This is a genomic window from Micromonospora sp. DT15, assembly GCF_049841475.1.
Taxonomy (GTDB): Bacteria; Actinomycetota; Actinomycetes; order Mycobacteriales; family Micromonosporaceae; genus Micromonospora.
Map to the genome: position 1 here is coordinate 227,655 of NZ_JBNCKJ010000006.1, position 185,339 is coordinate 412,993.

General features: G+C 71.2%; 164 protein-coding genes and 1 riboswitch (1 of these 165 only partly in view). Of the genes, 81 read left to right on the forward strand and 83 right to left on the reverse strand.

Annotated elements, in window-relative coordinates; translation table 11 throughout:
• The 7 genes in view from ACLQ3F_RS15700 to ACLQ3F_RS15730 are tightly spaced (at most 40 nt apart) and all read right to left on the reverse strand, a layout consistent with a single transcriptional unit that may run on beyond the window.
• Positions 1 to 64: the 5' end (the start) of a glycosyltransferase family 9 protein gene (locus ACLQ3F_RS15700; protein WP_425849573.1), read on the reverse strand. The gene continues 890 nt to the left of window position 1, outside the view; 64 of the gene's 954 nt are visible here — the first part of the coding sequence; it begins with the start codon at positions 62 to 64; its stop codon lies off the left edge, out of view.
• A complete protein-coding gene (locus tag ACLQ3F_RS15705; RefSeq protein WP_357204372.1) occupies positions 61 to 762 on the reverse strand; it encodes an SDR family oxidoreductase in 702 nt (233 codons plus the stop codon). Before ACLQ3F_RS15705 ends, ACLQ3F_RS15700 begins: the two co-directional genes overlap by 4 nt.
• Positions 759 to 2,219 (reverse strand): PfkB family carbohydrate kinase, encoded by a 1,461-nt coding sequence (locus tag ACLQ3F_RS15710; protein WP_357204374.1) that lies wholly within the window; start codon positions 2,217 to 2,219, stop codon positions 759 to 761. Before ACLQ3F_RS15710 ends, ACLQ3F_RS15705 begins: the two co-directional genes overlap by 4 nt.
• A 40-nt stretch (positions 2,220 to 2,259) precedes the next feature.
• Complete coding sequence (locus ACLQ3F_RS15715; protein WP_357263724.1) at positions 2,260 to 2,976, reverse strand: D-sedoheptulose-7-phosphate isomerase; 717 nt, start codon at positions 2,974 to 2,976, stop codon at positions 2,260 to 2,262.
• Positions 2,973 to 4,190 (reverse strand): glycosyltransferase, encoded by a 1,218-nt coding sequence (locus ACLQ3F_RS15720; RefSeq protein WP_357204376.1) that lies wholly within the window; start codon positions 4,188 to 4,190, stop codon positions 2,973 to 2,975. The genes ACLQ3F_RS15715 and ACLQ3F_RS15720 overlap by 4 nt, the downstream gene beginning before the upstream one ends.
• A complete protein-coding gene (locus ACLQ3F_RS15725; protein WP_357225330.1) occupies positions 4,175 to 5,149 on the reverse strand; it encodes a glycosyltransferase in 975 nt (324 codons plus the stop codon). The genes ACLQ3F_RS15720 and ACLQ3F_RS15725 overlap by 16 nt, the downstream gene beginning before the upstream one ends.
• Positions 5,146 to 6,822 (reverse strand): HAD-IIIA family hydrolase, encoded by a 1,677-nt coding sequence (locus ACLQ3F_RS15730; RefSeq protein ID WP_357204380.1) that lies wholly within the window; start codon positions 6,820 to 6,822, stop codon positions 5,146 to 5,148. Before ACLQ3F_RS15730 ends, ACLQ3F_RS15725 begins: the two co-directional genes overlap by 4 nt.
• 155 nt (positions 6,823 to 6,977) lie before the next feature.
• Here ACLQ3F_RS15730 and ACLQ3F_RS15735 point away from each other — a divergent pair, with 155 nt between their 5' ends.
• From ACLQ3F_RS15735 to ACLQ3F_RS15745, 3 genes are all read left to right on the forward strand, one after another.
• Positions 6,978 to 7,418: an SRPBCC family protein gene (locus ACLQ3F_RS15735; protein ID WP_355007227.1), complete on the forward strand. Its 441-nt coding sequence runs from the start codon at positions 6,978 to 6,980 to the stop codon at positions 7,416 to 7,418.
• A 2-nt stretch (positions 7,419 to 7,420) separates the two neighbouring features.
• Complete coding sequence (locus tag ACLQ3F_RS15740; protein WP_425849578.1) at positions 7,421 to 8,422, forward strand: SDR family oxidoreductase; 1,002 nt, start codon at positions 7,421 to 7,423, stop codon at positions 8,420 to 8,422.
• A 149-nt stretch (positions 8,423 to 8,571) separates the two neighbouring features.
• Positions 8,572 to 9,339: a polyprenol monophosphomannose synthase gene (locus ACLQ3F_RS15745; RefSeq protein WP_355007225.1), complete on the forward strand. Its 768-nt coding sequence runs from the start codon at positions 8,572 to 8,574 to the stop codon at positions 9,337 to 9,339.
• Positions 9,340 to 9,540: 201 nt separating this feature from the next.
• Here the strand turns inward: ACLQ3F_RS15745 and ACLQ3F_RS15750 are convergent, their stop codons facing one another.
• A complete protein-coding gene (locus ACLQ3F_RS15750; RefSeq protein ID WP_425849581.1) occupies positions 9,541 to 11,148 on the reverse strand; it encodes a phytoene desaturase family protein in 1,608 nt (535 codons plus the stop codon).
• A 72-nt stretch (positions 11,149 to 11,220) separates the two neighbouring features.
• On the opposite strand from ACLQ3F_RS15750, the gene ACLQ3F_RS15755 reads away from it, so the two are divergent.
• The gene (locus ACLQ3F_RS15755) at positions 11,221 to 12,654 is read left to right on the forward strand and encodes an aldehyde dehydrogenase family protein (RefSeq protein ID WP_357224654.1); all 1,434 of its coding nucleotides are present in this window, start codon (positions 11,221 to 11,223) and stop codon (positions 12,652 to 12,654) included.
• Between the two features lie 72 nt (positions 12,655 to 12,726).
• Here ACLQ3F_RS15755 and ACLQ3F_RS15760 read toward each other — a convergent pair whose 3' ends face one another.
• Positions 12,727 to 13,128, reverse strand: a complete 402-nt coding sequence (locus ACLQ3F_RS15760; protein WP_425849584.1) for a ChaB family protein — start codon at positions 13,126 to 13,128, stop codon at positions 12,727 to 12,729.
• Positions 13,129 to 13,304: 176 nt separating this feature from the next.
• Between ACLQ3F_RS15760 and ACLQ3F_RS15765 the strand changes: the two genes are divergently transcribed.
• The 4 genes from ACLQ3F_RS15765 to ACLQ3F_RS15780 all read left to right on the forward strand — a co-directional run bounded on the left by ACLQ3F_RS15765 (position 13,305) and on the right by ACLQ3F_RS15780 (position 15,695).
• Complete coding sequence (locus ACLQ3F_RS15765) at positions 13,305 to 14,291, forward strand: YihY/virulence factor BrkB family protein (protein ID WP_425849586.1); 987 nt, start codon at positions 13,305 to 13,307, stop codon at positions 14,289 to 14,291.
• A gap of 99 nt (positions 14,292 to 14,390) precedes the next feature.
• Entirely contained in the window at positions 14,391 to 14,807 is a 417-nt protein-coding gene (locus tag ACLQ3F_RS15770; RefSeq protein ID WP_357204393.1) for a DUF2795 domain-containing protein, read from the forward strand.
• 52 nt (positions 14,808 to 14,859) lie between these two features.
• On the forward strand, positions 14,860 to 15,321 hold the full coding sequence (locus tag ACLQ3F_RS15775; RefSeq protein ID WP_425849588.1) for an SRPBCC family protein: 462 nt from the start codon (positions 14,860 to 14,862) through the stop codon (positions 15,319 to 15,321).
• A 113-nt stretch (positions 15,322 to 15,434) separates the two neighbouring features.
• A complete protein-coding gene (locus ACLQ3F_RS15780) occupies positions 15,435 to 15,695 on the forward strand; it encodes a hypothetical protein (protein ID WP_357224662.1) in 261 nt (86 codons plus the stop codon).
• Here the strand turns inward: ACLQ3F_RS15780 and ACLQ3F_RS15785 are convergent.
• Positions 15,653 to 16,972, reverse strand: coding sequence for an MFS transporter (locus tag ACLQ3F_RS15785; RefSeq protein ID WP_425849591.1), 1,320 nt, complete (start codon positions 16,970 to 16,972; stop codon positions 15,653 to 15,655). The two genes, ACLQ3F_RS15780 and ACLQ3F_RS15785, sit on opposite strands and share 43 nt — an antisense overlap.
• 158 nt (positions 16,973 to 17,130) lie before the next feature.
• On the opposite strand from ACLQ3F_RS15785, the gene ACLQ3F_RS15790 reads away from it, so the two are divergent.
• The gene (locus tag ACLQ3F_RS15790; protein WP_357204398.1) at positions 17,131 to 17,340 is read left to right on the forward strand and encodes a hypothetical protein; all 210 of its coding nucleotides are present in this window, start codon (positions 17,131 to 17,133) and stop codon (positions 17,338 to 17,340) included.
• Here the strand turns inward: ACLQ3F_RS15790 and ACLQ3F_RS15795 are convergent.
• Positions 17,337 to 17,786, reverse strand: a complete 450-nt coding sequence (locus tag ACLQ3F_RS15795) for a hypothetical protein (RefSeq protein WP_357263706.1) — start codon at positions 17,784 to 17,786, stop codon at positions 17,337 to 17,339. The two genes, ACLQ3F_RS15790 and ACLQ3F_RS15795, sit on opposite strands and share 4 nt — an antisense overlap.
• Before the next feature lie 162 nt (positions 17,787 to 17,948).
• On the opposite strand from ACLQ3F_RS15795, the gene ACLQ3F_RS15800 reads away from it, so the two are divergent.
• Entirely contained in the window at positions 17,949 to 18,302 is a 354-nt protein-coding gene (locus ACLQ3F_RS15800) for a DUF6401 family natural product biosynthesis protein (RefSeq protein ID WP_387353231.1), read from the forward strand.
• Between the two features lie 67 nt (positions 18,303 to 18,369).
• On the opposite strand, the gene ACLQ3F_RS15805 is transcribed toward ACLQ3F_RS15800, so the two are convergent.
• A complete protein-coding gene (locus ACLQ3F_RS15805; protein ID WP_357204737.1) occupies positions 18,370 to 19,179 on the reverse strand; it encodes a mechanosensitive ion channel family protein in 810 nt (269 codons plus the stop codon).
• Positions 19,180 to 19,377: 198 nt separating this feature from the next.
• Here ACLQ3F_RS15805 and ACLQ3F_RS15810 point away from each other — a divergent pair, with 198 nt between their 5' ends.
• From ACLQ3F_RS15810 to ACLQ3F_RS15820, 3 genes are all read left to right on the forward strand, one after another.
• On the forward strand, positions 19,378 to 21,516 hold the full coding sequence (locus ACLQ3F_RS15810) for a SpoIIE family protein phosphatase (RefSeq protein WP_425849595.1): 2,139 nt from the start codon (positions 19,378 to 19,380) through the stop codon (positions 21,514 to 21,516).
• Positions 21,517 to 21,542: 26 nt separating this feature from the next.
• Complete coding sequence (locus tag ACLQ3F_RS15815) at positions 21,543 to 22,220, forward strand: HAD family hydrolase (RefSeq protein WP_357204733.1); 678 nt, start codon at positions 21,543 to 21,545, stop codon at positions 22,218 to 22,220.
• A 108-nt stretch (positions 22,221 to 22,328) separates the two neighbouring features.
• The gene (locus tag ACLQ3F_RS15820; RefSeq protein ID WP_425849597.1) at positions 22,329 to 23,624 is read left to right on the forward strand and encodes a cation:proton antiporter; all 1,296 of its coding nucleotides are present in this window, start codon (positions 22,329 to 22,331) and stop codon (positions 23,622 to 23,624) included.
• 9 nt (positions 23,625 to 23,633) lie between these two features.
• Here ACLQ3F_RS15820 and ACLQ3F_RS15825 read toward each other — a convergent pair whose 3' ends face one another.
• Complete coding sequence (locus tag ACLQ3F_RS15825; RefSeq protein WP_425849813.1) at positions 23,634 to 24,572, reverse strand: NAD(P)/FAD-dependent oxidoreductase; 939 nt, start codon at positions 24,570 to 24,572, stop codon at positions 23,634 to 23,636.
• Positions 24,573 to 24,676: 104 nt separating this feature from the next.
• Here ACLQ3F_RS15825 and ACLQ3F_RS15830 point away from each other — a divergent pair, with 104 nt between their 5' ends.
• A complete protein-coding gene (locus tag ACLQ3F_RS15830; protein WP_357204743.1) occupies positions 24,677 to 24,907 on the forward strand; it encodes a DUF3072 domain-containing protein in 231 nt (76 codons plus the stop codon).
• Positions 24,908 to 25,232: 325 nt separating this feature from the next.
• Here the strand turns inward: ACLQ3F_RS15830 and ACLQ3F_RS15835 are convergent, their stop codons facing one another.
• From ACLQ3F_RS15835 to ACLQ3F_RS15845, 3 genes are all read right to left on the reverse strand, one after another.
• A complete protein-coding gene (locus ACLQ3F_RS15835; RefSeq protein ID WP_425849600.1) occupies positions 25,233 to 25,733 on the reverse strand; it encodes a metallophosphoesterase family protein in 501 nt (166 codons plus the stop codon).
• 130 nt (positions 25,734 to 25,863) lie between these two features.
• Positions 25,864 to 28,740 (reverse strand): ricin-type beta-trefoil lectin domain protein, encoded by a 2,877-nt coding sequence (locus ACLQ3F_RS15840; RefSeq protein ID WP_425849602.1) that lies wholly within the window; start codon positions 28,738 to 28,740, stop codon positions 25,864 to 25,866.
• A gap of 152 nt (positions 28,741 to 28,892) precedes the next feature.
• Positions 28,893 to 30,722, reverse strand: coding sequence for a glycoside hydrolase family 15 protein (locus ACLQ3F_RS15845; RefSeq protein WP_425849604.1), 1,830 nt, complete (start codon positions 30,720 to 30,722; stop codon positions 28,893 to 28,895).
• A gap of 111 nt (positions 30,723 to 30,833) precedes the next feature.
• On the opposite strand from ACLQ3F_RS15845, the gene ACLQ3F_RS15850 reads away from it, so the two are divergent.
• The gene (locus ACLQ3F_RS15850; RefSeq protein ID WP_425849606.1) at positions 30,834 to 31,421 is read left to right on the forward strand and encodes a general stress protein; all 588 of its coding nucleotides are present in this window, start codon (positions 30,834 to 30,836) and stop codon (positions 31,419 to 31,421) included.
• Between the two features lie 51 nt (positions 31,422 to 31,472).
• On the opposite strand, the gene ACLQ3F_RS15855 is transcribed toward ACLQ3F_RS15850, so the two are convergent.
• Positions 31,473 to 32,060, reverse strand: a complete 588-nt coding sequence (locus ACLQ3F_RS15855; RefSeq protein WP_425849815.1) for a DUF1684 domain-containing protein — start codon at positions 32,058 to 32,060, stop codon at positions 31,473 to 31,475.
• Positions 32,057 to 32,461, reverse strand: coding sequence for a winged helix-turn-helix transcriptional regulator (locus ACLQ3F_RS15860; RefSeq protein WP_425849608.1), 405 nt, complete (start codon positions 32,459 to 32,461; stop codon positions 32,057 to 32,059). Before ACLQ3F_RS15860 ends, ACLQ3F_RS15855 begins: the two co-directional genes overlap by 4 nt.
• A 94-nt stretch (positions 32,462 to 32,555) precedes the next feature.
• Here ACLQ3F_RS15860 and ACLQ3F_RS15865 point away from each other — a divergent pair, with 94 nt between their 5' ends.
• The gene (locus ACLQ3F_RS15865) at positions 32,556 to 33,563 is read left to right on the forward strand and encodes a hypothetical protein (protein WP_425849609.1); all 1,008 of its coding nucleotides are present in this window, start codon (positions 32,556 to 32,558) and stop codon (positions 33,561 to 33,563) included.
• Between the two features lie 36 nt (positions 33,564 to 33,599).
• Here ACLQ3F_RS15865 and ACLQ3F_RS15870 read toward each other — a convergent pair whose 3' ends face one another.
• Entirely contained in the window at positions 33,600 to 34,169 is a 570-nt protein-coding gene (locus ACLQ3F_RS15870) for a TetR/AcrR family transcriptional regulator (RefSeq protein ID WP_425849610.1), read from the reverse strand.
• A 58-nt stretch (positions 34,170 to 34,227) separates the two neighbouring features.
• On the opposite strand from ACLQ3F_RS15870, the gene ACLQ3F_RS15875 reads away from it, so the two are divergent.
• Positions 34,228 to 34,716, forward strand: coding sequence for an FBP domain-containing protein (locus ACLQ3F_RS15875; RefSeq protein ID WP_357204718.1), 489 nt, complete (start codon positions 34,228 to 34,230; stop codon positions 34,714 to 34,716).
• 60 nt (positions 34,717 to 34,776) lie between these two features.
• On the opposite strand, the gene ACLQ3F_RS15880 is transcribed toward ACLQ3F_RS15875, so the two are convergent.
• Positions 34,777 to 35,310 (reverse strand): GNAT family N-acetyltransferase, encoded by a 534-nt coding sequence (locus tag ACLQ3F_RS15880; RefSeq protein WP_425849613.1) that lies wholly within the window; start codon positions 35,308 to 35,310, stop codon positions 34,777 to 34,779.
• Positions 35,311 to 35,467: 157 nt separating this feature from the next.
• On the opposite strand from ACLQ3F_RS15880, the gene ACLQ3F_RS15885 reads away from it, so the two are divergent.
• A complete protein-coding gene (locus tag ACLQ3F_RS15885) occupies positions 35,468 to 35,950 on the forward strand; it encodes a MarR family winged helix-turn-helix transcriptional regulator (protein ID WP_355007203.1) in 483 nt (160 codons plus the stop codon).
• A gap of 10 nt (positions 35,951 to 35,960) precedes the next feature.
• The gene (locus ACLQ3F_RS15890) at positions 35,961 to 36,947 is read left to right on the forward strand and encodes a pirin family protein (protein WP_425849616.1); all 987 of its coding nucleotides are present in this window, start codon (positions 35,961 to 35,963) and stop codon (positions 36,945 to 36,947) included.
• A gap of 64 nt (positions 36,948 to 37,011) precedes the next feature.
• Here ACLQ3F_RS15890 and ACLQ3F_RS15895 read toward each other — a convergent pair whose 3' ends face one another.
• Positions 37,012 to 37,140 (reverse strand): hypothetical protein, encoded by a 129-nt coding sequence (locus ACLQ3F_RS15895; RefSeq protein WP_256441970.1) that lies wholly within the window; start codon positions 37,138 to 37,140, stop codon positions 37,012 to 37,014.
• Positions 37,141 to 37,274: 134 nt separating this feature from the next.
• On the opposite strand from ACLQ3F_RS15895, the gene ACLQ3F_RS15900 reads away from it, so the two are divergent.
• Positions 37,275 to 38,864: a phospholipase D family protein gene (locus tag ACLQ3F_RS15900; RefSeq protein WP_425849617.1), complete on the forward strand. Its 1,590-nt coding sequence runs from the start codon at positions 37,275 to 37,277 to the stop codon at positions 38,862 to 38,864.
• On the opposite strand, the gene ACLQ3F_RS15905 is transcribed toward ACLQ3F_RS15900, so the two are convergent.
• Positions 38,813 to 39,562: a hypothetical protein gene (locus ACLQ3F_RS15905; protein WP_425849620.1), complete on the reverse strand. Its 750-nt coding sequence runs from the start codon at positions 39,560 to 39,562 to the stop codon at positions 38,813 to 38,815. The genes ACLQ3F_RS15900 and ACLQ3F_RS15905 overlap by 52 nt on opposite strands.
• A gap of 376 nt (positions 39,563 to 39,938) precedes the next feature.
• On the opposite strand from ACLQ3F_RS15905, the gene ACLQ3F_RS15910 reads away from it, so the two are divergent.
• Complete coding sequence (locus ACLQ3F_RS15910; protein ID WP_355007199.1) at positions 39,939 to 40,763, forward strand: SigB/SigF/SigG family RNA polymerase sigma factor; 825 nt, start codon at positions 39,939 to 39,941, stop codon at positions 40,761 to 40,763.
• Between the two features lie 131 nt (positions 40,764 to 40,894).
• Here ACLQ3F_RS15910 and ACLQ3F_RS15915 read toward each other — a convergent pair whose 3' ends face one another.
• Genes ACLQ3F_RS15915 through ACLQ3F_RS15925 form a run of 3 tightly spaced genes read right to left on the reverse strand, consistent with a single transcriptional unit; the run spans position 40,895 to position 43,666 of the window.
• Positions 40,895 to 41,485 carry a GNAT family N-acetyltransferase gene (locus ACLQ3F_RS15915; protein WP_355007198.1) on the reverse strand — a complete coding sequence of 197 codons (591 nt, stop codon included), beginning with the start codon at positions 41,483 to 41,485 and terminating at the stop codon, positions 40,895 to 40,897.
• On the reverse strand, positions 41,482 to 42,990 hold the full coding sequence (locus tag ACLQ3F_RS15920) for an APC family permease (RefSeq protein WP_425849621.1): 1,509 nt from the start codon (positions 42,988 to 42,990) through the stop codon (positions 41,482 to 41,484). The genes ACLQ3F_RS15915 and ACLQ3F_RS15920 overlap by 4 nt, the downstream gene beginning before the upstream one ends.
• A 49-nt stretch (positions 42,991 to 43,039) precedes the next feature.
• On the reverse strand, positions 43,040 to 43,666 hold the full coding sequence (locus tag ACLQ3F_RS15925; RefSeq protein WP_355007196.1) for a GOLPH3/VPS74 family protein: 627 nt from the start codon (positions 43,664 to 43,666) through the stop codon (positions 43,040 to 43,042).
• A 182-nt stretch (positions 43,667 to 43,848) separates the two neighbouring features.
• Here ACLQ3F_RS15925 and ACLQ3F_RS15930 point away from each other — a divergent pair, with 182 nt between their 5' ends.
• Genes ACLQ3F_RS15930 through hrpB form a run of 3 tightly spaced genes read left to right on the forward strand, consistent with a single transcriptional unit; the run spans position 43,849 to position 47,484 of the window.
• Positions 43,849 to 44,673, forward strand: coding sequence for a helix-turn-helix domain-containing protein (locus ACLQ3F_RS15930; RefSeq protein WP_357207017.1), 825 nt, complete (start codon positions 43,849 to 43,851; stop codon positions 44,671 to 44,673).
• A gap of 41 nt (positions 44,674 to 44,714) precedes the next feature.
• Positions 44,715 to 44,915, forward strand: a complete 201-nt coding sequence (locus ACLQ3F_RS15935; RefSeq protein WP_355007195.1) for a DUF397 domain-containing protein — start codon at positions 44,715 to 44,717, stop codon at positions 44,913 to 44,915.
• 28 nt (positions 44,916 to 44,943) lie between these two features.
• Positions 44,944 to 47,484: an ATP-dependent helicase HrpB gene (gene hrpB / locus ACLQ3F_RS15940; RefSeq protein WP_425849623.1), complete on the forward strand. Its 2,541-nt coding sequence runs from the start codon at positions 44,944 to 44,946 to the stop codon at positions 47,482 to 47,484.
• A gap of 8 nt (positions 47,485 to 47,492) precedes the next feature.
• Here hrpB and ACLQ3F_RS15945 read toward each other — a convergent pair whose 3' ends face one another.
• Positions 47,493 to 48,218 (reverse strand): PP2C family protein-serine/threonine phosphatase, encoded by a 726-nt coding sequence (locus ACLQ3F_RS15945; protein WP_425849626.1) that lies wholly within the window; start codon positions 48,216 to 48,218, stop codon positions 47,493 to 47,495.
• Positions 48,219 to 48,489: 271 nt separating this feature from the next.
• Here ACLQ3F_RS15945 and ACLQ3F_RS15950 point away from each other — a divergent pair, with 271 nt between their 5' ends.
• Complete coding sequence (locus ACLQ3F_RS15950) at positions 48,490 to 51,099, forward strand: glycoside hydrolase family 9 protein (RefSeq protein ID WP_425849629.1); 2,610 nt, start codon at positions 48,490 to 48,492, stop codon at positions 51,097 to 51,099.
• Between the two features lie 67 nt (positions 51,100 to 51,166).
• On the opposite strand, the gene ACLQ3F_RS15955 is transcribed toward ACLQ3F_RS15950, so the two are convergent.
• Positions 51,167 to 51,823 carry an HAD family hydrolase gene (locus tag ACLQ3F_RS15955; protein WP_357264069.1) on the reverse strand — a complete coding sequence of 219 codons (657 nt, stop codon included), beginning with the start codon at positions 51,821 to 51,823 and terminating at the stop codon, positions 51,167 to 51,169.
• 339 nt (positions 51,824 to 52,162) lie between these two features.
• Between ACLQ3F_RS15955 and ACLQ3F_RS15960 the strand changes: the two genes are divergently transcribed.
• Positions 52,163 to 53,041, forward strand: a complete 879-nt coding sequence (locus ACLQ3F_RS15960) for a hypothetical protein (RefSeq protein ID WP_425849633.1) — start codon at positions 52,163 to 52,165, stop codon at positions 53,039 to 53,041.
• A 65-nt stretch (positions 53,042 to 53,106) separates the two neighbouring features.
• Here ACLQ3F_RS15960 and ACLQ3F_RS15965 read toward each other — a convergent pair whose 3' ends face one another.
• Genes ACLQ3F_RS15965 through ACLQ3F_RS15985 form a run of 5 tightly spaced genes read right to left on the reverse strand, consistent with a single transcriptional unit; the run spans position 53,107 to position 57,670 of the window.
• Entirely contained in the window at positions 53,107 to 53,364 is a 258-nt protein-coding gene (locus tag ACLQ3F_RS15965) for a UBP-type zinc finger domain-containing protein (protein ID WP_091401591.1), read from the reverse strand.
• A complete protein-coding gene (locus ACLQ3F_RS15970; protein WP_425849635.1) occupies positions 53,361 to 54,932 on the reverse strand; it encodes a Na+/H+ antiporter in 1,572 nt (523 codons plus the stop codon). Before ACLQ3F_RS15970 ends, ACLQ3F_RS15965 begins: the two co-directional genes overlap by 4 nt.
• Positions 54,933 to 54,970: 38 nt before the next feature.
• Positions 54,971 to 55,936 carry a TIGR03885 family FMN-dependent LLM class oxidoreductase gene (locus ACLQ3F_RS15975; protein WP_355007188.1) on the reverse strand — a complete coding sequence of 322 codons (966 nt, stop codon included), beginning with the start codon at positions 55,934 to 55,936 and terminating at the stop codon, positions 54,971 to 54,973.
• A gap of 42 nt (positions 55,937 to 55,978) precedes the next feature.
• Positions 55,979 to 57,394 carry an NADP-dependent succinic semialdehyde dehydrogenase gene (locus ACLQ3F_RS15980; RefSeq protein WP_357230711.1) on the reverse strand — a complete coding sequence of 472 codons (1,416 nt, stop codon included), beginning with the start codon at positions 57,392 to 57,394 and terminating at the stop codon, positions 55,979 to 55,981.
• A 12-nt stretch (positions 57,395 to 57,406) separates the two neighbouring features.
• Entirely contained in the window at positions 57,407 to 57,670 is a 264-nt protein-coding gene (locus ACLQ3F_RS15985; RefSeq protein WP_091401582.1) for a DUF6343 family protein, read from the reverse strand.
• 123 nt (positions 57,671 to 57,793) lie between these two features.
• Between ACLQ3F_RS15985 and ACLQ3F_RS15990 the strand changes: the two genes are divergently transcribed.
• Positions 57,794 to 58,387, forward strand: coding sequence for an antibiotic biosynthesis monooxygenase (locus tag ACLQ3F_RS15990; RefSeq protein ID WP_425849639.1), 594 nt, complete (start codon positions 57,794 to 57,796; stop codon positions 58,385 to 58,387).
• Positions 58,388 to 58,507: 120 nt separating this feature from the next.
• Positions 58,508 to 59,359: a GDSL-type esterase/lipase family protein gene (locus ACLQ3F_RS15995; protein ID WP_425849641.1), complete on the forward strand. Its 852-nt coding sequence runs from the start codon at positions 58,508 to 58,510 to the stop codon at positions 59,357 to 59,359.
• Positions 59,360 to 59,376: 17 nt separating this feature from the next.
• Here the strand turns inward: ACLQ3F_RS15995 and ACLQ3F_RS16000 are convergent, their stop codons facing one another.
• The 3 genes from ACLQ3F_RS16000 to ACLQ3F_RS16010 all read right to left on the reverse strand — a co-directional run bounded on the left by ACLQ3F_RS16000 (position 59,377) and on the right by ACLQ3F_RS16010 (position 61,295).
• Positions 59,377 to 60,132, reverse strand: coding sequence for an EcsC family protein (locus ACLQ3F_RS16000; protein WP_393221517.1), 756 nt, complete (start codon positions 60,130 to 60,132; stop codon positions 59,377 to 59,379).
• A gap of 49 nt (positions 60,133 to 60,181) precedes the next feature.
• Complete coding sequence (locus ACLQ3F_RS16005) at positions 60,182 to 60,328, reverse strand: hypothetical protein (protein WP_167457721.1); 147 nt, start codon at positions 60,326 to 60,328, stop codon at positions 60,182 to 60,184.
• A gap of 106 nt (positions 60,329 to 60,434) precedes the next feature.
• On the reverse strand, positions 60,435 to 61,295 hold the full coding sequence (locus ACLQ3F_RS16010; protein ID WP_425849644.1) for a peptidase M23: 861 nt from the start codon (positions 61,293 to 61,295) through the stop codon (positions 60,435 to 60,437).
• Positions 61,296 to 61,715: 420 nt separating this feature from the next.
• Here ACLQ3F_RS16010 and ACLQ3F_RS16015 point away from each other — a divergent pair, with 420 nt between their 5' ends.
• From ACLQ3F_RS16015 to ACLQ3F_RS16030, 4 genes are all read left to right on the forward strand, one after another.
• Complete coding sequence (locus ACLQ3F_RS16015) at positions 61,716 to 62,636, forward strand: proteasome assembly chaperone family protein (RefSeq protein ID WP_355007182.1); 921 nt, start codon at positions 61,716 to 61,718, stop codon at positions 62,634 to 62,636.
• A 37-nt stretch (positions 62,637 to 62,673) separates the two neighbouring features.
• On the forward strand, positions 62,674 to 63,471 hold the full coding sequence (locus ACLQ3F_RS16020; RefSeq protein ID WP_425849647.1) for an exodeoxyribonuclease III: 798 nt from the start codon (positions 62,674 to 62,676) through the stop codon (positions 63,469 to 63,471).
• 19 nt (positions 63,472 to 63,490) lie between these two features.
• A complete protein-coding gene (locus tag ACLQ3F_RS16025) occupies positions 63,491 to 63,808 on the forward strand; it encodes an antibiotic biosynthesis monooxygenase family protein (protein ID WP_425849649.1) in 318 nt (105 codons plus the stop codon).
• Positions 63,809 to 64,540: 732 nt separating this feature from the next.
• Positions 64,541 to 64,741 (forward strand): winged helix-turn-helix domain-containing protein, encoded by a 201-nt coding sequence (locus ACLQ3F_RS16030; RefSeq protein WP_425849819.1) that lies wholly within the window; start codon positions 64,541 to 64,543, stop codon positions 64,739 to 64,741.
• 60 nt (positions 64,742 to 64,801) lie between these two features.
• Here ACLQ3F_RS16030 and ACLQ3F_RS16035 read toward each other — a convergent pair whose 3' ends face one another.
• The gene (locus ACLQ3F_RS16035) at positions 64,802 to 65,962 is read right to left on the reverse strand and encodes a pentapeptide repeat-containing protein (RefSeq protein ID WP_425849652.1); all 1,161 of its coding nucleotides are present in this window, start codon (positions 65,960 to 65,962) and stop codon (positions 64,802 to 64,804) included.
• A gap of 860 nt (positions 65,963 to 66,822) precedes the next feature.
• Between ACLQ3F_RS16035 and ACLQ3F_RS16040 the strand changes: the two genes are divergently transcribed.
• Positions 66,823 to 67,320 carry an alpha/beta fold hydrolase gene (locus ACLQ3F_RS16040; protein WP_425849654.1) on the forward strand — a complete coding sequence of 166 codons (498 nt, stop codon included), beginning with the start codon at positions 66,823 to 66,825 and terminating at the stop codon, positions 67,318 to 67,320.
• Positions 67,321 to 67,516: 196 nt separating this feature from the next.
• Here the strand turns inward: ACLQ3F_RS16040 and ACLQ3F_RS16045 are convergent, their stop codons facing one another.
• The gene (locus tag ACLQ3F_RS16045; RefSeq protein ID WP_387353188.1) at positions 67,517 to 68,182 is read right to left on the reverse strand and encodes a class F sortase; all 666 of its coding nucleotides are present in this window, start codon (positions 68,180 to 68,182) and stop codon (positions 67,517 to 67,519) included.
• A 235-nt stretch (positions 68,183 to 68,417) separates the two neighbouring features.
• A complete protein-coding gene (locus ACLQ3F_RS16050; protein WP_425849822.1) occupies positions 68,418 to 69,020 on the reverse strand; it encodes a hypothetical protein in 603 nt (200 codons plus the stop codon).
• A gap of 208 nt (positions 69,021 to 69,228) precedes the next feature.
• Here ACLQ3F_RS16050 and trmB point away from each other — a divergent pair, with 208 nt between their 5' ends.
• Positions 69,229 to 69,858: a tRNA (guanosine(46)-N7)-methyltransferase TrmB gene (trmB, locus tag ACLQ3F_RS16055; RefSeq protein ID WP_425849824.1), complete on the forward strand. Its 630-nt coding sequence runs from the start codon at positions 69,229 to 69,231 to the stop codon at positions 69,856 to 69,858.
• Between the two features lie 112 nt (positions 69,859 to 69,970).
• Positions 69,971 to 72,484, forward strand: a complete 2,514-nt coding sequence (locus ACLQ3F_RS16060) for a DEAD/DEAH box helicase (RefSeq protein WP_357264051.1) — start codon at positions 69,971 to 69,973, stop codon at positions 72,482 to 72,484.
• Here the strand turns inward: ACLQ3F_RS16060 and ACLQ3F_RS16065 are convergent.
• Together ACLQ3F_RS16065 and ACLQ3F_RS16070 are read right to left on the reverse strand one after the other, a co-directional pair.
• Entirely contained in the window at positions 72,462 to 73,598 is a 1,137-nt protein-coding gene (locus ACLQ3F_RS16065) for an acyltransferase family protein (protein ID WP_425849658.1), read from the reverse strand. The genes ACLQ3F_RS16060 and ACLQ3F_RS16065 overlap by 23 nt on opposite strands.
• Positions 73,599 to 73,786: 188 nt before the next feature.
• Positions 73,787 to 74,518, reverse strand: a complete 732-nt coding sequence (locus tag ACLQ3F_RS16070; protein WP_425849659.1) for a class I SAM-dependent methyltransferase — start codon at positions 74,516 to 74,518, stop codon at positions 73,787 to 73,789.
• Positions 74,519 to 74,759: 241 nt separating this feature from the next.
• Here ACLQ3F_RS16070 and ACLQ3F_RS16075 point away from each other — a divergent pair, with 241 nt between their 5' ends.
• Positions 74,760 to 75,404, forward strand: a complete 645-nt coding sequence (locus ACLQ3F_RS16075) for a hypothetical protein (RefSeq protein WP_355007174.1) — start codon at positions 74,760 to 74,762, stop codon at positions 75,402 to 75,404.
• A gap of 284 nt (positions 75,405 to 75,688) precedes the next feature.
• Complete coding sequence (locus tag ACLQ3F_RS16080; RefSeq protein ID WP_425849661.1) at positions 75,689 to 76,591, forward strand: endonuclease domain-containing protein; 903 nt, start codon at positions 75,689 to 75,691, stop codon at positions 76,589 to 76,591.
• Between the two features lie 127 nt (positions 76,592 to 76,718).
• Here the strand turns inward: ACLQ3F_RS16080 and ACLQ3F_RS16085 are convergent, their stop codons facing one another.
• From ACLQ3F_RS16085 to ACLQ3F_RS16105, 5 genes are read right to left on the reverse strand one after another with little or no spacing between them, the layout of a single operon-like run.
• Positions 76,719 to 77,666 carry an ABC transporter substrate-binding protein gene (locus tag ACLQ3F_RS16085; RefSeq protein WP_425849663.1) on the reverse strand — a complete coding sequence of 316 codons (948 nt, stop codon included), beginning with the start codon at positions 77,664 to 77,666 and terminating at the stop codon, positions 76,719 to 76,721.
• The gene (locus ACLQ3F_RS16090; RefSeq protein WP_425849665.1) at positions 77,666 to 78,589 is read right to left on the reverse strand and encodes an ABC transporter ATP-binding protein; all 924 of its coding nucleotides are present in this window, start codon (positions 78,587 to 78,589) and stop codon (positions 77,666 to 77,668) included. Before ACLQ3F_RS16090 ends, ACLQ3F_RS16085 begins: the two co-directional genes overlap by 1 nt.
• Positions 78,590 to 78,608: 19 nt before the next feature.
• Entirely contained in the window at positions 78,609 to 79,724 is a 1,116-nt protein-coding gene (locus ACLQ3F_RS16095) for a FecCD family ABC transporter permease (protein ID WP_425849667.1), read from the reverse strand.
• Positions 79,721 to 80,761: a FecCD family ABC transporter permease gene (locus ACLQ3F_RS16100; RefSeq protein WP_425849669.1), complete on the reverse strand. Its 1,041-nt coding sequence runs from the start codon at positions 80,759 to 80,761 to the stop codon at positions 79,721 to 79,723. The genes ACLQ3F_RS16095 and ACLQ3F_RS16100 overlap by 4 nt, the downstream gene beginning before the upstream one ends.
• Positions 80,762 to 80,821: 60 nt before the next feature.
• Positions 80,822 to 82,801 (reverse strand): multicopper oxidase family protein, encoded by a 1,980-nt coding sequence (locus ACLQ3F_RS16105; RefSeq protein WP_425849672.1) that lies wholly within the window; start codon positions 82,799 to 82,801, stop codon positions 80,822 to 80,824.
• Positions 82,802 to 82,919: 118 nt separating this feature from the next.
• Between ACLQ3F_RS16105 and ACLQ3F_RS16110 the strand changes: the two genes are divergently transcribed.
• Positions 82,920 to 83,279 carry a YciI family protein gene (locus tag ACLQ3F_RS16110; protein ID WP_357206577.1) on the forward strand — a complete coding sequence of 120 codons (360 nt, stop codon included), beginning with the start codon at positions 82,920 to 82,922 and terminating at the stop codon, positions 83,277 to 83,279.
• An 11-nt stretch (positions 83,280 to 83,290) separates the two neighbouring features.
• On the opposite strand, the gene ACLQ3F_RS16115 is transcribed toward ACLQ3F_RS16110, so the two are convergent.
• Positions 83,291 to 83,683, reverse strand: coding sequence for a cytidine deaminase family protein (locus ACLQ3F_RS16115; RefSeq protein WP_357206575.1), 393 nt, complete (start codon positions 83,681 to 83,683; stop codon positions 83,291 to 83,293).
• Positions 83,684 to 83,826: 143 nt separating this feature from the next.
• Here ACLQ3F_RS16115 and hrpA point away from each other — a divergent pair, with 143 nt between their 5' ends.
• The gene (hrpA, locus tag ACLQ3F_RS16120) at positions 83,827 to 87,891 is read left to right on the forward strand and encodes an ATP-dependent RNA helicase HrpA (protein WP_425849674.1); all 4,065 of its coding nucleotides are present in this window, start codon (positions 83,827 to 83,829) and stop codon (positions 87,889 to 87,891) included.
• Between the two features lie 79 nt (positions 87,892 to 87,970).
• On the opposite strand, the gene ACLQ3F_RS16125 is transcribed toward hrpA, so the two are convergent.
• A complete protein-coding gene (locus ACLQ3F_RS16125; RefSeq protein WP_357206571.1) occupies positions 87,971 to 88,903 on the reverse strand; it encodes a LysR family transcriptional regulator in 933 nt (310 codons plus the stop codon).
• An 83-nt stretch (positions 88,904 to 88,986) separates the two neighbouring features.
• On the opposite strand from ACLQ3F_RS16125, the gene ACLQ3F_RS16130 reads away from it, so the two are divergent.
• The 7 genes from ACLQ3F_RS16130 (at position 88,987) to ACLQ3F_RS16160 (ending at position 97,137) form a co-directional block, all read left to right on the forward strand.
• Positions 88,987 to 89,670: a succinate dehydrogenase cytochrome b subunit gene (locus ACLQ3F_RS16130; RefSeq protein ID WP_425849677.1), complete on the forward strand. Its 684-nt coding sequence runs from the start codon at positions 88,987 to 88,989 to the stop codon at positions 89,668 to 89,670.
• A gap of 1 nt (position 89,671) precedes the next feature.
• Complete coding sequence (locus ACLQ3F_RS16135; RefSeq protein WP_393221473.1) at positions 89,672 to 91,609, forward strand: fumarate reductase/succinate dehydrogenase flavoprotein subunit; 1,938 nt, start codon at positions 89,672 to 89,674, stop codon at positions 91,607 to 91,609.
• The gene (locus ACLQ3F_RS16140; RefSeq protein ID WP_355007162.1) at positions 91,606 to 92,370 is read left to right on the forward strand and encodes a succinate dehydrogenase/fumarate reductase iron-sulfur subunit; all 765 of its coding nucleotides are present in this window, start codon (positions 91,606 to 91,608) and stop codon (positions 92,368 to 92,370) included. Before ACLQ3F_RS16135 ends, ACLQ3F_RS16140 begins: the two co-directional genes overlap by 4 nt.
• A gap of 258 nt (positions 92,371 to 92,628) precedes the next feature.
• Entirely contained in the window at positions 92,629 to 93,813 is a 1,185-nt protein-coding gene (locus ACLQ3F_RS16145; RefSeq protein ID WP_425849827.1) for a zinc-dependent alcohol dehydrogenase, read from the forward strand.
• 13 nt (positions 93,814 to 93,826) lie between these two features.
• Positions 93,827 to 94,756, forward strand: a complete 930-nt coding sequence (locus ACLQ3F_RS16150; RefSeq protein WP_425849678.1) for an SDR family NAD(P)-dependent oxidoreductase — start codon at positions 93,827 to 93,829, stop codon at positions 94,754 to 94,756.
• A gap of 112 nt (positions 94,757 to 94,868) precedes the next feature.
• Entirely contained in the window at positions 94,869 to 95,873 is a 1,005-nt protein-coding gene (locus tag ACLQ3F_RS16155; protein WP_425849679.1) for a serine hydrolase, read from the forward strand.
• A 124-nt stretch (positions 95,874 to 95,997) separates the two neighbouring features.
• Entirely contained in the window at positions 95,998 to 97,137 is a 1,140-nt protein-coding gene (locus tag ACLQ3F_RS16160; RefSeq protein ID WP_425849680.1) for an MBL fold metallo-hydrolase, read from the forward strand.
• A 92-nt stretch (positions 97,138 to 97,229) separates the two neighbouring features.
• Here the strand turns inward: ACLQ3F_RS16160 and ACLQ3F_RS16165 are convergent, their stop codons facing one another.
• Positions 97,230 to 98,741 carry a deoxyguanosinetriphosphate triphosphohydrolase family protein gene (locus ACLQ3F_RS16165; RefSeq protein WP_357199849.1) on the reverse strand — a complete coding sequence of 504 codons (1,512 nt, stop codon included), beginning with the start codon at positions 98,739 to 98,741 and terminating at the stop codon, positions 97,230 to 97,232.
• 155 nt (positions 98,742 to 98,896) lie between these two features.
• Between ACLQ3F_RS16165 and ACLQ3F_RS16170 the strand changes: the two genes are divergently transcribed.
• The 6 genes from ACLQ3F_RS16170 (at position 98,897) to ACLQ3F_RS16195 (ending at position 108,092) form a co-directional block, all read left to right on the forward strand.
• Positions 98,897 to 101,410, forward strand: coding sequence for a Tex family protein (locus tag ACLQ3F_RS16170; protein WP_425849683.1), 2,514 nt, complete (start codon positions 98,897 to 98,899; stop codon positions 101,408 to 101,410).
• A 294-nt stretch (positions 101,411 to 101,704) separates the two neighbouring features.
• On the forward strand, positions 101,705 to 102,130 hold the full coding sequence (locus ACLQ3F_RS16175; protein WP_425849688.1) for a hypothetical protein: 426 nt from the start codon (positions 101,705 to 101,707) through the stop codon (positions 102,128 to 102,130).
• A gap of 387 nt (positions 102,131 to 102,517) precedes the next feature.
• Entirely contained in the window at positions 102,518 to 103,558 is a 1,041-nt protein-coding gene (locus ACLQ3F_RS16180) for a hypothetical protein (protein WP_425849691.1), read from the forward strand.
• A complete protein-coding gene (locus ACLQ3F_RS16185) occupies positions 103,527 to 104,627 on the forward strand; it encodes an NAD-dependent epimerase/dehydratase family protein (protein ID WP_425849694.1) in 1,101 nt (366 codons plus the stop codon). Before ACLQ3F_RS16180 ends, ACLQ3F_RS16185 begins: the two co-directional genes overlap by 32 nt.
• 101 nt (positions 104,628 to 104,728) lie before the next feature.
• Positions 104,729 to 105,979, forward strand: coding sequence for a glycosyltransferase family 4 protein (locus tag ACLQ3F_RS16190; RefSeq protein ID WP_425849696.1), 1,251 nt, complete (start codon positions 104,729 to 104,731; stop codon positions 105,977 to 105,979).
• Between the two features lie 238 nt (positions 105,980 to 106,217).
• Entirely contained in the window at positions 106,218 to 108,092 is a 1,875-nt protein-coding gene (locus ACLQ3F_RS16195) for a polysaccharide biosynthesis protein (protein WP_425849697.1), read from the forward strand.
• Positions 108,093 to 108,277: 185 nt separating this feature from the next.
• Here the strand turns inward: ACLQ3F_RS16195 and wecB are convergent, their stop codons facing one another.
• The 3 genes from wecB to ACLQ3F_RS16210 are packed head-to-tail and all read right to left on the reverse strand — an operon-like array spanning position 108,278 to position 111,572.
• Positions 108,278 to 109,402 (reverse strand): non-hydrolyzing UDP-N-acetylglucosamine 2-epimerase, encoded by a 1,125-nt coding sequence (gene wecB, locus ACLQ3F_RS16200; protein ID WP_425849700.1) that lies wholly within the window; start codon positions 109,400 to 109,402, stop codon positions 108,278 to 108,280.
• A complete protein-coding gene (locus ACLQ3F_RS16205; RefSeq protein ID WP_425849701.1) occupies positions 109,399 to 110,538 on the reverse strand; it encodes a capsular biosynthesis protein in 1,140 nt (379 codons plus the stop codon). Before ACLQ3F_RS16205 ends, wecB begins: the two co-directional genes overlap by 4 nt.
• The gene (locus ACLQ3F_RS16210) at positions 110,532 to 111,572 is read right to left on the reverse strand and encodes an SDR family NAD(P)-dependent oxidoreductase (RefSeq protein WP_425849703.1); all 1,041 of its coding nucleotides are present in this window, start codon (positions 111,570 to 111,572) and stop codon (positions 110,532 to 110,534) included. Before ACLQ3F_RS16210 ends, ACLQ3F_RS16205 begins: the two co-directional genes overlap by 7 nt.
• Positions 111,573 to 112,090: 518 nt before the next feature.
• On the opposite strand from ACLQ3F_RS16210, the gene ACLQ3F_RS16215 reads away from it, so the two are divergent.
• A complete protein-coding gene (locus ACLQ3F_RS16215; RefSeq protein ID WP_425849706.1) occupies positions 112,091 to 113,500 on the forward strand; it encodes a hypothetical protein in 1,410 nt (469 codons plus the stop codon).
• Here the strand turns inward: ACLQ3F_RS16215 and ACLQ3F_RS16220 are convergent.
• Complete coding sequence (locus ACLQ3F_RS16220; RefSeq protein ID WP_425849708.1) at positions 113,471 to 114,715, reverse strand: glycosyltransferase; 1,245 nt, start codon at positions 114,713 to 114,715, stop codon at positions 113,471 to 113,473. The genes ACLQ3F_RS16215 and ACLQ3F_RS16220 overlap by 30 nt on opposite strands.
• A 68-nt stretch (positions 114,716 to 114,783) precedes the next feature.
• Positions 114,784 to 115,914: a glycosyltransferase gene (locus tag ACLQ3F_RS16225; protein ID WP_425849710.1), complete on the reverse strand. Its 1,131-nt coding sequence runs from the start codon at positions 115,912 to 115,914 to the stop codon at positions 114,784 to 114,786.
• 126 nt (positions 115,915 to 116,040) lie between these two features.
• Here ACLQ3F_RS16225 and ACLQ3F_RS16230 point away from each other — a divergent pair, with 126 nt between their 5' ends.
• Positions 116,041 to 117,294, forward strand: coding sequence for a glycosyltransferase (locus ACLQ3F_RS16230; RefSeq protein WP_425849713.1), 1,254 nt, complete (start codon positions 116,041 to 116,043; stop codon positions 117,292 to 117,294).
• A gap of 50 nt (positions 117,295 to 117,344) precedes the next feature.
• Here the strand turns inward: ACLQ3F_RS16230 and ACLQ3F_RS16235 are convergent, their stop codons facing one another.
• The 4 genes from ACLQ3F_RS16235 to ACLQ3F_RS16250 form a co-directional block, all read right to left on the reverse strand.
• The gene (locus ACLQ3F_RS16235; protein ID WP_425849830.1) at positions 117,345 to 117,965 is read right to left on the reverse strand and encodes a DapH/DapD/GlmU-related protein; all 621 of its coding nucleotides are present in this window, start codon (positions 117,963 to 117,965) and stop codon (positions 117,345 to 117,347) included.
• Positions 117,965 to 119,437, reverse strand: coding sequence for a lipopolysaccharide biosynthesis protein (locus ACLQ3F_RS16240; RefSeq protein WP_425849715.1), 1,473 nt, complete (start codon positions 119,435 to 119,437; stop codon positions 117,965 to 117,967). Before ACLQ3F_RS16240 ends, ACLQ3F_RS16235 begins: the two co-directional genes overlap by 1 nt.
• On the reverse strand, positions 119,437 to 120,384 hold the full coding sequence (locus ACLQ3F_RS16245) for an NAD-dependent epimerase/dehydratase family protein (protein WP_425849717.1): 948 nt from the start codon (positions 120,382 to 120,384) through the stop codon (positions 119,437 to 119,439). Before ACLQ3F_RS16245 ends, ACLQ3F_RS16240 begins: the two co-directional genes overlap by 1 nt.
• A gap of 113 nt (positions 120,385 to 120,497) precedes the next feature.
• Positions 120,498 to 121,148 (reverse strand): acyltransferase, encoded by a 651-nt coding sequence (locus ACLQ3F_RS16250; protein ID WP_425849719.1) that lies wholly within the window; start codon positions 121,146 to 121,148, stop codon positions 120,498 to 120,500.
• 362 nt (positions 121,149 to 121,510) lie between these two features.
• On the opposite strand from ACLQ3F_RS16250, the gene ACLQ3F_RS16255 reads away from it, so the two are divergent.
• Entirely contained in the window at positions 121,511 to 124,615 is a 3,105-nt protein-coding gene (locus tag ACLQ3F_RS16255) for a M14 family zinc carboxypeptidase (RefSeq protein WP_425849721.1), read from the forward strand.
• Positions 124,616 to 124,715: 100 nt separating this feature from the next.
• Positions 124,716 to 125,639 carry an NAD(+)/NADH kinase gene (locus ACLQ3F_RS16260; RefSeq protein ID WP_425849833.1) on the forward strand — a complete coding sequence of 308 codons (924 nt, stop codon included), beginning with the start codon at positions 124,716 to 124,718 and terminating at the stop codon, positions 125,637 to 125,639.
• A gap of 124 nt (positions 125,640 to 125,763) precedes the next feature.
• On the opposite strand, the gene pgm is transcribed toward ACLQ3F_RS16260, so the two are convergent.
• Entirely contained in the window at positions 125,764 to 127,407 is a 1,644-nt protein-coding gene (pgm, locus tag ACLQ3F_RS16265; RefSeq protein WP_425849724.1) for a phosphoglucomutase (alpha-D-glucose-1,6-bisphosphate-dependent), read from the reverse strand.
• Positions 127,408 to 127,438: 31 nt separating this feature from the next.
• Positions 127,439 to 128,671, reverse strand: a complete 1,233-nt coding sequence (glgC, locus tag ACLQ3F_RS16270) for a glucose-1-phosphate adenylyltransferase (protein ID WP_366611621.1) — start codon at positions 128,669 to 128,671, stop codon at positions 127,439 to 127,441.
• 72 nt (positions 128,672 to 128,743) lie between these two features.
• Between glgC and glgA the strand changes: the two genes are divergently transcribed.
• On the forward strand, positions 128,744 to 129,952 hold the full coding sequence (gene glgA / locus ACLQ3F_RS16275; RefSeq protein WP_425849726.1) for a glycogen synthase: 1,209 nt from the start codon (positions 128,744 to 128,746) through the stop codon (positions 129,950 to 129,952).
• A 9-nt stretch (positions 129,953 to 129,961) separates the two neighbouring features.
• Here glgA and ACLQ3F_RS16280 read toward each other — a convergent pair whose 3' ends face one another.
• Positions 129,962 to 130,411, reverse strand: a complete 450-nt coding sequence (locus ACLQ3F_RS16280; protein ID WP_425849729.1) for a winged helix-turn-helix transcriptional regulator — start codon at positions 130,409 to 130,411, stop codon at positions 129,962 to 129,964.
• Between the two features lie 138 nt (positions 130,412 to 130,549).
• Here ACLQ3F_RS16280 and ACLQ3F_RS16285 point away from each other — a divergent pair, with 138 nt between their 5' ends.
• Positions 130,550 to 131,455 (forward strand): aldo/keto reductase family oxidoreductase, encoded by a 906-nt coding sequence (locus tag ACLQ3F_RS16285; RefSeq protein ID WP_425849732.1) that lies wholly within the window; start codon positions 130,550 to 130,552, stop codon positions 131,453 to 131,455.
• A 63-nt stretch (positions 131,456 to 131,518) separates the two neighbouring features.
• Here ACLQ3F_RS16285 and ACLQ3F_RS16290 read toward each other — a convergent pair whose 3' ends face one another.
• The 3 genes from ACLQ3F_RS16290 to ACLQ3F_RS16300 all read right to left on the reverse strand — a co-directional run bounded on the left by ACLQ3F_RS16290 (position 131,519) and on the right by ACLQ3F_RS16300 (position 133,759).
• On the reverse strand, positions 131,519 to 132,460 hold the full coding sequence (locus tag ACLQ3F_RS16290) for an inositol-3-phosphate synthase (RefSeq protein ID WP_425849733.1): 942 nt from the start codon (positions 132,458 to 132,460) through the stop codon (positions 131,519 to 131,521).
• A gap of 217 nt (positions 132,461 to 132,677) precedes the next feature.
• A complete protein-coding gene (locus tag ACLQ3F_RS16295) occupies positions 132,678 to 133,526 on the reverse strand; it encodes an ergot alkaloid biosynthesis protein (protein ID WP_425849735.1) in 849 nt (282 codons plus the stop codon).
• Positions 133,523 to 133,759 carry a nuclear transport factor 2 family protein gene (locus ACLQ3F_RS16300; protein ID WP_425849737.1) on the reverse strand — a complete coding sequence of 79 codons (237 nt, stop codon included), beginning with the start codon at positions 133,757 to 133,759 and terminating at the stop codon, positions 133,523 to 133,525. Before ACLQ3F_RS16300 ends, ACLQ3F_RS16295 begins: the two co-directional genes overlap by 4 nt.
• 100 nt (positions 133,760 to 133,859) lie before the next feature.
• On the opposite strand from ACLQ3F_RS16300, the gene ACLQ3F_RS16305 reads away from it, so the two are divergent.
• Genes ACLQ3F_RS16305 through glgB form a run of 3 tightly spaced genes read left to right on the forward strand, consistent with a single transcriptional unit; the run spans position 133,860 to position 138,741 of the window.
• Positions 133,860 to 134,447 (forward strand): TetR/AcrR family transcriptional regulator, encoded by a 588-nt coding sequence (locus tag ACLQ3F_RS16305; RefSeq protein ID WP_425849740.1) that lies wholly within the window; start codon positions 133,860 to 133,862, stop codon positions 134,445 to 134,447.
• Positions 134,444 to 136,651, forward strand: coding sequence for a maltotransferase domain-containing protein (locus tag ACLQ3F_RS16310; protein ID WP_425849743.1), 2,208 nt, complete (start codon positions 134,444 to 134,446; stop codon positions 136,649 to 136,651). Before ACLQ3F_RS16305 ends, ACLQ3F_RS16310 begins: the two co-directional genes overlap by 4 nt.
• Positions 136,639 to 138,741, forward strand: a complete 2,103-nt coding sequence (glgB, locus tag ACLQ3F_RS16315; RefSeq protein WP_425849745.1) for a 1,4-alpha-glucan branching protein GlgB — start codon at positions 136,639 to 136,641, stop codon at positions 138,739 to 138,741. Before ACLQ3F_RS16310 ends, glgB begins: the two co-directional genes overlap by 13 nt.
• A 58-nt stretch (positions 138,742 to 138,799) precedes the next feature.
• Here the strand turns inward: glgB and ACLQ3F_RS16320 are convergent, their stop codons facing one another.
• The gene (locus ACLQ3F_RS16320; protein WP_425849747.1) at positions 138,800 to 140,812 is read right to left on the reverse strand and encodes a family 10 glycosylhydrolase; all 2,013 of its coding nucleotides are present in this window, start codon (positions 140,810 to 140,812) and stop codon (positions 138,800 to 138,802) included.
• A 145-nt stretch (positions 140,813 to 140,957) separates the two neighbouring features.
• Entirely contained in the window at positions 140,958 to 141,998 is a 1,041-nt protein-coding gene (locus ACLQ3F_RS16325; RefSeq protein ID WP_357200355.1) for an App1 family protein, read from the reverse strand.
• A 173-nt stretch (positions 141,999 to 142,171) separates the two neighbouring features.
• On the opposite strand from ACLQ3F_RS16325, the gene ACLQ3F_RS16330 reads away from it, so the two are divergent.
• The 4 genes from ACLQ3F_RS16330 to ACLQ3F_RS16345 all read left to right on the forward strand — a co-directional run bounded on the left by ACLQ3F_RS16330 (position 142,172) and on the right by ACLQ3F_RS16345 (position 146,570).
• The gene (locus ACLQ3F_RS16330; RefSeq protein ID WP_425849750.1) at positions 142,172 to 143,827 is read left to right on the forward strand and encodes an ArnT family glycosyltransferase; all 1,656 of its coding nucleotides are present in this window, start codon (positions 142,172 to 142,174) and stop codon (positions 143,825 to 143,827) included.
• A 65-nt stretch (positions 143,828 to 143,892) separates the two neighbouring features.
• Entirely contained in the window at positions 143,893 to 144,690 is a 798-nt protein-coding gene (gene yaaA / locus ACLQ3F_RS16335) for a peroxide stress protein YaaA (RefSeq protein ID WP_425849752.1), read from the forward strand.
• Positions 144,691 to 144,796: 106 nt separating this feature from the next.
• Positions 144,797 to 145,549, forward strand: a complete 753-nt coding sequence (locus ACLQ3F_RS16340) for a hypothetical protein (RefSeq protein ID WP_425849755.1) — start codon at positions 144,797 to 144,799, stop codon at positions 145,547 to 145,549.
• Positions 145,550 to 145,670: 121 nt separating this feature from the next.
• The gene (locus ACLQ3F_RS16345; protein ID WP_425849835.1) at positions 145,671 to 146,570 is read left to right on the forward strand and encodes a TAXI family TRAP transporter solute-binding subunit; all 900 of its coding nucleotides are present in this window, start codon (positions 145,671 to 145,673) and stop codon (positions 146,568 to 146,570) included.
• 10 nt (positions 146,571 to 146,580) lie between these two features.
• Here the strand turns inward: ACLQ3F_RS16345 and ACLQ3F_RS16350 are convergent, their stop codons facing one another.
• From ACLQ3F_RS16350 to ACLQ3F_RS16360, 3 genes are all read right to left on the reverse strand, one after another.
• The gene (locus tag ACLQ3F_RS16350; protein ID WP_425849757.1) at positions 146,581 to 148,011 is read right to left on the reverse strand and encodes a sensor histidine kinase; all 1,431 of its coding nucleotides are present in this window, start codon (positions 148,009 to 148,011) and stop codon (positions 146,581 to 146,583) included.
• A 9-nt stretch (positions 148,012 to 148,020) separates the two neighbouring features.
• Positions 148,021 to 148,677, reverse strand: coding sequence for a response regulator transcription factor (locus ACLQ3F_RS16355; RefSeq protein ID WP_357200340.1), 657 nt, complete (start codon positions 148,675 to 148,677; stop codon positions 148,021 to 148,023).
• 78 nt (positions 148,678 to 148,755) lie between these two features.
• On the reverse strand, positions 148,756 to 149,067 hold the full coding sequence (locus tag ACLQ3F_RS16360; RefSeq protein ID WP_355007115.1) for a hypothetical protein: 312 nt from the start codon (positions 149,065 to 149,067) through the stop codon (positions 148,756 to 148,758).
• Between the two features lie 113 nt (positions 149,068 to 149,180).
• Between ACLQ3F_RS16360 and ACLQ3F_RS16365 the strand changes: the two genes are divergently transcribed.
• Positions 149,181 to 149,519 carry a DUF952 domain-containing protein gene (locus ACLQ3F_RS16365; protein WP_357261561.1) on the forward strand — a complete coding sequence of 113 codons (339 nt, stop codon included), beginning with the start codon at positions 149,181 to 149,183 and terminating at the stop codon, positions 149,517 to 149,519.
• An 82-nt stretch (positions 149,520 to 149,601) separates the two neighbouring features.
• On the opposite strand, the gene ACLQ3F_RS16370 is transcribed toward ACLQ3F_RS16365, so the two are convergent.
• The 3 genes from ACLQ3F_RS16370 to ACLQ3F_RS16380 form a co-directional block, all read right to left on the reverse strand.
• Complete coding sequence (locus ACLQ3F_RS16370) at positions 149,602 to 151,359, reverse strand: CDP-glycerol glycerophosphotransferase family protein (RefSeq protein ID WP_425849761.1); 1,758 nt, start codon at positions 151,357 to 151,359, stop codon at positions 149,602 to 149,604.
• Between the two features lie 228 nt (positions 151,360 to 151,587).
• A complete protein-coding gene (locus ACLQ3F_RS16375; RefSeq protein ID WP_425849762.1) occupies positions 151,588 to 153,696 on the reverse strand; it encodes a DUF6077 domain-containing protein in 2,109 nt (702 codons plus the stop codon).
• Positions 153,697 to 153,820: 124 nt separating this feature from the next.
• Positions 153,821 to 154,459, reverse strand: coding sequence for a TetR/AcrR family transcriptional regulator (locus tag ACLQ3F_RS16380; protein ID WP_357200059.1), 639 nt, complete (start codon positions 154,457 to 154,459; stop codon positions 153,821 to 153,823).
• 180 nt (positions 154,460 to 154,639) lie between these two features.
• Between ACLQ3F_RS16380 and ACLQ3F_RS16385 the strand changes: the two genes are divergently transcribed.
• From ACLQ3F_RS16385 to ACLQ3F_RS16400, 4 genes are all read left to right on the forward strand, one after another.
• Positions 154,640 to 155,533 carry an ABC transporter permease gene (locus ACLQ3F_RS16385; protein ID WP_355007110.1) on the forward strand — a complete coding sequence of 298 codons (894 nt, stop codon included), beginning with the start codon at positions 154,640 to 154,642 and terminating at the stop codon, positions 155,531 to 155,533.
• A 34-nt stretch (positions 155,534 to 155,567) separates the two neighbouring features.
• Positions 155,568 to 156,344 carry an ABC transporter ATP-binding protein gene (locus ACLQ3F_RS16390; RefSeq protein WP_036412239.1) on the forward strand — a complete coding sequence of 259 codons (777 nt, stop codon included), beginning with the start codon at positions 155,568 to 155,570 and terminating at the stop codon, positions 156,342 to 156,344.
• A 144-nt stretch (positions 156,345 to 156,488) separates the two neighbouring features.
• The gene (locus tag ACLQ3F_RS16395) at positions 156,489 to 158,006 is read left to right on the forward strand and encodes a D-ribitol-5-phosphate cytidylyltransferase (RefSeq protein WP_425849765.1); all 1,518 of its coding nucleotides are present in this window, start codon (positions 156,489 to 156,491) and stop codon (positions 158,004 to 158,006) included.
• A 33-nt stretch (positions 158,007 to 158,039) separates the two neighbouring features.
• Positions 158,040 to 159,710 carry a CDP-glycerol glycerophosphotransferase family protein gene (locus ACLQ3F_RS16400; protein ID WP_425849767.1) on the forward strand — a complete coding sequence of 557 codons (1,671 nt, stop codon included), beginning with the start codon at positions 158,040 to 158,042 and terminating at the stop codon, positions 159,708 to 159,710.
• Positions 159,711 to 159,714: 4 nt separating this feature from the next.
• Here ACLQ3F_RS16400 and ACLQ3F_RS16405 read toward each other — a convergent pair whose 3' ends face one another.
• From ACLQ3F_RS16405 to ACLQ3F_RS16425, 5 genes are all read right to left on the reverse strand, one after another.
• Complete coding sequence (locus ACLQ3F_RS16405) at positions 159,715 to 160,461, reverse strand: alpha/beta fold hydrolase (RefSeq protein ID WP_425849770.1); 747 nt, start codon at positions 160,459 to 160,461, stop codon at positions 159,715 to 159,717.
• A gap of 122 nt (positions 160,462 to 160,583) precedes the next feature.
• A complete protein-coding gene (locus ACLQ3F_RS16410; protein WP_357261542.1) occupies positions 160,584 to 161,432 on the reverse strand; it encodes a C39 family peptidase in 849 nt (282 codons plus the stop codon).
• A 231-nt stretch (positions 161,433 to 161,663) separates the two neighbouring features.
• Positions 161,664 to 161,804: riboswitch (cyclic di-AMP (ydaO/yuaA leader) on the reverse strand.
• Between the two features lie 284 nt (positions 161,805 to 162,088).
• Positions 162,089 to 162,859: a hypothetical protein gene (locus ACLQ3F_RS16415; protein WP_425849773.1), complete on the reverse strand. Its 771-nt coding sequence runs from the start codon at positions 162,857 to 162,859 to the stop codon at positions 162,089 to 162,091.
• A gap of 135 nt (positions 162,860 to 162,994) precedes the next feature.
• Positions 162,995 to 163,477 carry a hypothetical protein gene (locus ACLQ3F_RS16420; RefSeq protein WP_425849776.1) on the reverse strand — a complete coding sequence of 161 codons (483 nt, stop codon included), beginning with the start codon at positions 163,475 to 163,477 and terminating at the stop codon, positions 162,995 to 162,997.
• Between the two features lie 93 nt (positions 163,478 to 163,570).
• Entirely contained in the window at positions 163,571 to 164,806 is a 1,236-nt protein-coding gene (locus ACLQ3F_RS16425) for an acyltransferase family protein (RefSeq protein ID WP_425849779.1), read from the reverse strand.
• A 299-nt stretch (positions 164,807 to 165,105) separates the two neighbouring features.
• On the opposite strand from ACLQ3F_RS16425, the gene ACLQ3F_RS16430 reads away from it, so the two are divergent.
• Positions 165,106 to 166,269, forward strand: coding sequence for a glycosyltransferase family 2 protein (locus ACLQ3F_RS16430; protein WP_425849782.1), 1,164 nt, complete (start codon positions 165,106 to 165,108; stop codon positions 166,267 to 166,269).
• A gap of 133 nt (positions 166,270 to 166,402) precedes the next feature.
• Entirely contained in the window at positions 166,403 to 167,455 is a 1,053-nt protein-coding gene (pseI, locus tag ACLQ3F_RS16435; protein ID WP_425849785.1) for a pseudaminic acid synthase, read from the forward strand.
• A gap of 180 nt (positions 167,456 to 167,635) precedes the next feature.
• Here pseI and ACLQ3F_RS16440 read toward each other — a convergent pair whose 3' ends face one another.
• The 4 genes from ACLQ3F_RS16440 to ACLQ3F_RS16455 all read right to left on the reverse strand — a co-directional run bounded on the left by ACLQ3F_RS16440 (position 167,636) and on the right by ACLQ3F_RS16455 (position 170,423).
• Positions 167,636 to 168,064 carry a hypothetical protein gene (locus ACLQ3F_RS16440; protein ID WP_425849788.1) on the reverse strand — a complete coding sequence of 143 codons (429 nt, stop codon included), beginning with the start codon at positions 168,062 to 168,064 and terminating at the stop codon, positions 167,636 to 167,638.
• A gap of 100 nt (positions 168,065 to 168,164) precedes the next feature.
• On the reverse strand, positions 168,165 to 168,920 hold the full coding sequence (locus ACLQ3F_RS16445) for an SDR family NAD(P)-dependent oxidoreductase (protein ID WP_355007098.1): 756 nt from the start codon (positions 168,918 to 168,920) through the stop codon (positions 168,165 to 168,167).
• Positions 168,913 to 170,175: an AMP-binding protein gene (locus ACLQ3F_RS16450; protein ID WP_425849789.1), complete on the reverse strand. Its 1,263-nt coding sequence runs from the start codon at positions 170,173 to 170,175 to the stop codon at positions 168,913 to 168,915. Before ACLQ3F_RS16450 ends, ACLQ3F_RS16445 begins: the two co-directional genes overlap by 8 nt.
• Positions 170,172 to 170,423: an acyl carrier protein gene (locus ACLQ3F_RS16455; RefSeq protein ID WP_091401397.1), complete on the reverse strand. Its 252-nt coding sequence runs from the start codon at positions 170,421 to 170,423 to the stop codon at positions 170,172 to 170,174. The genes ACLQ3F_RS16450 and ACLQ3F_RS16455 overlap by 4 nt, the downstream gene beginning before the upstream one ends.
• 100 nt (positions 170,424 to 170,523) lie before the next feature.
• Here ACLQ3F_RS16455 and ACLQ3F_RS16460 point away from each other — a divergent pair, with 100 nt between their 5' ends.
• Positions 170,524 to 171,033, forward strand: a complete 510-nt coding sequence (locus tag ACLQ3F_RS16460; RefSeq protein ID WP_425849791.1) for a GNAT family N-acetyltransferase — start codon at positions 170,524 to 170,526, stop codon at positions 171,031 to 171,033.
• A gap of 101 nt (positions 171,034 to 171,134) precedes the next feature.
• On the opposite strand, the gene ACLQ3F_RS16465 is transcribed toward ACLQ3F_RS16460, so the two are convergent.
• Positions 171,135 to 172,871: a hypothetical protein gene (locus ACLQ3F_RS16465; RefSeq protein WP_425849793.1), complete on the reverse strand. Its 1,737-nt coding sequence runs from the start codon at positions 172,869 to 172,871 to the stop codon at positions 171,135 to 171,137.
• Between the two features lie 366 nt (positions 172,872 to 173,237).
• On the opposite strand from ACLQ3F_RS16465, the gene pseB reads away from it, so the two are divergent.
• From pseB to ACLQ3F_RS16500, 7 genes are read left to right on the forward strand one after another with little or no spacing between them, the layout of a single operon-like run.
• Positions 173,238 to 174,221: a UDP-N-acetylglucosamine 4,6-dehydratase (inverting) gene (gene pseB / locus ACLQ3F_RS16470; protein WP_357200104.1), complete on the forward strand. Its 984-nt coding sequence runs from the start codon at positions 173,238 to 173,240 to the stop codon at positions 174,219 to 174,221.
• Complete coding sequence (locus ACLQ3F_RS16475) at positions 174,218 to 175,375, forward strand: DegT/DnrJ/EryC1/StrS family aminotransferase (protein ID WP_425849794.1); 1,158 nt, start codon at positions 174,218 to 174,220, stop codon at positions 175,373 to 175,375. The genes pseB and ACLQ3F_RS16475 overlap by 4 nt, the downstream gene beginning before the upstream one ends.
• Before the next feature lie 10 nt (positions 175,376 to 175,385).
• Complete coding sequence (locus ACLQ3F_RS16480; RefSeq protein ID WP_425849796.1) at positions 175,386 to 176,234, forward strand: hypothetical protein; 849 nt, start codon at positions 175,386 to 175,388, stop codon at positions 176,232 to 176,234.
• The gene (locus ACLQ3F_RS16485) at positions 176,224 to 178,050 is read left to right on the forward strand and encodes a class I SAM-dependent methyltransferase (protein ID WP_425849797.1); all 1,827 of its coding nucleotides are present in this window, start codon (positions 176,224 to 176,226) and stop codon (positions 178,048 to 178,050) included. Before ACLQ3F_RS16480 ends, ACLQ3F_RS16485 begins: the two co-directional genes overlap by 11 nt.
• 41 nt (positions 178,051 to 178,091) lie before the next feature.
• Entirely contained in the window at positions 178,092 to 178,820 is a 729-nt protein-coding gene (locus tag ACLQ3F_RS16490; RefSeq protein ID WP_425849838.1) for a cytidylyltransferase domain-containing protein, read from the forward strand.
• Positions 178,817 to 179,950: a PseG/SpsG family protein gene (locus tag ACLQ3F_RS16495; RefSeq protein WP_425849841.1), complete on the forward strand. Its 1,134-nt coding sequence runs from the start codon at positions 178,817 to 178,819 to the stop codon at positions 179,948 to 179,950. Before ACLQ3F_RS16490 ends, ACLQ3F_RS16495 begins: the two co-directional genes overlap by 4 nt.
• A gap of 34 nt (positions 179,951 to 179,984) precedes the next feature.
• On the forward strand, positions 179,985 to 180,620 hold the full coding sequence (locus ACLQ3F_RS16500; protein ID WP_357200116.1) for an alpha-ketoglutarate-dependent dioxygenase AlkB: 636 nt from the start codon (positions 179,985 to 179,987) through the stop codon (positions 180,618 to 180,620).
• A gap of 11 nt (positions 180,621 to 180,631) precedes the next feature.
• Here the strand turns inward: ACLQ3F_RS16500 and ACLQ3F_RS16505 are convergent, their stop codons facing one another.
• The gene (locus ACLQ3F_RS16505; RefSeq protein ID WP_425849798.1) at positions 180,632 to 183,445 is read right to left on the reverse strand and encodes an AfsR/SARP family transcriptional regulator; all 2,814 of its coding nucleotides are present in this window, start codon (positions 183,443 to 183,445) and stop codon (positions 180,632 to 180,634) included.
• A gap of 277 nt (positions 183,446 to 183,722) precedes the next feature.
• Here ACLQ3F_RS16505 and ACLQ3F_RS16510 point away from each other — a divergent pair, with 277 nt between their 5' ends.
• On the forward strand, positions 183,723 to 184,295 hold the full coding sequence (locus tag ACLQ3F_RS16510) for a peptidoglycan-binding domain-containing protein (RefSeq protein ID WP_425849800.1): 573 nt from the start codon (positions 183,723 to 183,725) through the stop codon (positions 184,293 to 184,295).
• Positions 184,296 to 184,457: 162 nt separating this feature from the next.
• Here ACLQ3F_RS16510 and ACLQ3F_RS16515 read toward each other — a convergent pair whose 3' ends face one another.
• Entirely contained in the window at positions 184,458 to 184,976 is a 519-nt protein-coding gene (locus ACLQ3F_RS16515) for a TrmH family RNA methyltransferase (protein WP_355006793.1), read from the reverse strand.
• Between the last annotated feature and the right edge of the window lie 363 nt (positions 184,977 to 185,339).

The window sequence follows — 185,339 nt, forward strand, 5'->3', positions numbered from 1 at the left end:
CCCGCAGCGCGGGCACCGCGGTCACCAGGTCGCCGACGCCGAGGGCGCGCAGCACGAGGATCACGGGTACGACGTCTCCTGCTCGGCGCAGACCACCATTTCTCGCACCGCGCACCCGGGCGGCTGATTGAGCGCGAACATGATCGCGGCGGCGGTGTCGGCGGGCTCGTTGAGGTTCGCGTCCGGCCCCGGCTTGTACTGCGGGTCACGTTCGTCGAAGAACGCGGTGCGCATCCCACCCGGGATGAGCAGGGTGACGCCGACCTGACCGGCCAGCTCGGCGGCGAGGGCTCGGGTGAACCCCACCACGCCGAACTTCGCCGCGCAGTACGCGGTGGCGTCGCTGACCGCCTTGACGCCCAGGGTCGAGGCGACGGTGACGATGCGGCCCCGGGAGGTGACCAGGAACGGCAGCGCGGCCCGGATCACCGCCGCGGTGGCCAGCAGGTCGACGGCGACGATCCGGTCCCAGGTCTCCCCCGGCAGGTCGGCGAGTCGGCCCGGCACGTCGGTGCCGGCGGCGGTCACCACGGCGTCCAGGCCACCGGCCTGCTCGGCGAGGTGCCGGGTGGCCACCTCGGCGGCTCGCGTGTCGGCCAGGTCGCACTCGGTCCAGGACACCCCGTCGGCCGGCGGCTGCCGGTCCAGCACGACCGGACGGCCACCGGAGGCGGCCACCGCGGCGACCACAGCGGCGCCGAGGCCGCTGGCGCCCCCGGTGATCAGGACGGTGGGCCCGGCACCGGGCCGCGTGGCGGTCATCGGGTCCGCTCCGCGAGCGTGCGGACGATCAGGTCGGTGGTGGAACGACCGTCCAGATAGGGCACCACGACTGTGTTCCCACCCCAGCGGCGCAGGACCTCCGCCTCCGGCAGTGCGGCGCTGGCGTCCCCACCGCCGGTGGCGTAGTCGCCGCCCTTGACCCAGACGTCGGGGCGTACCCAGGACAGCGCCGCCTGCGGGGTCGGCTCATCGAAGACGAGGACCGCGTCGACGCAGCTCAACGCGGCCAGCAGTCGGCTGCGGTCGTCTTCGGACTGCACCGGCCGGTCCGGCCCCTTCAACCCGGCCACGCTGGCGTCGGAGTTCAGGCAGACGATGAGACAGTCGCCGAGCTGCCGGGCCGCCTCCAGGGTGGCCACGTGCCCGGCGTGCAGCAGGTCGAAGCAACCGCCGGTCGCCACCACCGTGCCACCCGCGGCGCGTACCTCACCCAGGAGCGTGGCGACAGCGGCCACTCCCACCCGGTCGGCCATCGCACCACCCCGTGGTCCCGGCTGGAGGGCGCGCGGCTCCGGCGCACTCCGGCCCCGCACCGCCGGCGCCGACGGAGGCAGCGCCGTGGCCACTCCCCCACCGGCCACGTACGCGGACGCCTCGGCGACCGCCACCTGCACCGCCTCGGAGACCAGCGCGCCCTGGGCCAGTGCGACGCTGGCCGCCGCCGCGAACCGGTCGCCGGCACCGCAGGTGTCCCCCTCCGCGCTACCCGGCGTCGGCACCACCAGCGGCGTAGACCCGGCGTGGCAGAGCAGCGCGCCGTCGCCGCCCAGCGTCACCGCTACCGCGCCGGCCCGCCAGCGCCGCCGTAGTCCCTGGGCACCCCGCGACGCGGTGGCCAGTCGGGACGCGCCGGGCAGCGCGGGGACCAGCTCACGCACCTCGGACTCGTTCGGCGTGGCCAGGTGTACGCCGGGCACGGCCGCCGGGCCGCGCGGATGCGGGTCCCACACCACCGGCGCGCGGGTGGCGGCCAACGCGGCACGCAGCGCGGGCTCCCGCGCCACCCCCCGGCCGTAGTCGCTGACCAGCACCGCAGACGCCTCGGCGATCACCCGGAGCACCTCGTCGGAGGGCTGACCCGGCTCCCCGGACACGCCGCCCCGGTCGTGGCGCAGCAGCACCCGCCCCCGAGCCCGCAGCCGGATCTTCTCCGGCGTCGCGCCGGAAAGGGCCAGTGGGTACACCTGCACGCCGGCGGCGGCGAGCAGCGCGCTCAGTCGGGCCCCGCCTGCGTCGTCGGCGAGCGCCGTCACCAGCACCACCTCGGCGCCCTGCGCGGCGGCGAACACCGCCGCCAACCCGGCGCCCCCCGGTCGGTCGGTGGCCACCGTCTCGTCGAGCACCGGCACCGGGGAGTCCGGGCAGAGCCGGTTGACCACACCTTCCACATCCCGGTCGAGCAGGGTGTCCCCGAGCACCACCACCGGTCCCCTCACGCTTGCCTCCTCATCCTCACTCGCCGACCCGCTGTCCGGCTCACGCGTCGACCTGCCGTCCGGGCCCGCCGTCGAGCACCACCTCGACTCCGGTGCGTACCGGCGCGGCAGCCAGCCGACCGGCCGGTGCGGGCTCCCCGGGCACGGGGTGGACGACCGCCGGATCGGCGGCTGCCGCCAGCGCGGCGGGCAACTCCTGTTCGAGGTACTCGCAGAGCAGATGACTGGTCACCAGGTGCAGCTCCTGGACGACCTGGGTGTCCGGGGACGCGACGGCCAGCACGTCGTCGCAGGCCTCGGCGAGCGGATTGGGGGCGACGCCGGTGAGCGCCCAGGTGGTCACCCCGACCTCGCGGGCCGCCCGCGCGGCGGCGACCAGGTTGGGGCTGGTCCCGCTGGTGCTCAGCAACAGCAGGATGTCGCCCGGGCGCCCGTGGGCGCGCACCTGGCGGGCGTACACCTCGGTGTAGCCGTAGTCGTTGGCGATGGCGGTGAGCGCACTCGTCTCGGCGTGCAGCGCGATCGCGGACAGCGGCTGACGGTCGTCGTGCAGCTTGCCGACCAACTCGGCGGTGAGGTGCTGGGCTTCGGCGGCACTGCCGCCGTTGCCGGCCACCAGCAGACGACCCCCGGCGACCAGCCGGTGGGCCAGGTCCGCGCCCCAGCGCGCCAGCTGTCGCTCACACCGTCGGTACGGCACCAGTGCCGCGGCGAGGTTCGTCAGATGCGTGTCGAGCAGTGTGCCCGTCGGCATCAGGCCACCACCCGGGTCGGCCGGCGCACGGCGGCCACCTCGCTGTAGACCTCGACCAGCCGCTCGGCGGTGGCCGCCCACGAGTACCGCTCCCGGGCCCGCTCACGCGCCGCCGTCGCGTACGCGAAGCGCCTGATCCGGTCGTCGAGCAACCCCTGTATCGCGGCGGCCAGCGCGTGCGGGTCCCGGGCCGGCACGAGGTCACCGGTCGTCCCGTCGACGACGGTGTCCCGGATGCCGCCCACGGCCGTGCCGACGACCGGCACCCCACAGGCCATCGCCTCCAGCGGAGTCAACCCGAACGGCTCGTACCAGGGCGCGGCGACCAGCAGGTCCGCCGAGCGGTACCAGCGGCCCATCTCCTCCCGGGGCACCGCGCCGACCAGGTGCACCCGGTCGGCCACCCCGCACGACTCCGCGAGTGCCCGCAGCCGGCGGGCGTACGGGTCGGTCTCCAACAGCCCCTCGGGTGGGCCGCCGACGACCACGCACTCGGCGTCCGGCACCAGCTCCATCGCGCGGATCACGGTCTGGAAGCCCTTGCGCTCGACCAGCCGACCCACGGTGAGGATGCGGGCCCGTCCCGGTTCCCGGTCGGCGGCCGGCCCGAGTGGCGCGAAGGTGGCGAGGTTGACCCCGGAGGGCACCACCGTCATCCGGGACCGGGGCACACCCATCCGGACCAGCTCACCCACCTCGTCGCGGCACTGCGCGACGATCCGGTCCACCGAGCGGCCCAGCTCCCGCTCGTAGGAGATCCGGCGGGCCGGGCTGGTGTCCTGCACTCCCTGGTAGCGGCGCTTCACGGTGCCCAACGCGTGGTACGTCTGCACCACCGGCACCCCGGTCTGCCGGCCGGCGGTCAGCGCCGCCAGGCCACTCATCCAGAAGTGCGCGTGGATCACCTCGGGCACCCAGTCGCCGCCGCGCCACCGCTCGATCAGCCAGCGGCTGAACTCCCGCATGTGCGGCAGCAGCGCGTCCTTGGCCACCGGCTCGGCCGGGCCGGCCGGCACGTGCACCACGTCGTACCCGTCCGGGCTGCGGACGGTCACCGGCAGGTCAGGTGCGTCGCGGCGGGTGTAGACCCGCACCTCGTGCCCGGCGGCGGCGAGCGCGGCGGACAGCTCCGCGACGTGCGTGTTCTGGCCGCCGGCATCCTCCCCTCCGAGGACGGCGAGCGGGCTGGCGTGCTCCGAGATCATCGCGATCCGCATACTTCCTCCTCCAGCAGCCGGTCCCAGTCAGCGAGGAAACGGTCGAGGCCGTATCTGTCGCGCGCGGCGGTTCGCGCCGCCGCTCCGGCCTGCCGCGCGGTGTCCGGTTCGGCGATGAACCGGCGGGCGGCGTCGAGCAGGGTGTCGGTCCGGGTGGCGAGCGCCCCCGCCTCCGGGGGCACCGCCATCACCGCCTCGGTGGTGGCGAGCGCGACGACCGGCATGCCGATCGACATCGCCTCGATGAGGCTGAGCCCGAGGGAAGTCCACCGGCACAGGTGCAGGTACGCCCGCCGCCGGGCCAGTTCGGTGTGCATCCGCTCCTGGGGCACGTCGTCGTGGCTGGTCAGCCGGTCCGCGGGCAGCCCGAGGTGGTCGGCCAGGCCGGCGACGCCCATGCCGAACACGTCCAGCGGCGCGATCTCGGCGAACTGGGGCAGCAGGTCGGTGCCGGTGACCCGGCCTCGCCGCACCGGCTCGTTGATCACCACGGCGAGCCGGTCCAGCTCCCCGGTGTAGGACGCGGAGGGGGCGACGATGCCGTGGTCGACCACTGTGGTGCGGGTGTCGCCGGTGTCCCAGAAGATCTGGTTGAACCCGGTGACGTGGGCGATGAGCAGGTCGTCGCGGTCGGCCATCGGGTGACGGGTGTTCGGCACGTCGCCCTTGGGGGTGTTGTGCTCGACGTAGATCGCCGGAAGGTCGCGGCCGGGGCGGCGACGGAGCCACTGCTCGGCCCGGTCGATCTCCTCGGGGCGTTGCAGGATGACCAGGTCGACGTCAGCGCTCGGCAGCTCCTCCGGGCTGACCTCGACCGCGCTGTCCGGCCACGGGTAGGTGCGGGCCCGGCCGAGGCCGTACGGGCCGCGGTCGGGTGTGGTGGGAATCAGGTAGCGGTGGCTGCCGTGCACGAACGACGTGGTCCAGGAGCCGTGCACGTGCCAGAGCAGGATGTTCATCGGCCGCCACCACCGCTGGCGGTGAGGGTCCGGAGCGCGTCGACCACGTCGCCCGGGTCGACGCCGCTGAGGCAGGGGTGCCCGGGGACCGGGCAACTGGCCGCCCGCGTGTCCCGGCAGGGCGCGGCGGCGTCGCCGAGCCGGACGGTGGGCACCCGGTAGGGCCCCCACTGACCGAACGGGACGGTCGGCGCGAAGAGACTCACCACCGGCACACCGGCGGCCGCCGCCAGGTGCGCGGGTCCGGTGTTTCCGACCACGACCGCGCTGGCGTCCGCGACGATCGCGGCCAACCCGGCCAGGTCGGTGCGGCCGCCCAGGTCGGTCCCGCCGGCCGCGGCGACCTGGGCGGTGACCGCCCGCTCGTCCGGGCCGCCGGTGACCAGCACCCGGTGCCCGGCGTCGACCAGCGCCCCGGCGATCCGGGTGGCCACGTCGGGCGGGCAGGCCCGGCTCGACGCGGCCGATCCGGGGTGCAGCACCACGTACCCCGGATCGCCCAGGTCGGCCGGGCGTGGTGGAACGGCGTCCCGGCGCAGCCGCAGGACCGGTTCGTCGTCGTCGGGCAGCCGATGGCCGGCGGCGGCCGCCAGGGAAAGGGCACGTTCGGGTTCGGGGACGCCCACCGGCACCCGGTGCCGGATGTCCAGCAGCGAGCCCGGATAGTCGTCGCTGATCGCCGCGATCCGGTTGATCCCCGCCATTCGCAACAGCAGCGCCAGCGGCAGGGCGGACTGGTGGAACGAGGTGAACACCACCGCCTGGTCCGCGCCGACCGCGCCCAACCGCGCGGTCAGGCTCCGCATGGCCTCCGGGTCGACATGCCCCGGCGTGGGGTCGATCCACGGCAGCGGATGTTCGATGATCTCGTCGACGCCGGGCAGAAGGTTGGCGGCGGCCCGACCGCGCGGACCGCACAGCAGCACCACCCGCTGCGCTCCGGCCGCGACGGCGCGGATCGCCGGGCCGGTGACCAGCACGTCACCGGCCGAGTCCGAGCGGACCACCAGCGCCGTCCGTACCGGTTCGGTGGGCGGAGTCGCGGGCTGCACGGCCTGTTGGCGGCGCAGGATCTCCGCCACCGCAGCAGGCAGGTCGTTGGCCACCCACCCGGCGGCGGCGACCTCCTCCGGCCGGGTGACCGGGGTCGGCACCAGCACTCCCGCGGCCCCGGCGGCCATGGCGGCGCCGATGTCCCGGCCGATGTCGCCCACGAGTACGCAGCGGGACGGCGTCGTGCCCAGCTCGCGGGCGGCGGCGTACACCAGGCCCGGCGCCGGCTTTCGGCAGTCACAGCCGTCGGCGTCGTCGTGTGGGCAGACCAACCACGCGTCGAACCGGCCCAGCAGCTCCTCGACGCGGGCGTGCACCGCCCGCATCTGCTCGGCGGTGAAGTAGCTCCGGGCCAGGCCCGACTGGTTCGTGACGACCGCCAGCCGCAGCCCGGACGCGCGCAGCCGGTCCAGGGCCGCCCGCGCGCCCGGCACCGGCCGTACCTTCTCCGGGTCGCCGTTGTACGGCACGTCCTCGATCAGGGTGCCGTCGCGGTCCAGCAGCACCGCGTCGTAGAGCACCGCTCGGGGGCTTGCGACAGATCCGGAACCGGCGCGGTCAGCGGCGGCATACACCTGTGCTGACCTGCGCTGATACGGATCCCCCTGGTCCTGTCGCACAGCCGGCGGGTTCCCTGCGCCCCGAGGAGTAAACGTCGCCGTCGAGGGGGTGGGCCAGCGCCGCCGGCGATGCCCCGGGAAGGCCTTACCCGCCGCCCCGGAGAAGCTAACCCCGCCGGTCGTTAGCCCGTACGTGGCGTGGGTATGAAAGCCCAGTGGCGATTGTGGAGAAAGTGATCGACGCTCCCCCGCAGCAGGTGTTCGACGTGCTCGCCGACGGGTGGACGTACAGCGACTGGGTGGTGGGCACCGCACACATGCGGGACGTGGACGACGCCTGGCCCCGGGTGGGCAGCCAACTGCATCACCGGGCCGGGCCATGGCCGGTCTCGTTGCAGGACGCGTCGACGGTGCTGGTCTGTGAACCGCCGCACCGGCTCGTGCTCAAGGCCGGTCTCTGGCCGGCGGGCGAGGCGATCGTGGCCTTCACCCTGGAACCGGTCGGCGACGGCGCCACCCGGGTGCGTCTCGGGGAGGATTTCGCGGCCGGACCGCTCCGCTGGGTCCACAACAAGATCAACGATCTCGTCCTGCACCGGCGTAACCGGGAGACCCTGGCCCGACTCTCCGACATCGCCACCCGACAGAAGGGGTGACAGTGACACGGACCGTGGTGGTGACCGGCGCGAGCGCCGGCGTCGGCCGGGCCGTGGCCCACGCGTACGCGGCCCGCGGCGCCCGGCTGGCGCTGCTGGCTCGGGGCGAGGCGGGTCTGGTCGCCGCCGAGCGGGAGTGCCGACTGCGCGGCGCGACGGACGTGCGCGTGTACCGGGTCGACGTGGCCGACGCGGGCGCGGTGCAGCAGGCCGCCGACGACGTGGTGCACCACTGGGGCGGCATCGACGTGTGGGTCAACAACGCGATGGCGTCGGTGTTCGCGCCGGCCTGGGAGATTCCGGCGCGCGAGTTCCGTCGGGTCACCGAGGTCACCTACCTGGGCACCGTGCACGGCACCCTCGCCGCGCTGCGGCACATGCGGGCGCACGGGCGGGGCACGATCGTCCAGGTGGGATCGGCGTTGGCCTACCGGGGCATCCCGCTGCAGTCGGCGTACTGCGCCAGCAAGCACGCCGTCCAGGGGTTCAACGACTCGCTGCGCGCCGAGCTGCTGCACGACTGCCCGGGGGTGAAGTTGTCGATGGTGCAGCTACCCGCGGTCAACACGCCGCAGTTCTCCTGGGTCCGCACCCGGCTGCCCCGGCATCCGCAGCCGGTGCCGCCGATCTTCACTCCGGAGTTGGCCGCCCGCGCCATCGTCTGGGCCGCCGACCGCGGCACCAGGGAGCTGAACGTGGGTGGCCCGACCTGGCAGGTGCGGGTGGCCGACGCCCTGTTCCCCGGCCTGCTGGACCGGAAGCTGGCCCGCGACGGCTACGACAGCCAGCAGACCGGCGAGAAGATCGATCCGGCGACCTGGCGGGACAATCTGGATCACCCGGGCGATGCGGACACGGACCGGGGCACGGCGGGCGTGTTCCGTGAACAGGCGCGAGACCGCTCCGCGGCACTCTGGGTCGGCACGCACAAACCGGCGCTCTCCGGTGTGGCGCTCGCCGTCGCGGCGCTCGCACTCACCGTTGTCGCTCGCCGTCGGAGCTGACCACCACAAGCCTCTGACCAGGGGTTAGACGCCCACGCACGGTGGGCGGCGGAGGACCGCAACACCCGGAAGGGGTGCCTCCCTCCGACCGAATGCGGGAACTAGATACCCTTTCCATGACCCTTGTCCGCAAACCGAGGATGACCGACATGATCAAGCCGGTGCAGTTGCCGTCGCCGTGGCGGGACGCACGCCTGACCGTCGTCGTGCCCACCTACAACGAGGCGGGCAACCTTCCGACGCTGGTCGAGCGACTGCTCGCGCTGCCGCTGCCAGGGCTGCGCATCCTCGTCGCCGACGACAACTCCCCCGACGGCACCGGGGAGGTGGCCGACAAGTTGGCCATCGAGAACCCCGACCGGATCGAGGTCGTGCACCGCGCCGGCAAGGAGGGCCTCGGCCGGGCGTACGTGGACGGGATGACCCGCGCGATCGAGGGCGGCGCCGAGTACGTGGCGCAGATGGACGCGGACCTCTCCCACCCGCCTGAGGCGCTGCCGGGGATGCTCGGCGCGCTGCTCTCCACCCAGGCCAGCGTGGTGATCGGTTCCCGCTACGTGCCCGGCGGCGAGCTGGACGAGAACTGGCCGCTCTACCGCAGGGCGCTCAGCGGCTGGGCCAACCTCTACGTTCACACCCTGCTGCGGGTACGCATCCGGGACCTCACGGCCGGGTTCAAGATCTGGCGGGCCGAAGCCCTGCGCGACATCGACCTGGAGCGGGTGCAGTCCAACGGCTACAGCTTCCAGGTGGAGATGCACTACCTCGCCACCAAGCTGGGGCACACCATCCTGGAGGTGCCGATCCGCTTCGAGGAGCGGCGCGACGGCGTCTCCAAGATGACCACCGCGACCAAGGTGGAGAGCGCCCTGATGCCCTTCCGCCTCCGCAGCAAACACCGCAACATAACCCGCTAAAAGCCCCGCCCCGCCCCACCCCCACCCCCACCCCCACCCCCAGCCCCAGCCCCAGTCCCAGCCCCGGTCGATCATGGAGTTGTGGTGCCCGTTTAGAACCCGGGCAGGTGCTTTGTCACCCACCACAACTCCATGATCGACGGCGGCGGGCGGTTCCGGGGTCTGGTACCCCGGGGGTGACGGGTGACGGGTGGCGGTGGTTTAGGTGGGGTAGATGGCGCGGTGGGCGGTGGTGATGGCTGCGGCGTACGCGCGGCCGGTGAGCGCTCGGTCGCGGGCCAGGGCCGCCCGGGCGGCGTTCGCGCCGGGCGCGCCGTGCACACCGCCGCCGGGGTGCGCCGACGCGCTGGCCAGGAAGAGCCGGTCCACCGGGGTGTCCGCCCGGCCCAGGCCAGGGATCGGGCGCAGGAAGAGCTGCTGGTACGCGGCGGCAGTCCCGCCGCCGAGCGTGCCACCGACCAGGCTCGGATTGCCCTTCTCCAGATCGGCCGGCCCGGCCACGTGTCGGCCCACGATCAGGCTGCGGAAACCCGGGGCCGCCGCCTCCAGCACGTCCTCCATCCGCTGCACGTGCCCGGCGACCTCCTCGGCCCGCCAGTTCCGCCGGAACGGCAGGTGGGTGTACGACCACAGCGACTCGGTGCCCGGCGGGGAGTGGCTCGGGTCTGCCACCGACATCTGCCCGACCAGCAGGAACGGGTCGCGGGGCAGCTCGCCACGGGCCAACTCGCTGGCGTAGTGGGTGAGCCCGTTCAGGTCCGCGCCGAGGTGAACGGTGCCGGAGCCGGCCACCTGCCGGTTCGTCCAGGGCACCGGCGCGGAGAGCGCCCAGTCCACCTTCAGCGTGGAACCGTCCCACCGGAAGTGCGCCAGGTCCTCCACCAGCCGGGACGGCAGCGCCGCGGCGCCGACCAGGTCGAGGTAGAGCGCCGGCGCCGGCACGTCGGCGAGCACGGCCCGCCGGGCCCGCCACAGCGCGCCGCCGACGGTGCGGACCCCCATCGCCCGGCCTCGGGCGGTGAGCACCCGGTCGACCGGAGCGCCGTAGAGGATCGCCCCGCCACGCGCCTGTAGCCGATCCACCAGCGCGTTGGTGATCTGCTGCGCGCCGCCGTCGGGCACCGGCCAGCCAATCTGCTGGCCGAGCATGGCCAGCAGCCAGCCGTACACCCCGGAGCCGGCCTCCTCCGGGGACAGGTCGGTGTGCAGGGCACAGCCGGCCAGCAGGGCCGGCCCGCCGGGACCGTCGAAGAGTTCGTCGCCAAGTTTGCGGACCGGTACGACGAGCCGGCGCGCGAGTCGCAGCGCGCCGGCGACGCGCAGCCGACGCAGGAGGCCCAGCCCGCCGCGTACCGGCGGGAACGGCGAGGTGATCGCCTCCAGCATCGGCTCGGCCACGTCGAGCCAGTCGGTGTACGCGTTGAGCCAGCGCTTACCGTCCCCGGGGGCGAACTGCTCCAGCGACGCGGCGGTGACATCCGGATCCCGATTGATCACCGCGGCTCGACCGTCGGGCAGCAGGTGCGCCAGCACGTCCGGCGAGTGCCGCCAGGACAGCCCGTGTCGACCCAGGTCCAGGCCGCCCAGCACCGGCGACGCGTACCCGAGGGGGTAGAACGAGCTGTAGAGGTCGCTGAGGTAGCCGGGCGCGGTGACCTCGGCGGAGCGGACCGCGCCGCCGGGCACCGCTGTCGCCTCCAGCACCACCACGTCCCAGCCGGCGTCGGCCAGCAGGTTGGCCGCCACCAGGCCGTTGTGCCCGGCCCCGACGATGACGGCGTCCGCGCTCGGCGCGGTGGTGGTTGTCATCGGATCCGCCTACCCGGCGCGCAACCGGGCGAAACGCGTTTGCCTCGTCGAGGCCGGGGCATCCAGCGCCGCATGTACACGGTTGCGCAGCTGGTGGGCGGGGTGTGGGGTGCGGGCGGCGACGGCGGCGAACTGGTGGTGCGTGATCCGGCGGACGACACGCCGGTGAGCACGGTGCCGGTGGCCACCGCCGACGAGGTGGGCAAGGCGACCCAGGCGGCCCGCAACGCGGCGGCCCAGTGGGCGGCGACCGCCCCGGCGGAACGGGCGGCGGCGCTGCACCGGGCCGCGGACGCGGTGGAGGCGGTCATCGATGAGTTGGCGGCGGCGGTCACCGCGGAGATGGGCAAGCCGTTGGCGGACGCCCGCGGAGGCGTCGAGGCGGGGATCGGCACCCTGCGACAGTATGCGGAACTGGCGCCGCTGCGCGGCGGGCGCACGCTGAACGGCGAGACCGCCGCGCTGGACTTCCTGACCCCGCAGCCACGCGGGGTGGTCGCGGCGATCACCCCCTGGAACGACCCGGTAGCGGTCTCCTGTGGACTGCTCGGAGCGGCCCTGGTGACCGGGAACGTGGTGCTCTACAAGCCGAGCGAACGCACACCGGCGACCGGTTGGTTGCTGGCCCGAGCACTGGATGAGGCACTGCCGGCCGGCGTGTTGTCACTGCTCACCGGCGGCCCGGAGGTGGGTGCGGCGCTGGCGGCGCAGGACGTCGACGTGGTCGCCCACGTGGGTTCCACAGCGACCGGGCGGGCGATCGCCGCCGCGGCGGCCCGTACCGGGGCGAAGGTGCTCCTGGAGAACGGCGGCAGCGACCCGCTGATCGTGGACGCGGGCGTCGACCCGGAGTGGGCGGCGGAGCAGGCCGCGCTCGGCGCGTTCGCCAACGCCGGGCAGATCTGCGTGGCGGTGGAGCGCCTCTACGTGCACCGGGAGGTGGCCGACGACTTCGTGGCCGCGCTGGTACGACGCGCCGCAGCGCTGCGGGTCGGGCCGGGCCGGGACCCGGGCACCGAGCTGGGGCCGCTGGTCGACCGGCGGCACCGGGACCACGTGCACGGTCAGGTGGCTGCCGCGCTTGCGGACGGCGCACGGGTGCGGGTGGGCGGTGAGGTGCCGGACGGACCGGGGGCGTTCTACCCGGCCACCGTCGTCACCGACTGTCGCCACGACATGCCGCTGGTCCGGGAGGAGACCTTCGGGCCGGTCGCACCGGTGGTGGTGGTCGACTCGTTCGACGAGGCGCTGCGCTGCGCTGCGGACTCCCCGTACGGGCTGGCCGCCACGGTGTTGACCCCGTCGATGAGTCACGCGCAGCGGGCGTGGCGGGAGCTGCCGGTGGGCACGGTCAAGGTCAACGCGGTGTTCGGGGGTGCGCCGGGAGGTGCCGCGCATCCGCGCCGCGCCAGCGGGCAGGGCTTCGGGTACGGACCGGAGCTGCTGGACGAGTTCACCGCGACGAAGGCGGTGCACATCGAGGCGCCGGGGGGCGGGCACTGGTGAGAACAGCACGGGCGGACGCAGGGGTGGAGCGTCCGCCCGTACCGCGTCGGTTGTGCTCGGGTGCGGCGGCGATCAGTCGCCGCGGGCCTTGCGGGTGGCGCGGTCGTTGGCCTTCTCGATGGCCGTGACCAGCTCCGGTTTGGTCATGCTGGACCGCCCGGGCACGTCGAGTTTGCGGGCCACCGACATCAGGTGGTCCTTGGTGGCGTTGGCATCGACGCCACCGGCGGTGGGTGCCCGTCGTTCCGGCCCGCCACCGGCGGCCTGCTGGTCGCTGGGGCCCTTGCGGCCCTTCGGCTCCCAGTGGTCGCCCACCTTCTCGAACTGATGCTTCACCGCGGCGAAGGCGGTGCGGTGCGACCGCTCCCCCTCGCCGTAGGTCTCCACCGCCGATTCGTGCGTCTTCTCCCAGGTGCGCTGCGCCTTCTCCGGGGAGCGTCGCAGCGTGCTGGGCAGGTCTTCGCGCCCGGGCATCTCGTCCTCCTCCGTGTCGACAGGGTCACTGTGACCGTTCCCCGGTGACCGGGCGGCAAACCATAGCGGCGGCGGTCGGACACCGGGCGGGTTTGTCGATTTCACCAACCGGGTACCGGCGGGCCAGGCCAGACCGGACGACCGGTCATCCGGCGGCCGGGGCGCAGGGAGCGGGCATGACGACCACGGAGCCGGGTACGACGCTCGACGGCACACCGCACTCCCGGGTGCCCCGACGGATGCGGCAGCTGAGCTGGCGGACCTGGCGGGGAGTGCTGGTCCGCAGCGTGCAGAACTTCGTCAACGACAACTGCTCCGACTGGGCCGCCGCGCTGACCTACTACGGGGTCCTGGCGCTCTTCCCGTCCGCCATCGTGGTGGTGGCGCTGGTCGGCCTGGTCTCCGACGGCGAGCGGACCCTGGACACCGTGGTCGACCTGGCCAACCAGGTCGGTGCCGGGGCGGTGCTCAGCGACGATGAGGGCGGCGTGCTGAAGGTGATCCGTTCCGTGGTGCTGGAGCAGAGCAACCCGAAGCTTCTGCTCAGCTTCGGTCTGCTCGGCGCGCTCTGGTCCGCGTCCGGCTTCATCGGCGCGTTCACCCGCGCCTCCAACGCCGTCTACGGGGTGACCGAGGGCCGCCCGGTCTGGAAGCTCCGGCCGCTGCAGATCGGCCTGGCGGCGATCACGTTGGTGCTGCTCGCGGTGGTCGCCCTCGCCCTGATCGTCAGTGGGCCGGTCACCGATGCGGTCGGCGACCTGGTCAACGCCGGCGGCCTGGCCCGCACGACGTGGAGCGTGGCGAAGTGGCCGGTCCTCGCCATGATCATGATGGCGCTGCTGTCCCTGCTGTTCTGGATCGCGCCGAACGTGCGCCAGCCCCGGTTCCGCTGGCTCACCCCGGGCGGCGCGGTGGCCCTGATCTCCTGGGCGGCGGCCTCCTTCGGCTTCGGCCTCTACGTGGCCAACTTCGGCTCCTACAACACCACCTACGGCAGCCTCGGGGCGGCCATCGCGTTCCTGGTCTGGCTCTACCTGTCCAACTCCGCACTGATGCTGGGCGTGCAGATCAACTCCGAGGTGCAGCGCGGGCGGCAGTTGCAGGCCGGCGACCCGAACCCGGACGAGCCGGTACTGCCGCCCCGCAAGCCCGCCGACGAGTGAGCCCTCGTCCGGCCCGGTGTCCGTTTCGCCGTCGGGCCGAGGGCCGGTTCGTGGCCCGGTGCCGGTTTATCGGGTGGGGTGCCGGGTAGCGCAGAAGGCATGGAGCGTGGCAACAGCAAGCACGGACCGAGGATCGACGAACAGATGAGTCAGGAGGTCAGCGGCCTCGTACAGGGTCCGGGGACCGGTGGCTCTCGAGTCGACGAGTCGCGGGTGCCGGAACCGGCTGGCGAGGACCAGCCGGAGACGACCACCGCCCCGGCCGGCGACCTGCGCACCGGCACCCCGCAGGGCATGAGCTCTACGGACGTCGAGCAGCGCAGCCGGCTCGGCCGGTTCATCTCGATGAGCGCGCTGCCGGGCGACCGTCTGGTGCTCATTGCCAGCGCCCGCGAGAACGAGGCGCCGGACGACATCGTGGCGGCGCTGGAACGGCTGCCCGAGGGCACCACCTACCAGACGGTCTCCGAGGTGTGGGCGGCGCTGGGCAACAAGAACGAGACAACTCGCTGGTGACCAGGATCGCCCCCGATCCGGCAATCCACCGGCGACTGAAGGAGGTTCCCCGATGAGTGGCGTTACCGAACATGTGGACGTGTCCGTACCCGTACGCACCGCGTACGACCAGTGGACGCAGTTCGAGGAGTTCCCCCAGTTCATGGAGGGTGTGCAGGAGGTTCGGCAGCTCTCCGACACGATGACCCACTGGACCGTGGACATCGCCGGGGTGAAGCGCGAGTTCGACGCGGAGATCACCGAACAGCTCCCCGACGAGCGGGTCGCCTGGCGCTCGACCGACGGCACGCAGCAGGCCGGCGTGGTGACCTTCCACCGACTGGACCAGGACAAGACCAGGGTCACCCTGCAGCTCGAGTTCGAGCCGCACGGCGTGGTCGAGCAGGCCGGCGACAAGCTCGGCATCGTCGACCGACGGGCCAAGGGCGACCTGCAGCGGTTCAAGACCTACATCGAGCGGCGCGGTCAGGAGACCGGCGCGTGGCGCGGGCAGGTGGACCGTCCGCAGCCGTGACCCCGGGCAGCAGTGACCTGCGATGGCCGCCGGACTACCGGCGGCCATCGCCGTGTCCGAGCCTGCTCGGCGGGCACCGTTTGCGATCATCGTGCCCGGGTACGGCTGAAGGTATGACCGACGACAACATCAGGGTGTGGCGGGACGAGGAGCGGCTTCCGTTGGAGGAGTTGGAGCGCGCGGTGTCGGGCTCCAGCCTCGACGGGCAGGCCGACGACGTGACGGGAAACGACGCCGGCGAGGAGGCCGCGTTCGGGCACGGGCCGGCCGCGTCGGACCGCGACGGACAGGCCCAGGGCAACAGCCGCGAGGCCACCGATCCGCAGCGCGCCTACCGCCCGTCCACGACCGGCCGTACCGGGCCGGACGTCTGAGGATCGCTTCCGGGCTGGGCGGGCACCACCGGCACAAGACGTCCCGCAGCCGGCCGGCGCGCGCCCCACTCGTAGAGCGCGATCAGCGCCAACGCGAGCACCAGCAGGGCTGATCCCAGCACTTCCACCGAGGTTCTGCCGATCAGCACGCCCAGCCCGGCCGGGACGAGCGCCGCACCAATGCCAGCCGCGCCGATCTGGAGGCCGATGGCGCGGTCCGCGTGCGCCGCGCCGACCCGTTCGGCGGTGGTGAGGGTGAGCAGCGGAAACACCGGCGCGGCGGCGAAACCGACGACGACCAGGCCGAGCACCGCAAGGACCGCCGGCCCGGGAACGGCGATCAGCGCCGTGCCGACGGCCATCCCGGCCAGGCTGGCGCGCAACACCAACCCCGCCCCCAGGCGCTCGGCCACCAGACCCTGCACGACCCGGCCCACGAAGAGACTGCCCCAGTACGCGGAGACGCATCCGCCGGCCACCGCCGCGCTGAGCCCACGCCCCTCGGTCAGCAGCAGGAACGCCCACAGCCCCGCGGACACCTCGATCGCCACGTACAGCACGAAGGCGAGCGTCCCCGACCAGACCGCCGGCAGCCGCAGCGTGTCCCTCACCGGGACCTGGACGGTGGACGCCGGCCCGGAATCCGCGGCGGCGGGCACGCCCTGGGCAGCCGTACCCGTCGGGGCGCCCGCCTCGGTGCCGGCCGGCGCCTCACGCCGCCAGGCCCGCACGGTGAGCGCGAACGCGGCGGCGAGGACGAGCTGGGCGGCGGCCACGATGCCGTACCCCCAGCGCCAGGCGAGCCCGGCGCTCAGCACCGCGGTCATGATCAGTGGACCGATGGCCACGCCGAGACCGAAGAAGGCGTGCAACCAGTTCATGTGGCGGGGCCCGAAAGCCCCGGCGGCGTACGCGTTGAGCCCGGAGTCGACAGCGCCGGAGCCGAGCCCCAGCAGCAGCGCACAGCCCACCAGCGCCGCCAGCACGGGGCTCACCGAGTAGCCGGTCAACGCCAGGCTGGCCAGCAGGGTGCTACCGGCGAGCAGGGCGCCCACGCCGACCCGGGCCAGCGTGAAGCCGGCCAGCACGCTGGAGGTGAGATAGCCGACGGTACCGGCGGTGAGCACCCACCCGACGGCCTCGGTCGGCACGTCGAAGTCGCCTCGGATCGAGGGCCAGGCGACGCCGAGCAGGCCGTCGGGCAGGCCGAGACTGACGAACGCGAGGTAGGACAGCAGGAGCAGTGCGGCGCGGGGACGCGCGGGCGTGGTGGACACGAGAAACCATCCTGCCGCAGGGGCACCCTAGCGCCGCCGGCACCCGATCGCTCGCGCCGCAAAGAAGTCGTGTCCGTACGGTCGAGAAAACGGACAGCTCATCCAGAATCGGCCGATCGGAGGACGGCAAGCCGGCCGGTTCGCGTAAGAATTTCGGGATGCATCAAGGCTCCGGAATCCTCTCCACGCGTCAGCGCAAACTCGCCTGGCTCGGCTTCCTGCTTGCCGCGCTTCAGGCACCCGTTTCCGCCTGGCTCGTCGCCGACGAGTCGTGGCTGTTCAGCCTGTGCGTCGCGCTGATGGTGGCCACCGTGATCATCGCCGACGACGCGGCGCGGCGTCGCCCGGCCAACGCGACAAGCGACTAGCCTCCGCCGTCCGGCCGGGCCTCGTGGCCCGGCCGGCCCCGGCTACGGCGGTGTTCCTTCATCTCCGCCTCGTAGAGGTGGCGCCGCCCACCCACCAACTCGTCGCGGGCCTGCTTGTCCAACTCCCGGAACAGCGCGTGGTAGCCGTCGTCGAAGTCCTCAACGATCTGAAACGTCCACCGTCCGGCGATGACGTTGCGGCCGCGCAGCTCGGTGGCGATCCGGTCGGCGAGGCGCGGATGCCCGGCGGCCTGGAACTGTTCCACAGCCTCGTCGAGCATCAGGTCGGCATGACCGATCAACTGGTGCATCGAGTAGAGATGCCCCCGGGCCCGCTCCACACACTCCAGCGCCTCGCTGAGCTTCCCGAGCGCGGCGATCGTCGCGTCGCTGACACCGTCCGGCCGCCGGTGCCGCTCGTCGGGTCCGTCCGCCTGCTGTCCCATCCGTGCCTCCGTGCCGCGTGCGGTCATTGCTGGGTGTTCTCCTGCTGCCCCGTCTGTGCCGGATCAATCCCCCAGGTCAGCGGCGAGCGCCCCAGTGGTGCAGCCGACATCCGCCGAGCGGACGAGGTCGACGCGAACACTGGTCGGTTAGCCTCGGTCACCATGCGTGTGCCGTTCAACCGGGTCGCCTCCCGTACCGCCGTCGACTCGGCGCGGTCCACCCTGGCCGCCCTCACCGTCTCCGTGGGCACTGTCGGGCTCGCCGCCGCCGCCGCGCGCCCGGGGCTGCTGGCCCTCGTCGACCAGCATGCGGCGGCCGTCCGGGACAGCCTCGACGGCGACCGCACGCCGCTGACCTCCGCGGCGCTCGCCGGCTACGCCGAGGGGGTGCGCGCCGCCGCGCTGGAGCACGGGTGGACGCCGCCGAGCGGGGCGGTGGACTGGAGCGAGCCGGAGTGGCTGCTCACCCGGCTGGTCGCGGTCTGCGCGCTGGCTCGCGCACTCGACCAGCACTGACACGCGAGGGGAGGGCACCCCGCGTCGTACGCGGAACACCCTCCCACCCGTCGTGCCGTTCCGCCCGCTACGAGCGGTACTGCTGGGCTTCGTCCACCCGAGGCATGGCCTGGGTGCGGTCACCCCCGCGGTCGGCCATCTGCCGCTCCACGTCGCTACGCCCGGCCGACGCGGCCTGACGTTGCTGCTGCACCGCCCGGGCCTCCTGGGCCGCCCGGTCCAGCCAGCCGTCCCAGCGCTTCTGCATCGGCTTCACAAGACCACCACCGACGCCGACGATCAGGATGCCGGCCACCGTGGCGAGCACCGCGATCAGCACCGGAGTGGTCACCGTGGTGGCGATACCCACCTGGTTCAGGGCGGCGATCACGCCGAGCGCGATGATGAAGATCGCCGTCAGGTCGGCCAGCACCTTGCCGTACGAGAGCCCTCCCAACGCCCCGGTGACCAGATCCCGGACAGCGTTGGCGATCGCGGCCGCCACCACCACGATGACGATCGCGATGAACGCGCGCGGCAGCCAGGCCACCACGCCGCTGATCAGGTCACTGATCGCGTTGGGCCCCCAGACTCCGAAGGCGAACTGCAGCGTGAACAGCAGTACGGCGTAGTACGCCAGTCTGGCCAGGATGTCGCTGGCGTCGTACTTCGTTCTCTCCAGGGCCCGTTTGATGCCACCGCGTTCGACCGCCTGGTCGAAGCGCACCCGTTCCAGCACCGTATCCACGATCTTGAGGACGGCTCTGGCGATGAGCCAGCCGACCACGAGGATGACGATGAAGGCCACTGCCTTCGGGATGAAGAGCAGCACCGACCTCCAGGTGTCGGCGATGGCATCGCCGATGTCGGCCTGCCGGACCGCGAGGGTTTTCAGCATGATGTCCCTCCTGTCGCATGGACTGCGCCGGGCGCATACCCGGCAACCGGTCCGGCACTCCGCGCAGCGCGCGGCGTTTTTCCCGACAGACCTCCGGACAGGGGCCCTGAACTGCCCAAACGGCCAACGCGGCGGACTCGGCGACGGCCCGCCGCCGTGGTCGGATGCCTTTTCCGGTCGGCCGACTAGGCTGCGACCATGCCAGGAACGGTCGGGCGGGTCCCCACGCCAGCAACTCCGGGCCCGGGCGCACCCACCGGGTCCGGCCCGGCCGTCGGCGTGCTCGCCCACGACTGGGCCAACACCCCGCTCGGCCCGGCCGACAACTGGGACGTCGCCCTCCAGGCGGTGGTGGAGCTGGTCCTCGCCTCGCCGATGCCGATGGCCCTGGCGTACGGCGACGACCTCGTCCTGCTCTACAACGCGGGCTACGCCGAACTGCTGGGCACCAAACACCCCAGCGCCCTCGGTCGTCCGGCCGCCGAGGTGTTCGCGGAGATCTGGGCGCTGCCCGGCGTCGGTGCGGTGATCGAGCGCTGCTACCGGCAGGGCGAACCCTTCCTGGAGAAGGAGTCCACCCTCCCGCTGGTCCGTGGGCACTCCGCCACGGTGGAGCAGGCGGTCTTCACCCGGGGCTACTCACCGGTGCGCGACAGCGCCGGGCAGATCGTCGGCGTGTTGACTGTCGCGGCCGAGACCACCCACGTCACCGAGCAGTTGCAGAGCCTCAGCGAGGTGGCCGCGGCGCTCGCCGGCACCCTCACCCTCGACGACGTGGCCCGGGTGGCGCTGCGGTACGCGATCACCACGTTCGACCCCGACCAGGCGTCGTTCGCCGTCGACGAGGGCGGCGGCGGCTGGCGCATGGTGCGTCGGGTCCGTGGTGAGTTGTTGGACGAGGCCGACGAGCGGCTCCCCCCGCTCTGGAGGCGCGCGCCGGCGGACTGGTCGGCCCCGGTGGTCCAGGCGGCCCGCTCCGGCGCCCCGTCGTTCACCCGCGACGGGCAGCCGCTGCGGGACACCGCCGTGGACCGCCACGACCAGAAGATCCGCGCGATGGCGGCCCTGCCGCTGGGCACCTCGGTGGTCCGCGGCGGGCTGGCGGTCGGCTACCAGGTTCCGCACACCTGGTCCCCCGCCGAGCGGGCGCTGCTGGCCGCCTCCGCCGAGCTGATCGGCCAGGCCGCCGAGCGGGCCCGCCGTTTCGAGACCCAGCACGGCACTGCCCAACTGTTGCAGCGCAGCATGTTGCCGGAGCACCTTCCGGATCTTCCCCGGTTGCGGATCGCGGCCCGCTACGACCCGGGTGTGGACGGCAACGCGGCCGGCGGTGACTTCTACGACGCGTTCCTGCTGCCCAACGGCTCGCTCGGCGTGGTGCTGGGCGACGTCGCCGGGCACGACGTGCAGGCCGCCGCGCGGATGGGGCAGGTCCGGGCCGCGCTGCGCGCTCTGGCCCTGGCCGACCCGACGCCCGACGCGGTCCTGGCCGGCCTGGATCGGCTGGTGACCAGCCTCGGCGCGGAGGCCAGCACCAACGAGCTGTTCGTGACCGTGGCGTTCGGCGTGATCGACGCGGAGCGGCGGGAACTGACCCTGGCCAGCGCCGGTCACCCCGCGCCGTTGATCCGCCGCGGTGACGCGGATGGTCGGTTCCACGCCGAATATGTCGACGTCCCGGCCGGGCCGCCGCTGGGGTTGGGCGGCCGGCCGGGCACCACGACCGTCCCGTTCCGCCCCGGTGACACCCTGCTGCTGTTCAGCGACGGGGTGGTGGAGCGTCGCCGCCAGAGCCTGAGCGCCGGGCTGGCCACCCTGAGCGACGCCATTGCCAAGGCCGGCAGCGGCGACCCCCGCGCGCTCTGCGCGGTGGCCACCGCGGCGGTCCCGGGCGGCACGGAGGACGACGTGGCCGTGCTGGCGGTCGAGCACGCGCTCAGACCGAGTCGTTCGGCGAGCATGGAGGTGCCCGCCGAGCCGACCGCGCCCAGCCGGGTCCGGCACTGGCTGACCGGCCAGCTCACCGAGTGGCAGGTGCCCGAGTCGGTGATCGGAGCGGCGGTCCTCTGCACCAGCGAGCTGACCACCAATGCGTTGCTGCACGCCGGCACTGCCGCCCGGGTGGAGATCGACCTCAGCGCCGAGCGGCTGCTCGTCTCGGTAGCCGATTCCGGCACCCGGGGGACCGTGACCCGGGCGCGTACCGACACGTTGAGCAGTCGCGGGCGCGGCCTCGGCCTGATCGAGGAGCTCAGCGACGCCTGGGGCACCGACCCGTCGGTCCGGGGCTCCACGGTCTGGTTCGAGATCCTCACGCCGCCAGCCGCGCAGCCCTGAGCCGCCCGATGGCAGGAGGACGCCTAATGGCCACCAACCGGCCCGCCGGGGTCCTCTTCGATGTCGACGGCACCCTGGTCGACACCACCTACCTGCACACGGTGAGCTGGTGGGAGGCGTTACGCCAGACCGATCAGCCGGTGCCGATGGCGGTGGTGCACCGTTCGATCGGGATGGGGTCGGACAAACTCCTGGATCATCTCCTCGGCCCGGAGCGGGACCGCGACGCCGACTCCAAGCTGCGCGACGCGCACGACACCCTCTACGCCGAGTACTGGGAACGACTCACGCCGCTACCCCGGGCGGCCGACTTGTTGCGCGCCTGCGCCGAGCGGGGTTTGCGTGTCGTGCTGGCCACCTCCGCCTCGGAACCCGAGGTGGGCGCGCTTCGTCGGGCGCTGGGCGCCGAAGACGTGATCGACACGATCACCTCCTCCGCGGACGCCGAGCAGAGCAAGCCGGCACCGGACATCCTGGTCGCCGCGTTGGAGCAGTCCGGCTTGACCGCCGAGCGGGTGGTCTTCGTCGGCGACTCGGTGTGGGACGTCGTGGCGGCCGGCAAGTTGAACATCCCGTGTGTGGGCCTGACCTGCGGTGGCACCAGCCGCGGCGAGCTCGCCGGCGCGGGTGCCGTGGCGGTGTACGACGACCCGGCCGCGCTGTTGCACGAGTTGGCGGACTCGCCGCTCACCCGACCCCGGTGAGGATCACTCGGGTCCACCGGCACCGACGCGCATAGCCGGAGCCCTTGCGGGGCAAGGACTGTCACCACCTGCCCGCACCTCGCGGGTGCGGGCGGAAAGGTGGTGCCGGTGGAGCCGGTAGATGTGGCGTTCGCACTGGTGGGTCTGGGCGCACTGCTCGCGGGCATCCTGCCGCGGGTGCTGGAGCGCCGCCCGCTGTCCATGCCGATCGCCTTTCTCGCCCTCGGCATGCTGGTGTTCCTGCTGCCGGTCGGGCTGCCGTCGCCGGACCCCCTGGCCCACCCGGAGCTGGCCACCCACCTCACCGAGATCGGGGTGATCGTCGCGCTGATGGGCGCGGGGCTGAAAATCGACCGGCCGTTGAGTTGGCGGCGGTGGTCGTCCACATGGCGGCTCCTGGCGATCGCGATGCCCCTGTGCATCGCGGCGGTGGCCCTGCTCGGCTGGTGGTGGGCGGGGCTGGTGCCGGCCGCCGCGCTGCTGTTGGGTGCCGCGCTGGCGCCCACCGACCCGGTGCTCGCCGCCGACGTGCAGGTCGGCGAGCCGACCGACGTGGAGGATTCCGAGGACGAGGTCCGCTTCGCGTTGACCTCCGAAGCCGGCCTGAACGACGGGCTGGCGTTCCCGTTCGTCTACGCGGCCATCGCCATCGCCTCGACCAGCCTCGCCCCGAGCGACTGGTTGGCCGAGTGGTTCACAGTGGACGTGCTGTGGAAGATCAGCATCGGCGTCGGCGGTGGCCTGCTCATCGGCTGGTTGCTCGGCAAGCTGTTCTTCCGCGCACCCAGCGAGCTGCGGCTGGCCCGGCACGCCGAGGGCTTCCTGGCGCTGGCCGCCACGTTCCTGGCGTACGGGCTGGTGGAGGTGGTCGGCGGGTACGGCTTCCTGGCGGTGTTCGTGGCCGCCCGGGCCATTCGGGCCGCCGAACGGACCCACGAGTTCCACTCGGTGCTGCACGACTTCGCCGAGCAGGTCGAACGGCTGCTCACCCTGGTGCTGTTGCTGCTGCTCGGCGGCGCGATAGTGGGTGGTCTGCTGGGCCCGCTGACCTGGCCGGCAGCCGCCGTCGGGCTGGCGCTGGTGTTCCTGGTGCGGCCGCTGATCGGTTGGCTGTCGTTGCGCGGCGCTCCCGGACGCCCGGCCGAACACTGGGTCATCTCGTTGTTCGGCATCCGCGGCGTCGGCTCGTTCTACTACCTCGCGTACGCCACCACCAAGGCCGACTTCCCGCAGGCCGAACTGCTCTGGGCGACCGTCGGGCTGGTGGTGCTCGTCTCCGTCGTGGTGCACGGCATCACGGCGACCCCGGTCATGCAACTGCTGGACCGGGAGGGAGAGCGGACGTCCGACCCGGCCGAGCGGGACGCCGACGCTCGCCCCGTCGCGGCAGCCGGGCACGCCTGAGGGGGTGACTCAGGCCAGGCGGGCGGCCAGCGCACGGCCCAGGTCCCGGCCGGAGCGCCAGGCGCTCTGCACCCGGGGCTTGCCGAACGCGTCGCCGGCCAGGCCGATCCCGTCGAGGTCGAGGTGGTGGGTGGCGCCGCCGGCGTCGCTGGTCGGCTTCGCGTACGTCCAACGGTGCACGTGCACGTCGACGGCCGGCTCGGGCAGCCCGAGCAGGTCCCGGACGGCCTGTTCGATCGCCGGGCCGGCCCCGGTGGGTTGAGCCAGGTGCCCGGCCGCGAACGCCGGCACGGTGTGCGCGACCAGCACCGGCGCGCCGTCACCGCGCCGGTCGCCGTCGTCGCAGACGAGGTTGAGCACCGGGTGCTCGTTGACGAACGCGCCCCGGAAGTCCGGCCAGCGCCGCGTCGGGAAGCGCAGCACCGCGGCCAGCGACGGCGACCAGCGTTGCTCCTGTACGACCCGGGTGGCCTCGGTCAGGGCCGGGTCGAGCAGCAGGGCGGCCTGCGGACCCGGCATGGCCAGGGCGACCGCCGCGCACGGCTGCCCGTCGACGACCGGGCCGGGTTCCACTGTGAGCACCAGCCGGTCGACGGTCACCGGTACCGCGCCGGCCAGGTGCTCGACCAACGAGCGAAGCCCACGGGGAGCGGCGTAACGCATCGGCCCGGCCACCTCGTGGTTTCCACTCCGGTCGTACGCCAGGAAGGTGTCGGTCCATTCGTGGACGAGCCCGGCGGCGCGCCACTGCTCGACCAGTGCGGCGAAGTCCGGGTCGGTGGCGGTGAAGTAGGCGGCGCCGATGTCCGCGGGCCGGCCCTGGAAGCGTTTGCTGGCCATCCGGCCACCGCAGACGTGCCCCCGCTCCCGGACCTGCACCGGCACCCCGGCCCGGGTCAACTCGACCGCACAGGCCACCCCGGCTATGCCCGCCCCGACCACCACCACGCTCGACCGGTCCTTCGTCATCCGATGATCGTAGGTGGCGGGGTTCGGGCATGAACCACCAATGATCGGGGTACTGGCACACCTGTTCGAAAGAAAGGGTGATGATGATGACGGACCGCCGCACCGAGCAGGTCGACCAGAACGCCGACCAGAACGCCGCGATCAAGGACCCGGACGAGTGGGTCACCGGGGACGAGCCGCCGACCGCCGCTCAGGAGTCGTACCTGAGCACGCTGGCCCGGGAAGCCCACGCCGACCTCCCGGACGACCTGACCAAGGCCGAGGCGTCCAAGCGCATCGACGAACTCCAAGCCAAAACCGGCCGAGGCCAGTAACGACAAAAGGCACGCAAGGCGCAGAACAACGACAGCAAGTGCAAGATCGCGGGAGCAGGAAGCAGGGAGCAGGGGCGAGGAGGGGCCCCGCCTCGCCCCTGCCACCCCGCCCGCGGACTGCCCTGCCGCCGTTGGCCGTCAGGCCCAACGGCTGGCCAGGGATGAGCGCTGGAGCCACATCCGCTGATGAGCCTGATGTCTGTGAGTCATCGTGATGACTCACAGACATCACGCTCATCGGAGTGAGGCCCTCCAGGTCATGCGCAGGGAGCAGGGGCGAGGGGCGAGAGGGAGGACGACGGGGCGCAGGGCCTGGTGAGGGCAATCAGGGGCGGGGCAGGGGGTACAGCTTCACCTCGGTCAGGCTGCCCTCGTGCACCTCGGCGGTGAGGTAGGTGGCGTGGGGTTGGGAGCGGCGGTCGGTGGGTGACCCGGGGTTGATCAGGCGTAGCCCACCGGGCGCCTCGGTGTCCCAGGGAATGTGCGAATGCCCGAACACCAGCAGGTCGACGTCGGGAAAGCGAGCCGCGCACCGCTTCTCCCGGCCGGTCCGGGGGCCCGTCTCGTGCACCACAGCGATCCGCAGGCCGTCGAGTTCGACCCGGGCCACCTCCGGCAGCCGGGCGCGCAGCGCCGGCCCGTCGTTGTTGCCGTACACCCCGACCAGTCGGCGCGATCGCGCCGTCATGGCGTCGAGCAGGGCCTCGTCCACCCAGTCGCCGGCGTGCACCACCACGTCGGCCGCGTCGATGGCCGCCCAGAGGGGCCCGGGTAGGTCCCGGGCCCGCTTGGGTAGGTGGGTGTCCGCCGTGAGCACCAGCCGCATACCCGGCATTCTCCCCCGAGTCCCGGCCGCCCACCCGGGGGACGTGGGTGGACGGCCGGGCTCCGCCTCCGCAGCCCGGCCCGTGCGTCATCGACGCTCGGGTACGGGAACCGAGCCGGTCAGGGGGCGGTCAGGGCAGGGTCCAGCGTTGCGCCCCGGTGCCGTTGCAGGTCCAGATCCGCAGTTGCCGTCCGTCGGTGAGATCCGAGTTGGGGATGTCCAGGCAACGCCCGGACTGGGGGTTGCGCAGGCTGCCGTCCGACTGGGCGGCCCACTGCTGGGCCCCGGTGCCGTTGCAGTCGTAGAGCTGCACGAGGGTGCCGTCGGTGGTGCCGCTTGCCTTCACGTCCAGGCACTTGGCGAGCCCTCGCACCGTGCCGTCGCCGGGCAGGGTCCAGCGCTGGGCGGCGGTGCCGTTGCAGGTCCAGGTCTGCACCTTGGTGCCGTTCGCGGTCTGGCTGGAGGCGATGTCCGCGCATTTGCCGAGGGCCTTGACCTCACCGGTGCGCGCACCGCCGGTGCCGACGCCCGGGCCGGTGAAGGTGTAGCTGTCCACGTCCAGCAACGCCCCGCTGCCGCCGGTAACGACCAGGTACAGGTCGTGGGTGCCGTCGTCCGGTTTGGTCACCGTGGCGCTCAGCTCGGTGTAGTTGTCCCAGCCGCCGGTGTTCGGCACCGCGATCCGAGCGACCTCGGTGCCGGTCGGTGAGTCGTACCGGAAGGAGAGGGTGCCGCCGGGGCCGCCGGAGGAGACCCGGGCCCGGACGCCGGTGATCCCCTTGAGGCTCACCGCGTGGTGTCGGACGCTCTCGCCGTTCTGGACGTCACCCAGCCGCTTGCCACCCTCGGCCGCCGCCTGGTCGATCACCTTGGGGCCGTTGAGCTGGACGAAGTGCTCAGCCTGCCACTGTTTCGGGTAGAGGCTGATCTCCTGCTCACCCGTGAGTGCGACCGAACCGGTCGCGCCGCGATCGGTGTAGCTGCCCCGCAGGACGAAGAACAGCACCGAGTCGGGGCCGGCGTGCACCGGGCCGGTGTTGAAGGTCGCGCCGCAGCCGGTCCCCTCCCCCTCCTCGTGGGCGTGCTCCTGGTGGCCCAGCGCTGCCCGGACGACCACCGCCGAGCAGGCCGGCGTGCCGTCCTGCGGGTCACTGGCCGTGGCGCCCACCGTCAGGTCCTGCTCCCAGTCGAAGAGTCCGCCGGCGGGCAGTCCGGTCAACGTGACAGTAGGTCGGTTGTTGCCGACCACCACCGACACCACTGTGGTGGCGCTGCGGCCGGTGCCGTCGTTGACGGTGAGCCGGGCGCTGTAGCTGCCGTTCGCGGAGTACGTGAAGGACGGGTTCGCCGCTGTCGAGTCGGTGCTGCCGTTGTTCGTGAAGTCCCACGCGTACGTCAGCGGGTCGCCGTCCGGGTCCGAACTGCCGGCGCTGGAGAAGGTCACCGCGAGGGGTGCCAGGCCGTTGTCCCGGTTGACGGTGGCCTTGGCCACCGGCGACCGGCCGCCCTGGACGTAGTTGATTTTGTAGAGACCCGCGTCGACCGCGCCGGAGAAGTAGCCGCTGCCGTATTCCAGCAGGTAGAGCGAGCCGTCCGGGCCGAACTGCCAGTCGATGGGGTGGACGAGTTGCATGCCGGCGAGCACCGGCTCGATGACTGTCGGTGCCCCGGTGGACGGGTTGCCGTTGTCGAACTGGACCTCCTTGATCCAGTTGCGGCAGTACTCGGAGATCAGCCACTTGTTGTCGTAGTAGGCCGGCCACTTCACGTCCGAGACGAGGTTCGGGTCGTAGTGGTAGACCTCGACGTGGTTGGGCGATCCGCACCCACCCGGGTTGTCCAGCGCCGGCCAGTCCTCACTGCCGCCGTGCTGCTCCCAGACGAGTGCCGGTCTGGTCGGCGGTAGCTGCTGGACGCCCGTGTTGCGGGGTGAGTTGTTCACCGGTCCGGTCGAGCCGCCGCAGGGGAACCAACCACGCGGTGTGGCGGTGGCGAAGTCCCAGTCGTTGTAGGCGACGTTGGGGCCGCCACAGTACGGCCAGCCGTAGTTGCCGGGCCCGTTGGCCCGGTTGAACTCGTCGTAGGCCGCCGGGCCGCGGTTGGCGAGGTCGGTGCCCGCGTCGGGGCCGACCTCACCCCAGTAGAGGGTGTTGTTCGCCTTGCGGTCCACCCAGATCCGGTACGGGTTGCGCACACCCATCACGTAGATCTCCGGGCGCGTCAGGGCGGTGCCGGCGGCGAAGAGGTTGCCGGCGGGGACGGTGTAGCTGCCGTCGTTCTCCGGGTGGATCCGGTTGATCTTGCCGCGCAGGTCGTTCGTGTTGCCGGAGGTGCGCTGGGCGTCGTACTGGGCGTTGCGGTTCGTCCGCTCGTCGATCGGGGCCATCCCGGCGGAGTCGCCGCCGGAGTTGGTGTTGTCGCCGACGGCGAAGTACAGGTTGCCGGCGGTGTCCCAGCTCATCGAGCCGGCCGAGTGGCAGCACAGATCGCGTTCGGTGGGCCACTCGATCAACATGTCCTCGCTGCCCGGGTCGAGCAGCAGCGTGGACGGGTTGAAGGTGAACCGACTGATCCGGTTGACCAGTGGGGTGACCTTCGGCGAGTAGAAGAGGTAGACCCAGCGGTTGCTCGCGAAGCTCGGGTGCAGGGTGATGCCGATCAGGCCGTCCTCGAAGCGGGCGTCCAGCGCCAGGGTGAGGGCCACTGTGGTGGACCTGGTCACCGGGTTGTAGAGGCGGACCTGACCACCGGCGCTGCTGGTGCCCCGGTTGATGTAGAAGACCTTGCCGTCGGGTGCCACGGCCAGTTCGATCGGTTCGCCCATGGACAGGCCGCCATCCAGTGCGACCTTCTCGAAACCGGCGGTGGCGGGCGGGGCGAGGGCGGCGGCCTGGGCCGGGGACGCGGCGGCCGGCAGAACGCTTGCCTGCGGGACGAGACAGAGGCTGACCAGGACGGTGAGCAGTGTGGTGGCGCTGACGAGACGTCGGCGCGGTGTGCGGGACACGAGACCTCCAGCTGTCCGGGGGATCTCGGTGCCGCTCCCGCCGACTGGAGGAGCACCGCAGGGTGTCCCGGACATTAACGTCTTTCACTGGAAAGCGATAGAACTTCGCGTTGCCAGATAGAAAGTTGTCACGATCTCCACGAAAGTCCGGCTCAGCGGTCCACCGGAGAGAAGTACGCCGGGGGCATCCCGCACTGACGCAGCGTCGGGTCCCGCTCGACGTCGGTCAGCACACCGGCGGCGTTGATGAGGCCGATGTGGGAGAACGCCTGCGGGAAGTTGCCCAGCTGCTCCCCGGTCAGCGGGTCGATCTGCTCGGCGAACAGGCCGAGGTCGTTGACCCGCTCCGCCAGCCCTCGGAACAACTCGTGCGCCCGGTCCCGCTCACCGGCCAACGCCAGGCAGCACACCAGCCAGAACGAGCAGATCACAAAACCCGCCGGGTCACCGTCCCAGCGCCGCAGCAGGCCGTCGTGGGAGAGCCGCTGCTCCACCGCGCGGATCGTCGAGCGCATTCGCGGGTCGTCGGCCCGCAGGAACCCGACCAGCGGCATCACCAGCACCGAGGCGTCCAGGCCGTCAGATTCGAAACTTCCGGTGTACGACTGGAGCCGCTCGTTCCAGCCCCGCTCGAACACCTCCGCGCGCACCGCGTCGCGGGCGGCCGCCCAGCGGGCCACGTCCTGCGGCTCTCCGAGCCTGTCACCGAAGCGGACCGCCCGATCCAAGGCGACCCAGCACTGCACCTTCGAGGACACGTGGTGGTGCTGGACGCCGCGCTCCTCCCACATGCCCGCGTCGGGCAACTCCCAATCCCGCTCGGCCTGGTCGGCGAGCACCCGGAGCACGTGCTGCACCTCCGGGTCCAGCGGCTCCAGCTTGTCGCGCATCAACCAGGCGGCATCCATCGCCTCGCCGAAGATGTCGGTCTGCCGCTGCTGCCACGCGTCGTTGCCGATCACCACGGGTGGGCTGTCGCGGTAGCCGCCGAGCTGTTCCAGGCGGTGCTCGGTGAGGTCCCGCTCCCCCAGCACCCCGTACATGATGGGCACCGGCCTGTCGTCGATACGGCCCATCGCCCGGCCCAACCAGGCGAACTGCCGCTGCACCTCGTCCAGGCACGCCGTCCGCCACAGCGCCCGCAGGGTCAGGCTGAAGTCGCGCACCCAGACGTAGCGGTAGTCGTAGTTGCGGTCCCCGCCGAGTTTCTCCGGTAGCGAGGTGGTCACCGAGGCCACCACCGCTCCGCTGGGCCGGTACGTCATGCCCTGCACCACCAGCCGGCTGCGTCGCACCTGCTCCGGGTAGAGCCCGTCGTAGGGGTGTTCGGTCGACCAGGAACGCCAGCCGGCGACGGTGTCGGCAATGGTCTGGTCGGCGTCCGGCACCTCCGGCAGCGGGGCGTCGTAGGTCGGGGCGTACCCGAGGGTGAAGTTGTGTTTCGTGCCAGCGCGGACGGTGAACGTCCCGCTGGCCTCGCCGTCCAGGGCGGTCAACCGCTCGCTGCAGCGCAGGGTGAGTCGGGCGGCACCGGCGATCGCCTCCAGCATGTCCTTCCGCTCGATCAGGTACGCGATGGTGCGGCCGTACTCGAAACGCGGCCGGTAGTGCACCCGCATCGGCACCGAACCGGACAGGCCCTCCACCGAACGGACCAGCACCTGCGGCGAGTGCAGACCGATGTCGTGACCGCGTGAGCCGGGCTCGAAGGCGAGCGCGTCGGTCAGCGCGACCTCCCCGTGCGCGGTGTGGAAGACCGTCCGCAACACCAGGGTGTCCTCAAGGTAGGAGCGCTCGACCCGGTAGTCGCCCTCGGGCTGGATGGACCAGTGCCCGGCGTTGTCGTCGAGCAGCCGCCCGAACACCGACGGGGCGTCGAAGCGGCCCGGGCACCACCAGTTGACCGAGCCCGAGGCGTCCACCAGCGCCGCGCTGCGGCCGTCGGCGAGGAAACCGTAGTCGCTGATCTGTCCGCTCTCCACCTGGCTGGCTACCCGGGCAGTCGCCGCCCATTCCCCTCCTGCCCGGCGACGGACAACGCGTTACCGGTCGGCCTGGGCGGGAACCCGGGGAGCTGACGAGGGAGGATGCTCATGACGTCAGCTTCGGGGCCGACCAGCAACTGGCGGCCCGGCACACAGGGTGGCGACCTGCTTCCATCCGGACCGGCCGGCCGGCTGTCGACACCGAGCGGGAACGGCAACGGGCCCGAGGGCGGGCCGCCGACCGTGACGATCGGCTCGTACCCGGACTATCCGACCGCGCAGCGGGTCGTCGACTACCTGGCCGACAACCGCTTTCCGGTGGAGCACAGCGCCATCGTCGGCACCAACCTCACCCTGGTGGAGACGGTGCTCGGGCGAATGACCACCGGTCGAGCCGGGCTGCTCGGCGCCGGTACCGGTGCCTGGTTCGGGCTTTTCATCGGCCTGTTGTTCGGCATCTTCACGGTCGGCAACTGGCTGGCGGTGATCCTGGTCGGGCTGGTCATCGGCGCGATCTGGGGTGCCGTCTTCGGCGCGGTGGCGCACGCCATGACGGGCGGGCAGCGCGACTTCACCTCGGCCAGCTCGCTGCGCGCCGGGCAGTACGCCGTGACCGTCGACGCACAGCTCGCCGACCAGGCGCGACAGCTCCTCGGTCGGATGCAGATGCCCAACTCGGCGACGAACGCCCGCTGAGCGACGTTCGATCGGCCGTCCCGGCACACACCGGGGCGGCCGTTTCGTCGTTCAGTCGTGGTACGCCAGCTCGCCGGCCCGCAGCGGCACGTCGACCCGGTTCTCCGGCGGCGCCAGTGGGCAGGCCCAGCGGTCGTCGTACGCGCAGCTCGGGTTGTAGAGGTAGTTGGCGTCCAGCCGGACCCGGTCACCGGGCAGCACCTCGACGCCCCGGCCGAAGGTGCCCTTCACCGTGTCGGTGAGGTACCGCCCTCCCCCGTAGCTGTCCCGCCCGCAGGTGCCGTCGCGCAGCGGAACGAACAGCCCGCCCCCGTACGCCTCGATCCACCACAGGGTCAGCGGCCCCCACGGCGTCTCGGCCACCGCGACCCGCCGGTACGCGACCACCCCGTCCGGGCCCCCGGTGTCGATGCGCAGCTCACCGCTGGCCGAGCGCAGGGGCGCTTCGACAACGGCCTCGGGATTGGGCGGGAAGTAACGCACCCCGGCGAAGTCGGGTCGCTCCGCCACCGGGATCGGGCTCTGCGGGTGGTTGGCGAAGAGTTCGTCGCGGCCGGCGCGGAAGCCGGCCAGGTCGACGTCGGACAGGTACAGCCGGGCCACCCGCTCCCGCCAGTCGGCCAACTCCAGATCGCTCAGCATCCCGGCGACTCCTGGTCGAATGAGAACTCGCCGGACCGGGCGGGCCTGCCACACGCCTGGCAGCGCACGTCAGCGACGAAGACCTGGCCGCAGACGTCGTGGATGAAGTCGACCCTGGGCACGTCGTCCTCGCTGTAGGTGTCACCCCAGCGCTTGAGCACGAGGATCACCTGCCCGAGGTCCTTGCCCTTCTGGGTGAGTTCGTAGCCCGCCACCTTGCCGCTCTCGGCATCCCGGGCCCGAAGGATGCCGGTTTCAGTCAGTTTGCGCAGTCGGGCGGCGAGGACGTCTCTCGGCGCGCCGACGGCCCGAAGGATTTCGGTGTACCGGGAGGCGCCGAATGCGAGCGCCCGCACGATGTGCAGCGACCACCTGTCGTTGACTGCGTCGAGCGCCACAGCGAGAGAGTCCCGCTCTGGTTTGGTTTTCAAACCGTCGGTGCTACGGTTCGTTTGGTTGGACATTCAAACCACACTACCCGAGGAAGCGCCCATGACATCGCCATCCAAACCACGTACCGACGGGGCATCACCCGTCGTCACCCAGCGCCGGGCCTGGACAACGCTCGTGATCACCGGGCTGATCATCGGCACGGCGTTCATCGCAATCTATGTCGGACTGCAACGCAGCCCGCAGCCGAGCCACCTGCCGATCGCCGTGGTCAGCCAGCAACTGGCGAACACCGCACAGGCCGGATTCGGCGACGCCGTGGCCGTCACCGAGGTCGGGAGCGTCGCGGACGGCGAGGCCCTGGTACGACACGGCGACGCGGTCGCCGTACTCGGCGCGACCTCCCCCACCACGCTGACACTCGACTACGCCGGCGCGAGCGGGTTCAGCGAGAGCGGCGCCGCGCGTCAGCTCGCGGCCGGTCTCGCCAAGAAGGCCGGGGCGACCGTCCAGGAGAACGACATCGTGCCGCTGGCGACCTACGACAGTCGCGGGCTGTCCGCCTTCTACGTGGTGTTCGGCGTCACCCTCTCGTCGTTCGTCCTCGCGCAGGGGCTCACCGCGGCCACCGCGAAGGTTCGGCTGCGCCATCGCCTCTACGCCATGGGCGGGTTCGCCGTCCTGATCGGTGTGATCGCGGCGACCGTCGCAGGTCCGGTCTATGGATCGCTGACGGCCCCGTTCCCGCTGCTCGCGCTCTCGCTCATCCTTCTCTCCGCGGCCAGCGCCTTCACGACGAAGGCTCTGGGAGCCTGGCTCGGCCCGGCCGGAATCGCCCTCGCCGTCCTCACTCTCACCACAATCGGCAACGCGACGAGCGGAGCGACGATCGGGGTCGACCTGCTACCGGACTGGGCGCAGGCGATCTCGGCGAAGCTCCCACCGGGCGCGGCCGTCCGGGCCGTCAACAACTTCGGCTACTTCGACGGCGCCCACACCGTGGCACCCCTCGCCATCCTCGCCACCTGGTTCCTGGCCGGACTCGGGTTCGTCCTGCTCCGGCAGCGGACCGCGCAGCGCCGTCCGGTCACCCCCGACTCGGGGCGGTGACCGCCCGGGTCACGCACCCGCCCGCCCGCTCGGCCGTCAGCGCGCCGGCCAGTTGGTGAGGACGGCGTCGAGGGCGTCCAGGGTGCGCGACCAGGAGTCGTCGGTGGGGCGCGGGGTGTGCCGGAAGCCGCCGGTCTTCTCCAAACTGACGAACCCGTGGAACGTGCTGTGCATCATCCGCACCGCGTCGGTCTGATCCGGCTCGGAGAGCTGGTAGCCGCGCAGGATCGCCCGGGTCATCTCGGCGTGCCGGACGCCCGCGCTCGTGGCGGCCGTCTCCGGGTCGAGGTCGATCTGCATGGCCGCGTATCGGCCCGGGTGCTCTCGCGCGTAGTCGCGGTACGCGTTGGCGAACGCGACGAGCGCGTCCTTGCCGGCCCGGCCGGCGAGCGCGGCGGCGACCCGGTCGGCCAGCTCCGCCAGCGCCAGCAGGGCCATTCTGACCCGTAGTTCGTGCGCGTTCTTGAGGTGGAAGTACAGGCTGGCGTCCTTCACCCCGAAGTGGCGTGCGAGGGCGGCGACTGTGACGTTCTCCAGGCCAACCTCGTCGGCCAGCTCGGCCGCGGCCAGCGTCAGACGTTCGGCGGTCACCCCGGCACGTGCCATGCAGCACTCCCAACCTATCCCCAATAATCACTTGCCTAGGAGAGCTAGGCTACTACCTATGTTGGTCCTGACCGAATCCGTCATCCGCGCGTCCTTCGTCAATTGCAGTCGAGGCGAGGCGAAGCGGCTGACCGTACCTAACGATCTTGAAATGCGTCCGTGGGACGACCTCGACTTCCTCGGCTGGCGGGACCCGTCTGCGCCGCAGCGGGCCTACCTGGTCGCCGAGATTGACGGCAAGCTGGCCGGGGTGGTGCTGCGGGCCGCGACGCACCAGACGGGGCGCGTGCGGCACAGCATGTGCTCGTTCTGCCTGACCACACACCTGGGCGGAGGCGTCTCGTTGATGACCGCCCCCAAGGCCGGCCCGAGCGGGCGGCAGGGCGACTCCGTGGGCACCTACCTGTGCTCCGACCTGGCCTGCTCGCTGTACCTGCGGGGCAAGAAGCACGCCGGGCCTCCCGCGCCCGAGCCGCTGCCCCTGCCGGAGAGGATCGACCGCGTCAGGAGCGCCCTCGCGACGTTCCTCCGCAAGGTCACCGAGTGACGGGTCGAGGCGAACGGCGCGGCCGGGGCTGAAGCGTGTTCGGACCCGGCCAGCCTGCGGTTAGCGGTCGGTGGCCAGGCGGGCGTGCAGGTGCTCGTCGTAGCGGCGGCCGTCGCCGTAGCGGTACGACTCACGCAGGGTGCCCTCGGGCGGGTAGCCGGCACGCTCGGCGACCCGGCAGGACGCCGGATTGGCCGCCGCGTGACACAACTCCACCCGGTGCAGCCCGAGATCCGCGAACGCCCACTCGGTGAGCCGGACGACGGCGCGCACCGCCACCCCACGCCCCCGCGCCGCGGGCACCGTCCAGTAGCCGATGGACGCTTCGTCGTGCTGGATGTGATGAAGAGACACCGAGCCGAGCAGTTCGCCGTCGGCCGCCGCGGTGACCGCCATCGAGGCGTGGCCGCCGGTGGACCAGTCGGCCCGGCGACGCACCCAGAGCAGTGCGACCTCGTCGTCGACCGGGCCGCCAGCCTGCGGGTTCCACTGGGCGATCGCCGGGTCCCCGAGGGCGTCGCGCACCGCCGGGGCGTCCTCGTCCCGCCATGGGCGCAGCAACAGGTCGGCGGCGGAGAGTTCCACGTGTTCCACGAGGCCGGAGTCTGGCACAACCGACGGCCCGGGCGCCGCTCGTTTCACGCGGCTTTATTTCAAAGCTGCATGAACTGACGGTCAGCACCCGTGGAAGTGAGCCATGTAACGCTCAAATGATGTTATTCAAATTTGAAAGAGTGCTACCGTCATGGGCATGACCGAGAGCCTGGACAGCACCCGAGAGGCCGCCTGGCGCGCCTACATCGAGGCCAGCCAGCGTCTCTACACGCAGTTGGAAGAGGATCTGCGGGTCGCCAGCGATCTCAGCTTCGCCGACTACCACGTGCTGGTCCTGCTCTCCGAGGCACCCGGGCAGCGGCTACGGATGGGCGAGCTGGCCAGCCGGCTGATCTTCTCGCCCAGCCGCCTCACCTATCAGGTCTCCTCCATGCAGCGTCGTGGCCTGGTCAGCAAGGAGCCCTGCCCGGACGACCGGCGCGGCAGCGAGGCGGTCCTCACCGCCGCCGGGCTGCTCGCCCTGCGAGAAGCCGCACCCCACCATCTGGCGTCGGTGCGTACCCATCTCATGGACGACCTCGACGATGCCGAGGTCGCCTGCCTCACCCGGGTCTTCGACCGGCTCGGCGAGCGCCTGCGGGCATCGCGGGCCAGCTCGACCACCCCCGCCTCACGCTAGGAGCCTCGACATGCCCGCGATCACCGTCGACAACGTTCTCGTCCTTCCCCGCCTGCCCCAGCTCGACGAGGCCAGCACGATCCGCCCGGTCCGCACGGTGACCACGGCGCCCAGCGGCTTCGAGGGTGAGGGCTTCCCGGTCCGTCGCGCCTTCGCCGGGGTGTCGACCACCGACCTGGACCCGTTCATCCACCTCGACCAGATGGGCGAGGTCGACTACGCGCCGGGCGAGCCCAAGGGCACCCCGTGGCACCCGCACCGCGGCTTCGAGACCGTCACGTACATCATCGACGGCGTCTTCGACCACCAGGACTCCAACGGCGGTGGCGGCACCATCACCGACGGCGATACCCAGTGGATGACGGCGGGCAGCGGCCTGCTGCACATCGAGGCACCGCCGGAGCACCTGGTGGTGAGCGGCGGGCTCTTCCACGGCACCCAGCTGTGGGTCAACCTGCCCCGCTCGGCCAAGATGAACCCGCCCCGCTACCAGGACATCCGGGGCCGGGAGTCGGCGCTGCTCACCACGCCCGACGGCGGCGCGCTGATCCGGGTCATCGCCGGCGAGGTCGCCGGGCACCGCGGCCCGGGTTCGACCTTCACCCCGATCACCATCACGCACGTCACCGTGCAGCCGGGCGCGCAGGTCGACCTGCCCTGGCGGCCCGACTTCAACGCCCTGGTGTACGTGCTGGGCGGTCGCGGCACGGTCGGCACCGACCGGCGGCCGGTGCGTACCGGCCAGCTCGCTGTGCACGGCCCGGGTGACGCGCTGCGGTTCAGCGCCGACACCTCGCAGGACAGCAACACGCCGGCACTGGACCTCTACATCATGGGTGGTCAGCCGATCCGGGAGCCGGTGGCACAGTACGGCCCGTTCGTGATGAACACCCGGGACGAACTGCTCAAGGCGTTCGAGGACTTCCAGGCCGGCCGCCTCGGCGTCATCCCCACCGAGCGGCTCCCGCACACCGGCGGCCAGGGCACCCGGCCCTGACCACCGTCGACCGCTGAGGTCGGCGCCGACGCCTCCGGTTCAGCCCGGGGGCGTCGGCGCCACCTCAGGAGACCGCAAATATCCCGGCAACACCCAGAATCACCATCACCAACACCGCTACCAGCGCGCCCCGCTCGCTCTCCACCGCCGGCTCGCGGTTCTCGGTCACGGGATTCGTCGTGTCGCGGGGCATGGTGTGGCCTCCTCGGCTGTTGTCGCGTCGCTGTCGATGGCGTTGGTCAGGTCACCGGTCCGGGGGCCTGACGTGCGGACCCGCGTCGGGGGTCCTACGGTGAGGACGTTGCCGACCTCCAGGGGGGCTGGACGGTGCCGTTGCAGGACTGGTTCCTCACTGCTGAGGAACGCGCCAACCCGGTGTCTGGCATACCCGTGTGGACCACGGGAAACCTCGCCGAGCCGTTGATTCACGGTGCGGCGTACTTCGACCGACTGGTCGACGAGGTCGAGGCCCTGGGCGCCGGCGACCACCTGTTCTTCACTGACTGGCGGGGTGACCCGGACCAGCGGCTGCGACCGGACGGTCCGACAGTGGCCCAGCTCTTCGCGCAGGCCGCGCAGCGCGGTGTGGTGGTCAAGGGGTTGATCTGGCGCTCGCACCTCGACGTGCTGGCGTACAGCGAGGCGGAAAACCGCGACCTCAGCGAGACGATCTCGGCCGCCGGTGGCGAGGTACTGCTGGACCAACGGGTCCGGCGCGGCGGCTCGCACCACCAGAAGCTCGTGGTGCTGCGGCACCCGGACGCACCCGAGCGGGACGTCGCCTTCGCCGGCGGGATCGACCTGTGCCACAGCCGCCGCGACGACGCCGCGCACCACGGCGATCCGCAACCGGTGCAGATGTCCCCCCGGTACGGACCCAATCCGCCCTGGCACGACGTACAGCTCGCGGTGCGCGGTCCGGTGGTCGGCGCGTTGGACACCCTGTTCCGGGAACGCTGGACCGACCCGATGCCGCTGGACTCGGAGAACCCGATGGCCTACCTGCGGGACCGGCTGCGCGGCTCGGATCTGCGCCCCGACCCGCTGCCCGAGCAACCAGCCGATCCGCCGCCCTGCGGTCCGCACCAGATCCAGGTGCTGCGCACCTACCCCGCCGTCCGTCCGCGCTACTCGTTCGCACCGGACGGGGAGCGGACCGTGGCCCGGGGTTACACCAAGGCGGTACGCCGGGCCCGCCGGCTGATCTACCTGGAGGATCAGTACCTCTGGTCGGCCGAGGTCGCGGACCTGTTCGCGCACGCGCTGCGGGACAATCCGGACCTGCACCTGGTCGCCGTCGTCCCCCGCCACCCGGACGTGGACGGCAAGCTGGCGTTGCCGCCGAACATGGTGGGGCGCGAGCAGGCGCTGTCACTGTGTGAGCGGGCCGCACCGGACCGGGTGCACGTGTTCGACGTGGAGAACCACGCCGGTGACCCGGTCTACGTGCACGCCAAGGTCTGCGTGATCGACGACGTCTGGGCCAGCGTGGGCAGCGACAATTTCAACCGGCGGTCCTGGACGCACGACAGCGAGTTGTCCTGCGCGGTGCTCGACGAGACACCGGACCAGCGGGAGCCCACCGACCCGGCCGGGCGGGGTGACGGCGCGCGCAGCTTCGCCCGGGACCTGCGACTGCGGTTGTGGCGCGAGCACCTGGACCGTGACCCGGACGGCGCGGACGACGCCGACCTGCTCGACCCGGCGGACGCCGTCGCGGCCGTCACGGCCGCCGCCGACGCGCTACAAGGGTGGTACGACGACGGCCAGGTCGGCGAACGCCCACCGGGTCGGCTGCGCCCGCACCGCCCCGAGCGGCTGCCGTGGTACACGCGGGCCTGGGCGCTGCCGGTGTACCGGCTGGTCTACGACCCGGACGGCAGGCCGCTGCGGGCGAGGCTGGCCGGCACCTGGTGAAACGGTCGGGCCGGCTCCGGCGCGGCCACCGCGTGCACGTGCAGCCCGCCCGGGTAGGCGAACGACGAGCGTGGTGAGTAGTAGCCGAAGCCGATGGTCAGTGGGTTGGCCGGGCGCAGCGCGTAAATCGGGTGGCCGGGCTGGAGGAACTCCACCGACTCGATCTCGAACGGGGCGACCGGCTCGGCGACGAACGGGTAGGCCGAACTGACCAGCTGGCCGTCCCGGCGGGTGAAGTAGCGGTGGTGCCCGCTGCTGATCGCGTGCCCGGTCTCCCCCACCCGACATCGGGCCCGGATCAACGGCGTGCCGTCGATCTCCGTCTCGGAGAGCAGGTCCTCGCCGTTCACGTCGACGTGGGTGCGCCCGGCGAGCACCGGGGCGCCGCGAGCGACGGCGTACTCACGGACCCTCCGGCTGGAGGCCACGTAGTGGGTCCACCAGCCGCCGGCGTTGAGGCCGCCGGGCGCGTCGACGCCCAGCAGCGAGACGCCGAGGTAGGTCAGCGAGTAGGCGCCGAAGCCGGAGGTCTGCGTCTCGTCGTCGACGACGTACTGGTTGAGGAAGACCTGCCGGTCGGGGCGGGGGCAGAGCCCCGGAGGGACCAGCGCGGCGACCGCGTCAGGATCGGCCGGCAGCCAGCTGAAGTAGAGGGTGCGACTGTTCACGACAAGCTGGGGAGCGGCTGGATCGAGCACGGTGCCTCCGAACCGGGTGTGTACACGCGACGCTACGGCCGGTCCCACCAGCGGGACAAGGACGGATAGCCGACACTCCCGGCGACTTGTCGGGTTTCCTGTTGACCAGCCGACGCGACCCGTGGGCCGATCGGCCGGACCGATCGACCGGCCGGTCAGCGGTCGACAGCCGGAATAACGGGTAAGGATCCTCACAAGCACCCTAACTTCCGCACCGTTTGCCCGTTTTGTAACTGGACACACCTTAAGTGCATCAACCTTTCGGCTAGATTTCCGGGAGCCGATCAGGTTAAGGTGACTCCCGAACGGCCTATTGGAAGCTAAACCAAAGCGTCACACCTTTTTGTCCGCGGACGAGGTGCAGGGAGGACCACCCATGACCGCGCCAACGATCACCGAGCAGCCGAGCGCCGCCGTCAAGACCACCACCAAGCTCGACCCGCGCGCTCTCACCGACAGCGCTGCCGACCTGCTCAACGCGATGGCGGCGCTGCCCGCCAACCACCCGTCGCGCGCCGCCCTGCGGGACCGGGCGATCGAGGCCTGGCTGCCGCTCGCCAACCACCTGGCCCACCGCTACAGCGGGCGCGGCGAGCCGAACGACGACCTGGCGCAGACCGCCGCGATCGGCCTGATCAAGGCCATCGACAAGTTCGACCCCGAGCGCGGTGTCGACTTCGCCGGTTACGCGATCCCCACCATCATCGGCGAGCTCAAGCGGCACTTCCGGGACCGCACCTGGGACATCCGGGTGCCCCGCCGGCTCCAGGAGCTGCGGCTGGCCATCTCCGACGCCAACAGCTCGCTCCTGCAGACCCTCGGCCGCTCGCCGACGGTCGCCGACATCGCCGCGCACCTCAAGCTCACCGAGGAAGAGGTGCTGGAAGGCCTGGAAGGCGCCCGCGCGTACAACGCGGTGTCGCTGTCCACCCCGACCGGTGACGGCGAGCGCGCCACCGAGCTTGGCGACATGCTCGGCGGCGAGGACACCGAGTTCGAGCTGGCGGAGCTGCGGGTCGCCCTCGGCCCGGCGCTGGCCACCCTCGACGAGCGCGAGCAGAAGATCCTCACGCTGCGCTTCTACGGCAACCTGACCCAGTCGCAGATCGCCGACCAGATCGGTGTCTCGCAGATGCACGTCTCGCGGCTGCTGACCCGGGCGCTGACCAAGCTGCGCGGCCAGCTCGACGGCACGTACTGACGGGTTGACGATCGGAGGGCCGGGTCCAAGGACCCGGCCCTCCGCTCTGTCCGCGCTGTCACGTGAGCGTGACAGCGCGACCACAGGACGTGCTGGTCACGTCGACCTGACCAACTCGGTGCCCGACCGGCTCAGTGCCCGACCGGCTCCCGCCACATCGGCCAGAACGGCGTGCCGTCGGGCACCCGGAACGGCTCGCCCGCCAGATAGCCGTGCTTCGCGTACAGGTCCCGGCCGCGCGGGCTGCTCGCTTCCAGGTACGCCGGCATCCCGTTGGCGTCCAGCCAGGCGTGGTGGTGGCGCATCAGCGCGCTCCCCAACCCCTGCCCCTGCCGGTCGGGCCGGGTCGCCAGGAAGGCGAGGTGGTGGTGGTCCGGGTGTGGGTGATGCGCCGCGAACAGCTCGTCGAGGTGCTGGAACCGGTCGGTCCACTCGCCGCAGGCGGCGGCCAGTCGGGCGTCGTACTCCGCCGGCGGCGGCGCCGGCTCACCGACGGACGGAAACCAGACCGCCACCGATGCCCGGTCCTCGGTGGCGTGGACCATGCCGTGCCGCATCGCGTGCTCGACCAGAATCTCGAAGTCTCCGGCCAGCACGGCCTCCCGCTTGCTCGCGTCGGGGACCAGCCAGTACGTCACCTCCAGGACGGTGAACGCCTCGGCGATCCGAGCAGCCACGAGGGTGGTCTCCTCCGGCCCGAGTTGCTCGATGACCACGCTCATCGGGTCACCTCCACGGCCGGAGCCGCTGGCTTGACGGCGGCCGCGGCGCTCGCCGCGCCCAGGCCGATCCGGGCGTACGTGTCCGGGCGGCTGCTGCGCAGCAGCAGGGCCCAGCCGATGCCCAGCAGAGCGGCCACCGGGTACGCGGCCGGCAGCGCCCAGCGCAGCGTCGAGTCCGGCGCGACGCCGAGCAGGTTGGCGAAGTTCGACACGGCCAACCAGATGATCACGAGGAGCGCGATGGTGGCCAGGCCGGGCGCGATGGCCCGTCGCCAGAGGTTCTCGCCTCCGGCGGAGCGGGCGAAGTAGGCGATCACCGCCACCGAGGTGGTGGCGATCAGCAGCAGGACACCGAAGCCGCCGGTGGTGCCGACCCAGAAGAAGAGCTGCACCACCGGATCCCAGCCGTTGATCGCGTACAGCGCGATGACCAGCAGTCCGAGGACGCTCTGCGCCACCGAGGCGGCCCGCGGCGCCCCGGTACGGGCCGAGGTCTGCCCGAACACCGCCGGCAGCACCCGCTCCCGACCGAGCGCGAAGGTGTAGCGGGCAGTGGTGTTGTGGAACGAGATCATCGCGGCGAGCACCGAGGTCAGGAAGAGCACCTGCCCGATGGTGACCGCGGTGTCGCCGAGGTGAGCGGCGGCCAGGTTGAAGATGAGCCCGACGCTCTGCTCGCCGGCCTCGGCGACGATCTGGTCCTGCCCGACAGCGACGGTCATGGTCCAGGACGACAGCGCGTACAGCCCGGCGATGATCACCACCGAGAGGTAGGTGGCCAGCGGCACCGTCCGCTTCGGGTCCTTGCTCTCCTCGCTGAAGACCACCGCCGACTCGAAGCCGACGAAGCCGAGGACGGCGAGCACCAGCACCGCGCCGACACCCGGCACGAAGAGGTTGTCCGGTGAGAACGAGGCGAAGCTGACCCCACCGTCGGCCGGGTTGCCGAGCTGTCCCAGGTCGAAGACGAGGACCACCACGATCTCGGCGACCAGCAGCGCGGCCAGGACCTTGCCGTTGAGGTCGACCCGGAGCAGGCCCAGTACGCCGACCAACGCCCACGCCACCAGGGCCACGACGGCCCAGTGCGGGTGCCCGCCGAAGAGCCGGTCGAGCACCGGCTCGGCCGCCACGCCGATGGTGCCGTACAGCCCGACCTGGAGCGCGTTGTAGGCGATCAGCGCGACCCAGGCCGCGCCCACACCGGCCGGCCGGCCGAGCCCCCGGGAGATGTAGGCGTAGAAGGCGCCCGCGTTCTCCACCCGGCGGGACATCGCCACGTAGCCCACCGAGAAGAGGGCGAGGACCGCGGCGATCAGCAGGAAGGCCAGCGGGATTCCGGTCACCCCGATGACGCCGTAGCCGGTGGTGACGACGCCCGCCACCACTGTCAACGGCGCGGCGGCGGAGAGGACGAAGAAGATGACCGACGGGATGCCGAGGCGACCTCGGGCCAGGGCTTCGGAGACGTTGCTGGGTCGTTCGACTGTCGATGTCGGGGGCATACGACTACTCCGATCGTCGAGGGGAGGGTTGGGGGTTACCGGAGGGGGATCAGGGGATGCCGCGCAGCACGGCGGCGCCGACGGCGGCCTCGGTGTGCCCGACGAGTTCCTTGAGCGGGGCCGGCAGCGCGGGGATGAGGACGTTCAGCCGGTGGTGCGCCCGAGGGCCGGCGCTCCACAGCACCTCGCGGGTCAGCCCGGCGGCCACGACCAGGCCGAGCAGCAGGGCGTCCGGCACGCCCGGTGGTTCCGGCCGGTCCAGCAGGGCCCGGAGGCGGGTGGCCGGCCAGGCCACCGCGTTGAGGTCGATCGGCAGGTAGCTGACCGTGGTACGCAGCAGTCGGCGGCTCTCCTGGCGGCGCAGCACCCCGGCGCGGGCGAGCCGTTCTCCCACCGACGCCGTGGCGCTCTGTGCCAGGAAACTCAGCCAGGTGCGCAGCTCCCGGTGTTGGGACTCGCCGATCAACTGGTCCAGCACCGTGTGCGCCAGGGCGTCGGCCGGCGGACGCCTGTCGATGACGGTGACCTGGCCGGCCACGACCGTTATGTGTCCGTAGAGGATCAGCTCGCCGAGGAGACCGCCGGCCAGCCCGAGCCCGGTCGCCGCAGGGTGCAGTTTCGCCTTACCACGACTGTCGTTGTGGGCGATCAGGAAAAACTCGTCGGCGATGAGCAACGATCCTCCCGACAGGCGTGTCCACAGTGTTCGCAACCGGGAAAGGATGCACCGACAGCTACTGCAACGCAACTCCCAGATTTGAAAGTTGCACTCCGTGCATCTGCGACCTGCGGATCTTGTCGTGGCAGACTCGGACGGTGACCGCCACCCCGACCGTCCGACCCGCCGCCAGCCCGACCGTGCGGCGTCGCCGCATCGCCCGGGAGCTCCGCCAGCTACGGGAACGTGCGGGCATGACCCTCGATGTGGCGGCCCGTCAGCTCGACATGTCGAAGAGCAACCTCTCCCGGATCGAGACCGCGCAGATCGGCATCAAACCGCGCGACGTCCGGGCCGCTCTCGCGCTGTACCAGGTGACCGGTTCGGATGCCGAGGCGCTGATCGAGATCGCCCGGGGGGCACAGCAGCGCGGCTGGTGGCAGAACTACAGCGACGTGCTCCCCGAGTGGTTCGAGTTCTACGTCGGGCTGGAGGCCGAGGCGGCGGCGCTGCGCACGTACGAGGCCGAGTCGGTGCCCGGACTGCTGCAGACCGAGGCGTACGCCCGGGAGATCTTCCGGCGCACCGCCGGCGAGGACGGTCTGGAGCGCAAGGTCGCCGCCCGGCTGCGCCGGCAGGAGGTGCTGCGCCGCGAGGACCCGGTCGTTCTGTCGGTGATCCTCAACGAGGCGGTGCTCCTGCGCCCGGTCGGCGGCACCGCGGTGATGGCCGAGCAACTGGTCCACATGAGCCGGATAGCGCAGCTACCCAACGTGACAATCCAGGTACTGCCCTTCACCGCTGGCGGGCATCCCGCGATGAGCACCCCGTACGTGATCCTCAACTTCGCCGATGCCGCCGACGCGTCAGTGGTTTACCTGGATAACCTCACGATGGGGCTGGCTCTGGAAGAAGCCGATCATGTGCTCGGGTATAGCCTTCTGCACGAGGAGCTGTGCCGTATGGCGCTCGATCCGACGGCGTCGTTGACCCGTCTTGAGCATGCTTCTCGTAACTTTGCGTGACCGCTTCTGCGGCACGCCGACGCAGACGAGAGGTACCGCGGATGACGGCGTACGACCTGACCCGAGCGGACTGGCGCACCAGCACGCGCAGCAGCGGCAACGGCAACTGCGTGGAGGTCGCGACAGTCGCGGGTCAGGTCGCCGTCCGGGACAGCAAGGACCGCTCCGGCCCGGTGCTCGCCTTCGGCGCGACGGCCTGGCGGGCCTTCGTGCTCGGCGTCGGCGAGGTCCGTCGCTCCTGACGCACCCGTCCCGGTGCGAGACTGGGCCGTGCTCTCCGACGTAACCCTTGACCTGCCGGTCCGCCCGGTGCTGCCGGCGCTGGTCGCGGCTCTCGACGCGGCCGGCGCCGGTGTGCTCGTGGCTCCACCGGGCACCGGCAAGACCACCCTCGCGCCGCTGGCCGTGGCCGACCGGGTGACCGGTCGGGTGGTGATCGCCCAACCCCGCCGGGTGGCGGCCCGTGCCGCTGCCCGGCGCATGGCCGAGCTGCTCGGCGAGCGGGTCGGTGAGCGGGTCGGCTACGCGGTACGCGGCGAGCGCCGGGTCGGCCCGGCCACCCGGATCGAGGTGGTCACCACCGGCCTGCTGGTCCGCCGGCTGCACCACGACCCGGAGCTGCCCGGCACGGGTGCCGTGCTGCTCGACGAGTGCCACGAACGCCAACTCGACGCCGACCTCGCGCTGGCCTTCACAGTGGAGGCGCGCGCCACCCTCCGGCCGGACCTGTGGCTGCTGGCGATGTCGGCGACCCCGGACACCGACCGGTTCGCCGCGCTGCTGGGCGGGCCCACCCCGGCACCTGTGGTGCAGGCCGACTCGGCGTTGCACCCGGTAGAGCGGATCTGGGTGCCCCCGGCGCGCCCGATCGCCCCGCCCGGGGCCGGGCCGGTGGACCGGGCCCTGCTCGACCACGTGGCCGCCACCGTCCGGCGGGCGCTGCGCGAGCACGACGGCGACGTGCTCGTCTTCCTGCCCGGGGCCGGCGAGATCGCCGCGGTCACCGGCCGGCTGGCCGACCTACGGGACGCTGTCGCGCTACTGCCGCTGCACGGCCGTCAACGCGGTGCCGAGCAGGACGCCGCGCTGCGTCGCGGTGACCGACGGCGGGTCGTGCTGGCCACCGCGCTGGCCGAGACCAGCCTGACCGTCCCGGGGGTGCGGATCGTGGTGGACGCCGGGCTGTCCCGGGTGCCTCGGATCGACCTGGCCCGTGGGCTGGGCGCGCTGGTCACCGTGCCGGTCTCCCGCGCCGCCGCCACCCAGCGCGCGGGCCGGGCCGGCCGGGAGGCCCCCGGGTACGTCTACCGCTGCTGGTCGGCGGCGACCCACGAGCGGCTGCCCGCCCGCGCCGAGCCGGAGATCGCCACCGCCGACCTGACCGGCTTCGCGTTGGAGCTGGCCGCCTGGGGCCGACCGGACGGTGTCGGGCTCGCGTTGCCCGACCCGCCGCCGGCCGCCGCGATGACGGTGGCCCGGGACACCCTGGAAACCCTGGGCGCTGTCGACGTCGACGGTCGGATCACGACGCGGGGGCGGTCGATCGCCGCCGCCGGGGCGCATCCACGACTGGCCCGGGCGCTCCTCGACGGCGCCGGCCGGGTCGGCGCCGACCGGGCCGCCGAGGTGGTCGCCCTGCTCGCCGAGGAGGGCGCCGCCGGCCCCGGTGACGATCTGGTCGCCGGTTGGCGTCGGCTGCGCACCGGCGTGGACGCGGGCGCGACCGCCCGTTGGCGCACGGAGGTACGCCGGCTGCGGGCCGCGCTGCCTGCCGACGCCCCGCCGAGGGGGCGCACCGACGCCACCGGCCCGGGTGGCCCGGGTGGACTGAGCGACGATCTCGCCGCCGGGCTGCTCGTCGGTCTGGCGTACCCGGAACGGTTGGCCCGGGTGCGGCGGCCGGGCGGCTCGGCGTACCTGATGACCGGCGGGACCGCCGCGGAGCTGGCCGCCGGCTCGGGGCTGGCCGGGTCCGACTGGCTGGCGGTGGCGGTCGCGGACCGCACACCCGGCGCGCCGTCGGCCCGCATCCGCCGGGCCTCCCCGGTGGACGAGGCGACGGCCCGGGAGGCGGCCGGTCCGCTGCTGCGCACCGGCCGCGAGGTCGGCTGGTCGGACGGGGACGTGGTGGCCCGGGAGGTGACCCGGCTGGGCGCGATCGAGCTGGTCCAGCGGCGCCTGGACCGGCCGGACCGGGCCGAGGTGGCCGCCGCGCTGCTGACCGGCCTACACCAGGACGGGCTGGGGCTGTTGCCCTGGACGCCGGCGGCTCGGGCGCTGCGCGAGCGGCTCGCGTTCCTCCGGCACCACCTCGGCGAGCCGTGGCCGGAGGTTGGCGACGACTCGTTGCTCGACGCCGCGCCGACCTGGCTGGGCCCGGAGCTGGCCGCCGCGCGACGCCGGACCGACCTGGCGCGGGTGGACGTACCGTCGGCGCTGCGTCGGCTGCTGCCCTGGGCGCAGGCCGCCCGCCTCGACGAGCTGGCCCCGAAGCGGATCGAGGTGCCGAGTGGTTCTCGAATCCGGCTGGACTACGGCGACCCCGCCGCGCCGGTGCTCGCCGTTAAGCTCCAGGAGACGTTCGGCTGGCCGGCGGCCCCCCGCATCGCCGACGGTCGGGTGCCGGTGCTGCTGCACCTGCTCTCCCCCGCCGGCCGGCCGGTGGCGGTCACCGCCGACCTGGCGTCGTTCTGGCGTACCGGCTATCCGCAGGTCCGCTCAGAGCTGCGCGGGCGCTATCCCCGGCACCCGTGGCCGGAGGATCCGGGAACGGCCAAACCCACCCGGCACGCCACGCCGCGTCGGCGCTGAGCGGCGGTCTACTCCTCGACGACGTCGGCCACCACGACTGTGACGTTGTCCGGCGCGCCGGCGTGCAGGGCCAGGTCGATCAGCTTGGCGGCGCAGGCGTCCCGGTCCGGATAGCCGCTGAGCACCTCGGTGAGGGTGTCCGGGCGAACCACGTTGGAGAGGCCGTCGCTGCACAGCAGCCACCGGTCGCCGGCCCGGGGCACCATCGTCGCGTACGACGGGGACACCTCGTCACCCTGCAACGCCTGGGTGACCACGGCCCGGCGCGGGTGGCTGCTGGCCTGGTCGGGGGTTATCACGCCCTGATCCACAAGCATCTGGACGAACGTGTCGTCCCGGGTGACCTGCTTGAGCACGCCCTCGCGGAACAGGTAGGCCCGAGAGTCGCCGACGTGCGCGAGCGCCAGACAGCTGCCGGTACGGGCGAAGAGCAGGGCGGTCAGCGTGGTGCCCATGCCCTGGCGCTCGGGATCCTCGGCGACCGCCTGTCGGATCCGGGAGGTGGCGAGCGCGATGCCGCCCTCGAGCGCGGCCACCAGAGCGTCCTCGGGTGTCTCGAGGTCCAGCGGGGCGACCGCGTCGATGGTGAGGGCGCTGGCCAGGTCGCCGGCGGCCATTCCGCCCATGCCGTCGGCGACGGCGACGAGCCAGGTGCCGGCGTGCAGGGCGTCCTGGTTTCCGCTGCGGATCAGCCCACGGTCGCTCGTTCCCACGGAACGCAGCTTCAGGGTCATGGGTGGCAGCCTGCCAGGCGAAGGGCGCAGTTGTCTCTAGGAGATCAGGACGACGGCGCGTGGCGCGGCCAATCTCACGTCCGGAGGGCGGCGCGTCGGGGGTGCCGCTCGGGCTGGCCGCCCACGTCGGATGCTGAAACCCATCCAACCAGATCAATTGACAGGGCGTGCTGGCACTGGAAACATCGAGCAGACACCTGGGAGCGCTCCCAGCGTCTTCCCAGCTCCTTGCCACCACCACTGTCCCACTTCCCGTCCCGGAAGGACTCCCGTGACGCCATCCCGACGCCGCCTCCTGCTGGCTGCGGCGACCACCCTGGCCCTCACCGGCGCGGGCGCCGGCGCGGCCCACGCCGACCCACCACCGGACGCCCCCGAGCAGATCGACAACGGCGACTTCAGCGAGGGCGTGAGCCCTTGGTTCTCCTTCGGCACCGGCGCGCTGGCAGTCACCGACGGCCAGCTCTGCACCACTGTCGCGGGCGGGCTGGCCAACCCGTGGGACGCCGGCATCGGCCAGGACGGCGTGCCGCTGATCGCCGGCGCCGAATACACCCTCGGCTTCGCCGTCTCCGCCACTCCCGGCGCCGCGGTCAAGGCCGTGTTGCAGCTCGGCAGCGCCCCGTACACCACGTACGCGGCAGTGGACGCCACCGCCACCGGCACCCTCCAGCGGGTCGAGCAGACCTTCACCGTCCCGGACGACAACCCCAACGCGCAACTGATCTTCCAGGTCGGTGGCGCCGCCCAGGCGCAGACCATCTGCCTGGACGACGTCTCGCTGCGCGGCGGCGAGCCGCCCGAGCCGTACGTGCCGGACACCGGGCCACGGGTGCGCGTCAACCAGGTCGGCTACCTGCCCGGTGGCCCGAAGAACGCCACTGTCGTCACCGAGGCCACCGCGGCGCTGCCCTGGCAGCTGCGCAACGCCACCGGAACCGTCGTGGCCAGTGGCACCACCACCGCTCGTGGCGTCGACGCCGCCTCCGGGCAGAACGTGCAGACCGTCGACTTCTCCAGCTACCGCACCCCTGGCACCGGGCTCACGCTCACCGTCGACGGGGAGACCAGCCACCCGTTCGACATCTCCGGCGCCCTCTACGACCAGCTGCGCTCCGACTCGTTGCAGTTCTTCTACGCCCAGCGCAGCGGCATCGCCATCGACGGTGACCTGATCGGCGACGAGTACGCCCGGCCCGCCGGCCACCTCGGCGTCGCACCCAACCAGGGCGACACCAACGTGCCCTGCCAGCCGGGTGTCTGCGACTACTCCCTGGACGTGCGCGGCGGCTGGTACGACGCCGGCGACCACGGCAAGTACGTGGTCAACGGCGGCATCGCCACCTACCAGTTGTTGAACACCTTCGAGCGGACCAAGACGGCGGCCACCGCCAACGGCGGCGCCGAACTCGCCGACAGCACCCTGCGGGTGCCCGAGCGCGGCAACGCCGTGCCGGACATCCTCGACGAGGCCCGCTGGGAGCTGGAGTTCCTGCTGCGCATGCAGGTGCCCGCCGGCAAGCCGCTCGCCGGCATGGTCCACCACAAGATCCACGATCAGAACTGGACCGGGCTGCCGCTGTCCCCGCAGGCCGACCCGCAGCCTCGCGAGCTGCACCCGCCGTCGACAGCGGCCACCCTCAACATGGCCGCCACCGCGGCCCAGTGCGCCCGACTCTTCGCCCCCTACGACGCGGCGTTCGCGACCCGCTGCGGCACTGCCGCGAAGACCGCCTACGCCGCGGCCAAGGCCCACCCGGCGGTGTACGCCAGCCCGACCGACGGCACCGGCGGCGGCGCGTACGACGACAGCAACGTCACCGACGAGTTCTACTGGGCGGCGGCCGAGCTGTACCTGACCACCGGGGCGCAGAACTACCTGGCCGACCTGACCGCCTCACCGCACCACACCGGGAACGTGTTCGACGCCCGGGGCTTCGGCTGGCAGAGCGTGGCCGCGCTGGGCCGCCTGGACCTGGCCACCGTGCCGAACGGACTGCCCGCCGCCGATCTGGCCCGGGTCCGCGCCTCGGTCACCGCGGCCGCCGACACGTACCTCGCCGAGCTGCGCCGGCAGGCGTACGGGCTGCCGATGCCCGGAGACGCCAACAGCTACTTCTGGGGCGGCAACAGCAACGTCATCAACAACGCGGTGGTGCTGGCCACGGCCTTCGACCTGACCCGCAACGTCGCCTACCGTGACGGGGCCGTGCAGGCGATGGACTACATCCTCGGTCGCAACGCCCTGAACATCTCCTACGTCACCGGGTGGGGAGAGCACGCCGCGGAGAACCAGCACAGCCGGATCTTCGGCCACCAGCTCGACCCGAGCCTTCCCCGACCGCCCGCCGGCTCCCTCGCCGGTGGCCCGAACGCGGCCCTGCAGGACCCGTTCGTGGCACAGTTGCTGGCCGGCTGCGAGCCGATGTTCTGCTACGTCGACGACATCAACTCGTACTCGACGAACGAGGTGGCGATCAACTGGAACTCGGCGCTGACCTGGATCGCCTCGTTCCTGGCCGACCAGGGTGACGCCGGCGCGGTGCCGGCCACCACCTGCACGGCGCGCTACACCAACTACGGCGCCTGGCAGGGCGGCACCGGGTTCACCGGGCAGCTCACCATCCAGAACACGGGCACCACCGCCGTCAACGGCTGGAGCGTGCGCTTCGCGTTCACCGGTGACCAGCGGGTACGCGAGGCGTGGCTGGCGAAGGTCACTCAGTCCGGCGCGACGGTGACCGCGCGCAACGAGTCGCACAACGCCAAGATCGCACCGGGTGGCTCAGTGATGTTCGGCTTCAACGCGACGACCACCGGGGGCGCCAACCCGAGCCCCGGCCTGGTGACCGTCAACGGGGCGGCCTGCTCGCTGACCTGACCGACGTCCTGGTGGCCGCCCGGGGAAGGGCGGCCACCAGGACCGCACGCTTCGCGCGGCCGGCGGGTCAACCGCCGGCCGCGTTGTGCTCGGCCACCAGGCTCGGGAGTTCGTCGAGCGAGTCGATCCGGAACAGGCACCGCTCGGCCACCGTGGAGGCGTCGAGGATGTGCCCCCACGGACCGCGTCGGATCAGGCACGTCTTCATGCCCGCCTCCAGGGCCGGGCGCACGTCGTTGTCGGGCCGGTCGCCGACGTACAGGATCGACGACGCGACACCACCGCCCGCGGCGACGACCCGCTCGAAGAACGCCGGTGACGGCTTCGCCACACCCCACCCGTGCGACGTGCCGATCACGTCCACCGGAAGGTCGAGATCGCGCAGGGTCGCCTCCGCGTGAGCCGGCTGGTTACCGGCCAGGCCCACGAACAGGCCCTGGTCCTTCAAGGACTTCAGGCATCCCCGCGCGTCCGGGTAGAGATCCTCCTCGGCGAACGACTCCGGCTGGCCGGCCGCCGCCCGACGCTCCAGCTCGATGGCGAGATCGAAGTCGGGCCGGAAGACCCGGAACGTCTCCTGATAGTCCAGACCCCGGGCGATCACCGCACCGAAGACCGCCGAGAAGGTGTGCCGGGGCACGCCGAGCCAATCGGCCCAGGCAGCGAACTCGTGGGACTCGTCGAGAATCGTCCCACCCACATCGAAGATGACAGTGTCAATCATGTCCGTCCCCCGTCGACGCTCACATCGTCGGTGAAGCATAGGCGGGGGTACGCGCAGCGGCAGGCTTGGATGATCACTTGATGGGTGGCTGCACAGCGGTGGCGTTGTGGCGCTCCGCAGGACAGTTCGGGGCGCGCCGGCAGGGTGTCTGCGGCCGGCGCTGTCGAGCTGATGACGTGGACGAATCACCGGCACGCGGCAAAAGCGGTGGATCGGACGCGCCGAGTGGGCCATGGTGACGCCATGGATGGCAGCGGTCTGGTTGACGATGATCTGGCTGGCGGTGGATCGACTGGTGGTGATCTGGCTGGCGGTGATCTGACTGGCGCGGAGCGTCGGGTGTGGGCGGCGATGCCGGCCGGGTCCCGCAGCGCGTTGTCCGGGCTTTCCGGCGCGGACCTGCGCAGTCTGCTGTTGAGCGTGGCCCGCGACCGGGCGGCGACAGCGCGCCCGTCCGAAGTGGTACGACGGTGGCGCGAGGACCGCTTCGTCCGCCCGGCCCGCGCCGACCCGCGCGCGCTCGCGCGGGTGGAGGCCCGCATGTGGCAACTGCTGCCCGCCGACGTCGCCGGGGTGGAACTGTCGCCGGTCGTACCGGTCGGCGCCTGCTCGGCTGTCGCACCGGTCAGCCAGAACAGGATCGTCACCACGATGCGCGCCAGCGAGGTGCTGAGCGATCCCACGAACGCCCTCGCCATCGAGGCGGCCGTACGTCGCCGCCGACAGAGCGAGGTCCACCTGGCCGCCGCTCACCGGGTGTTGCGGGCGCAGGATTTCGGCAGCGCCGCGTCGGCGCACTTCCGGCTCTTCGCCCTGGTGTCCAGCGCCCGGGACACCGGCTCGGGCGACACGCAGGCCCGGCTGCTGGTCCGGCACCTCACCTACTGGCAGACCGTCCTCGCCGAGCTGGCACCGGCCGCCGCGCCTCAACTGCACGTCACCACGTTCGACAACGAGACCGTCCGGGAGCGGCTGACCGACACGGTCCGACCGGCAGTCGACGCGGGTGCGGTGCCGCTCGTGGACGAACCGGAACGGTCTCGCGGTCGCGGCTACTACACGGGCTGCGCCCTGCGGATCACCGTCCTGAACGGCAGCCTGGAGATCGGCGACGGCGGCCTCACCGACTGGACCGCCCGGCTGAGCGGTGACGCGAAGGAACGATGCCTCGTCTCCTGCCTCGCCACCGAACGTCTCGTCGACGTCATCAGCCGCTGAACCCGGCCTGACGACGACCGCCCCGCCAACCGTGCCCGACCCGGCCGACGGCCGACGGCGAACGATCAGCCGATCTCCTCGTCGACGAAGCACCAGCGCCAGGCCTCGCCCGGCTGCGCCGAGCGGATCACCGGGTGGCCGGTGGACGCGAAGTGCTTGCTCGCGTGCTGGTTCGGCGACGAGTCACAGCAGCCGACCTGCCCGCAGCTCAGGCAGGTGCGCAGGTGCACCCAGTAGGTGTCGCCGATGGCGACGCAGTCCGCGCACTCGTCGGGGGTACGCGGCTCGGCGGCACCGGCCTCGGTCAGGTGCTGACAGCTCACTTCTCAACCTCTCGCAGCAACGACTCTTCCAGGTCCAGGTCACGGTAGGCCTGCACCAACACTTCCTCAGGAATCCGACCGGAGTCGCGGGCCGCCCGGAACACGTCCCGCTCGGCGTCGATCATCTCCTGCCGCAGCCGACCGTACGCCTGCGACGGGGTCTCCCGCTCGTTGCCGCCGAGTCGTTCCCACGCCATGTTGGTGCGGTCCGCCACCGCTCGGCGTAGCCGGTCCACCACCGCATCCGGTGCGCCGTCGGCCAACTCGTCGAGGCGGTCCTGAGCGGCCTTGCTGGCCTGCTGCTGCACGGCGGCAGCGGAGAGGGCGTCCTGCACCGCGTCGTCCGGTGGCAGCTTCAACCGGCGGGCGACCAGCGGCAGGGTGGCGCCCTGGCCGACCAGGGTGAAAACGATCACGGCGAAGGCCAGCCAGATCAACAACGCCCTGGGGTACGGCTTGTCGTCGGCCAGGGTCAGCGGCAGGGCCAGCGCGGCGGCCAGGGTCACCACGCCCCGCATGCCGGCCCAGCCGATGATGATCGGGAACTTCGGTGACGGCCGGGCGTCACGGCGGCGCACCCGGGGGACCAACCGGGCCAGGTAGGTGGCCGGGAAGAGCCAGACGAACCGGGTCAGGAAGACGGTGGCGAGCACCGCGAAGGTGATCAGGGTGAGCGAGCCGATCGGCTCGTCGAGGTCGCGCAACACCTCCCGCAGTTGCAGCCCGACCAGGAGGAAGACCAGGCCCTCCAGCAGGAAACGGACCAGCCGCCAGAACGCGCCGATCTGCAACCGGGACGCCGCCGACAGCAGCTGGGGCAGCTTGTGCCCGAGCACCAGGCCGGTGACGACAACGGCGACCACACCGGAGGCGTGCAGGTGTTCGGCGGTGAACACCACAGCGAACGGGATGATCAACGACAGCGCGTTGTCCAGCAGCGGGTCGGTGATCCGCCGATGCAGGAAGCCGAACACCAGCGCCCCGAGCGCCCCGATCAGGATGCCGCCGCCGGTGGACCGCAGCACCTCGATGGCGATCTTGTCGGCGCCGACGGCCGAGCCGATGGTGGCCATCGTCGCGACCCGCAGCAGCACGAGCGCTGTCGCGTCGTTGACCAGGCTCTCGCCCTCCAGAATGGTGACGACCTGGCGGGGCAGCCCGACCCGACGGGCGACGGCCGTGGCGGCCACGGCGTCCGGTGGGGCGACCACCGCGCCGAGGGCGAGGCAGATCGCGAACGGCAGCTGCGGCAACAGCAGGTGCAGCACCAACCCGACCACGAACGCGGTGAACAACACCAGGCCGACCGCGAGCAGCAGGATCGGCCGGATGTTGTTTTTGAACGCCGGCACCGAGGTCTCCAGCGCGGCCACGTAGAGCAGCGGCGGCAGGATGCCGACCAGCACCAACTCCGGCTCGAGGTGCACCTGCGGGAAGCCCGGCACGAACGAGAGCGCCAGGCCGAGGACGACCAGCACGATCGGCGCGAGCAGGCCGAGCCGGCGGGCCAACGCGGCGCCCAGGGTGGCGATCGCCAGGAAGACGACGACCGGAAACAGGCTTTCCATGGGGTACGAGCCTAGGGGTACGCCGGCTCCGGCCTCGATCAGCCGCCCGGGCGCAACTTCGGCAGCACCTCAGCGCCAAAGGCGTCGATGAAGCCGCGCTGCTCCTGCCCGACGTGGTGCAGGGCGATCTGGTCGAAGCCGAGCTGCGCGTACTCCTCCAGCCAGCCGACGTGCCGACCCAGGTCCGCCGACACGTTGACCACCTCGGCGACCCGCTGCGCCGGCACGTCGGCGGAGACCACGTCGAAGTGTTCGACGGTCTCCAGGTCCCAGCAGACCGGCGGGGCGAAGACGTTGCTGCGCCACTGGTCGTACGCGAGCGCCTCGGCCTGGGCCTGCTCGGGCGCCCAGGAGACGTGCACCTGGAGGTGCAGCGGCCCCCGCCCACCCGCGTCCCGGTACGCGTCGATCATCTCGCGCAGGTGCTCCACCGGGGCGTTCACGGTGATCAGCCCGTCCGCCCATTCGGCGCACCAGCGGGCGGTGGCCACGCTGACGGCGGCGCCGACCAGCGCGGGCGGCTGCTCGGGGCGGGTCCACAGCTTGGCGCGGTCCACCCGGACCAGGCCGTCGTGGCTGACCTCCTCGCCGGCCAGCAGGGCCCGGATCACGTCGACGCACTCCCGCAGCCGGGCGGCGCGCACGTCCTTGCGGGGCCACGGGTCGCCGGTGATGTGCTCGTTGCTGGCCTCGCCGGTGCCCAGGGCCGCCCAGAACCGGCCCGGGTACATCGCGCCGAGGGTGCCGATGGCCTGCGCGATGATCGCCGGGTGGTACCGCTGGCCGGGCGCGTTGACCACGCCGAAGGGCATGCCGGTGGCCTGCAACGCCGAGCCCAGCCAGGACCAGGCGAAGCCGGACTCGCCCTGCCGGGAGCTCCACGGGGAGAAGTGGTCGGAGCACATGGCGGCGTCGAAGCCCGCCCGCTCGGCGTGCATCACCGCCTCCAGGAGGGCGCGCGGACCGATCTGCTCATGCGAGGCGTGAAAGCCGAACGACGTCATGGGCACACCTCCTACCCACGTCCGCGTCGCCTGATGCGTGCCCTATTCCGCGTGTGCCCCCGCGCCGGCCGAGGCGGCGCCCTCGCCCACCCAGACCGTCTTGGTGTTGCAGAACTCCCGCATGCCCAGCGCCGACAGCTCCCGCCCGTACCCGGAGTTCTTCACACCGCCGAACGGCAACTCGGGGTACGAGGTGGTCATCCCGTTGATGAAGACGTTGCCGGCGTCCAGGTCGGTGGCGAAGCGCTCCTGCTCGGCCGGGTCCCGGGTCCAGGCGTTCGAGCCGAGTCCGAAGCTGGTGCCGTTGGCGACCTCGATCGCCTCCTCGTACGAGGAGACCCGGAACAGGCCGGCGACCGGGCCGAAGACCTCCTCGGACCACATCCGCATCTGCGGGGTGAGGTCGGTGACCACTGTCGGCGGGTAGAACCAGCCGTCGCCGTTCGGCCGCTCGCCGCCGCAGAGCACCGTCGCCCCGTTGTCGACCGCGTCGCTGACCTGGGCGTGCACCTCGTCGCGGCCACGCTCGCTGGCCAGCGGCCCGACGTCGGTGTTCGGGTCCATCGGGTCGCCGACGCGCAGCGCGGCCATGTTGGCGGCGAACTTCTCGGCGAAGGCGTCGAACACGTCGGTGTGCACGATGAACCGCTTCGCGGCGATGCAGGACTGGCCGTTGTTCTGGCAGCGGGCGGTGGTGGCAACCTCGGCGGCCCGGTCCACGTCGGCCGAGGGCATCACCACGAAGGGGTCGCTGCCGCCGAGTTCGAGGACGGTCTTCTTCAGCTCCCGTCCGGCGATCTGCGCGATGGACCGGCCCGCAGGCTCGCTGCCGGTGAGCGTCGCGGCGCGTACCCGGGGGTCGCTGAGGATGTGGTCGACGGCCTCCGAGTCGACCAGCACTGTGGTGAAGGCTCCCTCGGGAAAGCCTGCTCGCCGGAACACGTCCTCCAGCAGCAGCGCGGTCTGCGGCACGTTCGAGGCGTGCTTGAGCAGGCCGGTGTTGCCGGCCATCAGCGCCGGGGCGGCGAAACGCATCACCTGCCAGAGCGGGAAGTTCCACGGCATCACCGCGAGCACCACGCCGATCGGCTGGTAGCGGATGAACGCCCGGGTGGCCTTCACGGCGTCGGCGTCGGCGGGCTCGTCGGCGAGGAACGCGGGGGCCTTGTCGGCGTAGAAGCGGGCGGCGGTGGCGCACTTGGTCACCTCGGCCTGCGCCGCGACGTACGTCTTGCCCATCTCCGTGGTCATGATCCGGGCGATCTCGTCGCGCTCGGCGTCCAGCAGGTCGGCCGCGGCGTTCATCCACTGGGCGCGCTGGTCGACTGTCGTCGCCCGCAGCTGGTGGAACGCGAGGTCGGTGCGCTCGATGGCGTCGTCGAGTTGCTCGGTGGACATCGCCTCATAGGTCTTGAGCACCTGTCCGGTGGCGGGGTTGGTGGTGGCGATGTGGGGCATTCCGTCCTCCTGTCACTCGAACAACGAGTGTCGTACGCCCGGCTCCTCGCGGCGGCGGGCGGCGCGGCGGCGCTGGATCACGACCAGGTCGACCACGGCGACCACGGCGAAGATCGCGCAGAGTACGCCGAGCCAGGCGATGCCGGCCCAGAACGCCAGCACCGCGAAGAGCACCATGATCACCAACCCGAAGCTGGCGAGCGTGAGCCGAAGGTTCAACGCGCTGTTCGCATGGCCGACCGTGCCACGGGCGCGCCGGGGCTGCGATCTCGTCATGCTTACGGAGCTACCCGCGATCGGCCGGATTAACCTGTACCGCGCGCCTGCACACCCGCGCCCGCCGGTGTGCTCCGGCACATCCGTTCGCGCCGCGGCCCCGGTCGACCGCAGGATGGGCGTATGTCAATGACCCTCGCCGTGCCGGTGACCGTCTCCATCGCCCGCCGCGTCGATCCCGGCCGGGCCAGCGAGATGGTGGCCTGGATGCGGGCCGGCACGGCGCTGGCCGAGGCGTTCCCCGGGTTTCTCGGCGCCGGCTGGGTGCAGAGCGGGCCCGGTTCGCCGGAGTGGCACATGCTCTACCGCTTCGCCGACGCCGAGACGCTGCGCCGGTGGGAGGAGTCGCCGCAGCGGCACTGGTGGCTCAGCTCGGCGCAGGGCATCGTCGAGCACACCCGGGTGGAGCGGCGTACCGGGATCGAGGGCTGGTTCGACAGGCCGCTGGAGCACTCGGTGGACCCGGTGGAGTTGGCCCCACCCCAGTCGCCGCCCCGCTGGAAGCAGGCGGTGACCATCTGGCTGGCGTTCTTCCCCCTGAGCCTGACCGCCACCCTGCTGACGAGCCGCTTCCTCGACGCGATGCCGCTGGCGGCCCGGGTGCTGCTGATGACGCTCTGCCTGACCCCGCTGATGACCTATCTGGTGCTGCCTCGGATCACCCGGGCGTTGCACTGGTGGCTGCACGGTCAACGGGCACCGTGGCGGGACGCATAGCACCTCTACGGCTTCCGCGTCGGCACTCTGCCGCATACCCGACAGCAACTTCCCGGCCAACCGCATCCTGCGCATAGAGTTACCGCGCTGTCGCGCTGTGCTGCGGGAACGGGAGACGTCATGCCTCGACGCTGGGTCGCCGCACTGGCCTGTCTCGCGGCGCTGGTCGCACTGGCCTGCGAGGGCGGCAACTCCGCGGAGCCCCGCCCCACCACGAGCGGCAGGCCGTCGACCGGGCCCGGCGGCATCGCCGCTCTCGGCGACTCGATCAGCACCGGCTTCGCCTCCTGCCTGGTGCTCACCTCCTGCGAGCGCAACTCCTGGTCGACCGGGGACGGGCTGCGGGTGCAGAGCCACTACCGGCGGCTGCTCGAACAGAATTCGGCGATCCGCGACCGGACGTACAACCATGCCCGTCCCGGCGCCCGCGCGGACGCCCTCGCCGGTCAGGCCCAGGCGGCGGTACGCGACCGCGCCGACTACGTCACAGTGCTGATCGGCGCCAACGACGTCTGTCGGGGCGGGGTGGACGCGATGACACCGGTGGCGCAGTTCCGGGCCGACGTCGACAAAGGGCTGCGGGTCCTGCGGACCGGCCGGCCCAAGGCCCGGGTGCTGGTGGTGAGCATCCCCGACCTGTACCGGCTCTGGGAGGTCGGGCACGACGACGAACGGGCCACCCGCGCGTGGCGGCGGGGCATCTGCCCGGCCCTGCTCGCCGAGGCGACCTCGACCGCGCCCGCCGACCGGGCGCGCCGGGCCGCCGTCCGGGACCGGATCGACGCCTACAACGCCGAGTTGAAGGCGGCCTGCCGGGCGTACGGATCACGGTGCCGGCACGACGGCGGCGCGTTGCACAAGGTCCGGTTCACCCTGGACCTGCTCAACCCGCTGGACTGGTTCCACCCCAACGCCACCGGCCAGGGCCGGATCGCCGAGGTGACCTGGCGCTCCTCCGGCCTGGCCAGCTGACGACCCCGGACGGGCCGTCAGGGTTGGCGCGGCTCCGGGACGCCGTTGCCGCGGGAGCCGTAGAGCGCCCGGGACCGCTGGGCGAGATCCTTTGTGGCCGACGAATTGGCCCAGGTGCCGAGCACGATTGCCGCACCGGGCACGATCTTGGCGACCATCCGTTTCGCGGCCCGGACGCCGGCCATCTGGGCCAGTCGGACGCCGAGTTGCAGCATGACCCGACCCAGCGGACGCTGGCCGCCCAGGCCGAAGAGCGCGTCGGCGCGTTCCCGCCCGGCGGCCACGCCGAGCGCCAGCCTGGCGCTCTCGGCGACCTTGTGCACCCGCTGGAGCACCAACAGGTCGGTGGCCCGGTCGCTGTGCAGGGGGTCGACGCCGTACGCGGCGGCGATGTGCAGGGCCATCCGCGCCTGGGTCCAGGCCAGCACGCCCACGTCGATCACCGCGCCGGGGAGCCCGGCCGCGCCGGAGACCGCGCCGGACAGTCGGGCCAGGTTGACGAACTTGCGGGCCGCCTGGTCGGCCAGGGCGTCGGCGGAAACGCCGGGCTGCTCGGCACGGGCCCGGGCTGCCCACTGCGCGGCTTCCGGCCCCAGGCGGCGCACCGCCTCCAGGGCAAGGTGCTCCGGCGCGTACTGCGGGTCGTCACGCATCCGGTCCCAGAGCCGTGCCGGCGGACCCTCGGGGGCGTCCACCGGCCCGGCCGGCAGGTCGACGGACGGCTGCGGAGTAGGGACGGCGGGCTGACCGCCGACGGGCGGGGTGTCGGTCACCAGGTCTCCCCAGGGGTGGAAACGGTGGACAGGGCGGCCGATGGAACGGTCAGCGGCGGCGGTTGGACAGCCGGGCCGCCAACCCCTTCAGCTTCTGCTGGTTGCCCGGCTTGGCCATCTCCCGACGACCTCGCTCGACCAACTGCTGCCCCTTCGGCGATCTCAGGAACGTGGTGATCCGCTGCATCAGTGACATGGCGTCCTCCTGTCGATGGTCCCGTAGTCATGTGTACCCCGAACCTGCAACACATGTACCCGGGATCCGACAGCCTCAACCCTGACCGTCCATAGTGGGCGGTAGGTTACCGCCCCGCCGGCACGATGGCGTCAACGACCCGGGTGGCCCGCCACTCGTGCTGCTGGTAGTGCTCGGGGTACGCGGAGACCTGCACCGCCTGGGCGGCGTCGGTGAGCCGCATCCGCTGCCAGCCGGGCACCTGCTCCAGCGCGCTGAGGAACTGCCGGGTGGCGAACTCGGGGTCCATCAGCTGCCCCACCGGGCCCCAGCCGCTGCTGGAACGCTGCTGGAACAACCCGACCGAGTCGTGGTCCCAGCCGACGCCCTGGTGCGGATAGTCCTGCGACTCGGGCAGCACGCCACTGGCCACGTTGTAGAGGTTGCTCTCCTGCATGGCGGTGGCCACCGCGATCACCAGACCCCGGCGCGGCACCCCCATCTTGCGGCCGGTACGGACGATCGCCTCGGCGTTCTCCATCTGGTCCTCGTCCAGCCCGGCGACGGGCGCCGGGTCGGTCGGGCGAACCGGGGCGACCTTGCGGGCCGGCGCGCTGGTGTCCGGATCGGCGGGGCTCGCCGCGGCGGACTGGGCGGCGGCGGAGGCGCTCGGGGCGACCGTGCGGTCGAGAGAACGGGAGGCGCGCTGCTGCTCGGCGCGCTGCGCCAGCTCGGAGCTGGAGAGCGATCCACTCCGCGTCGCCGCGTCGGCGTCCTCGTTACGAACCTGGACGACGGCGGTCAGACCGAGGCAGCACACCACACCGGTGGCGAGCGCCAACTGTGCCCGGCGTCGACCGGTCAGGTCCCGGGCGTACGCCCGAAGCCGGGTCGCGGCGGTTGTCCGTTCGGTTGAGGTGCCATCCTCCGTATCGGTAGTGGGGCTGCTCGGGGCGTACGGGTCGTCGAGGGTGCCGTCGTCACGCATCAACCGAGGCTAGGCAGGTGGAAACCCCGATCACGCACGGTGACCACGTGGCGCTCGACACAGATCGGAGCCGTACTGGTGGACGACCCGGGCGGGGTGACCCGCCCGGGGAACGGACCTCGCGTACCGGATGAAGCTGGCGCCGCACGCGGACCCGCACGGGCCAGGACGGAAGCGAACATTCCACTCCTGAGCCCGACATGATCGACAAACTCGGCCTTTGGGCCGAACCGCCCCTCGGCCGATCGGCCACGAGGCTCGACCTGGTGGCGTAAACAGACGATTAGTCCGGTCACGCCCACCACCCGGCCAACGGATCGCCCGACGAAGGAATGCGCCAGGATGGCGGGTACGTTGCCCGAACGGGTGCCCTCCGTCGCGACGGCACCCCGCAGGCACATTTCAGGGAGGTCCGCACCGGTGCTCGACCCACACGAGCTCTACCAGCTCACCGATGATCTGCCCGACCTCGGGCAGCCGGTCCTGATCCAGGCCCTCACCGGGTTCGTGGACGCCGGAAACGCCAGCCGACTGGCGCGTGAGCAGCTGCTCACCTCGCTGGAGGGTCGGCCGATCGCCACGTTCGACGTCGACCAGCTCTTCGACTACCGGTCGCGACGACCGGTGATGACCTTCGTCGAGGACCACTGGGAGAGCGTCGACGCGCCCAAGCTGGAGCTGCACCTGCTGCAGGACGACGACGAGACCCCGTTCCTGCTGCTCACCGGCCCCGAACCGGACCTCCAGTGGGAGCGTTTCGTGGCCGCCGTGGCCGGGCTCGCCGCCCGGCTGGACGTCCGGCTCACAGTGGGGCTCAACTCGATCCCGATGGCGGTCCCGCACACCCGGCCGACCGGGGTGACAGCGCACGCCACCCGCCCCGAGCTGATCGCCGGCTACGAGCCGTGGTTGCAACGCGTCCAGGTGCCCGGCAGCGTCGGTCACCTGCTGGAGTTCCGCCTCGGCGAACAGGGCCGCGACGCGCTGGGCTTCGCCGCCCACGTGCCGCACTACGTGGCGCAGACCGAATACCCGGCAGCCGCCGAGGTGCTGCTCACCTCCGTGTCGCGCAGCACCGGGCTGCTGCTGCCCGGCGACGGGCTGCGCTCGGCCGCCGAGGTGGTCCGGGTGGAGATCGACAGGCAGGTGGCGCAGACCGAGGACGCCGCGGCCCTGGTCCAGGCCCTGGAGGAGCAGTACGACGCGTTCGCCCGAGGTCGGGGCGAGAAGAGCCTGCTCGCCCCTGATGCCGGCCCACTGCCCACCGCCGACGAACTCGGCGCCGAACTGGAACGGTTCCTGGCCGAACAGACCCGTCCCGGCGACACCCCGGCCGGCTGACCCGGCGTCGCGGCGGCGAATGCGGCAGGCTGGGGGCATGCGCCTGGCGACCTGGAACGTCAACTCGGTGAAGGCCCGCCTACCCCGGCTGCTGGAGTGGCTGGCCGACACCGGGCCGGACGTCGTCTGCCTTCAGGAGACGAAGTGCCCCGACGGCGCCTTCCCGGTTGCCGAGGTCGGCGCGCTGGGCTACACCGTGGCCAGCCACAGCGACGGCCGGTGGAACGGGGTGGCCATCCTGTCCCGGGTCGGGCTGGACGACGTCCGGGTCGGGTTCGCCGACGAGCCCGGCTTCCCCGAGCCCGAGGCCCGGGCCATCTCGGCCACCTGCGACGGGGTGCGGGTCTGGTCGGTGTACGTGCCCAACGGCCGGACGCCGGAAGACCCGCACTACGCGTACAAGTTGGCCTGGTTCGCGGCGCTACGCGACGCGCTGGACGCCGAGCTGGCCGGCGGTCTGCCGCTGGCGGTCTGCGGCGACTTCAACGTCGCCCCGACCGACGCCGACGTCTGGGACCCGGCGGTCTTCACCCACTCCACGCACGTCACCCCGGCCGAGCGGGCAGCCCTCGCGGCGCTGCGCGACCTGGGCCTCAGCGACGTCGTGCCCACCCCGATGAAGGGCCCACACCCCTACACCTACTGGGACTACCGGGCCGGCATGTTCCACCAGAACAAGGGCATGAGAATCGACCTGGTGTACGCGTCCGCGCCGTTCGCCCGAGCGGTCCGCTCCGCGTACGTGGACCGGGAGGCCCGCAAGGGCAAGGGCCCCTCCGACCACGCCCCGATCGTGGTCGACGCTGATCTGGTGCCCGCGGTCGAGACGTTCTGAGTTTGGCTAGGGTGGGCAGATGGCAGTCGTGAAGATCAACGCAATCGACGTCCCGCCCGGTGGCGGCGCGGAGTTGGAGAAGCGGTTCGCCGCGCGGGCCGGCGCTGTGGAGAAATCCCCCGGCTTCCTCGGCTTCGAACTCCTCCGCCCGGTGGCCGGCGAGACCCGCTACTTCGTCTACACAAAGTGGGAGAGCGAAGAAGCGTTCCAGGCGTGGGCCGCCGGCCCGTCGCGCGCCGCACACGCCGCCGCCCCCGGCGACAAGCCCCGTCCCCCGGTCTCCACCGGTGCCAGCCTGCTGGAGTTCGAGGTGGCGCTGCACGTCCCCCAGCCCTAGCCAACCCTCGCAGCGCTTGATCCACCCCATTTCGCTGAAGCCGGGGTGTCCGAGTCAGTGGGACACCCCGACATCAAGGACCCCGCGTCGATCAAGCCCGGGAGCAATGGGCAGAGACCGACAGTCATGGCTTCTGGAACATGATCGAAACCACCTCGGCAGTCAGCTCGATCGCCCAGTCAAGCTGCGGACAGTCGGTGCGACCTCGGCACTCCAGGCACCCTCCCAATCGCCACGGTTGGTCAAGCGCCCGAGTCCAGTGGCTGTCCAAGATCCTGTTAGCGATGAACAACTCTGTCGCCTTGGAGATCGGCTCATCGATCGGCACCGTGCCCCCCGTTCGAGCGGTACGACTGAGCCTTCGTCACGAACGGCTCTCGCAGCGGGGGGTACTCAGAAGTTCTCTCGTTGGTCCAGGACGGCTGCATGGGGCCTACCCGCATCCTGACGCAGCCGATGTACGTCTCATGCCCGCAGATGCACTCAGGGTCGCGCCACAGTCGGAACCTTCGTCGTTTCGGTCCGTGCTTACTGTGGTTTGCCACGGTTCCGCCTCTCCCGGTCACTCGCTCAGAGGGCTCCGGTCGCTCTCCGTTCTTGCCTAGACACCCTAGACACCCTAGGCGCTTAAGGGAACGTTGGCGTTGAGGCTGTTTCGTGATCATGATCGAATGGGGTTGCCCGATGAGAAGGAACCCCACCATGCCCATACCGACCGGCGGATACCGCCAGATGGCGGAAGACTTGGCCTCCCGCATCCGAAGCGGTGAGTATGCGCCAGGTGACAAGTTGCCGTCTTATGCTGAGCTGTCGAAGCTTTACAGCATTGCGGTAACTACGGTTCAGAAGGGCATTAGGGTTCTAGAGTTTCAGGGCTTGGTGGTCGGCGTCCCGGGTCGGGGCGTCTACGTCAGAGAAGACATCAATCCCTAACCCCCTTGGCGGCAGAGGTAGAATCCATAGGCGAAGTGGATCAGCCGGTCAGAGGATCAGTCACTCTTTTACTATCAACCCGTCGCCACTCGCGGAATCGGCCCCTACAAGCCGATAGCCCTTCGGCCAGAAATGGGAAGTAGTAGGTTTCAAGATTGCCCGAGCATCTTGAAACCTGAACTTATCAGAGTGCGCACCAGCGAAGCGTGTTGCGCCACCGAACTTTGCCATCTCAAAGTTGGCTTCGCCGCCCAATCTCGCCCTGTCAAATCGAACGCGGTAGTCGAATTGGGCTTCACTAAAGCTTACAGACGAGCGAAAATCCGCTCCGGCGAAATAAGCAGGGCCAGAAAAATGCGCCCTCGAAAAGTTAGCTATTCCAGTAGAGTGGAGAAAACTTAGGGTCGTTGAGCCGTAGAAGGTCGCGTGGTCAACGTTGATAGAATTAACAGCGCAACGGACGAGCCTGAAATCCAGTAGAACGGCACCCGACAAGTCGATAGAGATATGCGACCAGAACGACTCATCGTTTAGATCAGGGCTCCCATGCGGATCCGATGGACCAACATCTCCGTACCTCAAGTGACCCGATAAAATCCGCTGCGCAGCTAGTCTTACTTCGCGTTCTTGTTGGCGCATTTCAACGACTGCGCTGGATTCGTTCTCATCCCCTGCGTTTGAGCGGACGTACGGAGGATTGTGCGGCGGGTTATACGGCATCCTTAGATAAGCGCATATCAGGTTGACTATCGTCTGTCTATGTTCGGGGTTGCCCTGCCCCATGCGTTCTAGCGCGTAGAGAGCAGCCATACGTACGGGCGCCTTATCGGAACCTAGCTGTTCGGCAGCCTTAGTATAAAGCTCGGTTACCCGTCTCTCGGCTGCATCATGCTTCGTATCTTCGGCGGTTCGGTTCTTGTACTCCTGGTCAGCATGGTCGACGCGCTCCTTCACATACTGTCTTCGCAGGCCGAGGAAAAGAGCGATTAGGCCGCCAGCACCGGCCCCCACAGCGAGAATGTTTCGGATCACGTCAACCCGTAGTTGAGCCGCTCGGACAGCCAGGTCCGGCGACTTAGGCACACTCGCCGGAACCTGAGCAGCATCCCACATAAACACGGCGGCAACAGCGGTGACAGCAAGAGCGACAACAGCAAGAGTCACCAAAGTTGCAAGGTGGATGGGTCTGTAGGTCCGAGGTTTTGAAGTTCGCTCGACCATCCGCGACTTTCTCTTTCTGAATCTGGACCGATATTTCCGAAAGAAATGAACAGGGTTGATCCGCTTGTACCACCGTGGACGTTCGGGCATCCCTGGATTATCTCGCACGGATGCAACATCGGTCTACCCCCGATCAGGCTTCATTCAAGTCAGCGAAACCAACTACTCCCTTAGGCTCGCTGTTGTACACATCCCGAGAATTGTGGTTACGGGGTCGGTCCCGTCTTCTGGGCAGTAGTCCTCAGAGATGCCGGCAGTCTCTAACTTGAGTCGCACCTCTTCTGGGGTGAGTACAGTTTCCGGCGCAACGCGTGCTTTGCAGGCGACGATTCGATCCCAGTGCGTCAGACCTTCGTCGCCGTTGTTGAGGCGTGGCTCATAAAGAACCATGTCTAGACCTCCTGCATGTCCGCTAGACCGTACTCAGTGTCACGAATACTGGCCGCATCTGTCGGGAGGCTATGGAGGTTGAACTTGGCAATGCCTAGGTCGTTGACAATCTCCTTCACTACTTCGATGTTGCCGTTCAGCCTGGCAGACAAGATGCTTACGATCATGGTCGGTACACCCAATAGTAATAAACCTGCTGGTGGTATTCGTGTCCCACTCGATCGTGAAACCAGAATTGGTCTGAGCCGTCATGACCCAAGTGACGATTACGCCGTCAGTGACAACGAGTGTGGCGATCGGTACCGGAGACGGAGTAAGAGTCGCACCGTAAGAAACCGTGGCAGAAGAGAAACCGCCCCTGGCCGCATACCTACCGCGTAGGCAGGCGTCCGCAGCCCCACCACCGGGGAGCCCGCTGCGCGTACCGGCTCGCGCTTGACGAACCGGACGTCGTCACCCGACTGGCCGTCATGGACGTGGTGCCCATCGGGGACGTCTACAACCGCGCCGACCGGACGTTCAGCCTCTCCTACTGGGTCTGGTCCTTCCTGGCCGCGCCGGCGCCGGTGCCCGAGCAGTTCATCGCCGCGGCGCCCACGGTGCTCGTCGACTTCATGCTCGACACCTGGCCCGAGGTGAAGGACGCCTTCCCGCCCGAGGTGCGGGCGGCGTACGTCAAGCAGTTCCGCGACCCCGCGACGGTGCACGCGATCTGCGAGGAGTTCCGCGCCGCCGCGACGCTCGACTACCAGCACGACGAGGCGGACCGGGGAAACCGGAAGATCACCTGCCCGGTGCTGTTCCTCTGGAGCCGACAGGGCCAGGTCGCGAAGCTCTACGACGACCCGCTCGCGATCTGGCGGGAGTGGGCCGACGACGTGCGCGGCGAGCCGGTCGGAGTCGGGCACTTCATCCCGGAGGAAGCCCTCGACGAGACCACCCGCCAGCTCCTGGCCTTCCTGAGCTGACGCGAGCCTGATCTGTGGGCGCCGCTGCCGCTTGATCCACTCGGGTTCAGCGAAACCGGGGTGTCCGGGCGGGTCCGACACCCCGACTTCAATGATCCCGAGTCGATCGGCCGTTTCCACGAGCAGGTGGCCGCTCAGGCGTGCGGCACGGCGGGGCGCACGGGCGTGCGGCCCTGGCCGGCCTGGCCGGGGCGTCTCAGGGCTTGCGGGAGGACTGCAGGGTGGCAAAGGCGATCACGTTGTCGGCGTAGCCGGTGCGTCCACCGATGAACTGGCCGCCGCAGGTGATCAACCGCAGCCCGGCGGGGCCGTCGTGGCCGTAGATGCGCTCGGCGGGCAACTGGTCCTTCGGGAAGTGCTCCACGGTGTCGACCTTGAAGATCACCGTCGACCGGTCCGCACGGGCGACCTCGATCAGGTCGCCCGGCTTGAGCTTGCCCAGGTCGTAGAAGACCGACGGGCCGCTCTTCGTGTCCACGTGCCCGACGATCACCGCAGGGCCAGGCTCACCGGGCGTGGGCCCCCGGTCGTACCAGCCGGTCTCGTTGTGCCGTTCCAACGGCGGTACGGCGATCGAGCCGTCCCGCGCCTGCCCGACGGGGGCCACCGGCGCGGTCACCTTGATCGCCGGCACCGAGAGCCGCACCGGGCGACTGGCCGACAGCCCGACCGACTCACTGCGGGCCGGTCGGTCACCGCCGGTCGGGGCCAGGTCGAACGGGCCGACCGAACGGCCCAGCCCCGCCCCGGTGGCGAAGACGCCGGCCAACACCAGGACCACGGCCAACGGTATGGACCAGGGGCTGCGCCCGGACGGCCGACTACGCCGGGGGGCGACGGCGGTCGGCGGACGCGCGGCCACCGACGGGCGGTCGGGGGCTGGCGGGCGCTGGGGCCGCGACGAGCGCTCGGGACCTGACGGATGGTCGGAGCCCGGCCAACCGTCGTCCAATGGCAGCCGGACGTCATCGGGTGGCGAGGCGGGGCGGCCGGCGAACGGCTGGCGGGCAGCGGCCGGCGGCGAGGCGGGACGACCAGGCGACGGCGGGCGTGAACCGGCCGGCGGCGGCGTGGGGCGGAAAATCGTCATGGCAGCCTCAGCGACGCACGGCGGCTCGGGGACGACGCAGCGCCATCACGGCGAGGACCAGCCCGGTGATGATCAGTGCCGCGCCGCCGGGCAGCAGCAGCTTGCCGGTGATCCCGCCGCTGCTTCCACCGAACCCGGTCGCCGGACCCCGACTCGGCTGGACGGGGACCTTCTTGACCACCTGGAGCATTGTCGAGGCGGTCTCGCCGTCGCGGCACTCCAGCTTGACCCGGTAGTTGCCGGGGCGGGTGCGCTCGCGGACCATTGGCGCGGCGGTGAGCACCCCACGCTGCGGCTGCACGCCTACCGCCCCGAAGGCGTCGGAGACCACGGTGGCGCCCACCGAGTTGTCCCGACAACTGGCCCGGATGCCGACCAGGTAACCGGGCTGCACCGTGCTGGGGCTCACCTCGACGAAGATGTCCACCGCCGGAGTCGGTTGGGGAGCTCCGCCGGGCGGCCCTCCGGGCTGCGGCGCTGGCGCGACGGCAACCGCCCGCTCGGGCGCGGCGAGGGAGGGCGCGGCGAGGGAGGGCGCGGCGGCGAGCAGGGGGCCGGCCAGCACGGTCACCAGCGACAGCGTCACGACGCCGCGGGTCACTGTCACGATGCCCCCTCTCGACGCCGTGCGGCCCGGCCGGGCCGCGGAGCACCCGACCTGCCGTACCAGTTGGATCCTCTCATTTCCGGTCGCACATCACATCCGATCCGCTGGCGGCGTCGCGTACGCTCGTTTCGCTGTGACCGCCATCGACCATGACCCCGCCGTCCCGCCCGCGAGCCGGACGATCCGCACGTTCCACCCCCGCCGGGGTCGGATGAGCGACCGGCAGACCGACGCGCTGAGCCGGCTCTGGCCCACGTACGGCCTGGATGTGCCGGACGGGCCTGTGCTGCCCGTCGACCTGGCCGACCTGTTCGGTCGCCGGGCGCCCGTGGTGCTGGAGATCGGCTCGGGCATGGGCGACACCACCGCTGCGATGGCTGCCGCCGACCCGGATCGAGATTATCTGGCGGTCGAGGTGCACACGCCGGGAATCGCCAACCTGCTGCACCTGGTGGAGCGCGGTGGCCTGCGCAACGTACGGGTGGCGGAGGGCGACGCGTTGTCCCTGGTCAACGGCTTGCCCGAGGGTGTGTTGGACGCCGTGCACGTCTTCTTCCCGGACCCGTGGCCGAAGTCCCGCCACCACAAGCGGCGGATCATCCAGCCGACGCACGTGGCGCTGCTGCGGTCCCGGCTGCGCCCCGGCGGGATGCTGCACTGCGCTACCGACTGGGCCGAGTACGCCGAGGCGATGCGGATGACCCTCGACGCGGACCCGGAGCTGGTCGACGCGTACGGCGGCTTCGCGCCACGGCCGGCGCACCGACCGGTGACGAAGTTCGAACGTCGGGCGATCACTGCCGGTCGGCCGGTCGCCGACCTGTTGTACCGCCGACGGTGACCGACGAAACGCCCGAACCGGAACGCGGCGGGGCGTTCGGGATGCCCGGACGGGGGTCCGGTGCGGACCGGGTTGGCGTACCGGGGCATGATCCAGGCACCATGGACAGGCTATGACGCTCACCGCCGCGCTGCCGACAAGCGCCGACCCCGACACCCTCTTCGACGCGTTCGCCGGCTGGGCGAAGGAGCGCGGCCTCGACCTCTACCCCCATCAGGAAGAGGCGGTCATCGAGATCGTCTCCGGCGCCAACCTGATCATGAACACGCCCACCGGCTCGGGTAAGAGCCTGGTGGCGATCGCCGCGCACTTCGCGGCCCTCGCCGACAGCCGGACGACCTTCTACACCGCGCCGATCAAGGCGTTGGTGTCGGAGAAGTTCTTCGCGCTCTGCGAGGTCTTCGGCGCCGAGAACGTCGGCATGCTCACCGGCGACGCCAGTGTCAACGCCGACGCCCCGATCATCTGCTGCACCGCGGAGATCCTGGCGAACCTGGCGCTGCGCGAGGGCACCAAGGCCGACGTCGGCCAGGTGATCATGGATGAGTTCCACTTCTACGCCGAGCCCGACCGAGGCTGGGCGTGGCAGGTGCCGATCATCGAGCTGCCGCAGGCCCAGTTCATCCTGATGTCCGCCACGCTCGGAGACACCACCCGCTTCGTCGACGACCTGACCCGGCGCACCGGGCGACCCACCGCCGTCGTGCGCACGGCGGAGCGGCCGGTCCCGCTCATCTTCTCGTACGCGATGACGCCGCTGCACGAGACGCTCGAGGAACTGCTGGAGACCAAGCAGGCCCCGGTGTACGTCGTGCACTTCACCCAGGCGGCCGCGCTGGAACGCGCCCAGGCGCTGACCAGCGTCAACGTCTGCACCCGCGCCGAGAAGGACATGATCGCGGAGGCGATCGGTGGTTTCCGGTTCACCGCCGGCTTCGGCAAGACGCTGTCCCGCCTGGTCCGGCACGGCATCGGCGTGCACCACGCCGGCATGCTGCCCAAGTACCGCCGCCTGGTGGAGACCCTCGCCCAGGCCGGCCTGTTGAAGGTCATCTGCGGCACCGACACCCTCGGCGTCGGCATCAACGTGCCGATCCGCACCGTGCTGTTCACCGGCCTGTCCAAGTACGACGGGGTCCGTACCCGGCTGTTGAAGAACCGGGAGTTCCACCAGATCGCCGGGCGGGCCGGCCGGGCCGGTTACGACACCATCGGCCGGGTCGTCGTGCAGGCCCCCGAGCACGTCATCGACAACGAGAAGGCCCTCGCCAAGGCCGGCGACGACCCGAAGAAGCGCCGCAAGGTCGTCCGCAAGAAGCCGCCGGAGGGCTCGATCGGCTGGGGCCAGCCCACCTTCGACCGCCTCGTGGACGCCGAGCCGGAGCCGCTGACCTCCAGCTTCCAGGTCAGCCACTCGATGCTGCTCAACGTCATCGGCCGGCCCGGGGACGCGTTCACCGCGATGCGGCACCTGCTCACCGACAACCACGAGGAGCCCGCCGCCCAGCGCCGGCACATCCGCCGCGCCATCGCCATCTACCGGGCGCTGCGGGCCGGCGGTGTCGTCGAGGAGCTGCCCGAGCCGGACGAGACCGGCCGGCGGATCCGGCTCACCGTCGACCTTCAGCTCGACTTCGCTCTCAACCAGCCGCTCTCCCCCCTCGCACTGGCCACCATCGAGCTGCTCGACGCCGAGTCCCCGTCGTACGCGCTCGACGTGCTGAGCGTCATCGAGTCGATCCTCGACGACCCGCGGCAGATCCTCTCCGCGCAGCAGTTCAAGGCACGCGGCGAGGCGGTCGCCGCCATGAAGGCCGAGGGCATCGAGTACGAGGCGCGCCTCGAACTGCTCGACGAGGTGACCCACCCCAAGCCGCTCGCCGAGCTGCTGGAGGCCGCGTACGAGATGTACCGGCAGGGGCACCCCTGGGTGGCCGACCACCAGCTCTCCCCCAAGGCCGTCGTCCGCGACATGTACGAGCGGGCCATGACCTTCACTGAGTACGTGCAGTTCTACGGGCTGACCCGCTCGGAAGGTCTCGTCCTGCGCTACCTGGCCGACGCGTACAAGACGCTGCGCCAGACAGTGCCCGAGGACGCCAAGACCGAGGAGTTGATCGACCTCATCGAGTGGTTGGGCGAGCTGGTCCGCCAGGTCGACTCCAGCCTCATCGACGAGTGGGAACGGCTGCGCAACCCGTCCGACGTTGCCGAGGTCGCTCAGGCGCACGCCGCCCTGACCGATCGGCCACCGGCGGTGACCCGCAACGCGCGGGCGTTCCGGGTGCTGGTGCGCAACGCGCTGTTCCGGCGCGTCGAGTTGGCCGCGCTACGCCGCTGGGACCTGCTCGCCGAGTTGGACGCCGAGGACGGCTGGGACTACGACGCATGGGCCGACGCCCTGGCGCCGTACTTCGAGTCGTACGACTCGATCGGGGTCGGGCCGGACGCCCGCGGTCCGGCGCTGCTCATGATCGAGCAGGGCCGGGAGCGGTGGACCGTACGGCAGATCTTCGACGACCCGGACGGCGACCACGACTGGGGCATCAGCGCCGAGATCGACCTCGTGGCCTCGGACGAGGTCGGCGCGGCGGTCGTCCGGATCACCGACGTCGGCCAGCTCTGAGGTGTCGATCGGCGCGGTGCCGACCGGCGGCGCCCGGCCGAGGGCCCAACAGCGCCGGGGTACGCCGGGCGGCCACGTCCTCGATCCAGCCGAACAGCAGTACCGCCCCGGCGGCCAGTAGGCACACCCCGGTCAGTCGCAGCGCGATCGAGGCCACCGAGTTGTACGGGAGCACCGGCGCGAGCAGCAGGAACATCCCGAGGCTGGCCGGGATGTGCCACAGGTAGATGGTGACCGCCCGGGCGTTGACCACCCGGAGCACGGCGCCCAGCGGCCGGCCGACCGGCCGGGGCTGCACTCTGAGCAGCACGGCGACGAGCGCCATCGACCACAGTGTGGTGCCACCCGCGATGTGGTTGAGGTCGACGGCCCGGCCGGTCACCATGGCGGCCACCACCCAGGTGCCGCCCATCCCGGCGAGGCCGGCCACGAGGCAGCCGTACCAGCGCCACGGGACGCGGTGCAGCAGCCGATCGTGGTGGGCGAAGCCCAGCAGCCAGCAGGACAGGTAGGCGGCGACGAAGTAGCCGGCGTGCACACCGCCGATATGCATCCCGACCGGCAGCGCGGTGGCGACGGCGATGCTGGGCCACGGCCAGCGCCGGAACAGCCACAACAGCACCGGCGAGAGCAGCACCAACCACAGATAGGTGACGACGTACCAGAGCCCGATGTGGAACACCCAGGCCCAGGACTGTCCGCCCACCGGTGGCACCCGCAGGGGTAGCACCCACCAGAGCAGTTCAGCCCAGCCGGCCACGCCATTCGGCAGCGGACGCCACCCGACGGAGAGCACCACCAGTGCGATCGCGCCGAACGCCCAGTACGGCAGCAGCAGCCGGCGCAGCCGCCGGAGTACGGCCGGCGGACCGTGCCGGTCGAGTGACGCCGCCATCAACGAACCGGCGATGCCGAACATCAGACCCATCGCCGGCACCAGCAGGCTCAACCAGATCCAACCGGTGACGTGGAAGATCACGACGCGGACCAGGGCGAGCGTCCGCAGCAGGTCCAGGTAGCGGTTTCGGCCATCTGCGGGGTCGGCGGACTGGACGGCGCGCGCCGCCGTACTCCTACCAGGGATGACGACCCTGGACGCCTCACCGATGACCACAACGCACAATAACGCCACAACTAGGACAAAGTTCGTGGCATCGCGAACGCGAGTAACGGGAGCGGCCCCCGCCGGCAGGCTGTCCCTCCGATCAGCCAGTTTCCCCCGACAGACAGCCCACCGGACGTCAGGATCCCGAGGGAATCACCATGCGTGCGGATCTTGGATTGGCCGCCGAGGACGGCGTTCTATCGAAGGACGAGAAGGTCGAGTGCGTCGATGACTGGGCCGGACTCGGTTTGAGCGGCGAGGTGGAGTCGAGCCAGACCGGCGGCGTACTCGTTGCTGGTGATCAGCTGAAGGGGCGTGTGTGCTTCCCGGCGCATGCTGGCCGCGACGTCACGAAGCGACGGTGCCGTGGTCTGCGGGACCTGTTCGAGTGAGATCGTCGTGAAGCCAGCGGCGGCGAAAGCCGCCTCGACGTCGTGCACGCTGGGGTAGGTGTTCAACACGCGGATGGCCTCGGGAAAGAAGCGGAACAGCGTGATTGCGTGGTGGCGGCCAGCGAAGGCAGAGCGGATCAGCACCGGCCCGCCGGGACGCAGCACGCGGCGCAGCTCACGTGCGGCAGCGGTCAGGTCTGGCACGTGGTGGATGACGGTGGACAGCCAGGCCGCGTCGACACTTCCGGCCGCCAGCGGGACGTTGGCAGCGTCTCCGGCCAGGACCTGAGGGTGTAGGCAGCGGGCTCGCATGGCCTCGGCCGGCTCGACGGCGACAACGTCGATGCCGTCGTACCAGTCGGTGAAGGTCTGCGCCCACGCGCCGGTGCCCGCGCCGAGGTCGAGCAGGCGGGTGCCGGGCTGAGGGTTGAGGTGGCGGGTCACCGCTTCACGCCATCCGGCGAGTGCCTGGTCGGACAAGTGACGGGTGGCCTCGAACGCTGCCGCGTCGTGGCTGTTGTAGGCGATGCGAGCCATGTCACTGACCCAACCGCTTCCGTACCGGCTGCGGCAAGGATGGATGCTGTGATTCACCTACGGCAATTCGCCTGGGCGGATCACGACGGCGTCACCGGGTCCGCCCGCCGTCCGGATGACTCGTGGCGCTCCGATCGGCTGCCATCGACTGGGCGGCGATCCCCTCAACTTCGCTGGGCAATGTCAGACCTGTCGATTAGAATATATGTACTAATCAAGATCCTGACCTGGGAGGACGCCCGTGACCGCGCCCGCCTCCACGCCCCTCACCCCCTACGCGACACTGCTCGGTTTCACCCGCTACGTCGACCGCACCGGCCCCACCAAGGCGACCTTCGTGGGCGGGCTGCGCAAGCAGCGCGCCAGCCGATCCGGCTTCAACCCGCACGGCCAGTTCGTCAAGGCACTCAAGGCCGACATCGCCTTCCACACCGGCGGCACCCACCTGGCCGGGGTGGCCGACATCGTCAAGCCACGATGGCGCCCGCTCTACCAGGCGCTCGTCCCCGGCGCCACGACCTGGCTTCGCTCCCTCGGCGAGCCGGCCGCCGTCGATCTCGCCCAGACCCGCGACGCCCTGGCCATGCTGGGTGACCTGCCCGTCAAGATCAACCCCCACTTCGGGGTACGCCACGCCGACGGCCGCGCCGAAGCGGTCCGCCTGCACTTCGACGAGGCCCCACCGAGTGAGGAATCGGTGCTCGCCACCCTGCACCTGATGGCCCGACACATGGACGCGGTGCTCCCGCACGCCGAGCCGGTCCTGGTCGACGTCCGCCGCGGCCTGGCCCACCGCATGCCCACCGACGCCAAGCCCGACCAGATCGAACGCTGGCTCTCCGGCGAAGCCGCCGCCTTCCGCGCCATCTGGTCCACCGCCGCCTGACCCACCCCCGACCTCCACGTCCCACCCCCGACCTCTACCTCCCACCCACGCACCCCACCCGCTCCCGCGACCCACGTCCGCCTGAGGCACGACGCGCGCTCCGTGCGCCAGCCCGGCAAGATCGCGCTCGATCCAGGATGTAGTGGCCTCCGCTCCTCGGGAGGCCACTACATCCATGTTCGAGCGCGATCATGGGGATAACGACGCGCATCGGCGCCGGTGTGTTGACTGTGGTTATCCACAGGGGCAGCGTGACGCGAAGAGGTTCGGCCAGTCTGAGGCCCATGCCGAAAGCTCCTCGTCGGCCGCCGCAGTTGCGGGGCCGGGTCTTCCGTGGCTCGACCGCCGTCTCGCGAGGCCTCCTGACCCGCAACGAGCTACGCAGCTCGGCGTGGCGACCGCTCTTCCGCGACGTCTACGCCGATGCCCAGATCGCAGTCACCCACACGATCAGATGCACCGCCATCGGACGTTGGCTGGTCCCGCCCGGTGCGGCCATCGCAGGGCGCGCTGCGGCCGGCCTTTACGGATGCGCGAAACCGAGCGCGAGCGAGCCGGTCGACGTCCTCGTTCCCACCGCCACCCGGATTGGCCCGACCGCCGGCATCCGGGTCCACCACGGAGAGATCGACTCCGGCGACACCGTGGACCGGGCCGGGGTCACGGTGACCAGCCCAGCGCGTACCTGCTGGGACCTGGCCCGTTGGCTCGATGTGATCGAGGCGGTGGTCGTCATCGACGCCATGCTGGCCAACCGGCTGACGACCACGCCAGCCCTGCGCGAGTACGCGCTGAGCCGGGCCGGTCGACGCGGCTGGCGAGCGCTGCTACGCGCGGTCGACCTGGCCGACGCGGGCGCGGAGTCCCCTCAGGAGTCCCGCACCCGGGTCGGGCTGGTGCTCGCCGGCCTGCCGAGGCCGGAGACGCAGTGGGTCGTGGCCGAGCAGGGCCGATTCGTGGCCCGCCTGGACCTGGCCTGGCCGCAGTTCAAGGTCGCGGTGGAGTACGACGGACTCTGGCACGACGATCCTGAGCAGTTCCACCGGGACCGCCAACGCCTCAACCGACTGCTCGGCGGCGACTGGATCGTGCTGCACCTGACCGCCAAGCGCCTCCGAGACGACTTTGACGGGTTCCTCGCCGAGGTCCGGGCCGCCCTACGGGCACGCTCGAACTCCCCCAGGTGACGATGATCGCCCTCGAACATGGATCTAGTGGCCTCCCCATCTAGGGAGGCCACTACATCCTGGATCGAGCACGATCATGAGCCAGCGCCCGCGAGCGCACGCCTCGCGCGGATGGCGCTGGGGGGTGTCAGGCGGCGGGGAGGTACTTGGTCAGGTCGTCGAGGATCTTGTTGGCGGCGCCGACGCCGATGCCGGTCATCCAGACCTCGTCGGAGACCGGGTACGCCTTGCCGGCCTTGACCGCGCCGAGGCCCTTCCACAGCGTCCCGCCGGAGACCTTGGTCTGCTCGGCGGCGGCCTTGTCGCCGTACGCGGTCACGAAGATGACGTCACCGTCGACCTCGTTGATCCGCTCGGGGCTGACCAGGTCGAAGCGCTTGTCCGTCTTGTTGGCGAGCAGTTGCCGCTCGGGGCGGCCCAGGCCGGTGTCGCCGATGACGATGCCGGAGAACGAGTCCGGCCCGTACACCCGGATGTTGCCGGGCAGGAACCGCACGATGGAGACCTTGCGCGCGGCGGCGTCGCCGAGCGTCGCGCCGAAGTCCTTGGCCCGCTTCTCGTAGGTGGCGAGCAGATCCTTTGCCTGCTGCTCGCGGCCGAGCGCCTTGCCGTCGAGGAGGAGGTTGTCCTTCCAGGTGATGCCCACCTTGTCGGTGAACACGGTCGGCGCGATGGCGGCCAGCTCGTCGTAGAACTTCTCCTGGCGGAACTTGCTGCCGAGGATGAGGTCCGGCTTCAGCGCGTTGATCGCCTCCAGGTCGGGCTCGGTGAGCACCCCGACCTCCTTGATGCCGGCGAGCTTGTCCGCGCCGAAGTACGTGGGCCAGCTCTTCGCCTCACCGGCGGTGGCCGCGCCGACGGGCGTGATGCCCAGCGAGAGCGCCGTATCGATCTTGTCGGTGTCGAGCACGACGACGCGCTTGGGCTCGGCCGGGACCTTGGTGGTGCCCATGGCGTGGGTGATCTCCCGGGTCTCCCCGGTGGTGGAGCCGGCGACCGGGTCGCTCTCACCGCAGGCGGTGAGGCCGGCGCCGAGGGCGACGGCCGCGGCGAGAGCTGCGACGAGACGACGCATCAGAGTCCTTTCGAGGGGTGCGAGCCGGCGAGCGGGTTGGCCGCGTCGCCGGTGGCGGGTCGGGCGTCCGGTACGGACGCCGTCGACGGATCGGGGTCCTTCGCGCCGGCGGACGCGTCGATCGGGTCACCCGGGACCAGAGCGTTGCCTCCGGTGTAGGCGGGCACCACCAGGGGTGCGCCCGTCACCGGGCAGGGCACGACCACGCAGGCCAGCCCGAAGACGTCGCGGACCAGGTCGGCGGTGAGGATCTCCCGGGGCGGGCCGGCGGCGACCACTGCGCCGGCGCGCATGGCGACCAGGTGGTCGGCGTAGCGGGCGGCCTGGTTCAGGTCGTGCAGCACGGCGACCACGGTGCGGCCACGCTCGGAGCGCAGCCGGTGCAGGAGATCCAGCACTTCCACCTGGTGAGCCAGGTCGAGGAATGTGGTCGGCTCGTCCAGCAGCAGGGCGTCGGTGTCCTGGGCGAGTGTCATGGCGATCCACACCCGTTGCCGCTGACCGCCGGAGAGGCTGTCCACGGGTCGGTCGGCCAGGTCGGTGACGTCGGCGAGAGCCATCGCCTGGTCCACTGCGGCGCCGTCGTCCGCCGACCACTGCCGCCACCACCGCTGGTAGGGCTGTCGGCCGCGCCCGACCAGGTCCGCCACAGTGACGCCCTCGGGCACCAGTGGGCTCTGCGGCAGGACGCCGAGGCGGCGGGCGACCTCCCGGGTCGGCAGTTCGCGGATGGCGGTGCCGTCGAGCAGCACGGTGCCTCGGCGGGGGGTGAGCAGCCGGGCCATCGTGCGCAGCAGGGTGGACTTGCCGCACGCGTTGGGGCCGACGATCACGGTGAAGGCGTCGGTGGGCAGGTCGAGGTCGAGCCCGTCGAGCACGGTCCGCTCGTCGTAGCCGGCGACCAGGTCGCGGGTGGAGAGCATCACACGACTCCTTGAGGCGTCACGACGACCGCCGCCGGCCGCGCAGCAGCAGGAAGATCAGGTACGGGCCGCCGATCGCGGCGGTCAGCACACCGGCGGGTAGCTGGGTGGGTGCGAACAGGCGTCGGCCGGCCAGGTCGGCCAGCACCAGCAGGAGTGCGCCGAGCAGCGCCGCGCAGACCAGCGGTGGTCGTTCGGCGCGTACCAGGCGACGGGCCACCTGCGGGGCGACCAGCGCCACGAAGTCGACGGCGCCGACCTGGGCGGTGACCATCGCGGCGACGAGCACGCCGGTGCCGGCGAGGCCGACCCGGCGGGCCACCGGACGCAGCCCGACTCCCCGGGCGGTGTCGTCGTCCAGGGCGGTGCTGTTCAGCGCCCAACCGGCCCAGGCCAGCACCGGCAGCAGCACCAGCAGTGTGCCGGCGATCCAGGCGGCCTCGGTCCAGCCCTTGCCGGCCAGGGTGCCGATCAGCCAGATCTGCGCGCGCAGCCCGTCGATAGGGTCGGCGGTGAGCATGACCACCTCGGTGAGCGCCCGGAAGCCGAACGCGACAGCCACCCCGGCGAGCACGAACCGCTGCGCGGCCAGCCCGTGCCGGGCGCCGAGGGCGAACAGCAGCATCGCCGCGAGCAATCCACCCACCAGCGCGGTGGGCGCCACCAGCACCGCGGCCATCCCGCTGGTCAGGGCCACCGTCGCGGCGAGACCGGCGCCCTGGGTGATGCCGATGACGTCCGGGCTGGCGAGTGGGTTGCGGGCCACGCTCTGGATCAGCGTGCCGGCCACGCCGAAGGCGGCGCCGGCCACGGCCGCCAGCACGACCCGAGGCAGCCGCAGGTCAAAGACCACGAGGTCGTACGGTGTGCCGGCTCCGGAGAGGGCACGCAGCACGTCGGCCGGGGCGACGTACGGGGTGCCCAGCGAGAGGCTGAGTACGACGGCCAGCAGGAGCAGCACGGTCAGCACGGCGGCGACCAGCACCGCGCGTCGGCGGATCAGCAGGCTGACCGGGCCGATCCGCAGCAGCGACCGCCCCGCAAGCCGGGCCTGCCCGGCCGGCTCGGCGAGCCCGATCGGGCTCGACGGGCGGGGCGTGTCGGTGGGGTCCGGGGGGCGCTGGGTGGTGGTCACGCTGTCACCACCCGGGCGCGGCGGACCAGCACGGCCAGCAGTGGCGCGCCGATCAGCGCGGTGACGATCCCGGCCGGGATTTCGCCGGGCGGAGCGACGAGTCGACCGGCGATGTCGGCGGCGAGCAGCAGCGCCGGGCCGAGCAGGGCGGAGACGGCGAGGGTCCAGCGGTGGTCGGCGCCGACCAGGGCGCGGGCCAGGTGCGGCACGGCCAGCCCGACGAACGCGACAGGTCCGGCGGCGGCCACCGCGGCGCCGGTCAGCAGCACGGCGGCGAGGCCACCACCGAGGCGGACCAGGCCGATGCGGTGGCCGAGGCCACGGGCCACGTCGTCGCCGAGGGCCAGCGCGTCCAGGCCCCGCGCCACCAGGGCGGCGAGCACCAACCCGACGAGGACGAACGGCAGCACCTGCGCGGCGACCGACAGGTCCCGTCCGGCCAGCCCGCCGACCACCCAGAAGCGGTACTCCTCGAAGGTGCGGGCGTCGATGCTGAGCAGCGCGTACACCCCGGAGGCCAGGCTGGCGTCGAGCGCCGCGCCGACCAGCGCGAGGGTGACCGGGCTGGCGCCCTCGCGGGCGCGGGTGGCGATGGCGAAGACCAGCAGCCCGGCGATCAGGGCCCCGGCGATGCCGAACCAGACGTACCCGGCGAGCGTGCCGACGCCGAAGACGGAGATCGCGAGCACCACCCCGAACGACGCGCCCGCGCTGATGCCGAGGATGCGCGGCTCGGCGAGGGGGTTGCGGGTGAGCGCCTGGAACAGCACCCCGGCCACGGCGAGCGCGAGCCCGACAGCCATACCGAGCGCGGTCCGGGGCATCCGCAGCTCCCGGACGATGGTGCTGGCATCGCTGCCGTCCGGCGCGACGAGCGCGTGCCAGACCTGGTCGACGCCGAGTTGTCGGCTGCCGAGCGCGAAGCTGGCCAGCACGGTGAGCAGCAGCACCAGCGCGGCCCCGACGGTGACTGTCACCCGACGCCCGGTGCGGGTGCTGGCCCGACTACGGGTCGGCCGGCTGGCGAGGGCGGTCACGAATCTCCTGCACGATCGGGCTTAGGTTCGCCTAACCTTAGCCGACCTGCGAAAAGGCGCCTAACCGGCGTCCGTCGATGCCGTGACCGGCACCTCCGGCACGCCCCGTGGCGACTCCGGCACGTCACGCGAGCCGCCGTCCCCGGCCGCCGCGCCGCCGCGCGGCAGGACGTTCAGTGGCCGCATCATCTCGTTGTCCTCGTGCTCCAGCAGGTGGCAGTGCCAAGCGAAGCGACCCGGCAGGTCGAAGCGCGCCTTGATGCGGGTCACCTCCCACGGGTACGCGAGCACCGTGTCCAGCCACCCCCGCTCCCCCGGGTCCGGCAGCGACCGCCCCGAGTGTCCCCGGCCGAGCAGCTCGAACTGGACCTGGTGCAGGTGGACCGGATGCACGTGCCTGGTGAAGTTGCGCACCTCCCACACCTCGGTGTCGCCGAGCAACGGCTGCTCGGTCACCGGGTCGCTCCAGCGCAACGGCAGCCCCCGGCCGCGCTCGTCGAGGACGCCGAGCAGCATGATCATCGAACCGCCGGACATCCGCTCGTTGAGCGACAGTCGGCGTACCCGCTGGGCCGGGCCGAGGCGCGGGTGTGACGGCAGCCGTAGCTGCTCCGGTGGCACGCTCGAATCCGCGCCGGCCGCGTCGGTGACCACGAAGCGCAGCACCTGCCCGGTGGTGTGCGGGTCGGCGGGGTCGAAGTCCACCCCGGGCCGACCGCCGCCATACATCCCGTCCGGCCCTTCGTTGACCAGGTACAGCTCGGTGCCGGCCGGCACGTCGGTGAAGTCGACGATCGCGTCGACCCGCTGGGCCGGGCCGAGGGTCACCCGCTCGTGCGGCACCGGCTCGGGCAGGAGACCGCCGTCGCTGCCGATCTGCCATACCGGCAGCACCGGCCGGGCCGGCCGCGCAGTGGCGTGGGCGGCCACGCTGAGCAGCAGGAACCGGCTGTTGCAGCCGTTGAGCAGCCGGAACCGGTAGCGACGGCGCTGGACCGTCAACGAGGGCCAGGTGCGGCCGTTGACGACGATCGTGGAGCCGGAGAACCCGGGCACCCAGGTCGGTGGCCCGTCGCCGCCGCCGGAGTACCTCGACGGATAGCGCAGCTCACCGTCGGCGGTGAAGCTGCGGTCCTGGATCATCAGCGGAATGTCGTGGTACGAGGCGTTCGGCGGATCGTCGCGGGTCGGCGCCGGGCCGGGCAGCACTCCCTCCGGCAGCTCGTCCCCACCACCGAGCAGGTAGAACCCGGCCGGCCCGGCGTAGACGTTCTCCCGGGTGAGCCCGAGCGCGTGATCGTGGTACCAGAGGGTGCACGACCGCTGGTCGTTCGCGTACTCGAAGGTGGCCGAGCCCGGCGCCCAGCGCAGGCCGGACCGCTCGGCGAACCGGGACCGGAACTCCCGGTACGCGCTGCCGGACACGGCGAAGTCGGACGGCAGGTCACGGGCCACCGGCAGGTACCACGCCTCGGAGTGTCCGTCGCTCTCCTGCGTGCTGTGCCCACCGTGCAGGTGCACCACCTGGGGCACCGGGCCGCGATAGCCCCGCGGGCTGCCGTCCCACTGCCCGTGGTGGTCCCGGTGCTCGATGCCACCGGCCGGGTTGGCCCAGTGCAGGGTGGGGTCCACCGGCAGCAGGTGCGGCAGGTAGTCGCCCCGGTCGTCGACGAGTTGGTTGACCCAGGTCACCCGTACCGGGCGGCCGACCCGCGCCATGATGGTGGGCGCCGGGTAGCCGAAGCTGCCGGGGTGGGCGGTGGAGCCGTAACCCCACACCGTGGTGCGCGGCCATGACGGCGGCAGGATCTGCTGGCGGAACTGTCGCACCGCGATCTCGTACGTGTCGCGCTCCGGATCGGTGACCACCGTCGGCATGGCCGGGGGGATCCGCAGCGGCGTGACGTACTTCGGGATGTCCCGGACGTCCAGCGGCGCGACCGCGGCGAGGGCCCGGCCCGAGGCCGCCCAGCCCGCTGGGATCAGCGCCGCCGCGCCGCCGGTGGCACCGGCCGCGAGCAGCCGACGTCTGGTGACCATGCCGCACCTCCCAGTCGCTTCGAACCTCGATATGAGAATGAGATTCGCGGACGACCACAGGGCGGACAGATGGCAGATGACACCCATAAGAGGGACATTCACGTCATAGGGTGTGGACATGCGATTCGACCAGCACACGGTCGTCCTGCTGACCCGACCGTCGGATCCGCCGGAGCTGCCGCAGGACGCGATCGACAGGTTGCGGGACGCCCACCTGGCCCACCAGGCGGGCCTCGTGCAGCAGGACCTCGTCCTCGCGGCCGGGCCGTTCCTGCATCCCGACGACGAACATCTGCGGGGCTTCGTGGTGATGTCCATCGCCCCGGACGAGGCACGCGCGCTGTTCGCCAACGACCCCGCCGTGCGGGCCGGTCGCCTGGTCGCGCGGGTCACATCGTGGCTGCTTCCGGAGGGCACCCTGCGGTTCGAGAGCGTGCCGGTGCCGCAGTCGATGCTGGAGGCGGCCTCCGGGGACTGACCCGGGCCCGGTCAGCCGGCCGAGCCGCTGCCGGCCTCCGCGGGCAACTCCCCGATCGGGACCACCCGCGGGGCGTCCATCGGGCCGACGACTACCCGCAGGTGCGGGAAGTGGTCCCGCAGCACCTGCCGACACCGGTCACAGGGCGCGACGACCTCACGGCCACGGTCGGCGACAGTGACCATCGTCTCCAACGCGGTGACGCCCTGCGTGGCGGCCGTGCCGATGACGACGAGTTCGGCGCAGACCCCTCCGGTGGCGTGCTGCACGTTCACGCCGGTGAAGACCCGCCCGTCCGCGGTCCGGGCCGCCGACGCGACAGTGTGGTGCCGGCTGCGACAGCGCAGCTTGGAGACCGCGGTGGCCGCCTGCACCAACGCGCGGTCGGTGTCGCGCATCTCCATCCGGCTCCCCCAGCGCTCGACGTCGGCCGCCAACTCTAGGGCCCGCCCGTGACCGTCAAGGGACCGGAGGTGGCCGTCGGAGAGCCGGCCGCTCGGTAACCCAGGGGCGCTGCGCCGCCGGGCTGCCTATCCTTGGGCACGACATGCAGAATCCAACCGCCTCCGTCGCGTCCGACCCCGTTCGCGAGCTGCACCGCCGCCTCACACCTCTGATGTTCCGCGACCAGCGCCGGCTCCAGCGGCGACTGGACGGTGCCCGCAAGCTGCGCGACCCGCAGCGTCGGGAGGCGGCGCTGACCGAGATCACCGCCGACCTGGTCCGGGCCGAGCAACGGCTCGCCGCCCGGCAGGCGGCGGTGCCCGTGATCACGTACCCGGTGGGTCTGCCGGTCAGTGAACGCAAGGACGACATCGCCGCAGCCATCCGCGATCACCAGGTGGTGATCGTGGCGGGCGAGACCGGCTCCGGCAAGACCACCCAGATTCCCAAGATCTGCCTGGAGTTGGGGCGCGGGGTGCACGGCCTGATCGGGCACACCCAGCCCCGGCGGTTGGCCGCCCGGACGGTGGCCGACCGGATCGCCGACGAGCTGGGCACCGAGTTGGGCGACGTGGTCGGCTACAAGGTGCGCTTCACCGACCAGGTCAGCGAGCGCAGCCTGGTGAAGCTGATGACAGACGGCATCCTGCTGGCCGAGTTGCAGACCGACCGGATGCTGCGCCAGTACGACACGCTGATCATCGACGAGGCACACGAGCGCAGCCTCAACATCGACTTCATCCTCGGATACCTGCGGGAGCTGTTGCCCCGACGACCCGACCTCAAGGTGATCATCACCTCGGCGACCATCGAGACCGACCGGTTCGCCCGGCACTTCGCCGGGCCACCCACTGCCGACGAGCCCGACGGCGTGCCCGCCCCGGTGGTCGAGGTCTCGGGGCGTACCTACCCGGTGGAGGTGCGCTACCGGCCCCTCGTCGAGCTCGCCGAGGGTGAGGAGGACGGCGACGGCGACGAGGAGACCGTCCGCGACCAGATTCAGGCGATCGGCGATGCCGTGGAGGAGTTGGCCGCCGAGGGCCCCGGGGACATCCTGGTCTTCCTCAGCGGTGAGCGGGAGATCCGGGACACCGCCGACGCGTTGGGCAAGCTGGTGCAGACGAAGCGCTCGCTCCTCGGCACCGAGATCCTGCCGTTGTACGCGCGGCTGTCAAGCGCCGAGCAGCACCGGGTCTTCGCCGCGCACTCCTCGCGCCGGGTGGTGCTCGCCACCAACGTCGCGGAGACCTCGCTGACAGTGCCCGGCATCAAGTACGTGGTGGACCCGGGCACCGCCCGCATCTCCCGCTACTCCAGTCGGCTCAAGGTGCAGCGGCTGCCGATCGAGCCGGTCTCCCAGGCGTCGGCCAACCAGCGCAAGGGCCGGTGCGGCCGTACCTCGGACGGCATCTGCATCCGCCTCTACGACGAGCAGGACTTCCTCTCCCGGCCCGAGTTCACCGACCCGGAGATCCTGCGGACCAATCTGGCGTCGGTCATCCTCCAGATGACCGCGATCGGGCTCGGCGACCTCGCCGCGTTCCCGTTCATCGACCCACCGGACAAGCGCAACATCACCGACGGCGTCAACCTGCTGCACGAGCTGGGCGCGTTGAACCCGACCGAGGCCGACCCGGAGAAGCGGCTCACCGCGCTCGGCCGGCGGCTGGCCCAGTTGCCTGTCGACCCGCGCCTGGCCCGGATGGTGGTCGAGGGCGAACGCAACGGCTGCGCCACCGAGGTGCTGGTGATCGCCGCGGCGCTCTCCATTCAGGACCCGCGGGAGCGGCCGGCGGAGAAGCAGGCTCAGGCTGACCAGGCGCACGCCCGGTTCGCCGACAAGGAGTCGGACTTCGTCGCCTTCCTCAACCTGTGGCGCTACCTGCGCGAGCAGCAGCGGGAGCTCTCCTCCAGCGCGTTCCGCCGGATGTGCAAGGCGGAGTACCTGAACTACCTGCGGATCCGCGAGTGGCAGGACATCGTCAGCCAGCTGCGCCAGGTGCTGCGTACCCCGTCCGACGGCGACCGGCGTGGTGGGCGGCCGGCGCGCGACACCTCGGACGACGCGGACGCCGGCCGGGGCCGCCGGGGTGGAGCGGACCTGCCGGAGGAGATCGACACCCCGAAGGTGCACCAGTCGCTGCTGCCCGGTCTGTTGTCGCACATCGGCCTGAAGGACGCCCAGAAGCACGAGTACCTGGGGGCGCGGGGAGCGAAGTTCGGGATCTTCCCCGGCTCGGCGTTGTTCAAGAAGCCGCCGCGCTGGGTGATGGCCGCCGAGTTGGTGGAGACCTCCCGGCTGTGGGGGCGCATAGCCGGGCGGGTCGAGCCGGAGTGGGTCGAGCCGCTGGCGCAGCACCTGGTCAAGCGCAGCTACAGCGAACCGCACTGGGAGAAGAAGCAGGCCGCGGTGATGGCCTACGAGAAGGTCACCCTGTACGGCGTCCCGCTGGTCAGCTCCCGAAAGGTCAACTTCGGCCGGATCGACCCGACGCTGAGCCGGGAGCTGTTCATCAGGCACGCCCTCGTCGAGGGCGACTGGCAGACCCACCACCAGTTCTGGGCGGACAACAAGCGACTGCTCGCCGAGATCGAGGAGTTGGAGAGCCGGGCCCGACGCCGGGACATCCTGGTCGACGACGAGACCATCTTCGGCTTCTACGACCAGCGGATACCGGCCGACGTGTCCTCCGGCCGGCACTTCGACATCTGGTGGAAGAAGACCCGCCGCGAGCAACCCGACCTGCTCACCTTCACCCGCGACCTGCTGATCAACGACGGCCGACCGGGGGTGGACGAGGACGACTACCCGGACGAGTGGCAGGCCGACGGGGTGAGCCTGCCACTGACCTACCGGTTCGAGCCGGGCACACCGGACGACGGCGTCACAGTGGACATCCCGCTGCCGCTGCTCAACCAGGTGCCGGCGGAGACCTTCGACTGGCAGGTGCCGGGGCTGCGCGAGGAGACGGTGATCGCGCTGATGCGGTCGTTGCCCAAGGCGATCCGCCGCAACTTCGTCCCGGTGCCGGACTACGCCCGGGCGGCCCTGGCGGCGATCACCCCCGGCGAGGAGTCGCTGCTGGACGCGCTCACCCGGCAGCTGCGCCGGATGACCGGAGTGACAGTGCCCCGCGACGCGTGGGAACCGGGCAAGCTCCCGGCACACCTGCGGGTGACGTTCCGGGTCCTCGGCGACGACGAGAAGCCGGTCGCCGAGGGCAAGGACCTGCCGGCCCTGCAACGCCAACTCCGCCAGGAGGTACGCCAGGTGGTGGCTGCCGCCGCGCCGGAGGTGGCCCGCACCGGGCTGCGCGAGTGGAGCATCGGCACACTGCCCCGGACCATCGAGCAGGTCCGCGCGGGTTACGCGGTCACCGCGTACCCGGCGCTGGTCGACGAGGGCGCCACGGTCGGGGTGAGGGTGTTCGACTCCCCCGCCGAGGCGGAGGCGGCGCACTGGGCCGGCACCCGCCGGCTGCTGCGGCTCACCGTGCCGTCCCCGGCGCGGTTCCTGCAGGGGCGGCTGGACAACGAGGCGAAGCTGGCGCTGAGCCGCAACCCGCACGGCGGCGTGCAGGAGTTGATCGAGGACGCGGCGGGCGCCGCCATCGACCGGCTGATCGGTGTGGCCGGTGGGCCGGCGTGGGACGCCGACGGTTTCGCGGCCCTGCGCGAGAAGGTCCGCACCGACCTGGTCGACACAGTGGTCGAGGTGATGGACCGGGTCCGCAAGGTCCTCGCCGCCGCGTACGCCGTCGAGCAGCGGCTCGGCGCGACCCGCAACCTCGCCGTGGTGGCGGCGCTGGCCGACATCCGCAACCAGCTCGCCGGGCTGGTGCACGCCGGTTTCATCACCGAGACCGGGTACGCACGCCTGCCCGACCTGCTGCGCTACCTCACCGCCATCGAGCGTCGGCTGGAGCGGCTGGGCGGCAACCCGCAGCGGGACCGCCAGCAGCAGGACCGGATCGCTGTGGTGCAGAAGGAGTACGCCGACCTGCTCGCCAACCTGTCGCCGGCCCGCCGCCAGGAGGCGGCCGTCCGGCAGATCCGGTGGATGATCGAGGAGTTGCGGGTGAACGTCTTCGCTCAGGCGCTGGGCACCCCGTACCCCGTCTCCGAGCAGCGGATCTACCGGGCGATGGACGACGCCGAGGGCCGCTGAGCCGGACCGCGGGGCCGCCGCCGACCTGGTCGCGGCGGCGGCCCCGTCCGGCTTCCTCGCGGCAGCTTTCTCCGGCGGGTCAGGTCAGTGGCTCGACGCCGGGGGGCAGTTCGCCGAGGTTGATCGCCGACTGGATGTAGTCGAGCAGGATGCGCCGAAGCTCCCGACCGGCGTGGGTGGGTACGACGTCGCGCCGACGGGCCACCGCGATGGTCCGCCGCACCCCGGGCGGGGCGAGCGGGGTGATCCGCACGCCCGGCCGCCGGGCCAACACGATGCCGGGCACGAGAGCGATGCCGAGTCCCGCCTCGACGAAGCTGAGCACCGCGTCCATCTCGCCGCCGTCCACCGCGAAGGTGGGCTCGAAGCCCGCCTCCCGACACGCCTGGATGGTCGCGTCGCGCAGGTCGTACCCCTCCCGGAACATCACCATCGGCTGGTCCCGCAGGTCGGTGATGCGCAGCTCCCCGGTCGTCGACGCGGTGGGCACCTCCCCCACCGAGGCCACCACCAGACTCTCGCGCAGGATCGGGTCGACCCGCAGCCCCGGGTCGGCCCCCTGCGCCGGCATGATGATGAGGGCCAGGTCGAGGTCGCCGCGGAGCAGGTCGCGGACCAGGTCCTGGGAGCCGCCCTCCTCGACCTTGAGGTCGACAGTGGGGTGGGCGTCGCGGAAGCGGCGCAGCACCGGCGGGGCGAGCGAGGTCGCCAGACTGGGGGTGGCCCCGAGCCGGACCCGGCCCCGGCGCAACCCGACCAACTCCTGGACCTCCCGGGTCGCGGTTTCCACGTCGGCGAGGATCCGGGTGGCCAACGGCAGCAGCACCTCACCCGCCGCGGTGAGGGCGATGTTGCCCCTTACCCGCTCGAACAGTGGTGCTCCGAGGTCGGCCTCCAGAGCGTGAATTTGCTTACTGAGAGAAGGCTGAGTGATGCCCACGAGGTCGGCCGCTTGGGTGAAATGTCGTACTTCGGCCACCGCGACGAAGTACCGGAGCTGATGGAGCTGCATCTAAATAGCCTACGGCTATCAACACTGCGAGTTTGATGCATTGGACGACTGATCGAAGTGCTCCTAGCGTCGGTTGCGTGGTAATGACGAAAACTCGGTCGCCCATCCGCTCGAACGTCGGCCTCAAGGCCGTCATGGCGGTGACGGGCATCCTGCTGGCGCTGTTCCTCATCGCCCACATGCTCGGCAACCTGAAGGTGTTCACGGGGGAGACCTCGTTCGACCACTACGCGCACTGGCTGCGCGACATCGGCAAGCCACTGCTGCCCGGCGTCTGGTTCCTGTGGATCCTGCGCACCGTGCTGGTCGTGGCGGTCGTCGCCCACATCGTGGCCGCCACCGTGCTGGCCCGGCGCGCCCGCGCCGCCCGCCCGGTCAAGTACGCCCACCGCAAGAAGGTCAACGGCAGCTACGCGGCCCGCACGATGCGCTGGGGTGGAGTGATCATCCTGCTCTTCGTGATCTACCACCTGCTGGACCTGACCACCGGCACGCTGAACCCGGTCGGCGACGAGAGCAAGCCGTACGGCAACGTCGTCGCCGACTTCGCGCCCGAGCGCTGGTACGTCACGCTCTTCTACACCCTCGCCATCCTCGCGGTCGGCTTCCACCTGCGCCACGGCGCGTTCAGCGCGTTCCGCAGCCTCGGCCAGCAGACGCCACGCGGTGAGCGCAGGGCGCGTGCCGCGGCTCTGGTCTTCGCCGTGCTGCTCTGCGCCGGGTACCTGGTGGTCCCGTTCGCCGTACTCACCGGATTGGTGTCCTGACATGGAACTCTTCACCGAGGGCGACCCGATCGCCGACACCAAGGCTCCCGCCGGCCCGGTCGAGAAGCGTTGGGAGACCCGGCGCTTCGAGGCCAAGCTGGTCAACCCCGCCAACCGCCGCAAGATGACGGTGATCGTGGTCGGCACCGGCCTGGCCGGCGGCTCCGCCGCCGCGACCCTGGCCGAGCAGGGCTACCACGTCAAGTCCTACTGCTACCAGGACAGCCCGCGCCGGGCGCACTCCATCGCGGCACAGGGCGGCATCAACGCGGCGAAGAACTACCGCAACGACGGCGACTCCGTCCACCGGCTCTTCTACGACACCGTCAAGGGCGGCGACTTCCGCTCCCGGGAGTCGAACGTGCACCGGCTCGCCGAGGTGTCGGTCAACATCATCGACCAGTGCGTCGCCCAGGGGGTGCCGTTCGCCCGCGAGTACGGCGGCCTGCTGGACACCCGCTCCTTCGGTGGCGCCCAGGTGCAGCGCACCTTCTACGCCCGGGGCCAGACAGGCCAGCAGCTGCTGCTCGGCGCCTACCAGGCCCTCGAACGGCAGATCGGCCTGGGCAACGTCGAGATGAACACCCGGCACGAGATGCTGGAGCTGGTCCTCGTCGACGGCAAGGCCCGCGGCATCGTCGTCCGGGACATGGTCACCGGCGAGATCAGCACCGAGATGGCGGACGCCGTGGTGCTCGGCTCCGGCGGCTACGGCAACGTCTTCTACCTCTCCACGAACGCCAAGGGCTGCAACGTCACCGCCACCTGGCGCGCGCACCGCAAGGGCGCGTACTTCGCCAACCCGTGCTACACGCAGATCCACCCGACCTGCATCCCGGTCTCCGGCGACCACCAGTCGAAGCTGACCCTGATGAGCGAGTCGCTGCGCAACGACGGCCGGGTCTGGGTGCCGAAGACCAAGGGTGACGACCGCAGCCCGAAGGACATTCCGGAGGACGAGCGGGACTACTACCTGGAGCGGATCTACCCCTCCTTCGGCAACCTGGTCCCCCGCGACATCGCCTCCCGCGCCGCGAAGAACGTGTGCGACGAGGGGCGGGGCGTCGGGCCGACCAAGCTCGGCGTCTACCTCGACTTCGCCGACGCGATCGGCCGGCTGGGCCGCAAGGCCATCGAGGCCAAGTACGGCAACCTCTTCGAGATGTACGAGCGGATCACCGGCGAGGACCCGTACGAGGTGCCGATGCGCATCTACCCCGCCGTGCACTACACGATGGGCGGCCTGTGGGTCGACTACGACCTCCAGTCGAACATCCCCGGCCTGTTCGTGATCGGCGAGGCGAACTTCTCCGACCACGGCGCGAACCGGCTCGGCGCCTCGGCGCTGATGCAGGGCCTCGCCGACGGCTACTTCGTGCTGCCCACCACCATCGCCAACTACCTGGCCTCCGGCGGGCTGGACAAGGTCGACGCCACCCATCCGGCGGCGATCGAGGCGCGCACCGACGTCGAGGACCGCATTCGGCGGCTGCTCGCTGTTGACGGCGACCGGACCGTGGACTCGTTCCACCGGGAGCTGGGCCAGATCATGTGGGAACACTGCGGCATGGAGCGCAGCGAGGCCGGGCTGCGCAAGGCGATCGACGAGATCCGTGCCCTGCGCGAGCAGTTCTGGCAGCGGGTCAAGGTGTCCGGCAACGGCGAGGAACTCAACCAGTCGCTGGAGAAGGCCGGCCGGGTGGCCGACTTCTTCGAGCTGGCCGAGCTGATGTGCATCGACGCCCTGCACCGCGAGGAGTCCTGCGGCGGCCACTTCCGGGCCGAGCACCAGACCCCCGACGGTGAGGCGCAGCGCGACGACGACCGGTTCGCGTACGTGGCGGCCTGGGAGTTCACCGCCGACGGCGAGCCCTCGGTGCTGCACAAGGAAGACCTGAAGTTCGAATACGTCCACCCCACGCAGCGGAGCTACAAGTGAACCTGACCCTGCGCATCTGGCGCCAGAAGGGCCCTGAGGACAAGGGTCGGATGGTGACCTACCCGGTCGACGACGTGTCCCCGGACATGTCGTTCCTGGAGATGCTCGACGTGCTCAACGAGCGGCTGATCCTCGCGGGCGATGACCCGGTGGCGTTCGACCACGACTGCCGCGAGGGCATCTGCGGCATGTGCGGCCTGATGATCAACGGCGACGCGCACGGGCCGCAGCGCGGCACCACCGCGTGCCAGCTGCACATGCGGCAGTTCAAGGACGGCGAGACGATCGACATCGAGCCGTGGCGGGCCAGCGCCTTCCCGGTGGTCAAGGACCTGGTCGTCAACCGGAGCGCCTTCGACACGATCATCGCGGCTGGTGGCTACGTCACCGCGCCGACCGGCAGCGCGCCCGAAGCCCACTCCACCCCGGTCGCCAAGGCCAACGCCGACGCCGCCTTCGAGTCGGCGGCCTGCATCGGCTGCGGCGCCTGCGTGGCAGCCTGCCCGAACGGCTCCGGCATGCTCTTCACCGCCGCCAAGCTCACCCAGCTCTCCCTGCTGCCGCAAGGCCAGCCCGAGCGCTACACCCGGGTGATCGGCATGGTCGACGCGCACGACGAGGCCGGCTTCGGCGGCTGCACCAACGCCGGCGAATGCACCCCGGCCTGCCCGAAGGGCATCCCGCTGAACACCATCGGCCGGCTCAACCGCGACTACCTCGCGGCCACCGCCAAGGGAGCGAACAACACCCCCGGCTCCTGAGCTGCGCCGCACGACACCAGACCGCCGTATCCCGCTTTCCTCGGGGGTACGGCGGTCTCTGCTCGCCGTGGGGCTGGAGCGCCGCATGATCCACTCGGGTTTCAGGACATCGGCCTGTTGGCGGGCCTCGGATACCGCGACTTCAAGGAACCTGAGTGGATCAACCCCGCCGGGGACAGGGCGGGACAGACAGCCGGTTCAAGTGCCCGAGCGCGGGTAGCAGTCCTTCGAGACGGCAGCGTGAAGGGGATGAGGGACATGAAGGCGCTCACCTGGCAGGGCAAGCGGGATGTACGGGTCGAGGAGGTCCCGGACCCCCGGATCGAGGAACCGACCGACGCGATCGTGAAAATCACCTCGACCGCGATCTGCGGTTCCGACCTGCACCTGTACGAGGTGCTCGGGCCGTACCTGAAGCCGGGTGACGTCCTGGGCCACGAGCCGATGGGCATCGTCGAGGAGGTCGGGTCGGAGGTGACCGGGCTCAAGCCGGGCGACCGGGTGGTGGTGCCGTTCAACATCGCCTGCGGCAGTTGCTGGATGTGCTCGCGTCAGCTCTACGCGCAGTGCGAGACCACCCAGGTCACCAGCGAGGGCAAGGGCGCGTCCCTGTTCGGCTACACCTCCCTCTACGGTTCGGTGCCGGGCGGGCAGGCCGAGTACCTGCGTGTCCCGCAGGCCCACTTCGGGCCGATCAAGATCCCGGAGACCGGCGCCGACGAGCGCTACCTCTACCTGTCCGACATCCTGCCCACCGCCTGGCAGGCGGTGAAGTACGCCGACACCCCGCCGGGCGGCACCCTGGCCGTCTTCGGTCTGGGTCCGGTCGGGCAGTTCTGCGCGCGGATCGGCCGTCACCTCGGCGCGGGCCGGGTGATCGGGCTGGACCTCGTGCCGGAGCGGCTGGAGCTGGCCCGCCGGCACGGCATCGAGGTGATCGACGTGAGCCAACTGTCCGACGTGCCGGGCGCGTTGATCGACCTGGTCGACGGCCGGGGCCCGGACGCCGTGATCGACGCGGTCGGGATGGAGGCGCACGGGTCGCCGATGGGCAAGCTTGCCCACACCGCCGTCGGCCTGCTACCGGACAAGCTGGCCCAGACGATGACCGACCGGGCCGGCGTGGACCGGCTGTCCGTCCTGCACGCCGCGCTCAAGGGGGTTCGCCGCGGCGGCACCGTGTCGCTCTCCGGGGTGTACGGCGGCGAGGCGGACCCGATGCCGCTGATGGAGATGTTCGACCGGGGCATCCAGTTGCGGATGGGGCAGTGTCACGTGCGCCGGTGGACCGACGAGATCCTGCCGCTGCTCTCCGGCGACGACGACCCACTGGGCGTGGAGGACCTGCGTACCCACCGGATGCCGCTGGCTCGGGCGCCGCAGGCGTACGAGATGTTCCAGAAGAAGGAGGACGGCTGCATCAAGGTCGTGCTCGAACCATGAGTGCGAGAGTGCCGTGAGCCGGGTGGTCGTGATCGTTGGCGCGAGCAGCGGGATCGGCCGGGCGACGGCCCGGGCGTTCGCCGAGCGCGGCGACCGCCTGGTCCTCGCCGCTCGCGCCACCACGACCCTGGCCGAGGTACGCGCTGAGTGCGCCGACGTCGACGTGCTGACAGTGCCGACCGACGTGACCGAGCCGGGCGCGCTGGACGCGCTCGCGGAGGCCGCGATCGACCGCTTCGGCCGTGTCGACGTGTGGGTACACACGGCGGCGGTGATGGCCTACGGTCGCTTCGACGAGTTGCCACAACGGGTCTTCGACCAGGTGGTACGGACCGATCTGCTCGGCGCGGCCGGCTCGGTGCGGGTGGCGCTGCGGCACTTCCGGGCTGCCGGGGCCGGCACGGTGATCCTCACCGGTTCGGTGCTCGGGCACATCACCGCGCCGTACATGAGCGCGTACGTGGCGAGCAAGTGGGGGTTGCAGGGTCTGGCCCGGACGGTGCAGCAGGAGCTGCGCGACAGCCCGGAGATCCGGCTGTGCCTGGTCAACCCGGGCAGTGTGGACACACCGGTGTACCAGCAGGCGGCCAACTACCTGGGCCGCATCGGGCGACCTCCGCCGCCGGTGGCCGGGCCGCAGCGGGTGGCCCGGGCCATCGTGCACTGTGTGGACCGACCCCGCCGGGAGGTGTCGGTGGGCAGACTCAACGTGGTGCTGCGGGCCGGGTTCACCGTGCTGCCAGGGGTCTACGACGTCCTCGTCGGCCCGTTGATGCGCGCGGCCGGCCTGAGTGGACGGTCGGTCGCCGCGCACGACGGCTCGGTCTTCACCGCGAACCCGGCCGGCGAGGCGGTACGCGGTGGCCACCTGCCCGACCTGCGGCAACTCGTGTCCGGGCCGGTGGGAGCGGTGGGCGCCGCGCTGCGCCGACGGTTCGGCTGACCTGTTCGGGACTGTTCGGGACATGTTCGGGGGCGTCGTGCATCGATCAACTCGCCTAGGGTGGTGGGCCAGCAAGCGCGCAGGCACACCACGATCGGGGAGACGATTCACCATGCGACTGAACCGCAGAACGGCACTCGGACTGGGCACTGTGGCCACCGCCGGCACCGTGCTGGGCGCCGCCGCCCCGGCGAGCGCAGCCGAGACCACCGAGGCGTCGCCGACCACCCCCGCTCGGGCCGCCCGTCGGGTCGCCTCCGCCTTCGCCAAGCACAGCGCCGAGGCCGGCGGCAACTGGCAGGCGTACGTCAGCGTCGCCGACCCGGCCGGTGCGCCGGTGGTAGCGGTCGAGGCTGACGCGGACCGGCGGATCGAGGCGTACAGCGTCAACAAGATCGCCGTCGCCACGGCGGTGCTCGACAAGGTCGACCGAGGGCTGCTCACCCTGGACCAGCAGGTCGAGGTGAGCTCGACAATCGTCGTACCGGGCGGTGACGGCATCTTCAGCCTGGACGGCGCGTACCCCAGCCTGGTCACCATCGGGCACGTGCTGGCCAACCTGCTGACCGTCTCGGACGACACGGCGGTGCGGCTGTGCGGGCTGGTCGCCCCGGCCGCCGAGATCAACTCCATCCTGGTCGCCAAGGGCTTCCCGAACACCCAGGTCCAGCCGGTGGCCAACCCGAACCGGTTCTTCCTCGGCACCAGCACCCCCCGGGAGACGCACGACCTGCTGCGCGCCCTGGTCGCCGGCACGCTGCTCTCCCCCGCCTCCACGACGTACCTGTTGGGCCTCCTGCGTTCCCCGGTGGCGTTCACCGACGGCATCCGGCGCACCATGTCCTCCGACGAGCGGGCCCGGGTCGCCACCAAGGCCGGCTGGTACGCCGACGCCCGGCACGAGGCCGGTGTGATCTTCGACCGCTCCGGCGCGGCGGTGCTCACCTACGCCCTCTTCGCCGACGGGCAGGCCAACCCGGACGACTTCGGCGCGACCCACCCGGCGGTGCAGGCCCGCGCCGCCATGGGCCCGAAGTTCCTGGCGGCGGTGGACCGGATCGCGGGCGTGGGCACGACGTTCCGGATCACCGCCCGGCGCCCCAGCAACGGCGGCTAAGGCACGCTTTGAGTTCGTCCCGGGTCGGTCGCCGCTGCCGGCGGCCGACCCGGCGTGGCGACCACCGAGGCACGGTTCGGTCCGGGTGACTACCGTGTAGGGCGGACACGTCGGAGGGACGGCAATGGCACGAGCGCAGAACACGGACGTCGAACGGTCGCTCGGGCGGCGGATGCGAGGCGTCGCCGGCCTGGCCGCGCTGGCCGGCCTGGCCTGGGTCGCCCGGGATGTGCCGGCGGCCCTGGGTGGCCGGCTCAGCGGGGCACGGGCCGAACGGGCGGCCCGCTCGCCGCAGTTCCGGGAGGGCACCTTCCACAACCGGGCCGGCACCCGCACGATGGTCGCCGAGCCGGGGCGCAACCTGGTCCGCGAGCTGATCTTCGGCAAGCAGAAGCGGCGTCCGACGGCGGCCGTCCCGCTGCTGCGACCCAGCGCCGGCGGGCCGGAGGCCGCCGACGAGCTCAACATCGTCTGGTACGGCCACGCCTCGACGCTGATCGAGATCGAGGGCCGGCGGGTGCTCCTCGACCCGGTCTGGAGCGAGCGGTGCTCCCCCTCGGGTCTGGTCGGCCCACGCCGGCTGCACAAGCCGCCGGTGGGCATCGACGAGCTGCCCCCGCTGGACGCCATCCTGATCTCGCACGACCACTACGACCACCTCGACATGGCCACCGTGCGGGCGCTGCTCGCCGGGCAGTCCGCGCCGTTCCTGGTGCCGCTCGGAGTGGGCGCGCACCTGGACCGCTGGGGCGTACCCGCCGAACGGATCATCGAGCTGGACTGGTCCGAGTCGCACCGGGTGGCCGGCCTGGAGATCACCGCCACCGCCGCCCAGCACTTCTCCGGACGCGGGCTGCGTCGCGACGGCACGCTCTGGAGTTCGTGGGTGGTGGCCGGGGCGCGCCGCAAGGTCTTCTACACCGGCGACTCCGGTTACTTCGACGGGTACGCCGAGATCGGCGCCGAGCACGGGCCGTTCGACGTGACGCTGATGCAGATCGGCGCGTACGACCGGGCCTGGCCGACGATCCACATGTTCCCGGAGGAGGCGGTCAGCGCCCACCTCGACCTGCGCGGCGGGCTGTTCGTGCCGGTGCACTGGGCGACGTTCAACCTGGCCCTGCACGACTGGTCCGAGCCGGTCGACCGGCTGTGGGCCGAGGCGAAGGCCCGCGACGTGCGACTCGCCGTGCCCCGCCCCGGCGAGCGGGTCGTCGTCGACGAGCCGCCCGCCGTCGACGGGTGGTGGCAGGCCGTCGCCTGAGGCACGCCACAGCAGGCCGTCGCCTGAGGTAGGCCCAGCAGGCCGTCGCCTGAGGTAGGCCGTCGCAGGCATCGCCTGTGGCGGCCGTCGGGTCAGAGCACGAACGCGTCGGTCCAGAGCGCGCCGGACCGGCCGGAGAGCGCGTCGAGCATGGCCACCGCCTGACCATCGGTGAGCTGCGCGACGAAATCGACGATGGCCCGGCCCCGGGCGCGACCGATCCGGTCCGGGGTACGCGGGTGCAGCTCCGCCTCGGCCAGCTCGACCAGGTCGTGCAACCGGCGGGGCAGCCGGGACTCCTCCTCCGGGTCGAGCAGCCACTCCCAGAGAGCCTCGACCAGGGTGCCCAGCAGCCGGGCCTGGCCGCGCTGGTGCAGGGCGAGGTCCGGGCGGGCCAGCACGAACCGGTGGTGGACGAACTTGAGCACCTGCACCTCGTGCCACTGGGCGCAGCCCAGCAGCACGTGCCCGGAGCGCACCGACGGCTGTTCGGTGACCGTGATCGCCTCGACGAAGCGGGTTGACCAGCGGGCGGAGAACCGGGCCACGTACTGCTCGGCCTCGATCGAGCCGTCGAACGGCATCGCGAGCAGCCCGTCCACCAACTCCTCGCGGACGTGCTCGACGGCGGCCGCGAACGCGTCGTCGTCGGCGATCCAGGCGTCCTTGCGGTGCAGTTGCCGGCGTAGCCGCTCGATCGCCGCCCCGGGTCGCCGGGCAGCCGTGGCCAGCGCCGCGTCGGTGATCGCCCGCAGCTGCCCGCTCTCGCGCTGCCAGGCCATCAACTCCGCGGAGACCGAACCCTGCTGGAGCACCCCGACCCGGTAGAAGTCCTCCACGTCGTGGATGGCGTACGCGATGTCGTCGGCGGTGTCCATCACGGACGCCTCGACGGTCTGCTGCCAGTCCGGGATGCGACCGGCGAACGGGGCCCGGGCCTGCCGCAGGTCGTCCAGCTCGGTCCGGTACGCGCCGAACTTCGACGACCCGCTCTCCGGGTCGTCCGGCGGCGGGGTGGCGCCGCGCGGCGGAGGGTCCATGGTGCGCGGGTGCGGGTCGGGATGGTCCAGGCGGGTCCACGGGTACTTCAGCATCGCCGCGCGGACCGCAGCGGTCAGGTCCAACCCGGTGGTGGCCGCGCCCCGGATCTCGGTGCTGGTGACGATGCGGTACGACTGCGCGTTGCCCTCGAAACCGTCGGAGAGGCCGAGACGCTGGCGGGCCAGCCGGTCCAGCACCCGCTCCCCCAGGTGCCCGAACGGTGGGTGGCCGAGGTCGTGGGCGAGCGCCGCCGCCTCCACCACGTCGGGGTCGCAGCCGCCGAGCTTGTCCAGCAGGTCACGCCACCGTTCGTCGGCTCCCAACCGCTCGGCGACCGCCCGGGCCACCTGGGCGACCTTGAGGCTGTGGGTGAGCCGGTTGTGCACCAGCAGCCCGGAGCCGACCGGGCTGATCACCTGGGTGACACCACCGAGGCGGGCAAAGAACGGCGAGCCGACGATCCGGTCCCGGTCGGCACGGAACGGGTTGGCCGTGAGGTCGCCGAGGGCCCGGGCGCTGCCGCCGAAGAGCCGCCGGGCGCGCGGCTCCGCAGCAGATTCCATGATCGCAACGCTAGCGCAGGCCCGACGGGACCGCCGCCGGTCACCCCGGCCGGGCGCCGCGGTTCGGTCTGCCGCCCCGGCCGGGCGCGGCGACAGCGACCGGGGCCGCCCGGCAGAATGCAACCGGTACCCACTCCCGAAGGCGGATCGAGATCGTGACCCAGTCTGTTCATCAGCGGATCGCCGACGAGCTCGGCGTGGCCGAGCGTCAGGTGCGGGCGGCCGTGGAGCTGCTCGACGGCGGCTCGACAGTGCCGTTCATCGCCCGCTACCGCAAGGAGGCCACCGGCCTGCTCGACGACACCCAGCTGCGCACCCTGGAGGAGCGGCTGCGCTACCTGCGCGAGCTGGACGAGCGGCGGGCCGCGGTGCTGGAGTCGATCCGCACCCAGGGCAAGCTCGACGAGGCCCTGGAAGCGCAGATCATGGCCGCCGACTCGAAGTCCCGGCTGGAGGACATCTACCTCCCGTACAAGCCGAAGCGGCGGACCCGGGCGCAGATCGCCCGCGAGGCCGGGTTGGCCCCGTTGGCCGAGACGCTGCTGGCCGACCCGGGTCAGGACCCGAAGGCCACCGCCGCCGGGTTCGTCGACGCGGACAAGGGCGTCGCCGACGCCGCCGCCGCGCTGGAGGGCGCCCGGGCCATCCTCATCGAGACCTTCGCGGAGGACGCCGACCTGATCGGCACGCTGCGCGAGCAGATGTGGTCGCGGGGCCGGCTGGTTTCCCGGGTACGCGAGGGTCAGGAGACGGCCGGCGCCAAATTCGCCGACTACTTCGACTTCTCCGAGCCGTACCCGAAGCTGCCCTCGCACCGGATCCTGGCGATGTTCCGGGGCGAGAAGGAGGGCGTGCTCGACCTGACCATGGAGTCGGAGGAGGCGGGCGAGGCGGACGCCGTACCGTCCGGCCCGACCCGGTACGAGGCGGCCATCGCCGGCCGGTTCGGGGTGTCCGACGCGGGCCGCCCGGCCGACCGTTGGCTGACCGACACGGTCCGCTGGGCGTGGCGTACCCGAATCCTCATCCACCTCGGCGCGGACCTGCGGATGCGGCTGTGGCAGGCGGCCGAGGAGGAGGCCGTCCGGGTCTTCGCCACCAATCTGCGGGACCTGCTGCTCGCCGCGCCGGCCGGCACCCGGCCCACGATGGGCCTGGACCCGGGCCTACGGACCGGCGTGAAGGTGGCCGTCGTGGATGCCACCGGCAAGGTGGTCGCCACCGACACGATCTACCCGCACGAGCCGCGCCGGCAGTGGGACGCGTCGGTGGAGACCCTCGCCCGCCTGGCCGGGGCGCACGGGGTGGAGCTGATCGCGATCGGCAACGGCACGGCCTCCCGCGAGACCGACAAGCTCGCCGGTGATCTGATCGCCCGACACCCGCAGCTCGGCCTGACCAAGGTGATGGTCTCCGAGGCCGGCGCGTCGGTCTACTCCGCCTCCGCGTACGCCTCCCAGGAGCTGCCCGGGATGGACGTGTCGCTGCGCGGCGCGGTCTCCATCGCCCGCCGCCTCCAGGACCCCCTCGCGGAGCTGGTCAAGATCGACCCGCGCTCGATCGGCGTCGGTCAGTACCAGCACGACCTGTCCGAGGTGAAGCTGTCCCGGTCGCTGGACGCGGTAGTGGAGGACTGCGTGAACGCGGTCGGGGTGGACGTCAACACCGCCTCCGCGCCGCTGCTGACCCGGGTCTCCGGAATCGGCGCCGGCCTGGCCGAGAACATCGTGCTACACCGGGACGCCAACGGGCCGTTCCGTACGCGTACCGAGTTGAAGAAGGTGGCGCGGCTCGGGCCGAAGGCGTTCGAACAGTGCGCCGGCTTCCTGCGCATCCCCGGTGGCGACGACCCGTTGGACTCCTCCAGCGTGCACCCCGAGGCGTACCCGGTGGTGCGCCGCATCCTCTCCACCACGGGGCAGGACCTGCGCTCGGTGATCGGCAAGAGCGGCATCCTGCGCGGGCTGCGGGCCACCGACTTCGTCGACGACCGGTTCGGCCTCCCCACCGTCACCGACATCCTCGCCGAGTTGGAAAAGCCGGGCCGGGATCCCCGCCCGGAGTTCCGCACCGCCACCTTCGTCGAGGGGGTGGAGAAGATCAGCGACCTGACGACGGGGATGGTGCTGGAGGGCGTGGTCACCAACGTGGCCGCGTTCGGCGCGTTCGTCGACGTCGGGGTTCACCAGGACGGTCTGGTGCACGTCTCGGCGATGTCCCGGACCTTCGTGAAGGACCCCCGCGAGGTGGTGAAGTCCGGCGACGTGGTCAAGGTCCGGGTGCTCGACGTGGACGTACCCCGCAAGCGGATCTCGCTGACCCTGCGCCTGGACGACGAACCCGCCGCCGGTGGTGGCGGCGGTGGTGGTCGGGCGGGCCAGGAGGGGCGTGGCGGCCCGGCGCAGCGCGCGCCGCAGGGTGGTCGCGGTGGGCAGGGCGCATCCGCCGGCCCGCAGGGTGGTCGCGGCACCGGACAGCAGGACGGTCGTGGCGGACAGGGCGGTCGTGGCGGGCAGGACGGTCGCGGCGGCTCACAGGGTGGTCGTGGCGGCTCACAGGGCGGTCGCGGCGGCGGGCAGCAGGGAGGTCGCGGCGGGCAGCGGCAGGGCGCACCCGCGCCGGCCAATGACGCGATGGCCGAGGCCCTGCGCCGCGCCGGACTGGCCTGACCCAGCGCGAGAGGTGACCGGGATGCGGCCGATCGAGCGGCCATCTCGGCCCCTCGGCCGCGGGCGATCGCCATCGCAACGCCGAGGCACAGCAGATCTTGGACAGTTTCCGTTCTGACGGAACGGAAACTGTCCAAGATCTGGAGCCATCGGGCCGTCGAGGTGAGCCGAGACCCGGCCGAGGACGGTCGCGGGCGGCGACCCGCACTGGCGGCGGGGCCGGCACTGGCGGCGGGGCACTGCCAGCGGCCGGCACTGGCGGCGGAGCCGGCTGGCTCGCGTACCGTCGGCGTCGTGAGTCAGCGAGACGCCCGGGAGTGGCGGGATCAGCAGCGGCAGGCGGTGCGGGCGCACGCCGACGCGGACGCGCGGCGGCGGGCCGCCGAGCACGCGGAGGCGGCGGAGCTGATCGCCTGGTTCGTGGCCGAGGCGACCCGGCGCGGGCTGCCTCCCACCCGCCTGGTCGCGCGCGGTTACGACGGCCGTGGGCGTTACCGAACCAGGCTGACCGGGTGGTACGTCGACCGGGCCGAGACCCGGGCGGTGGATGTGGACGGCCGGTTCCACCTGTTGAACGTGCCGGGCGGCCTGCGGGCCCGCCTGTTCGGCGTCGACCCGCAGCCCAGCCCGGCGCCGTTGGTCGTCGGAGCCGGGGGCCGCGACGGTGAGTCGATCCCGCTGCGGACGCTGCTCACCCGGCTGCTGGACGACGAGACCTGACAGGCTCCACCAACGGGTCCACCGCACTGCGCGGGTGAGTAGCTCGGTCAGGACGATCAAGCCGCCGGCGGGCGGCCACCCCTAGATCCGCCGCGCCCTGCACCAGGGCCCGGGTGGTCCTGGGACCAGGGCTGCCGAAGTGCTCCGACGGCAGTGGAGGCACTTGGCGCTGCGCGCTGCACACCGAATATGGGGAACAGTCGTTTGTCCATAGTAGTGACCTCCTATGATTGATTTATCCCTCTATGACCGGTTCAACCCGAAGGTTCGAGTGGTGAATCTCGTACACATTAAAGAGAATCCTCGGCGCGTGGCGGGCCGCACCCGAACGGGGACGGCACCCTTCAGCGCCACCCGCACCCGCCTCGACCCGGCCGGAACCGCAGCATGACGAGCCTTCCGCTCGCCGGAGGCATCCTGCTCGCACTCGTGGTCGGCAGCCTGCTGCAGCCATTGATCCTTCGCCTACTGAGAGCGGCCGCCGTTCTCGACGTACCGTCCGAGCGTTCCTCGCACAGCACACCGATCCCGCGGGGCGGTGGCGTGGGCGTCGCCGTGGCGGCAGGGCTCGCACTTGCACTGAACGACGACGCGCGATCCATCGCCGTACCGCTGCTCTTCTTCGGGGCGATCGGGCTCCTGGAAGACCTCCGGGGTGCGCCGATCCGTCTCCGTCTGCTCCTGCAGTTGCTCGCCGGCGTGGCCACGGGGCTGATCCTGGTGCCCGGCGGGCAGGCGATGCCCGTCCACGTGCTTCTCGTCCTGGCGCTCGCGACGTGGTTGGCCTCGTACGTGAACGCCTTCAACTTCATGGACGGCATCAACGGCATATCGGCGGTGCACGCGATCCTCGGCGGAGCGGTGTACGCGGTGCTCGGCGTACTCATGGACCTTCCGCTCCTCACCGCGGCCGGCACCCTGATCGCCGCCGCGTCCCTGACGTTCCTGCCCTGGAACGCCTGGGTTGCGAAGGTTTTTCTCGGTGATGTCGGGTCGTACGCCCTGGGCGGCGCGCTCAGCGCGATCGCCGCGTACGCCATCGTTCGCGGCACGCCGCCGGAGGCAGCCGTGGCGCCACTGGCCCTGTACCTCGCCGACACGGGTTGGACGCTGCTGCGCCGGATCAGCAAGGGCGAAGCCTGGTATCACCCCCACCGGAACCATGCCTATCAGCGGCTGACGGACGCCGGGTGGTCACATCAGCGGGTCACCGCGGTCACCGCCGTGACCGGGGCAGCCGTGGCCGGCTGCCTGGTAGCCGCGTCCTTCAACGGACCGCTCGCCCGCGCCGCGTTGGATGCCACGGCCCTCGCCATCCTCGCCGCCTACCTCGCTGCCCCCGCCTGGCTCGCCGATCAGCGGGCCCAGCCATCGCCGCCGGAAGGAAGAACGATCCATGCCAGAACTGTCAGCTCAACGAGCCGGTGAGCCGACCGGCACCGAGAGGCGGCCGGTCACGAAGGTCGCGGTGCTCGGTAGCAGCGGTTTCGTCGGCCGAGCGGTCGTGGCCGGGCTGGACAGCAGTGGGGTCGAGGTCCAGCCCGTCGCCGCACCGCGCCTGTCCTGGCCGCTCACCGAGGCACTTCGAAACGGCGCGGTGCCGGCGGATCGCCACCGCGACGTTGTGAACGCGCTCGCCGCACAGCTCGACGGCGCCCACGTAGTGATCAACACCGCCGGGCTGCCGGACGGGTCCGCCCCAGACAGTCCCGCTTTGTACGGCGGAAACTCGCTGCTCCCCACCCTGGTCGCCCGGGCCAGCGCGCTGGTGAACGCCAGCAGGCTGGTCCACGTCAGTTCGGCCGCCGCGCAGGGGTCGATGGCTCTCGACGAGACCTCGCAGACTATGCCCTTCTCGCCGTACTCCCGCTCGAAGGCGATCGGTGAACGCCTGCTACAGCGCGAGAATTGCATCGACACGGTCATCTATCGGTCCACCTGGGTCCACGATGTGGATCGACCGAACACCCGGTCGCTCATCCGGCTGGCACAGTCGCGCATGAGCTGCGTCGCCGGAGACGGCACCGCACCGACACCGCAGGTCCTCATCGGCGATGTCGCCGCAGCCATCGTCCACCTCGCGCTCGTCAACGGCTCGGTGCCGCCCATCGTCCTTCAGCCCTACAACGGGATGACCACAGGTCTACTGCTCCGCCTTCTGGGTGGCCGTGAGCCACTGCACCTCCCGCCTCGGGTGGCGCGGTACGCGACGCGCTGCCTCAGCACGTACGGGCGGACGAGTCTGACAGCCAACGCACACGCCCGCCGGGTGGACATGCTGCTGTTCGGCAAGCGGCAGACGCCGGGCTGGCTCGCCGACCAAGGGCTGGCGCCCAAGCTGCGCCCCGAGGCGTGGGAGCGACTGAGAACGGCCGGCACCCACCCGACATCCGCATCGACACCGAACGTCGAAGCTGTGGCGCGGCCACGGACAGGTGACTCGCGACCGGTCGAGACGAGCGGAGTGGACGCGGCCCACCGGTTCCTGACGAAGTAGCTCCGCCCCCAACAGGAAGGTTTCTCCATGACTCTCGCCTCCGTGTCAGGCTCGACTGGCCTGATCGGTTCCTTGGCTGCTCCGGCTGCGGTGACAGCGCGGTGAGAATCGGGATCATCACGCAGTGGTACGACCCGGAGGGCGGCTCCGCCGTCCTTCCGGGGATCATCAGCCGATCGCTCGTCGCTCTCGGCCACGAGGTGCACGTGCTCACCGGCTTCCCCAACTATCCCTCCGGTCAACTGTCTCCGGGTTACCGCGTGCGCCCGTACCGGTTCGAGATGATGAACGGCGTCTCAGTGCACCGGGTGCCGCTGGTGCCCAGCCACGACCGCTCGGCTGTCAGACGAGCTGCCAACTATCTCAGCTTCGCGGCCTCCGCGGCGGCCCGGCTGGACCTACTCCGCAAGGTCGACGTGTGGCTCGTCTACTCGTCTCCGGCGACGGTGACGCTGCCCGCGATGATGGCCCGCTGGTTGCACGGACGTCCGTACGTGATCCTCATGGAGGACCTCTGGCCGGACACCCTGGCGGAGAGCGACTACGTCCGTCCCGGCCATCGGACCGACCTGATCCTCCGGATGCTCCACCGGTTCTGCGACGCGGCGCACCGGGGCGCGTCATCGGTGGCCGTCATCTCCCCCGGCATGGCCGACATCCTGACCAGTCGAGGAGTTCCTCGGGACAAAATCTCGGTTGTCTACAACTGGGTCGACGAGCGTCTCTTCCGCCCGCGGACACCTGATCCGCAGTTGATGGCAACCCTCGACCTGGAGGGCTTCGTCGTCATGTACGCCGGGAGCATGGGAAACCTCCAAGGACTCGATGTCGCCGTTGACGCGCTGGAGCATCTCGCCGACATCCCGGACCTGAGGCTCGTGTTCGCCGGCAGTGGCGTTGAAGAGCGACGGCTTCGCGAATCTGCCGCCCGCTACGCACCTGGCAAGGTGGTCTTCCTCGGTCAGCAGCCAGTCGAGCGGATGGTCGAGCTGATGCCACTCGGGGACGTCCAGTTGATTTCCTTGCGGGACCAGCCCTTCCTCCGCTCGATCATGCCCAGCAAGGTGCAGAGCACCCTGGCATGCGGACGTCCCATCGTGGCTGCTCTGGCGGGCGATGCGGCCCGGCTCGTCGACGAATCCGGTGCCGGATTCGTCGCTGCTCCTGGTGACCCCTACGCACTCGCCGATGCGATCCGTCGAATGTACGAGTTGGGTGCGGAGAAGCGTGAGGAACTCGGCCGCACCGGCCGGCACTTCTACATGGAACGGCTCTCGGAGCGGGTCGGCAGCGTTGCGCTCGCCCGGCATCTGGAGAAGGCGGTCCAGGACCAGGTTCCGGCCCCCCGCTGACCACAGCCGGAGGCGGTAGCTCACGTGGTGGCAGCGGTGAACGGAGCCGGTTGGCGACGGCCCTGACCCGGACAGCAGCCAGACGCTCGGGGCGGCCGACAGGATAGCCGGACCTTCAGCTCAGATAACCCGAAAACGGCAAAAATCGCCGCTTCGACCTGTAACAAGGACAAGGAGCCCAAAAGCTCCTTCTGCCGGGCGGTGGAAGCAGTCGAAAGTCGGGACAGGGAGCCAGTACATGCCCCAGGACACGGAGCACACGGAGCGGTCCGACCAGCGGATCCGACGGGCCAGGGCTCGTCGGCGCGCCGTCGGATTTCTCGCGGCCGACACCTCTGCCTGGTTCGGCGGTCTGGTCGCGGCCGTCTGGACCCGATTCGAGTTCCAGCTCCCTCCGGGCCAGCTCGGCCGAGCCGCAGCGGTCGGAATGGCTGCGGCGATCATGCACGTGGCGGTGGCCGCGTTGCGCCGCCTCTACTCCGGACGACACCCGCTGGGCAGCCTCCAGGAGGTCCAGGGCGTCGCCGGCACGACCCTCACCACGACCGGCATCGTGCTGCTCGGCCTGCTGCCTTCCAGCGACCGGCCGGTTCCGGCGAGCACTCCGGTGGTTGGCGGCGCGCTCGCCCTGCTGCTCATGCTCGGCGCCCGGTTCGCGTACCGGCACCGACACGACCTCGCCATGCGCCCCAATGTCCAGTCGTCGACGCCGGTGCTCCTGTTCGGCATGGGTGACGCCGGCCAGGGGCTGCTGCGGGCCATGCTCAGCGACCCGCGCGGCCGGTACCTGCCGGTCGGTGCGCTCGACGACGACCCGGACAAGCGCGACCTGCGCATCGGCCGGGTCCGCGTGCTGGGCGGTCGGAACGACGTCGCCGCCTCGGTCCGACGTACCGGCGCCAGCGCCGTCATCTTCTCGGTGGCCAACGCGGACGCGGCGCTGATCCGCCAGATCCGGGGGGCCACCCTCGACGCCGGCGCGGTGTTCAAGGTGCTGCCCCCGGTACGGGACCTGGTCGACCACCGGATCACCGTCACCGACGTCCGAGACGTGCGGATCGACGACCTGCTCGGCCGCCGTCAGGTGGTGGGTGACCTGCCGTTGAGCACCAACAGCCTGACCGGGCGTCGGATCCTGGTCACCGGTGCCGGCGGGTCGATCGGCTCGGAGCTCTGCCGCCAGGTGATGAAGGCCAACCCGGGTGAGCTGATGATGCTGGACCGGGACGAGTCCGCCCTGCACAGCCTCCAAATGTCGCTCGCCGGCCGGGCCATGTTGGACGGCCCCGAGCTGATCCTCGCCGACCTGAGGGACGACGAGGGAATTCGGCGAATCATCCGGGACCGCCGACCGGAGGTCATCTTCCACGCAGCGGCGCTCAAGCACCTGACCCTGCTGCAGCGGCACCCCGGCGAGGCGGTCAAGACGAACGTCTGGGGCACCCTGTCGGTGCTGGACGTCTGCCAGGATGTCGCGAAGTTCGTCAACATCTCCACCGACAAGGCAGCCGACCCGATCAGCGTCCTCGGCTACTCGAAGCGGATCACCGAGCGACTGACCGCACACGCGGCGTCCCGGTTCCCCGGGACGTTCCTCAGCGTCCGGTTCGGTAACGTGCTGAGCAGCCGCGGCTCGGTGGTGACGGCGTTCCAGCGGCAGATCGAGGGCGGAAAGCCGCTGACGGTCACCCACCCCGACGTCAGCCGCTATTTGATGACCGTCCAAGAGGCCGTCCACCTGGTGCTCCAGGCCGCCGAGATCGGGCGGGACGGGGAGGCGCTGGTGCTCGACATGGGTGAGCCGGTCCGCATCACCGACCTGGCTCGACAGATGGCCGACCAGGCGTCGAGTTCCGTTCCGATCGTCTACACCGGCCTTCGGCCCGGTGAGAAGCTGCACGAGGATCTTCTCGGCACCGGCGAGGTGGACACCCGCCCGTTCCATCCGCTGGTGTCGCACGTGACCGTCCCGCCACTCGACCCGATGGACGTCGGCGGGCTCGATCCGTACGGCGACGCGGCAAAGATCGTCGAGCATCTCGCGCTGCTCTGCGCCCAGCCGGTCGGCCCGGTGGTGAAGGGCCCGCTGGGCGTACCCCTGCAGTCGCACTGAACCGATCGCCCCCGCCGGACGCGGCGGCGGTAAACGGGGTGACGCCGAAGGGCGTCACCCCGTTCCGTTCGCCGGGAGGGTGCCCGCAGTTACAGCACACCCCGCGCGGCTCGGCCCAGGTGCACAGACAGACATTGGGGCTGGCGACCACAGGTTCGTGGTCGCCAGCCCCAATGTCGAGCTGGTCAGTGGCGGATGCCCGCCCAGTCGTGGTGCCGTCGCACGGTGGAGAGGATGAAATCCACCACCCGTCGGGAGGTGTCGGGCACCTGGTAGTCGACCGGGCAGGGCACGCCGTCCGCAGCGACCTGCGCGACCGTCACCTCGACCGCCTCCACCACGCCCTGTGGGTCGAGCCCGGTCATGATGATGCCGCCCGCGTCGAGCGCCTCGGGGCGTTCGATCGACTCCCGCAGCGTCACCGCAGGGAAGCCGAGAATGGCCGACTCCTCGCTGATCGTGCCGCTGTCCGAGAGCGTGCAGTAGGCCCCGGTTTGCAGATGTACATAGTCGAGCAGGCCGAACGGATCGTGGAAGGCGATACCGTCGAGCGCGCTGGCATCCGGGGCCAGCGCCTCCAGCCGCTTACGAGTACGCGGGTGGGTGGAGACCAGCACCGGGAAGCCCCACCGGTCGCGCACCGCGACCAGACAGTCCAGCAACCGCTGGAGCCGCTCAGGGCGGTCCACGTTCTCCTCCCTGTGCGCGCTGACCAGGAAGTACCGATCCCGCTCGAGTTCCAGTTGACGCAGGATGGTCGAGTCGGCGATCGGTGTCCGGTAGTGCTCCAGCACCTCCCGCATGGGCGAGCCGGTGTGCAGGATCCGGCGGGGGTGCAGGCCCTCGGCGAGCAGGTTGCGCCGGGCGTGCTCGGTGTAGACGAGGTTGAAGTCGGACACGTGGTCGACCAGGCGCCGGTTGGTCTCCTCCGGCACGTTCAGATCGAAGCACCGGTTGCCGGCCTCCATGTGATAGACCGGCACCCGCATCCGGCGAGCCATCAGTGCGGCGATGCAACTGTTGGTGTCACCGAGCACCAGCAGCGCGTCGGGCTGCTCCTCGGCGATCGCCGCCTCCATACCGACGAGGACCCCGCCGAGGACCCGCCCCAGCGATGACGTGTCGACGCGGAGGAACCGATCGGGTTCCCGCATACGCAACTCTTTGAAGAACACGTCCGACAGGGCGCTGTCCCAGTTCTGGCCAGTGTGCACCAGCGTGTGTTCCACAGTGTCGTCGAGTCGAGCGATAACCCGGGAGAGCCTGATGATCTCGGGTCGGGTGCCGACCACGGTCATGATCCGGGTCATGCCCGTCCTCTCTCTGTGGCCACCAGCGGCACCGGCCGGGCCGCCTCCACCGGTTCGGCCCAGGTGTCCGGCCGGTCCGGGTCGAAGAGCTCGTTGGTCCAGAACATCGTCACCAGTTCGTCCGCACCGGTGTTCACCAACTTGTGCACCCACATGGTGGGCATGTCGATGAGAGCGGGCTCGGCGCCGCTCACCGGAAACCGCAGCACCTCTGAGTCGCCGACCCGGCGCAGGCTGATCTCGGCCGAGCCACGCAGCACCACAAACCGCTCCACCTTCGCCAGGTGGAAGTGCTCTCCCCGGGTGATCCCGGGACGGGTGGTGGAGCAGAACGTCTGCCCCGCACCACCGTGTGCTTTGACCGTCTCGACCAGTTCACCACGGGAATCGGCCCGCCGGGGCAGCGTGATCGGGTAGTGCGCCGGAAAGCAGTGCGACCGGTAGGTGTTGAACAGCCGCACGTCGTGCCGGCTCGACAGGGAGGGGATCTCCCCCGTCCGGTACGTCGCGGCCATCCCGGTGAGCCGGTCCGCCAGAGCCTGGACGCCGATGCGCAGCGCCGGCATCGCCAGATCCCACGATCCACCGTCGGATGCCCCGATGAGCCGGGCGGCGGCGTCGGTCACGTGCACCAGGCTCAATTCGCGGTCGCCGTGTACCTCAGGCCGCCCACCCTCGGCGAGCAGACGGCAGAAGGTCGCCACCGCGGAGTTGTAGTACGGCCGGCCGTGCTCGCCGTACAGGTTCGGCAACAGGACGTCGTCGAGGTCGACGCCGGTGTCCGCGAGCACCCGCGCCGCTGCGGCCTTGGCGTCGCCGTACGGTGTGCCGTTGCCGGCCTGCACAGAGTTGGCGTAGACCACCCGTGCCGGCGGGTCCGCGCAGTGCTTGAGCCCGTCGGCGAGCTGGGTGGCGAGCTGGATGTTGCCAGCGGCGACCTCGGCCGGATCGCCACGGTTGACACCGGCCAGGTGCAGCAGGCGACCGTGACCGGCGATCTTCGCCGCGATCACCCCGGGGTCGGCCAGGTCGGAGCGGCTCAGCACGGTCGGCTCCGGCCACCCCAATGCGCGCAGCAGCACCCGGACGTGCCAGCCGAGAAAACCCCCGCCACCGGTGACGGCGAGCCTCAGCACGCCAGCACCGGGTCCCGCAGGGCCAGCTCTGCCCGCACCTCAGGCAGCGTCTTCAGCAGCTCGACAATCTCGGGTACGCCGAGCTGCGGCGCGTTCGATGAGTTGAAGTCCTCGCTCAGCCCGTCGCCGAACTCGCCCTCGGAGACGTAGAGCGCGTAGTTGAGGTCGCGACCGTCCAGCGGCACCCGGAGGAACTCCCCGAAGTCCTCGGCCTGAACAAGTTCCTCGCGACTGGCCAGCGTCTCGGCCTGCTTCTCGCCGTGTCGTATGCCGATCACATCGAGCTTGGCGGGCACGTCGAAAAGCTGACACACCGCCTCGGCCAGGTCTCCGACGGTGCAGGCCGCGGCCTTGCGAATGAAGATGTCACCGGGCCGGGCGTTCTGGAACGCGTGCTCGACCAGCTCGACGGAGTCGGCCAACGACATCACGAACCGGGTCATTCCCGGATCGGTCACGGTGGGTGCCCGGCCCGCCTTGATCTGCTCGATGAAGAGCGGAATCACGGATCCACGCGAGTACATGACATTGCCGTACCGCACGCAGGAGACCGTGGTGGCGCTGTTCGGGTTGTTCCGGGCGTGCGCCTGGACGACCTTCTCCATCATCGCCTTGCTCATGCCCATCGCGTTCACCGGGTAGACGGCCTTGTCGGTGCTGAGCACCACCACCGAGCCGACGCCGTTACGCTCGGCGGCCTCGACGACATTGCTGCTGCCCAGCACGTTCGTTCGTACTGCCTCAAGTGGAAAGAACTCGCACGACGGCACCTGCTTGAGGGCGGCCGCGTGGAAGATGTAGTCGATGCCCCGGCTGGCATTGAGCACCGAGTCGTAGTCCCGGATGTCCCCGACGTAATAGCGGACCCGCTCGTCGCCGAGCAGCCGACGCATCGCGTCCTGCTTGGCCTCGTCTCGGCTGAGCACCCGGACCTCGCCGACGCCCCGGGCGAGGAGCCGGCGAACCATGGTCTGGCCGAAGGAACCAGTGCCGCCGGTGATGAGCACGCGGCGGCCGGTGGTCGCGAAAGTCATTGATCCTCCCGTGTCGTCGATTCGCCGGTCCGCTACCCGACGACACTGCGGGTGGGGCCGAGGGCACCGCCCACGCATCCCATCGGAGCAGGGTCGTCTCGGCCGGTTGCGGCATCGGGGATAACGACATGTCCCGTCCAGCAGATACGCTTGCCGCTGCTAAATCGCCGTAAAGCATGACAAGGAGGAGATGACTACGGTCGTCGGTCCGCCACGGGCCGGCAAGTGGGGACAGGTCGCGGCGACGTCCACAACGGAACGACATCCGCCGCAGTCATTTCATGAAACATGCGAATTACCGGATCAGCCGCTGCTATAACACCCTTACGCACTGGGGACACACCTCACCATCCGGCACGCCTGCCTGCGACCTGACCAGCCTTCCAGGGCACACGTCTCTCGGTCACGTGGGTGCGCCTGTCAACGGACGGCTTGGCGGCGCAGACCGGGAACGAGCGGGACGACCACTACCGGGACGCGCCCGGCGGAGCGGACACTGACGCGGGGAGCACAGCTGGATGAGCACGACAACACCAGACCTCACCACACGTCGATTCGCACCGACGCCGGCGATGCCGCAGCCGAGCCAGCACCCCGCGGCCCTGTTCCGTCGTTCCTTGCGAGCCTGGCTGCCACTGCTGTTGGCCGGCGGCTGGATGCTGGGCACGTTTGGCGTCTTCTGGACGGGGTCGTTGGCGCAGGAGGTGCCGAATCCCGGCACGCTGTGGCTGTTCGTGCTGAGCGCCACCGGCGCCTTCGGCATCGGTTATGCCGCACAGCTCTTCCGCAGCACTTCTGTGCGCAGGACCAACGTCGCCCGGTCGACAGACGTCCTGAGGGCTCGCCGGCTGGTCCTGGCCGGAGGCATCTACTACGCGGTCTTCGGCGTGGCCCTGCTACTCGAGTACGGGGCGACCGGCCCGGGCAGCATCATCGCCAGCCTCCAGGACCCGGCGGGGGCGTACCTCAACAAGTTCACTGTCTACCAGCAGCAGACGGATGCCGGGCGGACCAATCCGATCATCCAGGTACTGACCCTGCTTGGTGTCCTAGGCACCGCGCTCGTGCCACTGCTGGTCGTCTACTGGCGACGGATGTCGAGCGGCCTACGACTTGTCGGGCTCGTCGGCATCGGCGTCTACAGCATCTTCTTCCTCTATATCGGCACGCTCAAGGGCCTCGGCGACTTCGTGTTGATGATTGCCGCCGGCCTGCTCATTGCGTCGTCGCGGAACCCCGACCGCGCGGCGCAGCGGCTGAAGCGACGGCGCGCGACGGTGCTGGTGGCGATCGTCTTCGCGATCTTCTGCGCCTACATGATGAGCAATCAGGCCGACCGCGTGGACCAGTTCGGCACTCAGGACCGCGTCCGTGCGAATCCCACAGTCGAGCGCATTGCCGGCGAACAGGTGGCGACCGGTCTGGCCGCGCTGGTGATCTACCCAACTCACGGTTACCTCGGCCTCGCGTACAACCTCGAAACGCCGTTCGCGTGGTCCCACGGCCTGGGCAGCACGCCGGCGATCACCTCGTACGGCAGCCAGTACCTCAGCATCGACGCCGAAGAGTACCCGGCATACCCGGTCCGCACCGAGTACCGGACAGGATGGCCCGCGGGCATGTACTGGTCGACGATCTATCCCTGGTTGGCATCGGATCTCACCTTCCCGGGAACCGTGCTCTTCATGGCCCTCCTGGGTTGGTTCTTCGCTCGGATCTGGCGCGAGGTGAACCTCTCGGGTGGCATCCTGCCAATCTTGATCTTCGTGCAGATATGCCTGCTCGTGGCGTACATCCCGGCGAACAATCAGCTCGGGATGTCGCGCCCTTCGGTGATCGGTGTCGCCACCCTGCTGTTCCTGTACGTGTGGACGGCCCTCACCCGCAGCGAAAGCGACTCAGCGCCGCCCGAGCGACTGCTGCGGTAGGTCACGTTCCTCCAGTGCGGCGCCACGACCGGGCGCGGCTGTCACCACCTGAGCCAGGAAGGAGCGGATTCGACCGCCCTGCGCCTTCGGACCGCGCGTCTCCTGGACGAAAGCCGCCCCGGCACCGCCGAGAGCGGCCCTCTCCTCCGGAGCCATGGCGAGCACCCGGAGCAGAGCGTCGCGCAGGCCCTTGGCAGTGTCGGAATCAGCGAAGCGCAGGTACGGGTCGTAGGCGGACGGAATGCCGGGCAGCCTCGTGGTCACCACCGGAACGCCGGTCGACAGGTACTCGATGAGCTTCGACGGGAACGAGTACCGGACGAACGACTGATCCACCGGTCGCGGATTCACCAGAACCGAGGCGCGGGCGAGGCGCCGCACCAGCGCGGCACGGTCGAGCAGCTCCGGTGCGGCGATCCGGGAATCGGCCTCGGCCTGAGTCCGGCACCACTCCTCCAACTCTCCCCTACCGAACAGGAACAGGCGCAGATCGGGATCGTCCATGCCACGGAACGCCTCGACCAGACGATCGACACCGTAGGCCCGGGTGAGCCCGCCGGCGTACACGATGTCGCGGGAGACGACCGCCGGTTCGTCATGCGCCTCGGGCGGCCGAGCGACGTCGAACGACCGGAGCGCTGATCCCTCAACCGAGGGCGGGTCGCAGATCCCCTCCATGACCAGACGCGGAAGAGATGGCGCGAAGTCTTCGGCAAGCGCGGCGGTGAGCACCACGACGCCGGAACACCGCCGCAACGCCATACGGACCAGCGCGTGATCCAGCCGGCGCAGCGCCCGGACCATTCTGCCGTCCTCGGGAAGGACCACCCCTGGGGGATCGGTCAGGACCGGCACCACCCGCGCGGACCGGCGCCATGCAACCAGGGCCCCGAACCACAGGAATGGCGAGTGGACGCCGTGGATGAGCAGAACGTCGTCACCGTGCTGGCGCAGTACCCGCGAGCCCGAACGTACGGCCGCCACGAACCGCGTCAGGTGTTTCAGGCCGAGCAGATTGACGAAACTGAGCAGTTCCCCCTGCACACCGTCCTGCTCGAACCGCCCTGGCCGGAAGCGGATCTGGCGGTTCCGGGGAAATGTCGACGCGGGCGCCGCGGAGAGTAGACGGACCGGACAACCGGCGGCGCGGATGCTCTTCACCAGGGCCCAGGCGAACGTGTGGGTCTGGGTGGGCATGACGACGTCGCGCGCCACGATATGACGGAACAGGTCGTCCCCAACGGTGAAGCCCAGCAGCAGTACTCGGGGACATGGTTCGTCGGTCACACCACTCCTTCCAGGATGCGCCGATAGACGTCATCGAGAGAACGGAGCATGACCGGCAGGCTGTATCCGTCGTGTACCACCTTGCGGCCCGTCTCCCCCACATGCCGACGTTCGGCGGCGTCGACGAGCAACGGCTCCAGAGCTGCGGCGAAGGCGTCCGGGTCTCCGGCCGGCACGAGATGACCGCCGCCCTGGCGAAGCACCTCGACGTTGCCGCCAACGGCCGAGGCGACGACGGGAAGCGCGTGGGCCATTGCCTCCAGCAGTGCGTTGGACAGGTTCTCGTGCAGGGTGGGAAAGACGAAGATGTCGGCGGCCGAGAGCAGGTCCGGCACGTCGCGCCGATTGCCGAGCAGCCGCACCTCGGTGCCGTGGACATCGGCCAGGGCTTCGGCGATGCCGGCCCGGTCCGGTCCGTCACCCGCGACCAGCAGCACCCGGCGGCCAGGGCGCGGCGGCAGTCGACGCAGCGCGTCCGCCAGCACCCCGAAACCCTTGTCCCAGTTCAGCCGCGCCACCGCGATCATGACCACGTCATCCTGGGCCAGATCGAGGGCGGAACGTCGACTGCTCCTCAGCGCGCCGACATCGGCAGGCAGCGGAACCCCGTTGGGGATCACTCCGAGGAACTTGCTGGCGTGTGCCCGCACGAAGTCCCGGCCGGCGGCGTACTCGCACACAGTGGCGACGTGACTGGCCATCCGCAGAGTCGCCGGTTCCGCGCACCCTGCCAACATCGCTCTACGCCAGGTCTGACCGCCGTGCCTCAGGTCCCGCACTGTGCCGTGCACGGTGACCAGAATTTTGGGGCAGCCGGCCAACCGGGCGGCGAGCACGCCATGAAAACCCTCGTTCTGCAGGCCGCGCACGTGCACCAGGTCGGGGCGTACCTGCCGTAGAAGTTCGACCCAGTCCCGCAACAACGGCACATTGAGGCCACCATTGCCGCCGACCTGGTGCATGCGGACGAACTCGTACCGCTCGCTGAGCGCGGAACCCAGCACCCGCCCCACGGCGGTCAGTGGCCCGTTGGCACCGGGCGTACCGGCCGAGTGCTGCACGACGACTGGCCGTGCTCGCGGCGGTGAGGCGTTCAGACTCCGGTCGTCGCGGCTGACTGGCTCCACTGACTCTCCATCGTGGGCGACGGGCCATCGACGGCGCGCCCTGATCCTCGTAATCACACAGATGCGTACAGTAACACCGGCAATAGCCGCCAAGAGCTTGAGACACGTCTTATACGAATGGAAAGCATGAAAAGCTACAAGACCCTCATATCTCCGGCTCAGCCCATCGATACCTCGGGCGATCCCGCGCCCCGAGTGGTCATGGTGGCGGCGTACCGCTTCCCGCACGGTGACGCCATGTCGAACCGGCTGCTCCAGTTGGCTCGCTCTGCGACTCCCCCGGGCGCGACAACCCTGATCGTGAACGACTGGCCAGACACCGGAGGTCAGACCGAGCCGGTCGCCCTACCACCGGAGCTGCGACTGATCACGCTGTTCGCTGACGACGCGGGCGGCCGCTTCCGGCGCTGGATGCGCCGGCAGAGTCGCCCACTGCGCGTGCTCAGGGCACTGCGTCAGGCGGGGGTACCCATCGGTGAAGTCACTGGCATCTGCCTTCCACTGGGATTGTGGAACCTGACCACCTGGATCGTGTTACGGCTGACGACGCGCTGCCCCTTGACGGTGGACGTGCTCGAACGGCACGAGCCCGGGCAGTTTCGCCACGGACGGCTCACGCCGTACTTCATCCGGCACCGGTGGCACTCCTTCCTCGCGGCACGGTTGGCCGACCAGGTCATCGCGATCTCCACGACGCTGCAACGACGCCACGCCCGACCCAACCAACCCGTTCTGGTGGTTCCACCCCAGGTCGACTGCGCCGACTACCGCCAACCGGCGCCGTCGTCACTGATGGACAGCCTGCGGCTGCTGTACGCAGGAACCGCAGGGCCCAAGGACCACCTCGCCGCAGTGCTGGAGGGCATCCGTCGGCTGCCGGAGCCCGAGCGCCAGCGGGTGCGGCTCACCATCGCCGGGATGACCCGGGAGCAGGCCGCAGGCATGTCCGACCTGGACGACGGGACGGTGGCAGAGCTCGGCGACCAGATCATCTTCCTGGGGCGGGTGTCGCGCGACCGCGTCCTCGCCGAACTGCGCACTGCGCACTTCTCGGTGCTGGTCCGACCCACCGGGGGCTACGCCGAGGCGGGCTTTCCGTCGAAGGTCCCCGAGAGTCTGGCCGCTGGCTGCCCGGTTCTGCTCAACCACACCAGCGACCTTGCGACATACGTCGACGACGGCCGAGAGGGCATCGTGCTGGCCGGGCCCGGCGCGGACGATGTCCGGGACGGCCTCATGCGGGCACTCGCTCTCGGTGACGCGCAGTGGTGGCAGATGAGCCGCTGCGCCCGGGAGAGGGCTTCGGCGTTCGACTACCGCACCTGGGCATCAACGGTGAGCGCCTTCGTGGCTGGCTCGCCGGACAATCGGCCCACCTGAGCGGGACCGGCGGAGGTACGCCCACGCGGCGAGTAGCGGATCGACGGCGATCATCCCACCGGACCGGCTGGAGCCGATGGTTTGCGCGCCTTGCCGGCGCTCGACGATGCCGCCCGGGACGTCTGTTCCTTCTGGCGCCCCGGCACGGCGTAGATCTCCCGGATCACCGCGGCCTTCTCCTGAGCGGGCAGGTGGCCACAGCCGAGCGACTTGGCCCTCATCGCGGTGAGGTATTCGTCAGTGCTGCGGAGAACGCGGGCGGGTACGCCAGCGGCGACGCTGCCGTCCGGAACGTCACGGGTCACGACCGAGCCGGCCCCGATGATGCACCGATCCCCGATCCGCACCCCTGGCATGATGATCGACCGCACGCCGATGTAGACGTCGTCACCGATGCTGATCGGCGCGGTCCACTCCAGATCGGGGTGCTCTCGGCGCAGGATGAGGGTGCCGCCGTCATGAGTGAGGAACTGCACGCCGGCCGTGATGTAGACGTTGTCGCCCAATGTGATCAGCCAGGGTTCGGAGCCGAACATGCTCCGGTTGACGCCGTAGAAGCGCACCCGACCGCGCAGGTTCACCCCGATCGAACGCGCGAACGCCTCCGGGTCGCGGGCCGCCGCGCGCCGATCACGCAGGGCAGCGAGAATGCCGCGCAACGTACTCATCATCATGCTCCATTCCGATCGGAATTCGACCTTCTCGCCGGCACGCTGGCCAACGCCTTTCGATAACCGACGATGGCTGCGGGAAGCACGGTCACCCCGTACGACAGCGCCGAGGCGAGAGCAACACCCGGCAGCCCTCCCCGGCCCGCCAGGAGGATCTTCAGCGGTACGGCGACAACCAGGCAGGCCGCCCAACCGAAGAACTGCGGCCCCAGCAGCCCCACGCTGTTCTGCACCATGAAGAACGGCGCCGCGACGGCGACGAACACCGACCACACGGCGAGCGCGACGAACAACGGGGCGGGCACCCGTTCGAGGTCATCCGAGCGAACCCAGATCCGGAGGATGTCGTTGCCAGCCACCACGAGGCACAGCGCGGGCAGCACCACCGCTGCGGCAGACAGGTAGACCATCCGCCGGGTGCTGCGCCGGACCCAGCTCACGTCGCCCCGGGCGAGCGCCTCACCATTGGCCGGCCAGAGCGGCAGGTTGACCAAGGTGACGAACAGCGCCAGCACTGCGAACATCCGCAATATCACCGCGTAGTTCGCGGCCGCGTGCAGACCGAGCACCCGGCCGACAAGGAAGCCGTCGATGTTGAGGGCGATGGCACTCAGCACGGAGAGCCCGAAAAACCGCGACCCCAGCCGGAGCAGGGCCCGCACCTTCGTGGCGCGCACGTACCTGACACGCGGCCGGAGGTCGGGTTGCTGCCAGCAGTAGCAGCAGATGGAGTTGGCCAGGTTCATCAGAGGGACGGCAAGCACTGCGGCCGCGATCACCAGGACCGGGTCGGCGTCAGCGGCGACAGCGGCCACCACCAAACCCGCTGAGACAAGGCTGCCGGCCGCCTGCCAGAGGTTGCTCTGTCCGACCTGCTGGTGGGCGTACTGCACCCTCTGGATGAGGGCTAGTGGAATATTGACGAGGAAGGCACCGAAGCAGAGCAGCACGACCGCTCGGGCGTCCCGGGCCACCGCCGGGTCCGCGACGTTCAGCAGCGCCGGCCAGGACACCAGCCGGATGGTGACCGCCAGCACCAGCACCAACATGATCGCCAGCGAACCAAGCAGGGCGTACGCGCTCGCGATCTCCCGGGCGGCCGCGTGGCGATCACCGGTGGCGTACAGCCGCGAGAGCCGGGTGAGCAGGCCGTTTCCGAGGCCGAAATCGGCGAACAACGCCATCGCGGTCAGTGACGTGATCGCCATCCACATGCCGTACCGCTCGGGGCCGAGATAGCGGAAGGCGACCGGGGTGATCAGCAGTGGCGCAACCAGCCCGACGGCCTTGCCTGCGAGCGACGAGGCGATACCAGCAACCAGCGCTCGGCCACGCGAGCGACGCGCCACCGACATGTCGTCCTCGCGTGCCGCCGACTCCGCCGTCGTGGCCCTTACTGTCAGCGCCGTGTCAGCGGCCGCCTCGACCAGGACAGGCGGGGCCGCCCTGGCGCTCGGTGGCCCGTCGACCATCAGACGGGCTGCTTCAACACATGTGCCTCGAACCACTCGACGGTGGCCCGCAGTCCGTCGATCCGGGGAGTCGGCACCACGTCAGGAAAGAGTGAACGGAGCACTCTGTTGTCGGCCTCGGAATGCCGGACGTCCCCGGGGCGTGATGCCACGTGCCGCCGGATGATCGGGCGGCCGATGATCTGCTCCAACTCGGACACCACGGTGTGCAGCTCAGCCCGCGCGCCGAAGGCGAGATTGACCGGCTGAGGATGGGACACCGACCGCTCGACGGCGTCGAGCAGTACCGCGCAGACCGTCTCGACGTAGGTGAAGTCGCGTGACTGCCGACCGTCCCCGTGGAGTTCGATCGGTTCACCGCGCAGCGCCGCGTAGACGAAGCGGGGGATGACAGCCGCGTAGCCGTGATCATGCCGCTGAGCCGGGCCGTAGACGTTGAAGAACCGGAACGCGAGGGTGGGAAGACTGAAGGACGTCTGGTAGGCCAGCGCGTAGGCCTCGGTGGCCAGTTTGCTCACCGCGTACGGACTGAGCGGGCGGGTCCAGGCGAGCTCGGTCTTCGGCAGCACAGGGTTCGCGCCGTAGACCGACGAGGACGAGGCGACGACGACGTGGCCCACCTCGTGCCGGCGAGCCGCCTCGAGGACGCGCAGCGTCCCGGTGGCGTTGGCGTGGTGTGAGGCGATCGGGTCACGCAGCGAGCGCGGCACGCTCGGCAACGCTGCCAGGTGCACCACCGCGTCCCGGCCGACCATCGCCCGGTCCAGTGCTTCGTCGTCGAGCATCGAACCGGGAATTGTGTCCACGTCGAGGCCGTCGAGGTTGCTCATCCGTCCCGTGGCCAGATCGTCAAGAATCCGGATGTCGGTGATGGCGCTGCGCAGGATCGCGGCACGGGCCAGATTGGACCCGACAAATCCCGCGCCGCCGGTGATGAGTAGTCGCATGCGTTTGCCTCCGCGCCCCGTCGAGTGGTCATCCGGTCCAACGAGCTTCACCGACGACTGTCACGCTTCGTCATCGCACGGCTACGAATCGGCAGCTGGGCGGTTGAGCGCCGTCAATGGGAGGCGGCCACTGGCGAGACCGGCCGCCCCTCAGACCCGGCAAGGTCCGACAGCACCGCAAGCTCCGCCGGCGCCAGTCGGCGTTCCGGCGGGTAGAGCTGCCGCTCATGCGAAATGATCGTCTCCACCGGCCAGCGCAACCGGATCACTCGGGCCGGGTTGCCGGCGGCGACCGAGTAGGGGGGCACCGCGCGGGTCACCACGGAGCCCGCCCCGATCACCGCCCCGCGACCGATCGCGACTCCATGCAGGATGACGGCACGAGTGCCGACCCACACGTCGTCGCCAATCGTCACCCCCCGATCGAGTTGCCCATCGGCGGGATCCTTCTCCACGGCGATCATCGGCACGCCGACGCGGTCGATCCGGTGGTTGCCGCCCCGGATGGTCACCTCGGGTCCGAACATGACGTTGTCACCGATCCGGATCCGGGACCGAGCCGCCATGATGACCGGACGGTAGCCGAGATCGACGTTGCTGCCGACCTCGATCGTCTCGTAGGTGTAGACGCCGTCCGGGTCGAAGGTGAAGTTGTCCCCGTGGGTGGCGAACCGGCCGACGTTCGCCACACCCCGGACCGCCCTGCGAACCCGGGTGCCGTTGACCCAGACCAGATTCAGGAGGCGGGCGATCCGCACGATCACGCGCCCAGGGCCGCGCGACGACACCCGCATCAGGCGTCACACCACCCCGCGCCGACCGTGCACCGCTGGGCCACACCGAAGATCCGACACATCGACAACTCTCCCCATCCACCTTCGTCACCACCGCTGCGGACACGAGCGAGCGTACGTGCGAATTGCCGCTTCAACGCCGAAATGCTCAATTGCGCCGCGCGATGTCGCCAGGTGCCGGACAGGACGCGCCACCCGCTGAACGCCGCACCGGCCATCACGCGAGGACGTTGCGTCGACACGGTCAGCAACGAAACACCCATCGACTGATTGACATCGATCGCGTCACACCGAAGGCTCGCGCCTACAGGTCCTTCACCCAAGGAGGCGCGATGAGACCGAGACGACTGGCGATCGCCAGCGTGGTCACCCTGCTCGGCGCACTGGCACTGACCCCACCCGCCAGCGCGCGGCCACCATCCGAACCGGGCGCCCGCGACGGCCTGGAGGTCTACGTCGGCACTGTCGACGCGAAACAGCGGGATCAGCTACGCGCGGCGGGGGTCGACCTCGGCCACGACGCGAAGACGGACGCGACCGGCAAGACCACTGTCGAGACGGTGCTCAGCCGCCGGCAGGCGAAACGGCTGACCGACCAGGGCGTCCCGTTGGCGGTGAAGAAGGTACGCGGCAAGGACGCGTCGCAGGCGCTGCGGGAGCAGGCGGCGGCGGGTTGGACGGCGTTCCGGCCCTATGGGGAGCCGGGCGGCCTGCGGGACGAGCTGAACGCCACAGCGGCTCGATATCCCAAGCTGACCAAGGTGGAGACGATCGGCCGCACGCAGCAGGGCCAACCGATCGTCGCCGTGAAGGTCACCAAGAACGCGCGGACCGTCGAGGACGGGAAGCGGCCCGCCGTGCTCTACGCCGGCGCGCAGCACGCCCGCGAGTGGATCACGCCGGAGATGACCCGCCGGCTGATGCACCACGTCCTGGACAGCTACGGCACCGACCGGGAGATCACCAGACTCCTGGACACGACCGAGCTGTGGTTCCTGCCGGTGGCCAACCCGGACGGCTACGACCACACCTTCACCTCGGGCAACCGCCTGTGGCGCAAGAACCTGCGGGACAACAACGGCGACGGACAGATCGGCTCGGGCGACGGCGTCGACCTCAACCGCAACTTCAGCTACAAGTGGGGGTACGACAACGAGGGTTCGTCGCCGGACCCGAACAGCGAGACCTACCGGGGCTCGGGCCCCAACTCGGAGCCGGAGACCAAGGCACTGGACCGGCTCTTCAAGCGGGTCGGGTTCGAGTTCTTCGTCAACTACCACTCGGCGGCCGAACTGCTGCTCTACGGCCTCGGTTGGCAGGTGAGCACTCCCACCCCGGACGACGAGATCTACAAGGCGATGGCCGGTGACGACGCGCACCCGGCGGTGCCCGGCTACGACCCGGACATCTCCGCCGAGCTCTACACCACGAACGGTGACACCGACAGCCACGCCACCGTTCGGTACGGCACGCTGGGCTTCACCCCGGAGATGTCCACGTGCGAGGCCGCTTCGGCGGTCGACCCCGACGACGAGTGGCGCCCGGAGGACTGCGTCAGCGGCTTCATCTTCCCCGACGACGAGGAGTTGATCGCTGGGGAGGTGAGCAAGAACCTGCCCTTCGCGCTGGCCGTGGCCAAGTCGGCGGCGGACCCGGACGAGCCGGTCTCGGTCGTCGGACGGAGCACCCCGGACTTCGTGGTGGACGCCTTCGACACCTCGTACGGGCGCACCCAGCAGGTCGCCGCGATCACCCGGCGGTCGCTGAAGAACGTGAAGATGCACTACACGGTCAACGGCGGGCGACCGAAGACCGTCGCGGTCCGCGAGTGGCGCGGCGGTGAGCGGTACGGTGACACGCACGACGACTACTACGCCGAGCTTCGCGGCACTGTCGGCGGCACGAAGCCGGGCGACCGAGTGGAGGTCTGGTTCACCGGCAACAAACCCCGGTCCGGGGTGGTCGCAAGCGTTCACTTCACCTACCGGGTGCACACCGACATCGGAGGGGACGTGCTGGTCCTCGCCGCGGAGGACGTCACCGGCCTCAGCCCGGCGCAGACCGGCACCACAGCGAAGTACGCCGACGAGGTCGCGGCGTCGCTCAGCGCCGCCGGGCGTACCAGCGACGTGTACGACTTCGACGCGATGGGCCGCAAGGCCCCGCACCCGCTCGGTGTCCTGTCGCACTACAGGGCCGTGGTGTGGGAGACCGGTGACGACGTGATCATGCGCTCCCCCGGCCAGGTCGCCGGCACCGCGGCCAGGGCTGCGTTGGACACCGAACTGGCCGTTCGGGACTACCTGAACGAGGGCGGGAAGCTCCTGGTCAGCGGCCAGTACGCGTTGTTCGCCCAGGGTGCCAACGGTTCGTACGTCTACCACCCGGACGCACCGCCGGAGTGCACGAACGCCGACGATCCCGCCTGCCTGCCGCTGCTGAACGACTTCCAGCAGTACTGGTTGGGGGCGCACACCTACGTCAGCGACGGCGGCACCGCGCCGGAGGGAGAGCCGTTCCCGGTCGCCGGAAGCGACGGCGCGTTCACCGGTTTCACCGGCCAGCTCAACGGCTCCGGTTCGGCGGAGAACCAGGGACACACCGCGTCGTTCCTGACCACGTCGAGTTTCCTGCCGCCGGACGAGTTCCCGCAGTTCGCCAGCTCCGCGCCGGTGGGCTGGACCCGACCGGGTGGTGCGCCGTTCGACCCGCGTACGGGTGAGTGGTACCTGCACAGCGGGCAGGCCGACGAGTCGTACAAGCGGCTCACCCGCACCGTGGACCTCAGCGGGGCGAGCAGCGGAGAACTGCGCTTCTTCACCTCGTACGAGATCGAGCAGGACTGGGACTTCCTCTTCGTCGAGGCGCACGAGGTGGGCAGCGACGAGTGGACGACCCTGCCGGACGTCAACGGCAAGACCAGCACGGTCACCGGGGAGAGCTGCGCCTCGGGTTGGGACCAGCTGCACCCGTTCCTCGCCCACTACCAGGGCGCAGGCTGCTCCCCCACCGGCAGCACCGGAAGCTGGAACGCGGCGACCGGGACGTCGAGCGGCTGGAAGGAGTTCGTTGTCGACCTGACCGCGTACGCCGGCAAACAGGTCGAGGTGTCGATCACGTACGCCTCGGACTGGGGCACCCAGGGTCTTGGCGTCTTCCTGGACGACGCCCGGGTGGTGGTCGACGGGTCGACGGTGGCGGAGACCTCGTTCGAGTCCGCCGACCTGGGAGGCTGGACGGTGGCCGGGCCACCGGCCGGCTCCGGTGGTAACGCCAACGACTGGTCGCGCAGCCAGCAGGCGTTCGAGGAGGGTTCGGTGGTGGTCACCGGGGACACCGTGTATCTGGGCTTCGGGTTGGAGGGCCTCCCCCCGGCGGCCCGCGACGACCTGGTCGCCCGCTCGCTGACCCACCTCACCGGGCAGCCCCGCCCCTGACGGCGGCGAGGTGCGCCGACGGTCCGCGGGCCGTCGGCGCACCTTCGGTGTACGCCGGGTACGGTCGCCGCCGATGTGGTGAGCTGTACGGGTGTCGGGGCTGGGACTTGTGCTGCACCCCACCCGGGATGTCACCGAGGTGGTCGGGATCATCGAACGGTGGGCGACGCGTCACCGCAAGACGTTGTACGTGCGCGAGGAGGACCAGCACCGCGTCCCGTCCTCTGTCGAACCGGTGCCGGCGGACCAGGTGGCGGCCCGTGCCGACGCCCTCATCAGCATCGGCGGCGACGGCACCATGCTGGGTGCGCTGCGATCCGCCGTCCTCGACCCGAAACCGGTGCTCGGCGTACACCTGGGTCGGTTGGGGTTTCTCGTCGAGATCGAACCGCCGGAGCTGCCCGAGGCGCTGAGCCGGCTGCTGTCGAAGGACTTCACGATCGAGTCGCACGCCTGCCTCGCCTGTGACGTGTGCGGCGACGACGTCGTGGCGTTCAACGACATCGCGTTGGTCCGTCAGCCGGGCGCCGGTTTCGTCAGCGTCACGCTCGCCATCGACGGCCAGCAGTACGGCTACTACCGCAGCGACGCCGTTGTGGTCGCCACTCCGACCGGCTCGACGGCGTACAGCTACGCGGCCGGTGGTCCACTGATCTCCCCTGCGGCGGACTCGGTGGTGATCACGCCGGCGGCGCCGATGGCCGGCATCTCCCGGGCGGTGGTGCTCTCCCCGGACGAGAAGATCCGGTTGGAGTTGCAGCCCAACTCGTCGCCGGTCGTCGTGGAGATGGACGGGTTGGTGTTCCGCGACGCCGCGACGGACGGCACGGTGGACATCTCGTACCGGCGCGACGCCGGTCTGGTGGTCCGCTTCGACCCGCTGCGCTACCAGGAGCGCAACCAGTTGAAGATGACGCTGCTCGACCTGCCGTTCCTCCCCGAGCAGCTCCGCGAACTGCTCCCCGAAGAGCTACGCCGACGCGGCCAGGAGCTACCCCCACCCGCCGACCCCCCACCCTGCTAACCCACCCCACCCCACCCCCTGCTGACCCCACCCCCACCCCCACCTTGGACCTGGTTGATCATGAAGTTATTGCCATGACACGCCGCGCCGAGTGGCAATAACTTCATGATCAACTGCGGCGGGGTCAGGACTGGGTTAGGGCTTGGTCTACCAGGTTCTTGGCTTCTTCCTGGATCTGCTTGAGGTGGTCGGGACCCTGGAAGGACTCGGCGTAGATCTTGTAGACGTCCTCGGTGCCGGACGGACGGGCGGCGAACCAGCCGGACTCGGTGCTGACCTTGAGGCCGCCGATCGCCGCGCCGTTACCGGGGGCGGTGGTCAGCGTCGCGGTGATCGGCTCACCGGCGAGCTCGGTGGCGGTGACCTGCTCCGGGGAGAGCTTGCCGAGCACTGCCTTCTGCTCCCGGGTGGCCGGAGCATCGATCCGGGCGTACGAGGGCGCGCCGAAACGCTCGGCCAACTCCGCCCAGTGCTGGCTCGGGCTGCGGCCGGTGGTGGCCTGGATCTCGGCAGCGAGCAGGCAGAGCAGCAGGCCGTCCTTGTCGGTGGTCCAGGTCGAGCCGTCACGCCGCAGGAACGACGCCCCGGCGCTCTCCTCGCCACCGAAACCGACAGCGCCGTCGAGCAGGCCGGGCACGAACCACTTGAAGCCGACCGGCACCTCCAGCAGCGGCCGACCCAGGTCGGCGGCGACCCGGTCGATCATCGACGAGGAGACCAGGGTCTTGCCCACCGCGGCGTTCGGCCCCCACTCGGTGCGGGTGCGGAACAGGTGACCGATCGCCACCGCCAGGTAGTGGTTGGGGTTCATCAGCCCGGCGTCCGGGGTGACGATGCCGTGCCGGTCGGCGTCGGCGTCGTTGCCCGTGGAGATCTGGTAGTCGGCCCGCGCGGCGATCAGCGACGCCATCGCATTCGGCGAGGAGCAGTCCATCCGAATCTTGCCGTCGCCGTCCAGGGTCATGAACCGCCAGGTCGGGTCGACAGTCGGGTTGACCACTGTCAGGTCCAGGCGGTGCCGCTCGGCGATCTCACCCCAGTACGCCACGCTCGCCCCGCCCAACGGGTCCGCGCCGATGCGGATCCCCGCATCGCGGATCGCGTCGATGTCGATCGCCGCCGGCAGGTCGTCGACGTAGGTGGCGAGGAAGTCGTACTCCCCGGTGGTGTCGGCGGCCCGCGCCCGCGCGTAGGTGATCCGGCGGACCTCCTTGAGCCCGGCGGCCAGGATGGCGTTGGCCCGGTCCTGGATCCACCTGGTCACGTCGGTGTCGGCCGGCCCACCGTTTGTGGGGTTGTACTTGAAACCGCCGTCGTCGGGCGGGTTGTGCGACGGGGTGATGACGATGCCGTCGGCGAGCCCGCTGGTCCGCCCGCGGTTGTGCGTGAGGATCGCGTGCGACAGCGCCGGGGTCGGGGTGTAACCGTCGCGGCTGTCCACCAGCACGGTGACCCCGTTGGCGGCGAGCACCTCCAGGGCGTCCACCGCGGCCGGCGCGGAGAGCGCGTGGGTGTCCCGGGCGAGGAAGAGCGGCCCGTCCAGCCCCTGCTCGCGCCGGTAGTCGCAGAGCGCCTGGGTGACCGCCAGGATGTGGTCGGAGTTGAACGCGTTGCGCAGGCTGGAGCCGCGGTGGCCGGAGGTGCCGAAGGAGACCTGCTGGGCCGGGTCCGCGGGATCCGGATGCTCGGCGTAGTAGGCGGTCACCAGGCGCGGCACGTCGACCAGGTCGGCGGGCTCGGCGGGCTGGCCGGCACGGGGGTGGGTCACTGCGAGATCCTCCTCGGGGAGTGCCTGTCGGTCACGGCTCGACCTTCTGGCCCTTGCCGATCACCACGATGCCGTTGTCGGAAACGGTGTAACGCTGCCGGTCCTTCTCCAGGTCGACGCCGATCTCGACGCCCTCCGGGACGAACACGTTCTTGTCCAGGATGGCCCGCCGGACCACCGCGTGCCGGCCGATCTCCACACCCTCCATCAGCACCGAGCCCTCGACGTGCGCCCAGGAGTGCACCCGCACCTTCGGCGAGACGATCGAGTTCTCCACCAACGAGCCGGAGATCACCACGCCCGGGGAAACCATCGAGCCGACCGCGCGGCCGACCCGCTCACCCCACTGGTGGACAAACTTCGCCGGCGGCCACGGCAGCTGCTCGGTGTAGATCGGCCAGTCGAAGTTGTACATGTTGAAGACGGGGTGCACGTTGATCAGATCCATGTGCGCGTCGTAGAACGAGTCGAGCGTCCCCACGTCCCGCCAGTAGCCGCGATCGCGGTCGGTGCTGCCCGGCACCTCGTTGTCGCGGAAGTCGTAGACGTTCGCCTCGCCGCGCTCCACGAGCATCGGGATGATGCTGCCGCCCATGTCGTGCTTGCTGGACTTGTCTTCGGCGTCGCGCTCGACCGCCTCACAGAGCGCCCGGGTGGTGAAGACGTAGTTGCCCATCGAGGCGTAGATCTCGTCCGGCGCGTCGGGCAGGCCGACAGCGTCGGTGGGCTTCTCACGGAACGCCCGGATCCGCTTGCCGTCCTCGCCGACCTCGATGACGCCGAACTGGTCGGCCATCGACAGCGGCTGGCGGATGCCGGCGACGGTCACCGCCGCGCCGGACGCGATGTGGTCCTCCACCATCTGCCGCGGGTCCATCCGGTAGATGTGGTCGGCGCCGAAGACGATCACGTAGTCGGGCTGCTCGTCGTTGATGAGGTTGAAGCTCTGGTAGATGGCGTCGGCCGAGCCGGCGAACCACCACGGGCCACGACGCTGCTGCGCGGGCACCGGGGTGACGTAGTTGCCGAGCAGCGTGGACATCCGCCAGGTCTTGGTGATGTGTCGGTCGAGAGAGTGGGACTTGTACTGGGTCAGCACGACGATCTTGAGATAGCCGGCGTTGGCCAGGTTGGAGAGGACGAAGTCGACCATGCGGTACATCCCGCCGAACGGGACGGCCGGCTTGGCCCGATCCGTGGTGAGTGGCATCAGGCGCTTGCCCTCCCCACCCGCCAGGACGATCGCGAGCACCTTGGCAGCCATGCCACGACGCTATCCACCCGCGTCCCACTTCACCACTCGTACGGGGAGTCTTCTGCACTAGGGTGCGGGGTCATGAACGAACCCACCCCGCTGCGCGTCGATCTGCTCACCCGCGAGTACCCGCCGGAGGTCTACGGCGGCGCGGGCGTGCACGTCGAGTACCTGGCTCGGGAGTTGCGCAGCCTCGCCGACGTACGGGTGCACTGCTTCGGCCTGCCGCGTACCGAGCCGGGCGTCACCGCGTACGCCGAACCGCCGGGCCTGACCGGCGCGAACGCCGCGCTGCGCACGATGGGCGTGGACCTGGAGATGGCCGCCGGCGCGGCCGGCACCGACGTGGTGCACAGCCACACGTGGTACGCGAACCTGGCCGGCCACACCGCGAAGCTGCTGCACGGGGTGCCGCACGTGGTGACCGCGCACAGCCTGGAGCCGCTGCGGCCGTGGAAGGCTGAGCAGCTCGGCGGCGGTTACGCGCTCTCCTCCTGGATCGAGCGCACCGCGATGGAGGCCGCCGACGCGGTGATCGCGGTCAGTGGCGGGATGCGCAACGACGTGCTCACCGCGTACCCGCAGATCGACCCCGACCGGGTCCGGGTGGTCTACAACGGCATCGACACCGTTCAGTACGCCCCGGATCAGGGCACCGACGTGCTCGACCGGCTCGGTGTCGACCCGTCCCGCCCCAGCGTGGTCTACGTGGGCAGGATCACCCGGCAGAAGGGGCTGCCGTACCTGCTGCGGGCCGCCCGGGAGTTGCCGGCGGACACCCAGCTCGTCCTGCTCGCGGGCGCGCCGGACACCGCCGAGATCGCCGCCGAGGTGGAGGAGTTGGTCGCCGAGCTGCGGGCCAACCGTTCCGGCGTGGTCTGGGTGGCCGAGATGCTGCCCAAGCCCGAGGTGATCCAGGTGCTGACGCACGCCACCGTGTTCGTCTGCCCGTCGGTCTACGAACCGATGGGCATCGTCAACCTGGAGGCGATGGCCTGCGAGACGGCCGTGGTGGCGACCGCGACCGGCGGCATCCCCGAGGTCGTGGCCGACGACGAGACCGGCCTGCTGGTGCCGATCGCGCAGGCCACCGACGGGTCCGGCACCCCACTGGACCCGGAACGCTTCGTGGCCGACCTGGCGGCCGCGATCAACACGCTGCTCGCCGATCCGGCGCGCACCGAGCGGTTCGGCCTGGCCGGCCGGCGGCGCGCGGTGCAGCACTTCTCCTGGGACGCGATCGCCCGACAGACGCTCGACGTGTACCGCTCGGTTCGCGCGGCGGGCTGACCCGCCCGGTCATCCTGCCGAGGCTCGGGTGTCGTACGTCGCGCGGTTGCCGAGCACCTCGTCCATGTGCGTTTCGGCCCAGCCCTTGAGGCTGCGCATCATCTGGTGCAGCGAGAGGCCGAGGGCCGTCAGCTCGTAGGTGACAGTGACGGGCACGGTCGGTGTCGCCGTACGAGTGATCAGGCCGTCGCGTTCCAGGGCGCGCAGCGTCTGCGTGAGCATCTTCTGGCTGACGCCGGCCAGTAGGCGCGACAGCTCGGAGTAGCGCAGCGGGCGGGGTTCGCCCGCGCAGTCGGCGCCGAACCGGTGGGAGCCGTCGCTGCCCAGCGCGGCCAGGATCAACGTGACCCACTTGTCGGAGATCCGGTCGAGCAGTTTGCGGCTGGGGCACCCGGCCAGGAAGGCGTCGTACTCCGCCTTGGTCTGTGCTCTCTGCTGGGCCGCCGTCGTCGTCACCATCCGCGCCCCTCCCACCGGTTGGTCTGTTACGCACTTGAAAGTGCCTACTTCCGGTCAGGAAGTTACCTGCCCATAGTGAAGCAGGCACCTGAGGGGTGCCGAACGCTCCGCACTCCACCTGAAATCCGAGGTCTGACCATGCGCTCCACCTCCCTTCCCCACGACGCCCGCACCCTTTCCGGTGGCAACCCCCTGCCCGGGGGCACCTGGATGCTGGGCGACCTGAGCGTCACCCGCTTCGGCTACGGCGCCATGCAACTCGCCGGCCCCTGGGTCATGGGGCCGCCCGCCGACCCCGATGGCGCGCTCGCCGTCCTGCGCGAGGTCGTCGAGCTCGGCATCACCCACATCGACACCAGCGACGCCTACGGGCCACACATCACCAACAAGCTGATCCGGGAGGCTCTGCACCCGTACCCCGAATCGCTGCACATCGTCACCAAGGTCGGCGCGACCCGCGACCAGCAGGGCGGTTGGCCCCCCGCCCGGAAGCCCGACGACCTGCGTCGGGCGGTCCACGAGAACCTGGAGAACCTCGGCGTCGAGGTGCTCGACCTGGTCAACCTGCGGCTCGGCAACGCCGAGGGCCCGCAACCCGGCTCGCTCGCCGAACCGTTCGAGACGCTCGTCGACCTTCAGCGGCAGGGCCTGATTCGGCACCTGGGTGTGAGCACCGCGACGGCGCAGCAGGTCGCCGAGGCGCAGGCGATCGCGCCGATCGTGTGCGTGCAGAACATGTACAACCTGGCCTTCCGCCAGGACGACGAGCTGATCGACACGCTCGCCGAACAGGGCGTCGCCTACGTGCCCTACTTCCCGCTGGGCGGCTTCAGCCCGCTACAGTCCGCTGCCCTGTCAGCCGTGGCCGCCAGGTTGGCCACCACGCCGATGTCGGTCGCCCTGGCCTGGCTGCTGCGGCGCTCGCCGAACATCCTGCTCATTCCGGGTACGTCGTCAGTCGCGCACCTGCGCGAGAACGTCGCTGGCGCGGGCCTGTCGCTCTCCGACGAGGACCTCGTCGACCTGGACAAGATCGGGAACTGACGACTCGTCGGTGTCGTCCATCGACCGGGCGCGCTGCGGTGGTCAGGTTGGCGCGGGCACTGCTCAGATCGCCGTTCCTGGCGGCGACTTGAACAACGAGGTCGCCTCCGCAGAGTGACCACCACGTCCGTTCCGTAGCGCACTGGCCGCGATGCGGATGAGGTCGATGTTGACGCCGGCGGCACCGCTCGGATCGTGCACCTTCAGCTTCACGTCGAGGCTCACCGCTGTCGCACCCCAACCCTGCGCCTCCAGGTTGAGGTGCGCCACCTTCTGCGAGCGCAGGTGCGGCAGGTAGCCGAGCGGGGCGACCTCGACGCTGTCGGCGGCCCGGCCTTTCGGCAGGGCGTTGAGCTTGGACCGCATCTTGGTGTCGGGGTTCTCGACCAGGTTGCGGAAGTCCTCGGTGCCGCCCAGGTTGACCTGGTAGGAGCTGACCAGGGTGAGGCCGCGTTCCTCAAGCAGCCGCAGCAGCGCCTTGTGCAGCACCGAGGTGCCGAACTGGCTGGCCAGGTCGTCGCCGAGCAGCGGCAGACCGGCCGCCTCGAACCTCTCCAGCCGGCGTGGATCGCGGGCGACCGGGTCGGCGGTGGTGTTGATGAATGCGACGCCCGCCGTGTGAGCCGCCTCGGCGTACGCCTGAGCGGTCTCCGGCCGGCCGCTGGGCGCCGAGTAGAGCAGCACCTCCGCGCCGGCCAGTGCCGCCGCCACCCGCGGCACCTCGGTCGCGTCGACGAGGCCCTTCGTGACCGGGACGCCCGCTGTGGGCAGGTCGCAGTCCAGCCGGGGGAAGTTGTTGGGCGCCAGGAAGATCGCCTCGGTCAGGTCCCGACCGACCTTCTCCTCGGAGGTGGCGAAGGCCGCGACGATGTCGATGTCCCCCACCCCGAGCCCGTCGATCATCGGCCTGCGGATTCCGACCAGGCTGCCGCTCTGGCGGTAGAGAGCAAGCCCCTGCACCAGTGCCGACGTGTTGTTACCGACCCCGACAATCGCGACTCTCACCCTTTCGATCATGGCGGGAGGCTACGTCACCTCCGCGCGTTGCGGGGGTGCGGAACGGAGAGTGACCTCCGCGCGAGGAAACACCCCGGCGAGCGTGATGTCCCTGAGTCATCAATATGCCCCTGTGTCATCACGCTCACCGCAACGTCCGCCCCCAGGCCTCGACCCGCCGAGGCGAGCAACGGGTCCGGTTCGGGGAGAGTCCGACCGCCATTCCTCACCGGCCACCAGCCACTCGTGTCGGGCCGCCGCCGCGCAGGCGGTCCCGGCAGAAGTCCCGGAAGGATCGTGGCGTGCGACCCGTCACGTCCGCGACGGTCGACGTCGTCCGGTCCTCCGCGCCTGCCGCGATCGTCGTGTCCAGGCTCGCGAGGAAGCGGGCGAAGTCCGGCGGTATGCCGTTCGCGCTGTGGCGTACGGCCAGTTCCGCCGGGTCGATCGCCCGGTGCCTGACCGGCCGGCCACCGACCTCGGTGAGGACGGCGGCGATCTGGTCGTAGCTCAGCGCCGCTGGTCCCGTGATGATGTGGTCGGTGTTGTGCGGGGTGGGGTCCGTGAGAGCCCGCACCGCCACCTCGGCGATGTCGGCAGGGTCGACGAAGCCGACCCTGCCGACGCCGGTGGCGCTGACGATCTCGCCATGATCGCGGGCGCTGACGGCGTGCGGCTGCTCACTGACGAAGTTCTCCATGAACCAGGACGGCCGCAGAACCGCCCATTCCGGGAACAGCTCACCCAACCGTGCGTGCACCAGGCCCAGTCCGTGTTCGGCGGGCCCGATGGCCGAGGAGCTGAGCAGAACCACCCGGCGGACACCGGCGCTGCGTGCCCGGTCGAGGAAGGGAAGCATGATCGGTGCCGGCTCGACCTCGCCGACCGGTGGGATGGCGTAGATCGCGCGCACACCACTCAGAGCGTCCGGGTGGGTGGTCGGGTCGTACCAGTCGAAGCGGAACCCTCCCGGGGAGGGGCGTCGGCTGGCGATCCGGATGGCGTGACCACGCTCGGCGAGCGTGGCGGCGACGATGCGGCCGGTGGTTCCGGTGCCACCGATGACCAGGATCATGAGCGCACCAGGCCGCCACCGAGCAGTTCCTGTGCGGCGATCGGATCCCAGTAGTCGCGATAGTGCACGAGCCGCCCGTCGGCGCGCCCGACTACTCGGCGCGGCTGACCTGGCGGCGCGAACGGGAGTTCGAGCACCGCGTCCTCGGCGAACAGCGCGATGAAACCGGCCATGTCCTTGGCGAGCAGCAGCTCCATGCCGCGATGGAACACCGCGGCGGGATTCTTCGACATGATCGTCCTTTCGTCGTCCGGGACGGTCGCGATAGTATTCGGACCGCCGGTCCGTTTCGACTATACGGACCGCTAGTCCGTTTGGCGAGAGGGGAGCCCGGTGCGGGCCGATGCGTTACGCAACAGGGAGTCGGTGCTGGCCGCCGCCGGGCGTCTCTTCGACGCGGCAGCCGACCCCGATCAGGTGTCGATGGACGACATCGCCACCGCAGCCGGCGTCGGCAAGGGCACCCTGTTCCGACGCTTCGGCGATCGCATCGGGCTCATTCGCGCCCTCTACGAGCAACGGGGGCTGCGGTTGCAGGAGTCGCTCGCCGTGTCACCCACCCGCCCGGCGGCGGAGCAGGCCGTCGAGCTGCTGCGGGCCATGCTGCGCTTCAAGCTCGACAACCGGGTGCTCACGCTGGCGCTCGAGAGCGCCGGGGGCGGCAGTCCGTACCGCAATGAGGCGTACGACCACTGGCACGCCCTGCTCGCCGTCCTCGTCGCGGAGGCACGCGGCCCGCAGTCGGCGGACTACCTGGCCCACGCCCTGCTCGCCGCCGTCCGCAGCGACCTGGTCGAACACCTGCGCGACTGGCCCGAAGCTCGGTGGCACGCGGGACTGGACGCACTTGTCGGCTCCGTACTCGGCGACGACGGCTTGGCCGCGCGCGAACGGATCTCGCGCAGTAGGTTGGCGGGGTGACTGGACGGTTCCCGATCGAAGACGTCTCCCCCGTCGTCTCGTGCGGGCGATACCCGGCCAAGGCGGTGGTCGACGAGCCGGTTCCGGTGTCGGCGCGCGCCTACCGGGAGGGGCACGACGCGCTGGGCTGCAACGTGGTGTGGGCTGGGCCGGACGGCGCGAGCCGGCCGTTCACCCGGATGCGCCCCGGCGAGCCCGGCCAGGACCGCTGGCACGCCACCATCGCACCGGACGCCGTCGGCTCGTGGACCTTCTCCGTCGAGGCGTTCCAGGACCCGTACCTGACCTGGCAGAACGCGGTGACCAAGAAGATCGCCGCCGGGCAGGGGCCGGAGGACCTGGCCAACGACCTGGCCGAGGGCGCTCGGGTCCTCGCCGCCGCCCGGGGCCTCGTGCCGGCCGCCGACCGGCCCCGGGTCGCCGATGCGCTCACCGCGCTGGTCGACACCGACCTGCCGCTGGCCCAGCGGGTCGGCCCGGCGCTGGCCCTGGCCGACCTGCTCTGGGAGCACCCGGTGCGGGAGCTGGTCACCACCGGTGACACGTACTCGATCTGGGTTGACCGCAAGCGGGCGCTCTACTCGGCCTGGTACGAGTTCTTCCCCCGCTCCGAAGGAGCGATGGGCGGCCGGTCCGGCACCTTCGCGACCGCCACCGAGCGGCTGCCAGGGGTGGCCGCGATGGGCTTCGACGTGCTCTACCTGCCGCCGATCCACCCGATCGGCCGGGTCAACCGCAAGGGCCCGAACAACGCGCTCACCGCCGGGCCGACCGACGTGGGCTCACCGTGGGCGATCGGCGCCGCCGAGGGCGGCCACGACACGATCCACCCCGACCTGGGTACGCCGGCGGACTTCCGGGCCTTCATCCAGGCGGCGGCGGCACAGGGCCTGGAAGTGGCGGTGGACCTGGCGTTGCAGTGCGCGCCGGACCACCCGTGGGTCACCGAACACCCGGAGTGGTTCACCACCCGCGCCGACGGCAGCATCGCGTACGCGGAGAACCCGCCGAAGAAGTACCAGGACATCTACCCGGTCAACTTCGACAACGACCCGGAGGGCATCCGGGCCGAGGTGCTGCGGGTGGTGCTGCACTGGGTCGGCGAGGGCATCCGGATCTTCCGGGTGGACAACCCGCACACCAAGCCGTTCGACTTCTGGCACTGGCTGATCGCCGAGGTGAAGGCGGTCGATGAGGACGTGCTGTTCCTGGCCGAGGCGTTCACCCGGCCGGCGATCATGCACGGCCTCGGCAAGGTCGGCTTCACTCAGTCGTACACCTATTTCACCTGGCGCACGACGGCCGCCGAGATGCGGGCGTACTGCGAGGAGTTGATCGAGGCGGCCGACTACATGCGGCCGAACTTCTGGCCGAACACCCCGGACATCCTGCACGAGTCGTTGCAGCACGGCGGCCCGCCGATGTTCAAGATCCGGGCGGTGCTGGCCGCGCTGCTCTCCCCCTCCTGGGGCCTGTACGCGGGCTACGAACTGTTCGAGCACGTGGCCCGGCCGGGCGCCGAGGAGTACCTGGACAACGAGAAGTACGAGCTGCGACCCCGGGACTGGGCCGCAGCGGAGGCGCAGGGCCGTTCGCTGGCACCGTTCCTGACCACCCTCAACCGGGTACGCCGGGACAACCCGGCCCTGCACCAGCTCCGCAACCTGCGCTTCCACGAGATCGACAACCCGGCGCTGCTCTGCTGGTCGAAGCACGACCCGGAGACCGGCAACACGGTCATCGTGATCTGCTCGTTCGACCCGCGCGCCGTGCAGTGGGGCAACACGACGCTCGACATGCCCGCGCTCGGCTTCGACTGGCATGAGCGGTTCACCGTGTACGACGAGGTGACCGGCACGAGTTACGACTGGGGTCAGCGCAACGCGGTACGCCTCGACCCGTACCTGCAACCCGCGCACGTGCTGACAGTGCGCCGCCCGGTCGCACCCGCCGCGCCGGATCCCGCAGGCGTCGAACCGGCGGATCTCACCGTCGCCGACGTCCCGGCGGAGCTGTCCGGCGGCACCGCGCCGACGACCCCGGCGGCGGCTCCGCTGTCGTCCGCGGCCCGCCCGTCCGCCCCTCGCCCGTCCGACCCCCGCTCGGCTGCGACCCGCTCGTCCGCTGCCCGCTCGGCGAAGCCCCGCCCGCCCGCCTCCGCACCGACCGACGCCGCCCCGAAGGACGACCGATGGACCAGCTGATCTCCGGCGCGACGCACGACCCGCACGCGCTGCTCGGCGCGCACCCCGCCGACGGCTCGACGACGATCCGCACGATGCGCCGGGGCGCCGGCGACGTCGCGCTGCTCGTCGGAGACGAGCGGCACCCGATGAAGCGGGTGCACGACATGGGCGTCTTCGAGGCACAGGTCGACGGCACGGTGCTCGACTACCGGGTGGAGGTCGACGGGACCGCCCACGACGACCCGTACCGCTACCCGCCGACCCTCGGTGAGCTGGACCTGCACCTGATCCGCGAGGGCCGGCACGAGCGACTGTGGGAGGCGCTCGGCGCCCGGGTCTTCGACGAGGGCGTCGCGTTCAGCGTCTGGGCACCCAACGCCCAAGGCGTGCGGGTGATCGGCGACTTCACCGGCTGGGGCCCCGACGACGGCTGGCCGATGCGGTCGCTCGGCTCCAGCGGGGTGTGGGAGCTGTTCGTCCCCAACGCCCGGATCGGGGCCCGCTACAAGTACCGGGTGCTGGGCGCCGACGGGCAGTGGCGGGACAAGGCCGACCCGCTCGCGGCGTACGCCGAGGTGCCGCCGGCCACCGCCTCGGTGGTGCACCACTCGACGTACCGGTGGAACGACGCGGACTGGCTGGCCCGGCGGGCGGAACGGCAGCCGCACCAGGAACCGATGAGCGTCTACGAGGTGCACCTCGGCTCGTGGCGGCCCGGCCTTAGCTACCGCGAGTTGGCCGAGCAGCTCACCGCGTACGTCACCGAGCTGGGCTTCACGCACGTGGAGTTCCTGCCCGTGATGGAGCACCCGTTCGGCGGCTCCTGGGGCTACCAGGTGACCGGCTACTACGCGCCGACCTCCCGGTTCGGCGACCCGGACGAGTTCCGGTACCTGGTGGACCGGCTGCACGAGGCCGGCATCGGCGTACTCCTGGACTGGGTGCCCGCGCACTTCCCGAAGGACGAGTGGGCCCTCGCGCGGTTCGACGGCACCCCGCTCTACGAGCACCCCGACCCGCGGCGCGGCGAGCACCCCGACTGGGGCACGTACGTCTTCGACTTCGGCCGCAACGAGGTCCGCAACTTCCTGGTCGCCAACGCGCTCTACTGGTGCGACCAGTTCCACGTCGACGGGCTGCGGGTCGACGCGGTCGCCTCCATGCTCTACCTGGACTACTCCCGCAACCACGGCGAGTGGGCCCCCAACAAGTACGGCGGCCGGGAGAACCTGGAGGCCATCGCGTTCATGCAGGAGGTGAACGCGACGGTCTACAAGCACCACGCCGGCGTCGTCATGATCGCCGAAGAGTCCACCGCCTGGCCGGGGGTCACCCGCCCCACCGCCGAGGGCGGGCTGGGTTTCGGGTTCAAGTGGAACATGGGCTGGATGCACGACACCCTGCTCTACACCTCGAAGGACCCGATCTACCGCCAGCACCACCACCACCAGCTCACCTTCTCCCTGGCGTACGCCTGGAGCGAGAACTACGTGCTGCCGATCAGCCACGACGAGGTGGTGCACGGCAAGGGCTCACTGGCCGGCAAGATGCCCGGCGACACCTGGCAGCGGCTGGCGAACGTGCGGGCGCTGCTGGCGTACATGTGGGCGCACCCCGGCAAGCAGCTGCTCTTCATGGGCTCCGAGATGGCCGACGACCGGGAGTGGAGCGAGGAGCGCGGGCTCGACTGGTACCTGCTCCACGACCCGGCCCGCGCCGGTGTGCAACGACTCGTCGGTGACCTCAACCGGGTCTACCGGGACACTCCGGCGCTCTGGGCACAGGACACCGAGCCGGCGGGCTTCCGCTGGATCGCCGGCGACGACGTCGCCAACAACACCGTGTCGTTCGTCCGGATCGCCCCGGACGGCTCGACGCTGGTGTGCGTGGCGAACTTCTCCGCCCAGCCGCTGCACGACTACCGGGTCGGCCTGCCGGCCGGCGGGACGTGGACCGAGGTGCTCAACACCGACGCGCACCACTACGGCGGGTCGGGGGTGGGCAACCTGGGCGAGGTACGGGCCGAGGACGTGCCGTGGCACGGGATGGTCGCCTCGGCCGCCCTCCAGGTTCCCCCGCTGGGTGCCGTCTGGCTCCGCCGCGACTGACCGGTGAGCGGGACCGTTCCCCCGGGACGTCGAGACGCCTCGGGGGAACGGCGCGGGCTCAGAGCCGGGTGATCCGGACGGCGTCGGCGACGACGTACCCCGTCGTGCTGGTCCAGCGGCTGACCCCGACGACCTGGCGCGTCCCCGCGGCGAAGTCGTAGGTGCCCAACACCCGCCACTGGCCACCGCCGCTGCGCTGGTCGACGGAGGCCGTCACGGTCCCGTTCGCGGTGGCCACCAGGTGCGGCGTGGCGCTGTTGTAGCCGGGATCGGCCGGGTACCAGACCTCGACCCGGTACGAGCCGGCGGCGGGCAGCGTCGCGCTGAACCAGGCCGGGTCACTGACCGCCTGCGGCTCGGCGAACCGGTAGTTCGTGCCGTACCGCGGGGTGAGGTACGACGAGGTGCCCCAGGTGGCGGCGGCGGTGAAGCCACCAGTGGTGGTGTTGTCCACGATCACGCTGAACGTGCCGCCGGTGCCGGTGACCACCCGCGCGTTGCTGGCCGGGCTCTCGTGGTGCAGCCGGTCCAGGGCAGTCACCAGGTACCGGTAGGTCGAGCCGGCCGCGGCGGTGGCGTCGGTGAACGTCCCGGTGCTGCCTGAGGCACGCACCGTGCCCAGCAGGTTGCGGGCATCGGCCAGGTCGCAGGGGTCGACCGAGCCGTCGCCGGGCAGTCGGTACACGGCGTACGAGGCCGTACTGCCGGCGGTGCCACGCTGCCAGTTCAGCGTCACGCCGCCGGTGCCGCGTACCGCCGAGGTGAGGTTCGGCGCGGCGGGCGCGGCACCGCCCACCCCGGCCGGTGCCAGGGCGGGCCGGCGGTAGTGGTCGGTCGTCAGCCGGGAGACGGCACCGATGCGGTCGGCGCGTACGTCCTTGGCGCTGAAGTGGATGTCGCCGAGGATCCGGGGGTAGGCGCGGTTGAGGGTCAGGTGGTCGGTGAGTTCGGCCGGGTCCTGCCAGGCGGCATCCTGCCCGGAGGCCCCGGCGCGGTAGGTGGCCTGCCCGACGAGCAATTGCACTGTGGTGCCGTTGACGGTCTCCGACCACCAGCGGACCAATTCCGCGTAGTCGGCCGCGGGGTGGCCGATCTGCCAGTAGATCTGCGGGGCGATGTAGTCGATCCACCCCTGCTTCACCCACCGTCGGGTGTCGGCGTAGATCGCGTCGTACGACTGGAGGCCGGTGGTGCGCGAGCCGAGCGGGTCGGTGCCGGCGTTGCGCCAGATGCCGAACGGGCTCACGCCGAGCTTCACCCACGGCTTCGCCGCCCGGATCTTGGCACTCATCTCCTGCACCAGCAGGTTGACGTTGTTGCGCCGCCAGTCGGCGATGGTGCTGAAGCCGGCGCCGTACTGGGCGTACGTGGCCTGGTCGGGGAAGCCCCCACCGCTGCCCGGGTACGGGTAGAAGTAGTCGTCCCAGTGCACCGCGTCGATGTCGTAGCGGCTGACGGCGTCCATCATCGCGGTCTGCACGAAGGCCCGGACGGCGGGGATGCCGGGGTTGTAGTAAAGCTGGCCGTTGTAGGCGACCGCCCAGCCCGGGTTCGTGCGGGCCGGGTGGCTGGCGGCCAGCTTGGTCAGGTCGGTGTGGGTCGCGACCCGGTACGGGTTGAACCAGGCGTGGAACTCCAGGTTGCGGGCGTGCGCCTCGGCCACCATGAAGGCCATCGGGTCGTAGCCGGGATTGCCTCCCTGGGTTCCGGTGAGCCACTGCGACCACGGCTCGTACGTCGACGGCCAGAAGGCGTCGGCGGCGGGACGGACCTGCACGACGACGGCGTTCATCCGACGCTGCTTGGCCAGGTCGAGCCAACCCCGGTACTCCGCCTGTTGGGCGGCGGCGGTGAGGCCGGTGCGGCTGGGCCAGTCGATGTTGGCCACGCTGGCGATCCACATGCCCCGGAACTGCCGTTTCGGGGTGGCCGGATCTGTCACGCAGGCTGCCTGTGTGGCCACCGGCACGGTGCCCGGCGGCGTGGTTGGGGAGGGAGGTACGGCCGCGCCGAGCGTCAGCGCCGCTACCAGCGCCAGCCCGGGAAGGGATCGATGAAAGTCGACACGCACGAAAGTATGTTCAGTGCTGCAGGACTGCCACGCAAGTATTCTTCACAGCTTTCACTCTGCGAAGTCAGCCGCTGACCGTACAGGACGGGACGCCCACGGGCCGGTCCTGGCGCGAGGCGCCGTTGGGGCCGTCGGCGTCAGAGGATCAGACCAGGCCGGCGTCGCGGAGCAGTTGCCAGAGGCCGGCGCCGTCCGGGGCGGACAGCCACTTCTGCCCCACCGGCCCCGACGACGGTCGGCCGGCGGGGGCGGGCAGGGTGCCGGCCAGCACGGACTGGGTCGGGGAGAGGCGGCGGATCGCCACCCCGGCGACGTTCTCCGGGTGGGCGGCGGCGAACTCACGGTAGATCTCCTGGTCGTGCTGGCCGTCGTCGCCGACGAGCAGCCAGCGCACGTCGGGGAACTCCTTGGCCAGCCGGGCCAGGGTGGACCGCTTGTGTTCCATGCCGCTGCGGAACCAGCGGTCGGCGGTCGGGCCCCAGTCGGTGAGCAGCAGCGGCCCGGCCGGGTAGAGGTGGCGGGACAGGAAGCGGGTCAGGGTCGGGGCCACGTTCCAGGCGCCGGTGGAGAGGTAGAAGACCGGTGCGCCGGGGTGCGCGGTGACCAGCCGCTCGTAGAGCACCGCCATGCCGGGCACCGCGTTGCGGGCGTGCTCGTCGAGCACGAACGTGTTCCATGCGGCGAGCAGCGGCCGGGGCAGCGCGGTCACCATCACCGTGTCGTCGATGTCGGAGATGATGCCGAACTTGACCTCCGGGTCGAGGATGCGCACCGGGGCGTCGACCGGCTCGGCGTCCGGGACGCTGAGCCGGACCGTGCCCCAACCGGGCGGCAGGTCCGCCTCGACCAGCGTGTCGACGAAGCCGCTGCGGTCGGCCCGCGTCTCGTGTCGCACCCCGCCGGCCTCGATGGTCACCGTGACGTGCTTGTTGGGCAACGTCGTGAAGCTGCGCCAGCCGCGGACCTTGTCGAGCCGACCCCGCTGACGGGTGTCCGGACGGCCCAGCAGCACCCGACACATCACCCGCACCCAACCCGGGGCGCCATAGCCGGTGTACGCGACGATGTTGACCCGCCAGCCGGTGCGCCGCAGCCGGCGCTCGACGAGCTGGTGCACGGCGTCCTCGATCCGCGCGGCCCGGTGCAGGTTCGGAACGGCCAGTTGGCCGGCGGGAGTGGGTGGCACGCGCCAACCCTGCCACACGTCGACAGCCACGGCCACGCGAGCCAACCAGGGCCGCGCCGATCCGGCCCGGTCACCGTGTGGCCGACCCAGCCCCACCGGGCTGCGCCGATCGGCCTCGGCGGCCCGACCGAACGTGAAACACTCCGGTCGGGACGACGACGGGGGCGTTGGTCGTGTCGCATCCAGAGCAGCACCGTGGGCGATGGCGCCCGCGACTCGACCGACCGGCGCTCGCCGCGCTGCTGTTCGGGCTCGCCGGTGTCGTCTACCGGCTGGTCCTGACGCTGTTCACGGTGCCGGTGTCGAACAGCGACGAGGCGACGTTCGGTCTCGCCGCGCTTCACATCGGGCAGGGCAGGGAACGCCCGGTCTTCCTCTACGGCCAGCACTACATGGGGATGTTGGAGTCATACCTGGCCGCTCCCCTGGTGGCGGTGGCCGGGCCGAGCTGGCCGGTGCTGCGCCTGCCGATGCTCGCGCTGTACGCGGTCTTCCTCTACCTGATCCACCGGTTGACCCGCCGCCTCTGCACCCCGTGGTTCGCCGCCTTCGTGGTGGGTCTGCTCGCGCTCGGGCCGGAGCGGGTGGTGCGCGACCAGCTCACCGTCGTCGGCGGGCGGCCGGAGGTGAAGCCGGCGGTGCTGCTGATGCTGCTGATCACCGTGGGGCTGGCCGCCGGCACGGTCCACCGCCGTCGGTTGGCGGTCGGCCTGTTCGGGCTGCTCGTCGGGCTGGCCGTCTGGTCGGACTGGCTGATCCTGCCGTACCTCGCTGTCGCCGGGTTGGCCCTGGTCTGGGCGGTACGGCGGGAGCTGCTCGGCTGGTCCGGTCTGCTGCTGGTGGCGGGGGTGGTCGTCGGCGTCGCCCCGATGATCATCGACAACCTGCGGGCCGGGCCCGGTGACGACTCGCTGTCGGTGTTCCGGCAGGTCAGCACCAAGGTCGGCCCGCAGCCGCCGTGGTCCGACCGGATCCGGGGCGGCCTGCTGGAGGGCGTGCCGCTGGCGCACGGGCTCTGCCCGGTGGACGGTTGCGGACGCTGGCAGCAGTGGTTCGGTGTGTTGTACCCGGTGCTGCTGCTGGCCGCCGCGGGACTCGCTGTGCTCGCGTACCGGCGCGCCGCCGGGGCCCCGCGTGCGGAGCGGGTCGGACGCGGGGCCGGCGGGCTACGTGGGGCTCGGGTCGGGCCGGTCGTGCAGCTCGCGCTGGTCGTCGGCGCGGCGTTGACACTGCTGTCGTACGTGCGCAGTCCGCTCGCCGCGACCAGCCCGCTGGACAACGCCCGCTACCTGTCGGTGCTGCAACTGTCGTTGCCGGCGGTGCTCTGGCCGCTCTGGGTGGCGGCGTTGACCGCCTGGCGGGGCACCAGCAGCGTGCTGGGGCGATTCACCGGCGCGCTGTCCGCCGCGGTGCTGGCCGCGCTGACAGTGACCACCCTGGTGATCACCGTGCTGTTCGCGGCCACCGGCACCGCGGCGTCGCGGACCGAGGAACGCCAGGCCCGGGAGCTGGCCGCCGCGCTGCGCGCCGACGGACCCCATGAGGTGTACGGGGACTACTGGACCTGCAACCGGCTGATCTTCAACACGGACGAGTCGGTGGTCTGCGGGGTGCTCGACGGGAACCTGTCACCGGGGCAGAACCGCTACCGACCGTACTGGCGGCAGGTGGGGCGGGCTGAGCGGCCGGGCTACGTGGTGGAGATCGACTCGCCGATGGACCGGCGGTTGCGGAGGCTACTCGCCGACCGGGCCGACGCCGCGCCGGTGCGGGAGGTCGGCGGCTATCGCGTGTACCACCCCGACACCCCGGTGCGGCCCTGGCGGTAGGGGCTGGTCGTACGCTGGCCGGGCCGGCGCGTGGGGCGCCGCCGTTTCGCCCGTCGAGGAGACCCATGCTCATCCTGTTGCCGCCCTCGGAGGGGAAGGCCGACGCCGGCACCGGACGGCGTTGGACCCCGGAGCGGCTCTCGCTGCCCGAGCTGAACCCGGCCCGCGAGCGGGTGCTGGACGCCCTGGTGGCGCTGAGCGCCGGGCCGGACGAGGAGGCCGCGCGGGCGGCGCTCGGCCTCAGCGAGGGCCAGCGGGGCGAACTGCGGCGCAACGCCCGGCTGCGGGAGGCGGCCACCGCGCCGGCCGAGCGGCTCTACACCGGGGTGCTCTACGAGGCGTTGGACCTGGCCTCGTTGCCGGCCACGGCGCTGCGGGCGGCCCGCCGGTCGATCCTGATCAGCTCCGGGCTGTGGGGCGCGGTCCGGTTGGCCGACCGGATTCCGCCGTACCGCTGCCCGATCGGCGCCCGCCTGCCCGACGTCGGGGCGCTGTCGACGTACTGGCGCAGGGAGCTGACGCCGACGGTGGACGGCGCCGCCGGGCGCGGCCCGGTACTGGACCTGCGCTCCGGCGCGTACGCGGCCACCTGGACGCCGCGCGGTGAGCTGGCCGAGCGCACTGTCACCGTGCGGGTGCTGCACGAGCGGGAGGTCGACGGCGTGCCGGTCCGCTCGGTGGTCAGCCACTTCAACAAGGCGACCAAGGGGCGGCTGGTCCGGGACCTGCTCGTCGCCGGCGCCCGGCCGCGCACCGCCGCGGAGCTGATTGGCACGCTGCGGGAGCTGAAGCACACAGTGGTGGAGCAGCCCGCCGCTCCCGGACGGATGCGGCAGGTGGATCTGGTGGTCACCGACCTCTAGCGGCACCGCAGCCGCAAGATTTGCTCAAGGCTGGGCCGGAGGAGTTCCGTAACGGCGTGGCAGGGGCCAGGGTAGGGCAACCCAGACTCCGACAAGGGAGCCTTCGTTGACCCACGAACCCGCCCTGCTCGACCGGCCGCACACCCCGACCACCCCGTCCCCGTTGGGCTGGCTGACCCTGGGCGACGCGTTCGAGGCTGCCTGCCTGCTGCGCTGCACACCACCACCGACCGCCGCCCGGCCCAGCACGGTCCGGGCCGAGCACACCGCCGGGGTGGAGTTCAACCGGGAGGACGCCGCGCAGCGGATGCGGCAACTGCTCAACCGGCTGGACATCCCGGTCACCCACGAGGTGGCCGTCGGCGGCCTGCGTCGCCGCTATGAGCTGCACCGACTGTGGGTGCCCCGGGAGCACCAGGGCGCGTACACCCGGATGTTGGACGCGGGCTGGTGGCAGGGGCGACGCGAGCTGCTCGGCGGGCCGCTGCCCGGCGCCTCACCGGCCCGCCGACGGTTGGTGACCCGCCTGGCGGAGGCAGCCTGGCGCTCGGCGTTGCTGGCCGCCGGGCGGCACGTCCGGCGGCACATCCTCGGTGTCCGGCTCACCGACCGGGAGCTGGCCGCGGTGCTGATCCGGGGAGCGGCCGTGCTCGACGTACCGGCCCGGCTCCGCCCCGGCACCGGTTGCTTCCTGGTCAGCGTGGCCGACGGCCCGGACCGGCAGCGAATCCTGCGCAGCGCGGCGTTGGAGCCGGCGCGCGGCCCGATGGCGGAACCCGGGACGGCGACGGAGCGCGGGACGACCCCGGCGTCGGCACGGGGCGTGGGCGTGGCGCCGGCAGGTCGCGCGGCCTGCTGATCGGGTCCCGACCGTCCGGCGCATCGCCGACCCGGGCTTGCGCGCACCCGCCCGACGGCGCACAGTGCACCGCGTGAGTCGTACCTCGTCCCGCCGCGCCGGCCTGGCCGCCCTGTCGACGGTGCTGCTGATCGCGAACCTGGCCATCGCCAGCTGCCGGGACGCCCCGACCGAGCCGACGTCGATCCGGATCGCCACCGGCAGCCCCACCGCTGTCTACTACGCGTTCGGGCGGTCCCTGGCAGCCATCCTCAACCGGGAACTCCCCGACGTACGGGCCAGCGTGGTGATCACCGCCGCCTCGGCGGAGAACGTCCAACTCGTCGGCTCCGGCGGGGCCGAGCTGGGCTTCACCCAGGCCGATGTGCTGCCCACCAGCACGGCGGGAAGCCCCGCTGTCGACGCGGTCGCCCGGGTGTACGACGACCAACTGCACCTGGTCACCACGAGCGGCGGCCCGGTCCGCACCGTCGCCGACCTGCGCGGCCGGCGAGTCTCCGTCGGCGCGGCCGGCTCGGGCACCGAGATCACCGCGACCCGGCTGCTGGAGGTGGCCCGCCTCGGTGGTGACGAGGTGCGCCGGGAACGGCTCGGACTGGACGACTCGGTGGCGGCGCTGCGCTCCGGGCGGATCGACGCGTTCTTCTTCTCCGGCGGGTTGCCGGTCCGGGGCATCGAGGAGTTGGCCGAGGCCAGCGCCATTCGGATCGTTGACCTCAGCGAGTGGACCGAGCCGCTGCGCTCACGGTACGGCCAGGTCTACGTCTCCCGCGACATCCCCCGCTCGGTGTACGGGGTGGATGCGGTGACCACCGTGGCCGACCCGAACTACCTGATCGTCCGGGCCGACCTGCCGGAGCCGTTGGTCCGTGAGGTGACCCGGCTGCTGATGGAACGCCGGGCCGAGCTGGCCGCCGCCCATCCCGCGGCGGGACGGATGAGCCCCCGCTCGGCGATCGTCACCGCGCCGCTGTCGCTGCACCCCGGCGCCGCATCCTGGTACCGCGCCACCAAACCGTGACGGCCGAGCCTCACCGCGCCGGGGAGGGTCGCGGGTCGGCGGTCGGTTCCTCCACCGCCGACTCCACGGGAAGGGCCGGCGTCGGGAACCACAGGGCCGCGATCAGCCCCCGCGACTCCCCCGGGCGCATGGTGAGCCGCCCGTCCGAGGCGTCCACCAGCACGGCGGCGATGGTCAGACCGAGCCCCGCGCCGTCCACATTCTGCGCGTCCGGGGCCCGCCAGAACCGCTCGGTCGCCTGGCCGAGCTGACTCTCGGTCATGCCGGGGCCCGAGTCGCGGACCTCCAGCGCCACCCCGCCGTCGCGACGGGCCACCGTCACCGTCACCGCCCCGCCCGCCCCGCTGAACTTCACCGCGTTGTCGATGAGGGCGTCCAGCGCCTGGTCGACGGCGGTCGGCACGGTCTGCGCGTACGCCGGGGCGTCGGTAGTGGCCAGCCGCAACGCGACCGACCGGTGCCGGGCCAGCGGCGCCCACGCGGCCACCCGGGAGGCGGCCACCGCGGCGGCGTCCACCGTGACGCGCTCGTTCTCCTCCCGTTCGGCCCGAGCGAGGGTCAGCAACGCGTCGAGCACCAGCGCGAGCCGGTCGGTCTCCTCCAGGGCCAGCCGGTGCTCGGACCGACCGTCGGGGTCGGTGAGACTGGGTCCCAACTCCTCCACCCGCAGCCGCAGCGCGGTGAGCGGGTTGCGCAGCTGGTGGCTGGCGTGGGCGACGAAGGCACGCTGCCGGTCCATCACGTCGGAGACCACGTCGGCCATGTGGTTGAAGCTGGCCGCCAGGCGGCGCAGCTCCGGCGGGCCCAGCCGGTGCTGCACCCGGGCGCCCCGGTCGCCCTCGGCGATCTCATGGGTGACCGCGTCCAGTTCGGTGACCGGACGCAGCACCCAACCGGCCAGCCCGAACGCGGTGAGCACGCAGGCCAGCACGGCGAGCAGACCGGCCAGGGCGAGCAGCAGCCACCACGAGACGACGGCTCGGCGGATCGAGCCGGCAGGGGTCACGATCACCACTGCCCCGAGCACCTCACCGCCGTCGTTGATCGGTACGGCCACCACCACGGGGTCGGTCGTCCAGGGCCAGACCGACTCGGGGGCGCTGGTCTGCTGCCCGGACAGGGCGACATCCAGCACGGTCGCGGTCCCCGGGCTGGCCTGCCAACCCGGCGACGAGACCGGGATGTTCCGGTCCCGGTCGACGATCGCGGCGCTGATCCCGTACAGGTCGTCGTAGCTGGTCAGCTCCGACTCGATCGGGCCGGGCCCGCCATCACGCAACGCCGGTCCGGCCAGCGAGGCGAACCGGGTCGCGTCGGCGAGCCGGTCGGCGCGGACCCGTTCGGTCTCGCGGCTGGCCATGGTGGCGGCCAGTGGTGTCTCCAACGCGATGAGGACGAGGACCATCAGCAGCAGATAGCTGATCACCAGGCGACGGCGCACGTCAGCTCCTCACGAGTCGCGCAGCCGGTAGCCGACGCCGCGTACGGTCTCCACCAGGCGGGCGTCGCCGAGCTTGCCGCGCAGCGACCCGACATGCACCTCGACGGTGTGCCGGTCGGCCCAGGTGGTGCCCCAGGCGTCGAGCAGGATCCGATCGCGGGGCACCGCCACCCCGGGCTGGCGGGCCAGCGAGAGCAGCACGTCGAACTCCTTGCGCGTCAACGTGACCGCACGGCCCTCGACGGTCACCGTCCGAGCCGCCACGTCGATGCGGACCGGTCCAGCCTCGATGAGGTGCCGCTCGGGCGCGGCGTTCGCGGCGCGGCGCAACACCGCCTCGATCCGGGCCTGCAACTCCACCATCGAGAACGGCTTGACCACGTAGTCGTCGGCGCCCAGGCGCAGACCCAGCACCCGGTCACGTTCCTCACCCCGGGCGGTCACCGCGATGATGCCGAGCTGGCTGCTGCGCCGGCGCAGCTCCCGGCACAGGTCCGTGCCGTCCCCGTCGGGCAGGGTCAGGTCGAGCAGCACCAGGTCACAGGGTGCGGCGGAGAGCGCGGCGGCGACGGTCGCGGCGTGCTCGACCTCGTACCCCCGGCGGGTGAGGGCGGACGACAGCGCGGCGGCCACCCGGCGGTCGTCCTCCACCAGCAGGATCCGCACCCGTGCCCCCGTCCCTCGCAGCGCTGTTCTGCGAATGGTGGCAGAAGTGCGCGCGGACCGGGAGGCCGCCCACCCGCCCTAAAGGCCGAAGGTGTCGTCGGCGGTGGCGTCCCGGACGCCGTCGGTGAAGCCGCGGAAACCCGGATCCTCGTGGCTGGCCGGCACGCTGGTGACGCTGACCCCGCCGGCCTGGGTGACCGCGTCGACCAGGGGCGGGTAGTCGATCTCGGCGTCCTGGAAGGCGTCGTCGTCCGCCTCCGCCAGGTTGATCACGTACTGCACGTCCTCGGACGGGGTGTCCGGGTCCTCGGCCCACTCACCGCCGGCCCGGTAGCACTCGTCGTACAGCGCGCGCTGGCTGTCGGTCCAGTCGTCGTCGTAGCTCTGCATCGCCCATCCCTCCGCGGCCCTTGACCTGAGCATGCCCGGCGGGAGGCGACGGGCGCGGCGGTACCGGCGAAAACCGGGCGGGCGCGCCGACCACCGCCCCGTACGCTGCTGTGGTGATCTACAAACTGCTGTCGAGCGCCGAATGGGACGACGCCCTCGCCGCCGGCGCCTTCACCGGCTCCGCGGTGGACCGGCAGGACGGGTTCATCCATCTCTCCGGCGCCGACCAGGTGGTCGAGACGGCGCGACGGTATTTCACCGGGGCGACCGGGTTGACAATGCTCAGCGTCGAGGAGGAGCGGCTGGGCGACGCGCTGCGATGGGAGCCGTCGCGCGGCGGGCAGCTCTTCCCGCACGTGTACGGCCCGCTGCCGGTCGCGGCGGTGGTGGCGGCGCGGGCGTTGCCGGCGGACGTTCCGGTCGCCGACGCGGTGGCCGCCCTGTTGCGCTGACCCGGTGGCCCGCCCCACCGGCCGACACGGACGCGCCCGACCCGACAGTGTCGGGCCGGGCGCGATGCCGTAGCGGCGGGGTTCAGCGGCAGAGCCGCTCGATCTCCTGCTGGAACCGGTCCATGGGGTTCGCCTCGGCCGGGCCGAGCAGGTAGGTCTTCAGCTCCCGGCGGGCCTCGGTCATCGGGTCGTCACCGGCCCGGGTGACCGAGACGATCTTCTCCAGCTCGCCGCAGTCCTTGGAGAGCAGGTACGCGGCCCGCGCCGTCGGGTACTCGCGGCGGAAATCGTCCTCGGACAGGCCGGCCGGGTTGGCCACCACGTACGGCCGCTGGCTCTGCACGAAGTCGGACACCACACTGGACACGTCGCTGATCAGCAGGTCGGTCTGGTTGAAGCAGTCGAACAACGCCGGCGTGCGGCCGGTGACCACCAGGTGCTCGGTGCCGTCCAGGGAGGACGCGTCCGCGTTGCCGCCGGCCGAGCGGATCGCCGTGACGATCCGCTCGTGCACGGCCTTCGCCGCCTTGGACCGCGACCCGGTGAGCGGGTGCGGCTTGTAGATCAGGCGCAGTCGGGGATTCGTGGCGAGCAGCCCCTTGACGATCCGCTCACCCATCAGCACCAGTGAGGTGTGGTACGGATCGTCGTCGAGCCACCCCTCCCAGGTGGGCGCGTAGAGCACTGTGAACGGCCGGTCCACCGACTCGGCGCCGAAGGTGTGCACCCCGGCGAGCTGCGGCCGGCCGATCTCGACGATGTCCGAGTCGAGCACCCCCACGCCGGCCCGCGCGTAGCGCTCCCGGCCGGCCAGGCCGGCGACCCAGACCTCGTCGTACACCTTGCTGTAGGGGTTGACGCTGGCCTGCTTGTCGCTGTCGCCGTGCCCGACGAAGACGTGCTTCGTACCCGGCTCGCGGAGCATGTGGATGTTCGCGCCGACGTTCGCGGCGTAGAGCGCCGCGCGGATGCCGCCGAGGTCGAGGTTCATGAAGTCGACGCCGGCCGGTACGCAGATCACCGGCAGCCGGGTGTCGGCCAGCTCGAGGAACGCTTCCCGGCTGCGCATCAGCACCACCGCGCGCTGCTGGAGCGCCTCGGTCGGGGCGAGCCACATGTTCGCCTGGTAGACGTCCTTGGCGGGGCCGGCGAAGTAGAGCGCTACCTCTGGCTTGTAGTTGTCCATCCAGCGCTGGACCGCCGGCAGCAACGGACCCTGCCCGCTGCCCCGACCCCGCAGCCAGGTCAGCGCGATGATGGCGCCCACCAGACCCGTCGCCACGACCGCCACCGCGCCGGCCGCGAAGAACGGCGTGGGATCGTGCTGCACCGCGGCGGCCACGCCGGCCGGCACCAGCAGCAGGTTGAGCAGGGGCATCCGGTCACCGGCGACCGCCGCCGCCCAGGCGGGCGGCTGGGGGGCGCTGGACAGTGGACCCAGCTCGATGTTGCGCACCATGGCGGAGAGCGGGTTACGCCGCTCGATCATGGTGGAGAGCGCACCCGCGAAGACCGACACGACCCACACCGCGGCCGGCAGCACCAGCAGGAGGGTCAGCTCGCCGCCGCTGAGCCGCACCTCGGCGACGACCAGCAACACGGCGGCGAGGTCGCGGGTCAGCTGCCGGTACGACCAGTGCAGGCCCACCTTCTCCAACAGCAGTTGCGAGGGCGGTGACCAGCGGGCGACGGCGAACTCGCCGATGATGGCGGCCAATCCGGCGACGGCGAACAGGCCGATCCAACCGAATACGCCACCGACGAGCATGACCAGGTAGGCCAGTACCAGTAGCGCACTCTGGGCGGCCACCCCGAGGCGTGCTGTCAACGTGCCGAACAAACGAGTTCGCTCCCTACGAGATTTCGTTGCGGGCGGTGCCCGTGATGGACCGACGTCACTCCCCCGTCGCGCAGCGGCTCAGTCGCGGCCGGCTGCGTGTGACTGCGACCTTAACGCGAGGGGACAGCTCGGTGTCGCTCGGGTATCCGGCACCATTTCGGGCAAAGTTCCGCACCGGGGCGCGCCCGACCCCCTGACGGGGCCGGGCGCTCGGCGCGGGTGAAGCGCTCAGCCGATCCGCCGGAAGCAGGTCATCGCACCGGGCGCCTTGCGCTTGGCGAACTCCTGGTAGCCCAGCTGCGGCACGGTTTCGCGGGCGTACCGGTTGCCGTTGTAGACGCAGATGGTGCCCACGTCGAGGCGGTCCAGTGCCGGCGTCAACTCGGCCGGCGTCGGGCTGTCGGCGCCGTCCGCGAAGCCGGCGAGCAGCAGTCGGTCCTTCGCGAACTGGGAGTTGAGGTCGTACTCGACGAGGTAGAAGTCACGGGGCAGGACAACCCGGACCTCGCTGGTGACGATCGGCGTGGTGCGCATGATCGTCTTCGGGGCGAGCAGCAGGCCCTGCGGACGGTCCAGGCCCTTGATCCAGAATGCGATCGCCTGACGCTGCTGCGGAAGCTTCCAGGTGGGGCGGTCGTGCACGTCGACCCAACTCTTCGGCGACCACATCGGGGTGGCGAACAACGCGAACGAGGCGACCAGCAGCACCGCGATCCCCCCGGACGCCGCCCGGCGCAGCGCCGGAGTCGGTGCCGGCACGTGCACGGTACAGAGCAGACCGATCAGCGTCGGCAGCGCGAGCAGCCACGGCACGCGCCAGAGCACCACCGAGATGCCGCTCAACGCGCTCAGCAACTCCAGCACACCGGGCACGAACAACACGCTCAGCGCGAGGGCGGCGCCGGCGGCGAGCAGGGCCGGCGTACGCCGACGGGCGAGCAACGCGCCGCACCACAGCGCCAGACCGCTGATGACCCCGACCACGCCGAACAGCAGGGTTCGCCGGTAGGTGTACGCCGCGTCGAAGAAGGCGTCGTCCGCGCCGGTCGCGCTCATCCCGCCGAGCACCAGGCGGGAGACCACCAGCGAGCCGATCGGGTACGCGAGGGCGGCGACCGCCGCGACCACGGCCGCCTTCCACCGACCGACCAGCAGCATGGCGAACCCGGCGGCGCCGACCAGCATCGGCAGGATGATCGCCGCGGTGTTGGTGAGCCCGATCGCGGTGATCGAGAGCGCCACGATGAGCAGCAGGCTGCGCCGCGACCGGTTGTCGAACCACTCGGTCAGGTAGAGCCACATCAGCGGGATGACCGCCGAGACGAACATGCCCTTGCCCTCGTGCAGCCGGGGAAGGTGGAACGTGCCCAGTGCGGCGTCCCCGCCCGCGACGAGGTAGAGGTACGCGATCGCCACGGTGAAGGCGAGCACCGGACGGCGCGGGGCCCACCGGTGCGTCAGCCGCCACAGCGCCAGCACCGCGAGCACCGCCATGATCGGCAGCAGCACGAACCAGAGAGCCGAGCTGGCGTGGATGCCGATGACGTTGGCGAACGCGCCGTCGAACACCTCGATCGACGGGATGGGCGGCTGCGAGCCCATCGATGGCAGCACGTTCTCGGAGAACAGGAAGTCGTTGAGCGGGATCAGGTCACGCTCGGCGATCCACACCGACTTGCCGACGTAGTAGACGTCGTCCGGGGTGTTGCGAGCCATGAAGAACGACGAGATGCCGACCAGGACCGAGACGACCAGCGCGTACGCCGACTGCGCCGGGGTGGGTGCCGGGGCGGCAGGGGTGGGCGTCGGGCCGTTCAGCCATGCCTGGCGCACCAGCAGCAGCCCGCCGACGGCCGCGAGCAGGCCGGACACGGCCGGGATCCACCAGGAGACGTTGACGCTGGTGTTGGCCAGACCGGCGGAGACGGCGGCCACGGCGGCGGCGACCAGCACACCGACGAGCAGGCGACGGTCGGCGGCGGGCCGCGCGCTTGCGGGCTCTTCCTGTGCCGCCGGCGCGCTGTCGGCCGGCGTGCTGCCGGCCGGGGCACGGCGGCGGGCGCGCAGCACGGCCACGACCGCGAGCACCACACAGGCCACCAGCCAGATCCGGAAGGTGACCGACGGACGCAGGTCACCCAGGAAAGCCAGGTGATAGAGCACGGTGAAGAGCGCGAACGCGATCACCGCGCCGTCGGTGAGCACCGCCGGGGCGACGGCCACCAGCGCGCGTACCCGGGACAGCCCGCCTTGGGCGGCGGGCCGGGATGCCTGCCCGGGCCGCGGCGTCGGATCCGGTTCGGCGGGCGCTACGGCGATGCTGTCGACGTTGGCCACGGGCGTCCTTACTCGTCAGGCGGATGAGGGGCATCGGCACGGTGACGGCCGGGTGTCAAGGGGGCAGCGTAGCGGAATCGGGCAGGGAGACCGGTGCTGCCGGCGACCGGGTGTCGGAGGGCGGTCAACCCGCCATCGGGGCCGCCCGGGGGCGGGGCAGCACGCTGTCGGCGCCGAGCCCGGCCGCCACGGATTCGACGAGGTTGTCGAGGTAGTCGTCGGTGAGTGGGAGGCGGGCGATGGCGAGCCGCCAGTAGAGCGGCCCGACGATGAGGTCGATCGCGGCGTCCAACTCGGTGCCGGCGGGCAGCTCGCCACGCTGCACGGCACGGGTGACCAGCTGACCGCCGATCTCCTGCTGCCGGGCGTGCAGCACCTGACGCAGGGTCGCGTCGATGCTGGGGTTGCGGGCGGCCTCCGCCAGGAGATCCGGAATGATCTGCGACGCCAGTGGGTGGCGCAGCGCATGCGCCACCACCTGGAACAGCAGCGCGAGGTCACCGCGCAGCGTGCCGGTGTCGAGTGCGGGGAGCTTGCCATGCGCCGCGGCGGCGACGACCTCCAGCACCAGGTCGAGCTTCGAGCTCCACCGTCGGTAGATTGCCGTCTTGCTGACGCCGGCCCGCCGGGCCACCGCCTCGATGGAGAGCCGGCCGTAGCCGACCGCGGCGAGCTCCTGCATCAGCGCCCGCCGGATCGCCGTGGTGATCTCGTCGCGCAGCACCGCCGCGCCGGCCGGCGCCCGCCTCTTCTCGGTGGTCATCGAGGGCTCTTATCGCAGGTCACGCCGGACAGCGTAGCGCAACGACGGTACGGTTGCGTCCCGACGTGTTTCGGACTACTGTCCACGCAGCGACGAGGCGGCGCCCCGCGCACATTTCCCACTAGGATTCGATCGTCGCGAGCAACCCCCGTCTGCACGAAAGATCGGAGCGCCATTTCCATGGCCACCACCGCGCTGGTCGACCCCGACACGGGCCTGACCCAGGCGCAGCTGGCCGCTCGGCACGGGCTACGGGTCGCCGGTGAGCGTCCCAGCCTCGTCGAGTACAGCCGCCGACTCTGGGCCTACCGGCACTTCATCGCCGCGTACGCCAATGCCAAGCTCGTCGCCTCGTACAGCAACGCCAAGCTGGGTCAGCTCTGGCAGGTGCTCACCCCGCTGACCAACGCGGCGGTCTACTACCTGATCTTCGGGGTGGTGCTCGCACAAAACAGCATCCCGAACTTCATCGCCTACCTGACCACCGGGTTGTTCATCTTCAACTTCACCCAGAGCGCGGTCCTGGCCGGCACCCAGTCGATCAGCAGCAACCTGGGGCTGATCCGGGCGCTGCACTTCCCCCGGGCCAGCCTGCCGCTGTCCACCACGATCACCCAGTTCCAGCAACTGCTGGCCTCGATGGTGGTCCTGGTCGGCATCGTGCTCGCCACCGGCGAACCGCTCACCTGGGAGTGGTTGCTGCTGGTGCCGGCCCTGCTGCTGCAGGCGGTGTTCAACGCCGGCGTCGTGCTGCTGGTCGCCCGGCTGGGCTCCAAGTCGAGCGACCTGAAGCAGGTCATGCCGTTCATCATGCGGACCTGGATGTACGGCTCCGGCGTCCTCTACAGCGTCACCCTCTTCGACCGGCTGCCCGGCTGGGCGACGACCCTCGTGCAGTACAACCCGCTGCTCGTCTACATCGAGCTGGCGCGCTACGCCCTGCTCGAGGAGGCACCGCTGCTCAACGAGTCGCTGACCCAGCTCTGGCTGGTCGGCGCCGGTTGGGCGCTGGTGGCCGGCATCGGCGGTTTCATCTACTTCTGGCGCGGCGAACAGGAGTATGGCCGTGGTTGAGCACTTCGACGCCCCCATCGAGGCGAGCGCGACGATGACCCGGACCCAGGAGCGCATCCCGACAGTGGTCGTGGACGACGCGCACATCATCTACCGGGTGCACCAGGGCGCCGCCGGTGGCACCACGCCGGTTGCCGCGCTGCGCCGGCTGGTCAAGCGCACCCACGCGCCGAACGTCCGGGAGGTGCACGCGGTCAAGGGCATCTCGTTCACCGCGTACCGGGGTGAGGCGATCGGGCTGATCGGCAGCAACGGCTCCGGCAAGTCCACCATCCTGCGGGCCATCGCCGGCCTGCTGCCGGTGAACCGGGGCGCCATCCACACCCAGGGTCAGCCGTCGCTGCTGGGCGTCAACGCCGCCCTGCTCAACGACCTCTCCGGGGAGCGCAACGTCGTTCTCGGGTGCCTGGCCATGGGCATGCACCCCGACGACGTGGCCAAGCAGGCCGCGGGGATCATCGACTTCTCCGGGATCAACGAGCGGGGTGACTTCGCCAGCCTGCCGATGCGGACGTACTCGTCGGGCATGGCGGCCCGGCTGCGGTTCTCCATCGCCGCCGCCAAGAAGCACGACGTGCTGCTCATCGACGAGGCGCTCGCCACCGGCGACAAGGGCTTCCGCAAGCGCAGCGAGCAGCGGGTGCGGGAGCTGCGGGAGGGCGCGGGGACGGTGTTCCTGGTCAGCCACCAGCTCTCCTCCGTCCGGGACACCTGCGAACGGACGATCTGGCTGGAATCGGGTGTCATCCGGATGGACGGCCCCACCGACGAGGTCATCCGGGCGTACGAGGCGTACGCGAACAGCAAGTAGAGTTCCGGCGAACGTCCGGCATCGACACGGCGCCTGAGGACCGCGTCGCCCGCGTTGGGGCGACGCGGTCCGCGCGTTAAGGTTCATTCCGTCGCCGCTCGGGCGGAACCTTCCGTTAACGCATCTGAGAGTGAGGATCCGGCAATGACGCAGGACCAGACCCCTGGCCCGGACGCCGAAGCGGGAACCCCGACGCCGTGGCGGCCCTCGCGGACAGTGGCGGTGGTTCTGGCCGGCGGCACCGGGACCCGGCTGGGCCTCGGCATCCCGAAGCAGCTGCTGAAGATCGCCGGTAAGCCGATCATCGAGCACACCCTGACGGTCTTCGAGGCGGCACCGGAGATCGACGAGATCATCGTGCTGATGGCCACCGGCCACGTCGAGGACGCCCAGCAGATCGTCGAGAAGGCCGGCCTGCGCAAGGTCACCAAGGTGATCGAGGGCGGTGACACCCGCAACGCCACCACCCGGATCGCCCTGGACGCGGTCGGCCCGGAAGACTGCAACATCCTCTTCCACGACGCGGTACGCCCGCTGCTCAGCGGCCGGATCGTGCGCGAGTGCGTCAACGCGCTCTGGAGCTACGACGCCGTGGACGTGGCCATCCCCTCCGCGGACACGATCATCCAGGTCGACGAGAACGACTGCATCACCGACATCCCGGTGCGCTCCCGGCTGCGCCGTGGTCAGACTCCGCAGGCGTTCCGCTCCCCCACGATCCGGGCGGCGTACCAGATCGCCGAGGACGACCCGGACTTCGCCGCCACCGACGACTGCGGCGTGGTGCTGCGCTACCTTCCCGGCACCCCGATCAAGGTGATCGACGGTTCGGACGAGAACATCAAGGTCACCCACCCGGTCGACGTGCACCTCGCGGACAAGCTCTTCCAGCTCGCCGCCGCGCAGGCTCCCCGGCTGACCGACCACCGCAGCTACAGCGAGGAGCTGACCGGCCGGACCATCGTGGTGTTCGGCGGCAGCTACGGCATCGGCCACGAGTTGACCGAGCTGGCCCGTCGCTACGGCGCCCAGGTCTTCCCGTTCAGCCGTTCCAGCACGGGCACCCACGTGGAGCGGGCCGAGGACGTCGAGGCCGCGCTGACGACCGCCTTCCAGGCCACCGGCCGGATCGACCACGTGGTGGTCACCGCCGGCATCCTGGAGAAGGGCGCCCTCGCCGAGATGGACGAGGAGACCATGGACCGGCTGCTCCAGGTCAACTTCGTCGGCCCGGTGACCATCGCCCGCCAGGCCCTCCCGTACCTCCAGCAGACCAAGGGCCAGTTGCTGCTCTACACCTCCAGCTCCTACACCCGGGGCCGGGCCCGCTACGCGCTCTACTCGGCCACCAAGGCCGCCCTGGTCAACCTCACCCAGGCGCTCGCCGACGAGTGGGCCGACATGGGCGTCCGCGTCAACTGCATCAACCCGGAGCGCACCGCCACCCCGATGCGGACGCGGGCCTTCGGCGAGGAGCCGGAGCACACCCTGCTCGCCGCTGAGGCCGTCGCCCAGTCGTCGCTGGACGTGCTGATCTCCGACCTGACCGGTCAGGTGATCGACGTACGCCGGGCACCCGGTGACGGGCCCACGCCGACCGTGCCGGCGCAGTCCGGGCCGGGTCGGGTCGAGGCACCGGCCGGCGCGACGTCCGCCAACTGACGCCGACGGCTGCCGAACCACGAACGGAGCGACATGCGCGGCGACCTGGTCCGAAAGCTGGCCGCCCGGTGCCTGACCACCGGGTTGGCCGTGCTGGCCTTCGTCGTGCTGGCTTTGACCGGCGCCACCGGCTGGGGGCTGGCGTTGGCAGTCGCCGCGCTGGCCGCCTCGGCCGCCGAGCAGCGGATCCGGCCCGGCGCCGACCTGGTGGCGGAGACCGCGTTGATCGCCGCGGCGATCCTGGTCGGTTACTCCCGGCGGCTGGACGACGGGCTCAACCTCGCGCTGGTCGCCACCGGGCTGGTCCTGCTGGGTCTGGTGCTGCTGGTGGGGCCGCTGCGCACCGCCGGCGGTCTGGAGATCCGGACGGCCAACCTGCCGGTACGCGCCTGGACGCCGCTGATCGCCGACCGGCTCGGCACGGCCCTGCTCGGGCTGCTCGCCGCCCTGGCGCTCGCCGCCGCGCTCGCCCTGCCGGCCGGTGTGGCCCTGGCCGCCAGCCTGCTGGTCGGGGCGGGCGCCGGTGCGGTCGCGCTGGACCTGGCCCGGCGACGGTTCCGGCCACGCGCCGGTGGCGGGCCGGTGGCCGCCGCGCTGCGCCGGCACCAGCCGGAGTTCCTGCTCTACTTCTCCGCGCCTCCGGGCTCGGAATACCAGGTCACCATGTGGCTGCCGTACCTGGAACGGATCGGCCGACCGTTCCTGGTCGTGCTGCGTGAGCCGGAGTTCCTGGCCCCGATCGCGGCGGCCACCGACGCGCCGGTGGTCTACTGCCCCACCCTGGGGGCGATGGACCAGGCGTTGGTGCCGAGCCTACGGGCGGCGTTCTACGTCAACCACGGTGCGAAGAACAGCCACTGCGTCCGCTTCACCCAGCTCACCCACATCCAGCTGCACCACGGCGACAGCGACAAGGCGCCGAGCGCCAACCCGGTGTCGGGGATCTTCGACCGGATCTTCGTGGCCGGGCAGGCGGCGATCGACAGGTACGCCCGCGCCGGAGTGCAGATCCCGGCCGACAAGTTCGTGGTGGTGGGTCGTCCACAGGTCGAGTCGATCGAGGTGCGCCCGGAGCCCGCAAGAGGGTTGGCGCACCCGACGGTGCTCTACACGCCGACCTGGACCGGGCACCACGCCGACGCCGACTACTGCTCGCTACCGGTGGCCGAAAGCCTGCTGCGTCGACTGTTGGAACGCGGCGCGACGGTGATCCTGCGAGCCCACCCGTACACCACGCAGAACCCGGCATCGGCCCGGCAACTGGGCCGCCTGACCGAACTGCTCGTCGCCGACCGGGCCCGCACCGGCCGCCAGCACGTGGTCGGCGCGGCGGCTCGGGAGCTGAGCCTGACCGAGTGCGTCAACTCCGCCGACGCGCTGGTCTCCGACGTGTCCGGAGTGATCTCGGACTTCCTCTACTCCGGCAAGCCGTACGCGGTCACCGACATGGGCGACGAGGGCGACCGGTTCGTGGAGCGGTTCCCGCTGGCCGGGTCGGGTTACGTGCTGCGTCGGGACATGTCCAACCTGGACGACGTGCTGACCGCACTGCTGGACACCGACCCGCTGGCCGAGGCCCGCTGGGCCACCCGCCGCCGCTACCTGGGTGACTTCCCGGCCGAGTCGTACGCCGAGGCGTTCCTGGCCGCCGCCCGCCGGGAGCTGGCACCGGCCGAGGCGCTCACCGCGACCGCACCGGCATAGCCGCTCAGCGGTAAGGATCCAGCAGCGCCAGCACCGCCGCCGGGTCCTCCACATGCGCGTTGTGTCCGAGACCGGGCAGCGTGGCGACCGGTACGCCATACTCCTTGAGCTGTTCGTCGGTGACCATCGGGTCGTTCTCCCCGCGCGCCAGCACCACCGGCACGTCGGTCGCCGCCAGCAGCGCGGCCAGATCGGGCTCGCCGACGGCGAAGGCGGCCGGGTCCATGGCGAGGCGCCACCGGCCGTCGACCTGGCGCAGCCCGGCTTCCACCACCGGGTGGTCCGGCGGGACCAGACCGGTGAGCCCGGCGACCCGCAGGTAGCGGCGAGCCGCCTCGGTGCGGGTGGCGAACCAGCTCACCGGTCGGGCGGCGAGCTCGGCGGCGCGGCTCAGCTCGGCGGGTGACCAGAGTGCCTTGATGCCCAGCCCGACCACGGCGTCCACCGGCGTTCCGGCATCGCGGGCGGCCAGCGCCAGGCCGACCACCCCACCCAGCGAGTGCCCGAGCACGACCAGCCGGTCGTCGGGGACGAGGGCCCGCGCGATCTGCTGAGCGAAGCCCGCGAAGGAGTACGACGGCAGCGGCGACGCCCAGCCGTGGCCGGCGAGGTCCGGTGCCAGCCACCGCCCGGGCCAGTGCTGCTCAAGGTACGGGGCCCAGGGCAACCACACGTCCCCGGTCGTTCCCATGCCGTGCAGCAGCAGCAGGACCGGCCCGCGGCCGGTGTGACCACCCGTTTCATCCACCACGGCCGCAGTCTCCCACGGTTCACGGTCGGGTACGAGGGCCGTCGATGGCGGGCCGGGCGGACAAACGCCGCGGGCGCGGCCCCTTGTGGGAGACGGCGCCCGCGGCGGTCAGGGTGCCCGGGTCAGGCGGAGTAGCCCCGGCTGGTGATCCAGTTGGCCAGGTCGATCGTGGTGATCCAGTACGACGGGTCGGCCGGGTTCGCCGAGTCGGCGATCCGCACGGTGCGACCGTTGTCCTTGTAGCCCACCACGGCGATGTAGTGCCCACCGCCGTAGGAGTGCCACCCGCCGTCGGTGTCGACCGCGTCCCCGACGACGTTGGCCACCACGCCCCGGCCGTCGGTGACGGCCTTCACCACGTCGGCCTGGAGCCGGTCCATCTGGGCCGGGCTGGGCGCGCCGGGGAACATCCGGGTCCGGTACGGGGAGCCCTTCACCTCGGCGTTGAGCACCCGGGTGGTGTCCTCGGCCGAGTTGGTTCCCATCTCGGTGGTGCCCAGTTCGGCGCCGAGCTCTTCCTGGGTGCGGTCGATGCCGGCGGCGCTGAGCGCGTTCCGGGTGGCCGCCGGGCCGCAGTTGTAGTAGGTGTTCTGCGCCTCGTAGTCGTAGTCGAGCACCTTCGTCGCGGGGGGCTTCGGCGGCGTCGGCTTACGGGTGAGGTCGGGGTTGCTCTTGGCCTTGGCGGCGGGCGACGCGGCGCTGGTGGCCGGGGCGGCCGTGGTCGGCGCGGCGCTGGCCGAGGGGGACGCGTCCCGAGCCTCACTGCGGGAGGCGGCGACGTCGCTGCGCATCTCGGCGACGGTGGTCGCGGTGCGCTGGCCGGCCGGGGCGTCGTCGGCAGTGGTGAGCAGGGCGCCGGTGGTGGTGGCGATCGCGAGGGCTGCGGCGGAGGCGGCGACGATCTGGTACGGGCGCTCGGTGGCGAGGCGACGGAGCTGGCGCTGCAGGGTGTGCTTCACGGGGTCCTCCACGGATCGGGGGGAGAGCGGCACACCGGGGCCGGACCGGTATTCGGGCAGGCGCCAGCGCGCGGACAGTGGTCCGCGGGTGTGAACCGCTCAGGGGAACGCCCGGATCGGCCGGGCGGGAAAGGCGATGACCCGGGGGTCAGCTCACCGTCACGCGACGAATGAGCGGGTGCACCGCCGCGCCGTGGAGGCGAGGGAACAACCGAGGGGTGGAAAGGTGCTGCACGAGGATGGGACTCCTTCCGACACCGCCTACCGGGTTAGCTGACGGATTCGGGCGGGAAGACGCCCTACCGCGGGCCGTGGCTCGCGGATTCACCCCGGACTTACTGGTGGGTCCCCGGTTCGTTGATCACGATTAAGCGGGTCGATGCGGCGTCGCGTCTTGCGATCGGTTACCGCACCGGACGGGACGACACTACTGGCGTCCCAACGCCCTGCCAAGCCAGGTTCACCTGCGTAAACCCCAATTGGCGCCACAATTTCTGCGCGTAATGCCGATGATGTGACTCGATGGGACAACCAGTTACGGCGACGCCTACGGGCGACAACCGGACAGGCCGTAAAGAACGCGGCCACAATCGCGGGAACAATCCCGTCGATCGCGTCGGACGTCCCATTTCCCGATTGGGTGACCGGCCTCACATAACGGATTGGGCTCAACCCACCCGGGCCGGGCGCCACAGTGCCACGACGGCGGGACGCAACGCCCCGGCGACCGTGCGGCGCGCGGGGGCCACGCTCGGACGGAGCCGGGCCGCCGCCGCGTACGCCTCCTCGGCGAGGGCACGAGCCGACTCGGCGGCCAACTCCGCGTCGCGCCAGGCGACCCGCTCACGGTCGGCGGCCACCTGGTAGTCGGTCGACCGCGCATCCCGGATCACCCGGCTGATCAGCACCTCCTGCTCGACCGGGTGTCGCCGGGGATCCCAGCCGCGCCGGTGCCCGAACACGTCGCCGAGCTGCGCCATGGTCAGGTCGCCCCGCCAGTACGCCGCCATCGCCGCCCGGTGCAGATAGCGTTCCCGGGCGGCGTACTCGGCGGGGGTGTGCGGGGTCTGCGGGGTGGGCAGTGCCCCCGCGCCAGCGAAGCGACGCGCGGCGGCGTCCGCCTCGTCGTACCCGATCCAGGCCTGCTCCAGCTGTTCCTGAGCGGTCAGCCAGGCGGCACGCCGCCGCTTGGCGGTGGTGGCCGCGCGGGCCGCGGCAACGGCCACCTCCTCGGCGTAGCGGCGCCTGTCGACGGCCTCGGCGGCGGCCAACTCCTGGGCGGTGGGCCCGGCCGGGACCGGGTCGCCGGTCGGCCGAGCCCGTTCGGGGCGGGCGGCCAGCACGGTGAGCAGGCCCAGGGTCAGCAGGAACAGCGTCGACCAGATGGCGGCGGCCCGCGGCACCTCGGTCACGAACTGGTAGAAGACGACGGTCTCCATGGTCGGCACCTCGGGGAGAGAGAGCAGTGCGATGGAAAGCCGCGCCGACCAGCGGGCCACGGCGGGCACGGGGTCGGCGGGTCAGGGAGCGGGTGGGTCGACAGGGCGCGGCGGCGGGACGGTCGTCCCGGTGGCTCAGCGCCCGGGTGGGGCCCGGGAAGCCCGACCGCTCGCACTGTGGACGAGGGGCAGCCGGTCAGATTCGGCCGCGCTGGCCGGCAGCACGCCGGCCGCGCTGGTGCCCTGATCGCCGGGGAGCGCCACCGGCGAGTCGACCGACCAGGTCGGGACCGACTCCTCGGTGGCCTTCGCCGGGGCCGGACGGGCCGCGCCGTGTGCCCCCGACCCGATGGCGTCGGCACCATCGTCGCCCTGCGCACGGCCGGCGTTGATGACGGTTGACCCCGTTGGCGCGGCGTGTCGGCAGGAGGCCGCCAGCGAGCCGGCGACAGTGGTCGGCACCACGCTCGACGTGGGCCCCGTGCCGGGCGTCGACGTGGCGGCCGTGGCCGGGCCTGCGCCGAGCGCCAGGGCCGCGACGACGGCGAGGCTGGTCAGCACCCGAGTCGCCCAGCGCGCCACCCACCACAGCGGACAGGTGAACGCGACCGGAAGCACGTCCCCACGCTACGCCTCGCGCCAACCCGTGCGCATCGACCACGGGCGTGTCGGATCACGCCGCGCCGACCCCTTTGACCAGGGTGGACGCCGTCAGCGCAGGTCGACGTAGGTTGATCGACCGCCGGCCTGACCGGCCTCGCCGGCAGGTCCGTCGACCTCGCCGCGGGCGATGCTCGCGGGGTCTCGCGCGTCGTCGTCGCCGGCCGGGCGTTGACGGGGGACGGGTGCTGGACGGGCCGCGCGGCGCGGCGCGAGCCGACGCATCATCGGGGTTTCGACGAAGCGGTGCAGCAACCCGGCGAGGATCAGGTTCGCCGCCAGGAAACCGAGCACCACGGCCGGGCCACGCCAGCCTCCGAAGCCGATCCCCCAGGTTCCGCTCCACCGCAGCACGGTCGTCATCACCAGCACGTGCACCAGGTAGAAGGCGAACGAGACCTCACCGAGCCAGACCAGCGGCCGGGACCGCCACGGCGAGCGCCGACCCCGCACGTCCGCGTCCGCGGCAGCGGTGATCACCAACAGGTACGCGACCGCGAGCAGCGTGGTCCACAGCTCGGCGCGGATCCACTGCGCGGCCACCACCCAGGTGACCAGGAAGATTCCGCTGGCCACTGTCAGTTTGGGACCGCGCCAGAGCCCTCGGCGCATCAACTCGGCCGCCACCGCGCCCAACCAGAACTCCAGCGACCGCACCGGCGGGAAGATCTGGGTGAACCACCAACGGCTCACCTCCGGCACCAACTCCTGTGCCGGCCAGAGCGCGAGGATCAGCAGCGGCAGCGCGACGATCAGCGCCCAGAGCAGCTTCGGCCGGGCCCGGCGCAGCAGCGGCAGCGCCAGCGGCAGGCAGAGGTAGAAGAAGAACTCGCAGGACAGCGACCAGCTGACGGTGTTGATGCTGTAGAACCAGCCCGGCCGGGGATCCCACGCCTGCAACAGCAGCAGGTTCTCCAACGCCGCCGCCGGCAGGACCGGGTCGGCGAACCACCAGGCGACCACCAGCGTCGCCACGAACAGCACCAGGTGGTTCGGGTAGATCTTGGCGATCCGTCGCCGCCAGAACGTACGCCGCGAGTCGCCCTCGCGGGCCGACCAGACCAGCACGAAACCGCTGAGGATGAAGAAGAACTGCACCCCGGAGAGACCGAGGGTGAACAGCGCGTCGATGACGGCCTTGTAGTCCGGCTCGGCGATGATCCGCATGGTGCCGGCGTGGAAGCCGAAGACCAGCAGAGCGGCGATCCACCGCAGCCCGGTCAGCGAGGGCAGCCGGGGCGGGGCCGGTGCGGGCCGGGCGGCCGACGTCGCGGCGACGCTCGTCATGCCGGGATCCCGGCGCTCGGCAGGGTCACCAGCACTGTCGTAGCCTCCTCGGCGCGGCGTCGGACGGCGCGACGGCGACGCCCACGACGACCCGGCAGGGCCGCACCGAGGCACCCTACCGGGTCACTCCCGGGTGAACCGGACGCATCCCACCCGCCCCATGACCCCGCGCTCCCCGGGCTGGAAACCGCCCACCGGTTCGGCGTTAACCTCCCGCTGGGCGGGAGTTCAGAGAGTCCACCATCGGCGGCAACGTCAGGTTCCGGGGCCGGCCACCCGGGTCGTCGAAGGTGGCGGACGTGGTCAATGAGCCGACGCACGCACCGCTGCTGAGCATCGTCGTGCCCGTGTACGGCGTCGAGGCGTACCTGTACCAGTGCCTCGAGTCGATCCGGGCCGACATCCCGGCGAGCGAGTCGGACGCGGTCGAGCTGATCGCCGTCGACGACGCCTCCCCGGACGGCTGCGGCGACATGCTCCGCTCGTACGCGGTCAGCCGCGACGGCGTGCGCGTCGTGCACCTGAGCAGCAACGTGGGTCTGGGGCTGGCCCGCAACGCCGGGCTCGACGTGGCCGACGGCCGGTACGTCTGGTTCGTCGACAGCGACGACTGGTTGCCACCGGGCACGATCGCCGCGGTGCTGGACCGGCTGCGCCAGCACCAGCCCGACGTGCTGATGCTCGACCACCTGCGGGTGCACGAGGACGGCCGGCGGGAAATCGACGCGAGCAGCCCGCTGCTGCGCGGGATCACCGGCGTGACCCGGTTGGCCGACCAGCCGCAACTGCTGCGGGTGCAGCACACCGCCTGGAACAAGGTGGTCCGCCGGGACTTCATGGACGAGCTGGAGCTGCGGTTCTTCCCCGGCTGGTACGAGGACATCCCGTTCAGCCACCCCCTGCTGATCGGGGCCGAGAAGATCTCCGTGCTGGACCGGGTCTGCTACCTGTACCGCCAGGGCCGCCAGGGCGCGATCACCTCCACCCGCAGCGGCCGGCACTTCGACGCCTTCGCCCAGTACGAGCGACTGATGGACTGGGTCGCCCGGAAGCACCCGGACGAGCGGTTGCAGGCCGAGCTGTTCGAGCTGATGATCAGCCACTACCTGGTGGTGGTGGGCAACGATGGCCGGCTGCACCCACACCTGCGGCGCGGCTTCTTCCACCGGGCCGCCGCGCACTACCGTCGCTACCTGCCCACCGGCGGCTACCCGCTGCCCCCGGGCGTGACCGGGCTCAAGCACCGCCTCGTCGGGCGGGGTGACTGGGTGGCGTACTCGGCGCTGCGCCAGGCCCATCGGGTCGCTGGTCGCCTGCGTCGATCCGGCCCGGTGGGCGGCGCCGGGGGTGGTTCGCTCGCCGCCGACGAGGATTCGGGGCGAGGGGCGAGCGCGGGGTCGACGCGCGACGGTGGGCTCGCGCCGGAGCGGCGCGACGCGCTGGCCGGCGGCCGGCTGCCGTGATCGCCCCCACCGCTGAGCGCGCCGGGAGCCGGGGTTGCTCCCGGCGTCCTGATTTTCCAGGTCGTCCGCCCGCCGGGTGGACGACGACAGCACCACCGCACCCCGGTGCGGGCGTACCTGAGCAGAGGTCGGAATGACAGCGACAATCAAGATCGGACCGCACGCGGTCGGTGCCGGGGAGCGACCGTTCGTAGTCGCCGAGATGTCCGGCAACCACAACGGCGATCTGAACCGGGCGCTGGCCATCGTCGACGCGGTGGCAGCGAGCGGGGTGCACGCGCTCAAGCTTCAGACGTACCGGCCGGACACGATCACCATCGACGTCGACACCCCGGCCTTTCGAATCTCCAGCGGGCACGAGCTGTGGGGCGGGGAGAACCTGTACCGCCTCTACGAACGCGCGCACACCCCGTACGAGTGGCACGCCCCGATCTTCGAACGGGCCCGCGAGCGTGGCCTGACCGTCTTCTCGTCGCCGTTCGACGCGACCGCCGTGGAGCTGTTGGAGTCGCTGGACGCGCCCGCGTACAAGATCGCCTCGTCGGAGCTTGTCGACCTGCCGCTGATCCGGCTGGTGGCCAGCACCGGCAAACCGATGGTGATTTCCACCGGAATGGCGACGGTCGCCGAGATCGACGCCGCCGTGCGCACCGCCCGGGCCGGCGGCGCGGCGGGCATCGTCCTGCTGGCCTGCACCGCGTCCTACCCGGCCCCGCCGGCCGACAGCAACCTGCGCCGGTTGCCGGTGCTGGCCGGCGCGTTCGACGTGCCGGTCGGGCTCTCCGACCACACCCCCGGCATCGGAGTGGCGGTCGCCTCGGTGGCGCTCGGTGCCTGCTTCATCGAGAAGCACGTGACGCTGGACCGGGCAGACGGCGGTGTGGACTCGGACTTCTCCCTGAACCCCGCGGAGCTCGCGGCCCTGGTCGCCGAGTCCGGCCGCGCGTTCGAGGCGCTGGGTGGCACCGCGATCGGACCGACCCCCGCGGAGCGGGAAGGGCTCCGGTTCCGCCGGTCGCTCTTCGTGGTCGAGGACGTCCGGGCCGGCGATCCGGTGACCGCACACAACGTCCGCTCGATCCGGCCGGCCGGTGGGCTGGCACCCGTAGAGATCGACCGGGTCCTGGGCCGCACCTTCACCACCGACGTCCCCCGCGGCACCCCCCTGAGCTGGAACCAGATCTAACCCCCAACCCCACCCCCACCCGTACGCGGCCCGGCCCGGCCCGGCCCGGCCTGCCCGCGTCGATCATGGACTTGTGGTGGTCGTTAAGACCCCCGGTGCCTGCTTTGTGAGGCACCACAACTCCATGATCGACGGAGTGGGGTGGGGCGCGGGGTGGGGTGGGGTGGGGTGGGGTGCGTGTTAGGGGGCGGGGTGGGTTTGGCGGGGTGGGACGTTGGGGGCGGCAGCTCGGCTGTTGGCGGCGAAGCCGACGGTGACCACCAGGTCGGCCAGCCGGAGGGTCCGCCAGACCGCCGAGCCGTCGGCCGGCGCACCCAGGCCGTGACGCCGCCACCAGGCCGCCACCGGCACGTCGGCCAGCTTGCAGCAGCACTCGGCGCGGGTCCACCGGGCCCAGAAGTCACCGGCGCCGAACCGGCGGGCCAGCGCCGGCGGCACCGGGGCGTCGGTGCGCTCCGCGTCGATGGCCACCCGCCAACCGGGCGTCTGCGGGCCGTACCAGCCGACGCAACGGCCGTCGTCGAGGTGGCTACGGGTAACCGCGTCGGCCAGGTCGGCGGGGGCACCGATGCGCAGATGCTGCTCGGCGGCAGCGAGCAGCCCGGGCACCGGACGCGGCGTGGCCCCGCCGCCCGTCCCCGACGACTGGGCCGGCCCGGTACGGTCGATCCGCCGCGCCGGTTGCACAGGCAGGGGAACCGACCGCAGGTCAGATGGCGGCGGCACCGTCCACCACGATGACCTGGCCGTTGATGTTGGTGTGCTCCCGGAGCAGCATCCGCACGACCGGGGTGACCTCCACCGGCTCGGTCAGGTGACCGGTCGGGGTGCGGCGCACGATCTGGTCGAGCTGGGTCGGACCGAGCACGGCGGACATCTCCGAGGCGAAGAACCCGGGCGCGACCGAGTTGACCAGCATCCGGCCGCCGAGTTCGCGGGCGAGCGAGCGGGTGGCGGCGTCCATGCCGCCCTTGGTGGCCGAGTACGCGACGAGACCCGGGAAACCGCGCTGCCCGCAGATCGAGGTGATGTTGACGATCCGCCCGCGCAACCCCTTGGCGAGCATTCGGCGGATCACCAGTCGGGTCAGCTGCAGCGGGGCCGTCAGGTTGGTCTCGATGATCCGGGCGATGTCGTCGGTGGCGGTGTGCGCGTGCAGCGAGTCCTGCCCCATGGCGGCGTTGTTGACGATGCCGTCGATCGGGCCGAGGTGCTGCTCCACCTCGCGGACGAAGCTCTGCGCGGCGCGCAGGTCGGTGACGTCCACCGAGCCCACGTGCACCCGGTCGGGGTGCTCGGCGGCGAGCTTCTCCAACTCCGGGGTGATGGTGCGGGCGAACGCGGCCACGCGTACGCCCGCGTCGAGCAGGTCGGTGACGATGGCCAGGCCCAGGCCACGGGAACCGCCGGAGACGAGGACCACGGAGCTGGGCGGGACGAGCTGGTTGTCGGCTGGCTCAGACATCGCTCTTCAGGGTCTCCTTGACGGGAATGTCGGTCAGGACGCGGATGCGGCGCGGCACCGCGTGCTCGGGGAGCCGGTCGGCGCACCAGCGGACCAGCGCGGCCTCGTCGGTGTCCACGGAGGACGGACCGAGGACCACCTCGGCGACCACCATCCGCCCGAGCACCGGGGCGCGGCGGCCGGTCACCCGGGCCCAGGCCACCGCCGGATGACCGGCGAGCACACCGCGGACCACACCGGCGGAGACCTTGCTACCACCGACGTTGATCTCGTCGGAGTCGAGTCGGCCGGTGATCAGCACCCGGCCGTCGAGCACCTGCACCCGGTCCCCGGTGCGGATCGGGCCGGCGAGACCGGCCCCGTGGTACGGGGAGGTGACCACCAGTTCGTCGTCGTGGACGGAGAGCGTCGGCCGGCCCGGGGTGTTCCGGCCCAGCCAGTCGACCGGGAACCCGGCCCGCCCGTCGTGCACCACAATGGACGCCCCCACCTCGGAGGACGCGTAGATCCAGGAGATCCGGGCCGTAGGGAAGACCTCCCGCAGCTGGTCCAGGATCGCCTGGTCCACCGGTTCCCCGCCGAGGGTGATCTGGCGCAGCGGCACCCGGGCGAGGGCCTCCGCGTCGCGGTAGAGGGTGCGCCGCCAGAAGGTCGGGGTGCCGGAGGCCGCGTCCACCCCGTGGGTGGCCGCGACGGTGGGCCAGTCGTCCAACTCGTCGGGCTCGACCACCACCAGGTGCTGGCCGGGCTGGGTCAGCGACAGGGTGACGACCTGCCACCAGGCGTACGTGCCCGGGGCGTACGGGCAGAGCCAGGTCCGGTCGGGCTGGTCGGCCCGCACTGTGGTCAGCGTGTCGAGGGTGTGCCCGACCCGCTTCGGACGCCCGGTGGAGCCCGAGGTCAGCAGCCAGAGTCGGCCCGGCTCGGCGGCTCGCGGCCGGGCCGGTGCGCTCGGGTGCACGCCGTCGTCGTCGAGGACGCCGACGGTGAACCCGGCCTCCAGCAGCTCGGTGCGCATCACCGCGTCGACCCGACTCGCGGTGCTGAGCAGCAACTCGGTGCCGTGCACGGCGTGCTGCCGCGCCGCGGTGAGCGCGTGCACGGCCGAGCGGGCGAGCACCGCCGCCGGGTCGGGCAGTGTGGGCGTCGGCAGCGAACGCCAGGCCAGCGTGGCGCCACCGACGACGAGCCGGTTGTCGACACCGGCTGGCTCCGGGCTGGCGGGGGGCAGGTGGCGCGACGTCGCGACGGTCACTGGTGTTGAAGCTCGACGAGGAAGTCGAGGACATCCCCGACGGTGGCGATGCGACGCAGCCCGGGGGCGTCGAAGTTGAGCTCCTCCCCCGTCTCGTCCTCCACCCGCAGGGCCAGCTCGGAGAAGTCGAGCGACCGGAAGCCGATCTCCCGCAACTGCGCCGCGTCGTCAGCGGGCAGCTCCTTGTCCTGATTCTTCAGCACCTGAGCCATGAGGTCGCGGATCTGCGCGCGACTCAATTCGTTCATGCGCCGCAGTCTACAACCCAACGAATGCATATCTGATTTCCCGGTAGGCCCAGGTAAGGTGCCGGGACACGACGTGAACGGCTAGGAAAGCGAGACGCACGTGCTGCGCGAAGCGACGGCGGACGACGTTCATCTGATGTTGTCCTGGCGTAATCAGGAAACCAATCGACAGGTCAGCAAGACCAGCCACGAGATCACCGCCCCCGAGCACGCCCGCTGGTGGTCGGCGGTCCGCGACGACCCGTCCCGGCGGGTGCTGGTGTACGTCCGCGACGACCGGCCCTGCGGTGTGGTCACCTTCTCCGACCTGCGGTTGGACGGCCCGCGGACCGGCGCGTGGGGCTTCTATCTCGACGCCGACGGCCTGGACGCCAGGGGCGAGACGCTGCCGGCCTGGCTGGGGGTCATGCGGGAGGCCGTCGAGTACGCCTTCGACGGGCTGCACCTGGATCGACTCGACGGCGAGGTGCTCGGCCACAATACCGTCGTACGACAGATGAACCGACGTTTCCGATTCGTCGAGGGCACACCGCGACAGGAGCTGTCCGACGGCCGGGAAATTACCGTCGTCCCGATTTCCCTCGCTCGGGCGGACCGCCGCCAGCGCTGATGGGCGGACCATTTTCCGAAATGGACGGGAACCATTAACCGACAGTGCTCCCGGTGGACATCCGCCGTTCACGAATAGCGGTGTCCACCGGGCGCGGTGGGTCAGACGCGCCGCCAGGCGGCCCAGTGCTGCGCCGGGTTACCGCCGAGTCGCACGAAGCCGTAGGCCGCCCCGTCCCAGTCGTCGGGCTGCCCGGGTGCCCAGCGGGCGAACACGACCTGCGCCGCTGCCGGCGGCTGCTTGTCGCCGAACCACCGGACGTCGGTCCAGGTCACCTGGTGGCTGAGGTTGAACCGCAGGACGTAGTGCACGCCGGTCGAGGCCCACACCCGCTCGCCGGGGCGTACGCCGACGTCGGCCACCCGGGGCGTCGGGGCGGTGCTCTCGGCGGCCGGTCGGACGATCCGTTGGTCGATCACCTGCATCGTGACGAGGTTGACCACCACGAGGGCGCCGAGGATCGGCAGCCGCAGGCGGGGCACCCGGGCCGCGGCGACGAGCAGCACACAGCCGGCGATGCCGATCAGCGACCCGACCACCGGTCGCAACTCCCGCCAGCCAGCGGTCAACGCCACCAGGTCCGGCGCGCTGAAACCGCCGTAGCGCAGCTGGTGGCCCTGGCTGGCCACGTACGCGAGTCGGGCCGCGATCAGCGCGCCGCCACCAACCAGCAACGCCACCGCGACCGTTACCCGGCGCAGCACCACCCGCCAGCCGGCGGTGAACAGCACCCCCACGCCGACCAGCAGCCAGAACGGCGCGAGCATCTGCACGTACCGGCCGTAGATCGCGTCCAGCGGCTTGCCGGTGATGCCGGACAGGATCACCGACGCGCCGCCGGCCACCCCGACGGTCACCACCAGTGCCACGCCCATTGTCCAGCGGGCCGCGTCGCCGTGCCGCGGACGCCACAGCTCGCGCACTGCCCCGGCCCAGGCCACCCCGGCCAGTCCGAACGTGATCACCACGAGGTACCAGAGCTGGGTGGTGACCGCGGCGCTCACCCGGACCACGCCCTGGGCGGAGGCGATCGCGTCGAGCGTGCTGCCGCCGGGAGTGCTGCCGAGCAGGTAGACCTTGCCGCCGAGGTAGCGGATGGCGGCCTCGTTGACGAGCGCCATGGCGAGCACCGGCAGCAGCGCCGCGAGCACGACGGGCGGGCTGATCCGGCGGCGGACGAACAGCAGCAGGACCAGCCCGGCGTGCACGGCCACGATTACCAGGCCGCGGGAGTGCAGCAGGTGGAACCCGCCGACGAGCAGGCCCACCGTGGCGGCGGCGAAAGAGCCGGGCCGGGTGATCCAGCGGTGCACGGCGAGCAGCCAGGCGACCACGAGCGGCGCCATCACCGCGTCGATCATGGCGACGCCCGCGTAGAAGGCGGCGGCCGGCAGGGTCGCCGCCGCGACCGCGCCGAGCAGCGCGTACGAGCGGCGCAGCTGAAACAGACGACGACCGAAGAGGTACGCCAGCGGCAGCAGCGTCGAGTTCACCATCGCGTTGATCAGCTGGACGAGCCGGTAGCTGTCGGTGAAGTCCCGGTCCCCGAGGAACGCCGGCCAGATCAGCATCGGGTAGCCGACCCGGCGCAGCAGGCCGTTCTCACTGCTGAAGCCCCCCGGACCGCCGGCCAACGCGCGGGCGGTGTTCAGGTAGCTGTCCTCGTCGGTGTGCGCGATGGGCAGCACGATGTGCCGGGACCACCACATGCGCCAGGCCACGCTGAGCACCCAACCGACGACCAGCAGCAGCGGCACCAGCCACCGTCGGGCGGGCGGGCCGCTCGGCGTCCCGCCCGCCACCACCGGCCGTTCGATCACGTCACTACCGGGTGCCATGAACGCCTCCAGAATTGCCGGCCGTACCGGGCCCGCGCGGATTCGACGTGCCCACCGCCCGGCGTCGGAGACGCTCGGGGTGGCCCGCTCGCACCGAGCCGGTGTGGATGTCGGGTGAACGCCTGACCCCGGCTGCGCGCCGGGCCGCCGGGTCGTTCGCGCGGTCACTGTAACGGCCCGATCCGGCCAGGTCAGCCCACATCCGGGGCGGTCGGAAGTGTTCGCCTGCGCGGTGTTCGGCATTCACGGGAGCAGAGGTTGTGGTTCACCCGCGAGCGCCGGGAAGTTAACCCGCCATGGCTAGCGTGTCACCCCGGTCGGCCGGCCCAGGGCCGCTCGTTCATCCACGAACACGGGAGCACCACATTGAGTGAGTTGAATGGATCGTCCATTCTGATCACCGGGGGAACTGGTTCCTTCGGCAGGACGTTCCTCCGGCACATCCTCAACGAGGCCGACCCCGCCCGCGTGGTGGTGTTCTCCCGCGACGAGCTCAAGCAGTACGAGCTGCGCCAGCAGCTCGGCGACGACCCGCGGCTGCGCTGGTTCATCGGCGACATCCGGGACCGGCACCGCCTCACCCGGGCCATGCACGGCGTCGACCACGTGGTGCACGCCGCCGCGCTGAAGCAGGTGGACACCGCGGAGTACAACCCCTCGGAGTACATCGCCACCAACATCACCGGCTCGCAGCACGTCGTCGACGCGGCGATCGAGGCCGGCGTCAAGAAGGTCATCGCGCTCTCCACCGACAAGGCGTCCAGCCCGATCAACCTGTACGGCGCGACGAAGCTGGTCGGCGACAAGCTGTTCGTCTCGGCCAACCACTACGCCGCCCAGCACCCCACCCGGTTCTCGGTGGTGCGCTACGGCAACGTGGTGGGCAGCCGCGGCTCGGTGGTCCCGCTGTTCCGCCGGCTGGCCGCCGAGGGCAAGAGCCTGCCGATCACCGACAAGCGGATGACCCGCTTCTGGATCACTCTGGACCAGGCCGTGCAGTTCGTCATGGACTCGTTCGACCAGATGCAGGGCGGCGAGCTGTTCGTACCGCGCATCCCGAGCATGCGCATCCTCGACCTGGTCGAGGCCGTGGCCCCGGACGCCACCACCCACGAGATCGGGATCCGGCCGGGCGAGAAGCTGCACGAGGAGATGATCGCGCCCGACGACAGCCGGCGGACGCTGCGCGCCGACGGCCGGTTCATCGTCCAACCGACCATCGCCACGTGGGGCTACCAGGCGCCGATCGACTGCGACCCGGTGCCGGACGGCTTCGCCTACCAGTCGGACACCAACGACGAGTGGCTCAGCGTCGAGCAGTTGCGCGACATGCTCGGCATCAACGGATGACGGGGATGCTCCCGTACGGCCGGCAGTCGATCAGCGAGGACGACGTCGCAGCCGTCGCCGACGTGCTGCGCGGCGACTGGCTCACCACCGGTCCGCAGGTCGACGCCTTCGAGGCCGACCTCGCCCGGTGGACCGGCGGAGTCGGTGTCGCCGCCGTCTCCAACGGCACCGCGGCGCTGCACGTGGCGTACGCGGCGGCCGGGGTGGGGCCGGGCGACGAGGTGGTCGTCCCGCCGATGACGTTCGTGGCGACCGCCAGCAGCGCGGTCGCCCTCGGCGCGAAGATCGTGTTCGCCGACGTCGACGACGAGACGTTCTGCCTCGACCCGGCGGCGGCCGCCGCCGCGGTCACCTCGCACACGAAGGTCGTCGCCGCCGTCGACTACGCCGGCCACCCCGCCGACTACGACGCGCTACGCACGTCGATCGGGGGCAGCGACGCGCTGCTGCTCGCCGACGCGGCGCACTCCATCGGCGGGACGTACCACGGTCGGCCGGTCGGTTCGCTCGCCGACCTCACCACGTTCTCGTTCTTTCCCACGAAGAACCTGACCACCGCCGAGGGTGGCGCCGTCGCGGCGCTGGACCCGGAGATCCTGAAGCGGGCCCGCCGGTTCCGTGGCGTCGGCGTGGTCCGCGACCGCGACGACCTGCGGTTCCCGGACGAGGGCGGCTGGCACCAGGAGGTGCACGAGTTCGGGCTGAACTACCGGCTGCCGGACGTGCTCTGCGCCCTGGGCCGCAGCCAACTACGTCGGCTCGGCGAGTTCACGGCCCGCCGCAGCGCCCTGGTCGCCCGCTACGACGAGGCGCTGGCCGACCTGGACGGCGTGCTGCTGCCAAGCCGCAGGTCGTGGGCCGACCCGGCCTGGCACCTCTACCCGATCCGGGTGCTCGACGGACGTCGCCGCGAGGTGTACGACCGGATGCGCGCCGCCGGCATCGGCGTCCAGGTCAACTACATGCCGGTGCACTGGCACCCGGCCTTCGCCGACCTGGGTTACCGGCGCGGATCCTGCCCGGTGGCCGAGTCGTTCTACTCCCAGCAGCTGTCGCTGCCGCTGTACCCGGGGCTCAGCGACGCCGACCAGGACCGCGTCATCGACGCGCTGACCGCCGCGGTGCGCGGCGGCCCGGTGCGTCTCGCCGTCTGATGGGAACCTGATGCACCACGCCAACCACTTCTACGGCCACGCGCACGTGCTGGCCCGCTACGCCGGTCTCGGCGACCGGCACCCACCCCGGATCAACGGGTACGTGCAGCACGGCTGGAACATCGGTGACGGCCTGGCCCCCGGCCACCCGTACGCCGAACGCACCCCCAGCCTGCTCTGGTCGGAGCAGACCCGCCGCCGGGCCTGGTCGGTGGGGCGACGCAACGTGGTGGTCATCGGCGCGCCGTTCACTTACCTGTTGGCGATGCGACCCGAGGATCCACCGGCCGAGGAGCGGGAGGGCACGATCTGGTACCCGTTCCACGGCTGGGAGGGTCAACACGTCAAGGGCGACCACCGCAAACTGATCGCCCTCATCCAGGACACCGAGCCCGGCCCGGTCACGGTCTGCCTGTACTGGCACGAGTACCGGATGCGCAACGTACGCCGGCTCTACGAGCGCGCCGGGTTCCGGGTGATCTGCCACGGCTACCGGGGACACTGGTGGAAGGACACCGATCCGGAGTTCCTCGACCGACAGCTCACCGAACTGCGCCGTCACCGCCGGGTAGCATCCAACCGGCTGACCAGCGCGATCTTCTACGGCATCGCGGCCGGATGCGAGCCGGCGGTCTACGGCGACCCGATGATCCTGTCCAACGAGGACCCCACCTTCGGCGGCACCGCTCGGATCCGACGGCAGTGGCCGCAGCTGCACGGCACCACTGTCGACCTGCCCACCGCCGTCGAGATCGCCCGCGCCGAGCTGGGCACCGACCACCGCTGCACCCCCGCCGAGCTTCGCGAGCTGCTCGGTTGGGCGAACCTCCAGGAGGAAGAGGAAGACAGTGACGACTGAGACGGCACCCGCGGACCGGATCACCCTGCCGGGCGGCGAGATGCTGGCCTGGTCGGACCTGCCGCAGGAACGGTTGGCCAACGGTGGGCCGCTCGCCGCGCTGGCCGCACGGCTGGTGCCGCCCGGCGCCCGGGTCCTGGTGGCCGGTCCACACGACCCGGCGCTGCTCGACCAGCTCACCCACGCCGAGGTCACCTGCCTGCTGCGCAGCCACCCGGACGCGGTGGCGCTGGCGGACCGGGCCGCCCGCGTGGTGGTGGGTGGCCCGGCCGGGCTACCCGACGACGAGACGTACGACGTGGTGATCGCGGCTGCCGGGCTGGACCCGGTGGAGTCGGTGGAGGGCACCCGCCTCGGCTGGGACGCCGTGCTGGCACGACTCGTCGCCGCGGTCCGGCCGGGCGGCGCGTTGCTGCTGCGCCTGGACAACCCGCTGGGCCTGCACCGGCTCGTCGACACCAGCCCCTGGTACGCCCGCCGCGACGACTCCGCCTGGACCATCGGCGGCGTGCTGGACCGCGCCCACCCGGCCAACCGGGACCAACTGCGCGAGCGGCTCGGCGCGGCGGGGCTGCGGCCGGCCGCGTGCTGGGCCGCGTACCCCGATGTCAGCACCCCGACGGCGCTGCTGGACGCCGACCACCTCGACCGGGACGCGGGCTCCGGCCTGTTCGACGCGGTGCTGCACGGGGCCTGCGCCGGGGGTTTCACCAGCGCCACAGTGCTTCAGGACCCGGCCCGGCTCGCGGTGGACGCCCTGCACGCCGGGCGTGCCGCCGACCTCGCACCGGGCTGGCTGACCCTCGCCCACCGGCCCGCCGAACCCACGGACCCGGCCACCCCGGTCGTCGAGGCGGACCTGCCGGTGGCTCTCGTGCAGACCGGTCGCCCCGGCATCGGCGTGCTGGAGGTGCTGCACGGCCCGTCCGGTTGGCGCTGGGGGCTCATCCCTGCCACCGACGCGACGACGCCGGCCGCCGCGCCGTTCGCCAGCCGTGAGGCCGCCTACCGCGACGCCGACGCGTTGTCCGGACCGGTGCCGTCCGGCCGGCTGCTGCGTACCCTGCTGCTCGACGCCTCGCTGCGCCGCGACCTGGCCACCCTGCGCACACTGCTGCACGGGTACGCGGGCTGGCTCGCCGGCCAGGCCGATGCCGACAGCCGGATCGCCGGAGCGGCGGCGCTGGCCGGCACCGACAACGTGGTGGTCGACGGCGAGCGGTACGCGGTGCTCGACCCCAGCTGGCGGGCCACCGCCGCGTTGCCCGCCGACGTGGTGCTCGCCCGCGGGCTGTGGCGCTTCGCCGCGGGCCTGCTCACCGGCGGGTACGCCCACCCATGGTCGTCCACTCTCGACGTCGCGGGCCTGACCGTGGTGCTCGGCGGACTCGCCGGCCACGACCTCGACCGCGCGACAGTCAGCGAGGCGATCGAGGCCGAGGCGGCCATCGCCGCCGCGCTGCACGGGCTGGACGCCGACGGCACTGTCGGCCTCGCCACCGAACTGCACGCCGTCACGCCGACCGACCCGCCGGTCGGCGGGCACAGCTACCAGCAGCTACGCGAGGCGTGGCTGCGCCAGCGCGAGGAACTCACCCGGTTGGCGGCGCTGACCGTGTGGACCGAGGAACTGCTCACCTCGCGGGAACGGGCGCTGCGCCGGGCCGAGACGACGATCAGCCTGCTCAGCGGGTCGCTCAGCTACCGGGTGGGCCGGCTCGCCATCACCCCGGCCCGGCTGGCCAAACGGGGTGCCCGCGCCGCCAAACGCCGGGCCACCGCGGTGCTCGCCCCCAAGCAGGAGGAGCAGCAGTGACCGGCGTACCGGTGCCCGAGGCCTCCACGGACGACGCGGGGCTGCGGATCGTCGGCATCGTGCAGGCTCGGATGGGTTCGTCCCGGCTGCCCGGCAAGGTGCTCCGCCCACTCGCCGGACGCTCGGTGCTGGGCCGGGTCGTACGCGCCGCCCGGGACAGCGGCGTCCTGGCCGACCTGGTCGTTGCCACCAGCACCGACGCGGTCGACGACGCGGTGGCCGCCGAGTGCGCGCGGCTCGACGTGCCGTGCCACCGCGGGCCGGTCGACGACGTGCTGGGCCGGTTCGTGGGCGCCCTCGCGGCGCACCCGGGAGACGCCGTCATGCGGTTCACCGCCGACTGCCCCCTGCTCGACCCGGAGATCATCACGTTGGTCGCATCGGTGTACCGGGCGGTCCCCGGGCTGGACTACGCCAGCACGTCCATCGCCCGGACCCTGCCCCGAGGGCTCGACGTCGAGATCATCCGAGCGGAGACGCTGCGCACCCTGGGCCGGCTCGCCACCGACCACCACCGGGTACACGTCACCTCGTACGCGTACACCCATCCAGAGCTGTTCCGGGTGCTCGGGGTGACGCTCACCCCGGACCGCTCCGCGCTGCGGCTCACCCTCGACACCGAGCAGGACTGGACGCTGGTCAGCGCGATCATCGACCACTTCGGTGACGTCAGCGTGCCGCTGGCCAAGCTCGCCGACTGGCTCGACGGCCAGCCCCGGCTGCGCGCGATCAACGCCGACGTACGACAGAAGCACCTGGAGGAATCCTGAGCACCCTGAGGGTCGGGTTGCGCTGTGACGCCGGGCCACGGCGCGGCGTCGGCCACCTCGTCCGCTGCCTGGCGCTCGCCGAGGAGTTCCTCGCCCGGGGCGCCGACGTCACAGTGTTCGGCACCGTCGAACGGCTCGACTGGGCAACCGCGGAGCTGGCCGCGCGGGGCATCCCGCTACTTCCCGGCCCGGAGTCGGCGGCCGACCTGGTCGAGGCGGCCCGCCGACACCACCTGGACGTGCTGGTCCTCGACTCGTACGAACTGGACCCGGCCGGCGCCGGCGCCGTGCGCGCCGCCGGCGTCCACACCCTCGCCATCATCGACGGCGACAGCCGGGGCCAGGTCGCGGACCTCTACCTCGACCAGAACTTCGGAGCGGAGCTGCCCAGCTTGAGTTCCGGGGCGGAACTGCCCGTGCCGGGGGCCACCGGGGCGGACCTGCCCGAGCTGGGGGCCACCGCGGCACTGCCCGGCCGGCTGCTCGCCGGGAGCGGGTACGCCCTGCTGCGGGACACCGTGATCAGCGCCCGGCCGCCGGTCGCCCCGCCCGCCAGGGCGGTCAGCCGCCCCCGGGTGCTGGCCTTCTTCGGCGGCACCGACGCGGTCGGCGCAGCCCCGGTCCTGACCCGGGTGCTGGCGGCCACCGGTCACCCGATGGACCTCACGGTCATCGTCGGCCGACCCGAGATCGAGGCGGAGGTCGACGATGTCGCCCCCGGCCGGGGGCAGACCATCCGAGCGGTCCCGCCCACCACCTCGCTGCCGGCGCTGATCACCGAAGCCGACCTGGTGGTGAGCGCCGCCGGCACGTCCACCTGGGAACTCTGCTGCCTCGGCGCACCCAGCGCACTGGTCTGCGTGGTCGACAACCAACGTGAGTCGTACACCCGGGTGGTTCGTCACGGCCTGGCCGCCGGCCTCGGCGAGCTGCCGGAACTGACCGCGAGCGGCGTCGCCGGACGAGCCGCCCGCGCGACGGCGGCGCGGATTCTGCACGGGCTGCTCAGCTCGCCGCAGCGGCGCGCGACGCTCGCCGCGCGCGCCTGGTCCGCTGTCGACGGCCAGGGCCGGGCGCGGGTGGTGGACGCGGTGTTCGACGCCGTACGCGTCGACGCCAGACGCTACTAGCACGGGTGTACGAAAGTGCTGCTAGGGTGGCCGTATGACGCAGGCCGCCTACCAGCCGTCGATGCTCGACCTGGCCGACGCCGGGCCGACCCTGGGGCCACTGCCCGGCCAGATCCGCCGGCACCAGCTCAGCCGGGGTGCCTGGGTCGACCACCTCCCCGGTTGGGTGCGCGGCTCCGACACCGTCCTCGACACCCTGCTCACCGAGGTGCCCTGGCGTGCCGAGCGGCGCACCATGTATGACGCCGAGGTCGACGTGCCCCGCCTGCTCTGCTGGTACGACGGGGCGAGGCAGCTCCCCCACCGCGTCCTCACCTCCGCACGGGCGGCACTCACCGAGCACTACGCGCCCGAGCTGGGCGAGCCCTTCGTCACCGCCGGCCTGTGCCTCTACCGGTCCGGGCGCGACAGCGTGGCCTGGCACGGCGACACCATCGGTCGCTCGGCGCACACCGACACCATCGTCGCGATCGTCTCCTTCGGGTCACCCCGACCGCTGCTCCTACGCCCACGCGGCGGCGGGGAGAGCCTGCGCTTCCCGGTGGGCCACGGCGACCTGATCGTCATGGGTGGCTCCTGCCAACGCACCTGGGAACACGCCATCCCCAAGACCACCCGCCCGGTGGGCCCCCGGGTGAGCGTCCAGTTCCGCCCCCACAACGTCGCCTGACCCCACGGTGACTAGGACGGCACCAGACGTTCAAGGCGGCTGCGGATTTCCTCGGCTGCGGGGTCGCCCACGTCCTCGTAGATCCGCGCGGCCAGCCGCCAAGCGGCAGAGGCCGCGTCGCGGTCGCCCATCCCTTCCCGGGTGTCCCCGAGCCGGATGAGGGTCTCCGCCTCGTGATACCGGTCCGCGGAGTCGCGAAAGAGTTCGATCGCCTGCTCGTAGCAGTTGGCCGCGCGGTCGCGTTCACCCAGGCGGTCGTAAGCGAAGCCGAGGCTGTCAAGCGTCGCAGCCTGACCATTGCGGTCGTCGGTCCGTCGTTGCTGGTCGAGGGCCTCGGTGCAGCTGGCGATGGCCTGGACGTAATCGCCTGTGCTGGCGAGCAGCCAACCGATCGCGTTGAGCGTCCGGGCTTCGCCCGCGTGATTGCCGACCAGCCGGTAGAGCCGCAGCGCCTCGCGACCGTGTGCGAGCGCCTCGTCGAGCCGGCCGTCCAGATAGCAGAGTTCGCAGTAGTTGTGCAGCGTCTGGGCCTGGCCGATCGGATCGCCGAGACGTTCGTGCAGCTCGAGCGCACGCTTGAGCCGGGACTCGGCCGTGGTGCGGTCGCCCAGTCGGGTCAGCGCGCGGGAGACCAGCCGGTTGGCGACGGCCTGACCGCTGAGGTCGTCGATCTTTTCCGCGGCACCCAACGCGACCTCTTGGATGGCGAGCTGGTCCTGCCAGAGACCGCGCGGCGCCACGAAGGTGGTAAGCGCCCAGGCGATCTGCCAGGCGTACGTCTCGAAGCCGTTCTCGGCGGCCTGTCGGACCACCCGGACCAGCACCCGATGCTCCGCCGTGAACCAGGCGAGCGCGCCGTCGTGATCGGTCACCGGCGACCTGGCGGGTACGGACAGTGGCGGCACCGGCTCGATCGGGGGCCACTGCGGCTGGAGCAGCCGGGCGGCCGGATAGGCGGCATGAAGGTAGTGGTCGTACAGGCGCCGTCGGGCCGCGACGTGTTCGTCGCCGCGCTCCGACGACTGTGCAAGCTCGGCCGCATAGGCGCGCAGAAGATCATGGAAGGCGAACCGGCCGGGTACGTGCTCAGCCAGCAGATGGAGCCGGGTCAGTTCCCGCAGGATCGGCGTGACCGCAGCAGCCGACACACCGGCGAGCGCCGAGGCCGCGGCCGTGGTCAGGTCCGGGCCCGGATGCAGCCCCAGCAGGGTGAACAGCCGGGCCGCGTCCGCCCCCAGGGCCAGGAACGACCACGAGAAGACGCGCCGGACGTCACCGTCGGCCAACGCGTCAAGCCTCGCCTCGGCCGAGTGCAGTTCGGCGGCGATCGCACCGAGCGGGAACGTGGGATGGGTCGCGACACGCGCCGCCACTATCGACAGTGCGAGCGGAAGCCGGCCTGCGGCCTCGATGATGTCGGCCACCGCCACCGACTCGGAGACGAGCCGGCTGACCCCGAGACGTCTGGCGAGCAGGCTCCTCGACTCCTCCGCCGTGAGCACGTCCAGTGTCAGCGGAGTGGCACACTCGGCGGCGATCAGGCCGCCGAGACGATCACGGCTGGTGACCACAACCATGCAGCTGCCCGCACCGGGCAGCAGGGCGTGCACCTGGGCCGAGTCGCGAGCGTTGTCCAGCACCAGGAGCATCCGACGCGAAGCCAAAAGGCTGCGGTAGAGACCAGTCCGAGCCTCCATGTCGGAGGGTATCCGGGCGTGCGGTACGCCGAGCGCTTCGAGGAAGCCGGACAGGGCGTCGGACGGGGACACCACGCCGGCTTCGTCGTAGCCGCGAAGGTTCACATAGAGCTGACCGTCCGGAAAGCGGTCGGCAACCCGGTGCGCCCAGTGCAACGCCAGGGCCGTCTTGCCGACTCCGGCCATGCCGGACACCACGGAGATGGCCACGCTCGTCGGCCCGTCAGCCCTGCCGTGCAGAAGCCCGTCGAGGCCTGCCAACTCGACGCTGCGTCCGACGAACTCCGGCACCGCACGCGGCAGTTGCTCGGGGCGCTGAATGAGCGGCCCCCCTGTCGTCTCCGGCGCCGGCCGGTCCGGCCCCGTTGACGGTTGCGCCATCAGGCTCGGACGGTGATGCAGGATGTCGTCGTACAGCGTGACGAGCTCGGGCGCGGGATCGAGGCCGGTCTCCTCCGCGAGCCTCTGTCGGGCCTGCCGGAAAGCATCAAGTGCGCCGGCTACGTCTCCGATGCGGTACAGGCCCACCATCAGCTGGCCCCACGCCCGCTGCCGCAACGGATGCCGGTCGAGCAGGCCGCGCAACCGGTGCACGACGTCGGCCGACGCGCCGCGGGCCAGCATCGCCTCGGCGTAGTCCTCCTCGACGAGCAGCCGACGCTCCTCCAACTGCGCCACCCGCCGAGCCAGCGCCGAGCGCAGCGGCAGGTCAGACAGCGGAACACCACGCCACAGGCGCATTGCGGCGGAGAGTTCGCCCTCAGCCCGGTCCGGATCGGATGCGGCGAGCGCCTCGCGGCCCCGCGCCGCCGCGGCGTCGAACAGGTCCAGGTCCCGTTCGCCTGGGCCCACCCGCAGCAGGTAGCCGCCTGCCGCAGCGGTTATCCCATCCCAGGTCGCTCCACCACCCAGCGACCGCCGCAACCCGCGCACATAGGTGCGCAGATTCGCGGCCGCCGACGCCGGCTCGTCGTCGCCCCACAGCATCGCGGCCAACTCGTTGGCGCCGACGACCTCATTCGGGCGCAGCAGCAGGGTCGCTAGCAGGAGACGCTGCTTCACCGAGCCCAGTGGAACCGACCGGTCGTCGCGGTACACCCGGAACGGGCCAAGGAGTTCGAAACGCAACCAGGCACCTCACATGTGGGCACAGCCATGTACCGCAATGCGCACAACACCCGGACAACGCGGGCGAGTAATGATCTATGCGTTAGTTGTGCGGCGGGTGTACCGGCCCCACCGTACCTTCTCCACGGGGGGCCCCGGAGCGGTGAGGACGGTTCTACCGTCCTCACCGCCCCATCCATCCACGCCTGGCGCGAGGCGCCTCGCCTCGTCGCGCCAGGCGTGACACCGCCGGCTGGCGCGTCGGTTGCCCCCCATGATCCCCGACCGAAGGAGATGCATGTCGTCGCACCGCTCCATCCGCCGCGTCCTCAAGAGAGCTGCGGTACCCGCCATCGGCGCGGCGTTGGCCATCGGCGTCAACGTCACCATCGCCACGCCGGCCGCAGCCAGCGGCTCCTACACGGGCAGGGCGTACGTCCATGGCACCGGCGCGGTGTCTGACGACTTCGATGACGAAGGCGTCACAAACGTCACCACGCACCGCAACTCGAACGTCGCCTGTCTGTGGCAGACGATCCTCTGGGCGAATGGCTACCTGCCCTCGTCCGGGATCGACGGCGTCTTCGGCGACCAGACCGATGCCGCGACGAGGAACTTCCAGCGCGACAAGGGCCTCTCAGCGGATGGCTCCGCAGGCCGGAACAGCTGGACCAAGGCCGGCGACAAGCTGGTGCAGGACGACAGCCAGAACGGATGGGTGTACGTGGTGTACCGCGGGGCGACGGGTTCCCGGAGCCCGTACGGCTCGCACCAGTTCGTCCTACAGCGTTCGCCCGACGGAAACTACCGGTTCTACCCGCCTCAGGGCGGCGGCCCCTACTGGGCCGCCTACAACTCCCGCACCTGCTGACCTCGCCCAGCACAGGCATCGCGAGTGGCCCGACCGCCACGAGCGACCAGCGACTCGCGAGGTAGGTCCGGACGCCGCCGGTCCGGTTGTCCGGACCTACCTCACGGTTCTTGGCATCGGGCAGCCCGGTCCGTCCCGGCCACATCTCGACTGGCGGCTGCCCTAGAGGAGGCCGGCTAGTTTGTAGAGGACCAGGGAGCCGGCGACCGCGACGTTCAGGCTGTGGCCGTGGCCGACCATGGGAATCTCCACCGCCGCGTCCAGCTGGTCGAGCGCCTCGGGTGGGATGCCCGTCGCCTCGTGGCCCAACAGCACCACGGTACGGCTCCGAGCGGCGGGCAGATCACCGAGCCGGACGGCCTCGTCGGCCAACTCCACCCCGAGGACCCGGGCACCGGCGGCCCGTTCGGCGGCCAGCCAGCGCAGCGGACTGCCGACCCGGTGAACGCAGCCCGGCTGGCGCAGCGTGTTGCCCCGGGCGACGGCCTCGTCCACCCAACGGAACGGCGGCACGGCGAGGCAGGCGCCGACCGCGTCGCACGTACGCAACAGGGTGCCCAGGTTCGCGCCGTGCAGCGGCCAGAGCGGCGCGGCGATCAGGTGACCCCAACAGCGGTGTGGCCGGGGACGGCGGGCGGCACGTAACTCACGCCTCGGCCGGACCCGGATGGCGGCGCTCACGCCGCGCCGGCGACTCCGCCGGACAAAGAAGAAATCATGTTGAGGGGTGCTTCGCGGTGCACCCGGACCCTCACCGACAACAGAGGGCACCACCATACCGCGCCGGCGGACGCCCACCTCCGCATGATCGTGCTGGATCCAGGATCGAGTGGCATCACCGCGTCGGTGAAACCACTACTTCCTGGATCGAGCACGATCTTCGGCGGCTCGACCGTCAAGATCCGCGCAGCTTCAGGAAAACTGCTGCCTGCGGCATCCCGGAAGCAGCAACCTCCCCCCCCCCCCCCCCGTTACCTTTTTGATCGTCCCCAGCCGGGGACCCTCGGTCGCTCGGCCCGGTATGACTTCCTGTCCCTGTCGTTC

What these genes read in the sequence shown, in the direction of transcription:
- ACLQ3F_RS15705 (WP_357204372.1), bottom strand. Translation starts at nt 762, where the DNA reads ATGACCGCCACGCGGCCCGGTGCCGGGCCCACCGTCCTGATCACCGGG.
- ACLQ3F_RS15720 (WP_357204376.1), bottom strand. Translation starts at nt 4,190, where the DNA reads ATGCGGATCGCGATGATCTCGGAGCACGCCAGCCCGCTCGCCGTCCTC.
- ACLQ3F_RS15725 (WP_357225330.1), bottom strand. Translation starts at nt 5,149, where the DNA reads ATGAACATCCTGCTCTGGCACGTGCACGGCTCCTGGACCACGTCGTTC.
- ACLQ3F_RS15745 (WP_355007225.1), top strand. Translation starts at nt 8,572, where the DNA reads ATGATCAAGCCGGTGCAGTTGCCGTCGCCGTGGCGGGACGCACGCCTG.
- ACLQ3F_RS15750 (WP_425849581.1), bottom strand. Translation starts at nt 11,148, where the DNA reads ATGACAACCACCACCGCGCCGAGCGCGGACGCCGTCATCGTCGGGGCC.
- ACLQ3F_RS15755 (WP_357224654.1), top strand. Translation starts at nt 11,221, where the DNA reads ATGTACACGGTTGCGCAGCTGGTGGGCGGGGTGTGGGGTGCGGGCGGC.
- ACLQ3F_RS15760 (WP_425849584.1), bottom strand. Translation starts at nt 13,128, where the DNA reads ATGCCCGGGCGCGAAGACCTGCCCAGCACGCTGCGACGCTCCCCGGAG.
- ACLQ3F_RS15765 (WP_425849586.1), top strand. Translation starts at nt 13,305, where the DNA reads ATGACGACCACGGAGCCGGGTACGACGCTCGACGGCACACCGCACTCC.
- ACLQ3F_RS15770 (WP_357204393.1), top strand. Translation starts at nt 14,391, where the DNA reads ATGGAGCGTGGCAACAGCAAGCACGGACCGAGGATCGACGAACAGATG.
- ACLQ3F_RS15775 (WP_425849588.1), top strand. Translation starts at nt 14,860, where the DNA reads ATGAGTGGCGTTACCGAACATGTGGACGTGTCCGTACCCGTACGCACC.
- ACLQ3F_RS15780 (WP_357224662.1), top strand. Translation starts at nt 15,435, where the DNA reads ATGACCGACGACAACATCAGGGTGTGGCGGGACGAGGAGCGGCTTCCG.
- ACLQ3F_RS15790 (WP_357204398.1), top strand. Translation starts at nt 17,131, where the DNA reads ATGCATCAAGGCTCCGGAATCCTCTCCACGCGTCAGCGCAAACTCGCC.
- ACLQ3F_RS15795 (WP_357263706.1), bottom strand. Translation starts at nt 17,786, where the DNA reads ATGGGACAGCAGGCGGACGGACCCGACGAGCGGCACCGGCGGCCGGAC.
- ACLQ3F_RS15800 (WP_387353231.1), top strand. Translation starts at nt 17,949, where the DNA reads ATGCGTGTGCCGTTCAACCGGGTCGCCTCCCGTACCGCCGTCGACTCG.
- ACLQ3F_RS15805 (WP_357204737.1), bottom strand. Translation starts at nt 19,179, where the DNA reads ATGCTGAAAACCCTCGCGGTCCGGCAGGCCGACATCGGCGATGCCATC.
- ACLQ3F_RS15810 (WP_425849595.1), top strand. Translation starts at nt 19,378, where the DNA reads ATGCCAGGAACGGTCGGGCGGGTCCCCACGCCAGCAACTCCGGGCCCG.
- ACLQ3F_RS15815 (WP_357204733.1), top strand. Translation starts at nt 21,543, where the DNA reads ATGGCCACCAACCGGCCCGCCGGGGTCCTCTTCGATGTCGACGGCACC.
- ACLQ3F_RS15830 (WP_357204743.1), top strand. Translation starts at nt 24,677, where the DNA reads ATGATGACGGACCGCCGCACCGAGCAGGTCGACCAGAACGCCGACCAG.
- ACLQ3F_RS15835 (WP_425849600.1), bottom strand. Translation starts at nt 25,733, where the DNA reads ATGCGGCTGGTGCTCACGGCGGACACCCACCTACCCAAGCGGGCCCGG.
- ACLQ3F_RS15850 (WP_425849606.1), top strand. Translation starts at nt 30,834, where the DNA reads ATGACGTCAGCTTCGGGGCCGACCAGCAACTGGCGGCCCGGCACACAG.
- ACLQ3F_RS15865 (WP_425849609.1), top strand. Translation starts at nt 32,556, where the DNA reads ATGACATCGCCATCCAAACCACGTACCGACGGGGCATCACCCGTCGTC.
- ACLQ3F_RS15870 (WP_425849610.1), bottom strand. Translation starts at nt 34,169, where the DNA reads ATGGCACGTGCCGGGGTGACCGCCGAACGTCTGACGCTGGCCGCGGCC.
- ACLQ3F_RS15875 (WP_357204718.1), top strand. Translation starts at nt 34,228, where the DNA reads ATGTTGGTCCTGACCGAATCCGTCATCCGCGCGTCCTTCGTCAATTGC.
- ACLQ3F_RS15885 (WP_355007203.1), top strand. Translation starts at nt 35,468, where the DNA reads ATGACCGAGAGCCTGGACAGCACCCGAGAGGCCGCCTGGCGCGCCTAC.
- ACLQ3F_RS15890 (WP_425849616.1), top strand. Translation starts at nt 35,961, where the DNA reads ATGCCCGCGATCACCGTCGACAACGTTCTCGTCCTTCCCCGCCTGCCC.
- ACLQ3F_RS15895 (WP_256441970.1), bottom strand. Translation starts at nt 37,140, where the DNA reads ATGCCCCGCGACACGACGAATCCCGTGACCGAGAACCGCGAGCCGGCG.
- ACLQ3F_RS15910 (WP_355007199.1), top strand. Translation starts at nt 39,939, where the DNA reads ATGACCGCGCCAACGATCACCGAGCAGCCGAGCGCCGCCGTCAAGACC.
- ACLQ3F_RS15915 (WP_355007198.1), bottom strand. Translation starts at nt 41,485, where the DNA reads ATGAGCGTGGTCATCGAGCAACTCGGGCCGGAGGAGACCACCCTCGTG.
- ACLQ3F_RS15920 (WP_425849621.1), bottom strand. Translation starts at nt 42,990, where the DNA reads ATGCCCCCGACATCGACAGTCGAACGACCCAGCAACGTCTCCGAAGCC.
- ACLQ3F_RS15935 (WP_355007195.1), top strand. Translation starts at nt 44,715, where the DNA reads ATGACGGCGTACGACCTGACCCGAGCGGACTGGCGCACCAGCACGCGC.
- ACLQ3F_RS15945 (WP_425849626.1), bottom strand. Translation starts at nt 48,218, where the DNA reads ATGACCCTGAAGCTGCGTTCCGTGGGAACGAGCGACCGTGGGCTGATC.
- ACLQ3F_RS15955 (WP_357264069.1), bottom strand. Translation starts at nt 51,823, where the DNA reads ATGATTGACACTGTCATCTTCGATGTGGGTGGGACGATTCTCGACGAG.
- ACLQ3F_RS15970 (WP_425849635.1), bottom strand. Translation starts at nt 54,932, where the DNA reads ATGGAAAGCCTGTTTCCGGTCGTCGTCTTCCTGGCGATCGCCACCCTG.
- ACLQ3F_RS15975 (WP_355007188.1), bottom strand. Translation starts at nt 55,936, where the DNA reads ATGACGTCGTTCGGCTTTCACGCCTCGCATGAGCAGATCGGTCCGCGC.
- ACLQ3F_RS15980 (WP_357230711.1), bottom strand. Translation starts at nt 57,394, where the DNA reads ATGCCCCACATCGCCACCACCAACCCCGCCACCGGACAGGTGCTCAAG.
- ACLQ3F_RS15985 (WP_091401582.1), bottom strand. Translation starts at nt 57,670, where the DNA reads ATGACGAGATCGCAGCCCCGGCGCGCCCGTGGCACGGTCGGCCATGCG.
- ACLQ3F_RS15990 (WP_425849639.1), top strand. Translation starts at nt 57,794, where the DNA reads ATGTCAATGACCCTCGCCGTGCCGGTGACCGTCTCCATCGCCCGCCGC.
- ACLQ3F_RS15995 (WP_425849641.1), top strand. Translation starts at nt 58,508, where the DNA reads ATGCCTCGACGCTGGGTCGCCGCACTGGCCTGTCTCGCGGCGCTGGTC.
- ACLQ3F_RS16005 (WP_167457721.1), bottom strand. Translation starts at nt 60,328, where the DNA reads ATGTCACTGATGCAGCGGATCACCACGTTCCTGAGATCGCCGAAGGGG.
- ACLQ3F_RS16010 (WP_425849644.1), bottom strand. Translation starts at nt 61,295, where the DNA reads ATGCGTGACGACGGCACCCTCGACGACCCGTACGCCCCGAGCAGCCCC.
- ACLQ3F_RS16020 (WP_425849647.1), top strand. Translation starts at nt 62,674, where the DNA reads ATGCGCCTGGCGACCTGGAACGTCAACTCGGTGAAGGCCCGCCTACCC.
- ACLQ3F_RS16025 (WP_425849649.1), top strand. Translation starts at nt 63,491, where the DNA reads ATGGCAGTCGTGAAGATCAACGCAATCGACGTCCCGCCCGGTGGCGGC.
- ACLQ3F_RS16030 (WP_425849819.1), top strand. Translation starts at nt 64,541, where the DNA reads ATGGCGGAAGACTTGGCCTCCCGCATCCGAAGCGGTGAGTATGCGCCA.
- ACLQ3F_RS16035 (WP_425849652.1), bottom strand. Translation starts at nt 65,962, where the DNA reads ATGGTCGAGCGAACTTCAAAACCTCGGACCTACAGACCCATCCACCTT.
- ACLQ3F_RS16040 (WP_425849654.1), top strand. Translation starts at nt 66,823, where the DNA reads ATGGACGTGGTGCCCATCGGGGACGTCTACAACCGCGCCGACCGGACG.
- trmB (WP_425849824.1), top strand. Translation starts at nt 69,229, where the DNA reads ATGAGCGACCGGCAGACCGACGCGCTGAGCCGGCTCTGGCCCACGTAC.
- ACLQ3F_RS16060 (WP_357264051.1), top strand. Translation starts at nt 69,971, where the DNA reads ATGACGCTCACCGCCGCGCTGCCGACAAGCGCCGACCCCGACACCCTC.
- ACLQ3F_RS16070 (WP_425849659.1), bottom strand. Translation starts at nt 74,518, where the DNA reads ATGGCTCGCATCGCCTACAACAGCCACGACGCGGCAGCGTTCGAGGCC.
- ACLQ3F_RS16080 (WP_425849661.1), top strand. Translation starts at nt 75,689, where the DNA reads ATGCCGAAAGCTCCTCGTCGGCCGCCGCAGTTGCGGGGCCGGGTCTTC.
- ACLQ3F_RS16085 (WP_425849663.1), bottom strand. Translation starts at nt 77,666, where the DNA reads ATGCGTCGTCTCGTCGCAGCTCTCGCCGCGGCCGTCGCCCTCGGCGCC.
- ACLQ3F_RS16090 (WP_425849665.1), bottom strand. Translation starts at nt 78,589, where the DNA reads ATGCTCTCCACCCGCGACCTGGTCGCCGGCTACGACGAGCGGACCGTG.
- ACLQ3F_RS16105 (WP_425849672.1), bottom strand. Translation starts at nt 82,801, where the DNA reads ATGGTCACCAGACGTCGGCTGCTCGCGGCCGGTGCCACCGGCGGCGCG.
- ACLQ3F_RS16110 (WP_357206577.1), top strand. Translation starts at nt 82,920, where the DNA reads ATGCGATTCGACCAGCACACGGTCGTCCTGCTGACCCGACCGTCGGAT.
- ACLQ3F_RS16115 (WP_357206575.1), bottom strand. Translation starts at nt 83,683, where the DNA reads ATGGAGATGCGCGACACCGACCGCGCGTTGGTGCAGGCGGCCACCGCG.
- hrpA (WP_425849674.1), top strand. Translation starts at nt 83,827, where the DNA reads ATGCAGAATCCAACCGCCTCCGTCGCGTCCGACCCCGTTCGCGAGCTG.
- ACLQ3F_RS16125 (WP_357206571.1), bottom strand. Translation starts at nt 88,903, where the DNA reads ATGCAGCTCCATCAGCTCCGGTACTTCGTCGCGGTGGCCGAAGTACGA.
- ACLQ3F_RS16130 (WP_425849677.1), top strand. Translation starts at nt 88,987, where the DNA reads ATGACGAAAACTCGGTCGCCCATCCGCTCGAACGTCGGCCTCAAGGCC.
- ACLQ3F_RS16135 (WP_393221473.1), top strand. Translation starts at nt 89,672, where the DNA reads ATGGAACTCTTCACCGAGGGCGACCCGATCGCCGACACCAAGGCTCCC.
- ACLQ3F_RS16145 (WP_425849827.1), top strand. Translation starts at nt 92,629, where the DNA reads ATGAAGGCGCTCACCTGGCAGGGCAAGCGGGATGTACGGGTCGAGGAG.
- ACLQ3F_RS16155 (WP_425849679.1), top strand. Translation starts at nt 94,869, where the DNA reads ATGCGACTGAACCGCAGAACGGCACTCGGACTGGGCACTGTGGCCACC.
- ACLQ3F_RS16160 (WP_425849680.1), top strand. Translation starts at nt 95,998, where the DNA reads ATGGCACGAGCGCAGAACACGGACGTCGAACGGTCGCTCGGGCGGCGG.
- ACLQ3F_RS16165 (WP_357199849.1), bottom strand. Translation starts at nt 98,741, where the DNA reads ATGGAATCTGCTGCGGAGCCGCGCGCCCGGCGGCTCTTCGGCGGCAGC.
- ACLQ3F_RS16180 (WP_425849691.1), top strand. Translation starts at nt 102,518, where the DNA reads ATGACGAGCCTTCCGCTCGCCGGAGGCATCCTGCTCGCACTCGTGGTC.
- ACLQ3F_RS16185 (WP_425849694.1), top strand. Translation starts at nt 103,527, where the DNA reads ATGCCAGAACTGTCAGCTCAACGAGCCGGTGAGCCGACCGGCACCGAG.
- ACLQ3F_RS16195 (WP_425849697.1), top strand. Translation starts at nt 106,218, where the DNA reads ATGCCCCAGGACACGGAGCACACGGAGCGGTCCGACCAGCGGATCCGA.
- wecB (WP_425849700.1), bottom strand. Translation starts at nt 109,402, where the DNA reads ATGACCCGGATCATGACCGTGGTCGGCACCCGACCCGAGATCATCAGG.
- ACLQ3F_RS16210 (WP_425849703.1), bottom strand. Translation starts at nt 111,572, where the DNA reads ATGACTTTCGCGACCACCGGCCGCCGCGTGCTCATCACCGGCGGCACT.
- ACLQ3F_RS16215 (WP_425849706.1), top strand. Translation starts at nt 112,091, where the DNA reads ATGAGCACGACAACACCAGACCTCACCACACGTCGATTCGCACCGACG.
- ACLQ3F_RS16230 (WP_425849713.1), top strand. Translation starts at nt 116,041, where the DNA reads ATGAAAAGCTACAAGACCCTCATATCTCCGGCTCAGCCCATCGATACC.
- ACLQ3F_RS16235 (WP_425849830.1), bottom strand. Translation starts at nt 117,965, where the DNA reads ATGATGAGTACGTTGCGCGGCATTCTCGCTGCCCTGCGTGATCGGCGC.
- ACLQ3F_RS16240 (WP_425849715.1), bottom strand. Translation starts at nt 119,437, where the DNA reads ATGGTCGACGGGCCACCGAGCGCCAGGGCGGCCCCGCCTGTCCTGGTC.
- ACLQ3F_RS16245 (WP_425849717.1), bottom strand. Translation starts at nt 120,384, where the DNA reads ATGCGACTACTCATCACCGGCGGCGCGGGATTTGTCGGGTCCAATCTG.
- ACLQ3F_RS16255 (WP_425849721.1), top strand. Translation starts at nt 121,511, where the DNA reads ATGAGACCGAGACGACTGGCGATCGCCAGCGTGGTCACCCTGCTCGGC.
- glgC (WP_366611621.1), bottom strand. Translation starts at nt 128,671, where the DNA reads ATGGCTGCCAAGGTGCTCGCGATCGTCCTGGCGGGTGGGGAGGGCAAG.
- glgA (WP_425849726.1), top strand. Translation starts at nt 128,744, where the DNA reads ATGAACGAACCCACCCCGCTGCGCGTCGATCTGCTCACCCGCGAGTAC.
- ACLQ3F_RS16280 (WP_425849729.1), bottom strand. Translation starts at nt 130,411, where the DNA reads ATGGTGACGACGACGGCGGCCCAGCAGAGAGCACAGACCAAGGCGGAG.
- ACLQ3F_RS16285 (WP_425849732.1), top strand. Translation starts at nt 130,550, where the DNA reads ATGCGCTCCACCTCCCTTCCCCACGACGCCCGCACCCTTTCCGGTGGC.
- ACLQ3F_RS16295 (WP_425849735.1), bottom strand. Translation starts at nt 133,526, where the DNA reads ATGATCCTGGTCATCGGTGGCACCGGAACCACCGGCCGCATCGTCGCC.
- ACLQ3F_RS16300 (WP_425849737.1), bottom strand. Translation starts at nt 133,759, where the DNA reads ATGTCGAAGAATCCCGCCGCGGTGTTCCATCGCGGCATGGAGCTGCTG.
- glgB (WP_425849745.1), top strand. Translation starts at nt 136,639, where the DNA reads ATGGACCAGCTGATCTCCGGCGCGACGCACGACCCGCACGCGCTGCTC.
- yaaA (WP_425849752.1), top strand. Translation starts at nt 143,893, where the DNA reads ATGCTCATCCTGTTGCCGCCCTCGGAGGGGAAGGCCGACGCCGGCACC.
- ACLQ3F_RS16360 (WP_355007115.1), bottom strand. Translation starts at nt 149,067, where the DNA reads ATGCAGAGCTACGACGACGACTGGACCGACAGCCAGCGCGCGCTGTAC.
- ACLQ3F_RS16380 (WP_357200059.1), bottom strand. Translation starts at nt 154,459, where the DNA reads ATGACCACCGAGAAGAGGCGGGCGCCGGCCGGCGCGGCGGTGCTGCGC.
- ACLQ3F_RS16385 (WP_355007110.1), top strand. Translation starts at nt 154,640, where the DNA reads ATGGCCACCACCGCGCTGGTCGACCCCGACACGGGCCTGACCCAGGCG.
- ACLQ3F_RS16390 (WP_036412239.1), top strand. Translation starts at nt 155,568, where the DNA reads ATGACCCGGACCCAGGAGCGCATCCCGACAGTGGTCGTGGACGACGCG.
- ACLQ3F_RS16395 (WP_425849765.1), top strand. Translation starts at nt 156,489, where the DNA reads ATGACGCAGGACCAGACCCCTGGCCCGGACGCCGAAGCGGGAACCCCG.
- ACLQ3F_RS16400 (WP_425849767.1), top strand. Translation starts at nt 158,040, where the DNA reads ATGCGCGGCGACCTGGTCCGAAAGCTGGCCGCCCGGTGCCTGACCACC.
- ACLQ3F_RS16415 (WP_425849773.1), bottom strand. Translation starts at nt 162,859, where the DNA reads ATGGAGACCGTCGTCTTCTACCAGTTCGTGACCGAGGTGCCGCGGGCC.
- ACLQ3F_RS16425 (WP_425849779.1), bottom strand. Translation starts at nt 164,806, where the DNA reads ATGACGAGCGTCGCCGCGACGTCGGCCGCCCGGCCCGCACCGGCCCCG.
- pseI (WP_425849785.1), top strand. Translation starts at nt 166,403, where the DNA reads ATGACAGCGACAATCAAGATCGGACCGCACGCGGTCGGTGCCGGGGAG.
- ACLQ3F_RS16445 (WP_355007098.1), bottom strand. Translation starts at nt 168,920, where the DNA reads ATGTCTGAGCCAGCCGACAACCAGCTCGTCCCGCCCAGCTCCGTGGTC.
- ACLQ3F_RS16455 (WP_091401397.1), bottom strand. Translation starts at nt 170,423, where the DNA reads ATGAACGAATTGAGTCGCGCGCAGATCCGCGACCTCATGGCTCAGGTG.
- ACLQ3F_RS16465 (WP_425849793.1), bottom strand. Translation starts at nt 172,871, where the DNA reads ATGGCACCCGGTAGTGACGTGATCGAACGGCCGGTGGTGGCGGGCGGG.
- ACLQ3F_RS16475 (WP_425849794.1), top strand. Translation starts at nt 174,218, where the DNA reads ATGACGGGGATGCTCCCGTACGGCCGGCAGTCGATCAGCGAGGACGAC.
- ACLQ3F_RS16480 (WP_425849796.1), top strand. Translation starts at nt 175,386, where the DNA reads ATGCACCACGCCAACCACTTCTACGGCCACGCGCACGTGCTGGCCCGC.
- ACLQ3F_RS16500 (WP_357200116.1), top strand. Translation starts at nt 179,985, where the DNA reads ATGACGCAGGCCGCCTACCAGCCGTCGATGCTCGACCTGGCCGACGCC.
- ACLQ3F_RS16510 (WP_425849800.1), top strand. Translation starts at nt 183,723, where the DNA reads ATGTCGTCGCACCGCTCCATCCGCCGCGTCCTCAAGAGAGCTGCGGTA.